Here is a 227,324-nt window from a genome sequence, read left to right as displayed (position 1 = left end):
GAGCTTGGTCGGGTTGGAGTCCAGGTCCACCATGTTCCCGGCCTCCTTGGCGGCCGAGGTGCCGGTGTTCATGGCCACGCCGACGTCCGCCTGGGCGAGCGCGGGCGCGTCGTTCGTACCGTCGCCGGTCATCGCGACCAGCTTGCCGCCGGCCTGCTCGCGCTTGATCAGCGCCATCTTGTCCTCGGGCGTCGCCTCCGCGAGGAAGTCGTCGACGCCCGCCTCTTCGGCGATGGCCTTGGCGGTCAGCGGGTTGTCGCCCGTGATCATGACGGTCTTGATGCCCATGCGGCGCAGCTCGTCGAACCGCTCGCGCATGCCCTCCTTGACGACGTCCTTGAGGTGGATGACGCCGAGCACCCGTGCGCCGTGCTCCGCGTCCTCGCGGGCGACCAGCAGCGGGGTACCGCCCGCCTGGGAGATCAGGTCGGTGAGCACCTGTGCGTCGGGGGCGACGACGCCGCCGCGCTCCTTGACCCACGCCACCACCGAGCCGGTCGCGCCCTTGCGGACCTTGTGCCCGTCCACGTCCACGCCCGACATCCGGGTCTGTGCGGTGAACTCCACCCAGTGGGCGCCCACCAGTTCGCCCTGGTGGCGTTCCCGCAGCCCGTACTTCTCCTTCGCCAGTACGACGACGGAACGGCCTTCGGGGGTCTCGTCCGCGAGGGACGACAGCTGGGCGGCGTCGGCGAGTTCGGCCTCGGTCGTGCCCTTGACCGGGAGGAATTCGGCGGCCTGCCGGTTGCCGAGGGTGATGGTGCCGGTCTTGTCGAGCAGCAGAGTCGAGACGTCACCGGCGGCTTCCACCGCACGTCCCGACATGGCCAGTACGTTGCGCTGGACGAGGCGGTCCATGCCCGCGATGCCGATCGCGGAGAGCAGGGCGCCGATGGTGGTCGGGATGAGGCAGACCAGGAGCGCGGTGAGCACGATCATCGAGGTCTGCCGGTCGGCGCCCGCGTAGATCGCGAAGGGCTTGAGGGTGACGACGGCGAGCAGGAAGACGATGGTCAGCGAGGCGAGCAGGATGTTCAGCGCGATCTCGTTGGGCGTCTTCTGCCGGGCGGCGCCCTCGACCAGGTTGATCATGCGGTCGATGAAGGTCTCGCCGGGCTTCGTCGTGATCTTGATGACGATGCGGTCGGACAGCACCTTCGTACCGCCGGTGACGGCGCTCCGGTCGCCGCCGGACTCGCGGATCACCGGCGCGGACTCGCCGGTGATGGCGGACTCGTCGACGGATGCCACACCTTCGACGACGTCGCCGTCGCCCGGGACGATGTCCCCGGCCTCGCAGACGACCAGGTCGCCGATGCGCAGGTCGGTGCCGGGCACCCGCTCCTCGTTCGTACCGATGCTGTTCTTTCCCACCACACGGCGGGCGACGGTGTCGGTCTTGGCCTTGCGCAGGGTGTCGGCCTGCGCCTTGCCCCGGCCCTCGGCGACGGCCTCGGCCAGGTTGGCGAAGATCGTCGTCAGCCACAGCCAGGCGGTGATCGCCCAGCCGAACCCGTCGCCCGGGTTCATGATCGCGAGGACGGTGGTGACCACCGACCCCACCAGCACCACGAACATCACGGGGGACTTGACCATCACCCGGGGGTGCAGCTTGCGGATCGCGTCCGGCAGCGACTTGAGCAGCTGCCCCGGGTCGAACAGCCCCGCGCCCACCTTGCCCCGCTCGGCGTGCTGCCCGGGGGGAAGGTCGCTGTGCGGTGCGAGGGCCGGGTCGGCGGCCGAGCTCGAAGAGGACGTGGAACTGGAGGTGGAGGTGGGCATAGCGGCGCCGGACTCCTCTTGCTTCTTCTGCGAGTACTTCGTTTCCGAGTACTTCGTGTGGGCGGTCATGACGCCAGCCCCTCCGCGAGCGGTCCCAGGGACAGCGCGGGGAAGTACGTCAGACCGGTGATGATCATGATCGTGCCGACCAACAGGCCCGTGAACAGCGGCTTTTCGGTACGGAGCGTGCCTGCCGTCTTGGGTACGGGCGTCTGCTCGGCGAGCGATCCGGCGAGTGCCAGGACGAACACCATGGGCAGGAACCGGCCGAGCAGCATCGCGATGCCGATCGTCGAGTTGAACCACTGCGTGTCGGCGTTCAGGCCCGCGAAGGCGGAGCCGTTGTTGTTGGCGCCTGAGGTGTAGGCGTACAGGATCTCGGAGAAGCCGTGTGCGCCGGAGTTCGTCATGGAGGTGGCCGGGGTGTCCAGGGCCATCGCCGCGCCGGTGAAGCAGAGCACCAGTGCCGGGGTGACGAGGATGTAGCACGCGGCGAACTTGATCTCGCGGGTGCCGATCTTCTTGCCCAGGTACTCGGGCGTCCGCCCGACCATCAGTCCGGCGATGAACACCGCGATGATCGCCATGATCAGCATGCCGTAGAGGCCGGAGCCGACACCGCCGGGCGCGATCTCGCCGAGCTGCATGCCCAGCATGGTGATGCCGCCGCCGAAGCCGGTGTACGAGGAGTGGAACGAGTTGACCGCGCCGGTCGAGGTCAGCGTGGTGGCGACCGCGAAGATCGACGAGGCGGCGACGCCGAACCTGGTCTCCTTGCCCTCCATGGCGCCGCCCGCGACCTCGAAGGCCTGGCCCTTGCCGGCGAACTCGGTGGCCCACATGAGCAGGGTGAAGCCGAGCCAGATGACGGCCATCGTGCCGAGGATCGCGTAACCCTGCCGGATCGAGCCGACCATGCGGCCGAAGGTGCGGGTCAGCGCGAAGGGGATGACGAGGATCAGGAAGATCTCGAAGAGGTTGGAGAGCCCGTTGGGGTTCTCGAAGGGGTGGGAGGAATTGGCGTTGAAGTAGCCGCCGCCGTTGGTCCCGAGCTCCTTGATGACTTCCTGCGAGGCGACCGCGCCGCCGTTCCACTGCTGGGTGTCACCCGCGAACTGGCCCACCTCGTGGATGCCGGAGAAGTTCTGGATGGCGCCGCACGCGACCAGGACGATCGCACCGACGACCGAGATCGGCAGCAGGATGCGGACCGTGCCGCGCACCAGGTCGGCCCAGAAGTTGCCGAGCTCACCGGTGCGCGAGCGGGCGAAGCCCCGTACGAGAGCGGCCGCGACGGCCATGCCGACGGCGGCCGAGACGAAGTTCTGGACCGCCAGGCCACCGGTCTGTACGACGTGGCCCATGGCCTGCTCGCCGTAGTACGACTGCCAGTTGGTGTTGGCCACGAAGGAGGCGGCCGTGTTGAACGCCTGGTCCGGGTCGATCGACGCGAACCCGAGCGATCCGGGCAGTGCCCCCTGCACCCGCTGCAACAGGTACAGGAACAGCACGCTCACCAGCGAGAACGCGAGGACCCCCCGCAGGTACGCGGGCCAGCGCATCTCGGTGTCGGGGTTGGCCCCGACGGCCTTGTACATCCACTTCTCCACCCGCAGGTGCTTGCTGGAGGAGTAGACACCGGCCATGTAATCGCCCAGCGGCCGGTAGGCGAGGGCGAGTGCCGCTATGAGCGCGAGGAGCTGGAGCACGCCAGCGAGTTGAGGACTCATCTCCGGCTCAGAACCTCTCCGGGCGTACGAGGGCGAGGATCAGATATCCCAGCAGGGCGACGGCCACGATCAGGCCGACGATGTTCTCGGCAGTCACAGCTTCGTCACCCCCTTGGCGACGAGTGCCACCAGCGCGAAGACCGCGAGCGTGGTGACGACGAAGGCCAGGTCGGCCATCGGGGAGCTCCTGAGGAAGAGGTCGGTGTGTGAGCGCTTGCGCTCGGATGTGCTCGGACATGACGAGCAAAGCGCCTTTCGGCCACCGTTCCGCTTCCCTTGACGGCTCCCATACGACCCGGAGCCCGCTCTTTACGCTTCCCGTACGCGGGCCCCTCGCCACGCCCCCGACCCGTGGCGGCGCCGCCGCGAATCCCCGGGAAAACCCCCTGTGACCAGCCCTGACGCCACGTACCACCACGGTGAAGAACATCAGGGAGCGGGGGACGAGAGCCGCTCCCCCGTCCCCCGCTCCCCCGAAAACTCAGCCGCCCTCGACTATCTTCCCCGCGTCGACCTTGTCGCCCGCCGAGTTCTCCGTGACCGAGTCCGGAATCGGCTTGTCGGTGCGCAGCGACATCCACAGCAGCTCGGACTGGTCCTTGAGCGGCACCACCCGGTACGGGTCCTTGGCGTCGTAGTCGATCGGGAGCGTGATCACCTTCATGTCCTTGGCCCCGATGCCGCTGAGCGTGCTCCCGAAGGAGGCCAGCGCTCCGACCGAGTCCAGCTTCGAGTCCGTGGTGAGGGTCTTGGTCGACGCGTCCGCGAGGTTGTACAGCTTCTTCGGGCTGAAGATGCCGATGTCCTTGACCTGGTCCATCAGCGCCTTCATGAACGCCTGCTGGAGCTGGATGCGCCCGAGGTCGCTGCCGTCGCCGACGGTCTTGCGGGTACGGACCAGACCGAGGGACTGCTCACCGGTCAACTCGTGTGTCCCCGGCGGGAGATCGAGGTGGCTCTTGGGGTCCTTGATCGCCTTGTTGGTGGTCATGCTGACCCCGCCGAGCGAGTCGATGATCTGCGCGAAGCCCGTGAAGTCGACCTCCAGGTAGTGGTCCATGCGGATCCCGGACAGCTTCTCCACCGTCTTCACCGCGCAGACCGGGCCGCCGATCTCGTACGCCGTGTTGAACACCTGCCGCTTCGCCTCGGGACGGATCTTGGTGCGGCCCATGCACTCGGGCCGGGTGACCAGGGTGTCCCGGGGTATCGAAACGATGCTGGCCTTCTCGTTGCCCTTGTGTATGTGCACGACCATCGCGACGTCGGAGCGGGCGTTGCCCACGTCCGCGCCGTACTTCTTGTTGTCGCCGCCCCGGGAGTCGGAGCCCAGGACGAGGATGTCCAGCGAGCCGTTGTCGATCTCCGGCGGGCGGTCGCCGCCCAGCGCCGCGTCGATGTCGACGCTGTTGAGGTTGCCGTCGAGCTTGAAGTACACCCAGGTCGCGCCGGTGCCGCCCAGCACCAGTACCGGGAGCAGCACCCACAGCAGCAGTACGCGCTTCCTGCTGCGCGGCCTGCGCTGGCCACGCTGCCCGCGCCGGCCTCCCTGCGCCCGCCGGTTCGCCGCCCGCCCACCACTGACGGCCGGTTCCTGTTCCTGACCCCGCCGGTTCGCAGCCCGTCCACCACCGACGGCCTGCTCCTGCCGGGTCTCGTCCCGTCCTCTCGGCGGCTGCGCCCGGCGGCCGCCACCCTGTTTGCGTCTACTGCCACCGGACCGCGAACGTCCGCCGCCCCTGCCATGGTCGCCCATGTCCTTCTCAGCTCCTCAAAAATCCCCGTGTACCCCCTGCCACCTGTGGATCGGGGATGGAAATTTGTCGACAATCTCTTCCCGCCCTCCACAGGCGTTGCACGGTCAGACGTTCGAGTATGCAGAAGGGTTGTACGAGATTTTGTTGCAGTCATATGTCACAGGCGGTAATGGGGGCCGAGGTGGGCCGGGGCAGGCCCTGCCCCGCGACTACCCCAGCTCCACCACCCGCGTCCACTCCGGCGGCCGGTCCGGTACGTAGTCGGGGTCGGACTCGTCCCAGTCGGTGCGTACGTTCAGCCGGGGGAACAGCCCGACCACCGTCCGGCACGGCGGCCGCGACGACGGCCACGGTGTCTGGCCGTCCGTCAGCACCACGATCACGTCCGGGCGCCGCTGGGCCCGCAGCGCCCGCGCGAAACCGGAACGCAGATCCGTACCGCCTCCGCCGACCAGCGGAATCCCCTCCGCACGGCACAGCGGGTGCGCGACCCCGGCCGCCGCGTCGCACGACACCACCGAGACCAGATCGCGCCGCCCGCCGACCGCCTTGGCGATGGCGGCGACCTCAAGGAGAGCGGTGCCCAGTTCCGTGTCGCTGACCGATCCCGAGGTGTCGATGATCACCGAGACCCGGGGCGGCGTACGCAGCAGACTGGGCAGGACGACCCCGGGCAGCCCGGCCGACCGGCGGGCGGGGCGGCCGTACGAGTAGTCGTCGCCCGCCCCCGAACCCGCCGCCGCCCGGATCGCCGCACCCAGCAGTTCCCGCCAGGGCTGCGGCGGGTGGAACGCCTGCTTCGCCCAGCGCTGCCACCCCTGAGGGGCGTCGCCGGGGCGCCCCTTGATGCCCTGCGCCACCCGGAACCGGACCGAGTCCCGCTGCTGCTTGCTGAGTGCGTTGGCCCCTTCCGGGCCCAGGTCCCAGGGCCTTGTACGGCCGTCGGCACCGCTGCCGCAGTCCAGCCAGACCATGCTCTGGGTGAGCGGGCCGAGCCGGAACTGGCGCAGGTAGTCCTCCATCAGCTCCCCGTCCGGGAGCCCCAGCAGCCCCGGAGTGACCACACCCTCGGGTGTGACCAGCCCGTCGCCGAACGCGTCGTCGTTGATCTCGCAGTCCGCGGCGATGTTCATCCGCAACCGCTCCCCCGGCCCGGTCAGCCCGTGCTCCTTGGCGAACCGCTCGCCCCGCCCGTGGTGGTCGCGCAGCAGGTGCGACACCTCGTGCACCCACACACTGGCGAGCTCCTCCTCGGACGTCGCGTCCACGAACGCCGGAGAAACGTACATCCGCCAGTACGCGTCGACGCTCATCGTCGGCACCGCCCGGTCCGCCACGACATGCAGGGCGAAGAGCGCGGTGGCGAGATACGGCCGGGCACGCGCCGCCGTGAGCCGGGCCGCGAAGAGCTTGTCGTAGTCGAGCGCGTCCGCCGCGGGGACGAGGGGCGCGGCGGGCGCGTGGGGTCCGGCGGGCGCGGCAGATGCGCCTGGTGCGGCAGACGTGGCCGGTGCGGCACCCGTGGCAGCCCTGCGCGCCGGCCCCTCACTCCCCGAAGAAGCCGAAGGAACCGCCCCCTCCCCCTCAACTCCCGCTGCCCGCCTCGAAGTCGGCATATCGGCCGGCGACGGCCGCAGCCCCGCCGTCGCGCCGTCCACCCCGGCCCCCCTCATCGGCCCGCCGCCTTCTCCGCCGCCTCGGCCACCTTCACGGCCGCCCGTCCCGCCGCCCGGTCCGCCCGCCGCGACAGCCCCACCACCCCGGCCAGCCGCTCGATGGTGTCCGGTACCTCCCAGTTCTCCTCGCGCAGCGAGGCCAGTGTCGTCGCGGGTACGACGATCAGGTCCGGCGCGCCGGTCTCCATCGCCCGTACGAGCAGTTGCCAGGCCGCGTCCCAGCGCGCCTTGTCCGGCCGGTTGCGCACCGCCGCGACCACCCCGTCCAGGGTGGCCTGCCTCAGGTCACCGCGTTCGGGGAGTTCGGCGCCGGCCGGATCGGCGAGCAGCAGCTCCGGGTCCGGCAGGTCCATCCGGTCCAGATAGGCCAGCATCTCCAGCCCGGGGCCGTCCCCGACCGTGCCCCTGACCAGTTCGGACAGCACGTCGCGGTTCGACCCGGCGGCCGTCCCGAACGCGATCAGGGTCAGCGCCATGTCCCAGCTGCGCGGCGAGGGCCACGCCCCGCCCCTGCGGGTCTCGCTGCTGGGCAGCCGGTGCACCAGCTTGGGCCGGGCGGCGAGCATCCCGCACACGGCCCGCCGCGCGTACTCCACCGCCTCCGGCAGCTTCTCGCGGTCCAGCTTCGGCAGTGTCGCCCGGGGCCACGTCCCGCCCAGACCGCGTACCACCACCTCGTGGTCGTGCGTCCACAGCAGGTGTACGAAGCGGTTGGCCAGCGGCGGGCTCAGCTCCCAGCCGTCGGCGGCCGAGGAGCGGGGGTTGGCGGCGGCCACGATCCGCACCCCGGGCGGGAGCTTGAGCGCGCCGATGCGTCGCTCCAGTACGAGACGGAGCAGTGCGGCCTGCACCGCGGGCGGCGCCGTGGACAGCTCGTCGAGGAAGAGCAGCCCCCGCCCGGCCCGCACCAGCCGCACCGCCCAGTCCGGCGGCGCCATCGGAACGCCCTGCTCCGCCGGGTCGTCGCCGACGATCGGCAGCCCGGAGAAGTCGGACGGTTCGTGCACGCTGGCGATCACCGTGGTGAGCGGCAGGTCCAGGGACTCGGCGAGCTGGGTGAGGGCGGCGGTCTTGCCGATACCGGGCTCGCCCCACAGCAGGACGGGCAGGTCGGCGGCGACGGCGAGCGTCAGCGCTTCGAGCTGGGTGTCGGGCCTGGGCTCGGTCGTGGTGTCGCGGAGCAGGCCCAGCAGCTCACCGGCGACGACGAGTTCGGACGCCACCGAGGGCGGGACAGAAGGGGAGAAAGAGGGCGTTTCGATGGCAGGCAGGGCGTACGTAGTCATAGGGGATCACCTTGGGTGTGAGAAGTGACGGAGTTCAGGGAAGTGACGGAGTTCAGGAAGAACTGCAGGGCCGCTGAGCTCAGCGGCGACGGGTGGGGCGCGACTGGTAGCGGTCGTAGGGTCCGACCCAGTCGGGTTTGCCCCTTCGCCGCCGCCTGCGCCCGGCCCCTGGTTCGCCCAGGCCCGCCCGGAACATCCCGTACGCGACCTTCCGGCGCGCGACCGCCTCCAGTTCGTCCCGCAGAGCGCCGTCACGCAGCAGCGCTTCGGGGCCGAGCAGGCCTTCGACGACGGCCAGTGCTCCGGCGATGTCACCGTGGGCGAGGCGTTCGCGGACGCCGCTGAGGCATTCGGGGCTGCGGTGCGCGTCGTCGATGGCGCGCAGGCAGGGCAGCGGGGGGCCGTTCAGGCCGACCAGGAGTTCCTCGCGGCGGAGTTCGGCCGGGTCGTGGTCGAGCGGCACCAGGACCCCGTCGACCAGTCCGATCCGGTGCCGGGCGCCCCGGCAGTCCACGATGCGCGGCTCCCCCGGCCGGTACGGCGCCGACGTCCCACCGCTCCGTACCACAGGTGCGTCGGGTACGAGGGCGGCGGCGACCAGCGGGTGCAGCCGGTCGGCCTCGATCTCGCCGGTACGCAGGAGTTCGAGGTCGGGCAGCACCCAGGTCGCCGCGTCGGGCAGGACGGGAAGGACGGGCGGTGCGGCCGATTTGTTGTCCGCGGACAACAGATCCGTGTTGTCCGCGGACAACATCGAGACCCGCAATCCACCCTCACCCGACGCCAGTTCGAGCAACAGCCGACGCCGCTGCCCGAGCCGTACGGTGGCGAGGCCCGCGGTCCGCCCCTCGGCGCGCAGCAGGATCCCCACCTCCTCCGCCCACCGGTCGACCGCACACGGATACCCCTCCGGCACCACCTCCGAGGCGCCGTCGGTCCACTCAACTCCACTTTCGGAGAGCGGCAGTTCGGCACCCGACCTGGCCCTGAGTTCGGCGGACCGCCGGGTGTCCCAGGTGTGGCGGTGCAGATCGAGCCGGAACCTGGGGTCGGGATGCGGATGGGGATACCGGGAGGAGAACGGGCTCGCGGCAGCCGCCGCCCCGCCCCCGCCCTCCCACAGCGCGAGGCTGACCCGTTGCCCCGCGTCCGCCCAGGCGGGCGGCGTCCGGACCACGAGCCGTACCCCTCCGTACCTCGCGAGGGCGATCGTGAGGCCGGGGCGCAGGAGTCCGTCAGGGGCGATTCGGGGCAGGTGCCAGCGCAGCAGGTCGGGTGCCAGATGGCGGAGGTCGTCGCGGACCAGGGCGGCCAGCTCGGAGCCCCAAGTGTCCGCCACCGTACGAAGGTTGAGGTCGACGTCGAAGCCCGCGGCAGCACAGGCACCCGCCCAGTCACCGGCCAGGCGGCGAGCGGTAGCGGCTTCGATCATGGCGGGCGGCACGGCGAATTCACGCACGCGCGGCCAGAATGAGGGGCGCCGGAGAGCGGTGTTCCGGAGGACGGTGCTGTTCGAAGGAGAAGTGCTCCGAAGAGTGGTGTCCGGAAGGGCCGGGCGCCGCAGGAAAGCGGGAAAGTCCTCGTTCGCGATCTCAGTGAGCATCAGCACTCACCTTGAGCGTACGAGACCCCCGATCCGTGCAGAGGAGAAGTAGTCATCGCCGGGAGCATAACCCCACCGGCCTCTGGGACGCCAGGGGTTTGGCAAGCTGGGGGCATGAACCCCCCGCTCCCCGGTACCCCCGGCCTGATCACCACCCCTGTCACCGCCGCTCTCGTGCGCGGCGCACTCGACCTGGAGACCACCGAGCACGGTGTGCTCCCGCACCGGCTGCCCGCGTGGGCGCGCGAGCAGATCCCCGACGGCCAGCTGGCCATGGCGGAGGCCCAGCCGTCCGGTGTGCGGCTGGTGTTCCGTACCCGGGCCACGGTCGTCGAACTGGACGCGCTGCGCACCAAGCTGGCGTACGTGGGCGCCCCGCCCCGGCCCGACGGGACGTACGACCTGCTGGTCGACGGCAGCCCGGCCGGGCAGTCGGGAGTCTCCGGCGGCAACGTCCTGCGCATCGACATGTCCACCGGCTCCGCCGAGACGATCCCGGGCCCGGTGGGCACGGTCCGCTTCGACGGGCTGTCCGACGGGGACAAGGAGGTGCAGATCTGGCTGCCGTTCAACGAGACGACCCAGCTGGTCGCCCTGCGCACCGACGCGCCCGTCGAGCCGGTCGCCGAGCACGGCCGCAAGGTGTGGCTGCACCACGGCAGTTCGCTCAGCCACGGCTCGGACGCGGCGAGCCCGACCACGACCTGGCCGGCGCTGGCCGCGTCGCTGGGCGGGGTGGAGCTGGTCAACCTGGGCTTCGGCGGGAGCGCCCTGCTCGACCCGTTCACGGCACGCGCCATGCGGGACACCCCCGCCGACCTGATCAGCGTCAAGATCGGCATCAACCTCGCCAACCTCGACGTGATGCGGCTGCGCGCCTTCGGCCCCGCCGTGCACGGCTTCCTCGACACGATCCGCGAGGGCCACCCGACGGCGCCCCTGCTGGTCGTCTCGCCCGTGCTGTGCCCGATCCATGAGGAGACCCCCGGCCCCGCCATGCCGGACTTCAGCAACATCGGCGAGGGCCGGCTCCAGTTCACGGCGACGGGCGACCCCGGGGACCCGACCCGGCTGACCCTCACCCGCATCCGCGCCGCACTGTCCGCGATCGTCGCCCAGCGCGCCGCCGCCGACCCGAACCTGTACTACCTCGACGGCCGCGAGATGTACGGCGAGAAGGACTTCGCCGAACTCCCCCTGCCCGACCAGATCCACCCCGACGCCGCCACCCACCGCCGCATGGGCGAACGCTTCGCCGAGCGGGTCTTCGCCGAGGGCGGCCCCTTCAACGCCTGACGGGCAGGGCGAGCTCAGTACAGGAAGCGCCGGGGAGGTCGTGAACGGTCAGGCCGCGAGCCGCAGTTCCTGCCGTACGACGATGGCGTTGAGCCGGATCCGGTACGGGGCGACGTCCGTCAGCTCCAGCGCGTCCGCCTGCGCACGCCCGAGCCCGACGCTCACGTCGATGCAGAAGGCGATCGCGTACATGTGCCCGCCGGTCTCCTCGCCCTGGAGGGCGAAGAACAGGTCGCGGTAGTAGCCGGTGCGGTCCGGGCTCTCCTCGTAGTACGAGAGTCCGGGCCCGCCGCGCTGCTCCCCGAGCCCGCTGAAGGCGCCGACGAGTTCCCGCTCGACGGTCCCCCAGAACGAGGCGTCGGCGAACTCGCCGGGCAGGGCCTGCCGTACGGCTTCCTTGAGGGACAGGGCCATGACCGCGACGGGCGCGGTCTCCTGGAGCCCCCAGCCGCGCACCAGCTTGACGACGGAGCTGTCGGGAATGGCCGAGGCGGCCTCCCTGATGTTCCCGAAGTCGAAGTTGACGGTCGCGGGCGCGATGGCCTCCTGGAACACCCGGTCCATGGCCCTCGCCTGGTCGAGGTGGTCGGGGTGCACTTCCATGACGGTCCTGAAGGTGGCGGACATGGCTCCTCCTGCGGTTCTGCGGTGGCCGTTGGCCGGTGGGCGGTTCGGTCGCTGATCCGGACGGAGATCGCGCGGCCCCAGTATGCCGACCCCGCTCAGCGCAAGCGTCGCCGCACCCCGTAGACGGCCACGCCCAGCACCAGTACCGCCGATCCCCAGGCCACCGACGCGGCCGGCAGCGTGAACGCCAGCACCAGGCACCCCACCAGCCCCACCACCGGAATCGCCCGCACCGGCCGCCCCTCGGCGCGGCCGAGGGTGAATGCCGAGGCGTTGGCGACGGCGTAGTAGACGAGCACCCCGAAGGAGGAGAAGCCGATCGCGCCGCGTACGTCCACGGTCGCGGCGAGCACCGCGACCACCGCGCCGACCGCGAGTTCGGCCCGGTGCGGGACCTGGAAGCGCGGGTGCACGGCGGCCAGCGGGTGCGGCAGGTGGCGGTCGCGGGCCATCGCGAGGGTGGTGCGGGAGACGCCGAGGATCAGCGCGAGCAGCGAGCCGAGGGCGGCGACGGCGGCTCCGGCGCGGACCACGGGGGCCAGCCAGTCGGCGCCGACGGCGTGCGCCGCCTCGGTGAGCGGCGCGGTCGAGTGGGCGAGGCGGTCGGGGCCCAGCACCGCGAGTACGGAGACGGCCACGGCGACATACACGAGGAGGGTGATGCCGAGGGCGAGCGGGATCGCGCGCGGGATGGTGCGGCCCGGGTCGCGGACCTCCTCGCCGAGGGTGGCGATGCGGGCGTACCCGGCGAACGCGAAGAACAGCAGTCCGGCGGCCTGGAGCAGCCCGGTCCAGGTGGTTTCGGTGCCCCAGTCCAGGTGGGTCGCATGGGCGTCGCCGCTGCTCAGACAGGCGAAGACGACCAGGGTGAGGACGGCGAGCACGACGCCGACGATCGTCCGGGTGAGCCATGCGGACTTCTGGATCCCGGCGTAGTTGACGGCGGTCAGGGCGACGACGGCGGCGACCGCGACGGCGTGCGCCTGGTCCGGCCAGACGTACGCGCCGACGGTCAGCGCCATCGCCGCGCAGGAAGCGGTCTTGCCGACGACGAACGCCCAGCCCGCCAAGTAGCCCCAGAACTCGCCGAGTTGCTCGCGCCCGTAGACGTACGTACCGCCCGATGCGGGGTAGCGGGCGGCGAGCCGGGCGGAGGAGGTGGCGTTGCAGAACGCGACGACGGCAGCGATCCCGAGGGCGATCAGCAGTCCGGATCCGGCGGCAGCGGCGGCGGGGGCGAGCACCGCGAAGATCCCGGCGCCGATCATCGCCCCGAGTCCGATCACCACGGCGTCGGCCACGCCGAGGCCGCGCCGCAGCTCGCCCGGGCCTTCCGGGCCTTCCGGGCCTTCCGCGCTTCCCGCCGGGTTCCCGCCGCCGCTGTTCGTGTTGCTCATGCTCTGCTCCTCATCCGCATGGGAGCACTGTCCTACGAAGAGGCCGGGGCGCGCCATTTGTGCGGCGCCCACCAGGAGTTGTTCATCTCAGGACTCCCGGAGTCCATTCCTCCGTTGCCTGCCGGCCATCCCGGCGCCGCCGAACACCAGGTTGCCGACACAGCCGGGCTCGCTGCTGGTGAAGTAGTCGTGGAACGCCTCGCAGAGTTCGTCGAGGCTGGTGACGCCGTCGCCGTTGGTGTCCAACCGCGCGGCGATCAGCTCGCTTTCGGACTCGTCGACGCCCAGGGTGTGCAGCAGGCGGCGGGTCTCTGCGGGGTTCAGGAAGCCGTCGTTGTCGTGGTCGGCGGCGTTGAGGATCGCGGTGACGACGGGCAGGAGGTGGGTGGTGTACGCGGCGGGGGTCGCGGTCAGCCGGGCCAGGGCCTTGCCGAACGCCTCGCGGTCCAGCGTCACGGTCTCGGCGCCCTTGTCCGCCCCCGCGCCCGCGCCCGTCCCCGTCCCTTGGCCCGCCCCCTTCCCCGTTTCTGCCTCCTCTCCCGAGAGGTTCCGCCAGTACGTGCCGAACGCCTCGTGCAGTCCCCGCGCGTGCGCGCTGCCGTCGCGGACGCCGAAGTCCTCCGCGATCCGCCGGGCGGTGCGGCGGAAGTCGTCGACGCCGACGGCCGGGGCGGTGTCGGCGTACACGTCGAAGTGCGCGCGGAGCTTCTCCTCGACGAAGGGGGTCAGCGGGCGGGGGCGCGCCGAGGGGGCGGGAGTGCTGCGGCGCGGGGTGCTCGGCCGCTGCTGGGCGAGGTCGTCGAGGAAGCGGTTGGTCGCGCGGTAGCCGCTGTCCACGCGCGCGTGGATGGTGGCGAGTTCCTCGCGCAGGGTGGTGCGCAGTCCGTTGTCCGGCGGCTCCATAAGGTTCTCGCCGCTGGGCAGGACGTGCACCGTCACCCCGTCGGGTCTGCTGTTGAGGGTCTGGTGGAGGTGGTGGCGACGGGACAACTCAAGGACGGTGGTGCCCAGTTGCCAGGGGAAGCGGGCCGGCTTGAGCGCCTTCTCCTTCTGCCGCATGCGCAGGACGTAGACGGTCGTGGCACCGCTGCGGATGGCGCGGGAGAGGGGAACGGACTCCGCGACGCCGCCGTCCATGTAGTGCTCGTCGCCGATCCGGATCGGCGGCCACAGTCCGGGGATGGCCGAGGACGCCATCACGGCGGGCAGCAGCGGTCCCGAGTCGAAGTAGCGGACGGTCGCCCGCTCGATGGAGGCTGCGGTGGCCTGGTAGGGCACGGCCAGGTCCTCGATGCGGGTGGTGGCCCCGAGGTGGTCGGCGAGGATGCGGCGGACGACGTCGTTGGAGTTGACCGCCGGCTGCAGCGTGAGGGCGTTGAGGATGCTGCGCGCGTTGAGCCGCATGGCCTTGCTGGAGACGAAGTCCCGCCAGAAGTCCTCCATTTCGTCGCAGACGGACGCGCTGGGGTTCCTGGCGATCATGGCGCCCTGTACGGAGCCGATGGAGGTGCCGATGACCAGTTGGGGCACGATGCCGCGCTCGAACAGGGCCCGGACCATACCGGCCTGGTACCCGCCGAGGGCTCCGCCGCCGCCGAGTACGAAGGCGACGCGGGCGGGGGGCTGGGGGTTCTCGTCTGTCATGGCTGGCGGCTCCCGGTGGGGGGTGAGTGCGGGTGCGGGCGTGAGTGCGGATTCGGGTGCGGGTGTGAATTCGCGTGCGGGTGCGGGTGCGGGTGCGGATCCAGGGTTGCGGTGCGGAGTGGCGCGGCGGTCCCGCGTTTGCGGGCGATCCACTCGTCCATCTCCGCCCACCGCGCGTCGAGCCAGGCACCGGCGGCGGCGGGCTCGCGGGGTACGTCCTCGGCGGGTGTGTGCCACCAGGTGAGGTGGACCCGGTGGTCGCGGCGGTCGGTGCGCGGCGGGTAGCCGACGTCGACGGTGCCACCGAGGAGGTCCTCCAGGCCGGTGTGCCCGACGACCAGGACGTCGGCTTCCCGGGCCTCCGCGAGGACCCGGGCCGCCCCGGCCACCACCGGAGGCAGGACGTACGTCAACTGCGCTGCCCAGCGGGCCCGTTGGGGGTCCGTACGCTCAAGGTCGGCGAGCGCGCGGCGGCGTCCTGCGGCCGTCATGTTCACGCCCTCGGGGAAGTACGCGAGCACCTCGCGCGGCGTCAGGTCGCGGGCGTGCCGGATCAGCAGCCGCATGGCCCGGACCGGGCCGCTCGCCTCCCAGCGGATCAGCTCCACCTTCAGGGGTCGGGTGAGGATGCCGACGGCCGGGTCCCGTCCGGGCAGCGAACGGCCCACGCTGAGCAGGCCGCGCTCCAGGGTCCGGCAGACGAGCCACGCCCCGAGGTGGAAGTTGAGCGGCCCCGAGTGCCGCAGGAACATCACGACGGGCCGGTCGGCGGCGGGCATCGGCAGCCCGTCCGAGGTGTCCAGGACGAGTCCGGCCCGCCGGAACCCGTCGCCGAACAGCCGGTGGGTGAGCCCCGCCAGCAACTCCTCGCTGTCCCGCGCGCTCCTGACCCGCCCCAGGGCCGCCGCCACCAGCGTCGGCACCTCGAACCGGGCGACGTACACCGCGAGCAGCCGCAGCCCCCGGCCGGCGGCTCGCGGGCGGAGCAGGCGCAGCCGGGCGTACGGGGGCGTGGTCCGCCCGGCACTCACCGTCATGTCGCGGTCACCACCAGGGCCGCGTTCTGCCCTCCGAAGCCGACGGAGGTGGTGACGACGGCATCGACCTTGCGGCGTACGACGGTACGGGCGATGTCGAGGTCGTTCCCGGGGTCCGCCTCGGCGAGGTTGGCGGTGGGCGGGACGGTGCCGTGGGCGACGGACAGCACCGAGCACACCGCTTCGATGGCGCCCGCCGCGCCCAGGGTGTGGCCGACGACGCCTTTGACGGAGGTGACCAGGGGGCGGTGCGGCAGCAGCCGGGAGAGGGTCAGGGCCTCTACCGCGTCGCCTCGCGGGGTACCGGTGGCATGGGCGTTGACGTGGTCCACATCGGAGGCGGCGAGCCCGGCGTCGGCCAGCGCCTCGCGGACCGCCGCCGCGAGCCCGGCACCCTCGGGGTGCGGGGCCACCGCGTGGTGGGCGTCGGCGGCGGCTCCGTACCCGGCCAGCCGGGCGTGCACCCGGGCGCCCCGGGCCCGGGCGTGCGCCTCCCGCTCCAGGACGAGGATGCCCGCACCCTCGGCCATCACGAATCCGTCGCGCGCGGTGTCGAACGGCCGGGACGCCGAGGCCGCTTCACCGTCCGTCCCGGCGAGCGCCCCGAGCTGCGCGAAGCCGGACAGTACGACAGGGGTCAGCGCGGCCTCGGTGCCCCCGGTGACGACGATGTCGCAGCGCCCGGCGAGCAGCAGGTCGCGCGCGGTGCCGATGGCGGTGGCGCCGGAAGCACAGGCCGTACTGACCACCATGCAGGGCCCGGTCGCCCCGAAGGCGATGGCGGCCTGCCCGGCGACCATGTTCGACAGGAAGAGCGGCATCATGAGCGGGGACACGGCGTGCGGCCCCGTGCGGTCGATGGTCTGCTGCGCGAGCGTGTACGCGTGGACCCCGCCGGTCGAGTTCCCGATGACCACCCCGACCCGGCCGCCGTCCCAGTCCTTGGGGTCGAGCCCGGCGTCGGCGAGCGCCTCGATGGCGGCGACGAGAGCGAACTGGCTGAACCGCTCCAGCCGGTGGGCGCGTGGGGCACCGAGGAGGGCGTCGGCGTCGAAGTCGGGGACGCGGCAGGTCAGGTACGTGGCATCCGGTTGCCCGGGCCCGGTCGTCGGGACCGTTTCCCTTCTTGCGGTGCCGCGCCCCCCGCAGATCGCCTCCCAGCCGGCCGGTACGCCGACGCCCGCCGACGTCACCAGCCCGAGACCGGTGACGGCGACCCCCGTGTCGGCGCCCGCGCCGGTTCGGCAGCCCGAGGTCACCGGGTCAGGCCCGCCTCGACGAGCGTCACCAGCTCGTCGACGGTCTTGGCCTGGGCGAGCCGGTCGCCGTTCACCTTGCCGCCGTACTTGGTCTCCAGTACGACGCAGAGTTCCGCCATGGCGAGCGAATCCATCTCCAGGTCGGCCAGCGACCCCTGGGGGTGGATCTCGGTCGCCGGGATCCGCAGCGTTTCCGCCATCAGCACCTGGACTTCAGCGAACACGGGCCGTCTCCTCGCATGGGGCACATTTCCTGATGCCCGGAATGCCGGACATGAGCCTAATTATATGACAAATCGTCACAATTCAATCACCGCCCGTGAAGTGTCCCGAGGTCGCCGCGCCCACACCCGGGGCTGCCGTCCCCAGACCCGGCGCCGAATGCGAGCATGGCGCCGCACGCCGCACGCCGCAGACATGGGTACCGGCAGGGACAGGAACGGGGAGGGCCGCGAAGTGGCCGACGGTTGGCCGGACGTGCCGGGTGACACGGCACTCAGCATCAGGGTCCCGGAGGCCGATCACCTGGTGCGGACCGGGTTCCCGGCGCATGTGACCGTGCTCTACCCGTTCGTGCACGAGTCCCGGATCGACGACGGGGTGCACGGCGAACTGGCCGCCCTCTTCGCCGCGCACGACGAATTCACCCTGACCCTGGCCGAGTTCGGCCGCCACCCGGGCCTGCTCTACCTCGACCCGTGGCCGCACGCCCCGGTGCGGGCCCTCACCAAGGCCCTCACCGGGCGCTGGCCGGAAGCGGTCCCGTACCGGGGCATCTTCGACCCGGTCCCCGCACCCCATGTGACGCTCGCACACCAGGAGCAGGAGGGGCCGGGCCCGGAAACGCCGGACGCGGCGCTCGACGGCCTGGAGCGGGAGCTCGCCCCCTCCCTGCCGCTGAGCTGCCGCGTCCGGGCCGTCCAGCTGATCGTCTGGGACGGCGAGCGGTGGCGGGACCGGACGGAGTTCGCCCTCCGGCCCCACTGCGTCACCTCTTCGGCTTGACCTGCTGCTCCGCTTCGTTCGTCATCCGTACGACGACACCCGTGGACGCGTTGGCCGCGTTCACCACGTGCGGCCCGGAGACCGGATCGGCGGGCAGGCGGTAGCCCTCGGGGGCTTCGGTCTCCCTGACGTAGTACGAGCCCAGTGCCAGATTGCCGAACCCGCACCGGCCCCGGGCATCGGTGGCGCAGCCCGAGCCGATCTGCTGGTCGCGGTCACGAGCCGGGCCCGAGGTCTGGAGGCCGGGCTTGCGGCCGGTCTCGCGCCAGAGTTCGACGACCGCCCGGGGCAGCCCCCGCCCGGTCCGCGCGTCCACCTTGCGCACCTCGATCCGGCCCTTGACGACCGGACCGACGTTGCGCGAGTTGGTCACGTTCACGGTGATGCCGTCCACCCTGTTCGCCACCGTGAGTGTGTACGGCCCGAAGACCGAGGGGTCCGGCAGGTCGTAGCCGGACGGGGCCTTCGTCTCCTGCCAGTAGTAGGAGGAGCCGACCTCGCCCGTCCTCGTGCAGGCGCCCCGCGCGTCCGTGGTGCACGGCGTCCCGCTCCGCTGGTCCGGGCGCGCGCCGGTGGTCTGGAGGCCGGGGACCGAGTTGGTCTCGCGCCAGAGCTGGAAGACCGCGCCGGCCAGCGGCGCACCGGTGGCCTTGTCCTTCTTCAGGACCCTGATCTCGCCCTCCGTCGGGACCGGCGTACCGCATCCGGGCAGGTCGCCGTTGAAGGGGTACGCGTGGAACTCCTGCCCGCCGCCGCCGGACGCCGAGCTCTGGTGGGTCACCGAACCGGTGGTGAAGAAGCGTCCGTTGAGGCCGGGCAGCGAGACGCTCGTCTCGGAGGTCTGGTTGCCGATGAGCACGCTGCCCTGGAACTGGCCGGTGCCCTTGAGGTCGACCTTGGTGGCGTCGGGGAAGTTCCACAGGAGGCGGTCGCGCAGCTTGTTCAGGGGGTCGCTGGTGTCGTCGATGCTGCCGCTGTAGGTGTTGACCGTGCGGTTCGCACCGAGGACGTTGACCAGGACGGTCGCTCCGGCGGGGATGTTCGCGAACACGATGCCCTGCTGGCCGCCGCCCGGTGCCGTCAGGTCGAAGTCGGCGTTGAAGACCTGGAGGGCCGAGGTGCCGTCGCCGGTGAAGACGGTCTGGCCGCCCTGGTTGTCGGAGGTGCCGGTGGCCGGGCGCGTGCCGGTGTCGCCGTCGGCGTAGCACTGGCTGGCGTCGGTGAGTTCCTTACGCAGCCCGGCGTACGGTACGGCCGCCGCCGGGTCCGGGGCGTCCGTGCCCACGATGGTGCCGGTGAGCGGGCCCGCGTGCCGGACCACGCCGTCCTCGGCGAGGAGGCGCTGACCGGGGGCGATGGTGACGGAGCCGCCGGTGGTGAGGTAGTCGGAGCCCTTGGGCGGCGAGACCCGCGAGCCGACGCCCGCGACGCCCACGTTGTAGATCTGGCTGCCCTCGGAGGCCTTGTTCATGTCGAACGAGCCGAGTACGACGACTCGGCCCTCGGCCTCGGCGGCCTTGCCCCGGACCCGGAAGTCGCCGCCCGCGAAGACGTTGATGGCGTTGTCGTAGCCCGCGGTCGACCCGTTGTTGATCGGCGGGAACGGGTCGGGGCAGCGGCCCGGCACACAGGGGCCGAGCCCGCCGGGGAGCGGAGCCGCCCGGACGTGGGCGGGCTCCGGGGCGGGCGCGGGGGCCGCCACGGGGGCTGCCACGGGGGCAGGCGCGGGCCGGACCGCCGCCCCGGCGGGAACCGCGAGCGGCATGAGCACCGCACCGGCCGCCACACACGCGGCACCCGCCGCCCGGAACCCTGACCGCGGAATCCCTGACCGCGGAATCCCGAACCGCGAAATCCCGAACCGCGGGGCCCCTGGCCTCGGGGATCCGGCCCCTTCAAGGACCGTTCGCAGCGATCTCGCCACTCCTCATCACCCCTAAATGTGGTGGATGTCAGCATTTGGCTGTTTGTACGCGGATCCTCCCAACATCCACGACCTCTCTCCCGCTGACGCGCCGCCACCCGCCACCGCATTCGAAAGATGAGCGGAATGTCGGCCGTACGCTCAGAACCGGGGCTTGCGGTTGCCGCTGCGGCAGCTTCTACCGTCCTGACCAGGGCCGGAGATACCGGCCCGGTACCACGAGGTGAGGCACCAAGTGAGGGAGCCGGCACTCGACTGGCCGATCGCGGAAGTGGCCCGGATGTCGGGCGTGACCGCCCGGACGCTGCGGCACTACGACGAGATCGGCCTGCTGCCGCCCGCCCGGATCGGTTCCAACGGGCACCGCCGCTACGGGGAACGACAGCTGCTGCGCCTGCAGTAGATCCTCGTCCTGCGGGAACTGGGCCTCGGCCTGCCCGAGATCGGGCAGGTCCTGGCCGCGCAGCTCGACGAGGTGGACGCCCTGCGCGGCCATCACCGCCGGCTGCTCGCCGAACGCGACCGGCTGGACGCCCTGGCGGCCACCGTCTCCCGAACGATCACCGCGCTGGAACGGTCCAGGAAGGACGGAAGACCCATGACGGACATCAACCGCCCGGAGAACCTCTTCGAGGGCGTTCGCCCCACCCAGTACGGGAAGAACCTGCGCGACTTCCCGGAGCAGGCCGAGGACGTCGTACGGCACACCGCGACGATGAGCGAGGAGCAGATCGCGGCGGGCCAGCGGGCCCGTACCGCACAGATGGTCCGGTTCGCCGAGCTGATGGCCGCCGGACTGCCCGCCGACGCGGCCCAGGTGCAGGAGGAGGCCGACGCCCAGTACCGGGCCCTGGGTGAAATCCGGTCCGTCTCCGCCGAGGAGTACCGCGAGATGGGCCGCGCCTGCGTGGGCAACGCGGCGTGGCGCGGCGCGTACGAGGCCGTCGCACCCGGGCTCGCCGCCTACCAGCGGGACGTCATCGAGGCGTACGTCGCCGACCGGCTGGGCTGATGGTCGGGCTGGCGGGCCGGGCTGACCAGTCGGGCTGACCGGACGGGCTGACCAGTCGGGCTGACCGGACGACGCGCGATGGCGACCGGGTCCGGCCGCCTGTTGGGACCGCCCGGCAGGCGGCCGGGCTTCCGGTATAGCGTCGGCGTGCGGCAGAACACGCATCACCCGCACCGCCCCGCGAGAGGAAGCACCCATCATGACCACCGAGCTGAGCCCCCAGAGCGGCGCCACCGCCGACGCCCTTGCCGGGCTGCTGGAGCAGGCCCGCAAGGAGTACCAGGACCTCGCCGGGCGCGGGCTCAAGCTGGATCTCACCCGGGGCAAGCCCGCGCCCGAGCAACTCGACCTGAGCGAAGACCTGTTGAGCCTGCCCGGCGGACGGCACACCTCTGCCGACGGTACGGACGTGCGCAACTACGGCGGGCTCCAGGGCCTCCCCGAGCTCCGTGAGATCTTCGCCCCGCTGCTCCAGGTCCCGGCCGGGCAGCTGCTCGCCGCAGGCAACTCCAGCCTGGAGCTGATGCACGACTGTCTGGTGCACGCCCTGCTCAGCGTGGTGCCCGGCGCCGAGGCGCGGTGGGTGGACCAGGAGCGGATCGCGTTCCTGTGCCCGGTGCCCGGTTACGACCGGCACTTCGCGCTGTGCGAGCGGTTCGGCATCGACATGATCCCGGTGCCGATGACGGACTCGGGTCCGGACATGGACGTGGTGGAGCGGCTCGTCGCGGAGGACCCGGCGGTCAAGGGCATCTGGTGCGTGCCGAAGTACAGCAACCCGGACGGGGTCTGCTACGGCGACGAGACCGTGGCGCGGCTGGCCGCCATGGAGACCGCCGCACCCGACTTCCGGATCTTCTGGGACAACGCGTACGCCGCCCACCACCTCACCGACGAGCCGGCCGAGATCGCCGATCTGCTCGCCGCCTGCGCCGCGGCGGGGAACGAGGACCGGGCGTTCGTGTTCGGTTCCACCTCGAAGATCACCGCGGCGGGTGCGGGCGTCGCCTTCTTCGGGTCGTCGCCCGCGAACCTTAAGTGGCTGCTGGCCAACAACTCCAAGCGCTCCATCGGCCCCGACAAGGTCAACCAGCTGCGGCACGTCCTCTTCCTGCGCGACGCGGACGGGGTGCGCGCCCACATGGAGCGCCAGCGCGCGCTGCTCCAGCCGAAGTTCGAGGCCGTGGCGCGGATCCTTCAGGCGGAGCTCGGCGGTACCGGGCTGGCGTCCTGGACCTCGCCCGAGGGCGGTTACTTCGTCACCCTGGACGTGCCGGACGGCTGTGCGCGCGAGGTCGTGCGCCGGGCCGCCGAGGCGGGCATCGTCCTCACCCCGGCGGGCGCCACGCACCCGTACGGCAAGGACCCGCGCGACGCGGTCATCCGGATCGCGCCGAGCTACCCGGGGCAGGCGGAGCTGGAGCAGGCGATCGAGGGGCTGGCCGTGTGCGTACGGCTGGTCGGGTACGAGCAGCGGGCGGCGGCCGAGGTCGCCTGACCGCCCGACCACCCCGACCACCCGACTACCCGACCGTCCTCACCCCGCCCGGCGCCGCAGGTCCTTCGCGGCCCGGGTGAGGGTGCGGCCCTCGTGGCGGTGTCCGTGCCGGGAGAAGTGGTGGCCGAGCCAGGTCAGGGACTCCACGAGGCCGGGTATGTGGTTGCCCGCGTGGAAGGCGTCCAGGTCGGGCAGCAGGTCGGCCGCCTCCATGGCCGGGGCGAGCGCCTCGTCGTCGCGGCCGACCCGGGTGAGCCGGAGGGCGAGGTTGGCCAGGGCGTGCAGGAAGCCCGGCAGGTGCGGGTCGGGGTCGGCAGCGCCGTCCGCGCGTACGGTTCCGGCCACCCGGTCCGCCGCTTCCTTACGCAGCTTCCGGTAGAGAGCGACCACTTCGCGTACGGTCGTCAGTGACTCCTCGTGCCGGTCGCAGTCGGTGAGCCGGATGCTGAGGTTGTTCAGCACCCTTGCCAGGGAAGGGAGTTGGCCCGCCGGATCGTCGTGGGTGAGCTCCCGCTGCAGAGCCACGCACTCCCTGGCCGCGACGAGGGCGTCGTCCGGGCGGCCGAGCGCGGCAAGCTGACTCGCGAGGGTGTCGAGCACCTGCGCGAGCAGGGGGCGCACGAGGTGCGGGGCGGCGTCGAGGGTGCGGCGGCACAGGTGGACGGACTCGTCGGCGGCGGCGAGCGCCTCGGACCGGTCGCCGTTCCAGGACAGTACGAGGCTCAGGTTGTGCAGGCAGCGGGCCAGCGCGACGGTCATGCCGGGTGTCGTACGGACGGCCTCCCGGCAGAGCGCCACGGCGTCGCGGGCCGTGCTGACGGCGAGGTCGTGGCTGCCGCTGCCGGCGAGGTGCAGGGCCTGTCCGGTGAGTTTCTGGACGCGGGCGAGGAGTGCCGGATCGACCGCCTCGGACCGGGGGCGGCCGGCCGTGGGGGGCCGTTCGATGCGGCCGTCCTCGGTGATGACGAAGCCGTGCCGGCCCGCCATGGTGCCCAGGAAGTCCAGGAACTCCGGGCTGGTGCGGGCGAGTTGGCGGTAGAGGGTGGCGGCTTCGTCGAGGTAGGGGCGGGCCTCGCCGGTGCGCTCCAGGTGGGTCAGTTCGCGGGCCAGGGCGAAGAGTGCGACCCAGCGCCCGGCCAGCCTGCTGGTGGAGTCGACGGAGCCCCCGCTCCAGCGCGACCCCGCTCCGATGCGCGCGCCGGGGCCTTTGCCCGCCGCGAGTTCGCGGTAGCGGTCGGTCGCGTCGCGCAGCGCGTCCACGGCTTCCTCGTGGCGCCCCATCTCACCCAGCTTGCCGCCCAACTCCACGAGCGCTGAGGCGAGTTCCGCCTCGCCCTCGACGGGGTCGTGGACGGCGAGCCGTCGGCACACCGCCACGGACTCGCGAATCCGCTCCAACGCCTCGTGGTGCAGGCCGAGTTCGGCGAGCTGGTTGCCGAGATTGGCCAGCGCTTCGGCCAGCGGGGCGAGATAGGTGAAGGGGTCCTCCTGGGCGAGTTCGCGGAAGTGGCCCACGCCCTGCTCCGCGAGCCCCCGCGCGTCCTCCCTGCGCCCGAGCAGCCCCACCACCCGGGCTCGCTGGTCCAGCGCCAGCGCCACCCCGGGCAGCCAGGAGCGGTCGCCCGTCCCGGCGAGCCGCCGGTACACGTCCACGGCCTCCGCCAGTACGTCGTCCAACTCCCCGTGCAGCTCCAGCTGTTCGGTCAGCAGTTCGCTGAGCTGGAACAGGCTGAGCCCCAGGTCCGCGAGCCGTTGATCGGGATCGCCGTCCGTCCGCCTGCGGCACTCCTCGACCCTCCTGCGCGCCTCGTCGATCATCTTCTTCCCCCGCCGTCCCCGTTGTCCGTGCCATTGTCCGTGCCGGCCGTGCTGTCCGTCGCCGAAATAACCTTGCACAGAAAAGTAAGATGCAACATGATGCGGTGACCCTTACGACCGTACGGATATCCGGACCGCGGAGCCGCCCCCCATGCCCCACCTCATACCCGAGTCCGGGCCCCAACGCGCCCTCGCCGCGACGAACTTCGTCTATACGATCGGCAGCGGCCTCTACCTGACCGCCGGAGTGCTGTACTTCACCGAGGCCCTGCACCTCCCGACCGCCCAGGTCGGCCTCGGACTCGGCGTCGCCGGGTTCGTCTCGCTCGCGGTGGGCATCGCGGTGGGCCACCTCGCGGACCGGTACGGGGCGCGGGGCGTGTACGCGGGCACCCTGGTCGTCCAGGCACTGGCCACCGCGGGCTTCCTGCTGGTGGACGGCTTCTGGCCGTTCGTGCTCGCGGTGTGCGTCGCCACCGGCGCCAAGGCGGCCGGAAATGCCGCGCGTTCACCGCTGATCCGGCACTACGGCGGGGACCGCCCGCAGGAGTTCCGGGCGTATCTCCGTGCCGTGACCAACGTCGGGATCTCGCTGGGTGCGGTCCTCGCGGGCTGGGCCGTGCACGTCGGCACCCTCTCCGCGTACCAACTCCTGGTCGCCGGGAACGCGTTCGGATTCCTGGCCGCAGCCGCGACCCTGTGGCTCCTGCCGTCGGTCGCACCCGTCGCGGTGACCGGGGGCGGCCCGCGCTGGGGTGCGCTGCGGGACCGCCCGTACCTGCTGCTGACCGTGCTCGACGGCATCATGGCCATCCAGTTCAGGGTGCTCACGGTGGCCATTCCGCTGTGGCTGGTCTCGGCGACCACCGCGCCGCACTGGCTCCTCTCGGGCACGATGGTCGTCAACACGGTGCTGGTGGTCGTCTTCCAGGTACCGGCCAGCCGGGGCGTGGTCTCCCCCGAGGCGGGCGGGGCGGCGTACCGGCGGGCGGGGGTGGCCTTCCTTGTCTCCTGCGCGCTGATCTCGTTCGCCGCGGGGGTGCCGACGTGGGCGGCGGTCACGCTGCTGATGGCGGGGATGGTGGTGCACACGATCGGTGAACTCTGGCACTCCGCCGCCGGTTTCGAGGTGTCGTACGCCCTGGCTCCCGCGCACGCGACCGGCCAGTACCTGGGCGTGTTCGGGCTCGGCATGGGCCTGGCCGAGGCGCTCAGCCCCAGTCTGCTGATCGCGCTCTGCATCACCTGGGGGCAGCCGGGCTGGTACGTGCTGGGCGCCCTGTTCGCACTGACCGGACTCGCGGCGCCACTGGCGGTGCGGTGGGCCGGGGGTGGTGGCTCCGCCACCTCTCCTGGGGGTGGGGGTGGCTCCACCACCTCTCCTGGGGGTGGGGGTGGCTCCACCATCGCTCCCGGGGGTGGCTCCACCACCACCAAGGGGGTTGCCCGGATGGTCCGTCCCCGTACCGCCCGACAGTCTTGATCCATGAACAAGCACAGGTCAACAGCCGCTCTCGCACTGCTCGTCACCCTTGGAACCGTCGGTACGGCAGCCGCCGCCACGCCCTCTCCCGTGCCCGCCCTGGAGCGGGCCGCGCATGCCCTCAGTACCACCGACCCCCGGGGGAACCTCGACGATCTGCGTCCGCTGGGGCGGATGGTGCGGGACGCCGAGGTGGTGGGTCTCGGTGAAGCCACCCACAGCTCGCACGAGTTCTTCGCGCTGAAGCACCGGGTCTTCCGCTACCTCGTCGAGGAGAAGGGCTTCCGCAGCTTCTCGCTGGAGACGGGCTGGGGCGGCGCACTGCGGCTCAACGACTACGTGCTGCACGGCAAGGGCGACCTGCGGAAGATCATGGACGAGGAGTTCCAGGGCCTCTACGCCTGGTGGAACAACACCGACTACCGGAACCTGCTGCTCTGGATGCGCGCCTACAACCGCCAGCACCCCCAGGACCCGGTGCAGTTCACCGGCAACGACTTCGGTTTCGCCGGCCCGCAGCTCTACGACCGGATCACCTCGTACGTGGCCGCCGAGCGCCCCGCACTGCTGCCGCGCCTCACCGAGCTCTACCGCGGTCTGCGGCCGACCACCCCCGCGGCCGAGCACACCGACACCTACATGCAACAGCCGCCCGCCGTCAGGCAGTCGATAGCGAAGCGGACCAGCAGCGCCCTGGCCCTGCTGAAGCAGGCGAAGCCCGCCGCCGGCGCCGACCGCAAGGCGCGCGAGGCGTACGACTGGGCCGTGCAGCACGCCACCGCCGTCGACCAGACGGCCCGCGGGTACGCCTTCGACACCGAGGACCCGAAGCAGGCCTCGGAGGCCATGCGCTACCGCGACTCGGTCATGGCGGACAACGTCGCGTGGTGGCAGCGGCGGACCGGCGACAAGGTGCTGCTGTCGGCCCACAACGGGCACGTCGCCCTGGCCAGCCACGACACGAAGGCGTACCCCAAGGTCCAGGGCGACTTCCTGCGCGACAAGCTGGGCAAGAACTACCTGAGCATCGGTGCCACCTTCGACCGGGGCTCGTTCAACGCCACCGACGCCCAGGGCAACCTGCGGACCTTCACCGTGGGGTCCGCGAAGCCCGGCAGCAACGAGTACACCCTGGACAAGGTCCGCCACCGCGACTTCCTCGTGGATATGCGCAACGTTCCTGCCCCGGCGAAGAGTTGGCTGGCAACGCCGCGTATCACCAAGAGCATCGGCACGGCCTACCTGGGGCCGGACAACCCGACGGGGACCGAGTTCCCGATCGCGCTGTCCCACTCGTACGACCTCCTCGTCCACCTGGAGAAGGTCGGCGCGGCGAAGCTGCGGACGGCACCTCAGAACGCGGCCGCCGCCGAGTGACCCCGCCCGGGCGGCCGTTCACGCGGCCGGTTACGCGGCCGCGTCGAGGGTCTCCCGGATCGCCTTGAGCGCCACGTCGAGCGCCTGGTCCGCAGGTACGGGCACGTCGGGACGGACGCCGACGGCCTCCCAGTTGGTGCCGGTGACGGTGCTGACGCTGCGGGCGATCGGGACGGTCACCACGACGTGCGGAGTGAGCGGGTACCAGTCGGACGGGTGGGCGCCGCCCGCGGTCGTGGCACCGACGAGGACCGCCCGCCCGTGCGCCTGGAGGGTGTACGCCACGTCCTCGCCGCCGGAGAAGGTGTCCGGGCCGGTGAGGACGTGGACCGGGCGGTCCAGGTAGCGGGGCGCGGGGAGGTGGTTGGAGGTCCAGTACTGGCGGACGGTGCCGGAGGGGGTGTGGTGGATGTCGTTGAGGTGGACCTCGCCGTCGGGGAAGAAGTAGCTGTTCCACATCGCCGCGCCGTCCGGGAATCCGCCCCGGCAGGCGCGCAGGTCCAGCACCAGCGCGGAGGTGAGGGCGACGAGTTGCATGGCCGCGCCGATCGCGGCGGCACCCTCGGCGGCGGTGGCGATGCGCCGGAGCTCGATGTACCCGATGTTGCCCTCAAGGTTCTCGACCCGCCGGATGCCGTGGCTCTCGGTACGGAGCACGTCGAGGATCTGGGGCCGCCCGGCGGCCTTGTCGTCCTCGCCCTCGTTCTCACCGTCCCCCTTCCCCATCTCCTGCGGCTGTTCCGTCCGGAGCAGCCGCAGGTGCTTGTCCGGGCAGACCTCCTGGAAGTGGGCGGTGACGGCCGTGCAGAGGGCGGCCTCGTCGAGCCCCGCGTACTCGTCCGCCGCGAGGCGGCGCCGGATCACGGCGTCGATTTCGGCGGCCTTGTCGGGAAAGACGTAGCCGGTGTTGATGCGGTCGAGGGCCTGGATGACTATCTCTTCGTTGGTGATCACGGGGCATGCTAAGTCGGGCGGCATGCCGTGACCAGCGAATATCGGCTCCGCTATCGGCTCCGCCCGGATGCCGCCCTCAGGTGCGGTCCGGCCTGGCTGCGAGCGAGGCCGGGACCACCGCCATGGGCCCGAAGCGGGCGCGGGCCCGGTCCGCCACCGCTTCGATGCTGCGGGCCCGGTCGTCGGCGGGGTCCAGGGACAGCTGGTGGGTGGCGTCGTGGTCGGGGCGCAGGGCTTCCGCGCGGAGCGACAGACCCCGGACGCGGGCGCGCTGGAGGCCGAGCGTCGCGTAGATGTCGTACGCCGTGGTGGTCAGGGCGGCGGTGTGCTGGGTGGGTTCGGGGAGGGTGCGGGTGCGGGTGGTGGTCGTGTTGTCGGCGTAGCGGACGGTGAGGGTGAGGGTGGGGGTGATCTGGTCGGTGGTACGGAGGTGGAGGCCGAGCTCGCCGGTCAGGGCGAGCAGGGCGCGGCGGTGTGCGGCGGGATCGAGTTCGTCCCGTACGAACTCGTGGACCGCGCTGAGCGAACGGGCCGGGGCCTGGGGGACGACGGGCCTCGGGTCGTGACCGTGAGCGCGTTCGTGGAGCTGCCGCCCGAGGGCGGTGCCCAGGAGGCGCTGGAGGGTGAGGAGCGGGGTGTCGGCGAGGGCCCCGATGGTGTGCAGGCCGTACCGGGTGAGGGTACGGGCGGTGGCCGGGCCGACGCCGGGGAGGGCGGCGACGGGGCGCGGGCGCAGGAAGGCCTGCTCGTCGCCGGGGGCGACGACGGTGAGCCGGCCCGGCGGTGTGGCGTCGGCGGCCATGGAGGCGAGCATCCGGTTGGTGGCCGACCCGATGCTGACAGGGACGCCGTACTGGGCCTGGGCCCGTAGCTGGATCCGCCAGGTGAGCACGTCAGGGTCCCGGTCGCAGTCGAAGAAGCGCAGCGCTCCGGTGACGTCCACGAGGGCGGCCGTGGGCGGGAGCTCCTGGACGGACGGGGTGAACTCACCGAGGAGCGCGAGGAGCTTCCCGTACAACTCGGGTTCGGCGTACGGGAGATGGAAGTGGACGTGCAGGATGTGGCGCTCCCTCCCGCGATCGGTCCGGGTCCCGGGGGTCCGCGTGGCCGAGGCCTGCGGGCGGGAGGCGTTCGCACTGGGGTGCAGCGGCACGGTGGTGGCCTCCCGGCTGTCTCGGTGTGGTTTCTCGGGCGCCCCACCCGTTTCCCATTGTAGACAGTGTTCGAACGAATGTGCGATTCGATTGCGGATTGACATGCAACCACGTGGTTGCCAATCTGAAGGGGAGGTGGTTCGGCGACAGGGATGACATGGAAGACATGGGCGGCACAGGCGACATGGACGAGGTCTTCAAGGCTCTCTCCGACGCGAGCCGGCGGCGCCTCCTTGACCGGTTGAACGAGCGGGCCGGACAGAGCCTGCGCGAGCTGTGCGCGGGGCTGGCGATGACCCGCCAGGCGGTGTCCAAGCACCTGGCGGTGCTGGAGGGCGCGGGCCTGGTCACGGCGGTCCGGCACGGCCGGGAGAAGCTCCACTACCTCAACCCCGTACCCATCCACGACATCACCGACCGCTGGATCGGACAGTACGAGCGGGGCCGGATGGCCGCGCTGAGCAATCTGAAGCACACCCTGGAGGCGACGGCCATGACCAAGCCCGAGTACGTCTACACGATCTACATCCACACCACGGCCGAGAGGCTCTGGGAGGGTCTGACCAGCCCGGAGTTCCTGAAGCAGTACCACGGAGGCTGGGCGCCCTCCTCCGACTGGAAGGCCGGCTCCAAGGTGCTGTGGCCGGTCGAGGACGGCGGTGCGCCGCAGGACCTCGGCCAGGTCGTCACCGAGTCGGAGCCCGGCAGGCGGCTCGCCTACACCTGGCACACGCTCCAGCCGATGCATCAGGAGATGTTCGGCATGAGCGACGCGGAGTTCGCCGAGGCCGCCAAGGAGCGTTCGAAGGTCACCTTCGACATCGAGCCCGCCGAGGAGCCGGCGATGGGCATGAAGCTGACCGTCACCCACGACGGCTTCACCTCGCCCGACTCCAGGATGCTTGAGGGCGTCAGCGGCGGCTGGACCATGATGATGTCCCAGCTGAAGACGATCCTGGAGAAGGCCTGACGAAGGCCTGACCTCGTTCAGGCCGCAGAGGTTTCGGCCCGCGGCGGTTCAGCCCGCGGAGCCCGGGCTGCGGTGGCCGTACGCGGTGAGGTCCGCCGAGCGGGTTCCGGCGGGCTGGAGGTCCGCCCAGGGGTGGAGGCGGGCGCCCGCGGTGCCGTCGGGGAGAGTACGGGGCGGGGACTGCGGGGCGGCACCCCGGCCGGCCGGCACGGGAGCCTCCGGCCCCTGGTCGGCGCGGGCCGCCCGAGCCGCCCGGCCCGCCCCGCCCAGCAGCCGGAGGGCCGCTTCCGGGCCCTGGTCCCGGCGGGCGGTGGCCAGGGTGTCCAGGTCCCACACCGTCGTGCCGACGACGGTGCGGCGGGGGCCCCGCGCCTGGACGGTGCCCCGGACCAGCAGCAGTCCCGAGTGGAAGATCGTGTGGGCGGACGCCTCGTGGGTGTCCTCGAAGAAGGCGAGGTCGACGAGGCCGGTGCCGTCCTCCAGGGTGACGAAGATGATCCGTTTGCCGGAGGGGATCGGCGGGGTCTGCGTGGAGGCACGCACACCGGCCACCAACACCTCCTGGCCTGGGGCGAGTTGACCGAGGTGGGCGGCGTCGGTGGCGCCGATCTCGCGGAGCAGCGCGTGGTGATGGTCCATCAGGTGCTCGGTGACGTCGACGGAGACCGCCGAGAGTTCGGCGCCGAGTACTTCGCGGGCCGTCATGTCGGGCAGCCCGGAGGGGAGTTGGGTGGACGGCTCGTCGTCCCCGCCGCCCGTGCCGTCGGAGCCGGGACCGGCGTCCAGGGTCAGCTGCCCCTCGGAGCCGTTGCGGGCCCCGGCCGTACGTGACTGCTGGTGGAGCTCGTGGATCTGCAGGAGCAGGTCGCGGCGCGTGAGGTCGCCGCGCAGGGCGTCCAACGCGCCTATCTCCGCGAGGCGTTCGGCGGTCGGGCGGGCCGGGCGGGCCCGCTGCCACAGGTCCTGGAGGCTGCGGTACGGCTGCCCGGCGGCGAGTCTGCGCACCTCGTCCTCACTGACCCCCTTGACCGAGGCGAACGACATCCGCACCCCCCACCCGCCGTCCGCCGTCCGCTCGATGCGGTACGTGGCGGCCGAGTGGTTGACGTCGACGCCGAGCACCGGCACGTGGTGGCGGCGGGCGTCGGAGACGATCACCCGGCGCGGCCACATGCCGGGGTCGTGTTCGAGCAGCCCCGCGTACAGGGCGGCCGGGTGGTGTGCCTTGAGCCAGGCGGACTGGAGGGCGGGTACGGCGAAGGCGACCGCGTGCGCGCGGCAGAAGCCGTACGCGCCGAAGGCCTCGATGATCCGCCAGATCTCCTCCCGTACCTCGGGCGTGTATCCCCGGGCGGCGGCCCGCTGGTGGAACCAGTCGCGGACCCTGGGCAGCCGTTCGGCGTTCGACAGGGCGCGGCGGGCGACCTCGCCCGCCGCCCGGTCGCAGCCGGTGAGGACCGCGAACATGTCGATGACCTGCTCGTGGAAGATCGTCACCCCGTAGGTGTCGGCGAGCACCGGTTCCAGGTCGGGGTGCGGATAGGCGGGGGCGGCGCCGTGCCGGGCGGCGATGTACGCGGCGGGCATGCCGCCGTGCACCGGGCCGGGGCGGAAGAGGCTGATGTCGGCGATGACGTCCTGCGGGCCGCGCGGCTGGAGGCGGCCGAGGAGGTCCTGCTGGCCGGGGGATTCGAGCTGGAACATGCCGACGGTGTCGCTGTTCTGGATCATCTTGAAGGCGAAGAAGTCGTCCAGCGGGACCTGGGCGGGATCGTCGAGGTCGATGCGCGGGCCGCCGGTGGCGCGGGCGATCTCTGCGGTGGCGTGCGCCATCGCGGACTGCATGCGTACGCCGAGTACGTCCAGCTTGATCAGCCCGAGATCCTCGACGTCGTGCTTGTCCGCCTGGACCATCGGGTACCGGCCGCCGGGGGTGGGCTGGACCGGGAGCCGGTCGAGGAGGGTGGCGTCGGTGATGATGACGCCGCAGGGGTGCATCGCCATGCCGCGCGGCAGCTTGTCCAGCCCTTCGGCGAGCTCCCAGAGCAGACCGAACCTGCCCTGTTCCGCGCTGAGTTGGCGCAGTTCCGGCAGTTCGGCGAGGGCGGTGCGGATGTCGCAGGCGCGGATGTGCGGGAACGCCTTGGCGATCCGGTCGACGTCGCCGGGGGCGATGCCGAGGGCGAGGCCGGTGTCGCGCAGGGCGTGCCTGGCCCGGTAGGTCTCGGGCATGCCGGTGACGGCGACGCGCTCGGGGCCGAAGCGTTCGAAGATCCGGTCGTAGACCTCCAGGCGGCGGGCGGACTCCACGTCGATGTCGATGTCGGGCAGGGAGGTGCGCCGCTCGGAGAGGAAGCGCTCGAAGAGGAGGGAGTGGTCGAGGGGGTTGGCGGTCGCGATGCCCAGGGCGTGGTTGACCAGGGATCCGGCGCCGGAGCCGCGCGCGGCGACCCGTATGCCCATCTCCCGGATGTCGTCCACGACTTGAGCGACCGTCAGGAAGTACGTCTCGTACTTCTTGTGCGTGATGACGCGGAGCTCGTCGGCCAGTCGGCGGCGCGCGGCCGGGTCCCGGTCGAGGCCTCGGCGCACCAGGCCCGCCTCGCTCTTCTCCCGCAGCAGGGCGGCTGCCGCGCCCCGGCGGGGGCCCGCGCCGACCGCGTGCGGTTCGGGGAAGTGGGGGCGGCCGAGTCCCAGGTCGGCGCGCGGGTCGACGGTGCAGCTCGCGGCGGTGGCGGCGGTCTCGGCGAGCAGCCGGGCGGCCCGCGCCGGACCTTCCCCGGCCGCGCGTACGATCCGGTCGGCGACCTCGGCCATCGCGCCGTGCCCCTTCAGCCACCGCTCCCCGGAGTCGAGCCTGCGCCGGTCGATGGGGCGCAGCAGACGGGCGGCGTCCAGCACGTCGGCGATCCGGTGCTGTGCGGGGTCGGCGTACCGGACGGCGTTGGTGAGCACGGCGGGCACGCCGGTGCGGTCGGCGAGCTGGAGCGTACGGGCGGCCAGCCGCACCGACCCGGGGCCCGTGCCCTGGGTGCCGTACGCCACTACTTCCAGGCGCAGCCCCGTACCGAACAGCGAGCGCCACGGTGCGAGCAGTCGCTCGGCGCGGTCGGGGCGTCCGGCGGTGAGCGCGCGGACCGGTTCGGAGACGGGGCCGAGCAGGGCGAGCAGGCCGTCGGTTCCGTACCGTTCGAACGCCTCGCAGGAGATCACTGGCGGCCCCGTGGACGGCGAGAAGCCGTCGAACGAGGCCGACACCAGCCGACAGAGCCGGGCCCAGCCGGCCGCGTCGCGCGCGAGGAGGGTGATCCGCAGCGGCGCCTCGACGACATGGGCGCCGCCGCGTACCGGGGTACGGCGGTGGGGGGTGGCAGTCGCTGACGCCGCTGCCGTCGCCGGGGCGTGCCGTGCCGCGGCCACGGCCACGTCGGCGCCGAAGACCGGCCGTATCCCGGCTGCCGAGGCGGCCTTCGCGAAGCGGACCGCTCCGGTCACGGTGTCCCGGTCGGTCAGTGCGAGGGCGTCCGCCCCCTGTGTCACGGCAGCCCGGACGAGGGCCTCCGGGTGGGAGGCCCCGTAGCGGGCGGAGAAGCCGGAGGCCGCATGGAGGTGCGTAAAGCCCATGACCTGCCGCCTCTCCTCATCTCGCCCCTCCCGGTCCGTCGTCTCTCGCGTCTCTCGCGTCGCTCGCTTTTCGAACGCATGTACGACTTTACGGCCAGACGGCTCCCGGCGCGAAAGGGAGAGGACGAAAGGGACCGAAAACGCACCCGCGCGCCGAGAGCGGATCAGGAGAGGCGATCATGGGTGCTGCGGGCCGGCCGTGCTCCTCGCACGACCGGCTGTTATTTCTCTCGATCGATGGAGGTCCGCATGACCCAGACTGTGAACTTCAAGGGCGGCCCGGTGTCCGTCGACGGCACGTTCGTGCAGGTCGGCGCCACGGCTCCGGACTTCACCCTGGTGGGCAAGGACCTGGCCGAGGTCACCCTGGCGGACTTCGCCGGGAAGAAGAAGGTCCTCAACATCTTCCCGAGCATCGACACCGGCACCTGCGCCACGTCGGTCCGCACCTTCAACGAGCGGGCCGCCGGCCTGGAGAACACCGTGGTGCTGTGCATCTCGGCGGACCTGCCGTTCGCCCAGGGCCGGTTCTGCGGTGCCGAGGGCGTGGAGAACGTCACCACCCTCTCCACCTTCCGCAGCGCGGGCTTCCGCAAGGACTACGGCGTCGACCTCGTCAGCGGCCCGCTCGCCGGTCTGAACACGCGCGCCGTCGTCGTCCTGGACGAGGACAACAAGGTCGTCCACGCCCAGCTCGTCGGCGAGATCACCGAGGAGCCCGACTACGACGCGGCCCTCACGGCCGTGAAGTAGTCCGGACTCTTTTTCTGCCCGGTACGCCCGGCCGGCCTGTGCACCCACAGGCCGGCCGGGCGTTCCCGTCTTCCCCGCGAAGCCGTTACGGGAGGACCAGCGCCGAGCCCCCGTGCACGGTGAACCCCACCGGCACGAGAGTGGTGGCCTCCACGGGCGACTCGCCCGTACCGGTGCTGCGGGCGTAGCGCGGGTGGGCGCCGCCGCTGATCTGGAGCCGGATCCGGTGCCCGGGGGCGAAGCGGTGGGCGGTGGGGCCCAGCGCCACCTCGACGGGCTCCTCGGCGGTGTGGACCGGGACGATGCCGTCGCAGATGTTGACGGAGCGGCCCTGTTCGTCGACGTCGCAGAGCCTGACGAAGACATCGCCGAACCCGGTGTCGGCGGTGATCCGCAGCCGGGCGGAGACCGGGCCGAGGACCTCCAAGGGGTCGGTCAGCCTCGGTCCCGTGAAGGTGAGTACGTCGGGCCTGGCTTCGAGCGCGGTGTTGTCGCGCGGCCCCGCGCCCTTGCCGAGCAGTGGTCCGCCGACGGCGGGGGTGGGGTCGGCCGGGTCGTAGCGGAAGGACGCCAGTGGCTCGGTGTCCGTGGGCGGCTGCTGGAGGAGGTGCCCGCCGGGGGCGGCGAACCAGGAGCGCGCGCCCTCGCTTGTCTTCTGGTCCGGTGTCTTTCGGTCCGGCGCCGGGGGCCACTCGTCGAGGTCCCGCCACTCCCCCTCCCCGCCGCCCCCGACGTGCACCCGCACCTTGGTGGGCCGCAGCCCGGAGCGGTCGCCGTACAGGTGGGCCCGCAGCCATCCCAGCGTCTCGGCGAACACCTCGGGCCAGCCCTGCTGGAGTGCGGAGGCGTGCGTCCACGGGCCGACGAGCAGCGCCGTCTCGCAGCCGGCCGCCCGCAGCCGGGCGTACTGCTCGAAGCCCTGGCCGGCCAGCGCGTCGTACCACCCGGAAACCAGCCCGACGGGTACGGTCGCCCGCTCGGCGACCTCGGCGAGCGAGGCCCCCTTCCAGTACGGGTCCGCCGGGTCCGGATGCGCCAACACCCCTTCCAGCCAGGGGATTTCGCCCAGCGCGGGTTCGTAGGCCCGGCGCAAGGGCAGGGTGTGGGTGATCCGCCGCAGGTTCCGGGTGAGGCGCAGCAGTACCTTGCCGAATGCCATGACTCCCCGGTGCTGGTACGCCATGCCCGCGGCGTTGACGAGCGCGTTCTCCAGGTCGAGCGCGCCCTCGGTGTAGTAGAAGGCGTGGGGATCGTGCAGCCCCACCTGTACCGCCATCGCCTTCAGCTCGGGCGGCGGGTCGAGGGCGAGCGCCCACTGCACATAGCCGAGGTAGCTGGGGCCCACGGTGCCCAACACCCCGTTGAACCAAGCCTGTTCGCGCAGCCAGGCGACCGCGGCCCGCCCGTCCTCGGCCTCGTTGCGCCACAGGTCGAAGGCGCCGCCGGAGCCACCGGTGCCGCGGCAGCTCTGGAGCACGACGTGGAAGCCCTGCTCGGCGAAGAGCAGCCCGTACAGGGGTGACCAGGGCACGCCACGCCCGTACGGCGACCGGACGAGGAGGGTGGGGAAGTCGCCCTCGGCGCGCGGGAAGTAGTGGTCGGTGATCAGCGCGCTGCCGTCGGCTGCGGGCACGTCGATGCCCGGCTCCCAGCCGACCTCGTACTGCCCGGCCGGGACCTTCTTGCGCCAGCTGGACCGCATCATCCGCGCGGCCAGGGGTGGCCGCTTGCCGTGGGCAGTGTGAGACGTCATGGTTCCCCTCCACTATTTTGCGTACGCTGTACGAGAATAGCGGATGCTTGGATGGACCCCACACCGGACCCGTCACCGGGGACCGGCCCCACCAGGAGCCCCGCAGGAGCCCCGCAGGAGCCCCACCAGCAGAAAGAGAAGCGAGCAGCCCGTGGCCCACGCCGAAGAACCCCGCCCGAAGCCGGGCATCGACCCCCAGCAGCTCTGGCTCGGCAAGAGCGCCCCCCGCTCCGGCCGGGGCCGCAAGCCCGCGTTCACCCGGGAGGCGATCACGGCGGCGGCGGTCGCACTGGCCGACGCGGAGGGACTGGACGCGGTGACGATGCGGCGGGTGGCGGCGGAGGTCGGGGCCGGGGTGATGTCGCTGTACAGCTACGCGCCCGACAAGGAGACCCTCGTCGAGCTGATGGTCGACCACGTCACCGCGGAGCTGACCTCCCCCGCACCCCTCTCGGGCGACTGGCGCGCCGACCTCAAGGCCATCGGCCACCTCCAGCGCGCCCATATGCTCCGCCACTCCTGGCTCCCGGCCGCACTGAGCGTCCGCCGCTCACTGGGCCCGCACGCCCTGGCCTTCCTGGAGCACGCCCTGGGCGCCCTGCGGCCCACTCCGCTGGACGGCGGCGCGAAGCTGGAGGTCTTCAGCCAGCTGACGGGGTTCGTCGCCGCGTACGTCGGACACGAGATCAACCAGTCCGCGGCGGCGCACCACCCCGACCGCATCGCCGCCGAGGTCCGCTACCTCACGGCGGTCGCCACGGACGGCCACCACCCGGAACTCGCCGCCGCACTGGCCGCACCGGCGCGCCCGCAGTCCCCCGACGCCATGTTCACCCGCTTCCTGGACCGCCTGATCGACGGCCTCGACTCCGACTGACCCTTCGCGCCGACCCTTCGCGCCGACCCCTCACGCCGGCCCCTCACGCCGGCCCCTCGCGCGGGATACCCCCAGGACCCCGGTTCCGCACTCCACCACCCCTCCCTCGGCGTTTCGGCCACCCCCTCCCCCGACCCCTCTCCAGCCCTCGCAAGGGTCGGTGTACCGGCCCTTCGGCGTCCGCCCCGCAGCCCCGGGACCCGCGCTTCGTCTCAAACACGCGTGTTCGAAACCGCCCGGCCCCTCGTTGACCAGGACAGCCCACCGGTCCGCTCAACTACCGCCCCAGGGAGCCCAGTTGAACACTCGAAACACCGAGACCGCGCCGCCCCCGCCACCCCCTCCCGCCGAACTCACCTTCTCCGGCGAGTACTCCGTCAACCCCCTCGCCGAGGTCTCCTTCCGCGGCCTCTGTTCGCGGCTGCCCGGCGTGCTGCGCCGGATCGCCAGGATGTCCTGGGAGGTCGACCGACGGGGCGTACTGCTCCTGCTTTTCTGCCAGTTGGCCACCGGCGTCTCTGCCGGGGTCCTGCTGGCCGCCACCGCCCGCGCCATGCAGCCGCTGCTCGGGGCCGGGCCGGTCGCCGAGCGTCTCCAATCGGCGCTGCCCGCGCTGCTGGTCGTGGCCGGTGCCGTCGGCTGCACCCGTACCGCCCTCGCACTCGGGGCGTACGCCGAGCGCCGTATCACCCCCGGCCTGACCAGCAGGGCCGACACCGCGCTGGTCGAGGCGGTGTGCCGGGTCGAGGCTTCGGCGTACTCGGTGGACGGGTTCGCCGACCGGCAGGAGGCGGCCGAGATGGGCGCCACCCGCACCCATGTGATGGTCACCGACGCCCAGCGTTTCCTGTCCGCGCTGATCCGCCTGGTCACGGCGAGCGGCGTGCTCTCGGTGCTGCACCCCGCGATGCTGCCCCTGCTGCTCCTGGCCGTGCTCCCGGCCGGCGCCGGCGCCGTGCTCTGCGCGCGGATCGACTACGAGGTCCACTACACCAACATCGCGGACCGCAACGTCCGCTCCATGATGCGCTGGTGGGCGACCGTCTCGAAGTACGGCGACGAGGCCCGCGCCAACGGCATGACCGGCTATCTGCTCTTCTGGTACGGGTCCCTGTCCGCCCGCATCGACCGCCGCACGCTCGCCGCCGCGCCCCGCACCCTGCGCATCGCGCTCGTCTCCGCCGCCGTGGGCGGGCTCTTCGCCGTCGCCGCCTGGGCCGCGCTCGCCTGGCTGGCGGTGACCGGGCGGGTCCCGCTCTCCGTCGCCGCGACGGCGGTGGTCGCCGTACAGAGCAGCCTGGCCGCCCTCTCCCAGCTGATCGTCCACGGCGCGGCGGTCTTCCACACCAGCCTCTACCTCAGCGACATGCAGACCTTCCTCGACGACGCCGCCGCCCGCTCCGCGGTCCGGGGCGAACTCGCCGTCACCGCACCCGTCGAGGAGATCCGGCTGCGGGACGTCACCTACCGCTACCCCGGCAAGGAGACCCCCGCCGTCGACAGCGTCTCCCTCACCCTGCGCCGCGGCGAGATCCTCGCGATCGTCGGGGTGAACGGTTCCGGCAAGTCCACCCTCACCCGCCTGATCACCGGCATCTACCTCGCCGACAAGGGCACCGTCACCTGGAACGGCCACGACCTCGCCGCCACCGACCCCGCCACCGTCTGGCGGCACACCGGCCTGGTCCCGCAGATCTTCGCGCAGTGGCCGCTGCGGGTCCGGGAGAACGTGACCCTGGGCAGCCCCCGTACCCACGACGACGCCCCCGTCTGGGCCGCGGTCGACGCCGTCGGCATGCGCGAGGCCGTCGACGCCCTCCCCCAGGGCCTCGACACCCTCCTGGCCCGCGAGGTCTTCGGCGGTACGGAGCTGTCCGGCGGCCAGTGGCAGCGCCTCGCCTGCTCCCGCGCGCTCTACCGCCGCCCGCCCCTGCTCATCCTCGACGAGCCCACCTCCCAGATGGACCCGCGCGGCGAGCACGGCATCTTCGAGCAGATCAAGGCGGTCTCCGCCGACCGCATCACGATCGTGGTCACCCACCGCCTGGAGAACACCAGGATCGCCGACCGCATCATCTGCCTCGAAGGCGGCCGCATCACCGAGCAGGGCCGGTACGAGGAACTCGCCCACGGCGGCGGCCTGTTCGCGGAGCTGCTGGAGCTCTCGCAGGACAGGTGACCCCACGGTCACCCGTCACACCAGCCCGGCCAGCACCTTCGCGAACTCCCCCGGCCTGCTGAAGTACCCCACGTGGGACGCGGCGAGCGTACGGACGTCGAAGGGGTTGGCCGGGGTGAGCGCGTCGGCCGCCGCGATCATCCGGTCCTGGACCTGCGGAGGGATGCTGCGGTCCTCGCTGAGACGCAGGTACGTGCGCGGTACGAGACCCCAGCGGTCGGCGCGTACGACGCCCTGCGGACCGGCCACGTCATAGCTCTCGTCCGGGTCCATCGTGTCGAGCAGCGCCCGGAACCGGGCGTCCGTACCGTCGGCCATGATGGCCTGCTTCAGCTCGGCGAAGAGCGCCGGATCCGACTGCGCGGCACGCCAGTTGAGCCGTGCGAAGCCCCGGGTGGCGACGTCCCCGACGGCGATCTTCGCCACGGCCGCACCCAGCAGGTCGCCGTCCTGGCCGTCGGCCGGGGGCGGCTCCTCCTGGGGTGTGCCGGTTCCGGGATCGGCGGGCTCGGTCACCGTGGGCCCGGTCGGGCAGGCGGCCGAGATGTAGACGAGCCGGTGCAGCAGCTCGGGCACCGCGTTGGCGACGGCACCGAGCGTGATCCCACCCATGCTGTTGGCGGCGAGGACGACCGGCCCGTGTGCGACGAGCCGGGTGACGACGCCGACCACGTGCGCCACGTTGTCGGCGAGCGTGACGCCCTTCACCGGCGAGGGCGCGCCCGCCAGCGCCGTCAGGTCCTGGGGCGAGCCGTAGTACGCGTCCGGACGTGCGGCCGAACTTCCGTGTCCCGGAAGGTCGATGGCGTACGAACGGTGCCCCAGCAGCGCGAGCTCGTTCTGGAGCGGGCCCCAGGCCTGGGCGTTGCTCGACCCCCCGGGGATGAAGGCGAAGGTGGGTCGCGCGGTCGTGGTGTTCTGCGGCCTCACTGTGGATGCCAGTCCCCTTCAGTCCCTTGACATTGCCGAAATAGGCCGTGACCTGCACTGATCCATGAGGGACTCAAGCAGGGACCGGTCAACTCCCGTTCAGCCCTCGGTCCCCCTCCTCTCCGCCTACTCCGTCTTCTCCCACACCGATACGTGCTTCCGGCTCTCGTTCGTGAACGGCGAGCGGTCCCAGTCCTCCCAGCGCTCGCGCAGCCGCATACCGGCGAGCTGGGCCATCAGGTCGAGCTCGGCGGGCCAGACGTAGCGGAAGGGGATGGAGCGGTACGAGCCCTGGCCCTCGACCACCTCGATGTAGTTGGAGCTCATCGCCTGGGTGGCCACGTCGTAGCGGTCGAACGCCCAACGGGTCGGGGTGACTTGGAACGGTACGGCGTTCTGGCCCGGCGGCAGCAGCCGCAGCTCGGGAACGCCTACCTCGATCACGAAGGTGCCGCCGGGGGCGAGGTGGTCGGCGGCGTTGCGGAAGCAGGCGACCTGCTCGGCCTGGGTGATCAGGTTGTTGATGGTGTTGAAGACGAGGTAGGCGACGGTGAACTTACCCAGCCCATCAGCCCCTTCCGCCCGCGCCGTCGCAAAGTCACCGATGGTGACGGGGATCTGGTCGCCGCCGGGCTTGGCGCGGAGCTGCTCCACCATCGCGCGGGAGATGTCGATGCCGTGCACCGGAACGCCGGTCCCGGCGAGCGGGAGGGCGATGCGTCCGGTGCCGACGCCGAACTCCAGGGCCGGTCCTCCGGCGGCGAGTTCGGCGAGGAAGGCCGCGGTGCGGTCAACCGTCTCCGCCGCGAACATGGTCGATTCTTCGTCGTCGTATTCGACTGCGACCGACGCCCCGAAGTAGCCGTCTTCCGGGGCGTCGGTGCTGTTCTTGTCCGAGTGCATCGCAGGAACGTACTTCGACAAGTGGCCCCGGCACACCTCCTTTTCGCACCGGCCGCCGGCCCCTCTCCCCCACCGGCCGTCAGCGCGGGTCCAGCGGTGCCAGCACCCCCGCCCGGTCCTCGATCGCCTGCGCCGCGTCCAGGCACAGGTCCTCGCGGAACGCGCGTCCCACCACCTGCACCCCGGTGGGCAGCCCGTCGGCCGTCCCCGTCGGCACGGCCACCGCGGGCAGCCCGACGAAGCTGGTCGCGCTGCACAGCCGCATACCCGCGGCGACCCGCGCCCGGCCCGCCCGGTCGCGCGACTCCAGGCCCGGTTCGACGGGCGGCTCGGTGAAGACGGGGCCGAGCAACAGCGGGTACTCGTCCAGGAATTGCGCCCACGAGCGGCGGATGTTCAGCCAGAGCCCCATCAGTTTCACCAGCTCGGCCGCGTCCGCCGGCGCGGTCTCCTCCATGGCCATCGCGATGTACCGGTCGCCGCCCTCGCCGAGCAGTGTCCGTACCACCGGCCAGGACGGGGCGAACTCGGTCACGGTGATCCGCCCGTACGCCTCCAGCGTCTCCGCCAGTCGCGGCACGTCCGGCACCTCGCACACCTCGTACCCGGCGTCCCGCAGCGCCTCCGCCGCCCGCTCCACCGCCGCGCACACCGTGGGGTGCACGCCCTGCCCGCCGGGGTCGGTGACGACGGCGACCTTCACCGGACCCGGTAGCCGCTCCCCGTACAGCGGCACCGGTACGGCGCGGGGGTCGCGCGGATCGGTGCCCGCCAGGGTCTCGTACGCCAGCCGGAGATCGGCCACGGTACGCGCCAAAGGACCGTCCACGACGAGGAGTTGGGAAGCCGGGCCGGGGTCGTCGGGACCCAGTACGCGGTGGTCGGCGGGAAAGCGTCCGGTGGTCGGCTTCAGCGCGGCCACTCCGCAGAACTGGGCCGGGATCCGCACGGACCCGCCGGAGTCGTTGCCCAGGCCGAGGGCCGCCATGCCGGTGGCCACGGCGACCGCGTCGCCGCCGCTGGTGCCGCCCGGCGTGAGACCCGCGTCCCACGGGTTGAGCGTGTCGCCGTAGAGCTCGCTGCGGGTGTGCATGCCCGCGAGGATCAGGGTGGGCAGGTTGCTGTGCCCGACAGGGATGGCCCCGGCCGCCCGCAGCCGGGCCACCGGGGGCGCGTCGGCCGCCGCCACCACACCACGGAACCGGGGCACGCCGAAGGTCGTCGCCACGCCTTCGACCGGAGTGCTCTCCTTCACCGTGAACGGCACCCCGGCGAGCGGGCCCAGCTCCTCGCCCGCTGCCCGCCTGCGGTCCGTCGCGGCGGCGGCCTCGCGGGCGCGCTCGGCCAGCAGCTGGGTGACCGCGTTCACCCGGGGGTTGACCTCGGCGATGCGCGCCAGGTGGGCGTCGATCAGCTCGACGGCCGAAACCTCGCCGTCGCGCACCGCCTTGGCCTGGCCGGTGGCTGTCATCCGCCACAGGGCGTTGTCGTGCATGGTCCTGGTCCTGCCTTCCCGTACGAAGTACGTAGTGATGCGATTGCATCGGTACGCATCGCGCTCACCGTACCCCGAGAACCGATACGAGCGCATCGGATAAAGTGAGGGCTGCCCGACTGCCCGACAAGCACCTAGCACCGCCCCGCACCACCTCCGCACTTCAGGAAGGCGCCCCGGTATGCCCAAGCAGGTCGACCACGCGGGCCGACGCCGGCTCATCGCCGAGGCCGTGTGCCGGCTCGCCGACGTACGCGGCCTGGAGGGCGTGACCCTGCGCGACGTCGCCGCCGAGGCCGAGGTGTCGATGGGCGCGGTCCAGCGCTGCTTCCGCACCAAGGAGGAGATGCTCCTCTTCGCGCTCGGGTACGTGGGTGAACGGATCGGCGAGCGGGTACGGGCGAGTGTCGTGCGCAGCCCCGCCCAGTCGGCCGGAACGGCGCTGGGCCACGCCGTCACCGAGGTGGCGCTGCTACGGGCGGAACACCGCGCCGAAGCGCGGGTCTGGCTCGCCTTCGTGGCCCAGGCGGCGGTCAGCGAGCCGCTCGCCGAGTCGCTCAGGGCGAACCAGGCGGAACTGGAGGGGATGTTCACGCGACTGCTCGCGGAGGCCACCGGCACGGAAGGGGCGGGGTCGACGGACGGGGCGGGGGCGTCCGACACCGTCCCGCGGCGCCAGGCCCGCACCCTGCTCGCCCTCGCGGACGGCCTCACCACCCACGTACTCATCGGCCATCTCACCGAGGCCGAGGCACAGGACGTCCTCCACGCACACCTGACCGCCCTCTGGGACGGGCCCGCGCGACAGCAGAACTAGCGGAACCACCGAATCTCACCCTGCCGCGTGGAATACCCGCCCCGTGCACGGCAGTTACCCCCACCATGACCAGCGACGACTCCGCAGCCCGCCGTTCCTTCCTCTTCGTCCTCGGCAGCTCACGCGCCGACAGCAACACCGAACTGCTCGCCCGCGCCGCCGCCGCGCAACTCCCCACCGAGTACGCGCAGAACTGGGTGGACCTCAACCAGCTCTCCCTGCCCGACTTCCAGGACGGTCGCCACGACACGGGCGACGAGGTCCCCGGGGAGACGGAGGAGATGCTGCGCGAGGCCACCCTCGCGGCGACCGATGTCGTCATCGCCTCGCCGGTCTACTGGTACAGCCTCTCCGCGCAGACCAAGCGCTACCTCGACTACTGGTCGGGCTGGCTGAACGTGCCCGGCTCGGACTTCAAGGAGCGGATGGCCGGACGCCGGTTGTGGGGCGTTTCTGTGATGGCCCACAAGGAGCTGGAAGTGGCCGACGGCATGATCACCTCGCTGCGGAACTCGGCCGCGTACATGGGCATGGGCTTCGGCGGCGTACTGCTCGGCACGGCCTCCCGGCCCGGCCGGGTGCGGGCGGACGAGGCGGCGCTGATCCGCGCGAAGACGTTCTTCGAGGGGGAGGCCCCGCTCGCCCGGTTCCCGTACGAGCACGAGGAGGCCTCCGCCTGACGAACGTCTGAGCCCTCCGCTCACCGTGCCGGCTGGTTGAGCGAGCCGAGCACCCGCACCCGGCCGACCGACTTGAAACCCCAGTCCAGCAGGGCGCGCGCCTCGCGGTAGACCGTGAGGCCGTTGCCCCGCTGGGGGTTGAGGACGGTGACGATCAGGGTCCGTTTGCCGCGTTTGGCGGCGACGATGAGGGTGTTTCCGGCCTTGCTGGTGTAGCCGTTCTTGATGCCGATCACGCCGGGGTAGCGGCCGATGCCGTTGGCGCCGGTGAGCAGCCGGTTGGTGTTCTGGATGGCGTACGAGGAGATGTGGCTGCCGTCCGCGCGGGTGCGGTCGGGGAAGCGTGCGTTCGCGGTCGCGGCGAATTTCGCGAACTGGCCGTTCTTCAGCCCGGCCCGGCCGATCAGGGCCAGGTCGTACGCCGAGGAGTACTGGCCCTTGGCGTCGTAGCCGTCGGCGGTGACGACCCGGGTGTTGCGGGCGCCCAGCGCGCGGGCCTTGGCCTGCATCTGGTTGACGGACGACTTCCAGCCGCCGTTCATGGCGGCGAGCACGTGCACGGCGTCGTTGCCCGAGCGCAGGAAGGTGCCGCGCCACAGGTCGGCCGCCCGGTAGGTCCGCCCGGCCTTCACCCCGACGACGCTGCTGCCCTTGCCGACCCCGGCCAGGTCCGACTTGCTGACCTTGCGCAGGGCGGTGCCGGGGACGCGGGGCAGGGCGGTCACGGCGAACAGTGCCTTGAGGGTGCTGGCGGGCGGCAGCCTGCGGTGCGGGTTGTGTGCGGCGATGACGTCTCCGCTCCCTACGTCCGCGACGATCCAGGCCAGCGCGGAGACGGCACGATTGGCGGAGGCGGCACGGGTGTCAGCGGTGCCGGCGGTGTCGGCGGAAGCGGAGCCGGACGCCGGCAGCAGGAGCAGCAGGGCGGCGGTCGCGGCGGTGGCCGTGGTGACGCCTCGACAGGATGCGATACCTGACGCGAGAGTGACGGTCATTCAGCCACGGTAGAGCCGCTCCGGAACTTCAGCCGCCCTAAATTGCGCCACCCGAGCCCCCCGCCCGAAACCACGCCCCACCCCCCTACCCGACGGAGCCGCTACGCCCCCGCCCCCTTGGGCGGCGGAGCCGCCTCTACGCCGCCCGCCTCCTTGGGCGGCGGGGCCGCCCCCCGGGGGGCGGAACGGGCGGGCAAGGGGGCGGCCCCCGACGGAGTCGCCCCCTCCCCCCCCCCCCCGCTCCACCTACGCCATGGCCCCACCCACGCGTCCCACCCCCTACGCCATGGCCCCACCCCCACCCCCCTTTTCGAACATGCGCGCCCACGGCATCACCTACGACACCGGCTTCCTCCCCACCGACCAACTCTCCCGCAAGGCCTTCACACCCAAGGCCGTCCGCCAGGACATGACAACCATCTCCCGCGACCTGCACTGCGACACCGTCCGCATCACCGCCCGCGACCCCGACCACCTGGACGCCGCCGCCCAGTTCGCCGCCGACCCCAGCCTGGAGGTCTGGTGCGCACCGTTCCCCGTGGACCTCCCGCCCTCCGAACTACTGCCCTTCTTCGCAGGCTGCGAACTCAGCGCCTTCGCCCACGACTTCATCCTCGTACAACCCGGAGGACGCGAACCTCGGCTCGTACGGCGTGGTCCGGGTACTGGAGGGAACGGACGAACAGTGGGAACCCAAGGAGGTGTTCCACGCAATGGCGACCCGCTACCAGCAGAAAAGCTGAGCAACCAACCGACCCAAACACATCAACGAACCCCAACAAGGGCACCGAACAGCGTGTCCTCCAGGGGACCTCCGGCGTTCTTCCCTGTGTGCTGCGGCTGGCTGGCCGCAGGAATATCCAGTGAGGAACCCCCAATGAGCAAGCTCAACAAGGCCGTTGCCGTCACGATGATCGCCGGTGGCATGATCGCCGCAGGCGCCGGCGCGGCTGCCGCGCACAGCGGTTCGGACGCCAACGGCAAGGCCACCAACTCCCCGGGCGTGGCCTCCGGCAACCTGGTCCAGGTCCCGGTCCACGTACCGGTGAACCTGACCGGCAACTCGGTCACCGCCATCGGCGGCCTGAACCCGGCCTTCGGCAACTCGTCGTCGAACGTCTGAGCTGACCGCATGTAACACACGCAGTTGATGAAGAGGGCCTCCCGGCACCCGGCCGGGAGGCCCTCTTCATCGTCCGGGCGACTCACTCCCCGCCCAGGACCTCCGTGTCGTAGAAGCAGAAGTGCCCCTTGATGGCGGCGACTTCGGCGAGCGGCTCCTGATAGGCCCACACCAGATCCGCCTTGCCCGACACCGACCAGTACGACGCGTCGCCCTTGAAGGGGCAGTGGGTCGAGGTGTCGGACGCGGTCAGCAGGTCCGTACGGACGTCCTCGGGCGGAAGGTAGTAACGGACCGGCAGCCCGGTCTCGCGCAGCAGGAGCGGCCGCCGGCTCTCGGCGAGCACCTGCCCGTCCCGTACGGCACGCACATGGGTCGAGCCCTGCTCGACGGTGATCCGGTGCCCCTTGCTCGCATTGCTCGTTTCACCCTGAGATGTCATACGGGGTACAACGACCGGGCCCGCCCCCTTCTTCCCGTACGCACAGACCCCTTACGGGGCCGCCCAGGGTGATGCCGGATTCCCACGGCAACCACAGCAAGGTGACGATCAAGACTCACCGAAAACACCCCGAAACAAAGGGAGTTGCCGCTGTGCGCAGAGAACCCGTCATCCCGAACGAGGAAGCGGAAAGGAGCACGGGCACAACAGCCGCCCGCCCCTCACTCAACCACCCCTTACGCAAACTTCCTCTACGTTTCGCCGCCGTCGCCGCCTTCACAGCAGTGGCCGCCCTCGTGGGCCCGACGGCCACCACCCCGTCCGCCCAAGCCACCCCCACCCCCACCCCCACCGCGACACCACAACCCCACCGCTCCATCGCCTGGCAGCCCTGCGCCGAGGACGCCACCGCCGAATGCGGCAGCCTGGAGCTTCCGGTGGACTGGGCCGCGCCGAGCGGCGAGACCTTCCGGCTCGCGGTGGCCCGCCGCAAGGCGAAGGATCCCGACGCCCGGGTGGGTTCGCTGGTGTTCGGCCCCGGCGGCCCTGGCGACAGCGGCGTGTCCCGGATCGTCACCGGCATCTCCCGCTTCAGCGACGAACTCCAGAAGAAGTTCGACATCGTCAGCCTCGACCCGCGCGGAGTGGGCGGCAGCAACCCGGTCCGCTGCTCGACGGACCTGCTGAGGAAACAGCCGGCACCCATTCTGACCAGCCAGGCCGACTACGACGCGACGGTGCGGTTCAACCGCGAACTGCGCGCCGACTGCCGCGCGAAGACCGGTCCGGTCTACGACCACCTCGACACCCTCAGCACCGCCCGGGACCTGGACGCACTGCGCTCCGCGCTCGGCGAGTCGCGGCTGACCTTCCACGGCAGCTCGTACGGAACCCTGCTCGGCCAGAGTTACGCCGAGGAGTTCCCGGACCGGGTCCGTGCCCTCGTACTCGAAAGCGTGATGGACCACTCGGTGGGCACACGGGACTTCCTGGAGGACCAGGCAGTCACCGTGGAGGACTCCTTCGACGAGTTCGCGGCCTGGAACGCGCGCACCCCGGCCAGTCCGCTGTACGGCCGTGACGCGAGGGCCCTGTGGTCCGGCGCGCTCGCGCGGGCGGCGCGCGGCGAGCTGGCGCATCCGGATGACCGGAACACGACAGCGACCCCGTACGACGTGCGCGCATGGACGGAACGGAAGCTCAAGGGGCCGGAGTGGACGAAGGTCGCCGCCGAGCTGAAGAAGATGAACTCGACGGAGGGGAACCGCCCGGGCGGCGATCCCTCCGGGCGGCCCGTGAAGGTCCTGCCCTTCGAGATGTTCTGCCAGGACTGGAGCCTGCCGGTACGCAACTACCGTGAGTACGCGCGGCAGTTGAAGCGGCTGGGGCGGCTGGCTCCCGACATGGGCTATCCGAGCTCGCTGTTCATCGTCTCCACCTGTCTCGGCGCGCCGCAGCCCGTGCGCAACCCGCAGCACCGGCTCGAAGTCCCCCGGAGTACGCCGACGATCCTGCTGACCAACGCCCTGCACGACCCGGCCACCGGCCACACCTGGGCCAGGGGCGTCGCGGGCCAGCTGGGCCGCAACGCCGTGCTGCTCACGTACCGGGGCTGGGGCCACGGAACGTACAACAGCAGCCCGTGCGCCGAGCAGCGCGTCGACGCGTACCTGATCTCGGGCACCGTGCCGCCCAGGGGCAGCAGCTGTCCGGCGATCGAGCCGAAAGGCTGACGAAAACGGGGCGGGCCGGGCTGGAAGTCCATAGGACTCCAGCCCGGCCTGCCACTGCTACACCTACACCCGACTGCGCCTAGTCGGTGCCGAACTCCATCGCCGCACGGTCCAGCATCTCGTCGTCGCCCGAGACCTCGCCGCGCGAGGCGATGGCCTCGGCGCCGCCCTCCGGCATGCTGCCGATGAGCCCGGTCGCGGCAGCCTGGGCGGCGCCGATGGCCGGGTTGCTGCTGCCGATCAGGCCGAGGCCCGCGTACTGCTCCAGCTTGGCGCGGGAGTCGGCGATGTCGAGGTTGCGCATGGTGAGCTGGCCGATCCGGTCCACCGGGCCGAACGCCGAGTCCTCGGTGCGCTCCATGGAGAGCTTGTCCGGGTGGTAACTGAACGCCGGGCCCGTGGTGTTGAGGATCGAGTAGTCCTCGCCGCGCCGCAGCCGCAGGGTGACCTCGCCGGTGACGGCCGCGCCGACCCACCGCTGGAGCGACTCGCGGACCATCAGCGCCTGCGGGTCGAGCCACCGGCCCTCGTACATGAGGCGCCCGAGCCGCCGGCCCTCGTTGTGGTACTGGGCGAGGGTGTCCTCGTTGTGGATGGCGTTGACGAGACGCTCGTACGCCGCATGCAGGAGGGCCATGCCGGGGGCCTCGTAGATGCCCCGGCTCTTGGCCTCGATGATCCGGTTCTCGATCTGGTCGGACATGCCCATGCCGTGGCGGCCGCCGATGGCGTTGGCCTCCATCACCAGGTCGACGGGGGAGACGAACTCCTTGCCGTTGATGGTGACCGGGCGGCCCTGGTCGAAGCCGATGGTGACGTCCTCGGTGAGGATCTCGACCGACGGGTCCCAGAACCGTACGCCCATGATCGGCTCGACGGTCTCGACACCGGTGTCGAGGTGTTCGAGGGTCTTGGCCTCGTGGGTGGCGCCCCAGATGTTGGCGTCGGTGGAGTACGCCTTCTCGGTGCTGTCGCGGTACGGCAGCTCGTGCGCGAGCAGCCACTCGGACATTTCCTTGCGGCCGCCGAGCTCGGTGACGAAGTCGGCGTCGAGCCAGGGCTTGTAGATCCGCAGGTGCGGGTTGGCGAGCAGGCCGTAGCGGTAGAACCGCTCGATGTCGTTGCCCTTGAAGGTCGAGCCGTCGCCCCAGATCTGGACGTCGTCCTCCAGCATCGCCCGCACCAGCAGGGTGCCGGTGACGGCGCGGCCCAGCGGGGTGGTATTGAAGTACGCCCGCCCGCCGGAGCGGATGTGGAACGCGCCGCAGGTCAGCGCGGCGAGCCCTTCCTCGACCAGCGCCGCCCTGCAGTCGACGAGGCGCGCGATCTCGGCTCCGTACGCCTTGGCACGGCCGGGCACCGAGGCGATGTCGGGCTCGTCGTACTGGCCGATGTCGGCGGTGTAGGTGCAGGGGACGGCACCCTTGTCGCGCATCCAGGCGACTGCGACGGAGGTGTCGAGCCCGCCGGAGAAGGCGATGCCGACGCGCTCGCCGGCCGGAAGGGAAGTGAGGACCTTAGACATAGGAAGATTATGCACAATCCCGCATGGTCATGCAAAGGGGGGTGGGGGGCTCATTCGTTCGCCCTTTCCCCCGCCCGCCCCCGGAAGGTGAGCAGCAGCAGCGCGAGGGGAACCACGACACCTGCGCCCAGCAGCCCCATGAGCAGGTTCGCCTCGGTGAGGGAGGAGTGCGTGACGGCGTGGGAGCGAAACCGCAGATGGATGAGGAAGTGGGCGACGGACCAGACCGCGTACGAGGCCAGGGCGCTGCGGACGAGAACGGGCTGCATTGTCGCGGCGGCGGCGCCGAGCGGAATCGCGGCAGCGAGGTTCATGGCGCCGTAGTCGAGCATCAGATGCGGGTTGTAGTCCATTCCCATGCCGACCCAGGACCAGCCGAAGAACCCCTCGGGCGAGACGAGGACGTACCCGCCCAGCATGAGGGAGACCAGCGTGAAGAAGGCGAGTCCACCCCGCACCCAGCGACCCTGCCCGCCGCTCACTTGTCGCCCCGCTGCGTCCGGGCCCGCGCGTCAGAGGCCCGTGCGGCAGAGGCACGCGCGACGAAGTCATCGAACGCAAGCGTGCCGATGGCGCCCTGCGGGGCGAGGTTGGCGCCGCTCGCGAACCCTCGCGCGATCCTGCCCGGCACCGGGAGGGAGACGATGCGACGCCGCCGCCCGTACGCCCTGTCGTACGTCGCGGCCAGCTCGCGCATCTCGCACACCTGAGGCCCCCCGATGTCGGGCACCATCCCGCCCGGCTCACCCACCGCGAGCCCGACCAGCCGCTCGGCCACCTCACGAACGTCGACCGGCTGGAAACGGAACCCCTTGAGCGCCACCGTCACCGGCAGCCACCGCTGATACGCGAACATGCTCGCCACCAACTCGTGGAACTGCGTGGCCCGTTGAACCGACCACGGCAGCCCCGACGCCCTGACCAGCCGCTCGGCCTCCAGCTTGGCGCGGTAGTAGCCGAGCGGAATGGCGTCGATGCCGACGATGGAGACATAGACGAGATGAGGCGGACTGCCCCCGGCCCGGAGGGCGGTGTCGATCAAATTGCGGGTGGCCAGGACATCGGCCCGCCTCTTCGTGGTGGCGCAGTGCACGATGGCGCGCACCCCGCGCACGGCTTCCTCGACCCCTTCCCCCGTCGTCAGATCACCGACCAGGTGCCGGTACGAAACCGAACCGCCGACGGCAAACGGCGAAGAACCCCCGCCACCCCGCCCCCGACGACTGAGCACACGCACCTCCCGAACCTCACCAGCTCCACCAGCTCCACCAGCTCGACCAATTCCACCCACCAGCCTGCGCACCACGGCGCGCCCAAGCGTCCCCGTACCTCCGGTCACCAGAAATGACTCCACGACACACCCCTCTCGCTCCATTCGCTCCATGCCATGACGAACAGAACAGCCCCCGAAAACGTGACAGCCCACCCCGAGCGAGCGGAGGACGACGGAAAACGGAGGAGGACGGCGGAGGACAGCGGAGGCCGGCGGAGGACAACCGACCACTCTGCGATTGCGACCGACAGGGAGGTGGCTGAATGTATTCGATGGAGCACGCAAAGTGACGGGCCCGAGTCCCCCGGCCCGCACGGCACAGCCACACAACCCGGCCGCACCCCACGGCCGGCACCACCGGAAGGAACCACCCCATGGGCCGCACCGCCGCTCTCTCCGCCTCCGTCACCGTCGCCCTGTGCGGCGTACTGACCCTGGGTCCCGCAGCCGTCGCCTCGCCGGAAGCCCGGACGGACGCGCGCACCGCACCCTCGACTGCCGTCCGTCCGGCCCTGGACGGCACCAAGGACCGGGAGAAGGTGGCGGCCACCCTTCGTACCGTCACCAAACTCGGCGCGGCCACGCACAAGACGGGCAAGGTGGCTGGCATGGTCGCCAACGGCGAGAAGGACGAGAAGAAGCTGACCAAGGCCCGCAAGGCATCCGACAAGGACCTCGACAACCTGCTCGCGATCATCCCCGGCGGCTCACCGGCCAACACCGGCGGCGGCCGCGCCGCGGCTGCCCCGGCCTCGGCACTGATGGACCTCAAGGCAACGGTCGAACTGATCAAGGGCGACACCAAGGCGATGGTCGACGCCGCGCTGAAGGGCGACGTCGCCGGCTTCACCACGGTCGGCGGCTCGCTCGTCGTCCACTTGGGCCAACTGGCCGTCAACATCTTCACGGCGAGCGGGATCAACGCGGTCAAGGACGGACTGCCGCAGATCCCGGGCGCCAACCCGTCCCAGCTCCCGAAGCTCCCCGGAATGCCGGGCGCGGAGCAGACAACCCGCCACTGACGTCCCGCACCCTCCTCGGCGAGGCCGGCCCACCCCTCCCCGGCAGGCCCTCGCCGAGGGGGGCCATCACCTCTCCCCCACACCCAAATGGCATGCCCCTGCCCGGTCCAGACCTCTTGACCAGTGGTCTGGACCTCCTTAGCGTATGGGCTCCCCCGCGTCTCCCGGTCCCCACCCAGGAGGTCCTGCATGCCACTCCCCCGCACCCTGAAAGCAGCCCTGGCCACCGCGCTGGCCCTCCCCCTCACCATCGCCGCAGCCCCGAGCAACTCCCCACTCGCCGCTCCGGCCGCCCCCGAAACCTGCGCGGTGAAATCCAAGCCCACGGGCAAGGTCCTCCAGGGCTACTGGGAGAACTGGGACGGCGCCGCCAACGGCGTCCACCCACCCTTCGGCTGGACCCCGATCACCGACCCGCGCATCCCCCAGCACGGCTACAACGTCATCAACGCGGCGTTCCCGGTGATCCGTTCGGACGGCACGGCGCTGTGGGAAGACGGCATGGACGCCACGGTCAAGGTCGCGACCCCCACCGAAATGTGCCAGGCCAAGGCCTCGGGCCTGACCACCCTGATGTCGATAGGCGGCGCGGCAGCCGGTATCGACCTCAACTCCCCAGCGGTGGCGGACAAGTTCATCGCGACGATCGTGCCGATCCTGAAGAAGTACAACTTCGACGGAATAGACATCGACATCGAAACGGGCCTGATCGGCAGCGGCAACATCACGCAACCCTCCACCTCCCAGTCCAACCTCATCCGCATCATCGACGGCGTCCTAGCCCAAATGCCCCCCAACTTCGGCCTCACCATGGCCCCCGAAACCGCCTACGTCACCGGCGGCAGCGTCGCCTACGGCTCCATCTGGGGCGCCTACCTCCCCATCATCAAGAAGTACGCCGACAACGGCCGCCTCTGGTGGCTCAACATGCAGTACTACAACGGCAGCATGTACGGCTGCTCCGGCGACTCCTACTCCGCCGGCACCGTCCAAGGCTTCACCAAACAAACCGACTGCCTCAACAAAGGCCTGGTAATCCAGGGCACCACCATCAAAGTCCCCTACGACAAACAGGTCCCCGGCCTCCCCGCCCAACCCGGCGCAGGCGGCGGCTACATGAACCCCTCCCTCGTCGCCCAAGCCTGGCGCACCTACAACAACCAACTCAAAGGCCTCATGACCTGGTCCCTCAACTGGGACGGCTCCAAGAACTGGACCTTCGGCAACAACGTCAAGGCCCTCCAAGGACGCTGACCCGCCCCCACCACCGCTGCCGTGCCCCCACACGACAGCACCCCCCGTGGGCCGTTCCTCCTCCCCCTTGCGGAACGGCCCACGGCACCCTGCCGACGGCTACCGGGCCACCACATTCTGGTGCACCAAGCACCAGTGCCCCACCTCCCCAAGAGCCTCCGGCGTGCCCGTTTTGAGTGGATCTTCGGGCTCCCGGGGGACAAGCGGGGGACAGCGCGTCACGCGACTTCCGAGCCCTGCCCTGGAGCAGGTTCCCGGGGGACGAGAGTGAGGTGTGCCCCCTCCTGTTGTGCCTCCTCGGTGGGCGCTCGTCGTGGGACGAGGGCGAGGGGTGCATCTGCTTCGGCCTGAGCGAATTGAGGCATCAAGCTGGTGTAGGTCTGGGCCGTAAGGACGTAGGAGCTGTGTCCGAGCAGCACTTGGATGGCTTTCATCGAGAGACCTGCGGCAAGGCTGAGCGAGGCCGCGCAGTGCCGTAGGTCGTGGAGGCGGATGGGCGGCAGCCCGAGCCGTTTCACCAGTGCGCGGATGACCCTCTCGGCTGTCCACACCAGCGGTTCGGGCTTGGAGTAGTTGGGGAGGGTGACGGCCTTGGCCCAGTTCTGCGCGATGAGCCGTTCGGCGACTGCATCCTTCAATGCGCCGGTCAGCATGTCCTTGATCTTGTGCTGGGTGCCGGGGCCGGGCTGGCGCCGCGGCCTGGCCATCGCTTCTCGCAGCGTGACCCTCGCCTCGTTCCATCGAGGACGGAGCTCCGGGGGCCTGGGGCGTGCGGCGGAGCGCCACGCGTCATGGGCGACTTGGCAGGCCGCCTTGGCCTCGTCGGCGAGTTGCTGAGTCGATGACGTTCTTCCGGGCACATCTCGACCGCGGGAACGCGTTCCTTTCCGCGTGATCATGGGCAGCGGGTAACGGCGCCAGCACCTGCTCCAACTACCGCACCTCGGCATCGCGTATCCGCCGAAGGGCATCGGCCGCCATGCGGTCGCCAGGTGCTACCGGTGAAGCACCGGGCGACCTCACTCCTTGCTGGTGTGGCGGTGTTGATCGTGGCGGTCAGCCGCCGATGGTGAAGGTGATGGTGTGGTCCCTCAGGGCGACCTTGCCCGAGGTGTTGGGCTGGGAGCCCCCTGTCTTGACCGCCTGGGTGAAGGTCAGGGCGTAGGTTCCGGTGGGAGAGCCGGCGAAGTCGAAATCCCGGGTGAAGGTCCGGTCGTAGGGGACTTTGCCGCCGCTGATGGTGATTTCCTCGGAGTGGATGACCGTGTCGTCCGGGTCTGTCAGCGTCAGTGTTCCGGTGATCTTGGGGATCGCTTTGTCGGTCAGGGTCAGTCGCTCCTTGAACCAGGCGACGGCGTCCCAGTGGTAGGGCCTGGCCCAGTAGGAGGCGGTGCCCTTCTGGTAACCGTCGCCGCCCCAGCCGAGTTTGAGCTCCAGGTGGGAGGAGACGCTGCAGACGTTGTTGGCCCCGCGGCCGCGGTCGTCGTGGTCACCGGAGGACGGGCTGCGGAAGGATCGGTGAACGTCGTCGTCGGCCTTCTCGCCGGTGTTGATCCAATCGAAGCGGCCGATGGCGCCGGTCCCCCACCTCGTCACGTACAGGTGGGCGCCCAGACTCCTGCGGCGCAGCGTGCCACGAGGGTGGGCGCTGCCGTCCGTGCCGCCGAGTGCGCCGGAGTCGGGGGACGGGCTGCGGCCCTCGCGCCGGTCCACCTCGATGAAGACCTCCTCCATGAACTCGTCGGGGAGTTCGTCCTCCTCGATGTCGGTGATTGTCAGTCCGGCGATCTTGCCGTCGGACACGACGAATGCCCACCGGACGGGGCGGGGGTAGTCGTGGCGCAGGGCGATGCCGGTGAGGGTGTGGCCGTCGGTGTCCTGTTCGCTGATCAGGATGGCGGCGCGGGTGGCCAGAAATAGCCTGGCGTCGGCCTCGTCGTCCTTGTACCTGAAGCGGGGATCGGCTTCGTGTCCCTTGTAGCTGAAGCGGAAGTCGTCGGTGACGGCCGAATGGAATGCCGCTTCGTCCTGGGCGTTGAGAGCGGTGACGAAATCGCGGACGGCCGGGTTGGTGAGCTCCTCGGAGTTGATCATGCCCGCCAATCTGCCCTCAGCAGATCGGCCGCTATGCCCCCAACGCGATATACGGCGAGTTCGTGTTGAGTGATGGCCGGAATGCCCCCGCTGATTCCTTCGGTCGGGTGGACGTCGGCCTGCGGGTGGTCTGCGGGAGTGGCCATGCAGCTGTTCACGACCCGCTCCGACCACGGCGGCACCTCACCATCATGGAGCGTAGTGACCGCACGCCTCCGAGGTCGGACTTCTGCTCCTGATCGCGAGCCTGCATCTGCGCTCACCGACCGCGGAAATCAGAAACCGTGCTGGTGGGGCGGCCGCGACCGTGAGGACGGGCGAGGTCGCCGCGCAGCGGTCGTGGCGGGTGGCCGTGCAGGCCGGTGAGGCCATGTGCGCATTCTCGCCATCCGCCGGAGCGTGCCTTGCCGGGGAGGTCCAGGGCGTCCGCGCGCGGGTTCCGTTTCATGGATCAGGTTCATGGATCAGGCCGGGTGCCGGTGAGGGCTGTCACCGCGTCGTTGACGGTGGCGTGGATGCTGCCTGCCAAGTGGGACCCCAGGGGGTGGTGGGAGATCTGCTCGGCGACCTCGGCCCGTACACGTGCCAGGGACAGGGAGATTCCCCTGCGGTCGAGTTCGCTGCGGAGTTCGTCGAGCGCGTCCATGACGGGCAGGCCGAGTTGGAAGCTTGCGGTGAGGTCGAGGACGACGGCGCGGGGGGCCGGGGTGGCTGCGGCGATGCAGTCATGGACGGCGAGTGCGACGCGGTTGATGTTGCCGAAGAAGAGGCTGCCGTCGGGGCGGACCACCAGTACGCCCGGAGTGGCCCGGGTCTCGGTGTGGTCGGCGTCCGCGAAGAGGCGGGTGCCCGGCAGGCGGCCCAGTACGGACACGTGGCGGCGGGAAGCGACGGCGATGAACAGGACCAGGGAGAGCGCCACCGCCAGCAGCAGGCCGGGCAGGAGGTCGAAGAGGAGGACGCCGAAGAGTGCGGTCAGGGCCACCCACAGGCTGCGCCGGTCCCAGGCAAGGTACCGGCGCAGTTCGCCGGTGCGCAGGAAGCCTCGTACGGCCACGATGACGATGGCGCCCAGGACGGGCTCGGGAAGGTCGGTGAAGAGCGGGGTCAGGAAGGCGCCGGTGAGCAGGATGAGCACGGCGGCGACGAGCGACACCATGGGGCTGCGCCCGCCTGCTCCGGCTGCCGCGGCGCTGCGCGAGGCGCTGCCGGAGACGACGAAGCCGCGGACGAGCCCGACCAGGATGTTGCTGATGCCGACGGCGGCCATCTCGCGGTTCGCGTCGACCTGTTGGCCGTTCTCGCGGGCGAACCGGTTGGCGATGCTGAAGGCTTCGGCGAACACGACCAGGGCGACGCCCAGTGCGCCGCCGGCCAGCGCGATCCAGTCGGAAGCCGGGATGCCCGGCAGGTGGGGCACGGGGATCGCGGAAGGGATCTTTCCGACGATCTCCACCCCGTGGTCCTCCAGGCGCAGGGCCGCGGAGAGGATCAGGGCCAGGACCAGGACGATGAGGGCGGCGGGCAGTCGGGGCATGAACCGTTCCAGCAGGAACAGCAGTGCCAGTGCGCCCGCTCCGACGGCCAGGGTCACCAGTGACCAGTCGGGCACCTTAGAGAACACCGCCCACAGCCGTTCGAAGAAGTTGCCGTCGCCGCTGGACACCCCGACGATCTTGGCAGCCTGGCGTACGACGATCGTCAGGGCCATACCGAACAGAAAGCCCAGCAGGGCCGGTTCGGCGAGGAAGTTGGTGAGGAAGCCGAGCTTGGCCAGACCGGCCACCAGCAGAATGGCGCCGACGATGACAGCCAGAGCGGCGGAGAGGCCCACCGCGTCCTTGGCGTCACTGCTGACGGCCGAGATCGTCGCGGCCGACAGTACGGCAGCAGCTGAAGTGGCGCCGACGATGAGGAAGTTGGAGCGCCCGAAGAGTGCGTAGACCAGCAGGGCGACAGGGGCGGCGTAGAACGCGTTCTGCGGCGGCACCCCGGCGATCTGCGCGTAGGCCACGCACTCGGGCACGATCAGCGCCCAGGCGGTCAGCGCGCCCAGGATGTCGCCGCGCAGCCACCGCTTGTCGTACCTGCTCAGCCAACCGGCGACAGGCCAGGTCCGCTGGTGGGTGGGGGGCGGGCCGGTGGGGCGTTCCATCGCAGCAGCTCCAGTCGGACGGCGGGTTGCGATTGCCCGACCGCACCCGCCCCGAGGCGGGTGGAGGGACGGATGCGTCCGGGCCGTTCAGCGAAGCGGCGTCCGAGAGTCAGGCGGCGACGACGTCGCGCAGGTGCTGCTCCTGGTCACCGGTGAAATTCGAGCGGATCAGTTCGGCTTGCCCGCCGGGGAACGCGTCGCGGACGCGCTCGACCACCGCGTCCGAGGAGAGCAGGAACAGTGCCGAAGACCCGGGCGTGACCTCGGTTTTCACGTCGTCGATGAACTTGTCGTCGATGCCGACGTCGCCCAGTGACCCGGTGAGGGCTCCGGTGGCGGCGCCGCGGACCGCGCCGAGCAGGGGGACGAAGAAGATCAGCCCGAGGAGCCTGCCCCAGAAGGTTCCGGACAGGGCTCCGGCCCCGGTGAGGTTGTTGAGCTGCTTGGTCCGGGGCCGCTGGCGGTCCTGGAGCCAGGCCACCACTGCGGCATCGTGCACGTGCATGAGTTCCTGCTTCTGGAGGGCCGGCAGGACGCTCTCCGCCTGTTCGGCGCCCTGGGGGTCGTCGAACTTCCAGACGGTCAGCGTCGTAGATGCCACGAGGTGCTCCTGTTCGTGCGGGCAGAATGCTCCCAAGTAGATCCCTGTTCATCCTGATATGCGACCTGATGGACGCCGCTTGGCGGGATCCTCACGAGGCCACCGTGTGGAGCCGGTAGGCCTTCGCGGACACGGCTCCCACCGCCCTTCGAGCCATCGCTGCGCAGCAGACATCGCAGCCCCAGGAGAGGCCGGAATGCCTCCCAGACCTGCAAATTCTCGCTGGACGCCCCTACGGCAGTCCTATGCCGGCAGCACCTCCTCCATCACCCGGTCGGCCCAGCTCCGAGTGTCACCGCAACTTGGCTGACCGAAGACTGACGTACCGGCCCCACCAGGCCGTTCGCCCGATGAAGGAGCTTCACGTGGCACACTCAGCAACCCCCGCAACCCCTGGCACAGCCCGCCGAACGGGCGGATCCGACAACGCCTGGGCGTCAGGCGGAGTGATGTTCGCCGGTGTGCTCCTGCTCGTCGACGGCATCCTCGACGTCCTGAAGGGCATCGCGGGTATCGCCGAGAACGACGTCTACACGCGACTCGGCGACTACGTGTACAAGTTCGACGTCACCACCTGGGGCTGGATCCACCTCGTGCTGGGTGTCGTCCTCGCGGTCGTCGGCTGGGGCCTCCTCAACAACGCGCTGTGGGCCAGAGCCACCGGGGTGATGCTGGCGGCGGTCAGCCTCATCGTCAACTTCATGTGGCTGCCCTACGCCCCGGTGTGGGCGGTCATCTCCATCGCCCTGAGCGTCTTCGTCATCTGGGCCCTCTGTGCGGCCCGCGACGACGTCACCACGGGCTGACCGCCGTACCCCGAGCCAGGAGAACCGCGTGACGACACCGGACAGGCTCCCCGAAGAAGCCCGCACCGGACGGCCCCCTCACCATCGCCATCCGCGTCTACGGGCCGGAGGCCACCGCGCTCGATCACAGCTGACCATGCCCGAGCTCGCCGTCCGGCAGTGACCACGCGGCCCGCTCCGAACGCCTTCTGATCGGCCTCGTACCTGACGTCGGAGTACGGGGCCACCGCCCGCAAGCCACCCCACCGAGCGAACGAGACAGGTGAGCGCATGTCCGCCGAATCCCGGCCCACAGCGGCAGGCCCCTTCGCCACGGACGGCGACCTCCCGCGCCGTGAAGACCTGGGAAACGTCTTCGACGAACTCGACCACCAGATGGCCTGCCAGGCCTATCTGTGGGCGCTGCCCCTGGTCTCGTACGCCCAGTGGCAGAAGGTCCACCGGGAAACCTTCGGCGCGGGCCCCTGCGACCTGGTCCGCTACCTCACCTACCAGGACCGGCTCGGCCTCATCACGGCCAACGCCACCACCCCGTACATCCTCAACTTCATCGACCTCTCGGAGACCGGCCCGCTGGTGATCGAACTGCCTGCCGGACCCACGGCGGGCGGAGTGTCCGACTTCTGGCAGCGGGAGATCGGCGTCATGGGGGAAATGGGCCCCGACCAGGGCGAGGGCGGCCGCTACCTCATGGTGCCGCCCGGCGAGCAACCGCCCGCCGACACCGGTGACCTGCGTGTCCTCGTCTCCACCGGCGTCAACATCATGTTCGGGTTCCGCACCCTGGACCCCGACCCGGAACGCGCCCAGGCACTGGTCGAGGCGGTACGCATCTACCCCCATGCCGCGGACCCCGAGGAGAACCCGACCCGGCTGGTGTCCCCGCAGGGGCGCCCGTGGTCCGGGGACCAGCCGCGCGGACTCGCCTACTGGGAGCGGTTGCACGACATCTACCAGACGGAGATCGTCGACGAACGCGACCGCTTCTACCTCGCGATGCTGCGACAGCTCGGGATCGTCAAGGGCGAGCCCTTCGCCCCCGACGAACGGCTGGTCCGGATCCTGGAGCGCGCGAGCACGGTCGGCGAACGGATGGCCCAGGCCAACAGTTTCGCCAAACGCTTCGACGGCGCCCGCTACTGGCCCGACCGCCAGTGGGACCTGGTCCTCATGCTCGACCGCTCCGACCAGCGGGCCGAACACCACGACCAACTCCTGGAACGCGCCGCCTGGTTCTACGAGGCCGTCAGCTTCTCCGCCGCGATGAAGTCGCAGACCCCCGGACTCGGCCAGGCCTATCTCGCCACCTACACCGACGCACACGGCCAGTGGCTCGACGGCTCCAGGTCCTACACCCTGCACGTCCCCGCGGACCCGCCCGCCAAGCTCTTCTGGTCGGCCACCGTCTACGACATCACCACCCGCTGCCTGATCGACAACCCCCAGCAGCGCGGTGACCGGGGCTCACGCGACAGCGACCTCCAGTACAACGACGACGGCTCGGTGGACCTCTTCTTCGGCCCCGAACCCCCGAGCGGACCGGTGGGCGAGTCGAACTGGGTACAGACCCTCCCCGGTCGGCACTGGTTCTCCTACTTCCGCTTCTACGGCCCGCTGGAGCCGTACTTCGACCGCACGTGGCGCCTGGGAGACATCACCCCCGTCTGACCGCGACCGGACCACCGCACCCAGTCCCGGTGGACGGCGGCCACGGCGGCCCCGCACCCGTGCAGTCAACCCTCGGCACAGGAGGAAACGATGGGCAACGCCATCGGCCAGATGCTCGCCTCGGCGGTGGGTATCGCCATCAGTCCCATCCCGCTGATCGCCATCGTCCTGATGCTCGCCACACCACGCGGAAAGGTGAACGGCACCGCCTTCCTGCTGGGCTGGCTCGTCGCGCTCGCCGCCGTCACCACCGTGGTGATCCTGGCCGGCTCCGGCGCCGGAGCCAACGACGGCGGCACCCCGGCCACCTGGACGTACTGGCTGAAGCTGCTCCTCGGCCTCCTCTTCCTCCTGATGGGCGCCAAGCAGTGGAAGACCCGGCCGCGGGAAGGAGACGCGCACGAACTGCCCGGCTGGATGCGGGCGATCGACAAGTTCACCCCGGCCAAGGCCGCCGGACTCGCCGCCCTGCTGGCTGCCGCCAACCCCAAGAACCTGGTACTCGCCGTCGGAGGCGCCGCCTCCATCGCGAGCAGCCCGGCGAGCACCGGCGGCAAGACCGTCGCGGCCGCGCTGTTCGTCGTCATCGGCTCGCTGTGCGTCCTGGTGCCCCTGCTCGTGTACGTCTTCGGCGGCACCAAGTCCGCACACGTACTACAGGGATGGAAGACCTGGATGGGACAGCACAACGCCGCGATCATGACCGTGCTCCTGGTCGTCCTCGGTGCGAAGTACGTCGGAGACGCCATCAGCGGACTGACCGGCTGACCCTCCGGCGGGCGACGCAGAGCAGACGGCACCGTACATCCGGTGAGGCCCACACCGGGACGCACGCATGAGTTGGAGGGCGCGCCTGGCTCTGGGTACTTGGCGTCCTGCATCCCCACCTGGTACGCGGTGAACGGGGCACGGCCCACCCACGGTTCCCGTACCACCAGGGCAGCCCCCAGCACCACCACCCCACCACGGTCCGCGAGGTCATGACCGCCTTCGATGCCCAGGAGCCAGGCTCCCAAGGTCACCCACGCCGCGACTCTCGACACTCGGTACCTCCCGCTGGTCGGGAGTGCTCCGCGCCAACGTCTGCGTACGCCCTGGCATCGGGCGCCCGCGGAAGGCCTTCATGCCGCTCCCGCACAACACTGGGCCAGTGGCGATCCACCAATATCACCAAGCCGTTCTACCGCTGTTGGATACAACGTCAAGGCGCTGTGGACCGGGATCTGGTCGAGGTCGAGTGGGCCGACGGCGACGGTGGCGGCGGTGGACTGTGGACGACCTGCTTGAGGCAGTAACTCGGGGCGCACATCGACAGGCGGGACGCCGTCCGAAGCCACGGGCCTGTCCTCGGGCCGGGGGCCGAGTCGATGAGCGGCGCCGGCTCGCTATCCGTTCCAGGTGCTTGTACCGGTCAGACGGGGCGGATACCGCGCTCCTCGAAGACCTCGCGCAGGACTCCGACGGCATTGAGGGCGCGGGGGAATCCCGTGTACGGGACGGCTTGGACGACCGTCTCAATCACCTGCCGGGGTGAAAGTCCCACCCTGAGCGCGGCGTTGAAGTGCACCTTTTGCTGGGGTGCCGTGTCACCGAGGGCGATCAGTCCGCCCAGGGTGACAAGCTGTCGTTGCCTCAGGTCGAGCCCCGGTCGCGGGTAGACGTCCCCGAAGGCGAACTCGACGATGTACCGGCCGAGATCGGGCGCCACGTCGTTCAGGGACCTGATCACCTCGATGCCGTGCTCGCCGTCGACCTCGCGCAGTTTGTCCTCGCCCCGCGCATAGCGGTCCCCGCCGGGCTTCACCTTGATCGGCTCGACGCGCACTCCTCGCTCCTTGAACACGGTGCGCGCGGCGGCCAGCGCGTTGAGCGTCCGCGGGAACCCCGCGAAGGGGACCAGGTGGATCAGTGCCTCCACCACCTGTGCCGCGTCCAGTCCGACATGCAGCGCCGCGCCGATGTGGAACCGCAACTGCGGGGCGGTGTCCCCGGCGGCGGTCAGTACGCCGATGGTCACCAACTGACGCTGCCTCACGTCGAGTCCGGGCCGTGCGTGCACATCCCCGTACCCGAACTCGACCACGAAGCGCCCCAGGTCCGGGGCGATGTCCTCCAGCGCCTCCACCGTGGCGAGAGCATCCTCCCCTGCGATCTCCTTCATACGGGCAGCGCCCCGCGCATACCGCTGGGACGGCCCACGGTCCGCGCTGTCGGCCACCGCCGCGCCGGGCCTCGTCAGGGCAGCCGCCATCGCGCCGGCCCCTCCAACGGCTCCGTACCGCAGGAGGGCCCGTCTGCCCCTGCCCGCCTCGGCCCCCCGCCGTGCGTCATGCCTCTCGTTCGATGTCCCCATCCTGTTCCTCCACCAGTCGCTCGTAGTGCGCGATTTTGTTGTCGACGGCGTCGAGGCTGCGCATAACGGCCTCGTACTCCCTTCTGGCGTGCGCCTGGTGCCTCCGTAGCAGCTCCAGCCGCGCCCGCACGGTGGCGTCTCCGCCCCGCCGCAGTTCAGCGAACGCCAACATCCCCTGGATGGGCATCCCGGTCGTCCGCAGCCGCAGCAGAAACGCCATCCAGGCCAGATCCGCTGCCTGATAACGGCGTCGTCCGTCCAGCCCGCGTCCCACTCTGTCGATCAGGCCGATGCGTTCGTAGTAGCGCAGGGTGGAAGGGCTGAGTCCGGTCAGCTCGGACATCTGAGCAATGGTCAGAGTCCCGTCGATCTGTTCGGTCGCCACACGACGACCGTACGAGTTGAAGCGCGCTTCAACGCAAGGGATCCGTCGCAGCCAGGGATACGACGATCTCCGCCCCGCACCGAGGCCCGGGCCCACCGCCCACCGGTGACGCCGCCCAGCCCCACACACCGCCGAACACCGCCATGACCGAGGAACGCTTCCGCCGTCATGTCCGCACAGCTCGCCAGCTCGCCAGCATGCGCGGCTGGGCCCTCGCGTACTATCCGCGCGAGGCCGATTACCTCGTCGCCGGGCATGCGGAAATCTATGTCGGCTGGAGTAGACATTGGATGTTGGTGTGGTTATGGTTTCTCTCGTAGCCGAGATCAGCAGGGCCCGGCAGAGATGAACTGCCGGGCAGTGTTACCCGTAGTTGCAGTACGCATGACGGTGCGGCGGTGGAGTTTCGAAGCCAGAGCGGTTGCAGGACGGCGACGGGACTGGCGGCCGGACCGGGTGGCCCGCAGTGATCAGGGGCCGCCGCGAGCAGTACCGCAGTTCGAGCAGTACCGCAGTTTCCGTAGTTGCAGTACTCCGCAGTGCAGTCAGGTGAGCAGTACCTCGGTGAAGGCGTCGGCTGCGGACGCGCGCACCGGGAAGTTCGGCAGTGGGGTTCTAAGCCAGAGCAGACGCACGAAGGGCGACGGGGCTGGCTGCCGGAGAGTGGCGCTCGCAAAGGCCACCAGCAGTACGAAGAAGGCAGTTCATCCAGAGGGAAAGAACGGAGGAACACCAGCGCCATCAGGATCGCCCGGGCGGAAGTCGCGAGCCCGGGTACCGCAGGACATCGATAGTGAGGTGGTCTCCGGTCAAGCAACCGCGATCCCCGTACACCCGGCAGCGATCAGGCCGGGTCGGCGGAAACATAGGGCCGGCGCAGTACTAAAGCCGGCAGATGGTGTAGCAAGTTCCTTCGGGGCCCGGGTGCCATATGGCACCCGGGCCCCTCCAGCGCGTTCCCGAGAGTGTTCCAGAGAGGTGCAAATGACAGCAGACGACTCGTTCGACCGTCTCGATGACGACGACTACCCCGCCTACACCATGGGCCGGGCCGCCGAGATGATCGGCGCCACCCAGAACTTCCTGCGGGCACTCGGCGAAGCCCGCCTGATCACCCCGCTCCGGTCCGAGGGCGGCCACCGCCGCTACTCCCGCTACCAGCTGCGCATCGCCGCCCGCGCCCGCGAACTCGTCGACCACGGCACCCCGATCGAGGCTGCCTGCCGCATCATCATCCTCGAAGACCAGCTCGAAGAGGCTCAGCGCATCAACGCGGAACACCATCGGCCCGCCGGGCCGGCGAACCCGGCGAACCCGGCAAACGCAAGCTGACAACAGAGGTGTGCCGGGGCCGGCACGGGCTGAGGCTTCTGCGTCTACCGGCGTACCGCTGCCCAGCACGGAGGCTCGACGGGGGCTCGGGCCACGTCAGACCGTGTCGCCGTCCGGGGCACCGGTGAGTACCGGTGAACGTTCAGTGGTCGGAGTAGCTGAAGTCGCCCACGGTCCAGGCACTGACGTCCGCGATCGCCACGCGGTACATCCCGCCCGTCTCGGGGATGCCCACCGAGCCCTGCAGAATTCGCGCGACGTGGAAGTGCAGATGCGTGGGCGGTCCCTCCCCGCGTGCCGCGGCGGTGAAAACGGGGGAGAAATCACCCAGGTGGGCCGAGTCCGCCAGGACCTCCGACACCCGCTGCCTCCAGACGGCTTCGGGAGCCAGCCGTCCTGTGATGACAGCGCCTCCGGCGACCACGGTCAGAGACATCTGATTGCTGCGCCCGGACTCCACCAGGGCGACGACATCAACGAGCAACTCGTCAAGCTTCGACATGACAAGCGATTCTAATAGCCGTCCATCTCGTGGCGGAGGCGGTGTCGCAGATGGGAAGAAGCGAGGCCGAACCGTCCAGGCGAGAGCGCCGCAGAGCACTTCGTGCCCTCTGTGATGGGTCGAGGTAGTTGTCACCGCCGTCAGGTGGATCTACTACCGCAAGACGAAGCGCCGTACCTCAGCGCTGGCGGAGGAGTTCTCTCCAGCAGCACAGGCGGTGAAGCGGGCGATGGAGCAGGAGAGGATCCGCAAGAACGTCCGGCCCGCCGAGGGCCCACCACTCGGCGTGGACCTGGAGAAGGGCGGCGCACGGATCCGTCACTCACAGCCCGGCGGGCAGGAATCTGCCCACCCGAATGACATCGAGTGAGTATCGGCCATGTCCCGCCAGTCCGAGTGGGCAGTTCGTGGGGCTCCGGCCTGTGGGGCTGCCAAGTGGTCCGGGAATGCCGTCGGATGCTGTTCTCGAACGAGGTGGACTTCGTGGAACGGAGCTCGCGCGGCGGGCAGTATTCAGGCGTGCCGGCGAACCGGGTACCCGTACGGTCTCGTGCCCGCGAGGGCATGCAGAATGCGTCCATGATTGACGAATACCGGCCCGGTGATGTGCTGAAGCTGGAGTGCCCGTTCACCGAGACCACGGTCACCGAGGTCTCCAGCTCCTACGTCTCCGTACGGTGGCCGTGGCTGGAGGTGGACCCACAGGCCAAGAACATCAGCTGGAACGGGCAGCGAGCGCTTCCCACGCCTGAGGCGCGCGAGTGGGAGATCTTCCGAACGGAACCGGCGGAGACCATGCTGAGGCCGGGTGACACCTGCCTCGTAGGGGTTCCCGCGACCGTGGTGCACGTCCAGACGGTCTATCACTTCGATCCGCCCCAGGTCACTGGCATGCTGCCGCGGCCTGCGTCCTACCTCGACCTCCTGCGGCAGGGTGACACCTATGACCCCGAGTTGGAGGACCAGGCTTACGCGCTCGATCCGGCCGGCGGCGAACCGATCCGCATCGAGCTGCTGTTCCGCCCGTACGCATTCCTCGAACCAGGCGATGAGCTCGCCGACCAGGCCGGGCGCGTCTGGCGGTTCGACGCAGCCTGGGACTGGCACCCCCTCGACGGTGAGCACTCGGAAACCCCAGCCTGGCCACTGGCTCTGCTCTCCCGCAATGGTGAGCCAACGCCTGAGGAAGCCGCGGCGGTAGCCCGGGCGACGGCGGTCGGCAGCCACGCGGAGGAACTTGATCGGTGGGCTGGACTTACTCTCGCGCAACCAGCCGCCCAAGAGGAGTGACCTCGCCGGGATCGACAAGATCAGGTGGCAGGAGCACCGCCGGCGGCCTTGAATGCGACAGGAAAGTAGCGGGGTGCGGTGGCTGTCTGCGTGCCTCGGTGACAGTCAGAGGCCGTAGCCACTGTCACGATTGCGCACACCGGCGCACCTCGTCTGCTCACCTCGGCTCGTGTGGGTGGGTGGGCGCGGGACTGGAGCACTGTCGTGTCGCAAGTCCGTATCCCGGCCTCGCCGGCAGACCTCGCGGTCCCCACGGCCGACCCATGCACTACCACCGCAACCCGCGCACCCTGGCAGGCGGGCGCGTTATGCGGTGGCCTGCGGAGTCATCGATTCGGGGTGGAATTGCTCGACGCGGTCGCGCTTGGTGTACATGTCCCAGTAGTGCTCTGCGAGGTCGTCCGGGTCGACGACGGGGAAGGCCGGGCTGTCGGCCGATTCGAAGGCGGCCTGGGCCGCGGCGGTCACCTCGCTGCGGGCGATCAATGACGCAATGGTCAGGGCGCCGACGTAGACACCCGTGTCGGCCAACTCCGCATGGAGCGAGTACAGGTAGTTGCGGGTGGCGGCCATGACCGGGCCCAGGCCGCTGAGGTGGGGCATCGGCTGCGCCGCCGAATAGCCCTGGGCCAGCAGGAAGGCACCCTCGCCGCGCTCGGTCCACTCGGGCAGCACCGCCCGGACCACCTCGACCGGGGTGAACAGCAACAGCGGGGTCAGGTCCCGCAGGGTGGCCGCGTCCAACTCGGCGGCCGGGGTGAAGCCCTGGTCGCCGCTGATCGGCCCGTATGCGATCACGTCGATCCGGTCGAGGCGGTCGTGGATCGCCTCGATGAGAGCCGGCACACCGGCGGGTTCGGAAAGATCGGCGGAGAACGCGACCGCCTCTATGCCTTCGCCGGCGAGCACCTCGACGAGGGCATCCAGACGGTCCTTGCGGCGCGCCACCAGCGCCACCCGGAAACCTTCGCGCCCGAAGCGGCGGGCCACGGACACGCCCAGACCGCTACCGGCACCGAAAACCGCGATTACTTTGGGCATAGGACCTGCTCCTTGCGCAACAGCCTTCTTGACCCTCGGGTCAACTTGTCCGTCGGCGGAACGGTAACACTCAACCTGACCTAGGGGTCAAGTTAATCCGCCGGACAGCGAGAGCTCTTCCGGGCAGTGAGAGCATGGAGGCCGCAATGCCAGAGCCAGGAGGGACGACCGGATGCGGGCCGACGCGCAACGGAACGCGGAGAAACTACGAGCAGCGGCAGCCGAGCTCTTCCAGCAGCGCGGCCTCAAGGTGCCCCTGAAGGAGATCGCCCGCCGGGCCGGTGTCAGTCACGGAACCCTCTACAACCTCTTCGGCACCCGTGAGGCGCTCATCGACGAAGTAGTGAGCGGCCTGGCCTCGGACCGTCTCGGCGAAGCCGCCGAACGAGCCCTGGCCTTCGAAGAGGCCCGGGAAGGGCTGGCGTACTACATCGAGAAAGTCTGTGAACTGCAGGCCACAGATCCCGCGGTCGCCGACGTCATCAGTGGGCGCTACCCGGCCGCCGAGTGCCTGATGGCCATCTGCGGCCGGACAAAGGATGCCGCCACGCGGATCATCGAGCGAGCCCAGCAGACCGGCGCCATCCGCCCGGACTTCACCGGTGAGGACCTCCTGCTCTTCTTCGGTACCAACGCGATGCTCGCTCGCGCGGTCGCGGACACCGCACCCGACGCCTGGCGCCGCCAAGTCGCCTTCCTGCTGGAGGGACTGAGCACGAATACGGTGCACAATCCGCTCTCCGTCGCCCCGCTGACCCCGCAGCAGACGTACGACGTGATGGGCAGGCTCGCCGGCACGCCGTAACAGCGCCTAGGGCGTGCCTTTCGGATCAGGCCGGCTTGGGATGCCCTGCCCCCCGTGCGGCAACAACGTCAAGTCGTGCAGTCCCGCGTTGCCCGGGGGCTGTCCCCCTTTCCGTTGTCGCTCAGGCCCGCTGCCGCCGGGTCCAGCAGGCGGGCGAGGAAGGAGCGGGTGCGGGCGTGGGTCGGGGAGCCGATCACCTGGTCGGGGGTGCCCTCCTCGACGATGACTCCGCCGTCCATGAAGACCACGCGGTCCGCGACCTCCCGGGCGAAGCTCATCTCGTGCGTGACCACGAGCATCGTCATTCCCTCGTCGGCGAGGACACGCATCACCGCCAGCACGTCCCCGACCAGCTCCGGGTCGAGTGCCGACGTCGGCTCGTCGAAGAGCATCAGCTGCGGGTCCATCGCCAACGCCCGTGCGATGGCCACGCGTTGCTGCTGGCCTCCGGAGAGCTGTGCCGGGTAGGCGGACTCCTTGTCGGTGAGCCCGACCCGGGCCAGGCGGTCCCGCGCGATGCGGGCCGCCTCGGTCTTGTCCCGTCCCAGTACGCGTCGTTGAGGGAGTGTCAGGTTCTGAAGGGCCGTCAGGTGTGGGAAGAGGTTGAACGACTGGAAGACCATGCCGATCCCGCGGCGTACCTTGTCGATGTCCACTTCCGGGTCGGTGACTTCGTCACCGGCCACCAGGACGGTGCCGGACGTGGGCTCCTCCAGCAGGTTCACGCAGCGCAGCAGCGTCGACTTGCCGGAGCCCGAGGGGCCGATGACGCACACCACTTCGCCGGGAGCGACAGTGAAGTCGATGCCCTTCAGCACTTCCAGCGGGCCGAACGACTTGTGCAGCGCGCGTACTTCGATCGCGGGCGCGGCACGTGGTACGTCGGGTGCGTCAGGTGCTTCGGGTGCGTTGTCCGACGGTTCCGTTCCGGAGTTCTGCACCGCGCTCACCTCGCCCTTGACGTACGTGCTTCGAGCCGCCGGACGAGATGGCCCAGCGGCAGGGTGATCACCAGATAGCAGAGCCCGGCGATCAGGATCGGGGTCAGGCTGCGGTTCTGGTTCAGTGCGTCCCTGCCGAACTTGGCCAGCTCGTACTGGGACAGCGACAGGCCCAGCAGATAGACCAGCGAGGAGTCCTTGGTCAGCAGGATCAACTCGTTGGTGAGCGGCGGAAGTACGATGCGGAACGCCTGCGGGATGACGATGGAGACCATCGCCCTGCCCTGCGACATACCGAGCGAACGCGCCGCCTCCGTCTGCCCCTTGGGCACGGCCAGGATGCCGGCCCGAATCGTTTCCGCCATGTACGCGGCTCCCACCAGGCCGAGCGCCAGCATGACCGTCACGTACTGGTTGAGCGACACCTGGAAGGCCAGCGGGACACCGAAGCCGAGGGCGATGAAGACCAGGAGCGCGGGCACGCCGCGGAAGAACTCGATGTAGGCGACGGCCAGCCAGCGGTACGGCGGCACCTTCGAGAGCCGCATCAGCGCGAGCAGCAGCCCCAGGGTCAGGCCGAAGCCGAAGCCCAGGAGGGTGTAGATGAGGGTGTTCACCAGCGCGGTGGTGATGATGTCGGGGAACTGCGCCTTGGCGACCTCGATGTCGAAGAAGGCGCGTTGGATCTCGCCCCAGTCGGTGGCCAGAGCGAGAACGAGCACCACGGCGATCAGTGCTCCGTACTGAACTCCCCTTACAGCGCGGGTCCGTTGTCGTCGGGACATTGACATCGGTGGGGGTTCCTCACTTCTTCGGAGCGGCGGGGAACCACTTCTTGTAGATGGCGTCGTACCGGCCGTCGGCCCGCGCGGCCTTGATGACCTTGTCGATCTCCTTGCGCAGGGCGATGTTGCCGGTCCGCACACCGATGCCGTACTTCTCGCCGGTGTCGAACTGGGCGGTGACCGCCGTGTCCGCGTTCTTGCGGGCATACTCGAAGAGGACGCCGTTGTCGTTGATGCCGGCGGCGACCTGTCCCGTCTTCACGGCGGTGAGCAGCAGTGCCACGTCCTCGAACTGCACCGTCTCGACGCCCGCGCCGTTCTTCTTCGCGTAGGTCTCGCCGGTGGTGCCCTGCTGGACCCCGAGCTTCTTGCCCTTCAGGGCGGCGAGCGACGTGTAGGCGGAGCCCTTCTTGGCGATCAGGGCCTGGGTGGCGTCGAAGTAGGGGGCGGAGAAGTCCAGGTTCTCCTCGCGGACCGGCGTGATCGTCATGCCCGCGGCCGCGAGGTCGCACTTGCCCGCGTTGAGGTCCTCGCCCGTCTGGATGCCCTCGAAGGGCGTGTCGACGATCTCCTGGGTGACCTTGAGTTCCTTGGCGACCAGATCGACGATGTCGACGTCGAAGCCGACGACTTCGTTGCCCTTGCGGGACTGGAAGGGTTCGTAGGGCAGATGGGTGCAGGTGGTGAGCTTGCCTGCCTTCACCAGTTCGATCGCCGACCCGCCGGACCCGGAGGTCTTCGTACTCGTACAGCCGGTGCTGACGACGACGAGGGCGGCGGCGGTGGCGATGAGGGGCAGCGCGGTGCGAGTGGACAAGACGCCTCCATACGAGAGGTTCGGCTGCGGCCCGGGGTGGGCGGAGCTCACGGGACCGTGGTGACGTGAGTTGCGGAGATCCTGCCACCGCCGCTGCCGGTTGTCTCGCGATCGGCCGCCTCGGTCTGCTCGGCCTGCTCATGGGTGGAGCGTCTGGTCGAGTAAGTCGCCTCTGTGGGCGCGTACTTGAGCCCCTTCCGAGGCGGGCGCGGGCCGCGTCGTCGAGGTCCTGTACCCGGTTCCAGAGCTTCAGGGATTCAGAGATTCAGAGATTCAGGCAGAGGCTGCTGTGGGCCGTGCGTCCGGGCGGACGGGGAGCGGGCGGGGAGACGGGAAGACGGGGAGACGGAGCACCCGCTCTCCGTGGGGGCGGTGCGTGAGATTCCTTGCAGAAGGGGCTTTCAGTAGTGGAATCGGTGCATCGGTCGCATAGCGTCTGCTCATGCCCTGTGTTCTGACGACCGTCTGCGCCGACTTCGACCGGCGATTCGCCGAGTTCGCGTTCGAGCCCGGTTTCGCCGCCGCGGTCGATCAGCACGTGGCGGAGATCCGGTGGCGGCTGGGCGCCCAGGACCCTGGCCTGGAGCCGCCCGCACCGCACCGCGACGCCCTCGCCGACTACGCACTCGGCTTCCTGGACGCACTCGCGGAGAACGGGTGGCGCGAGCCCGTGGGGTACGACTACGCCGTGTGCCGCCTCACTGCGCTGAGCTGGCTCGTCAACCGGCACCGGTTCCTCGCCCCGCGCGACGGACACGACGGAAGCGACTGACCCAGCACGTCCGACCGGCCCGATCGACCCGCCCGATCGACCCGCCCGACGCGGCAGACCCGGCCCGCACGAAAGGTGCGGACCGGGCCTGCGTACCCGGGGGGGGCCGGGGTGGGACGCCAGGTCACATGGGGTCGACCCGGTCCGGATCCGCCACCGGCTGGTGGCGCAGGGCGTCCTCCCTGCCCGCCTGGTAGGCACCCTCGCGCCGGCCGTCGGCCGGTTCCCGCTGTGCCCGCATCCGGCTGGTTTCGGCCTCGGCCGTGTCCATCCAGCGTTCGATCCGCCCGCGCATCGGCTGGATCATCGCGCCGCCGACACCGACGATCAGGATGCCCGCGACCGCGGCCAGCGCGGCGATGAGCACGGGCTCGGTCACCGTGGTGGCGATGCCGACCTGGCCGAGGGCCGCGATCACGCCCAGGGCCACGATGACCGCCCAGACCAGGCGGGCCACCATCGGACCGTACGAGGCGGCCGACAGCACGCCGCCGACGATGCCGCGCACGGCATTGGCGATGGCCATGGCCACGACGACCAGCACCAGGGCGACCAGCGCCCTCGGCAGCCAGGCGACGATGCTGTCGATCATCCCGCTGACCGGGTTGGGGCCGAAGACCCCGAAGGCCAGCTGGAGGGTGATCAGCAGCAGTGCGTAGTAGACGACCTTGCAGACCAGGGAGGTCGCGTCGTACTTGGAGTCGTTGAAGATCCGGGCGGACCCGGCCCGCTCGCTGAGCCGCTCGAAACCGACCTTGCGCAGGACCTTGTCGAGCACCTTGGCGATCATCTTCGACACGAACCAGCCGACCAGCAGAATCACCAGGAAACCGGCGAGCTTCGGCACGAACTGGGCAACCTTGGACCAGGCATCGGAGATGCCCTGCTGGAACTCCACCGCGAGTGCGGCGTTCGCATGGGGTGATGGCACGATCAGACCTTTCGTCGACGCGTCCTTCTCTCTGTCCCTACCAGCGCCCCACTCGCCCCACCTCCGGGGAGCACCCCCGCAAGCGCCGTTCGGGTGAATACCGCTGGCAAAATCGCAGGCGCGGGGGTCGTGGAGTTCGTGCCTGCACCTGGCACTGCTCCTCGGGGGCGCTACTTGCCCTTCGGGGGTTCCCCGGGGACATTCGTGCGGGTGACCTCGATGCCTTGTGCGGCATTGGCCCTGGTCAGGGTGTACGGGCCGGTCACCGCGGGGCGGGGCGGCAGATAGCCGTCGGGCACCGCCGTCTCGCGCAGGTAGTACGAGCCGAGGGCCAGGCCGCCGAAGGCGCACCGGCCGCGGCCGTCCGTCGCGCAGCCGGGGCCTGTCCGGGTGTCGGGACCACTGCCGGAGGTCTGGAGTCCGGGGCGGCCGTTGCTCTCCCGCCACAGTTCGAAGACGGCGCCCGGCAGCACGCGCCCGGTCACGGAGTCCTTCTTGAGGACGGTGATCCTGCCGGGTACGGGAGGAACGGGCTTGGGGGTGTTCCTGGCGTCGGCCGTGACGCCCTTCGCGGCGTTCTCCACGGTCAGCGTCAGCGGTCCGACGTGGTCGGGGTCCAGCGGCAGGTACCCGGGGGGCGGGGCGGTCTCCTGCCAGTAGTAGCTGCCGAGTGGCAGTTCCGCGCTGCGGCAGGTCCCGTCGCCGCCGGTGGTGCAGGGGGCGCCGATGCTCGTGTCGGCGTCCGGCCCCGAGGTCTGGAGGCCGGGGCTGCCGTTCGTCTCGTGCCAGAGCTGGAAGACGGCGCCCGCGAGCGGCTTTCCGGTGGTGCGGTCCTTCTTGACGACGGCGACCTTTCCGGTGGGCGGGACGTAGTAGCCCGCGTCGTGGGTGTGGTCGTTGTCGCCCGCCGCGCCGGTGGTCAGGACGTCGAGCTGGGTCTGCTGGTCCGGGTTGGAGTCGACCGACCGGTTCGTCCCCCGGCCGGGTGCGGTCGGTACGAGGTCGGCGGGTGCGGGCCGCTCCGGGATGCCGCTGGTGTCGCCGGTGGTCACGTCGAACTTGATCTGGTAGCCGGTGCGCGGCTGGACCTGGAAGTAGTACTCGCCCCGCGCGTTCGTGGTGGTGGTCTGAAGGACCTTGCCGTCCTTGTCCCGCAGGGTCACGGTGGCGCCGGGGATGGGCTCTTCGGCCGGGCCCTGGATGCCGTCGCGGTCGCGGTCGAACCAGACGCGGTTGCCGATCTGTACGGGTGCCTGGTCGCACAGCAGCTCCAGGTCGCCCAGGCCGTTGGCCTTGCCGAAGGTGCCCTTGCCGTTGGCGATCTCGTAGTCCTGCGACCCGGCTCCGGTGGTGTTGTCGAACTTGCGCACGCCGCCGCTGAAGATGTCCAGCGGGTCGACGATCGTGGAGACGGTCTTGTCGAACCGGGGCTTGAAGGCGAGTCCGCCCTGGAGGGATTCGGCGAGCTGGCCGAGGGTGGAGTCGCCGTAGTAGTACTCCTTCACCCCGTCCTGCTGCGGCGGTGCGCTGCCGTTGACGAAGTGGTTGGGGCAGGCGGGCGAGGTGCTGTCCCACACCCAGCCGCTCGCGGTCCTGCACACCCGGGTGATGTCGCCCATGGCGGGGAACAGCGAGCGCTGCGGGGTGTCCGTACTGCCCTCGGGGGCCAGCGCCTCGTAACCGGCCTGGTCGCCGAGGCGGTCGCGGAAGCCGAGGACCATCGAGCCGTCCCGGTCGAAGACGAGGTCGGACAGGATCGGTCCGGGGAAGTTGGCCTGGACGAACCACTTCTGCGGGTCCCAGGTCTTGAGCCAGGGCTCCCAGTGCGTGTCGCCGTCCACGGCCGCGTAGCCCATGCCGCGCTCGTAGTCGAGGGCGTGGCTGACCTCGGTCGTGAAGGTGGTGCCGGACAGCTTCAGGACGTACGCCCTCAGGTCGGCACGGTCCTGCGAGGACTCGGCGCTGCACGTGCCGCCGACGTAGACCGCGCCGTCGTGGACGCCGAGTCCGTACGGGCGCCAGTCGTCGGCGCCGGTGGGGCAGCCGGGGTCGGGGATCGGGATGGTCTGCCGGGGGCTCGCCTGCGGCTTGCCGGGGGCGGCGCCGCTCGTGTCGTACACGTACAGGCTCTTGGCCTTGAGGCCGACCGCGTACAGCTTGCTGCCGTCCTCGGACAGGTCGAGGTCGCCGAGCCCCTCCTTGCCCACGGCGTCGTTGATGGCCATGGTGTCGCGGGTCAGGTCGGCGGAGTGGGCGGCGTCGCCCGCGTCGGGGACCGTGGCGAACACCGAGGTCTGCTTCGTCTTGCGGTCGACCAGGTAGATGCCGCCGGGGCCGGCCGGACCGTAGGGGATCAGCCGCTTGGTGAGCGCGCCGACGAAGAGCTGGTCGGTGTCGCGCTTGTGGGCCAGGCCGTAGGTCGCGCCGATCTGGGCGAAGGTCGCCTCGGTGTCGGGCGCGGGCGAGGTGCCGGTGCGGTCGTAGGGCCAGGACACCAGGGCCTTCCCGCCGACGCTGCCAGCCGCGTCCTGGCGGTGGCAGGGGGTGGCCAGGTCAGGGTTCTCCTGGCAGTGGTCAGCCGGGTTGTGGACGCCCGTGAGCACCTCTGCGTCCTTGCCGCCCGACAGGTCCACGAACTCGACCAGGGAGGAGAGGGAAGGGGCAGGACCGCCCGCCTGGGCGGGCCGCAGGTACGGCTTCGTCGGCGGGATCACGGCCTCCACCCGGTACCGGCCGCCGGTGAGGCCGACGCTGCCGGGGGCGAGGGTGACCTTGCCGCCGGGCCCGGTCACGACGGTGGTCTGCTTGCCCGAGGCGTCGGTCACGGTGACGGGAATCCCGGCCTCGCCCACTTCGAGGGCTGCCGTCCAGCTGCCGTCGGAGTTCACGTCCCGTACGACGGTGACCGTGAGCGTGCCGTCGGCCCGCGCGGCCGGGGCGCCGGGGGCCGCAGCGAGCAGTGCGGGCGCGACGAGCAGCAGTGCCGCGCCCAGGGCTTGTCCGGAGCGGCGCGGGAACGGGGTCCGGGCGAGGGGGCGCATCTCAGTTGACCTGCGTTTCGGGGGTCCAGGTGATGGGGATGCCCGGGGCCCCGAAGCCCTCCGCGATCAGCCTGTCGTCGTGGGCGTTCTGGGTGTTCTGGGTCGTCAGCGCGCGCACCGGCTTGCGGCCGAAGATGTAGAGCCTGGCGCCGATCCTGAGGTACTTGTAGAGGCGTTCGGCGTCCTTCAGGTACATGTTGACGCAGCCGCCCGAACCCGACTTGAAGAGGTCGTGGTAGGTGCCGTGCAGGGCCTGGCCGCCGTTGAAGAACTGCGCGTACGGCATGGGCGCGTTGTCGTAGATGGTGGAGAAGTGGCTCCGCTTCTTGAGGTAGATCCGCTGCCAGCCGGTGCGGGTCTCCAGGCCCTTGCGGCCGCTGCGGATCGGGATCGGCGAGAACACCACCTTCCGTCCCTTCTGCACCCACAGGATCTGCCGGGACAGGTCCACGCAGGTGACCCGGTAGTTCGGCGCCGGGCACCGCTTGTTCGCATTGGGGTTCTTGCGTACCTCGTGCACCAGCAGCAGCCGGTACGTCTTGAGGTCGGCGGCACCGTTGACCGGGCTGATCTTCAGCCGGGTCTGGAGCTTCTTGATGGCGACGCAGTCCGCCGGGGACATCCGGCCGTCCTGATGCAGCCTCAGCTTCTTCTCCAGCTGCCATTGGTACGGGCCGGTCTGCGCCGAGCACGCGGCCGCGGGCGGTGCGGCGGGGGCCGCGTGGGCGGTCGTGGGGAGGGACGTCGTCAGCACGACTCCCAGCAGGGCCAGGGCGGTGCCCGCGGTCCGGTGCGGCGACGAGAAGTGACGCGTCAACATGTGCTCCAGGAAGGCGGCGGCGGCCGGCGGCCACCGACGGATTCTCAGAGATATCCCGGTCCGGCTCGGGCAACCAACCGGAGTTGGGCCACGCGCATGACGCATGCCGCCGGGCGGGCGGACCTCGGGCGAAGCGGACGGCCCCCAGGCGAAGCGGACGGACCCCAGGCGAAGCGGGCGGACCTCAGGCGAACAGGGGGTCGCCCAGGTTCCCGGTCGGTCCTGTGCCGGGCAGGACGTAGGCCAGGGCGGAGGCGCGGTGTTCGACGAACCGCGCGAGCGCGTCCTTGACCGCGAGGCGTTCCTGCACGCGGACGAAGAGGTGCGGGTCGTTGAGGTAGGCGAGGAAGAGCAGGCCCCTGTCCTGCGGGCCGTTGTCGTAGGAGTAGCCGCGGCGCAGCATCCGCGCGCCGTGGTCGAGCCGGGAGTGCGCCTGCCGCACATGGGCGTCGACCGGCAGGACGTACCGGCCTTCCGGGGTCTTGGCGAAGAGGTCGACCTCCTGGTGCTCGTGCTGGTGCCCGAGGGGGGCGCCGACGGCCCGGGTGCGTCCGATCACCGCTTCCTGCCGGTGCGGCGGGAGCGCGGTGAACGCGCCGGTGTCCATGTGGATGCGGCGCACGACGAGATAGCTGCCGTCCCGGTCCGGGCCCTGGCCGACCCACACCCACCGCTCGGCCTCCGCCGGGGTGGGGTTGATGGTGCCGTCCTTGAATCCGAAGAGGTTGCGCGGAGTCTCTCCGCCGGTGGTCGCGGGGAGGTACCCGGACTGCGCCCAGCGGGCCCGCAGGGTGCCGTCGGCCAGCCGTACGAGCGTCTTCGCCGTCTCCGTGACGTCGCCGCTCCGGTCACCGCACACCTGCACCAGGAGGTCACCGCCGCTCTCCTCCGGCCGCAGCCGGTCGCCGGGGAAGAGCGGGAGCTCCGCGAGGAGGGCCGGGGTGCGCAGACCCAGCAGACCGGGCAGCCGGGGGCCGATCGCGACGGTCGCCGTGAGCCTGCCGGGCCCCGGCCCCGGCGCACCGGCGGGTGTCGCGGTGGCGGGTACCGGGTTGTCGGGCGTTCCGGTGGCCGTCGCGAGCGCTCGGGTCCACGCGGTCAGCACCTCCCGGAGCCGACGTGCTCCCGCCGTGCCCCGTCGTCCCGGGGCGAGGTCGAAGGCGAGGATCCGTACGTACCTCTGCTGCGGATCGGTGATGCCTGCCTGGCGTCGTCCCCGGAAGCGGTACGCCGCTCCCCGGGCCACCGCGGGCGGTCCCACCGCGCCGGACTCGTCGGGCCCCGCGGCCGGCTGCCGTCGGCCGGGGGCGGCACATCCGGTGAGCAGGACGGCGGTTCCGGTCAGCAGGGTGCGACGGTCCGGTCGGCGTTCGGGCGAAGGTTCCGGCATGTGAATTCCGCTGTTCGAGAAGGACGGAGGGGTCCGGGAAGCAGGAAACAAGGAGACGAAGGAAGGGCGGAACGGCGAGGAGATCGCCGAACTTCGCAGACGGTACACCTGCACTCATGCAATTCACCGCAACACCTTCTCGGCCCAGTCCGGTTCGACGCGTCGTGCGCTCGGTATTCCTGCTCCTCCTGCTGCTGACAGGTACGGCCGCTTGCGGCGAACAGCATTCCGTGCGGCCCGTACCGGGGCCGGGAGGGCACTCCGTCATTCGGGTCCCGCAGCACGCCCCGTCAATTCAGGAAGCGGTCGACGCCGCTCGTCCGGGTGACCTCGTACTGGTCTCTTCGGGTGTATATCGCGAGAGCGTTTCACTGAAGACCGACCGCGTCGTGCTGCGCGGCACGGACCGCGGAAAGGTGGTGATCGACGGTGAATTCCGGCGGGGCAACGGCATCACCGTCACCGGAGCGCAGTCGGTGGTGGAAAACCTCACCGTGCGCAATCACCTCGCCAACGGAGTCCTGTTCACCGGAGTCACGGATACGCAGCTCCAGTCCCGCGGGGCGGGCGGTGCGGGATACAACCCGCTGGACACGGCGAAGTTCCCGCCGCTGAAGGGATTTCGGGCGTCCTATGTGACCGCGTACAACAACGCCCTTTACGGCATCTACGCGTTCGACGCCCAGGAAGGCGTCATCGAGCACTCCTACGCCTCGGGCCAGGCGGATTCCGGGATCTATGTGGGGCAGTGCCGCCCCTGTTCCACCGTCGTGCGCCACAACGTCGTCGAGCACAACGCGGTCGGGGTGGAAGTCACCAACGCCTCGGAGAACCTCTTCTTCCTCGGCAACACGATGCATCGCAACCGGGTGGGGATGGCGGTCAACTCCAACGACCTGGAGGCACTGGGCCCGCAGCACGGGGCGGTCGTCGCGGGCAACCGGATCACGGACAACAACGACGACGCGGGCCCCGAGCAGGCCGAGGGCGGCTTCGCCATCGGCGTCGGCGTGGGCGGCGGCCTGCGCAACTCCTTCGTACGCAATCTGGTGACCGGGAACCGGGCCGCCGGCTTCGTGCTCCAGGACCTCCAGGGCTATCCGGTGCGCGACAACTCCGTACGGGACAACCGGGTCAGGGGCAACGGCGTCGACCTCGTCCTCGGTGCGGCGGGGGCGGCCGGGAACTGCTTCGAGGGCAACGGGGAGCGGACGGTCAGCCCGGCCGGGCTGGCAGGTGCCGCGCGGTGCGGTGGCGCCGGACGTACGGGCGCGGGGACGGGGGCGGGCGCGGGGCAGGCCGGGACTGCCGGTCTGGCGGGGCCGGGACGGGCGGCCCCGGTGCAGGCACCGCCCGGGGTCTCCTTCAGGCGGGCTCCCGTTCCCCCCGCGCAGCCGCAGCTGCCCGGGGCGGCCACCGCACGGCCGCTCCCGGCGGTGGGACTGCCGGGAGCGGTACGGCCCGGCGACTACCCGCTGCCCGGCTGACCGCACCGACTGACTGCCCTGCCGGTGCCCCGCTCCTGCCCCGCCGCTGCCCGGTCCTGCCTCAGGGCCGGGCGGCGGGGGCCTGCCGCCACGGCCCCTCGGGCACCTTCGCCTTCGCGGTCCGCCCGAACTCGATCCGGGACGGGGCGCCGCCGCCGGCGGGCTGGATCATCACCCGGCGCAGGTTCCTGTCCTCGCCGATCCAGTACGTGAGGGGTGAGCGGGCCGGGGGCCGGCCGGCGGGGGCGGGCCGTCCCGCGTCCGAGGGTGCGGCCGAAGCGCCCCGCCGGGCGGAGTTGGCTGCCGGGCGGGGCCCCGAGTAGAGGCGGTAGGTGGCCCCGTCCAGCTGCTCCTCGCCGAGGCGCATGGCGCCCTGCTGGGCGAGCAGCTGCGGGTTGTCGGGGCGGTTCGACCCCAGGGCGATCGCGATGCGGAGCGCGGCGTCCAGCGGATCGGTGCTGTACGCGCGGGGCGACCAGGCACGCGAAGGGAGCTTCCCGGCCGCCGCGACGGCGGCCGTGGCGGGCCCGGCCTCGCCCTTGGCGACGGCGAGCCCCGTGGTGTCCCAGGCCAGCAGGCCCTTGGCGCCGCCCGAGGTGTAGGAGCCCACGGCGCGGTGGGCCCGGTAGTCGACCAGCGCGCGCACCCGCAGGCTGCTGTTGCCCATGGGCACTTCCGCCTCCACCTCCAGCGGGCTCTGCTCGAAGAGGCCGAACCGGGAGAAGGCCAGTTGCTCGGCCTCCTCGGTCGTGACGGGGCGCGGGCCGTCCGCAGGGCCGGTGGCGGCGAGGACGCCGACGCAGACCAGGGAAGCGGCGCCCAGGCCGAGCGCGGTGCAGAGCAGTCGGCGGTGCAGGGCCCTGGCGGGCAGGGGAAGCCGGGGAAGGTGCACGGTGGATTTCCTCATTTTTCTGGGCTGTTCTCTCGAATTCGGCCTCCGGGTTCACCGCGGACCCGTATTTCTTTTGCTCGCTGCATGAATCACACAGTGGCACACGGTCGGGAACACCCCTCCGCACGGGCCCGGCCGACGCGGAAACACAGATTCAATTCTTGAATTTCTGTCAGATTTCGATTTCTGGCCGGGGGCCGGCCCGTGGCCCGGGGCCCCGCTCCTCAGACGGTGCTGAGCGGGTGGGCTGCCGTGGCGGAGCGCGGGGGCCAGGAGCGGGGGGCGAGGATGCCCAGTACGTACGCGCGGGCGACGAGGGCGGGGCGGGTCGCGGCGCCCAGGAGTTCGCGCAGCCTGCTGAGGTGGTAGTCGACGGTCTGCCTGGACAGCCGCAGCGAGGCGGCGATGTCGCCGTTGCTGCTGCCCTCCGCCAGGAGGGAGAGGATGCGGATCTGCGCGGCGGTGAGCGGCGGATGGGCCTCGTGGGCGATGCTCTGGTGGGTGATGACGGCCCAGACGTGCCGGGCGCGGGTGGCCGAGTGACCGACCGTCGTCAGGTGGAGCTGGGCACGGCGCCGGCGGCCCTGTGCGTCGACGAGGACCGTGGAGGTCTCCACCCGTCTGGTGCGGCGGGCTATCAGCCCGTTCCATCTGCTCCGCAGCCGGTCGAGACCGGGCTCGGAGGCGAGCAGGGTGTGCGCCCGTAGGCCGACCAGTCCCGACGGGCTGAGGTGGAACAGTTCGGCGGCCGCCGCGCTCGCTTCGACGACGCGTCCGTTCGCCGACAGCAGCGCGCAGGGCAGCCCGCTGTGGTCGCGGAGTGCCTGGAGGTTGTCCTCGGCCTCCTGTCGCCGGACGGTGGCGCGGAGGTGGTCGGTGACGTCCACGTAGATTCCGGCGACGCAGGTCCGCGCGTTCTCCCTGACGGGGAAGCGGTGGCCCACCGCCTGGCCCGCGCTGCCGTCGGGGCGCCGGTAGCCGATGGTGTGGCGGACCGGAGTGCCCCGGGCGAGGACCTCCTGGTCGAGGGCGCGGAACCGATACGCCTCGGCGGGCTCGTCGAAGTCCTCGATGCACTTGCCGGTGAGGTCTTCGGGAACGGTGCCGTAGAGGTGCGCATAGGCGTGGTTGGCCCACAGGTAGCGTCCGTCGCTGTCCCGTATGAAGGCGGCGGCCGGGGCGAGGTCCACCAGGCCGGCGAAGGCGTCGTACCGGCGCGCGGAGTCGAACCGGGCCTGCCACGGCGCACCGGCCTCCCACCGGGGCGCGGGCAGGTCCTCCAGCGGGGTCCTGGAACTGGAATGGTCCAAAGCGGTCTCTCCGTCCGTCTTCAGCCGGTTGCACATGCGCAACTGGCCTTCCCTGTCTGCCTGCCTGACGCATGGTCACTTCGCGATGGGTTTCCCGCCGCGGTGCCGCCCATGCTCGGTTCTCGGCCGAAGTGGCGGCCCGCGAACTCCGCGACTCAGGCATTTGCCTGAGTCCCGGGCGTCCCCGATGGCATCGCGGGTGCCCGCCACCTGGTCTCCTTGTGTGTACGGGTGAACACTCCCCGCAACGTACACCGGGTGATCCCCCCGAGCTCTACGCGCATCAACCGCTCCGTACAGCGGCACGTGCCAACGCGTACCCACACGTACCAACCAGACGAAATGGAGACGAACTTCAGTGAGCAAGGTGCTGTTAGTGCATGCCAAGGGCGGTCCGCCGCTCGGTCACGTCCTGTCCCGGACGGCCGCGAGGGCCGAAGTGCACCTGCTGGCGCTCAGTGCTCTGCCGCCCTCCGTGGCGGGTTCCGCCCGGAGAATGTGCGCCTCCGTCGTGACGCCCGCCGAGGCGCAGCGCTCCGACCTGGTGTCCTTGATCGTCACGCACGCCAGGGCCGTGGGTGCGGACGCGGTGCTGACCTGCTCCGAGTACGCGGTGGTGGCCGTTGCCGAAGCGTGCGAGAAGCTCGGTCTCGCGGGTGCCGGCAGCGCCGCCGCACTCGCCCGCGACAAGCGGCTGATGCGGCGCACCTGGCACGAACACGGCCTGCCCCAGCCCGAGTTCCGCCCGGTCACCACGGAGGCGGACCTGCACGCGGCGGCCGGTGCGCTGCCCTTCCCGCTGCTCCTCAAGGCGGCCTGGAGCGCCGGTTCCACCGCGCACCAGATCATCCGCTCCCCGCACGAGGCGTCCGCGGCCTGGCAGCGCTCGCGTGAAGTGATGGCCGAATCCGCCCAGTTGGGGTACGCGGAGCTGCATGTGGCGGAAGCGGACGCCGACTTTGTGGTCGAGCAGATAGTGACCGGCACCGCGTCGGACTGGTTCGACGAGCCCGGCTGGGGCGATTACGTCAGTGTCGAGGGCGTGGTGGCGGACGGCGTCTTCCACCCGGTCTGCCTCAGCGGCCGGATGCCCACGGTGGAGCCGTTCACCGAGCGTGCGGGGATCACTCCCGCCCAGCTGTCCCAGGACGCCCAGGACCGGGTCGTGGCCCTCGCGCGGGAGGCCGTCGACGCGCTCGGCCTGCGCGACTGCGGCACCCACACCGAGATCAAGCTCGGTGCGGACGGCCGGATGTGGCTGATCGAGACGGCCGCCCGGTTCGGCGGCGCGATGACGGTGCCGCAGATCGAGGAGGTCTTCGGGCTCGATCTCGTCGGCATGCTCGTCGACCACCTCCTCGGCCGTCGGGTGGAGTGGCCCGAGCAGGCCCGGACCCCGGCGCAGGCACGGGGCGCGGCGGGCTCGCTGGTCGTCCTCGCGGTGGACGGCCGGGGCGAGGCCTGGCAGGACCGCAGGGTCTGGGACTTCCCGGCCGTCACCGAGGCCGTCCCGCTCAGCCGGGGCAGCGTACTGTCGGTGGTCGCCGAGAGCTCCCTGCCCGACGGCAGCCTCATACCGGTCTACGACCCCGCCGCGGGCGCCAACACCATGGCAGCCCTGTGCCTGCTCTCCGCCTCCGACCCACGGACGGTACTCCGCGACTTCGAGACCTTGGTGCAGGCCCTGCCGGAGGTCCTGCCGGAGGCCCAGCCTGCACTGTTGGGCGAGGCGCGGGCTGCCACGCCGGGCGAGACCCCACACAGGGCGCGGGCCGAGGCGCCACACCTGGCGCCGGACGAGGCACCGCGCAAAGCACCGGGCGAGGCACCGCCCGAAGCGCGGGCCGAGGCACCCCACACGGCGCCGGACGAAGCGCTGGTCGAGGCACCGCCCAAGGTGCCGGGCGAGGCGCTGGCCGAGGCACCGGCCAAGGCCGCGCCCGAGCCCGACGGGCGAGCCGAGGTGCCCGCCGGGGCCGAAACGCTGCCCGAGCTGTCGGCCGGGGCCGCGGCCCTGCCCGAGTTGTCGGCCGAAGCGTTGCCCCCGGCCGGGTCGACGGCCGCCGCACCGCCGACCGCCCCGAGCGCCGCACCGCCGACCGCCCCGCCCGCCGCACGGCGGACCGCCCCGGTTTCGCCCGGACTGCCGACGGCTGCCGCGTTGTTCGGTGGGGGTGTCGAGCCGGTCGCGGACCGTACCGTCGTCGGTGAGAACCTTTCGCTGCCGCTCTTCCGTACGCTCTCCGGAGTGCTGGCCGGTCACCCGTACCTCAAGGTCGTCGTCGACCGTGCCGAGCGCACCTGGCACCTGCTCGACACCGCCGCGCACCCCTTCCACGTCAACTACCTGGCGACCCACGTCCTGGGCATGGATCTTGATGCCCTGGACGCGGAGCTGGACGCCTTCAACGCGTCCGTCTACATGGATCCCGGGCGCCGTTTCCTGCTCGGTGTGCTGTCCCTGCACACCGACGAGGACGCGGCGGGCCGCGAGCGTACCTTTCTCGTGCTGGAGACGACCGAGGCCGACACCATGCACGGTGAACTCCTCGCGTTCTTCTACGAGTTCGTCCGAGAACGGGTCGACGGCAGGCTTCCGCTGCTGCTCAAGCCCGCCAACCACGGGCAGGAGGAGGAGCTCTCGGCGATCAGCGAACAGCGGGTGCCGCGCATCCTGAGCCACGAGCTCTTCGGCTCCAGCACCCGGACCCCGCTGAACCCCGGCGAGGCCACCGGCCGCCTGCGTTACTTCCGTACGCACGAGGAGTACGCGGCGGCGCGGGCCGGGCTCGGCTGGTCGGACATCGTGGCCATGGCGTGCCTGCCGGACGACGTGCCCCGGGTGGCCGGATTCCTCAACACCGCCCCGATCACACCGCTTTCGCATACGAATGTCCTCGCCTCCGGCTGGGGCATACCCAATGCGATCGTCCGCGACCTGGCGCAGCTCGTCGAGAAGGACAGTGGCCTGGACGGCGCGTGGGTCCGCTACCGGGTGGGTGAGGCGGAGATATCCCTGGAGCGGCTGGCGGAGGAACCCGCCCTGCGCGCCCCGGCCTGGCACCAGCAGCGCATCCGGCTGGAACCGCCGCTGCTCGAAGACGCCCCCGTACTGTCCCTGCACCGGCTGCGCAGCGCCGACCGCGACCGGTACGGCACCAAGGCGGCCAACCTCGGCGAGCTGCACCACGTCCTCGACAGCCGCAGCGCCGACCTGACCGCCTACTACGGACAGCCCCGCCCGCCGCGCGAAGACCTCTACGGGCACCTGGCGGCCCGGCTCCGGCTCGACGGTCCCAGCAAGGCCGAACTCCGGTCCCGCGCCTCGGAGTTCGTGGCCGAGACGGTCGGGGCGCCGACCGGTGTCGCGCTTCCCTTCTCCCTCCAGCAGCGCTTCCTCGCCTCCTCCCCCGCCCTCCAACAGGGCATCGGCAAGCTCAAGATGGCCCTCGAACTCGATGCCACCGACGTCCTGGACTCCCTCTGTCTGCAACTCCAGCAGCTGATCAGGAACACGCCCGTCCCGGAGTCCGTCACCCGGCGGATCAGCCAGGCCTGCCCCCTCCCGCCGACCACGCGCGGCCGCCTGGTGGTGCGCTCCTCGTCCAACGCCGAGGACCTGCCCGGATTCTCCGCCGCCGGGGTCTACGACTCCGTCACCACCGTCCGCTCCACCGCCGAACTCCTGGACGCAGTACGCCAGGTGTGGGCCTCCCTGGTGTCGCCCCGCAGCGTGCGGCTGCGCCACCAGGTCGGCATCTCGCTGGACGACACGTACATGGGCGTGATCATCCAGGAGTACGTCCCCGCTTCCCTCGGCGGCGTCCTGGTGACCTGCAACCCGACCCGTCGCGAGGACTTCCGCAACGTCTACCTCAACTGCTCCCCCGGCTCCCCGGAGCAGGTCGTCGAGGGCTCGATCCTGCCGCAGCAGTACCTGTACAACACGGTGGAGGGCGGCGGCCGGACCGTCGCCCTGGGCTCCTGGGACGAGCCGCTGTCCGCCGCCACCCGCGGCCGGCTCGCCGATCTGTCCCTGACCGGGCGGCTGTTGCAGTCCCACTTCAGCGGGCCGGCCGTCGGCGGATCCGACAGTGGCGGGGCCGACATCGACAGGCCGCTGGACATCGAGTGGCTGATGACGGAGCGGGGCGACTTCCGGCTGGTCCAGATCCGCCCGTACGCGCTGTGAGGGCGCGCACCGGGAGGCGGCCGGGGCGTCGCCACGAGAACGCGGGCGCCGGGCCGCCGACGGACCGGGCCCGGCGGATCATCCGGCTCAACTACGGCTTCCAGCTGCTGTTCAACCTGCTGTGGTGGATGCCGGTGTTCTACGCCTACCAGAAGGCGGCCGGGCTCTCGGACGGGCAGATCTTCGGCATCCAGAGCATCTACTACGTGGCCTTCTGCCTGTTCGAGATCCCCACCGGGCTGATCGCCGACCGGATCGGCGCCCGCAACTGTCTGCGGGCCGGGGCGGTGGTGATGACGGCGGCCAACCTGGCTCCGGTGTTCAGCGCCTCGTACACCGGGTTCCTCGTCCACTTCCTCGCCATCGCCGCGGGCCGCTCGCTCACCTCGGGGGCGGCGAGCGCCTATCTGTACGACGGGCTGCGGGCCGAGAAGTGCGATGCGCACTACCTGAGGGCGGAGGGCACCGCGCGGGCCCTGGGGCTTGCGGCGAAAGTGGTGTGCTGGCCGCTGGTCGGGCCGCTGATGGCCGTCGCCCACGCGGCTCCGTACGTGCTCAGCGCCGTCAGCGCGGCGGGTTCCCTCGCCTGCGCCGTCGCACTGCCCCGGCTCGCGGGGGCGGGCGCCGGAAGTGCGGGTGAGGCGAACGGCAGGCGCGGCGGCGGTGCGTTCCTGCGGGACGCGGGTACGGCGCTGCGCTGCGTCGCCTCCTCGCGGTGGCTGGCCCTGGTGATGGTGCAGGGCGTGGCCGTCTTCACGCTGTCCCGGATCTGCCAGGTCAACCTCTTCCAGCCGATCCTGCTCGACCACGGCATCGCGGAGGCCTCGCACGGCGGGGTGCTGGCCGCGATGACGGTGGCGGAGGCGGTGGCCTCGGCGCGCCCGCAGTGGCTGAGCCGTCGGCTGACGCCGGTCGCCTGGGTGTCGGTGCTCAGCCTCGCGCTGGCGGGCACGCTGGCGGCGATGACGTTCGGCGGGCCGTGGGCGGTCGTCGCGCTGCTCTGCCTGTTCGCGGCCGCGACCGGCTTCGCGTACCCGATCCAGCGCAAGCTGGTGAACGACGCGGTGCCCGCGCACGCCCCGCGCGCCACGCTGCTGTCGGTGGAGAGCATCGTGGACCGCGCGGTGTGCGCGCTGGCGGCGGTCGCGGTCGGCGCCTACCTCTCCGCCGGGCACCTGGACGCCCTGCTGTGGCACAGCGCGCTTGCGACGGCGGTGCTGCTCGGCGCCTTCCAACTGCTGCTGCGCAGCGGGGTGGTGAGCCGGTCCGCGCCCACCGCGGAGGCCGGGACGCCGCCCCGCTGACCGGAGGCAGTGCGCTCAGCCGGGCAGCCGGCCGAGGAGTTCGATCAGCCCCACCGGCAGGAACCCGGGCCGGTGGGGTCGGCCGACCTGGTACGGCAGATAGCCGAGCCGGGCGGCGGCATTGACCTCCTCGGCCGTCTCCGCCTGGTAAACGAGCAGGCAGCGGCCCGAGTTGGCCTTCGCGCGCTGCCAGAGGGCAGGTGCCGGTTTGCGTTCCGCCTCGGTACGGGGGGTGAGGATCCGGTCGCCGAAGTCCTGCCAGGCGAAGGGCGCGGAGCCCCGCCACGTGGCGTCGACCTCCTTCTTCAGCCTGGCGGCCCGCTCGGCGTCGGTGCTGCCCCAGGAGGACGGGACGTTGGTGATCAGACCGACCCTGATGTGGCGCTCGCGCAGGGCACGGAGATGGGCGGCCGCACCGGTCCGATAGCCGGTGCTGCCGTCGTCGGCGGTGTGCACGAGGGTCTCGCCGAGGTCGAAGTACACGACGGGGCAGCCGCGTTCGGCACTCGGGCGCGGGACGGACGCGGTCCCCGTGACCCCGCTCGCGTCCCCGGGCACGGCCGCGCTCGCCGTGCCGCAGAGCACGGTCGACGCCAGCGCTGCGCCCAGCGCGAGGCTCAGCCGGGCCGAACCCTTGGCAGCAGATCTCTTCATGGCGTCGTCGCCCCTTCTCCCTGGGCACCACGAGGATGCACCCATGCCCGTATTCATGTCCGGTCCATGACACTTATCGCGCTCTACCCCCGTACACCGCCCGCCACTCCACTCACACGACCCGCGTTCGGATCGATGAACACCGCAGGCGACCAGGTACGAGGGGGGACGAGGCGGGGACGAGGCGGGTACGGGCCCGGCGTTTTCTCCGGGGCTGAACCATTCACAGCGCGTCGTGCCATGATCGGGGCATGACTGACCAAGACGAGCTGGGGACGGCTCCGTCGGGCGGGGACGACTCGGGTGTCGTGGAAGGCCACCTCGCCTTCTCCACCGGCCGCTGCCTCGTACCCCGGCCATCCGAGACACACGGTGACCAGCCGTCCGCCGCGCCGGTCTTCGCCGTGCAGGAGGTCCTGGACGGGCTGTCCGGCTCCGCCGTCTTCTTGCGGCCCGTATACGGACAGAACGGGGCCGTCGCCGACTTCCGGGTCGTAGCCGCTTCACCTGACGCGGTCGACATCGGGTCCCGTCGGGGAAAGGAAATGGTCGGTCTCAGCGTTCTTGAGACCTACCCCGCGGTGCTGGGCAGTGACCTGTGGCGCGGTTACCTCGGGGTGCTGGACGGTGGCGGCCGGTACGAGGGGGAACCGTTCGAGTACGAGGAGGTTCTCGCCGGGATTCCGCGCCGGTCGCGTTTCGCTGTGCGCGTGGCGGCCTGCCAGGGAGGGCTGATCGTCTCCTGGGTCCGGCTGGACGCCGACCAGCACGAGCAGCGCCGGCTGAAACTGATGCAGCGCCTGGCGGGGATGGGGTGGGCCGACTGGGACCTGCCTCTCGACGAAGCCACCTGGTCGGACGAGGTCTTCACGGTCTTCGGCCGGGAACGGGCCATGGGCACGGTGGCTTTGGCGGAGCTTCCCCGTTTCGTCGCCCCGGAGGACCGCCCCGGCATGAGCGAGGCCTTGGGGCGTTTGCTGAGCGGGCTCAGCTCCATCGATCACACGTTCCGCATCGCCACTCCCGGCGGCGACACGCGGCATGTGCGGTTCGTCGCGGAGGCCGAACTGGACGCACAGGGAGCGCCCGTCAAGGTCCACGGCTTCTTCCAGGACCGCACCCTGGTGCATCGCGCCGCACAGCAGATGCGGGAACAGCAGGAGGCGGCCTCGGCCCAGGACAGTCTGCTGGCCGCCGAGAAGGATGTCGCCGCCCGCCTCCAGCACGCTCTGCTCCCGCTGCCCCAGCAGTCCCTCCGCGTGGCCGGCCTCACGGTGGACGTCGCCTACCACCCTGTGGAAGAAGGGCTCAATGTGGGAGGGGACTGGTACAGCGCCATCGAACTGCCGGACGGCAGCGCACTCCTCGTGGTCGGCGACATCGCGGGACATGGGCTGGACGCGGTGGCCACCATGGCCCAGCTCCGCTTCACCACCAAGGGCATGGCCATCACCGGGACTCCGCTGGCCGAGATCCTCACCCGCCTCAACACCTTGCTCCTGCACACCTCCGGGCGGAACTTCAGCACGGCCACCATGATCATGGCCCGCTACGACCCCGCCACCGCACAGCTCACCTGGGTGCAAGCAGGGCATCTGCCGCCCCTCCTGCTACGAGAGGGCCGCGCCCGATACCTGGCCGCGCCCCGGGGCATCCTGCTCGGAGCCATGGCAACCCCCTGCTTCGAGGAAGCCACCCTCCAACTGCGCCCCGGAGACCATCTGTTGCTGTACACCGACGGTCTGGTCGAAGTACCGGGCAGGGACATCGACGAGGGCCTCGCCGTCCTCGCTCGCACCGCCGAGGCCTACCAGGGCTCCCGCATCCTGGACACCCTTGTCACACCGGAAGCCCGCCACGACGACACCTGTGTCCTGCACGCCACACTGTGATCGCGTGCCCTGGCCCGCCCGGGAGTTTTTGTTATCCGTCACAACCGATCGCTCCTGACTCTGGAGTACGTTCCGCCTCCGATCCCGTACCGGAACCTCAGGATGTGAGGCGCGGTACTTCGAACGGTCAACGATGACGGAGGTCGGCATGAGATTCCCCGGACGACTCAGGACAGGTTTCGCCGCGCTCGCGGCCGCGGTCGCAGCGCTCCTGCCCATCCCGGCCCAGGCCGACGGGCCACATCCCCTGAACTACGTGGCACTTGGGGATTCGGCGGCGGCCGGGCCCCTGATCCCCCGGCAGGACATCAACCTCCTGTATCTGCGCTCGCACCGCAACTACCCCGCCGTCGTCGCGAAGGCGCTCGGCGCGCGGCTCACCGACGTCAGCTGTTCCGGGGCCACCACGAATGATTTCACCGGTCGGCGGCTGGGGCTTCTGCCCCCGCAGTTCGACGCGCTGCGGACGGACACGGATCTGGTGTCGGTCACTGTCGGCGCGAATGACAGCGGTCTCTTCCAGGAGGCCCTCGGCTGCGTCAACTTCCTTCCCGAGCCCGTCGGCCGCTCGTGCGCCGACCGGCTGACGTCCGGCGGCAAGGACAAGCTGGAGGCGGCGGTACGGGCCTGGGCGCCGCGGTTCGGCGCGGCACTGGCGGAGATCGGACGCCGCTCCCCGCACGCCACGGTCGTCGTCACCGGGTACGGCACGTACATCCGGCAGAACGGCTGCCACCCCGTCCAGCCCGTCTGGGCGCGCGACGCGAACTACCTCCAGGGCGTCATGAACAAGATCAGTGCCGCCGCAGCCGAACAGGCCCGGCTGCACGGCGCCCGGTTCGTCGACGTCGCCGCTCTGACGGCCGGCCACGACATCTGTGCCGCGCCCGAGGACCGCTACCTGGAGGGGCTGATCCCCGCCCACGCCGCCGCCCCGCTGCACCCGAACGCCCAGGGCATGGCCGTCGTCGGCGACGCGGTCGCGGCGGCAGCCCGATGAGCGGCACGGCCGCCGGCCGCGCGCGCCTCGTCGCCCTGCTGGTCGCGGTCCTCGCGGTGCTCGCCGTGGGCGCCACCGCTCCCGCCTCGGCGGGCGAGCGCGGTGACCGGGCGGCGCGCGACCTGCCCGTGGTCCACCACTCCGTACCGGCGGTGGCCGCCTCGCTCGCGCACCCCGGCGCCGCCCCGCCCGGTGCCAACGACTTCTCCTGCCGCAGCGCCGCCCACCCCCGCCCGGTCGTCCTGCTGCACGGCACGCACGTGAACATGGCCATCAACTGGAACACGCTGTCTCCGCTGCTCAAGAACAACGGGTACTGCGTCTTCGCCCTCAACTACGGCGGGCTCAAGCTCGGCCAGGTCGGCGGCACCGGCGACATCCCCACGTCGGGCCGCGAACTGGCCGCCTTCGTGGACCGCGTCCTGGCCGCGACCGGCGCCCCCGAAGTCGATCTGGTCGGCCACTCGCAGGGCGGCACCCTGGCCCAGTACTACGTGAAGTTCCTCGGCGGCGCACCGAAGGTGGACAACGTGGTGGGCCTGGCGCCTTCCAGCCACGGCTCGACCGCCCTGGGGCTCGACAGGGGCATCAGCACCCTGTTCCGCATCTTCCCGGCCCTCGACGGTCTCGTCTCCGCCCTCGATCCGGCCGCCCGCCAGCAACTGCGCGGCTCGGACTTCATCAACACCCTCAACTCCCTGCCCGACACGGTGCCCGGCGTGCGGTACACCACCCTGGCCACCAAGTACGACCAGGTGGTCACCCCGTACGCCTCGCAGTTCCTGGACGGTCCCGGCGCGCGCAACATCACCGTCCAGAACCTGTGCGGCAACGACTACGGCGACCATCTCGCGCTGGCCTTCGACCACGTGGCCCTGCGCGAGGTGCTGAACGCACTCGATCCCGCCACCGCGCGCGCACCGCACTGTTCAACCCCGGTCCTGCCGGTCTTCGGGGGCTGACCTGTCGGGGCGTACGGGGGCCGGGCGCGCCGGGAGCGAGCGGGCGGCGCGCGCCGCGAGGGCCGCACCGAGGAGGGCGACGTCGGCGGTCCTCACCGGGTCGGCTCCGGTCAGCTCGGCGATCTTGCGCAGCCGGTAGTCGACGGTGTTGGGATGTACGTGGAGGTCGGCGGCCGTCGGGCGCCGGCCTCCGCAGCGCAGGTACACGGCCAGCGTCCGCAACAGCTCCGGGTCGTCGGCGAGGGGGTCGAGAAGGTCCGCGAGGGGGCCGAGGGCCTCGCTGGGGCGGGACAGCTGGTATTCGAGAAGGACGTCGTCGAGCCGGTAGAGGCCGGGCGGGTGTCCGAAGGCGCGGGCGACGTCCAGCACTTCACGGGCCGTACGCGCGGCCCCTGCCACGGCCGAAGGACCGGCCGCGACGGCCCCTGCGGTCACGTCGGTGCCGGCCGCCCGCCCGAGGTCGGCGACGATCCGCTCCAGGCGGGACCACTCGCGCGGCGGGAGGCCGACGGCGTCCTCGTCGACCGGCAGCAGGGCGAGACCGCCGTCCACGGTGAGCGAGGAGAGCACCGGTCCGCGGAAGTGGCGTTCCAGCTCCACGCGCAGGCGCCGGAGTTTGCGGCGGCTCGCCACCGTCCGGTCGACGGCGTCCGCCAGTTCGTCGGGGTGGGTGCCCACGAAGAGGGCGAGCACCAGGAAGCACGACGGCAGCGGCAGTCCCGCCCGGGTAGCCGCGGCGTCGGCGGGTTCGCCGGCGAGCAGCGCGGACAGCAGTGCCCAGCGTGCGGAGTGCTCGTCGTCGGACACCGTCTGGCGGGCGTCGAGGTAGCCGGCTCCCACCGCGGGCGCGACCAGCTCCAGATAGCGCAGGACCAGGGCGTTGGCGGCCATCACGTCCGCGACCTCGGCCGGTCGTACATGCGGCGTGAGCGACTCCCACACCACCTGCATGCCGACGTGGTAGGCGGTGAGCACCACGTCGATGGGGATGCCCTCCTCGGCCCGACGCGCGGCCGACTCCCGCAGGAAGGCCAACTCGTCGCGGGAGGGGAGGCGCCGTGTGCGCAGGACGTCGGTGAAGGACCGCAGGGTCTGCTCGATCACGCGCCGGATGTCCCCGCCGAGTTCCTCGTCGGGGAGCAGTCCGTAGGCGGGCACCCGTGCGACGACCTCGGCGAGGACGAGGTCGGTGTAGGAAGCCAGGTCCGCCGTCAGCCGCTCGTGCAGCGGGCGGCCCCCCACCCTGAAGATCCCGCTCGCCACCACAGTTGTGCCCCTTCGCCGCTCCGATGGTGGAGTGGATCCTGCCACTCGGGCGCCGGTGACGGACTTACTCCGGCGGCCCGCAGGAGTTCGGCGGCCCGGTCAGCCGCGCCGCCTGGGGTCGAGCAGTTGCTCCCGCAGGGCCGTGAGCTGGTGCGAGGATTCCACTGCCCGGGTCTCGTCCAGCGTGGCCAGCGACAGGATCAGCGCGTCGGCGACCAGCAGTCCGGTCAGTGACTCGGCGGTGATCCCGGTCGGGGTGTGCGGCGCGGTCAGGACGGCTTCGACCCGGTCGGCGTACGCCTCGCCCAGTTCGTCGGTCACGAGGATCACCTTGGCGCCGACGGCCCGGGCCCGTTCCATCATCACCGTCAGCTCGACCAGCCGGCGGCCGGGCTGGAAGATCACCACGGCGTCGCCCCGGCCGAGGGCGAGCAGCTGGTCCGCGAGGGCGAAGCCCGTCTCGGAGACGAAGCGGGCACGCCGGCCGATCCGGCCGAGGGCCAGTGCGAGGTGGCGGGCCCCCGGTTCCGATGCGGCGATGCCGTAGCAGAACACCTCGTGTGCCTCCGCGAGCACCGTCACCGAACGCCTCAGCGCCTCCGGCTCGGTGAGCCTGCGGCAGTGGTCGATGCGTTCCTGTGCCTCGTCGAAGACGTCGGCCCAGATGGTGTCGAGGTCCTGGCCCACGTGTGCGATGCGCTGCTTGAGGCGTACCTCGGGGGCGACGGCCGAGGTGAAGTCGTTGGCCAGTTCGCGCTTGAGGGCGGGCAGGCCCGCGTAGCCGAGGCGCTGGAGCGCGCGTACGACGGTGGCGTTGCTGGTGGAGCTCGCGGCACCCAGCTCCTGTGCGCTGGCGAAGAGCAGCTGCTCCACAGGGGCGCTGACCAGGTACTGCGCCACGGCCCGCTCCGAAACGGACAGGTCCTCCCATTGGTCTCGAATCGTGGCGCGCAACCGCGTCACTCCGGTCTCGCTCTCTGGAATCTCCATTACAACCATTGACTTCCGTGTGACCGGCATTACTGTCCTGGGCAGAACGTTCCAAGAGGAACAGATCCTGAAATCGACGTTACATGATCATGGTGATCCTGTTACCGCCGCTCGCGGGTCCGTTCCGTCGCGAGGAGAAGAATGGCACCCCGTCCCACGGCCCCCGCCCCCGGTCCCACGGCCCCCGCCCCCGCCCGGGTCCTCCCGGTCATCGAGATCTCCGGCAGCCCGCTCGCCCGCGGCCGCCAGTACGGCGAAGCCGTGCGCCCCCAGCTGCATGCCGCCCTCGGCTACTACGAGGAGGCCTTCGGCCACTCCTCGGGTCTGACCTGGGAGCGGGTGACCACCCGCGCCGCCCGCTGGCTGGAGCCCGTACGCGCCTACGCACCCCACCTCGTCGAGGAGATGCGGGGCATCGCGGACGGCGCCGGGGTGGGCCTGCTCGACGTCCTCGCCCTGAACGCCCGCGGCGAGGTCATCTACGACAAGTCCTTCACGCGGATGGAGGCGGACGGCGGCCTCTCCGAAGGCCCTGCCGGAGCACCCGACGAGGAGCCCGCCGAGGGCTGCACCTCCTTCGCCGCCTACGGCGAGGCCAGCGGCGACGGGCACGTCTACGCCGGACAGAACTGGGACTGGCGCGCGGGCGTCGCCGACACCGTCGTCATGATCCGGATCGTCCAGCCCCCCAAGCCCACCCTGATCATGCAGGTCGAGGCCGGACAGGTCGGCCGCCAGGGCGCCAACTCGGCCGGGATCGCCTTCAACGCCAACGGCCTCGGCGGACGCTTCGACGACACGATCGGCCTGCCCCAGACCGTCGTACGCCGCAGCGTCCTGGACCAGTCCACCATCACCGACGCCCTCGACGTGCTGTGCCGCACCCGGGCGCACATCGCCAGCAACGCCCTGCTCACCTGCCGCGAGGGCTTCGCCATCGACCTGGAGACCACCCCGGCCGGGCACGGCTGGATGTACCCGGCCGACGGCCTGCTGGTGCACGGCAACCACTACCAGGCGGGCATCCCGGGACCGCTGGCCGCCGCCGGGTACCGCCCGATGTCCTCCGACTCGCTCGTGCGCGTGCCCCGCGCCGAGCAGGGGCTCCGGGCTCTGCGCGACTCCACCGGACCCGAGGAGTCGCGCCGGATCGTCCGCCGCGCGATGTCCGACCACCTCGGCCACCCGGAGTCCCTGTGCACCCACCCCGACCCGCGCCGGCCCCTCGTCGAGCACTGGACCACGCTCGTCTCCTCGCTGGCCGACCTGACCACCGGTGACTACCACGTGACCGCGGGCACCCCCTGCGACCACGAGTACCAGCACCTCCCCTGGAACCTCTACGACGGCCCGTACGGCCAGAACTGACGGGAAATCAGTGATGAACCGCATCTCCCCGAGAAGGACGGCGCTGACCGCGGGCCTCGTCGTGACGTCGGTCGCGCTGACCGCCGGTTGCAGCGGAGCGACCCAGAACGCCGCGGGCACCCCGGGCAAGGCCGCCGCCGCCCTCACCCTCACCCCGACCACCCCCGCCGCCAAGGGAGAACTCGCCAACGCGAACTGGCTCCTGGAGGACGAGCCGGACTCCCTCGACCTGGACACCCAGGGCTCCAGCGCGGGCCGCGTCGTCCTCACCAACGTCTGCGAGCGGCTCTACCAGCTCCAGCCGGACATGTCGACGAAACCCTTCCTCGCCGAGAAGGCCGAGACGCCGGACGACACCACCCTCGTCCTGACCCTGCGCTCCGGCGTCACCTTCCACGACGGCACCCCGATGACCGCCGACGACGTGCTGTGGAGCCTGAAGCGGCACGCCGACCCGGACATGGAGCAGGGCGACGAGTTCGGCAACGTCGCCGCGATGAAGAAGACCGGCGAGCGGCAGATCACGATCACCTTCAAGGCGCCCGACGCCATGTTCTTCAAGGCGCTCGCCGGTGACGCGGGCATCGTCTGGAACAAGGAGCAGGTCGAGAAGGCCGGCAAGGACTTCGGCACCCCGGGACAGCCGGACGCCTGCACAGGCCCGTACACGCTGGGCGCCTGGAAGTCCGGCGACTCGATCACCCTGCGCCGCCACGACGGCTACTGGGGGACGAAGCCGCTGACGAAGCAGGTCACCTTCCGCTGGGCCGCCGACAGCGCGCTCGTCAACGCCCTGATGACCGGGGCCGCCGACGGCGCCTACGCCGAGTCCCCCAACACGGCTTCCGCGCTCAACGGCAAGAAGGGCATCGAGCAGCACTACGGCCCGTCCACGGCCTCGCTCGTCCTCATACCGACCGAGCGCGGCGGCCTGAAGGACCCGAAGATCCGCCGGGCCCTCTCACTGGCCCTCGACCGCAACGGCATCGCCGCCTCCGGATACGGCTCGATGGTGCAGCCCTGGGCGACGCCGGTCGGCTCCGGCGCCTGGGGTTACGAGAAGAACGTCTTCGCGGCGGCCCAGAAGAACATCGCCCACACCCCCGCGAGCCCCACGGCGGACGACATCGCCGCCGCGAAGAAGCTGGTCAAGGAGTCGGGTGCGGCCCCCACCGAGCCGATCGTGATCGGTACGGACGCCAGCCAGGGCCGCAGCGTCGTCGCCAACGCGGTCCGCGCCGCGCTCCAGCGGATCGGCCTCAAGGGTCAGATCAAGACGGTGCCGACCTCGCAGTTCGAGCAGTACTACAGCGACCGGGACGTCCGCGGCGAGATCGACGTGCTCGTCGCCGACTGGTACATCTCCAAGGCCGACCCGATGGGCTTCTACGACAACGCGCTCTCCGACTCCTCCAACAACTGGGTCGGCTTCAAGGACCCGGCGTACGACGCCAAGGTCAAGCAGGCGCTCGGCACCCTCGACGACGCGAAGCGCGCGAAGCTCGCCGTCGACGTCCAGAAGACGTTCACCGACCAGGCCGTGTGGATCTCCGTGGCCCAGGTGCCCTCCGTACTGGTCCTCAACGACAGGCTGACCGGACCGCCCGCCTCCATGGCCTACCTCTACTACCCGTGGGCCGCCCGGCTCGGCGCGAAGACGAAGAAGGGCTGACCACCGATGCTCGCCCGGATCTCCCGGCGGCTGGCCGGCCTGCTGGCCACGCTCCTCGCCGCCTCCTTCGTCATCTTCGCCGCCGTGTACGCGGCACCCGGCGACCCGGCCGTCTTCCTGGCCGGAGGCCGCGACAAACTCACCCCCGAGAAGCTCGAACTGGTCAGGGCCCAGTACCACCTCGACGAACCCCTGATCGTCCAGTACGGCCGCTGGCTCGGCGACTGTCTGCACTTCGACCTCGGCCGGTCCTTCAAGTACAGCGACGAGGTCGCCGAGCTGCTGCTCGCGCGCTTCCCGACGACGCTCGCCCTCGTGGCGTACGCGACGGTGCTGTTCGTCGTCCTGGGCGTCGGCGCCGGGATCCTCGCCGCGGTCCGCCGGGGCACCTGGGTCGACTCGGCCGTCGTCGGCTCCACCACGCTGGCGGCGTCCGTGCCCTCGTTCGTCTCCGCCATCGCGCTGGTCGCGGTGTTCGGCGTCCAGCTCGGCTGGTTCCCGGTGACCGGCAGCGGCGAGGGGTTCGCGGGCACCCTGCACCATCTGACGCTGCCCGCCGTCTCCCTGGCACTCGGCGCGCTCGCGCTGATCAGCCGGGTGACCCGGCAGTCCATGGCCGACGCGGGCGCCGCCGACCACGTGGAGGCCGCCCGCGCCTCGGGCATCCCCGAACGCGACATCGTCCGCCGCCACGTCCTGCGCAACGCGCTGGGGCCGATCATCACGATGTGCGGCCTGGTCATGGCGGGCATGCTCGCCGGCACCGTCGTCGTGGAGACGGCCTTCGGGATCAGCGGCATCGGCTCCCTGCTCGTCGGCGCGATCAACACGCACGACTTCCCCGTCGCGCAGGCCGTACTCCTGCTGATGGTCACCGGCTACATCGTCGTCACGACCCTCGTCGACCTGGTCCATCCCCTGCTCGACCCGCGTGTGAAGGAGGTGGCCGCATGAGCGTGCCGACCCTCGCCCCGAGCGGGCCCAAGTCTCCGACCGGGCCCAAGTCCGCGACCGGCCTCAAGTCCGCCTCGCGCAGGCCTCCGAGCGTCATGATCGCCGGGGCCGTGCTCGCCCTCGTGGTCCTCGCCGCCCTCCTCGCACCCTTCGTCGCCCCGTACGCACCCGATGACATCGACCTCTCGGCGTCCCTCGTCGGCACCGGCGCCGAGCACCTCCTGGGCACCGACTCCTCGGGCCAGGACCTGCTCTCCCGGGTGCTGTACGGCGCGCGCACCAGCCTGATCGCGCCGATCCTGCTGCTCGCCATCGCCGCGCTCCTCGGCGTCACGCTCGGCACGCTCGCCGCCTGGCGCGGCGGCTGGACCGACACCCTGGTCTCCCGGCTCACCGACGTCATGTACGCCTTCCCCGGGCTGCTGTTCACCGTCCTGATCATCGCCGTCTTCGGCGCCGGGATCACCACGTCGGTACTCGCGCTCGGTCTCGCGTACACGCCTACGGTCGCCAAGTACACCCGCTCCGTGGCACTCGCCGAACGCCGCAAGCCCTATATCGACGCCTATCGCGTCCAGGGCATGGGCGGTCTGCGGATCTGCGCCCGCCACCTCGTGCCCAACCTGGGCCGCTCGGTCCTGGGCTACCTGGTCGTGCTGTTCGGCGAGGCCCTGATGTCGCTGGCCACGCTCTCCTACCTGGGCTTCGGCACCCAACCGCCCAGCTCGGACTGGGGGTTGATGGTCCAGGAGGGCCAGGCGGCCGTGGTGCAGGGCGCGTTGCTGCCCGCCCTGGTGCCCGGTGTCGCCATCGCCCTCGTGGTGGTGTCCTTCAACGTCGTCGGGGTCCGGGCCGCCGACCGACTCGACCGCGGGAGGTAACCGCATGCTCCTCGACATCGAGAACCTCACCCTCGAACTGCCCGGCACCGCCCGCCCCGTACTCACCGACGTCTCCCTGCGGGTGGCGGCCGGCGAGGTGGTCGGACTGGTCGGCGAATCCGGCTCAGGCAAGTCGACGACGGCCAAGGCGGCGCTGCGTACGCTGCCCGCGGGCACCGCCGTCTCCGGTTCGGTGCGCGTGGACGGCACCGATGTCCTCGCCCTGAGCGGCGAGGCGCTGCGCGCCCACCGGGCCCGTACGGTCGCGATGGTCCACCAGGACCCGCGCGCCGCCCTCAACCCGGTCCGCCGCATCGGCGACTTCCTTCTGGAGCGGCTCGCGGGCACGGGACCCGACAGGCCCGGGGGCCCTCGCCCCGACAAGAAGGCCGCCCGCGCCCGGGCCGTCGAACTCCTCGCCACGGTCGGCCTGCCCGACCCCGAGCGCCGGGTCCGCCAGCGCCCGCACGAACTGTCCGGCGGCATGCTCCAGCGCGTCGTCATCGCGGGCGCGCTGGCCGCCGAACCGGGGCTGCTGCTCGCCGACGAGGCGACCAGCGCCCTGGACGTCACCACGCAGGCCGAGATCCTCGCCCTGCTCCGCACCCTGCGGGCCGAGCGGAACCTCGGACTGCTGTTCATCACGCACGACCTGCATCTGGCCGCCGCCTACTGCGACCGCGTGTACGTCATGTACGCGGGGCGCGTCGTCGAGGAGCAGACCGCCGCGGCCCTCTTCGAGCGGCCCGCGCACCCGTACACACGCGGCCTGCTCGCCTGCTCGCCGACGCTCGGCGAGAGCGGCCGGGAGATCCGTCCGATCCCGGGGCGCCCGCCGTCGCTGGCGGAGTCCTTCGGCGGCTGCGAGTTCGCCGACCGCTGCCCGGACGCCGAACCCGAGTGCGCCACCTGGCGGCCGGAGCCGGTCGCGCTGTCCGGCGGCGGCACGGCGACCTGCCGACGCCTGCCGGTCCTCGCGGTGACGGGCAACGCGGTTACGGGCAACACCGAGAAGGGGAACCCCTGATGACCACGACGACACCCCGCCCCCGGTCCGCACCGCTGCTGACCGTGGACGGGCTGCGGAAGACATACCGGCTGCCCGGCGGAGGTGCGCTCACCGCCGCCGACGCCGTCTCCTTCACCGTGCCGGCCGGCGGTTCGCTGGGCATCGTCGGCGAGTCGGGCTCCGGCAAGACGACGGTGGCCCGGATGCTCATGGGTCTCGTACGCCCCGACGCGGGCACCGTCTCCGTCGCGGGGCACGCACGCTCCCCGCGCACCCCGCGCGGCAGGACCGCCCGGCTCGCCAGGGCCCGGGAGATCCAGATGGTCTTCCAGGACCCGTACCTCTCACTGGACCCGCGGCTCACCGCCCGCCGCTGCCTGACGACGGCCCTGCGGCTGCACGGCCGGCCGGAGAGCCTGGCGGACGGGCTGCTCGACCAAGTGGGGCTCGGTGCCCGCGAGGCACAGGCACTGCCGCACGGCCTCTCCGGCGGACAGCGTCAGCGCCTCGCCATCGCCCGGGCGCTGGCCGTGGAGCCCAGCGTGCTGGTCCTCGACGAGGCGGTGGCCGCGCTGGACGTCTCGATCCAGGCGCAGATCCTCTCCCTGCTCGGCGAGATCCGCCGGGACACCGGGGTCGCCCTGGTCTTCGTCAGCCACGATCTGGCGGTCGTCCAGCACATCACGGACGAGGTACTGGTGATGCGCCGCGGCACCGTGGTGGAACAGGGGGCCACCACGGGGGTGCTGACCGCCCCGCAGCACCCGTACACCCGGCTGCTGCTGGCCTCGGTGCCACGGGCGGGCTGGGACCCCGCGGATGCGGTCACGGCGAGGGCGGCGACCCTGACCGGCCTGCCCCAGCACGCCTGATCCACCGTCAGCACCCCTTCGGCTTCATGCCCGCATGCCGCCGTCGACCCGGAGGACGGTGCCGGTCACATAGGAGGAACGGTCACTAAGGAGCCAGGCGGCGGCCTGGGCGATCTCGTCGGGCTCGGCCGCGCGGCGCAGTGGGGTCCTCGCGTTGAGCCGGTCGAGGACACCCGGCGAATCCGCTTCCCAGGAACGGATCATCTCGGTCAGCGTGGTGCCGGGGGCGATCGCGTTGACGCGTATGCCTTCCGGGCCGTAGGTGACGGCAGCCGACTCGGTGAGGCTGTTCAGCGCCCGTTTCGTCGCGGCGTAGGCGGGCAGTTCGGGATTGCCCCTCAGGCTGCCGACGCTGGAGTTGTTGACGATGGCGCCCGTCCCCGCGGTCGCACGGATGGCGGCGACCTCGGCGACCATGGCCAGCCACGGGCCCTTGAGGTTCACGGCGTAGATGTGGTCGAAGTCGGCCTCGGTCACCTGGTCCATCGGGCCGGGCGGGATTCCCGTAGCGGCGTTGTTGAAGGCGACGTCGAGCCGGCCGTACAACTCCACTGTCCGGTCGACGGCGGCGCGCGTACTGGCCGCGTCGGCCAGATCGCACACCACGTAGTCCGCGATGCCGCCCGCCGCCCGCACTTCCTCGGTCACCGCCTTCAGCTGCTCCTCGGTGCGGGCCGCGAGCAGCACTCGCGCGCCCTCCCGGGCGAACAACCGGGCCGCTGCTGCGCCGATACCGCGACCGGCACCGGTGATAAAGGCGACCTTGCCGGCCAACAGACCTTGCTCGGCGGGGATGTTAGGGGTGCTGGTGGTAGCTGTGTTGTCCATGGGAGTGATTCTGCTCCGTGGCGTGAGCCGACGGCCCGGGCGGCCCCGGCCGCCGTCGCGGCCGGGACCTCAGGGTCGATCAGTCGGCCTGCTGGTCGGTCTGGTGGCCGGCCTGGTGGTCGGCCTGCCCGGGCAGGCAGAACATCAGCGCCCACATCAGGGCGAGGAGGCTGCCGACCCACCACAGCACGGTGAGGAACGCGTCGCGATTGAGTGCGGCGTCGGGTGAGCCGTTGGTGGTGGCGAAGAACACCAGGGCCGTGAGCGCTGTGCCCACAGCGATGCCCAGGTGGATCGCTGTGTTGAACAGCCCCGAGGCGGCCCCGGCGTCCTCGTGCGGGACCTTGGCCAGCGTCAGGTCGGCGAGCGGGCCGCCGACCATGCCGAGACCGAACCCGGTCAGGACCACCGGGACGGTCATCCCCAGCAGGGTCAGCTCCGCCTGAGCTGCGGCGGCCTGGAACCCGTAAGCGGCCGTCGCAGCGATCGTGACCAGCGCTCCGGCCTGGGGAAGGCGGCGGGCGAAGCGCCCGGCGCTCTTCGCCGCGACCGTCGCGCCGCCCAGCTCTCCCAGGGAGAGCAGGACGAAGGCCAGGGCCGCGTGGACGGGGCTCATGCCCAGCCCGCGCTGGAGGTAGAGGGTCCAGGTCATGAAGAACAGCCCGCACAGCAAGCCGTGCAGCAGCTGAGCGGCCGTACCCCCGGAGAACTGCCTGCCCTGGAAGAGCGACAGGGGCACGAGGGGTGCCGACAGCCCTCCGGCGGTCTGCTTGCGACGCTGGTGGCGCAGGAAGGCACCGAGTACGAGCAGACCTGCGGCGAGCATGGCGAAGCACCACAGCGGCCAGTGGTGCGAGTGGCCCTCGGAGAGCGGGAAGACGATCAGGACGATGGCCAGCGCGGACAACGCCATCCCGGCCAGGTCGGGCCGGTCTGCCTGCCGGGCGGTCGACTCGGGGATGAACTTGCGTCCCAGGAGGAACACGGCGAGGCCGACGGGCACGTTGACCAGGAAGATCGGCCGCCAGGACAGGCCGAACAGATCGGCCTCGGTGAGCAGGCCGCCCATCACCGGGCCCAGGACGTTCGCGAGGGACAGTACGGCCCCGTACAGACCGAACGCCTTGCTGCGGCTCTGCCCCTCGAACGTGACGTGGAGGGTGGCCAGGACCTGCGGGATCATCAGCGCCACTGCCACGCCTTGGAGCAGACGGGCGCCGATCAGTACGCCCGGCGCGGCGGCAAGGCCGCACAGCAGCGACGCCGCGGTGAACACGACGGTGCCGATGAGGAGGAGCCTGCGCCTGCCGTAGAGGTCGCCGAGGCGCCCGCCGGTGATCAGCCCGATGGCGACGGGCAGGGAATAGCCGGTGGTCAGCCACTGCAGGGCGGCCGGTCCCGCGCCGGTCGACTCCTGGATCGCGGGCAGCGCGGTCAGGACGACCGACTGGTCGAGGAGGTTCAGGAGCTCGGCGCCCAGGAGCACCAAGAGGGCGATCCGGGCCGCCAGGGTCGTTTTCGGGTTCGGATGGTGAGGTGCTGGGCCGTCCGGGGACGGGGTGGTGTGCTGCGGCTCGTTGCCGAGCGCGGAAGTAGACACGACGGGAAAACTCCTGATCCAAGGATCGGGGAGCCCTGCCGACAGCCGCACCGGGGCCGGAACACACGAAACCCGGGGCAGACGGCAGAGCTGCACCCGGGAAAGAAAACTGCGGGGAAGGGTGACGCAACTCAGGCCAGCGCGACGTCCGCCCCCGAACACGTGCGACACAACAGCACGCGGGGTAACGCGGACGACTACATGACCTGGTTGATAGGACGTCACCTCAAGATCGACAGAGCTGAAACAGGAAATCCGGTCGCTGCCACCGACACCTCGGCACAGGGACCCGTAAACCGTACAACCTGCTCGCCGAGGCTGTCGACCAGCGGGCCCTCACTGTGGGTGCGTCAGGCGTACTTGCCGAGGTCGCTGCTCGCGAGGGCGGCTTTGTCGTTGAAGCCGATGACGTAGCCGTCCGGGTCGCGGAAGTAGAACTCGCGCTGGGCGTTGTGGTCGGTGGTCAGGGGCTTGATGATCTCCGCGTGCCGGGCGACGTGGGCGTACGCGGCTTCGAGGTCGTCGACGGGAAGGTAGAACATGCCGGCGAAGCCGATGGGGGTGTCGGCGAGTGGGGGGAGCCAGTTCTTCAGGTCCGCGTTGAGGTAGAGCATGGCGCAGAACTCACCCTGGTGGAGCAGCATGTGGATGTCGTCGCCCTCGCGGGCGGTGCTGGAGTCGACGTCGAAGCCGAGGGCTGTGTAGAAGGCGATGCTGGCGGCGGTGTCCCGGACGCTGAGGCAAGGGGCGAAGGGCATGGGCGCGGGTCTCCGTGGTCGTGTGGTGAGTGGTCTGGTCGCTAACGGCTGAGAGTGGTGGAAGGACGCCCGGGGCACCTGATCTGCCCAGGGCCCCTTGGGCTGCCGTCAGGCGGTGAGGCGGTGGTGGATGTCGAGGGTGAGGCGCAGGGGTTCGAGGGCGCTCGCGGGGGCGATGAGGTTTTCCGCCCGTCCGGCGAGGACGTCCAGGACGTGGCCGACCATCGCCTCGTACGGGCTGGTGTCCGCCAGGGCGACGGGCTGTTCGCCTTCGGTGGTGTACGCGGTGAGGGCGCCGGTTCCGGGGCCGGTGAAGTCCGTGCTCATGGTGTGCTCCAGGACCGCTCCGGTGAAGGTGGCCCGGTAGCCGCCGCGCATCCCGTACGGCCCCGGCATCAGCGAGGACGAGGAGCAGCGTGCGGTGGCGCCGGGGTAGCCCAGCGTCACGTCGGCCGCCGAGCCGCGCCCTTCCGGGCCTTCGACACCGGTGACGTGGAGGCTGTCGGGCGTACCCAGCAGGCTGAGGACCAGGTCGAAGTCGGCGTGCACCATGTCGAGGGCGAGGGTGTCCAGACCCAGGCGGTAGCCCTCCCACAGGAGGGCGGTGCGCCCTTCGACTTCGAGGTGCTGGAGCCGGCCGTAGCGGCCGTCGGCCACGGCCTCGCGCAGGTGCTCGTTGGCGGGGGCGAAGCGGGAGAACATGTCGACGAACACCTGCCTGCCGGTGGTGGCCGCGGTGTCGACGACGCGCTGGGCATCCTCCCGGGTGGCGGCCAGCGGGAGTTCGACCAGGACGTCCTTGCCCGCCTCCATGGCCGTCACCGCGATGTCCGCGTGCAGGGCGGTGGGCAGGCAGATGTCCACCAGGTCCACCGAAGGGTCGCCGATCAGGGCAGCCAGGTCGGTGGTGGTCGCGAAGCCGAACTGCTCCTCCATCTTCTTCAGCTTCTCCGGGGTGCGGCCGAAGACGACGACCTCGTCGACGTCGGGGCGGGTGGCGTAGACGGCGGCGTGGGCCTGGCCGAAGCCGGTACCGAGCAAGGCGATCTTCATGGGGATACAACTCCTCGTCGTGGTGCGCGGGAAGAAAAAGGGGGGCGGTGCCTGGACGTATGCGCCCCGCCTCCGACCGCGGAGGGGGTGGCGCTGTCTCACATGTGGGTGGGTGGGGAGAAGAGGCCGATGAGGTTGCCGCGCGGGTCGGTGAGGCGGGTGAGGAAGAGGCCCTCGGTGTTGGACTCGGGGCCCTGCTCGATGCGCGCGCCGAGACCGGCGGCCTCGGCCGCGGTGGCGGGCACGTCCGGGACGAGAAAGAAGGGCATGGCGTAGTCGCCCTCCTTCGGGTCGCCGCTGTGGTCGTAGAGGCCGCCTGCGGGCCGGTCACCAGCGGTGAAGACGTGGTAGTACGGCTTGCTGCCCGCGCTGTCGTTCTTCTCGAAGCGCCAGCCGAAGGCGTCGCGGTAGAACGCGGTGGTGGCGTCGAGGCCGGTGGTGCCGATCTCGAACCAGGCCATCGAGCCGGGCTGCGGCTGGTAGGACGCCTGCGCCAGGTGTTCCTCGGTCGCCTCGGCACGCTCGGCCAGGTCGGCGGAGGTGGTGCGGGAGAAGAGGGAGAAGGTGTTGCCCCGCGGGTCGGCGAGGCGGGCGAACACGGTCACGTCACCCACCCGGGTGGCGGGGACGAGGACCTTCGCACCCAGCCCTCGCAGCCGGTCGACATCTGCGGGCACGTCGGCGGACAGGATGCTGAGGTTGATGGCCTCGCCGCCGGTGTCGCCCTGCTGAACGGCGCCCATCGGCCAGGGGGCGCCGGCGGCCATGATGCGGGTGTAGGTGCGGCCGTCGACGGAGGATTCCGGGTCGACCTCGAAGGTCCAGCCCAGCAGGGGACCGTAGAAGTCCCGTACGGCATGGGGGTCGGCGGTGCCGATCTCGAACCAGACGACGGAACCGGGGGTCATGAAGCTCATCCGGGGTTTCCTCTCGAAGGAAATGGATTGGGCGTAATGCCGGGTTTGTTCTCCGGCGTGTTCCACGTTAGGCCCCTTTTAGGACACCTCAGGTCCTTGAAGGCGAGGACAGTGGAGGCCATGACCACCGACATGCCCGCCCGGATGCTCCGTCTGCTCGCCCTGCTCCAGACCCGCCGGGAATGGTCGGGCACCGAGCTCGCCGAGCGTCTGCACGTCACCGGACGCACCGTCCGCCGTGACATCGACCGTCTCCGGGAGCTCGGCTATCCCGTCGAGAGCACCACCGGCCACGCGGGCGGCTACCGCCTCGCCTCCGGCACCGACATGCCGCCCCTGCTGCTGGACGACGACGAAGCCGTCGCGCTCGCCGTCGCCCTGCGCACCGCCGCCGGCGGGCTCACCGGCATGGAGGAGACCTCGCTGCGCGCGCTCGCCAAACTTGAGCAGGTCCTGCCCCAGCGCCTGCGCGGCCAGGTCACCGCCCTCCAGGAGGCCACCGCCACCATCGCCTGGGAACACCGCGGCCCCCGGGTGGAACCCGCCGTACTGGCCGTCCTCGCGGCGGCCTGCCGCGACCACGAGCTCCTCACCTTCGACTACACCACCCGCACCGGCGACCACGCCCCCCGCCGCGTGGAGCCCGCGCATCTCGTGGCCTCCAGCGGCCTGTGGTACCTCCTCGCCCACGACACCGCCAAGAACGACTGGCGCATCTACCGTCTCGACCGCATCACCCACCCCTCCCCCACCGGCCACCGCGTCCCGCCCCGTACCGTCCCCGGAAACGACCCCGCCGCCTACGTCACCGCGAAGATCACCGCCGCGCCCGTCCGCCACCGCGCCCTCGCCACCGTCCGGGCGCCTGCCGAAACCGTCCGCGCCCGCACCTGGGGCCTCGCCGACCGCATCCGCCCCCTGGACGAGAACACCTGCACCCTCGACGCCTCCGCCGACACCCTCCGCCACATCGCCCAGATGCTCGCCGGGCTCGACTGCGACTACACGCTCGACGCCGACCCCGCCGTCCACGCCCACCTGCGCACGACGGCCCGGCGGGCCCTGGACGCGCTGCGGCCCGACGGGTGGGAGGAGCGAGTACCTTATTGCACATAGGTCGCAGTAGCGATGTGTGTGCGAGAAGGGATTCCTGTGCGGACTCCAGTGGTGTTGGGCATCGAGTCGTCGTGCGACGAGACGGGGGCGGGGATCGTCTCCGGCGGCCGGCTGCTCGCGCATGTCGTGGCGTCGAGCATGGACGAGCACGCCCGCTTCGGCGGCGTCGTGCCGGAGATCGCCGCCCGCGCCCATCTCCAGGCGTTCACCCCCGTCGTCAGGGAAGCCCTCGCGCAGGCGGGCCTCGGCATGGAGGGCATCGACGCGGTCGCGGTGACCACCGGTCCCGGGCTGTCCGGCGCCCTCCAGGTCGGCCTGGCCGGTGCGAAGTCCCTCGCCTACGCGGCGGGGGTCCCGCTGTACGGGGTGCACCACCTGGCCGGACACGTCGCGGCCGACACCCTGGAGCACGGGCCGCTGCCCGACCCGTGCATGGTGCTGATCGTCTCCGGCGGTCACACCTCACTGCTGCTGGTGCGCGACCTGGTGCGCGACCCGATCCTGCACCTGGGCGACACCATCGACGACGCCGCCGGCGAGTGCTTCGACAAGGTCGCCCGCGTCTTCGGCCTCCCGTATCCGGGCGGCCCTGCCGTCGACCGCGCCGCCCGTGGGGGCAACCCCTGTGCCGTCGCCTTCCCCCGTCCGCTGCTGGGGTCGAAGGAGCATCCGTACGCGTTCTCCTTCTCCGGACTGAAGACGGCCGCCGCCCGCTGGGCCGAGCAGCACCGCCGGAGCGGCACGGAGATCCCGCTGGCCGACGGATCCGCCTCGCTCCAGGAGGCCGTCGCGGACGTCCTGACGCACAAGGCGCTGGCCGCCTGCCGCCAGTACGAGGTGGGCACCCTGGTCGTGGTCGGCGGCGTCGCGGCGAACTCCCGGGTCAGGGCCCTGGCCGAGGAGCGGTGTGCGGCGGCCGGGGTCGAACTGCGGGTACCGCCGCTGACGCTGTGCACCGACAACGGAGCGATGATCGCCGCCGTCGGCGACCTCTTGGTGCGGGCGGACGCGGACCCCGCACAACTGAACGTGTCCATCGACCCGTCGGCGCCACTGGAGTACGCCGCACTGCACCCGCTCGCCACGCACGCGCGTGCCACGGGAACCGCGCGAGCCGCGTGAGCCTGCGGCTCGGCGCCGCCTCACCGGCGCCGGGCTCCTCATGTGCACGGCCCGTCCGTACCGTGTGACGGTATTTCTCCCGGCTGATGAGCGGACGGTGACAGGGGGCGGCGGCCGGTGCTCCTCGCGGTTGTCTGGACGGCATGAACCTCCCTGCTTCCTCCCGCCGTTCCGCCCCCGCCCTCCGGGCGTTCGCCCTCCTCGCCCTGGCCTCCGTGGGCGTCCTCGGCCTCACCGCCTGCGACGGTACGGGGCCGGCCGGCGCCGGTTCCACGAGCGAGAGCAGCGAGAGCAGCAAGGGCAGCGAGAGCAGCAACGGCAGCCAGGGCGGTGGCGGCGGCAAGGCTCCCGAGGTCATGTGGATGGGTGACTCCATCGCGGAGGCCGAGGCCCCTGCCCTCGGCGCGGTCCTGAAGGCGAGCGGCGGCGGCTTCACCTCGCTGGCGGCCACCGCCAGTGGGAATGTGGTCGGCAAGGACGCCGGGGAGACCTGGAAGACGCTTCCCGGGAAGCTCGCGTCCGCCAGGCCTCAGGTCTTCGCGTACCAGATCACCGCCTTCGACTGGGGCACGCCCGACGAGCAGCGCTCCGCGTACGAGCGGCTGGCGAAGGCGGTCGGGGAAGGGGGCGGCAAACTCGTCATCGTCTCCACCCCGCCGATCAGGCACAACGAGTTCCAGAAGCCGCACGCGGCGCAGTTGAGGACGGCCCCGGACGCGGCGCGGGCGGTCAGCCGCGCGCACCCCGGCCTGGTGGACTTCGTCGACGCGTCGCAGCTGTGGGGCGACGATCCCGGCGCCGAGAAGGCGCAGCGCAGCAAGGACGGCATCCACAACTGCCAGCAGGCCGCCGCCCGCTTCGCCCAGTGGTTCGGCAACCGGCTCGGCGAGCTGTACGGGTTCTCTCCGGCCCCGGCGGAGCGGTGGGCCACCGGTTCCTGGACGGGCGACGCGTCCTATGCCGTCATCGGCTGCTCGTAGATCGCGCTCAGCCCTTGTCGAACTCGCTCACCAGCGTCTCGCAGAACGCCTTGAGGTCGTCCGGCTTGCGGCTGGTGATGAGGGTGTTGGGGCCACCCGTGCAGACCTTGACCTGTTCGTCGACCCAGGTGCCGCCCGCGTTGCGGATGTCGGTGCGCAGGCTGGGCCACGAGGTGAGCGTGCGGCCCCGTACGACGTCGGCCTCGACCAGGGCCCAGGGGGCGTGACAGATCGCGGCGACGGGCTTGCCCGCGTCGAAGAACGCCTTGACGAAGGCCACGGCCGTCTCGTCCAGCCGCAGCGCGTCGGGGTTCGCGACGCCGCCCGGCAGCACGAGGCCGTCGTACTCCTCGACGGAGGTCTCCCCCACCACCTGGTCGACCGGGAAGGTGTCGGCCTTGTCGAGGTGGTGGAAGGCCTGGACCTGTCCCGGCTCGGTGGAGACGAGTACGGGGGTGCCGCCGGCCGCGCCCACCGCCGCCCACGGTTCGGTCAGCTCGACCTGCTCGATGCCTTCGGGAGCCATCAGGAATGCGATACGCATGGGGAGTGTCTTCCTCTCGTTGTCGGGGTCGTTGTCGGAGTCGTCGTCGGAGTCGTTGCCGGACTCGTTGTCAGAGCCGGGCGGTCCCGGTGAATCCCGCCTCGGCCGCGTCCCCGGCATGAGCGCGGGGGCCGCCCTGCGCTGCCATCATCGGGTTGCCGATTTGCACCATAAGATCCGCATAGCCCGTGATCTCTCCCTTGAAACATCGCATCTCCGCGGGCGCCGCCCGCCGGGCGCGGAGCTCAGTCCCCGGCCCCGGCCTGCTCCCGCAGTACGTCGCAGCAGTTCTGGCACTCCTCCAGCAGCCGGGTCGCCTCGACCACCAGGACGCCGTAGGGGTGGGCGGGCTCCGCCAGTGGCAGCCCCCGTGCGACGGCTTCCGCGACCACCTTCCGCCGCTCCCCGCGCGCCCTGTCGACCAGGCGGCACAACTCCGTGGCCTGCTGCGGGAGTTGACCCTCCTCCAGTTCGCCGAGCACCCGGCCGAACTCCACCAGCGCGTCCAGGAAGTCCGCGTAACTCCGCAGGAACGGCCGGTACTCGAACGCCTCGGAGGTTTCCGCCTTCTCCTCCGTCCTCTCCTCCACGTACCACTGGTCGAGGCCGCGGGTCAGCGAGGCGACCTGGTACAGCGTCCGCACGAGGGCTTCCAGCACCACTGTGTAGCCGGGGAAGTCGGCGTGCCCGCGATGTCCGCGCAGTCGTCGCCGGGGGTTGAAGTGGACGCTCTCCTGAGCGACGAGCAGCCCCTCACGCGCGTCGGAGATGAGGCCTTCGGTGCGTGCTGCCCGGCGCCGCCAGCGTGCCGCGCTCTCCCGCTCCGGCGCGCCTTCGCGCAGCTCGGGCGCCATCTCCGAGAGGAGGTCGCAGAACGTGTGGGCGAGGTTGCGGATACTGATCTCGGCACTCCGGTAGCGCAGTGGCGGTACGACCGTGATGTGCACGAGGGTGCCGATCACACAGCCGATCACCACCAGCAGAACGATCTGGCCCAGCTGGGCCAGCCGCTCCCCGCCATCGGCGGCGGCCACGTACGTGGCGAAGGCGAAGAACGCCGCGGTGGGCACCTGTGAACCCTGCGCGCCCAGTACGCGCCACCGCCCGATCGCCAGCGAAACCACCGCGACCAGTACGAACGACAACAGGTCCGGACCCGCGAGGAACCCCAGCACCGCCTGCACCGCCACACCCGCGACCACCGCGCCGACGTACCGCAGGGACTGCACGACGGACTGGTAGACGGTCGTCTGCATGACCAGCACCGCCGAGAACGGTGCGAACGCCGGGGAGTGGGCGTGCAGGAGATCGCGCGCGACCACCCAGCTGAGGGTCGCGGCCAGCACGCTCTTCGCGGCGAGCAGGAAGGAGTGCCGTTCGGGGCCCTGCTGGCGCAGCGCCCGCCGCGCCCACAGGCGTACTCGGTGCAGGCCCCCGTACAGGCCCCGGTACAGGCGTTCCACGGCAGCGCTCAGCCGACGCCCCGGCCCGCGCCCGCCCTGCGCCGCAGTTTCAGCCGTTGCTTCTCCGTGGTGCCGCCCCACACGCCCGTCGCCTCGCGGTTTTCCAGCGCCCAGCTCAGGCACTCGGCGCGCACCGGGCAGCGGCCGCACACTTCCATCGCACGCTGTTGCTGTTCCGCCCCCGGCCCGTGCGTACTGACGGGGAAGAAGAGCTCGGGGTCCTCGTGCGCGCACTCCGCGTCCGCCCACCACCACTGCCGTCGCATGATCTGCACTCCCATCCTTCGGTCTCCCCCGCCGGGTGACCGTGGGGACCGTGTTCAAACCACATGGCCCACATGCTCCACACGGTGCGGAGGCGCCTGCGTCCGCAGCGCGCTCCTCCCCGCCCGCCACGCCTCCAGTACGTGGGCGGCCAGCCGGTCCTCCAGAAGGCCCGTGGCCTCCACCCCGAACACCACGTCCGGGCCCAGCTCCGGCTCGTCCGCCAGCAGCCCTCCGACGACGTCCCGCCGTACGACCTGCTCGTGCACCGCGTCCGCCTCCACGTGCTCGTCGTAGAAGCGCTGCGCCGCAGCACCTGCTCCCAGCCGCCGCATGGCCTGCGCGAGCTGACGCGAGCCGGGCGGCGAGGTGATCTCCACCGTGGCGAAGTGCCCGACCAGGGCCCCGCGCAGCGCCCGGTGCAGGCCCAGCAGGGACATCAGGTTGACCGTCGCGAGCGCGGGTGCCGGTACGGCGTCCAGGTAGTGGCCGTACGCCGTCTCCAGGCCGAGGTCCGCCATCAGATCGGCGAAGAGCCCGGCGTGCACGTCCTCCGGGCGGCCCGCGCCGAACTCGTCGTACTCGACCGCCGCCATCGCTGCCTTCGCCCGGCCGTACAGCCGGGGCAGCACCCAGGCGTGCGGATCGGCCTCCTTCAGGTGGTACGTGGAGCGCAGGGTGGCGTACTCCCGCATCTGCTCCCAGGTCCCCTCGGTCCGCAGGAACCGGCTCACGCTCGTCGGGTCCGCCCCGGCCGGCTCGACCGTGAGGTCCGCCAGGGCCGCGTCTACGTCCGTCCCGCCGGGCACCGCTGAGCGCAGCGCGGCCAGGAAGAGGTTCTCCCACCGGCGGCGCAGGGCGAGCAGCTCCGGGTCCCACTCCCGGTCGTCCGGGACTCCGGCGAAGCCCTGGTAGTGCAGCTCGTAGAGGACGTACAGGCCCAGTTGCAGATCTTCGCCGTACGGGTCCGCCTCCGCGCCGGAATCGGGCCCGTGGGGAAGGGCGGCGGCGCCGTCACCGGTGCGCAGCACCTCGATCAGCCGCCCGCTGAGCGGGCCGCGTGCGTGGGGCAGGGCGGGGCGGGTGGCTCGGGGCTCCGGACGTCCGCTCATGACCGCTCCTCCGATGACCAATCCTCCGATGACCGCTCCTCCGATGACCGCTCCTCGGGGCTGCTCCGCCGGTGGCTGGTGTCGCACCAGGGATAGGCCCGGCTGAGCCCGCACATGCACAGCGCCACGAGGAAGCGGTCCGAGACGGAGACCTTTCCGTGTTCGTCCACCACCTCCACCGGCCCCTCCACGAGCACCGGACCCACCGGTCCCGCCCGGTCGACGCGGACCCGGGTACGGCGCGGCGCACCCTTCCCCGCCGTGGGCGTTGTCGGCGTGGTCGGCGTGGTCGTCGGCTCCTCAGACGCGTTCGGCACGGATCACCACCAGCTCTTCCTTCTCCTCGTCGGGACCGAGCAGCCCCTGTGCGCGCAGCCACCCCAGCCGGGCGCGCAGCACCGGACCGAACGGGACGAGCTCCCGCTCCACCACCTCGGGGCGCAGCCCGTGCGCGGCCAGGGCGTCGAGCGTGGCCCCGGTGCCGCTGAGCGAGGAGTGGACCATCAGCAGCGCGCCGCCCGGCCGGAGCAGCCGCGGCGCGGCCGCGCACAGCCGGTCGATGACCGCCCGCCCGCCGTGCCCGGCGTCCCAGGCACGGGCCCGGCCCCGCAGCGGCGGCGCGGCGTGCGGGCTGGGCACGTAGGGCGGGTTGCCGATCAACAGGTCGTAGCGGAGCTCCGGCGGGAGCGGCGGGATCCTCCGGAGGTCTCCGTGGCTCACCGAGATGCGGTGGCCCTGCCGCCAGGCGTTGTAGCGCGCGGCGAGGACGGCCCGCCACGCGATGTCGACGGCGCTGACCCGCGCGCCCAGCCGGGCGGCCTCGATGGCGACCGCCCCGCTTCCCGTTCCCACGTCGAGCACCGTGGTGTCCCGGCCGAGGGCTTCCCGGCGCAGGGCCGTGATCAGCAGCCGGGTGTCGTCCTGCGGTGCGTACACCCCCGGCGGCACCCACAGCCCCGAGGTGCCACGGCCGCCCGGCCTCCTCAGCATGAACACGCCTTTCGACTCGTCCCCTCCCCACCTTGCGGTCCTGCCCCACCGCTCCACGTTCCTCCTCCTGGCTCACGACCACCACTCGGGGCACGTGTGCCCCGAGACCGTGCCGACATGAACGCGAGCAGGGAGCAGGAACGCGAGCAGACAGCCCAACGCGATGCAGCAGAACCCCTCGACCTGGGTACCCGGACAAGGACGTACCCGACGAACGCATGTGGAGGACGACCGTGACGGAGCAGTCGCAGGACGTGGTGGAGCTGATCCTGGACGATCACCGGCGCATGGAGGAGCTGTTCCGGCGCATGCGCAGCGTGGAGGACGACCGGGCCGGAGCGCTGCGGGAGTTCTCCGCGCTGCTGATCGCGCACGGGGAGGCCGAGGAGGAAGAGGTCTATCCCGCCCTCAAGCGCTACAAGCACATCGACGACGACGAGGTCGAACACGGTGTCGAGGAGCACACGGAGGGGAACGAGGCCCTGCTCGCGCTGCTTGAGGTCGAGGACGTCGGCTCGGACGACTGGGACGAGAAGCTGGAGAAGCTCGTCGAAGCCGTCGCGCACCACACCGACGAGGAGGAACGCACCATCCTCAACGGCGCCCGCGAGAACGTCGCCGACGCCCGCCGCGCCGAACTCGGCACGGCCTTCCGGGAAGCTCGCGGCAGGCACCTCAAGGCCGACTGCGGCACCGTCGAACACGTACGCAAGATCGTCCAGGGCAAGGAGTGAGCGCTGCCCGGACGATCTGCGTGTTCCACGGAGGCGTGCGAGTCTGATCGGGCCTCCGGGGGGAACCGAACTGCTGAATTCGACCTACGAAACCGATGAAACCGACGAAGGAGAGTGCCATGCCGCGCGGTTCGAACGCGAAGCGTGAGCGTCAGTACGAGCACATCAAGGAGAGCGCGGAGAAGCGCGGTGTCTCCAAGGACCGCGCGGAGGAGATCGCGGCCCGCACCGTGAACAAGGAACGCGCCCGTTCCGGTGAGTCCAAGACCGCGAGCAAGACCTCCACCAAGGACCGGAAGTCCGCGTCCCAGCGAGGCGGGGAACGATCCCACAGCGGCGCCCAGGGGCCCACGAAGGACCAGCTGTACGCGGAGGCCAAGAAGCGCGGCATCGACGGCCGTTCCTCGATGAACAAGGCGGAACTGGCCAAGGCACTCGGCCGATGAGCCGTCCCCCTTGAGCCCTACGCGCCGCGGACCGCCTCCACCGCCTCCGCCGCGGGAACGGTGGCGGTGCGGGGGCCGTGCCAGTCCAGGCACAGGACGGTGGCGTCGTCCTGTACGTCGTCGTGGCAGGCGTCGCGGACCGCGGTGACCATCGTCCGCACGACCTCGCGGGGGTGTTCCGTGGCGGTGTCGCGCAGCAGTCCGCGCAGGTCGACGCCTGATGCCCTTCGTTCCTGCATGCCGTCGGTGAAGAGCACGAGGCGGTCACCGGGGATCAGGTCGAGGTCCTGCACCTGGTAGCGGGCCTGCGCGGGGACGCCGAAGGGAAGGTTGACCTTGAGCTTGATCTCCTCGGCCGTCGTGTCGCGCAGCCGCAGGGGCCAGGGGTGTCCGGCGTTGACGAGCTGGGCGCTGCTTCCGTCCAGGGCGATGCGCAGGAGCTGGCCGGTGGCGAACGTGGTGCGGCCGTGGTCGAGGAGGGCCTGGTGGGTCCGGCGGGCCTGTTCGGCCAGATCCGCTCCGGCGCGGCGGGCGCCGCGGGAGGCGTTGACCAGGAGGGTGGCCATGAGCGAGGCGTCGACGTCGTGGCCCATGGCGTCGGTGATGGACAGGTGCAGGGTGTCCTCGTCGAGGCTGTAGTCGTAGGTGTCACCGGCGATGTCGGAGGCCGGGACCAGCGCACCGGCGAGAGTGAACTCGGCGGACTCGCAGGAGGGCGCCGACGGCAGGAGCTGGCGCTGGATCTCCGCGGCCAGGGTGACCGAGGCGGTCCGGTTGCCCCAGTGGTAGAGGTCGGTGAAGCGGCGGTCGGTGACGATGATGTACGCGAGCGCGTGTGCGACCTCCTCGACCTGGTCCAGCACGTCCTGGGTCACGTGGTCCAGGCGCACCTCCAGCACTCCGATCGCGTCGCCGCGGTTGGAGACCGGCGCGAACACCCTTTGCTCACGGCGGCCGTTGTCCACCGCCACCACCTTCTGGGTGCGCAGGACGTCGTTGTAGACGCTGCCGTCCAGAGGGACTTGCTCCGCGCCGCGTTCCTGGGGTGCCGTCCCCTTCTCCTTGACCCGCAGCAGGCGCCGCCCGACCACGTCGACGAACAGGAACGACACATAGCGCGCGTCGAAACGCTCGCGCAGACTGTGCGCCACGACATCAAGCGAACGCACCGGTGCCGCGGCCTCCGCCGCGGCCAGCACCTCGGCCAGTCCGATCCGATCACGCTCCACAACAACCTCCCTGAGTTCAAGGTTGTTCTGCTTACCCCCTGTTGCCCAAGCCATCACTCCTGTGACACATGCCGAACACCACACCTGCTTCTCGTGTCCGGGGTCGACGTACTGGTCAGGTCTGGCAAACGGGGCACACGCGTTCGCTTAGCCTGGGTGTGTCAGCCGACAGTGGCGACAGAACCGCAGGGGTAGATCAGGTGCGGCATGAACAGCGGGCTCGTAGGCGCCGCGGCAGGGATTCGGCCCTGAGGGCGACTCGTCATGGGTGACGTCATATGGACCGCGCTCGGGTTGTACGTGATCGTGCTGCTGCGCGCCGGGGGGACGTTCGCGGTGGGGCGGCTCGCCGCCGCCGGGGCCAGGCGCAGCAGGTTCGCCGAGCGGATCTCCGCACCCAAGTTCCAGCGTGTCGAACGGGCGATCCAGCGGTGGGGCGCCCCGGTGGTGGCCGTCTCCTTCCTGACCGTCGGTTTCCAGACCGCCGCCAATTTCCTGGCGGGCAGCATGTGCATGCCCCTGCCGCGCTACCTGCCGGCGCTGTTCCTGGGGGGAGCCGCCTGGGCGCTGGTCTACGCGACCGTGGGGGTCGGCGCCCTGAAGGTGCTGGCAGCGCTGTTCGCCGACAACGCGGTGCTCACCGTGGGCGCGACGGCCGCCGTCCTCCTCGCGGTGTGCGGGGTCGTACTGCACCGGCGCAGAACCACCGCGAGGAAGGATCAGGGGGCCGACGCCGAAGAGGCGTGACCGGCGATAACCCCCTGTTCACGCTCCGGCGAGCAGCGGGTCGAACGGGGTGGTGCGCTGCCGGCCCGACATGAAGGTCAGGAACTCCCTCACGAAGGCGCTACGGGTGTACGTCGTGCCCTCGTTGCCGACACCGGCGACGTCGCGGTGGAACGCGGTGCGGAACAGGACGCGGTACTCGTCCGCGTCGATCTGCTGGTCGCCGTTCCTGTCGGTGACGTCGAAGAGGGTTTCGGCGACCCTGATGAGCGCGGGTCCGGCGAGGGAGGGCGCGGCGGACGCGTACTCCTGGGCGCTGATACTGCCGTCGCCGTCGGTGTCGAGGGCGCTCTGCAATTCGCGCCACCACTGCGCGTAGGCGTCGTAGAGCCTGGTCTCCTCGGGTTCGTCCAGGTCGAGGCGGCCGGCGAGTTCCCGGGCCATGGCGGCCAGGTCCGGCCAGTCCAGGGAGCCGTTCCCGGTCTGGTCCAGTACCTCACGGAAGAAGTCCTCCGCGTTCTGCCGGTTCGCCGAGGCGGCGGGGGAGGACGCCGAGGCGGCGGCCGACGTGGTCGTACGAGGGGTGTCGGGCAGCGGGGTGATGAGCCTCAGCAGGGCTCCGGCTCGCTTCATCCTGGCGTGCAGGGCCGCGGCGGTGCGGGCGCGCGGATCGTCGCTGTCGGGGTCGGGGGACAAGGACAGGAGGTCGATGAGGGGTTCCGGCTGGATCCATCCCGCGGGGAGGAACCGGGTCAGACCGATGGTCAGGTAGGCGCCCTGCATGAGGGTCTGGGCGCCCGGCATCTCGGGCAGACCCGCACGGCGGCGGAAGGACTCGGGGAGGGACGCCACCGCGATCGCCCCCACGACCGGCCCGGCGACGGCACGGCCGGTCGCCCACAGGGCGGGGAACCCGCTCAGGAGCGGCGGGGCGGGGAGGTGGTCGAAGAGCCTGTACAGGATGACGCGCATCGCCTCCGTGTTCTCCAGCTCCTCCTCCACCACCCGGTCGTAGTACCGCCAGAACTCCGGGAGCGTGTCGGGCAGTTGGCCCGGCTCGTCGCCCATGAGGCCGAGCACGCCGCGGAAGCCGTCGTACAGCTCCTCCATGAACGCCTGGTCAAGGGGCTGTCCGCTCAGTCGGCACATGGTGACCGAGCTCTCGTACAGCGTCGCCACCACCCAGGCCCGTGCACCGGGATCCATCGCGTCGTAGGGGCGGTCGCGGGAGTCGGTTCCCCTCATCCGCCCGTGCATGCGGTTCAGCCGGTCCGCTTCCCGCTCGCGCGCCTGCTCGTCGGCGCCGATCATGCGCCGCATGCTCACGAAGGTGTTGCGCAGGCGTCGCCAAGGGTGGGCGACGAACGTGGAGTTGTCGATGAGCGCGGCCCCGATCTTCGGGTGCGCGGCTTCCAGCACCGTCGCCCGGACCATGGCGAGCGCCCAGCGGGGGTCGTCGAAGAACGCGCGGAAGCGTTCGTCCGCGTGAGTCGCGTTCGGGTGGGTGGTGTCCTGGTGGGTGGCGTCCGAGGTGGTGGTCACGGTCGGGTTGCTCCGTTCTCGTCCGGCAGCACGCCGCCGAAGCGGCGCTTGCGGTGCCGGTATTCGTGCAGACACTCAAGGAAGTGGGAGGCGCGGAAGTCGGGCCACAGGACGGGCGGGAAGACCCATTCCGCGTAAGCGACCTGCCAGAGCATGAAGTTGGAGATCCGCTGCTCCCCCGAGGTACGGATCACCAGGTCCACATCGGGCGTGTCCGGGTACGGCAGGTGACCGGCGAAGGTCTGCTCGGTGACGGCACCGGGGGGTGTTCCGCTGCGGAGCAGCGAGCGCGCGGCCTCCACGATGTCCCGGCGGCCGCCGTGGTCGAAGGCGATGGTCAGCGTCATGCCCCGGTTCTCGCCCGTCAGCGTCATCAGGTCGGCGAAGTCCTGGGCCAGGGACGGCGGGATACGCGGGTCGCTCACGCCCAGGAAGCGGCAGCGGATGCCCCGGGCGTGCAGGAACAGGGCGTGCTTGCGCACCACCCGGCGCACCAGGTGCATCAGGAAGTCGATCTCGTCGCTCGGCCGGCCCCAGTTCTCGGTGGAGAACGCGTACAGGCTCAGCCACCCCACTCCGGCCCCGCGCGCGGCCTCGATCACGTCGATCACGGTCGCCTCCGCCGCACTGTGCCCGGAGGTGCGCGGCAGCGAACGCAGTTGCGCCCAGCGGCCGTTGCCGTCCATGACGCATGCGACGTGACGAGGAGGAGCGTCGGGAAGCGGAGAGGGCTCGTCGACTGTCTGCTGCATGCTGGTGGCTTCCCTGGAGTGGTGCGCTGATCCGATCAACGTGAGCAGTGTGTCACCGGTTCGACACGAGGAGTGCCCGAAGTGCCGCACATTCGCTCTTGGTACGTGCGAGCGAACTCCCGCCGCCGGGTCAGGTGTTGCTGCCCCGCCCGGCACCGGGGCGGGCGCGGTGGCGGGCCGTCGCGGCCTCCGCGTGGCGGCCCAGTTGATCGGCCAGGCGCGCCTGGGCCAGCCAGTTGTACGGGCACGAGGGACGCAGCGAGATGCGTTCGCTGAGCAGGGTGCGTGCCAGGTCGGTGCGGCGGGAGCGGAGCGCCGCCTCAAGGAGCGTCTTGTGCACGGCGTCCCGCTGGGCGTGACTGCCGCCGAACTCGGCGAGCCGGTGCCGGACCGGGAGCAGGTGGTCGACCACGGCCTCGTAGCGGCCGGTCCCGAAGGCGATGAGCGCCTCGCACACCGGCAGGCCCACGTCGGCGGTCATGGCGACGTTCGACGGTGTTGTCCCGGCGGGTTCGCGGGTGGCTTCGAGCCATCGGCGGCGGTCGGCGACCAGCCGTTCGGCCTCGGCCACGCGGCCGGAACCCACGTACGCCATCACGATGTGCGCGTCGTTGAACGCGTAGTGCGGGCCGTCCGCGCGCCTGGCCCATGCCTCCGCGAGGCGGTTCCAGCGCGCCGGCTGGTCCTCGCCCGCGAGGAGCAGCCGCCACAGGAGGGCGGAGGCGTCCAGGAGTTGCATGGCGAGGGCTTCGGGCTGGGGTTCGGCTTCGGAGTCGGGCCCGAGTTCGCGTTCCGGCATGTGCGGGTGGATCGTGGTGTCGTAGATGTCCAGGACGCGTTCGGTGTCCTGGGACTCCATGGCGAACAGTGCGTAGTGCCACCAGTTGTGCACGTTCAGGAAGTTGCCGGTCGACCAGTCGGCCACGCGTGCGTCGAGGAAGCGGATGCCGTCCATGAAGCGGCCCCGCATCTCGAAGGTGTGCGCCACACCGTGTACGCCCCAGACGTCACGGGGGTTACGGGCCAGGGCCTCCCTGCCCGCTTCCTCCGCCTGCTCGTAGTGGCCCGATTCCTCCAGCCCGAAGGCATACATCCCCTTCAGCGGGCCGTAGTGCGGGTCCGCCTCGTCCCAGGCGCCCAGCGCTCCGCCGATCCGGTCGCGCAGCCGTCCCGCGTTCCCCGTGAGGAAGTCGAGCTGGTGGCCCGCGGCCAGGGCCAGCGCGTCCCGGGGCCAGCCGATCGACAGTTCGTCGAGCAGCCGGGCCGCGCCGTGGAGGTCGCCTTCGAGGCAGGCCCCGGCTGCGGCCAGGTGCAGCCGTTCCCTGGGCGTGGCCCGGGACGCGTCGAGTGCGGTACGGAAGCGGGTGAAGGGGGCGCGGGCCGCGGCGGCGTCCGTCTCTTCCGTACCGAGGACGGAGAGGTAGGCGTGGAGTGCGTGTCCCATCGGGGAGCCGGGGGCCGCGCGCAGGACGTCCGCCGCGCGGTCGGCGACGTCCGGGCGGAAGAACAGGAGGGAGTCCAGGGCCTGTTCGTAGTGCTCGGCGGCGTCACGGCCCGTGTCGCTCATGGTGAGTCGGTGCCGGTCCACTGTCATCGTGGGCTCCAAGGGGCTCTGGAGGTGCGGGCCGCACCGGGGCGGCGCGGTGGCTCAAGCCTTCCCGGCACCGCCCCGTTCCACGACTCCACTGCTGAGCCGTCCCGGCCACCAGGCCGTCCGCCCGATGTCGCGTACCAGCGCCGGAACCAGGAGCGAGCGTACGACCAGCGTGTCCAGCAGTACGCCGAAGGCCACGATGAACGCGATCTGGACCAGGAACGCCAGCGGAATCACCCCGAGGGCCGCGAACGTCGCCGCCAGCACCACCCCCGCCGAGGTGATGACCCCGCCGGTCGCGGTCAGGCCGCGCAGGACGCCCTCGCGGACACCGTGGGCGAGGGACTCCTCCCGCACCCGGGACATCAGGAAGATGTTGTAGTCCACGCCGAGGGCGACCAGGAACACGAACCCGTACAGCGGAACCGACGAGTCCGTGCCGCTCATCCCGAAGACGTACCGGAACACCAGGGCCGAAACACCCAGCGTGGCAAGGAAGTTGAGCGCGACCGTCGCCACCAGCAGCACCGGCATCAGCAGCGAGCGCAGCAGCAGGGCCAGGATGACCAGGATGATCGCGAGGACGACCGGCACGATGAGGGTCCGGTCGTGCGCCGCGGTCAGCTGGGTGTCCAGCTGCTGCGCCGTGTACCCGCCCACGAGGGTGTCCTTCGCTTCCGGCAGTGCGTGCACCCGGTTCCGCAGCTCGGCCACGGCCTCCTTCGCGGCGTCGCTGTCGGCCGCGTCCTTGAGGGTCGCGTTGATGCGCACCCGGCCGTCGACCACCAGCGGCGGCCCGGCTCCGGGCCGTCCGGCGGCGGTCACCGCCGCCGCGCCCGCGACGCCGGGCGTCCGCCGGGCCGTGCTCACCACCGAGTCGGCGGCCGACGCGTCGGTGACGACCACCACCGGGTTGCCGGAGCCGCCGGGGAAGTGGGCGCCCAGGGTGCGCTGGGCGGCGACGGACGGGGCGTCGTTGACGAAGATCTCGTCGAGCGGCACACCTCGGGAGGTGAGCATCGGGGCGAACGCGGCGCAGGCGAGCAGGGCGGCGAGCGAGAGTGCCCAGACGCGGCGCGGGGCCCGGTCCACGAGGGAGGCGACCCGCTGCCACAGCCGCGCGCTGCCGCCTGCGGGGGCCTTGGGGCCCGTGGAATCCGCAGGGCCGGTGCGATCCGTGGGATCCGTACGCGGGGAAGCGTCCTTGGTCCGCGCGGGTCCGGGCTTGGCAGGCCAGTACGCGGCCCGGCCCAGCAGCGCCAGCGCGGCGGGCAGGAAGGTCAGCGCGCTCAGCACCGCGCAGACGATGCCGATCGCTCCGACCGGCCCCAGCGCCCGGTTGTTGGTGAGGTCGCTGAGCAGCAGCGCGAGCAGGCCCAGCGCCACGGTCGCCGCGCTCGCGGTGACGGGCCCCGCCGACTGCCGCAAGGCAGCCCGTACCGCCGTGAAACGGTCCTTCCCGTCCGCGAGTTCTTCGCGGAAGCGGGCGGTCAGCAGCAGTGCGTAGTCGGTCGCGGCCCCGATCACCAGAATCGACAGGATGCCCTGCACCTGCCCGTCCACCCGGACCACACCGCGATCCGCCAGTACGTACACCACCGCGCACGCCAGCCCCAGCGCGAACACCGCGCCGATGATGATGAGGAACGGCAGCAGCACGCTGCGGTACACCAGCAGGAGGATCAGCAGTACGGCGGCCAGCGCCACCCCGAGCAGCAGCCCGTCGATGCCCGAGAAGGCACCCTTGAGATCCGCCTGACTGGCCGCGGGTCCGGCCAACTGGACTTCTGCGCCCGGTACTTGACCGGCCGCCCGCTCGATGAGAGCGAGCGTGGGCGCGAGGCGGTCGCCGAGGTCGGGGCGCAGTTGTACGACGCCCTGGAGCGCGCGCCCGTCGTCGGAGGGCAGGGCGGGGGAGGTCCGGCCGACCAGACCGGGAGAGCCGTTGAGGGAGTCGAGCGCGCGGTCGGCGGCAGCCTGCCGCTCCTTGCCGATCCTGCCTCCCGTGTCCCCGGGCAGGGTCCATACGACGATGGCGGGCAACGTCTCGCCCTGCCGGAACGCCTGCTGCGCCTCGATCACCCGGGTCGACTCGGCGCTCTGCGGCAGGAACGCCGCCTGGTCGTTGGTGGCGACCTCGCCGAGCTTTCCCGCGTACGGGCCGAGGATTCCGCCGATGCCCAGCCAGGCGATCAGCAGGACCAGCGGAACCAGCTTGCGGGCGTAACGTGTGGCGGTGGTCATCGTGCTCCTGGTGGCGAGTGCGACTAGGGCTTGGCTCGAACTCGAAGTTGTTGTTGCTGCCCTTGTCTCCGCGTGTCTCCAGATATCTCCAGCAGAAACAATCTCAATGATTGAAATATATCTCAGGAGCGCGGCGCGCGCAGTTCGCCGAGCTCGGTGTTGAGGTCGGTCAAGAAGCGCAGGACGAGAGCGAGTTCCTCACCGTCGAAGCGGCTTCTGGTGTTCTCGGTGGCTTCGGCGAGCGGCATGAAGTGGCTGCGGGCAGCCGCCCGCGCCCTCGGCTCGTAGTACAGGTGCACCACCCGGCGGTCCGAGCTCTCCCGGGCGCGGCGGATGTGCCCCGCCTTCTCCAGCCGGTCCAGGCAGGCGGTCACGGCACCCGAGGTCAGCCCCAGGTGCTCGCGGAGCCGGCCGGGGGTGAGGGGGGTGCCGGAGTCCAGGATCGCGGCCAGCGCCTGGACGTCCGTGGCGTGCAGGCCCTGCCGGGCGGCGAAGGTGTGGACGAGACGGTTGATCTCCCCGTTCATCCGGCGAAGTTGCACGGCGAACTCCTGAAGCTCACCGACTGAGGGGTCTCGTTCATCTGTACTGGCCACGAGTTCAGCCTATAGAGGCGCGGAGGGAGCGGCGGGTCGAGGATTCCGGGGCCCGTGACAGGAACCGACGTGACACGTTGGCACTCATGCTCCATGAGGGGACCGGAAACGCACGCAATGATCGTTCTTTCCCCACACCTCTGGCAATGTCCCACACGTGTGCCACAGCTCCCCCAAGCACCAGTCACGCGTACGAGAACAAGAACGAGAACGAGGAAGCCACATGCCCTTGTCGACACACAGACGTCTGGCCCTGAGCGCCACCCTGATCGCCGCCCTCGCCGCCGGGGTGGCCCCCGCCACAGCGGCCCCCTCCGCACCGGCGGCCCCCACGACCCCGGCCTGGCCCACGACCCCCGCCTCCGCTCCTGCCCCCGCGCCGGCCCCCGACATGGACGGGGTGACCGCGGCCCTCAACGCCGCCATGGCCAAGGGAGCCCCCGGCGCGATGGCCCGCTTCACCGGTCCCGACGGAGTGCGCACGCGTACCGTCGGCGTCCGCGACCGCGTCACCGGCGAAGCCATGGACACCCGGGCACGCTTCCGCATCGGCAGCGTCAGCAAGACCTTCACCAGCGTCGTCCTGCTCCAACTGGTCGACGAGGGAAGGCTGGAGCTCGACGCGCCGGTCAACCACTACCTCCCCGGACTGCTGCCCGACGACCGCATCACGGTCCGTCACCTGCTCACCCACCGCAGCGGCCTCGCCGAGTACACCGACCCCATGTTCGACAAGACCGTGCCCGGCTTCGAAGCCGTACGCAACCGCGTCTTCAGCTACCGGGAACTGGTCGACCTCTCGCTGGCCCTCCCGCGCACCACCGAACCCGGCGCGGCCTACAAGTACTCCAACGCCAACTTCGTCGTCCTCGGCATGCTCATCGAGAAGGCGACGGGGACCCCGGTCGCCAAGCAGTACGAGCGGCGCATCATCAAACGGCTGAAGCTGCGGCACACCGTGTACGTCCACCCGGACACCAAGATCAGGGGCAAGCACGTGCGCGGCTACCTCCACCCCGACGAGGAAGGGGCCCCGCTCGTCGACTCCACGGAGCAGACCGTCTCCTGGGCGCAGTCGGCCGGCGCGGTCATCTCCGACCCGGCCGACCTGAACACCTTCACGACCGCGCTGATGCAGGGCCGGCTGCTCTCGCCCCGCATGCTGGACGCCATGACCACGGTCACCCCGACGGACGCCACCGGGACCCGCTTCTACGGACTCGGCCTGCGCCGCTACGACCTCTCCTGCGGAACCCAGGTGTTCGGACACACCGGCACGGTGCAGGGCTTCTACACGTACGCCTTCGCCACCCGCGACGGCCGCCGCGCACTCTCCGCGATGGCGAACACCTCCAACCGGGGCGCGGTCAACACGGCACTCGGCGCGACGCTGGAGGCAGCCTTCTGCGGGAAGAAGCCCGCACCCACCACACGGTCCGCCGAGTCGCCGCGCCCGCTCACCCCGCTGCCGGCCGAAGCCGATCTGCCCGAGCGCCGCTGAGACGCTTGGTACCGCAGCCGCGGTGAAGCTCCTGGCAGACAGGGGTGATCCTGATCGACCATGATCGAGAACCCGTCCGCCAGGAGCTTCGACGCAACGCTGCCCGGCCTTCGGCCGGGCGACCGGTGTGACGGTCAGCGGTGGCGGAAGTCCGGGGGCCGTTTCTCCGTGAAGGCCGTCATGCCCTCCTTCTGGTCGGTGGTCGCGAACACCGCGTGGAACAGGCGGCGTTCGAAGCGGACCCCTTCGGCGAGCGTGGTCTCGAAGGCTCGGTTCACGGCCTCCTTGGCCATCATCGCCACGGGTGCGGACATCGCGGCGACGGTCTCGGCCACGGACATGGCCTCGGCCAGCAGTTCGTCCGCCGGGACGATACGGGAGACCAGGCCGGCCCGTTCGGCCTCGACGGCGTCCATGGTGCGGCCGGTCAGGCACAGTTCCATGGCCTTGGCCTTGCCGATCGCCCGGGTGAGGCGCTGGGAGCCGCCGATGCCCGGGATCACGCCGAGCTTGATCTCGGGCTGGCCGAAGACCGCGGTGTCGGCGGCGAGCAGGATGTCGCAGAGCATCGCGAGCTCGCACCCGCCGCCCAGGGCGTAGCCGGAGACGGCGGCGACGGTGGGCGTGCGGAGGTCGCCGAGCCGGTCCCACGCGGTGAACCAGTCGGTGAGGTACATGTCCATGTACCCCTGGGGCTGCATCTCCTTGATGTCGGCTCCGGCGGCGAAGGCCTTCGGGGAACCGGTGAGGACGATGCAGCCGATCTCCGGGTCCCGGTCGAGGGCCTCCGTGGCGGCCACGACCTCCTCCATCACCCGGAGGTTGAGCGCGTTGAGCGCCTTGGGGCGGTTGAGGGTGAGGAGGGCGGTGCGGCCCTTGCGTTCGACGAGGATCGTCTCGTAGTCAGTGGTCTCGTGGTCGGAGGTCGCGTGAGCGGTGGTCATGAGGTGGCTTCCTTGGGGTCCTTGGGGTCCTTGGGGTCCTTGGGGTCCTTGGGGGTCGTGCCAGGGGCGGCCGTCCCGTCCCGCAGGGCGTGGACGATGGCGGAGAAGTCCTGCCCGTTTCCGCTTCCCTCGGCGAACGCGGCGTACATCTCGGCCGCCCGCAGCCCGAGTCCGGTTTCGATGCCGCCCTCGCGCAGGGCGTTCGCGGCGAGGCCGAGGTCCTTGGCCATCAGCGGGGCCGCGAACCCCGGCACGTAGTCGCGGTTGGCGGGGCTGGCCGGGACCGGGCCCGGTACGGGGCAGTTGGTGGTGAGTGCCCAGCACTGGCCGGATGCGGTGGAGGCGACGTCGTAGAGCGCCTGGTGGGAGAGGCCGAGGGATTCGCCGAGTACGAAAGCCTCGCTGACGGCGATCATGGAGATCCCGAGGATCATGTTGTTGCAGATCTTCGCGGCCTGACCCGCGCCCGCCTCTCCGCAGTGCACCGCCTTCCTGCCCATGGCGGCGAGCAGCGGTTCGGCAAGGGCGAACTCCGCCTCACCGCCGCCCGCCATGAAGGTGAGGGAGGCTGCCTCCGCCCCCACGACTCCGCCCGAGACGGGCGCGTCGAGTGCCCGGTGACCTGCGGCGACGGCCGCCCGGTGGGCGGCGCGGGCGTCTGCGACGTCGATGGTGGAGCAGTCCACGAACAGCGTCCCGGGCTTCGCGGCCGCCAGCAGGCCCTCGTCCTGGTAGAGGGAGAGGACGTGGCGGCCCGCCGGGAGCATGGTGATCACCACGTCCGCCGGGGCGGCGGCCTCGCGCGCCGAGCCCGTGCCCTCCACCCCGGCCGCGACGGCGACGGTCATCGCCTCGGGGGCGAGGTCGAAGCCGAGTACGCGGTGACCGGCGGCGGCCAGGTTGGCGGCCATCGGGCCGCCCATGTGGCCGAGGCCGATGAAGGCGATGACGGTGGTCACCAGGGCACCTCCTGCGCGGGGGCGGTCAGTTGGAGTTCGCCGCCGGGCGGCGGGACGAAGTAGCGCGCCACGTCCGCGTCGGTGACCTCGGCCAGCGTGGCCGGTTTCCAGCGCGGGTCGCGGTCCTTGTCGATGACCTGGGCCCGGATTCCCTCGACCAGGTCGTACGAGGCGAGTGCGGCGCAGGAGGTCCGGTACTCCTGCTCCAGGACGCGTTCCAGCGGACCGAGCCGCCGGGCCCGGCGGACCGCGCGGAGGGTGACCTTCAGGGCGGTGGGCGATTTGGTCAGCAGGGTGTCGGCCGTCGCCCCTGCGGCCTCGGAGCCGTGGTCCCGCAGCCGGGCGACGATCGCCTCGACGGTGTCGGCGGCGTAGCACGCGTCGATCCAGGTCCTGTGGTCCGCCAGGGTGCCGGGCGGCGGCTGGGCCACGTACTTCGGCAGGACGTCCCAGACCGGTCGGCCGGACAGGTCGTCGAGAAGTCCCGGCAGGTCTGCCGAGGGTACGAAGTGGTCGGCGAGCCCGCACAACAGGGCGTCGGCGGCGCCGAGTTGTGCGCCGGTGAGCGCGAGGTGGGTGCCGAGCTCGCCGGGTGCGAGGGCGAGCAGGTGGGTACCGCCGACGTCCGGTACGAAGCCGATGCCGGTCTCCGGCATGGCGATCCGGGAGCGCTCGGTGACGATACGGACACTGCCGTGCGCGCTCACGCCGACGCCGCCGCCCATCACGATGCCGTCCATGACGGCGACGTACGGCTTGGGGTAGCGGGCGATCCTGGCGTTGAGCCGGTACTCGTCGCGCCAGAAGGCGGCAGAGGAACTGCCGCCGGTACGAGCGTCTCCCGTACGGGCGTCCCGGTGGATCGCGCGGATGTCGCCGCCCGCGCACAGACCGCGTTCGCCTGCGCCGCTGAGGGTCACCACCTGTACGGCGGGGTCGTGTTCCCAGGCGGTCAGCGCCTCGTCGATGGCCCGCACCATGGCGTGGTTGAGGGCGTTGAGTGCCTTCGGCCGGTTGAGCACCAGGTGGGCCGCCCGCCCCTCGGTACGGAGAAGGACCTCGTCGGCGGGATTCCGGACAGGGTTCTGGGCGGGGTTCTCGGCACCGGTCATCGCAGTGCCCCCGTCAGCCCTCGGGCGACGATGACGCGCATGATCTCGTTGGTCCCTTCCAAGATCTGGTGCACTCGGAGGTCGCGGACGATCTTCTCGATGCCGTACTCGCTCAAGTAGCCGTATCCGCCGTGGAGTTGGAGCGCCCGGTCGGCGACCGAGTAGCCCGTGTCGGTGGCGAAGCGCTTGGCCATCGCGCACAGCTCCGCGGCCTTCGGATCGGCCGCGTCGAGTGCGGCGGCGGCCTGCCGGAGCAGGGCCCGGGCGGCGGCCAGTTCGGTGGCCATGTCGGCGAGCCGGAACTGCAGGGCCTGGGCGTCAAGCAGCCGGGCCCCGAAGGCCTCCCGGTCGGCGAGGTGGGCGAGGCTGCGGTTCAGGGCGCTCTGCGCGCCGCCCAGGGAGCAGGCGGCGATGCCGAGCCGGCCGCCGTTCAGTCCGCCCATGGCGATGCGGAACCCGTTGCCCTCGCCGCCGAGCAGCCGGTCGGCGGGCAGCCGTACGCCGTCGAGGACGACCTGGCGGGTGGGCTGGGCGTTCCAGCCCATCTTCTGTTCGTTGGCGCCGAAGGAGACCCCGGGGTCGTCGCGTTCGACGACGAACGCGGAGATCCCGCGCGGCCCCGCCTCCCCCGTCCTGGCCATGACCACGTACACCCCGGCGGTTCCGGCACCGGAGATGAACTGCTTGACGCCGGTCAGGACGTAGTGGTCGCCGTCCCGGTCGGCGCGCGTGCGCAGGGCGCCCGCGTCCGAGCCCGCGCCCGGTTCGGTGAGGCAGTAGCTGCCCAGCGTGTCGGCCGCGCACAGGCCCGGCAGCCAGCGGCGGCGCTGCGCCGCGTCGCCGTGGCGGTCGATCATCGAGGCGACCATGTTGTGGATGGAGAGGTATCCGGCGATGGACGGGCAGCCGGTGGCCAGCGTCTCGAAGACGAGGACGCCGTCGGCCCGGCTGAGCCCGGAGCCGCCGTGCTCCTCGCGTACGTAAACTCCGCCGAGGCCGAGACCCGCGGCCTTGCGGATCACCTCGACGGGGAAGTACTTGTCCTGGTCCCAGGCGACGGCGTGCGGGGCGAGCTGCTCCTGTGCGAAGTCGAGGGTGACCTCGGCCAGGGCGAGCTGGTCCTCGGTGAGCAGGGTCACGGCGCTCATCCCATCGTCGGGATGGTGAAGCTCGCGCCCTCCTTGACCCCGGAGGGCCAGCGCGAGGTGACGGTCTTGGTACGGGTGAGGAAGCGGACGGAGTCGGGGCCGTGCTGGTTGAGGTCGCCGAAGCCGGACCGCTTCCAGCCGCCGAAGGTGTGGTACGCGACGGGCACCGGGACGGGGACGTTGACGCCGACCATGCCGGTGTTGACGCGGCGGGTGAAGTCGCGGGCGGTGTCCCCGTCGCGGGTGAAGATCGCGACGCCGTTGCCGTACGGGTGCTCGCTGGGCAGCCGTAGCGCCTCCTCGTAGTCGGCGGCCCGTACGACGCACAGCACGGGGCCGAAGATCTCCTCCCGGTAGATCCGCATCGAGGGGGTGACCCGGTCGAAGAGGGTGGCCCCGGCGAAGAAGCCGTTCTCGTGTCCCGGCAGGGTGAAGCCCCGTCCGTCCACGACGAGTTCGGCGCCCTCGACGTCCCCGATGCCCACGTAGCGGTTGACCCGGTCCAGGGCGTCCCGGCTGACGAGGGGGCCGAAGTCGGCGTCCGGGTCGTCGGAGGTGCCGATGCGCAGGGCGGCGATGCGTTCCCTGAGCTTGATCACCAGTGCGTCGGCCGTCTCCTCCCCGACGGGTACGGCGACGGAGATCGCCATGCAGCGTTCGCCCGCCGAGCCGTAGCCCGCGCCGATGAGGGCGTCCGCGGCCTGGTCGAGGTCGGCGTCGGGCATCACGATCAGGTGGTTCTTGGCGCCGCCGAAGCACTGGGCGCGCTTTCCGCGGGCGGCGGCGGTGGCGTAGAGGTGCGCGGCGACCGGGGTGGAGCCGACGAAGCCGATGGCCTGTACGCGCGGGTCGTCCAGGAGGGTGTCGACGGCTTCCTTGCCGCCGTTGACCACGTTGAGCACCCCGGGCGGCAGTCCCGCTTCCAGGAACAGTTCGGCCAGCCGCAGCGGTACGGAGGGGTCGCGCTCGGAGGGCTTGAGGACGAAGGCGTTGCCGCAGGCCAGTGCCGGGGCGGCCTGCCACAGCGGGATCATCGCGGGGAAGTTGAAGGGGGTGATCCCGGCGACCACGCCGAGCGGTGAGCGCAGCGAGTGGACGTCGATACCGGTTCCGGCGTTGTCGGTGAACTCGCCCTTGAGGAGGTGCGGGATCCCGGCGGCGAACTCCACCACCTCCAGGCCGCGTTGGAGGTCGCCGTGGGCGTCGGCGACGGTCTTGCCGTGTTCGGCGGACAGCAGTCGGGCCAGCGACTCGCGTTCCTCCTCGACGAGTTGGAGGAAGCGGAGCAGGACGCGGGCGCGCCGCTGCGGGTTCCACTGCCCCCAGTCCTGCTGGGCCTTCTCGGCGTCGGTGATCGCCGCCTCGGTGTCGGCGCGTCCGGCCAGGGGGACCTTGGCCTGGACGGTGCCGGTGTTCGGGTCGTACACGTCGGCGAAGAGGCCGGACGTGCCGACGGTGTGCTTGCCGCCGATGAAGTGGGTGAGCTCGCGGACCATCGAAGCCTGCTCTCGTCAGGTTCAGCTGGGGATCCGAGGAAGGCGCGGCGGGGCGCGGGGCACACCGGTCGGGGTGTGCTGCGCACCGGTCGGGGTGCGTCGCGCAGGGTCCGCCGCGGGACAGGGGAAGGCGGCCGGGATACCGGAATGCCTTCGTCGAGTCACGAACGCGGGGGCAGGGCCTCGCAGTTCGGGTACTCCGCCGGATCACCTGGGCCGTGGTCACGTACCGGTGCCATGCGTGTCTGCTCCATCCTCGTGGAAAACACGGAACACCCCGTGGCCGGTATCCTGGCTCCCGGATCGACGCGCGTTCTCCGGCCTTCCCGACGGATGGGTTTCCGTCAGTGGCCTGTCCTGCTGGAAGAACACACTCCCCAGTCACAGTGGCGGGACCGCGCCGGATTCACACCGGCTTCCCTGCACCGCGGGCTTGTCACGAACATATAGTTGGACGTCCTAGTAAGTCCACCCCCACCTCGACCCCCACCTCCGCCGCACCTCGCCCCGCCACCGTCCCCGCCCCTGCCGGTGGTGACGGCAGGGGGCTTTGCCGCCTAGTGTGTCCCGTGCAGCTGGTTCGCCCTGCCCGCCAGGTAGACGCGTCGTAAGAGGGAACCCGGTGGGAATCCGGGACTGCCCCGCAGCGGTGAGTGGGAACGACAGCCGTCATACGCACTGGGTCCGGTCGGACCTGGGAAGCGACGGTCAGTAGGAATCCGCCGGAGGAGACCCCGGTGGGTGTGCCCGCGAGTCCGAAGACCTGCCCGTTGCCCGTACGCGACCCCTCGCGTGCGGATATTCCGGTGACCTCGTGGGCGGGTCGGCGTACACATCAGGCGGAAGTGCCGCGCCCGTCGCGCGCGTTCGGCTCCGCCCGGTTCCGTCACCCCTTCGCGCCTCATCACCGGGATTCTCAGGAGTCATCTCGCGAAGGAGATTTCCGTGACATCGAAGTCCGCAGCCGCGGCAGCACGCGCCACCGTGTACGGCTACCCCCGCCAGGGCCAGGGCCGGGAGCTCAAGAAGGCGGTCGAGGGCTACTGGAAGGGCCGCGTCAGCGCGGAAGCCCTCCAGCGGACCGCGCGGGACCTGCGCCGCACGAACTGGCAGCAGTTGGCCGACGCCGGTATCCACGAGGTGCCCACCGGTGACTTCTCGTACTACGACCACGTACTGGACACCAGCGTCATGGTCGGCGCAGTCCCCGACCGGCACCGCGCCTCGGTCGACTCGGACGCGCTCGACGGCTACTTCGCCATGGCCCGCGGCAACCAGGACGTGGCGCCCCTGGAAATGACCAAGTGGTTCGACACCAACTACCACTATCTGGTACCCGAGTTGGGCCCCGGCACCGTTTTCACCGCCGACTCCACGAAGCAGGTCGCCGAGCTGAAGGAAGCCATCGCGCTCGGGCACACCGCCCGCCCCGTCCTGGTCGGCCCGGTCACCTATCTGCTGCTCGCCAAGCCCGCCCCCGGTGTCGCCGACGACTTCGAGCCGCTCACCTTGCTGGACCGGCTGCTGCCCGTGTACGCCGAGGTGCTGGCCGACCTGCGGGCCGCCGGGGCCGAGTGGGTGCAGCTGGACGAACCCGCCCTGGTCCAGGACCGCACCCCGGCCGAACTGAACGCCGCCGACCGCGCCTACCGCGACCTCGGCAACCTCACCGACCGGCCCCGACTCCTGGTCGCCTCCTACTTCGACCGGCTCGGCGACGCCCTCCCCGTGCTCGCCAAGGCTCCGGTCGAGGGCCTGGCGCTGGACTTCACCGACTCCGCCGCCGCCAACCTCGACGCCCTCGCCAGGGTCGGCGGACTGCCCGGAAAGCGCCTGGTCGCGGGCGTGGTCAACGGCCGCAACATCTGGATCAACGACTACGAGAAGTCCCTCGCCACGCTGGGCACGCTCCTGGGCCTGGCCGACCGGGTCGACGTCGCCGCCTCCTGCTCCCTGCTGCACGTACCGCTCGACGCCGCCGCCGAGCGTGACGTGGAGCCGCAGATCCTGCGCTGGCTGGCCTTCGCCAAGCAGAAGGCCACCGAGATCGTCACCCTGGCCAAGGGCCTGTCCCAGGGCACCGGCGCGATCTCCGCCGAGATCGCCGCCAACCGCGCCGACCTGGCCTCCCGCGCCGGTTCCCCGATCACCCACGACCCGGCCGTCCGCGCCAAGACCGCCGCGATCACCGACGCGGACGGGCACCGCTCTGCACCGTACGAGGAGCGGGCCGTCGCCCAACGCGCCCACCTCGGGCTGCCGTTGCTGCCGACCACCACGATCGGCTCGTTCCCGCAGACCGCCGAACTGCGCACCGCCCGCGCCGACCTGCGGGCCGGGCGCATCGACACCGGCGGCTACGAGGAGCGCATCAAGGACGAGATCCGCGAGGTCCTCTCCTTCCAGGAGAAGGCCGGCATCGACGTCCTGGTGCACGGCGAGCCCGAACGCAACGACATGGTCCAGTACTTCGCCGAGCAGCTGACCGGATACCTGGCCACCCAGCACGGCTGGGTGCAGTCCTACGGCACCCGCTACGTCCGCCCGCCGGTCCTCGCGGGCGACATCTCGCGCCCCGAGCCGATGACCGTGCGCTGGACGTCGTACGCCCAGTCGCTGACCGACCGCCCGGTGAAGGGGATGCTGACCGGTCCGGTGACGATGCTCGCCTGGTCGTTCGTACGGGACGACCAGCCGCTCGGCGACACCGCGCGCCAGGTGGCACTTGCCCTGCGTGACGAGGTCAACGACCTTGAGGCGGCGGGCACTTCGGTCATCCAGGTCGACGAACCCGCGCTCCGGGAGACCCTGCCGCTGCGCGCCGCCGACCACGTCGCGTACCTGGAGTGGGCGACCGAGTCCTTCCGGCTCACCGTCGGCGGCGTACGTCCGCAGACCCAGATCCACACGCACATGTGCTACGCCGAGTTCGGCGACATCGTCCAGGCCATCGACGACCTCGACGCCGACGTCATCAGCCTGGAAGCGGCCCGCTCCCACATGCAGGTGGCCCGCGAACTCGCCGCCCACGGCTACCCGCGCGAGGCCGGACCCGGTGTGTACGACATCCACTCCCCGCGCGTCCCGAGCGCCGAGGAGGCAGCGACCCTGCTGCGCAAGGGCCTGGAGGCCATCCCGGCCCAGCGGCTGTGGGTCAACCCGGACTGCGGCCTGAAGACGCGGGGCTGGCCGGAGACCCGGACGTCGCTGGAGAACCTGGTGGCGGCGGCCCGGACCGTACGCGGGGAACTCACCGAGTCCTGACGCGTCCACGCCCACGGGTCCCGTTCGGGGGACGGGACCCGTGCCTGTCCGTCGGCGAAGCCGTTGCCCGTCCGCCGAGCCCCGTGAGAGCATCGACGGTTTCGAGCCATCCACTCCCATGTCCGCGAACGGCAGGCACCGCTTGATGCACACCACACAGCTGTCGGAAGCCGTACTTGACGACACGGACAACGTTCTGGTCGCGCCTTCCGCGCTGCACGACGACGAACTGGTCGGGCAGTTCTTCGGGTCGACGGTCACACCGGAGGAGCTTGCGTCCGGTTCGCTCGACCTCGCGCGGAAGACCGTCTATCTGTGCGGCGATCTCTCGGCGGCGCGTTCTGTCCAACTGGGCTCGGCAGAGCGGGTGTTCGTCGTACGGGAACTCGCCCACGGGTACGCCCACGGTCACCAGGAGGGCGCCGGCGAACCCTGGACCCTCGTCGACCGTGGCCGAGTTCCGGTCCGCGTGCACGGGGTCGGCGTGTACTACCGCCGCTTCTTCGATCTGGGTGCCGATCACTTCGGGCGGATCCGTGCGGAGCACGAGTTCCAGTCCCTGACGGAGTCGACCAAGCCCGGGACGGCACATCGCAGCGGAATCTACCTGACACCCGTCACGCGAAACGGCGATGGTGGCGAACTGAATTTCCGGCTCCTCCGGTGTTCCACGAACCTCTCGGGGCCAACCGAGAACTTCCGCCCGACCGACACCGAGATCGTCGAGGCACTGAACCGCGAGGCCGCCGCCGTCTTCCGGAACCAGGCACCGCTGAACCACGTTCTCGCGCAGATCTACCACAACGCCCGTGCCACGGCGGAGAAGAAGCAGTCCAAGGCCAAGATCTCGGCCCACGCCGACAAGACCAAGGACATGCCCGTCAACGGCATCATGGCCTTCTGCACCTTCTACGACGGGCTCGACCGCCTCCGGCCGTTGGACGAAGACGCCTTCGACCACGGCGTGAAGCGCACCAGCGGACTGACCAGCCTCCGCTTCCGCCTCAAGGAACCGGCCGTAGGGGGCGGCGACGGGGCCGCGCTTCCCGCGCAGTTCACGCTGACCCTCTATCCCGGCTCCGTGTTCTTCATGCCGCTGTCCGTCAACCGCCTCTACACGCACGAGATCCGGCCCTCGACACTGGACGCCGCGTTGCTCCCGACCCGCCTGGGCTATGTGGTGCGCTGTTCGAGCACCGAAGCGGTTCACAAGGACGGCCGGACGTTCCTCGAAGTGGCCGGGGAAATGGTGGAGTTGGGGCCGCCCACCCCGGAGGGCATGGACGAGCTGCGCAGGCTGTACGCCGAGGAGAACCGGACCTCGTCCTTCATCGACTACGGCGACCAATTCCTCTTCAGCATGAACACGGGAGACTACGTTGCCCCCCGAATCTAGGACCGTGATTCCGGACGAGGTCCTCACCTTCGCCCTGCCCGCCGAGGAGAACCTCTTCGCGGAGCTGGCCGCGTCGGCGCAATGGGAGGACATGGGAAAGGGGCGTCAAGGCGCGGTACTCACCCTGCCCGACGCGACGGATGCCGTACCTCTCGTACGGACCACCAGTCGCTACAGCCTCCCGGCACAGCGTTTCCGGGCGGTGCACGAAAGGCTGGCGCAGCGGATTCAGGAGCGCGCGGCGCTGCCGGCCGGTTTCAACAACGCCCTCATCGAGCGCTACACGAACGACTACCGCACCATGGGCAGCCATTCCGACCAGGCCCTGGATCTGGCCGACGATTCGTTCGTCGCGGTCTTCTCCTGCTACCGGAATCCCGGAGCAGGCCCGCCGAGGAAGCTGGTCTTCGAATGGAAGGAGAGCGGCGGTGAGCGGGGCGGTGAGAGTGGCGAGGGTTTCGAGATCCCCCTCGCCCACCACGGTGTCGTCGCGTTCTCCGTCGCCTCGAACCGGCGGCTCAGGCACAAGATCGTGCTGGACGCACCCGGCGGGGCCGAGGACAACCAGTGGCTGGGCGTGACCTTCCGTACGTCGAAGACCCTCGTCCGGTTCCGTGCCGGAGACGCGTACCTCCCGCAGGGCACGCGCCTCGTACCGGCCGACGAGGAGCAGAGCCGCGAGTTCTACGGACTGCGGCGCCGCGAGAACAGGGAAACGGACTTCACCTATCCCCCGCTGACGTACACCGTCAGCGAGAGCGATCTGCTGCCGCCGGTCTGACCTGCGGCGCAGGGCGAAGCAGGGCAGGGCAGAGCGGACAGCGCACGTCGTACGGGTGGCCGGGAATCGTCATCTAAGATTGCCGTCGGCCTCTGGGGTGCGGTGGCTGAAGTCCCGGGGAATGGCGTGAGCGTCGGCGTACGTCTTCATCAGGAGGAGCGCCCGACTCACCTGCCCACGAACAGAATCCCCCAGGGAGAAGCGAGGAAGTGCCAGTGATCTGCGTCGGCGGCATGATCGGAATCGGCAAGACCAGTGTGGCCGAACTGATCGCCAAGGAGCTGGGCAGCGACGTCTTCTACGAGAGCGTGGACGACAACCCCATCCTTCCGCTCTTCTACACGTCGAGCCCCGAGGAGATCCAGGCCAAGCGCTACCCCTTCCTGCTCCAGCTCTACTTCCTGCAGACCCGGTTCGCCTCGATCAAGGAGGCGTACAAGCAGGGCGACAACGTCCTGGACCGGTCCATCTACGAGGACTGGTACTTCGCCAAGGTCAATCACGACCTCGGCCGGATCAGCTCCCTCGAAATGCGGGTGTACGAGGGTCTGCTCGACGAGATGATGCGCGAGATCGACGGCCTGCCGTACCGCAAGGCGCCCGATCTCATGGTCTACCTCAAGGCGGACTTCGAGACGGTGCTGCACCGCATCGGTCTGCGGGGCCGTGACTTCGAACAGGACGAGGGCCTCGTCGCGTACTACAAAACGCTGTGGTCCGGCTACGACGACTGGGTGCACAAGCACTACTCGGCCAGCGAGGTCCTCGTGATCGACATGAACCACACCGACGTGGTGAACAACCCCGAGGACGCGGCCCGCGTGGTGCTGGAGGTCAAGAACGCCCTGGCGGCGGTCGCGCACCGGGCCTGAGTCCGCGCCGACGGTCGACAACGGGGCCCATCCCTCTCGGGGTGGGCCCCGTTCGCCTTGTTCCCTGGCGTCAGACGTTGACGCCGAAGTCGGAGGCGATGCCCGCCAGGCCGGAGGCGTAGCCCTGGCCGACCGCGCGGAACTTCCACTCGGCACCGTGGCGGTAGAGCTCGCCGAAGACCATGGCGGTCTCGGTGGACGCGTCCTCGCTCAGGTCGTAGCGGGCGATCTCGGCGCCGCCGTCCTGGTTGACGACGCGGATGAAGGCGTTGCGGACCTGGCCGAAGCTCTGGCCGCGGGACTCCGCGTCGTGGATCGAGACCGGGAAGACGATCTTGTCCACATCGGCCGGGACGCCCGCGAGGTTGACCTTGAGGGACTCGTCGTCGCCCTCGCCCTCACCGGTGAGGTTGTCGCCGGTGTGCTCGACGGAGCCGTCGGGGCTCTTGAGGTTGTTGTAGAAGACGAAGTGCTGGTCGGAGATGACCTTGCCGGTGGTACCGACGAGCAGGGCGCTCGCGTCGAGGTCGAAGTCGGCTCCCGTGGTGCTGCGCGCGTCCCAGCCGAGGCCGACGAGGACGGCGGTGAGGCCCGGGGCCTCCTTGCTCAGCGATACGTTGCCGCCCTTGGCGAGACTCACACCCATGTGGTTTCCTTCCGAACTTCCGGAACCGGGCGCGGGAGCCCCCGGCTGCTGAGTGACAGCAACAGAAATCTACAGCACTGTAGAAGTGGGTGGGCGACCCCCGCGACCCGGCAAAATGAGTGGATGGAACAACCACTTGACGTGCCCGAACTCACCGCCGCCGGGGGTTTCGCCCTCCGGCCGTGGCGCCTGTCGGATCTGCCGCTGGTACGCGAGGCGTCCGGGGACGCGTACATCCCGCTGATCACCACGGTGCCCTCGCCCTGCTCGGACGAGGCGGCCGTCGCGTTCGTGGAGCGGCAGTGGGGCCGGGCGGCCACGGGGGCCGGGTATCCGTTCGTCATCGTGAACGGCGAGGGCCGGCCGGTGGGGAACGTGGGGCTCTGGCTGAGGGACGTGGGCCAGGGGCGGGCGTCGTTGGGCTACTGGGTCGTGGAGTCGGCGCGCGGGCAGGGGGCCGCCGTGGCCGCGGTCGGTGCCGTGGCCGACTGGGCCCTGGGCACCTTGCGGATCCCCCGTCTGGAACTGCACGTCGAGCCGTGGAACACGGGCTCCGTACGCACCGCCGAGCGCGCGGGGTTCCAGCGCGAGGGGCTGTTGCGGGGCTGGCAGCAGGTGGGGGCCGAGCGGCGGGACATGTTCGTGTACTCGCGACTGTCACGGTAGGGGCCCGGTCGAACCCCTATACGATCTGAGGCGTGTGTGCCCATGTGATCATCGCTGAAGACGACGAGAAGCAGGCCGAGCTCCTGCGCCGCTACATGGAGCGCGAAGGGCACAGGGTCACCTCGGTCGGTGACGGGCTCGCGGCGCTTGAGGCGGTCCGGCAGGGGGAGCCGGACCTGCTGGTGCTCGACGTCATGATGCCCCGGGCCGACGGGCTGGACGTGGTGCGGATCCTGCGGGCGGAGCGGCGGGAGCTGCCGGTGCTGATGCTGACGGCGCGTTCCACCGAGGACGACCTGCTGCTCGGGCTCGACCTCGGCGCGGACGACTACGTCACCAAGCCGTACAGCCCACGGGAGTTGATGGCCAGGGTACGTACGCTGCTGCGCCGGACCCGGCGCACCGGCGGCGAGGAGTCCGCGCCCGACGGGGTGCTCGTCGTGGGTGGTCTCGTGGTCGACCCGACGCGGCACCTGGTGTCGGTGGACGGTCGTGCGGTGGAGTGCACGCCCGGGGAGTTCCGGGTCCTGGGCACGCTCGCGGCCGAGCCTGACCGGGTCTTCACCCGGCAGCAGCTCCTCGCCGAACTGCACGGTTTCGACCGGTACATCAGCGACCGCACCGTCGACGTGCACGTGATGAACCTGCGCAAGAAGATCGAACCCGCCCCGCGCCGGCCCATCCGGCTGCTCACCGTGTTCGGCGTCGGCTACAAGCTGACGGATCCGGCGAAGGCGGCGGACCGTGCCTCGTCCTAGTCGCGGTCGCGCTCGTGGTGGTAGTCGTGGCCGTGGTCGTAAGGGCAGGGGCCCTCGTCCGGTGCGGCTGCCGTTGCGCAAGAGCCTGCTGGGGCGGCTGTTGGCCGTGTCCGCGCTGGTCGCGGCTTGTTCCGTGGCCGCCACCGCCTGGCTCGCCGCCCAGACGACTTCGGGTGCGATCCGGCAGGAGCAGGGACAGAACCTGGCCGCCGATGCCCGGATATATCACAGTCTGTTGGGGTACGCGGCGACGCATTCCACCTGGGACGGGGTCGAGCAGACCGTACGGGAACTGGCCAAGCAGTCCGGCCGCCGGATCGCACTCTCGACGGAGAACCGGGTACCGCTCGCCGACTCGCTTCCCACGTCGGCCCCGGGCGCTTCAGGCGCATCGAGCACGGCGGGCGCTTCGTCCGATTCAGCTGTTGCCGCCCGCTCCGCCCTCCCCGCCCAGGCCTCCGCCGTCGTCGACCCGCTTTCCGTGGACACCGCGCTGGCGGCGGAGAGTTCCGGGAGCCAGGGCGGGGACGGTTCCGCCGCGGACCGGGTCGATCCCCGGGCGGTGGGTCCCTTCCGGCTGCCGGCCGGTGAGCTGAAGGAGCTGCGGCAGATCGCGGACCGGGTGGTGGCCTGTCTCAGCGAGTCGGGGATCGCCTCGGACGTGGTGGCGGGTCCGAGTGGACGGCCCAGGGTCCAGATGGTCGGCAACGACCCCGACCGGCTGGAGGGGTCCCGCTGCGAGTTCGGCGCCCTGAACTCCCCCACGGCCACGGAGCGCAAGGCCCTCACCGCCCTCAACAAGCTCGCCGACGCCTGCCTGAAGCGGCAGGGCCGGCCGGCCGTGAAGCTGAACGCCGACCTCTCCTGGGGCCAGAACTCTCCGGGCGGGCCCACCCGGCCCGTCCCGAGCGAGCCGCCGCTGCCCGGCACCAGGCCGGACGCCCCCATCCCCGCTCCCGCTGCCACTCCCCCGTCCGTCTCCCCCAGCGCTTCGCCCGCCGATGCCGAGGGCGACCGGGCCATCGCCTCCTGTGTCGGCACCGCCCGGCGGGAGCAGCTCAGTTCGTACGTCGCGTCGCCCGCGCTGCTGTTCATCGGCGAGACGGGCACCGCCACCGTGCCCGGCTTCGACCTCTCGCCCGCCAACACCGCCAAGATCGCGGGCGTCGCCGCGCTCGTACTGGCCCTCACCGTCGGCGCCTCGGTGCTGGCGGGCGTACGTCTCGTACGTCCGCTGCACGCCCTGACGAGTGCCGCACAGCGGATGCGCGACGGTGCGGGCACGGCGCCGGTGCGGGTCGCCGCCGACAACGAGATCGGGCGGCTCGCCGCCACCTTCAACGACATGTCCGCGCACCTCTCCCTGCTGGAGTCCCAGCGCAAGGCCATGGTCAGCGACGTCGCGCACGAACTGCGCACCCCGCTGAGCAACATCCGCGGCTGGCTGGAGGCCGCGCAGGACGGGGTGGCCGAGCCCGACCAGGCGTTCATCGCCTCGCTGCACGAGGAGGCCATGCAGCTCCAGCACATCATCGACGACCTCCAGGACCTCGCCCAGGCCGACGCCGGGGCGCTGCGGCTGCACCTGGAGCCGGTCGTGGTGGGCGAGTTGCTCGCCCAGGTCGCGGCCGCCCACCAGGCACACGCGGAGACGGCGGGGGTCGCGCTGAGGGTGTGCGAGGCAACGGCGGACAACGCTGTTCAGGAAGTCCCGGAAGTCCCGGAGCTGTCGGCCGACCCCGTACGGGTGCGGCAGGCCGTCGGCAACCTGGTCTCCAACGCGGTCCGCCACACCCCGCCGGGCGGCCGGGTCACCCTGCGCGCGCGTGCCTCCTCGGCGGGGGACGCGGTGCTGGTGGACGTCACCGACACCGGGGCGGGCATCGCACCCGAGGATCTGGAGCACGTCTTCGACCGGTTCTGGCGCGGCGAGAAGTCGCGCAGCCGCCGCACCGGAGGCAGTGGGCTCGGGCTGGCGATCGTACGGAAACTCATCGAGGCGCACGGGGGTACGGCGACGGCCGTCAGCTCGCCCGGCCAGGGTTCGGTGTTCACGCTGCGGCTCCCCGTCGAGCCTGCGCCCCGCGCGGTGCCGCCCGGTTCCGAGCCGCCGAACTCGCCCCCGGGCAGGCCTGATCCGATGACCACAGCGTCCTGACAGCTTCTTCATAACTTCGCGCCAGCCTGTCGGCACGCCTCCCGGCGCGGTACGCGTCCGTACCGCGCCGCCCGTCGAGGCCGAACCGAAACGGAGCCCTGTTCCATGTCGTTGCTGTCCCTGAAGACGTCCCTGCGTCACACCGTGCTCGCGGCGGTCACGGTGGGCGCGGTCTGCCTCCCCGCCACCTCGGCCTTCGCCGACTCCTCGCCCAGCACGCCCACCCAGCCGTCCGCCGCCCCGGCGGCGCCTCCCGCCCCGGCACCGGCCCCGGCGACCTCGGCGCCCACCCAGACGCCGTCGGCCGCTCCGGGTGCGCCGGACCGCTCCGGCGCGACCCCGCCGACGGTCACGGCTCCGCGCGGTGGCGTCGCCGCGGGTGAGGAGCCCGCCGCAACCGGCGGCGACAGCACGGCCGTGACCGTGGGTGCCGCCGCCGGGGCCGCGCTCCTGCTCGCGGGCGCGGGCACGGTCGTGATCCGCCGCCGGGCGGCCGACCGCAACAACGGCTGACCGACCCCGTATCCGGCGGCCGGTGAGGTGCTGTCCCGTACGCGGGCCACCGCCGCACCGGCCGTCGGCCTTTCCAGGAGCGCGCACCCATGTCCCGTACGACTGTGTCCCGTACGACTGTGTTCCGTACGACCGCCCTCGCCTGCCTGGCGGCCCTGGCGCTGTCCGGCTGTTCCGCCGCCGCCGACGAGGCCCCGCCCTCGGCCCGTCAGGGGGCTGCCGCTGCCGCCACGGGCGCACCCCGGACGAGCGGCCCCGCCGGCAACTCCCCGTCCTCCCCGTCCTCTGCTACGGAGGCCCGCCCGGGGCCGCCCGTGCACGTGTCCATCCCCTCGCTCGGGGTGAGCAGCGACATCATGCGGCTCGGGCTCAACCCCGACGGGACCGTCGAAGTGCCGCCCGCCGAGAAGGGTATGACGACCGGTTGGTACACCGGCGGCCCGGTGCCCGGTGCGCGCGGTCCCGCCGTACTCATCGGCCACAACGACACCCACTACGGACGGGCCGTCTTCCACGACCTGAAGAAGATCGCCACGGGGGCGGCCATCACGGTCCGGGACGACCGGGGAGCGGAGGTCCGCTTCAAGGTCACCGGCCGCGAGACGGTGAAGAAGAACGAGTTCCCCACGGAACGGGTCTACGGCCGCACCGAAGGCCGCGCACTGCGGCTGGTCACCTGCGACGGCGCGTTCGACGCCCAGGGACACCCGGTGGACAACCTCATCGTGTACGCGATCAAGGCCTGACCGCGTCTGCCGCCTCAGGCGCCTCAGACGTCCTCAGGCCGCCTCAGCCGCCTTGGCGCAGATACAGGTCGCGCAACAGGCCGATCTCGCCGCCGTGGTGGTTGAGCTCCTTCAGGGCGTGCAGCGCGAGCTTCAGATAGGTCTCGGTGTCCCAGCCGCCCGGGCCCATGCCTATCGGGGCCAGGAGGCGTTCGTCGCCGAGGGCCGCGATGCGGGAGACGAAGTGCTCCCAGTCCTCGGCCAGCGCCTCGATGCCTTCCTTCGCGGTGCCCGGCCACTCGTCGCGCTCGCCGAGCTCGGGGACGTCCTCGAAGAAGTGGATCACGTAGCCGCGCAGGCAGAGGTTGCCGATGTGCCAGACGCGCCAGGCGATCGTGGTGAACGGGTCCGGCTCGTCAGGACCCGTTTCCGGGAAGATTTCGGCGACGCGGGAGACACCGTCGTCGCCGGGGCTGATGCTGGCGCAGTCGGCGACCGGCTCCCAGAGGTACTCGGCGTCGGTCATGCCCTCCATGCGCGAGAACAACCGGAACCGCACGTTCTCGAAGGCCGCGAGAACGTCGCGCGTGACGGGGTCGGACACGGCTGCTTCAGCCACTTCAGCTCCAGAGCTCGGTGATCACGAACGGTCTGACTGCCGCATCATCCAATCACCGAAACGATCACTTCGATCGAAGTCAGTCGAAACGTCGAAACTGAGCGTGCTGCCCGCCAGGTGGGAGGACCCGGCGGACAGCACGCGACAGCACGCGACAGCACGCTCACCACACCTGCATCAGGGCAGCGGGATCCGCACCACGCTTCCCGAACCCGCGCACACCCCGCAGTCCGTGACGTACGCGGCACCGTCCTTGACGGCCAGGCCGCCGGGGCCGGTCAGGGCGGTGGTGACGATCTGGTGGGAGCCGTCCCGCTTGACCTTGATCAGCGCGCCGGACGGGTCGCCGGAGAGCAGGCCCTTGTGCGCCACTTCCAGGACGTACAGCGAACCCTGCCGGTCGAAGGCGAGGTCGATGATGTTGGTGAAGCCGGTGGCCACGACGGTCGGCTCCTGGCCGGGCACCACGCGGAACACGCTCGCCTTGCCGACCGGGAACGGGAATCCGGTGAGCTGGCCGACGTAGTACGCACCGTCAGGACCGGTGACGACCCCGGTGGGCACGGCCTGCGCGGTGATCTTGCTGCCTTCCGGGGTGCCCGGGGCCGGCGGTGCGTCGACCTCCTGGCTGGGGAACTTGGCCAGGGTGGTCGTCCGGCCGTCCGGCGCGACGCGGACGAGGGTGTTGGCCGCCGAGTCCACGACCGCCACGCCCTTGCGCGTGACCGCCACGGAGTGCGGGTTACCGCCGTCCGGGTCGGTCTTGGCCGCGTGTCCCGCGATGTCGGCGAGCGGGATCGTACGACCGCCCACGGACGACAACAGCCATCCGATGTTGTGGCCCGCTCCCGGAAGGGCGTCGCGCTTGGCGGGCACGACGACGTTTCCGGCGGCGAACACCGGAAGGCCGCCGACGAAGCCCACGTCGGACGGGCCGATGGCCCGCGAACCGTCCGGCGGCGCGACCGAAGGAAGCCCCGTCACCACGCGGCGCTGGCTGCCGCCGCTGACCTTGGTGAGGGCACCGGACGTACCGAAGCACTCCACGGGGGCCTGCGTCCCGGGGAAGCAGTACCCGCCACCGGTCCCCGACTCGGCGACGTACAGCGATCCGTCCGGTCCGAAGGCCAGCCCGTGCGGGTTGTCGAGGCCGGTCGCGACCTTCGTGAACCCCGGCTCCGCCTCGGCGGCCGCCGGGAGGGTCAAGGTGAGGAGGATCGCGGCACCAACGGCCGGTGCCAACCTGATTCGAGTGGTCACGTGGAGTTCCTTCCAGGGCGAACTCGTCCGGAGAACTGGGCATGCAACCTGTCCAAGGTCGCCGCTCCACCGCAAGGCGGGCGCAAGTCCGCACCCGGAACGCTCGCCCGGCCGCCGGCGCCGGCGGCCGGGCGAGCCGGGGCCGCTCAGCCCACCAGGGCCGCCTGCTCCCCCGGCCGTTCCCCCGGTTCGAGGCGGCCGGACCTGTGCAGCCAGGTCACCAGGCCCGCACAGCCCAGGCCGGTCGCGGCCAGTGAGGCCCAGGGGAGCCAGGCCCAGCCGGTGTCGAAGAGGGCGCCGACGGCCAGGTTTCCGGCCGAGATCGCGATGCCGGATGCGGTGTTGTAGGCGCCGTAGTACGTGGCGACCAGGCGGTCGCCCGCGAGGCGGACCACCGTGTCCATCTCGAACGGGTAGAGCAGCGCGCCGCCCCAGGCCAGCAGTGCCGCGCACGCGGTGAGCGAGAGCACGCCAATGGCCAAGCCCGTGGTGCTGTCCGTGGCGGGGCGTGCGAGGAGGGGCAGGAAGGCCGCGCCCATCAGGGCGAGGCCGCAGGCGATGGCGCGGGCGCCCGGCATCGTCCGCTGTGCCCAGGCGGTCAGTTTCAGCTGGCCCGAGAGGGCGGCCACCGCCGAGACCGCGAAGATCGCGCCGGTGACCGCTCCGGTGCGGTCGCCGAAGAGTTCGCGGGCGCGCAGGGGCAGCGCGAGGTAGATCTGGAAGGCGAGGACGTACGAGCCGGTCATCGCGGCCGCGAAGAGCAGGAAGGGGCGGTTCGCGGCGACCGTGCGCCAGTCCCTGGCCACCGCGCGCCAGGCGGGTTCGGCGGTTCGGTCGCGGGGCGGGCGGGACGGCAGGGCGCGCCACTGGAGCACGGCGAGCGCGCCGAAGACGACGGCCGCGACGCCGCACACCGCCCTGAAGTCCCAGGCGAGCAGGGCGAGTCCGGCCAGCGGGCCGACCAGGATGCCTGCCTGGTAGAAGACGTTGAAGGTCGCGAACGCCTCGACCCGCCGCTCCTCGCCCGCCTCCGCCGCGAGGTAGGCCCGTACCGCCGGGTTGAACAGCGCCCCGGCGAGTCCGGTCGCCGCCGATGCCGCGATCAGCGCGGGCAGCGAGTCGACCACGCCGAGCAGGGCGAAGGCCACCGTGCGCAGGACGCAGCCGACCATGATCAGCGGCTTGCAGCCGTAGCGGTCGGCGAGGGTGCCGCCGATCAGGAACATGCCCTGCTGGGAGAGGTTGCGTACGCCCAGGACCAGTCCGACCGTCCAGGCGGCGAGGCCGAGGCCGTGCGCGAGGTGGTCGGCGAGGTAGGGCATCAGCATGTAGAAGCCGAGGTTGATGGCGAACTGATTGGCCATCAGGAGCCGGACGGGGCTGTCGAAGGAGGCCACTTGGGCGCGGAACTTCCTCACCGTGCGCTCCGGGGGGAGGGTGCTTCGGGTGCTTCGGGTGCGGCGGTTGCTTGGGGTGCTTGGGTTGCTTGGGTTGCTTCTACTGCGGCAGTACGGCCCAAGGGGTCGCGGACCTTGTCGCAGCGGGTCCAGGCGGTGACCGGGCACGCGTCGGGTTCGGCGATCTCGGCCGGTTCGGCGGGCGGCCGGTGGCCGAGCAGGTCGTGGGTGCGGCACCAGGCGTCGTTGTAGACGGTCTCCAGGTAGCGGTGCGGGCCGTCCGGGAAGATCGCGGCGACCCGGGTGCCGGGCGGATAGGCACGGGCCGCCCATCCGGCGACCAGGGCGACGGCGCCGACGCTCCAGCCGCCCGACGCGTAGTGGTGGCGGGCGAGTTGGCGGCAGGCCCACACCGCTTCGCGCGGGGCGACCCAGTGCACCTGGTCGAAGGCGGCGTAGTCCACGTTCCCCGGGTGGATGCTGGAGCCGAGGCCGCGCATCAGCCGGGGGCTCTCGGGCTGGCCGAAGATCGTCGAGCCGACCGCGTCGACCCCGATGAGCGCCAGCCGGGGGAACGTCTCGCGCAGCACCCTGGCGGTGCCCGCCGAGTGGCCGCCGGTGCCGACCGCCGCCACCAGGACGTCCACCCGGCCGAGTTGGGCGATCAGCTCGGTGGCGAGGGGTGCGTAAGCCGCCACGTTGTCGGGGTTGTGGTACTGGTCGGGGCAGTACGTGCCGGGGGTACGGGCGACCAGTTCGGCGACCTTGTCGCGGCGGGCCTGCTGCCAGCCGCCCTCCGGGTGCGCGGTGGTGACCAGCTCGACCTGGGCCCCGTACGCGGTGAGCAGCCGTACCATCGCGGGCTCCATCCCGGGGTCGGAGACGACGGTCACCGGGTGGCCGTACGTGAGCCCGGCCAGGGCCAGGCCGAGGCCCAGGGTGCCGCTGGACGACTCGACGACGGGCACTCCGGCGGCGAGCTCGCCCCGGCGACGGGCCTCGCGGACCATGTGCAGGCCGGGGCGGTCCTTGATGCCGCCGGGGTTGGTGCCCTCCAGTTTGGCGTGGAAGCCGAGTCCGGCCGGGGCGAAGGGTTCGCCGATCCACAGCACCGGGGTGTTGCCGACCAGTTGGGCGGGCCGCTGTGCGCTGAGCGGGGCGGGGGCGAGGGCTCCGGCCGGGAGGGGCGGAGGGCCGAACGAGGACGGAGAGGGAGAAGTGGACGGGGAGGGAGAAGTGGACGGGTACGACGAGGTGTCGAGCAGGGAGAGTTCCATCGGGCGTACGCTCCTTCGCGCCCGCGCAGCCGAGTGCGGGGCGGCGGGTGGGTCCGGCTGACCCGGGTGTCCGGGTGCAGATGGCGCGCGGGCACGTCACGGGGACGTGCCGGGCGCGACTACTGACGCCAGACGCAGAGAAGCGAGCGGGTGGGGGCCGGGGCGGCGGAGCCGGCCGGGGCGAGCCGCCACGGGGCCGGGCCGCGCGGCTCCTCGGCCGTGAAGTACCAGGCCAGGAGGGCCAGTTGGAGGGGGTCCGGGGCCTCGGGGCCCGGGGGTCCGTGGGCGTCGGGACCGGACGCACGGGGGCGGTCCACCGGGTGGTCGATATGGGCGTCGCCGGTGGAGTGGTGGTGGGCGGGGGCCGGGGCCGAGGTCGGAGCCAGGGCCGGGGCCGGGGCCGGAACCGGGACCGGTGAGCCGGCGCGCGGGGTCTGCTCCGGTTCCGTGCCCGGGGCGCAGGCGGTGGCGGCCAGTTCGACGTGGTTTCCGCCGAGGGCCGTGGCGTGCACGGTGCCCGCCAGGTGGGCGAGAACCAGTATCACGAGAGCGACCAGTGACGCGGCACGACGTCCTCGCCCGCGGAGGGCGGTGGGGCCGGGACGCAGTCCGATCATCCACGTACCGTACTCGATTGATTACAGACGGGCACAACCGGGTGCGCGGTGTCGGCACCACGCCGCCTTCTCGCACACCTGTCCAGGGCGCACGGTGGCGCACGGCGGAGGTTTCGCGAGCCCCCCATGCTTCCCGAGCCGGGGGTAGAAGCGTTCCTCCACGCCTCCTTCGGGCACTGGAGCCAGCGGCGTTCTTTTGGCGCCCCTTGATGAAGGAGAGCAGCGTGATTCGCGTGCACATCGCTTGCGCGGCAGGTTTGTTCGGCTCGGCGCTGGTTGCCCTGTTGCAGGCGGAGGGAGGCTTCCACGTGACCTGGGCTCCGACCAGTACGACCCCACCAGGTGCGGCCCCATCGGGCGCGCCCCCGGCCGAGACGAACCGATCGCACGTGAGGGTCAGCGATGCGGAGGACCTGGAGCCGTTACCCGCCGGGAGCCGGCCCGCCGCCGAGGCGTCCGACGGGGCACGATTACTCGTCCTGGCCGTGGCGCACCGCCCCGGCGTGCTGCGGCGCGCCTTCGACGCGGGAGCACTCGGCTACGTCGACCGGCACGGCCCGCCCTGCCACCTCCTGGAGGGGATCCACACGGTCGCCCGGGGGGAGCGCTATGTCGATTCCTCCCTGGCGGTCGACCTCCTGCGTTCCACCGAACAACCCCTGACACCAAGAGAGTTGAGCGCACTCTCCATCGCCTCTCAGGGTGCGTCCGTCACCGAGATAGCCCATGTCCTGCACCTGTCGCGGGGAACCGTACGGAACTACTTGGCTGCGGCCGTCCGCAAGGTGGGCGCCCGCAACCGGGTGGACGCGATACGGATCGCCCGGGAGGCGGGCTGGATGTGAAGGCGAAGAGGGTGCGGCGGGGTGGCCCGTTCCGGACGGGACGGTCACCGTCGTGGCCCCGGGACGGCGGGCGGGCTGCCGCCCGGAGCACCCTGTTCGCTCCTCCGGTGCCAGTGGCCGGTCAGGTCGCGGTACAGGGGCGAGAGCGCCAGCAGTTCCGCGTGGGTGCCGGTCCGCGCACTGGTGCCGTCCAGCACCAGGATCCGGTCCGCCCGCAGGGCGGAGGACATCCGGTGTGCCACCACCACCAGCGCCCCCGGCCGTGCGGCCAGGGCGAGTTCGGCGCGCTCCTCGGCCGCCGGGTCGAGGTGGCAGGTGGCCTCGTCCAGTACGAGCAGCGGGGCGGGCGCCAGATACGCTCGCCCCAGGGCCACCAACTGCCGCTCACCCTCCGACAGTTGCTCGGGTACGAGGGTGCCGTCCAGCCCTCCGATACGGGCGACCAGGGGGCCGAGCCCGAGCGCGTCGACCGTCGCGGCGACCTCGTCGGCGGTCGCGGCCGGGTGCAGGTGGATGAGGTTCTCGCGGACGGTGGCGGTGAAGACGTACGCCTGTTGGGGGATGACCGCGCGCAGACGGGCCAGCTCGGCGGGAGTGCGCCCGGCGACGGGTTCGCCCGCGAGGCGTACCGTGCCCCGATCGGGCGGGAGCAGCCCGGCGAGCACATGGGTCAGGGTCGACTTGCCAATGCCGCTGGGGCCCACGACGGCGAGGTGTTCCCCGGCGCCGATGACCAGACGGAGACCGTGCAGGACGGGCTGCGCGCCGGGGCCGTGGGCGAAGGTGACGTCGCACAACTCGGCGGCGGGAGCGGGTGTGCGGTCCAAGGCGGGAGCTCGCTCCGGCACGGGAGAACGGCCCTGAGCCGGCGCGCGGTCCGGTACCTCCGCGAAGCGGTCCAGGACCACGAGCAGGCGCGTTCCCGCCGCGCCCAGGGCCGCCATCAGCGTGTGCAGCGCGGGCAGCAGCGACTGTACGAGATAGCTCAGCGCGCCCGTCAGCACGCCTGCGGTGAGCCCCCGGCCGAGCAACCACGGTGTCGCCAACAGAAGGAGAAGGGGCGGAAGTTGACCTGCCACTCCCAGGGCCAGTGTGCGCAGGGCCGACCAGCGGGCCAGTGCGCACGAGGCCGTGCGCGCGGCCTCCGCAGCCTCGGCGGCATGGGCGCCGACCTCCGCGCGCACCCCGCAGGCAGCCACGTCGCGCAGGCCGGCACCCGCACCGCGCACCCGTTCGGTGAACTCCTCGTCCGCATCGAGGAAGGCGCGCTGGGCGGCGGCCATCGGGCGCAGCGTCGCGGCGAAGAGCCCGAGGCCGAGCGCCAGCGGCGGCAGCGTGATCAGCAGCAACTCCGGTGCCAGTGCGAACATTCCGGCCAGCGCACCCGCCGCCGTGAAGACGAAGGACCGCACGGTGAGCACCAGCCCCGCGAAGCTGTCCCGGGCGATCTCGGTCTGATGCGCCAACCGCGAAACAGCACTCCCAGCCGACCCAGCGACTCCCACCCGAGCGGCTCCCGCCCCGACCGCCCCCTTCCCAGCCACTCCCGTCCCAGTCGCTCCCGCCCCAGCGGCTTCCGCCCCGGCCGCTCCCGACCCAGCCACTCCCGTCCCAGCGGCTCCCGACCCGACCGCTCCCGACCCAGCGGCTTCCGCCCCGGCCGCTCCCGTTCGGGCTCCCTCTCCTGACGCCCCCGCACCAGATACCCCGTCCCGCCCGCTCCCGGTCGCCTGTCGCAGGGCCTGGTCGACCGCGCGGCGTACCAGACCGTCCCTGAACGGTTCGACCAGGGACGCCAGTTGGGTGAACACCCCGCGCGCCACCGGTCCACCGGCGGCGATCGCCAGGGCTGCCACCGACAGCCAGGCCGCTCCCACCCCACCGCGACCGGCCAGGAATCCCCGGTCGAGTGCCTGCGCGAGGCAGTATCCGCCGAGGAAGGTCTGCCCGGCCTCCAGCAGCGACCAGCCCCCGAGCCGCCACAGCACCCCCCGCCGCCGCCCGAAGAACCTCCGGCCCTCGCTCCTCAGTGCCCGACGCGACCCGTCGTCAGCGCCCTTCACCCCTTCTCCCCCGCTCCGCCGCCCACGGCGAAGACCTCCCGGTAGGCGGGCTGCTCCCACAGGGTCCGGTGCGTGCCCACGCCCCGTATCCGCCCTTCCTCCAGCCACACCACCACGTCCGCCCGTGCGGCCGACGAGAGGCGGTGGGCGACCACCAGCCGGGTGCAGGGGCCGAGGTCCCGTGCCAGAGCCTGCTCGACGCGGCGTTCCGTCGCGGTGTCCAGGCTCGACGTCGCGTCGTCGAGGATCAGCAGCCGTCCCGCGTGGGCGAACGCCCTTGCCAGCCCCAGGCGTTGGAGCTCTCCGCCGGAGAGCGGGGCCGCGTGGGGAGGGGTGTCGTACCCCTCGGGCAGCCGTGCGACGAACTCGTCGGCCCCGGCCGACACCGCCGCCGCCCGCACCTCCTCGGCCGAGGCCGTCCGCGCGCCCGACGCGAGGGCCGCGCCCAGCGAATCCCCGAAGAGCGCGGGCCGCTCGAAGGCGTACCCGACCTCCCGGCGCAGCTCCCCCTCGCGCAGTTCGGGCAGCGGTACGCCGTCCAGGAGCACGAGCCCCTCGTCCGGATCGCACAGCCGCCCGGCCACCGCCGCCAACGACGACTTGCCCGCCCCCGACCGGCCGACGACGGCCGCTGTCGTCCCGCCGGGCACCACCAGATCCACCCCGGCGAGCACCCGCTTCCCGTCCCGTACGAGACTCACGCCGCGCAGTTCGAGGGTGCCGGGGGCGGCGGCCTCGGCCTGGGCCCGTCCGTACGCCGTCTCCGGCAGCTCCAGCACCTCCGCCGCCCGCCGCCCCGCCGTACGGCTGCGCACCAGTGTGCCCAGGAGGCCCGCCACCGCGCCGATGCCCGCGGCGAGCGCCGCGTACCGGGAGGCGGCGAGGAGTTCGCCCACGCTCGTGCGGCCCGTCACCACCCCGAACCCGCCGACCGCCACCACGGCCGTCGTCAGGAGCGGCAGCAGCACCCCGCTGCGGGCCACGGCGCGGCCGTGCACCTCCCACATGCGCGCGCCCTGGACGCCCAGTTCGGGCAGCGGGGCGAGTATCCGGGCGCGTTCGCGGGCGTGCGTGCCCGCGGCCGCGATGCTGCGGGCCCCGGCGAGGGCTTCGGCCAGCCGGGACGCGAGCGTGGACTGCACCTGCTGATAGCGGGCCACGCTGTCGGAGGAACCGGTCGCGAACGCGCGCAGCACCAGCAGGAGCAGTGGCAGTCCCGCCACGAAGGCCAGGGCACACCACGGGTCCACCAGCGCCAGTGCCACCAGTGCCCCCACCGGGGCGAGCACGGCGGCGGCGAGTCCCGCGGCGGCCCCGGGCGCCGCTCCGGCCTCGGTCGCGTTCGCGGCCAGCCGGGTGGCGGCGTCGCCGGGCGAGAAGCGGGCGGCGGCGGTCCGGGGCGGTGCGGCGAGCAGCCGGGACACCCCGCGGGTGCGCAGCCACGCGGTCGAGCGGGCCTGCGCGGTTCCGGCGAACAGTGCCTCCGCCGCCTCCAGCAGTACCTCGGCGGCCACCAGTACGGCACACAGCGCGAGCCACCGCCCGGCCGCCGGATCACGGGCCAGCAGCAGGTCCAGGGCCCGCCCGACCGCCGCGGGCGCGGCCACGGCCGCCGCCGCCCCGAGCGCGGACGCGGCGAACACCCCTGCCGCACGGCCCTTGTTGCGGCGCGCCATGGCGAGCAGCAGACGGTCGCCGGGGGCGGCGGGGCGGGGTCCGTTCCGGCCCGAGGTCCTCGTCGGGGACGACAACAGCACACGCTCTCCTTTTCGCGCCACAGGCCCCGCACGGAGAAGTCCCGTGCGGGGCCCGGTCGGCGCGCATCAGCCCTGCGCGGTCCTGGACCGACGGCCGGCGCTTGGTGCGTCGTCGTCAGTCACGGACTGGCGTCAGTCGCAGACGGGCGTCAGTTGCACTCGGGCGTCAGTTACAGGTGGTGAGGCTCAGGCTGCTGTCGCCGCAGAGCAGCAGGCTCGCCCGGCTGCCACCCGTCTCGACGTCGCCGAACGCCTCTTCCTTGGGGGTCTCCATCGACTGGAGGTCAAGAACGCTCATGTCATTTCCTCTCATTGGGGACGGTGTCTTTCTGTACGGCCCCGGAAAGGGGCCGGCTCGTGGGCCGCCGGAGCGGCGGCAGGAAGGGCAGCTGCGCGGCGGGCGTCCGGGCGTCGCCGGACAGCTCTTCGTCGGAGGGTTCCTCGCCGCACGCCGCCGCAAGGGCCAGCAGGCAACCGGCAGTGCCGGTCGCGAAGTCCATGGAGAGTCGCATCATCTGCTCGCCGGGGAAGGCGAGTTGGCCCTGGTACGGGACGGCGTGCCAGGCCAGCGCGTCGATCTGGCCGCGTACGTCGGCGGGCCGGGTGCCCGGACCCCCGGCGGTGGTGCGGCTCAGGTGCAGCACCATGCCCGCCGCGCCCCTGAACAGGCCCGGCTGCGCGTAGAAGGACGCCTGCGCGGCGGCCACGATCTCCCGCTGTGCCCGGGCGAACTCGCCCTCGCCGGGTTCGGGCCGGTGCGCGAGGTAGTCGTCGAGCACCATCCCGATGCCGACGCTGCCCGCGCCGAGGTACGGCATGGTGCGCCAGCCCTCGTTCACCTGGAGCGCACCCCCGGCGCCGCGTACGCAGCGAGCCAGGTCGCGGCGGAGTGCGTCGGCCGCGAGATCGAGCAGCGCGGTGTCCTTGGTCCGCTCGTACAGCCGGATCAGCAGCAGCGCGCCGCCGCTGTTGCCGTGCAGCAGCCCGGCTCTGGCGGGTTCCGGGCGGGGCCGGGCCACCAGTTCGGCGCAGCGCAGTGCCGCCTCGTGCAGGGTCTGCTCGCCGGTTGACGTACCGAGCGCGTCGAAGGCCAGGCCGAGTCCCGCGAGGCCGCTGTGCAGATCGGGGGAGAGGTCTTCCCAGGGCTCGGCGAGGGCGATCTCGGCGAGTTCCAGGGCGGGGGCGCGGTGGCCGAGCAGGTCCAGCGTCCAGGCGAGGCCCGCCAGGCCGTCGTAGAAGCCGAGCGGGGTGCCCGAGGCCGGTTCCTTGGTACGGGCGAGCAGCCATTCCTCGCCCGGCTCGTGGCGCCCGGCGCCGCTGGCGTGCAGCGCGTACAGGACGCCTGCCGTGCCGTATCCGAAGCTCTGCCCGCCGCCCACCGTGGCGAACTGGGCGATGTCGCCGGGGAAGCAGCGGTCCTCGCGGCCGGGTGTGGCGGAGGAGAGGATCGCGCGGGTCAGCGAGTCGCGGCTGCGGGGCCAGTCGCCGGGGTGGACCGGGAGGTAGGGCCGGGAGTGACGGGCCGGGGCCGGTATCCGGTCCGCCGGTGCCGGTGTCCGGTCCGCCGGGGCCGGTATCCGGTCCGCCGGGGCCGCGAGCGCCGGTACGGGCGCTGTCACGGCCCGGGCTCCGGCCCCCGCCACCGGCTCCCGCAGGATCTCCTCCACCGCTTCCCGCAGGAAGCCTTCGGGGACCGGGAAGCGGTCCGCCGCGATCTCCGCCAGGTGCGTCGCCTTCGCGCGGTCCAGGGCGAGGAGGCTGGTCATGGGTATGAAGAGGGCCAGCCGCAGACAGGCCAGCGCGAACCGGTCGACATCGAATCCGCGCCGGTCCGCGGGGGCCACGAAGGCCGGGTTGGCAATGGTCTGCCGCCGGTTCTCGACGGCGGGCAGGGCTGCCTCGAAGTCGAGCAGCACGACCTTGGACTCGTCCTCGCAGACCATCACATTGAACAGGTGCAGGTCGTTGAAGACGATCCCGCGCCCGTGCACGGCGGCCACCGCCTCCTCCACCAGCCCGTGGATGCGCAGCGCCCAGGCCGTGTACTCGGCGAGCCGTTCCGGGCCCGGGTCCGCCTCGATCAGCGGGTGGCGGCGTGCGAAGAAGGAGTTGAGGGGCTTGCCCTCGATGAACTCCATCACCAGGAAGTGGTGTTCGCCCAGCACGAAGCTGTCCAGCACCTCGGGGGTGCAGCCCAGCCCCGACAGCCGCTCCAGCGCCTCCTGCTCGCGCTTCAGGCGGGCCACCGCGTCGGCGCCGTCGGCCGCCAGCCCCGCGTACGGCCTGCCCTCCTTGAGAACGACCTTCGCCCCGCTCCGTGTGTCGGTACCGACGTACACCCCGCCCCCGTTGGAGAAGTGCAGGGCCTTGTCGATCGTGTACGGGATGTCGGTGACGCTCGCCGAGTTCCGCGCCCGGGCATGGGGCCGCAGCCACTCGGGGAGCGTCACCCAGTCCGGCGTACGGAAGGAGGGGCCGCGCACATCGGGCACCAGGACGCCGTCCGGGTCCTCCAGTGCGGGCCGCATCTCGCCCTGCTCGTCGTAGCAGTTGCGCCGGGTGAAGCTGCCGTAGCGCAGATGGACCGGGCCCGCCCCCCAGCGCAGATCGCTGAGGACATACGGTCCCTTCTCTCCGGCCAGGAGCGCGTCGAGGTCCTCCGCGATGGTGCGGCACTGTGCGTCGTCGGCCGGGTAGACGGTGATGAACTTGCCGCTGGCGCTGCGGTCGGCGTACTTCGCGTTGCGGGTGTGCAGCAGATACCGGCTCGGTACGAACTTGAAGGCGATGGAGCGCGGAACGCAGTACTCCATCACCCGGGCCAGCACCGACTCGGCGTTGTCCAGACAGGCCGACACATGGATCTTCCAGCCCTGTGAAGGCAGTGAAGCCGTCACCGGTCGCAGCGCGAGCCAGTCCCCGGACCGGTGCCGCTGCCACCCTTCGGGCACCGGGAGCAGGGCGGCGGCGTACTGGCCGCTGTCGGACGTACCGGGGGCCGGTGTGCCGTGCTGCACCCGGTGGGGCGCGTCGTAGAAGTGCCGGTCCGCGTCGCAGAACACGGCGTACCCCTTGTTCACGCGCACTCCTTCGCCCTCGTTCGCGGCCTCGCCCTGATGACGGACCGACACTTTCACGCGGTGTGAAGGGCCCGACAGTCACCGTTGTCACCTTCCATCCGTGCAGAACGCACAGGTAACACGCGGGACGCGAGTGCGGATGCGCCATCCGAGGGGCAGGGGGCGACAAGTGATATAGGGCGCGACCTGGGGGGTAGTCGCAGTGGATGAACACTCCGAGCCCCGCAGTCCTCAGCCCACTCGCCGTAGAGGGGTCCCACGTGTTGTGGGTCCTGGTGATCGGCCTCGTCGTCGCCGCGGTCCTGCTCATCGCCTTCTGGTACGGCAGCAAGCGCGCCTCCCGGCACCGGGCGAACCTGCCCCGCGACCCACAGGCGGGCGCCGATTCCTGGCAGTCGCCGGACGAGTCGACCCACCCGCACGAGGGCGACGACCACGGCCCCCGTCGCTGAGCACCGCCCAGCGGAACACCCGAACCACCCGAACCACCCGAACCACCGGAACCACACGAACCACCGGGGCGCCGCCCGAGCACACCGCCGGGCGGCGCCCCTTCTTCCTGCGTACGCACGGAACCGGCTCTACGCCCACCTCCACCCGAACACCCCGTATCGCTACACACGGTGTCGTGTCGGTCAACTCGGGACGCATTTACGGCTGTTGGGGTTCCTGGATCCGGCTAAGCTCCGTATGGAGTGACTATTTTCGGACATCTGTGCGCACGGCGGTACTGGGCGGCTCAAAACCCACGGATGAATCCGCCGGTTGCGGCCACGAGCCGTGCGCACCATGGCCTCTCGCATCCGCAGTTCATCTGCAAGTCGCTCACATCTGCCATAAAATTTGCGGAACTTGGGCCCCTGAGCCGGATATTCGACTGGAACTATCCCCTTTGCTTTGACTCTTGATCTTTGCCTGGTGAAGGTCGTGCACATGCCCTCCTCGCCACGAGCCGCTTCCGGCGGCCTGCTTCGCCTGCGTGACTTCCGCCTGTTGCTGGCGGGAGCGGCGGCCAGTCAGGTGGGCGCCCAAGTCACCTTGGTCGCCCTGCCACTTGTGGCCGTCCTCGAACTGAAGGCACCCGCCTTCCAGGTGGGACTGCTCACCGCGGCCGAGACCGCCGCCTTCCTGCTCATCGGCCTGCCGGCCGGTGCCTGGGTGGACCGGATGCGCAAAAGGGCGCTGATGATCAGGGCCGACCTGGTGCGCGCCGCCGCGATGGCGAGCGTGCCGCTGGCCGCGGTCGGCGGCGTGCTGACGATGGTCCAGCTGTATGTGGTGGCGCTGGTCACCGGCGTGGCCACGGTCTTCTTCGACGTGGCCCACCAGAGCTATCTGCCCCAACTCCTGCCCAGGGAACAGCTGGTGTCGGGCAACGGAGCCCTGGAGACGGTCCGTTCCTCCGCCCAGGTGGCGGGGCCAGGACTGGGCGGCGGGCTGGTGCAGCTCATCGGGGCGCACCTCGCGATCGTGGCCGACGCGATCGGCTACGCGGTCTCCGCGCTGTTTCTGATGGCGATACGGAAACCGGAGAGCAAGCCCGAGCCCGTGCCGGGGGCGTCGCTGCGCAAGGACGTCGCGGAAGGGCTGCGGTTCGTGCTCGGCCATCCGCTGCTGCGGGTCATCGCAGGGGCGACCGGGCTCGCGAACTTCTTCAGCGCGATGCTGATGGCGACCCAGACCGTGTTCCTCGTGCGGGTGCTCGGCATCCAGCCCGGCATCCTCGGGCTGATGCTGGCGGCCTCGGCCGTCGGCGGGCTCGCGGGGGCGGTCTGTGCGGGCCGGCTGGCCGGGCGGTTCGGCCAGGGGCGCGTCATCTGGCTGGCACCGCTGGTGTCGGGGCCGTTCGCGCTGCTCTGGCCGCTGTCGGGGAAGGGGGCCGCCGCCGCGCTGTTCGCGGTGGCGTCCGGGGCGGTGTTCTTCGGCGCGGTGGTCTACAACGTCGCCCAGGTCAGCTTCCGCCAAATGCTGTGCCCGCCCCGGCTGTTGGGCCGGATGAACGCCACGCTGCGCTTCATGATGTGGGGCACGCTGCCGCTCGGCGCCCTGGCCGGCGGTGCGATCGCGGACGGGTTCGGGGCGCGGGCCGCGCTGTGGGTGTGCGCGGCGGGCTTCCTCGTCGTACCGCTGCCCCTGCTCCTTTCGCCGCTGCGGAAGATGCGGGACCTGCCGGACGACGACTCCCGAGGCGTTCCCGGGGAAGAGCGCGCGGCCGAGGCCGCCGCCGTCAACGAATGACCTATTCGAGAGAGGATCTCGTGCACTCCAGCATCACCGGTCAGTATCTGACCCGTTATCAGCGTCTTGTCGCGGAGCGCGAAGTGGGGCAGGAGGGCGGGCTGTTGCCCGTCACCGGGGCCCAGCGTCGCTTCGTCCTGGTACGTGCCATGGACCCGGCCGGGCGGCCGGACACCGTACCGATGTTCTTCGCGTTCCCGCGCGGCACCGTGGACCCGGTACGGCTGCGGTCCGCCGCCGGGTACCTCGCGGCCGTCCATCCCGCGCTGCGCTCCCAGGCGCACGTGGTCCGGGGCACTCCGGTGCTCCGGCCCGCCCGGCCCGACGTCCCGGTGACGGAGGTGACTCGCGTACTCGGGGAGGACGTGCGCGACGCACTGCGCCGGGCGGTCGGCGCGTGGACCGCCGACGGGCCGCCGCTGCGGCTGTTCCTGGCGTACGACGACGAGAACCCGGCCGGGGCCGAGGAAGTGCTCGCCGTCGTGCTCGACCACGCCGCCTGCGACGGTCAGTCGCTCGCCCGGATCGTCGAGGAACTGGGCACCGCCTACCGGGACCGGCTCGGCCCTCAGGACGCGTCGCCCGCCCAGGTCGGCGCCGAACTCGCCGCCTACCGCGAGGCCGTACTGCTCCAGCTCGACGCCGAGCACCGGTCGAGCTCGCCCGACGCGCTGGCGTACTGGGGCGAGCGGCTGCGGGCCGTACGGGAGCGCGCCCCGAAGCCCGCCGTACGGGACGGGAAGCGTGCCGTACTGCCGAGCGGGGCAGCCGAACTGGTCATCCCGTCCGACCAGTTGGGGCTTCCCTTCGCCACGCTCCTTGATGCCTGCCGGGCCGCGGCCGGGGTGCTGTACGGGGCGGAGCAGGTGCCGCCGATCGGGTATCCGTGGGGCGGGCGTCCGGCAGCCGCCGCGCCCGTGCTCGGCTGCTTCCTCAATACGGTGGCCTTCCCCGCCGCCACCGGTGAGCTGCGGCCTGGCCCCGACACGACGGCCACCCAGTGGTGGGACGACCTCGACCGGGCCGACACGCCCTTCGACGAGGTCGTACGGGCGGCCAGGGCGGCGGGATCCAGCTGGTCCGGGCAGCTCGACGGCCTGCTGACCGTGGACGACGCCCGGCGGCGCCCGGCGCTGCGGCTGGACGGCGTGAGGGGCCGCGAGGTGCAGGTCGAGGGCCGGGCGGTACGGGCGCCGTTCGCGGTGTCGGTCGTCCAGGGCCCCGAAGTGGAGCTGCGGATGGTCTGGGACCGGGCCGTGCTCGACGACGACGCGGCGCAGGAGGCGTTCGCGGCGCTGTGCGGGGAGCTGCGGACCGCGATTCCCGTGGGCTAGCGCCTGCCCGCGCACCTCCAGTACCTCCTGTACCTCCCGTACCCCCTGCTCTCCTCCCTCAGTACCTCACCGCCCGGTGGCGGCCCGCGCGATCCGTGGGCCGGCCGGGGCACCGCCCGGGCGGCGGGCACGACCGTACCCTCCGCCCTCCCTGTCACGCCCGAACATCCGACCCGACAACCCAAGGGATCGCCATGCTCCCCCTCTCCTCCTCGCAGGAGATCGTCTGGCTGCACGAGCAAGTGCAGCCGGGCAGCCGCGCGTACAACTTCACCGCCTCCCTCGATCTGTGGGGCTCCCTCGACACCGACGCCCTGCGCAAGGGCCTCGCCGCCACCCTGGCCAGGCACCCCGGCCTGCGGCTGGAACTCGTGCCCGTGCCGGGTGCGATGCCCGGTCAGCGGGTCGCCGACGTGTGCCCGCCCCGGCTGAACACCGTGGACCTGTCCCAGGAGGCCGACCCCGAGGCGGCGTTCCTGAAGCTGCTGCGCTCCGAGGCCGAGAGCCCGCTGGACACCTTCGAGGCGCCGCTGCTGCGCTGGACGCTGGTGCGGCTGGCCGGGGAGCACCACCGGCTGATCCACGTCGAGCACCATCTGATCCACGACGGGCACTCGTTCGCGATCCTGCTCGCGGACGTCTTCGGCGTCTACCGCGCCGAGGTGCTCGGCGAGGACTACGAGGTGCCCTCCGCCTCCTCCTACGCCGACCACGTCCTCGCCCAGACCGGTGCCGCGCACGCCGACGACGTACGGGAGGGGCTCGAATTCTGGACCGCCGAGCTGGCGGACGCCTCGTTCGACATGCCCCTGCCCGGTCTGACCAGGCCCGGCGCCCAGCGGCGGCACCACGGCGGGCAGCTCCGCCAGTCGATCGGCGCGGACCTCGCGGAGCGGCTGCGCGCGCATGCCAGGGAGCGCGGGCTGACCCCGTTCGCCACGCTGCTTGGGCTGTTCGCGGAGCTGCTGCGGCGGCACAGCGGGCGCACCGAGATGGTGGTGGGCACGGCCGTCGGCAACCGTCCGCCCGGCTTCGAGGACGCGGTGGGGATGTTCGTCAACACCATCCCGCTGCGGCTGCGGCTGGACCCGGACGCCCCGGCCCAGGACACCATGGACGAGGTGACGGACACGCTGGTGCGGGCGCTGCCGTACCAGGAGGTCCCGGTGCAGGAGCTGACCAGGGCGCTGGGCCGGCACACCTCGGGCGCGGACAATCCGCTGTTCGGCGTGATGTTCAGTGCGCACGACGCGGTGCTGCCGGACCTGGAGGTGCCGGGTCTTGAGGTCTCCCTGTTCGAGGGCTTCAACACCGGGACCACCCGCTTCGACCTCGACGTCGTACTGCTGCCGGACGACCGGCGCGGGGTCGGTCCCCGGCACGGGGCGGCGGGCATGACGATGGTGTGGGACTACGACGCCGATCTGTTCGGCGAGGACGTGGCGCGGCTGCTGGCGGGGCGGTTCCTCGATCTGGTGCGGGCGTATCTGGACGCGCCGGGTGCGGTGCTCGCGGAGCTCGCGCCGGTGGTGGTGGACGACTCGTCCGCGGTGGCGCCCGTGGTCACGTCGGGCGGCGATCCGCTCGATCCCGTGGCTGCCGTCGCCGCGCAGGACCCGTCGCTGCCCGCGCTGCTGATCGGTTCGCGGCGCATCACCTACGGGGAGCTCGACGCCCAAGTCGCTTCTCTGGCAACGCGGTTGACCGCTGCCGGGGTGACGGCGGGGCAGCCGGTCGCGACGGTGCTGCCGCGCGGTGTGGCCTCGGTAGTGACGCTGCTCGCCTGTCTGCGGACCGGCGCCGTGTACTGTCCGCTGTCGCCGTCGGACCCCCCGGCCCGGCTGGAGCTGCTGCTCGACCGGCTGCGTCCGGCGCTGGTGCTGGTCTCCGCCGATGCCGGTGCTGACGCCGAGGTGGCGGTTCCGGTACGGGAGGGACTGCCGACGGGCACGGTCGGGGACGCCGTACTGCCGCCCGCCGCACCGGGCGCGCGGGCCGTGCCCTCGGCCGCGTACATCATCCACACCTCGGGCTCGACCGGCGTTCCCAAGCCGGTCGCGGTCGGGCGTGGCGCGCTGCGCAACCATCTGACCGGTGTCGCCGACCGCTTCGCGCTGGCCGCCGGGGACCGCGTGCTGCTGTTCGCGCAGCCGTCGTTCGACGTGGCACTGGAGGAGGTGCTGCCCTCGCTGTACGCCGGGGCGTGCCTGGTGGTGCCGGAGGTCGAGGTGCCCACGGGCACCGAGCTGGCCCAACTCCTCGCCGCCGCACGGGTTTCCGTGGCCAACCTGCCCACCAGCTACTTCCTCGCCACCCGTGAGGACCTGCGGCCCGCACTGCGCGAGGGCCGGTGGACGCCGAGGCTCCTGGTGCTCGGCGGCGAGCGCATCCCGGCCGACGTGCTGCGCGGCTTCCTGGCCGATACGGGCGACGTGCGGGTGATGAACGCCTACGGCGTGACGGAGGCGGCGATCAGCTCCACCGTGTACGAGATCGACCCGGCGGCGCTGGCGGACGGGGCGGAGGTCCCCCTCGGCACCGAACTGCCCGGCGAGCGCGTCCACGTACTGGACCCGGGCCTGCGCCTGCTGCCGGACGGCGGAGTGGGCGAACTGGCCATCGCGGGGGCCGGGTTGGCGGAGGGGTACGTCGACAACCCGGAGACCACGGCGGCCCGCTTCGTGCCCGTACCGGCGCTGGGCGGCGAACGGGTCTACCTGACCGGCGACCTCGGCTTCCGGGGCCCGGACGGACTGCTGCGCTTCCTGGGCAGGCGCGACAACCAGATCAAACTGCGGGGCTACCGCATCGAGTTGGAGGAGGTGGAGGCGGCGGCGTCCGCGGTGCTCGGCGGGCGTTCGTGTGCCGTGGTGCTGGACAGGACGCCGGGCGGCGACCCGCGACTGGTCGGGTTCCTGGAGGGCGCGGGGGCGACCACCGACGAGCAGGCGCTGCACAGTGCGCTGAGCGAGCGGCTGCCCGGGGCGCTGGTACCGGGCCGGTGGATCGCGCTCGACACCATGCCGACCCTGGCGGGCGGCAAGCCGAACCGGGTGGCACTGGCCCGGCTGGCGGCGGAGCTGGAGCCGGCGGGCGGCTCGGCGGGCGGAGCGGGAGACGGCGCCCCGGTCGGGGCCGGAGCCCGGGTCGGGACCGCGTCCTCCGGGGCTGCGTCCTCCGGGGCCGGAGCCCAGGCCGGGGCTGCGTCCTCCGGGGCCGGGTCCTTCGGGGCCGGAGCCTCCGGAGCCGGAGCCCGAGCCGAGGCCGCGTCCTCCGGGGCCTCCGAGGCCGCGTCGCACGGGGCCGGGGCCGCTTCCTCCTCTTCCTCCGCGGCCGAAGCCCACGTGGACTCCCACCCCGACCTCACCCTGTCCGCCGACCCCTCCCTCGCCCTCCTCGCCGAGGGCTGGCGCGAGGTGCTCGGGCACGGGCGGTTCGCGGCGGACTCGCACTTCTTCCGCGTCGGGGGTCACTCCCTGCTCGCCGCGCAGCTCGCCGCCTGGCTGGAGCCGCGGCTCGGCGAACGTCCGCCGCTGCGACTGCTCTTCCGCAACCCGGTGCTCGCCGACCAGGCCCGCGCCCTCGCCCCCACCGCCACGACCGTACCGACGGAGTCACGATGACCGAGACCTTGCACGAAGAATTGACGGTACGTCAGGACGGCGTGGCAAGTGTCGTGCGGGGCGCGGCACTTGACCCCGAAACCCTCGGCGGTGTGCTCTCCCGCTACGAGGAGTGGGTGCGCCGTACACCCGACGCTCCCGCCGTGGTCGACGGTGAGCGTTCCTGGACGTACGGGCAGATCGACGCCGCTGCCGACGCCGTCGTACGGGCCTGGGACGGGCGGATCCGCCCCGGCGATCTGGTCGGTGTCTGCCTGGACCGTTCGGCGGCCCTCGTGGTGACGGCCGTCGCGCTGGCCAGGACCGGCGCCGTCTACCTGCCGCTCGGCCCGCGCCCCGGCGAGCGGCGGCTGGCCGCGGTCGGCGAGGACGTCGGGGTCGTGGCCCTGATCGGCGCGCCGGACGTACTCCCCAAGGACCGCCGCGAGGCGGCCGACGAGTGTCTGCGGCTGCCGCTGCCCGGCGAGGGCGCCAACGCGGCGTCCGAGGTCGTCATGACCCTCGCTCCGCCCGCGCCCGGCGCCCGCCCCGCCCTGCCCGGTTCCCTGTACGCCGTGCTGACCTCGGGCTCCACCGGGCGGCCCAAGGCCGTCGCCGTGGCCGAGCCCGCGCTGGCCGCGCTGCTCGCCTGGTTCCGCGAGGAGACCGGGATCCGTCCCGGTGACCGACAGTCGCTGCTGATCGGCGTCGCGTTCGACCCGCATGTGATGGAGCTGTGGGCCGGGCTGACCTCGGGCGCCGCGCTGGTACCCGCCCCCGACGCGGTCCGCTGGGACCCCGGCGCGCTCACCGACTGGTGGCGCGACGCCGCCGTGACCGTCGCGGTGACGGCCACGCCCATGGTCGAGCCGCTGCTCGACCGCCCCTGGCCCGCCGGTCTGGTGGTGCGCCACCTCTTCGTCGGCGGCGACCGGATGCGCCGTAGGCCAGGGCCCGACGTCACGGCCACCGTGCACAACGCCTACGGCCCCGCCGAGGCGACCGTCATCACCACCACCCACGCCATGCGGCCCACCGACGCCGATGTGCACGAGGACTCCGCGCCTCCGATCGGCGGGCCCCTGCCGGGCGTCACCCTCACGGTCACCGACGCGGCCGGGCAGGTCGTGCCGCGCGGCACGGACGGCGAACTGCGCATCGGCGGCGCACAGTTGGCGCTGGGCTATCTCGATCCCGCGCTCACCGAAAGCCGGTTCACCACGGGAGCAACGGCCTCGGCCGACGCAGCGGCGGACCGGATGTACCGCACCGGCGACCGGGTCCGCATGCGGCCCGACGGCGTCATCGACTTCCTGGGGCGGCTCGACGACCAGGTGAAGATCAGCGGCGTACGCATCGAACCGGCCGAGGTCGAGGCCGCGTTGGAGCAGGACCCCGCCGTGCGCAGCGCGGTCGTCGTGGCCCCCCGGGACGCCGAGGGCCGCGCACGCCTCGTCGCGTACGTACTCCCGGCCGCCGACGCCACCGCGACACCGGACGCGGACGCACTGCTGGCCGGGGTACGCGCCTGGCTGCCCGAGCAGGCGGTTCCCTCGGCGGTACGGATCGTGAGCGCGTTCGCGCTGGACGCCAACGGCAAGGTCGACCGGCCGGCCCTGCTGGCGAAGGAGGTGCCGCAGGCAGCGGACACCCCCGACACGACCGGCACGCCCGACAGCGCGGAGGCCGCCACCGGCACCCCGAGCGAACAGCTCGTCCTCGGCACGGTGCGCCAACTGCTCGCCCGTACCGACATCGCACTGGACGACAACTTCAGCGACGTCGGCGGCACTTCCGTCGTCGTGGCCCGGCTGCTGGCCAGGATCGAGCGGGAGACCGGAGTGCGGCTGCGCGCGCCGGAGATGCTGCGGCAGCCCGATCTGCGTGCGGTCGCCGCCGTACTCGACGCACGGTGCGCCGCCGCCCGAAGCGCGGAGGCCTGAGATGCCCGAGAGGAACTCCATGCCGGACCACAGGACCGATCTGCCCACCCTGCTCGCACGGCAGACCGAGCGGACCCCCGACGCGCTGGCCCTCGTCGACGGCGAGACCATGCTGACGTACCGTCAACTGACGGTAGCTGCACGTCATTTGGCCTCGATCCTGCACGACCGTGGCATCCGTCCCGGTGACATCGTGGCACTGCTGACGCGGCGCTCCGCCCGTACCGTCGTCGCCCAGCTCGCGCTGTGGCGGGCGGGTGCGGTGTGCGTCCCGCTGGACCCGGCGCACCCGCGTGCCCGTACCGAGGCGATGCTCGCCGACTCCGGGGCCAAGCTGACCGTAGGCGACGACGAGCTGCTGGCAGCCGCGGCGGACGGGATCGGCCCGAGCCTGGCGCTGGACGCGGACGTGCTGTCGTACGCGAACGAAGACGCGAGCCCCGCGACAGCGACAGGTACAGGTACAGGTACAGGTACAGGTACAGCGGGGACGGATACCGGCCCCGGTCCCGGTCCCGACGCCGCCGCCTTCCTCATGTTCACCTCCGGCTCCACCGGCCGCCCCAAGGGCGTCGCCGTCCCGCACGGTGCCGTCGCCGAGCTGGTCACCGACCCGGCGTACGTCACCGTGACCGCACGGGACCGGGTGCTGCTGCACTCGCCCGCCACCTTCGACGCCTCGACCTTCGAGGTGTGGGTCGCCCTCGCGAACGGTGCCGCCGTCGTGGTCTGTCCCGCCGAGCGGCCGTCCTTCGAGGACCTGGTCCAGGAGGTGGAGCGGCACGGCGTCACCGTCGCCTTCTTCACCACCGCCCTCTTCCACCAGCTCGCCGCCCGCCGCTCGCGGGTGTTCGCGCTGCTCAGGACGGTGGTGGTGGGCGGCGAGGCGCTGTCGGCGCAGCACGCCAGGTCGGTGTTGCGGCCCTTCCCGTGGCTGGAGCTGGTCAACGGTTACGGGCCGACCGAGACGACCACCTTCGCCACCGCGCACCGCGTCACCGACGCGGACTGCGACGGCCCGGTGCCCATCGGCCGCCCGGTCGCGGGAGCGAGCGCCCATGTCCTCGACGCGAACGGCGCACCCGTCCCGGCGGGCGCGAAGGGCGAACTGTGGGTCGGCGGCACCCGGCTGGCCCACGGCTACGTCGGACAGCCCGCGCTGACCGCCGAACGGTTCGTGGCGCACCCGACGCTCGGTCGCCTCTACCGCACCGGCGACGTCGTCTCGGCCCGCCAGGACGGGGCCCTCGACTACCACGGGCGTACGGACGACCAGGTCAAGGTGCGCGGCCACCGCATCGAACCGGGCGAGATCGAGCACATCCTGCGGAACATGGCCGAGGTCGACGACGCGGCCGTGACGGTGCGCCGGCCCACCCCCGACGACGCGCGGCTCGCCGCTTTCGTGGTCGGGGCGGCAGGGGCGGCGCCGGGTGCGGAGACCTTGCGCGCCCAGCTCGCGGACCTGCTGCCCGCCCATCTCGTACCGGACGAACTGACCGTCGTGGAGCGGCTGCCGCTGACCTCGACCGGCAAGGTCGACCGGCGTGCGCTCGCCGCACTCGACCCGGCGACGGTGACGGCGGCGGTGACCCCGACGGCCGACACCGCTGCCGCTGCCGCTGCCCGCACCGAGCCGCTGACCCCGCTCCAGCAGGCCGTCGCCGAGGTGTGGGCGCGCTCGCTGGAGTGCGAAGTGGCCTCCCCCGACGACGACTTCATCGCCCTCGGCGGCCACTCCCTGCTCGCCCTCGTCATCACCGACGACCTCCGCGAGGACCTGGGCGTCGAGGTGTCGCTCGCGGACTTCTTCGCCGCACCGACCGTGGCCGGGCACGCCGCCCTGGTCGAGCGCGCGCTGCTGAGCGCCCACGCCGACCTGCCGCACCTGCCCGCCGCCACCTCTGCCCCTGCCCCCTCTTCCCACGCCGACGCGCCGGAGCACTCCGATGTCCACTGACACCTCCCCCGCCGCCCTCCAGGAAGAGTTGCTGCGCCGCGCCAGGGCCCGCACCGCAGCCCGGACGACGGCGACGACCACCACTCCGGCCGAGCCCTCCACCGGTCCCGCCCCTCTCTCGCACGCCCAGCGCCGCATGTGGCTGATGGACCGGCTCGGGCACCGCAGCGGGGTCTACAGCGTGCCGTTCGCGACCCGGCTGGCCGGACCGCTCGACCTGGACGCGCTCGGCGAGGCGCTCACCACGCTGGTCGAGCGCCACACGATCCTGCGCACCCGGTACGGGCACCACGACGACGTGCCGTACCAGGAGACCTGCCCGACCCCGCGCCCGTACCCGGTCCGTGTGGTCGACACGGACCACACGGACGGAGAGGAGGGGTACGCGAGCCTGCTGGCCGCCGAGGCGCGCCTGCCCTTCGACCTCTCCGAGGGCAGTGCGCCGCGCGCGCTGGTGCTGCGGCACGGCCCCGAGGACCACACGGTTCTCCTGACGTTCCATCACATATCCCTGGACGGTGGTTCGCTGGAGACCGTCTCCGACGAGCTCGGCCAGTTGTACGCGGCAGCCGCGCGCACCGCCGTACCGTCCCGGCAGCCGGACCCCTCGCCCCCGCAGTACGCGGACTTCGCCCGGCGCGAGCACGCGTACGCGGGCCGGGCCGACGGGCCGCTCGCCCGGGGTCTCGACCACTGGGCCGACCGCCTCGCCGGGGCCGCGCCGCCCGCGTTCCCCCGCCCCGCCGAAGCCCCCGCCGACCTGGCCTCGCGGCCGTCGGCCACCCGCCTCGTACCCCTCGGGGCTGAGGTGCTGCCCGCTCTGCGCGAGGCGGGCCGGGCGCGCCGGGCGACGCTGTTCACCGTGCAGCTGGCGGCGGCGTTCGCCGCGCTGCACCGGCTGACCGGCGGGAACGACCTGGTCATCGGCTGTGCGGCCGATTACCGCGAGGGTCAGGCGATGCGCGGGCTGGTGGGCCTGTGCGTGAACACGCTGCCGGTACGGGTGGACCTGTCGGGCGACCCCGGGTTCGGGGCGCTGGTCGAGCGCGTACGGGAAGCCCTGCTCGACGCGCAGCAGCACCGCGAGGTGCCGTACGACCTCATCACGGAACGGCTCGGCGCCGCGGCGCGCGGCAGCGACGGCAGCGCTCTGGTGCGGGTGACGTCCGACGTCCTGGGCGATCCCACCGCGCTGCGACTGCCGGGCCTGCGCGCCGAACCGGTCGAAGTCGCCCTGGGCGAGGCCAAGTTCGACCTGACGTTCGCCCTGGTGGACACCGACGCTCCGGCGGGTCTGGTCCAGTACGGGCGGGCCGCGCTGGACGACGCGACGGGGACGGCACTGGGGCAGGCCTTCGCCGACCTGCTGACGGCGGTGGCCGCCGACCCCGACCGCCGGCTCTCGACGCTGCCGGGCCTGCCGGACGTACCGCGTCCGCAGGGAGACCCCGGGCAGCCCGAAGCCTCTCCCCACCGCGCCGAGGCCGCGCTCCGCGCCCATCCCCGGATCGCCGAAGCCACCGTGGTCGACCCGCCCGGCGGGCCCCTCCTCGCGTACGCCGTCGCGCACGACCACCGCGCCGTGCCGTCCCCCGCGGAGCTGCGCGCCGGGCTCCGGGCGGCGCTCGCCCGGGAGTCGGTGCCCGTCGCGGTGGTCCTCCTGGACGCGATGCCGCGCACGGCGGACGGCACGCCGGACACCACCCGGCTGCCCGGCGCTCCGGTCGCTCCGGCCGCCCCCTCGGCTCCGGTCCTCTCCGGTCCGCACGCCGAGGCCGTCACGGCGGGCTTCGCCCACCTCCTCGGCCGCCGGCCCGCGCCCGACGACGACTTCTTCACCCTGGGCGGGCACTCGCTGGCCGCCGTCCAGCTCGCCGAGCGGCTGCGGACCGCGCTCGAACTCCCGCTGACCGGGCTCGACATCATGGAGGCCCGCACCCCGCGCGCCCTCACCGCGCTGCTCGACACCCGTGCGGCGGCCCGGCGTGCCGCGTCGGCACCGCGCGCCGCAGCGAAGTCGACCGCGAGGCGTTCCGGGACCGTTCTGGTCACCGGCGGTACGGGTGGTGTGGGCGCCTTCGTGCTGCGCGAACTCGCGGCCCTCGGCAGGCCGGTGCTCGCGCTGGCCCGTCCCGAGTCCGCGCACCTGGTGCCCGAGGGCGACGGCATCGAGGTGGTGGCGGGCGACCTGGCCGACCTGGACAGCCTGCGCGCGGCGGTCGCAGGGGCGGACGCGGTGATCCACGCCGCCTCCACCTTCACCCGTCCCGAGGTGGACGTGGCGGCGATGCGCGCGATGGTGGAGGCCTGGCGCGGCGGCCCGTTCGTCTTCGTCAGCAGCGTGGACGCGTACGGGCACCCGGCGGACGCGTGGGTGGCCGAAGAGGCGCCGTCCCGCGCGCCGTTGAGCCCGTACGGGCAGGCGAAGACCGAGTGCGAGCAGCTCCTCCTGCGCGCGGCGGGCACCGAGGGCCGGGGCGGCGCGAGCGTGGTGCGTTCCCCGATCGTCTGGGGCGCGCACGACCGGCTGCGCGACCAACTCCGCTGGGGCGCGACCGGGTTGCTCTACCAGGCCGCCGCCCACGACCGCCCGATCACCCTGCCCGCGCCGGGCACCGGCGGCCACGACTGGTACGGCGCGCCGTGGGTGCACGCCGCCGCGCTGGCCCGCGCCGTGACCGCGTGCCTGAGCGCCCCGGTCCACGGCGTCGCCAACGCGGTGAGCGGGCACGTGAGCTGGCCGGAGCTGACCGATCTGCTCCGCGACCTGCTGGACAGCCGGAGCGAGGTCGGCCACACCGCCGAGGTCCACCCGGACCTCGACCACCACTGGCACTACCGCGCGGACCGCCTGAGCACGGCACTGCGACCGCAGCCGGGCGAGGACCTCCGTACGGTACTGGGCGAGATGGTGAAGCCGACCACCGGCTGACGCTCGGTCAGCATCCGCCACCCGCGACCGGGGTGGCCGCCTCGCCACTCAGCGCCGAGGCGGCCACCCCAGTCAGCTTTGCCCGGCCCACAGCGCCACTCCTGCCCTCTCCCTCAGCCCTTCCCGCCCCGCCCCGCCGTCCGCCCCACCGCGAGCGCCGCGCCGAGGCCCGCCACCACGGCCACCACCGCGCCGGCCCGCATCGCCGACGCCCCGTCCGGGCTCACCGCCCACGCGGCGGCGCCGGCCGCCGAGCCCATGGCGATGCCGAACTGCCGCAGCAGGTTCGTCGTGCCGGAGACCATGCCGAGCCGCGCCTTGGGCGCGCTGCCCATCGCGAGGGACTGGGCCTGGGCGTTGGTCAGGCCGAAGCCGAGGCCGATGACCGCCAGCCGCCAGGCCAGGTCGGCCGGGCCCCAGTGGCCGTCGGCCACGAGCAGCAGGGCAACCCCGGCCGTGACCAGTACCGTCCCCGCCAGCGCCACCCGCTTCGCGCCCTGGGCCAGGTGGTCGGCGAGGCGTCCGCCGAGCACGCTCGCCACGCCCGCCGCGAGCGGTAGGCACACCATCACCAGGCCGTTGGCGGCGGGTGCCACGCCCAGTTCGCGCTGGAGGAAGAACGGCACCAGGAACATCACCGCGAACACCGCCAGATAGCCGCCCAGGATCACCAGGTGCGGCCCGCCCACCCCTCGTACCGCCAGCACCTCGCGCACCGAGCGGGACTCGCGGCTGCGGCTCCAGGCCCAGCACAGCGGCACGGCAAGCAGGGCGAGCAGCAGCCACTGGGGCGCCCGGTGCTCGGAGGCCAGGGTCAGGGCGAGCAGTACCGCCGTGGCGCCGCTGCCCAGGGTGAGGGCCTCGATCAGCCAGGACGCGCGGGGCAGCGGCAGGCGCGGACCGCGCGGCAGCTGGCGGGCGACGACCACCAGGACCACGGCCACGACGGGCACGTTCACGTAGAAGATCGCGGGCCAGCCGAACGCCTCGACCAGCTGTCCGCCCGCCACCGGGCCCGACACCCCGCCCAGCGTGCCGAGCAGCATCAGCAGGCCGAAGGCCCGGCCGCGCGCCTCGGGGCGCACGGCTATCGCGGGCAGCACCCCGGACAGCGACATCATGATCCCGCCGAAGAAGCCCTGGAGCACCCGGAAGGCGATGAGCCACCCCACGCCAGGCGCCAGCCCGCACGCGATGCTGGCCAGTGCGAAACCGACCCCGCCGAGGGTGATCACGCGCCGGGGATCGGCGGTGTCCACCCAGCGTCCGGTGCCCAGCGCGAAGGCGATCAGGGGTACGAGGTAGCCGAGTCCCACCCACTGCACGACGGCGGTACTGGTGTGCAGATCGCCCTCGATGACGGGCAGCGCCACCCCGACGATCGTGGCGTCCAACTGGGCGATGAACACGGCAAGACCGGCGGCCACCACCAGCCACCACCGATCGCGCCGCTCCGGGGCCGGACCTGCGGCCACCCGCCCCTCCTCAGCCGCCGACACCTTCACTGGAGCCTCCTCCTTCGCGTCAAGCACGAGAACGGGCTCAAGCGGAAGATGTTCCGCTTGAGCCCGGTCAGGGTAAGCGGAGGCTCCTCCGCTTAGCAAGGAGTCCCTGGTCACACCCATGGGTGGGTACGCTGTCGAGGTGCCCGAACGTGCAGACGCGGCCCAGAACCGCCGGAAGATCCTCGACGCAGCGGCCCGCCTCCTCGATGACGAGGGGCCGGCCGGGCTCTCCCTGGAGGCCGCCGCCAAGAAGGCGGGCGTCGGCGTCGGCACCGCGTACCGGCGTTTCGCCAACCGCGCGGGCCTCATTCACGAGCTCATCAACGACAACGAGGCCCGCTTCCAGGAGTGGTTCGCGCAGCACGGGGAGCTCGAACCCCTGGAGCAGCTGCGGCAGTTCCTGCACGGCCTGGCCGAACTGCTCGATTCGCACCGCGAGTTGCTTCTGCTGGCCGAGAGCAGCGAACCGGCGGCCCGCTTCCGGGGCCCCAGCTTCGAGCGCCACCACGGCCAGGTGCACGACCTGATCTCCCGCATCGCCCCCGGCACGGACGCCGACTACCTGGCCGACCTCGCCCTCATGGCGTACACGCCCTCCCTCTTCGACCACCAGCGCCACGGGCGCGGCTGGCCGCTGGCGCGGGTGAAGGCGGGGCTGGATGCATTCGTGGACCTGCTGGCACCCCCGCCCCACACTTCGCCGTCGCCCTAGGGCTTCCGTCGGCCCGCATGCGTACGGGGAAGCCTCGTGGCTCCCAGCGCGGCGAGCAGGCAGAAGCCGAGCACCCACCAGAACGTGTCGGCGAACGCCTGGGCGACGCCGTCCGGGCCCTGGGCGCCGAGCCGGTTCTGCAGGATGACCGCGAGGGCGGCGGTGCCGACCGAACCGCCCACCGTGTTGAGCATGTTGAGCGCACCGGCCGCGCGCGGGAGCTGGGCGGGTTCGATGCGGCTGTAGACGATGTTCATGATGGGCGCGCCGACCATGGCCATCCCGACACCCCGGACCGCGAGCGCCGCGACAATCACCAAGTCCGGTGGCTGATGGCCGAGTTGGGTGAACGGGACGGTGCCGACGAGGATCAGTACGATGCCGGTGACGACGAGGTTCCGCGGGGCGACCTTGTCGATCGTACGGTTGACGATGATCGAGCCCGCCGCGGCGCCGAGCCCCTGCGGTGCGAGCAGCAGTCCGGCTTCCCAGGCGGTGAGGCCCCGGCCGGTCTGGAAGTACAGCGGCAGCAGGAACATCGTGCCGAACACGGACGCGCCCAGCACAACCAGTGCGAGGGCCGCCGCGCCGAAGGGCGGTCGGGTGAAGAGCCTGGGGTCGACCAGCGGGGTGCCCTTGGTGCGCAGTCCGTGCACGGTGAAGGCGATGAGCATCGCGACGCCCGCCGTGATGCCGATGGTGGCGGGCAGCGTACGGCCGTGGGCCACTTCGGTCAGCCCGTAGACCAGTACGGCAAGACCCGGCGAGAGCAGTACCGCGCCGCGCAGGTCGAAGGCCGTGCGCTGCGGGGCGGGCGGGACCACGGGGACGTACCGGCGGGCGAGCAGGATCGCGGCGGCCCCGATCGGCAGGTTCACCAGGAACAGCCACTGCCAGGGTGCGACGGCGAGGATGGAGCCGCCGGCCAGCGGGCCGAGCACCGGGGAGAGCAGCGGTACGACGGCGACGATGCTGATCACCCGCCCGGTGCGGCCGGGTCCGGCGACGCGGGCGAGCAGGGCCTGCCCGGTCGCGGGGAGCAGTCCGCCGCCGAGGCCCTGGACCACCCGGAACACGATCAGGCTGTTCGCCGACCAGGCCAGTGCGCAGAGCACGGAGCCGAGCAGGAACACCCCGATGGCGACCAGCCAGGTGCGGCGTCCGCCGAACCGTCCGGCCAGCCAGCCCGACGCGGGTACGGCGGCCACGACGGCCAGCAGGTACGCGGTGGATATCCACTGGATCTGCGCGACCGAGGCGCCGAACTCACCGGCCAGGGTGTCGATGCCGACGCTGACGATCGTGGCGTCCACCGTGGCCATGAAGGTGCCGAGGACCAGGATGAAGGCGACGCGCAGGAGGTGGGCGTCGATCCGCTCGGCAGGCGGCGTGCCGCTCCCCGCCGCGCCGGTCGGCCCGGTCGGTCCTGCCGGTTCTGCCGGTTCTGCTTTCTCGCTCACCTGGTTCACGTTCCTTGCAGGGTCGGGACGACCATCGGGGTGTTCGTCACCGGGTCCGGGACGATGAGGCTCGGCAGGTCGAACACCTCCTTGATCAGGGCGGCGTCCACGACGTCCGAGGGGACGCCCTCGGCGACCACCCGGCCGTCCTTCATGGCGACCAGGTGGTCGGCGAACCGGCACGCCTGGTTGATGTCGTGCAGCACGGCGATCACCGTGCGGCCCTCGTCGCGCAACTTGGCCAGCAGGCCGAGGAGTTGGTACTGGTGCGTGATGTCGAGGAACGAGGTGGGTTCGTCGAGGAGGAGGTACGGGGTCTGCTGGGCGAGGACCATCGCCATCCAGACCCGCTGGCGCTGGCCGCCGGAGAGTTCCTGTACGGGCCTCTCGGCCAGGTCGGCGACGCCCGCCGCGGCCATCGCCTCCGCCACGGCCTCCCCGTCGTCGGGCGACCAGAGGGCCAGCATCGACTGGTGCGGGAAGCGTCCCCGGCCGACGAGCTGGCGGACCTTGATGTCGTCCGGGGCGAGCGGGTCCTGCGGCAGGAAGCCGAGCTGCTTGGCCAGGGCCTTGGCCGGGTAGCCGCCGACCTCGCGGCCGTCGAACTCCACCTGCCCGGAGTCCGGGCGCAGCAGCCGTACCAGCGACCTCAACAGGGTTGATTTTCCACAGGCGTTGGGGCCCACGATGGCGGTGAACGCGCCGTCGGGGACGTCGAGGCTCAGCCGGGTGGAGACCACCCGGTCCCCGTAGCGCAGGGTGAGGTCCCGCGCGGTCAGACGTGCCTCGGTACCGGGTGTACTCATGCGACCGGGTGTACTCATGCGCGCCGCACCTCCTTGGTAAGCAGCCAGATCAAGTAGCAGCCGCCGATCGCGGTGCTCACCACGCCGACGGGCAGCGCGACGGGGGCCAGCAGCATCTGGGCGATCAGATCGGCGCCCAGCAGCAGTACGGACCCGGTCAGCGCGGCGGGCAGCAGCGGCACTCCCGCCGCGCCCGCGAGGCGGCGGCCGATCTGCGGGGCGGCCAGCGCGATGAACGCGATCGGGCCCGCCACCGCGGTCACGGTGGCCGTGCACCCGACACCGGCCAGCACCATCAGCAGCCGCAGCCGGTCGAGCCGCACCCCGGTGGCCACCGCGACGGCGTCACCCAGCGAGGCCTGGTGCATGGCGTGCGCACGGGTGGCCATCAGGGCCAGCAGTACGCCGATGACCGCGAACGGGATCCCCAGGTCGCCCCAGCCGACACCGTTGAGCGAGCCCGCGCTCCAGCCGACCGCGGCGATGGCCACTTCCAGGTCGGCGCGCAGCACGATCCACGAGTTGACCGCGGTCATCATCGCGTTGAGGGCGAGGCCGATCACCACGAGGCGCAGCCCCGAGAATCCGCGTTCGTACGAGAGGAAGTAGATCGCGGCAGCCACCAGCAGCCCGCCGAGCACCGAACCGGTGGCCAACTGGGCCGACGTACCGGAGAACACGGTGAGGGCGAGCAGCGCGCCGGTGTAGGCGCCCGCGTCGAGGCCGATGACGTCCGGGCTGCCCATCGGGTTGCGGGTGAGGTTCTGGAAGAGGGCTCCGGCGACGCCGAGGGCGGCGCCGAAGACCAGTGCGGCCAGGACCCTGGCGAGCCGCCAGTCGGAGATGACGACGGAGCGCTCGGCTCCGGTCAGTACGGCGAACACCCGGCCGGGAGTGGACCAGGTCGCCCCGTAGCAGAGCCCGAGCAGGCCGAGGCCGAGCATCAGGACGACCAGCACCACGACGAGGGTGACGGTGCGCCGCTCGGCCTTCGGCAGGGCGGCCCGCCGTCCGGAGACGCTCTTCTGTCGCTCCGGCGCCTTGGATTCGAGCGTGCTCACAGGGACCCCGCCCCGTAGCGGCGGACCGCCCAGATCAGCATGGGGCCGCCGAGGAATGCGGTCACGATGGCGACAGGTACCTCTCCGGTGGGCAGCAGTACGCGCGAACCGATGTCGGCGACCAGCACGAGGACCGGGCCGAGCACCATGGAGTAGAGGATCAGCCACGGCGCCGAGCCGCCGGCCGGCTTGCGGACCAGGTGCGGCACGATCAGCCCGACGAACAGGATCGGTCCGGCCACCGCCGTCGCCGCCCCGCTGAGCACGGTGATCAGCACGAGGGCGAAGATCCGCAGCCGGGTGACGTCGGCCCCCAGCGTCTGGGCCACGTTCTCGCCCAGCGCAAGGGCGTTGAGCGCCCGGCCGATCAGCAGCGAACCGGCCAGGGCGAGCCCGATCGCGGTCAACGGCCAGGCCAGCGGCGCCTGTTCGCGGGCCGCGAGCGAGCCTACCGACCAGAAGCGGTACACGTCGAAGACGTCGGGCAGCATCAGCCGCAGGCCGAGCGCGAGTCCGCTCAGCACGGCGGTCAGCGCGACCCCGGTGAGCACCAGGCGCAGCGGCGAGCGGCGCCCGACGGCCGCCACGAGGAGGGCCGCGAGCACGGATCCGCCGACGGCCCAGCCCAGTTGGCCCACCTGCCCGGCGGCGAGGCCGAGACCGGCGCCGAGGGTGATGGCGAACCCGGCACCCGCGGTGACCCCGAGGATGCCGGGCTCGGCGAGGGGGTTGCGGGCGAGCGTCTGGATCAGCGCGCCGGACACCGCGAGGGCGGCGCCGACCGCGACGGCGAGCAGTGCGCGCGGCGCCCTGACGTCCCGTACGACGACCTGGTCGTCCGTACCTTGGAAGTCCAGCAGCGCGCGCAGCACTTCGGCAGGGGCGACGGAGCGGGCGCCGATGCCGATGCTGAGCACGGCGATCACCGCGAGCAGCACCAGCCCGGCGACGAGGAGGACGGGTCGGGACAAGCCCCGGCCCCCACCCGCCTTCCCCGCCTTCCCCGACTTGCCCGGCTTCTCCGGCTTCCCGGACGCGAGGACCTCGACGGTCACGGCTTCTTCAGCAGCGGCGCGAAGGACTTGTCGATCGCGTCCAGCGTCAGCATGGCGGACTTGTACGTGGCGGCCTCGGTGTAGCGGACCGGGAAGGCCTTCCCCGCCTTGACGGCGGGCAGGTTCTTCCACAGCTTGGAGTCCATGACGTACTTGACCGACTCGGGGATGCTGCCGTCGGCCTTGACCGAGTACGTGATGGCGTCGGCCTCGCCGAACGAGGCGGGGATCTCCTCGATGGAGGGGTACTCGCTGACCGCCTTCGAGCCAGGCCCCGTCTTCTTCACCTTGCCGTAGTACTTGGCGCCGACGTCCTCGATGATGTTCGAGCCCCAGGAGCCACCGAACTCGCGCTGGAAGGAGCCCTTGGGGACCTCGCCGTAAGCGCCGCCCAGGTGGCCCGTCTTGAGCTGGGGCAGCACGCCCTGGTACTTGGTCCTGATCTCGGCGGCCCTGGCCTCGTACTTGCTCTTGGCGGCGTCGAACTCGCCGAGCGCACCGGCGGCGTCGGCCTGCTTGTGGGACAGTTCGCGCCACGCGGACGGCAGGGTCGGACCGATCGCGACGACCGGGGCGATGGACTCCAGCCGCTTGATGTCGATGTCGCCGAGCACCGGGGTGGGCACCCCGATGACGATCAGGTCGGGATCCGCCTCGGCGATGGCCTCGTAGTTGGTCTCGGCCGCCTGCGCGCCCGCCACCCTGGTGAGCTTCTTGTAGGTGGCGAGGTCCTCCTTGGTCATCATCGCCTCGCCGCGCGGCCAGGAGGAGATGCCGACCAGGGGTGCGTCGGCCTCGATCAGGGCAGGCACGGCGTAGCCGGTGGCCACCACGCGCTTCGGGTCGGCCGGGATGGTGATCTTGCCGTTGTCCGCGGCGAACACCCGGGTCTTGCCCTTGCCTCCGGCGTCCGAGACGCCGTCCGACGACCCGCAGCCGGTCAGGGTCAGGGCGAGGACCAGTGCCGTGGTGACGGCGGTGGCCAGGCCCGAGGTTCTGCGTAGGGACATGTGACGCTCCTTGCTCATGACTGGCTGACTGGCTGCGTGGTGCCTGCTGCTTGGTGCTTTGTGCGCGGCTCGGCCGGTCAGTGCGGGTGGTCGTCGTCGTCGAAGTTGGCGACGCCGCACTTCCAGTAGCCGGTGATGTCGTAGTCGGCCTTGTCCAGCGCCAGTTCGTCGCGCACCCAGCGGCGGATCGGCTTGAGCTGGCCCGCCTCGCCCGCGGCCCACACGTACACCCGCTCGTTCTCGGGCACGGTCACCGCGGTCACGGCCTTCGCGAAGGCGTCGCCGGTGCCCGCCGGGCTGCCGCCGCGGTGCAGCCAGTGCACCTCGAAGCCCTCGGGGGCGTCGAGTTCGATCTCCTCGGCCGCGTCGGCGACCTCGACGAACGCCCAGCCCTTCGCGCTCCGGGGCAGTTCCTCCAGCCAGCGCGCGAGCGCGGGCAGCGCGGTGAGGTCGGCGGCCAGCAGATAGCGGTCGTACGTGTACGGGACGATCCGCCCGCCGGGCGGCCCCGCCACGGGCATGACGGCGCCCGGCTCGACCGCGCTCGCCCAGTCCGACGCCAGTCCGCCCTCGTGCAGGGCCACGTCGATGTCGATCTCACCGGTCGCCGGGTCGTAACGGCGCACGGTGTACTGCCGGGTGATGCCCAGCGTCCCCGCCCAGCGCAGCATCAGCCCGTTCGGCTCGGGCGGCCGCAGCGCGCCGTCCTCGTCGGGGAAGAACAACTTCACGTGCTCCTCGGGCGAATGGGACTCGAACCCCTCGGTCCCCGCCCCGCCCAGCGTCACCCGCAGCAGACCGGAGCCAACCATGGCGGTACGTACGACCTCGGTCTCGCGGATCCGGATCGGATAGGCCACGTCCTCGGCCTGCCGGCCCGCCCGGACCTCGGCGATCCGCTCCAGATGGCGGTGCCTGTGGTCCTCGCGGCTCATGCGGTACCACCCGAAGGGAGCGCCGTCCGGTGCGCCGACCCGGGCCGCGCGGCCCGGACTTCGCGTATTCGCGCGGGTATTCGCGCGGGCGACAGGGTCTGGTTCATCGGGTGGGCTCCAGCGGAGGTCGGCGGCGGGGCGCGCGGGAGGAATCGGCGATCCGCCTCGGCCGTGTGCCAGGCCGAAGCCCACTCCCCCGTGCAGCTAGGCAAGGCTAACCTAACTAGATGCCCGTGGGGCGCGCAAGTAACCCTCAGCCAGGGGGCAGTGCGAACGGCACCCGGCCAACGGCCCGCCCCCCGAGGTCGAGAAGCCGGCCCATCCGCTTCGGCGAGTGCAGGATCACCGTGCGGTCCTTGACCTCCAGGGACGGGTGGCGGTCCGCGAGCATCGCCTCGAACGGGTCGACCCCGTCCAGACCGTGCAGCCACGCCATGACCAGCAGGTTGTGCGGTCCGCTCACGGAGGTGCACAGCCGCACCTGTTGCATCCGGGCCAGCGCACTGCCGGTCTCCTCCAGCTTTCCGTGCGGCACGACCGCCCGGTAGACGACGGCGGTCGGCAGGCCCGCCAGCGGATGGGCCAGGTCGCAGCGGATCGTCACCTCGCCCTCGCGGATCATCCGCTGGAGCCGTCGGCGGGCGGTGTGTTCACTCAGGCCCGTCGCCGCGCCGAGCTCCTTGTAGCCGAGCCTGCCGTCGGCGCCGAGCGCCGCGAGCAGGGCCGGGTCCTCGGGGCGGGGGCCGTCCTGGGACTGCGTGCCGTAGGTGCTGCGGGTGTGGTGGGAGATCCGGCCGCCCGGCGCCCCGGGGGCGGACAGTGCGGCGCGCTCGGCCGGGTCCAGTGCCCGCACCTGCCAGTCGCCGCCCTCCCCGAAGAGCCGGACGGCCAGTCGCGTACGGGTGGAACGGACGCCGCGCAACTCGCCGACGACCCGGCGCACATGGCGGCCGAGGGTGGGCAGGTCGGCGGCCACCACGGACAGGAGGAGGTCGAAGTCACCGGCGGTCTCGTCGACGCTGAAGACCCAGGGCAGCCGGGCCGCGGCGGCGCTGACGCTCTCCAGGAACCGGGGACGGCAACGCACCTCCAGATAGGCGACGGTGACCATCCGGGCCGACGGATACCCGGTGACCCAGGCCAGTCCGTGGGTGCGCAGCCGCTCCCAGCGGCGCGCCGCCGTCGTCGCGTCCACGTCCAGGGCCCGGCCGATGCGTGACCAGGGGGCTCGGGGCGCGGCCTGGAGCGCGTCGACGAGGGCGAGGTCCAGCTCGGAGAACCCCGCCCCGGGATCGATGACGACGGATTCCGGCACTCCTGATCCGGCTTTGGCGTTTTCCTGCAATTTCACGGGGTCTTCGCTCACGGGCCGGATCGTAGGGGCACTTCCGCCGGTGGACAACCGGTCGCCAGTCGAGAGGAGTGCCGTGCCTGCTCCCCCTTCGGTCCCGTCGAGCCATGATGGCCATCGGCCGAGCCCTGATCGCCATGTACGGACCGTCCGGATCACGATCGTCCTGCTGTTCGCCGCCTGGCTCGCCGACTACGCGGACCGGCTGGTCATCAATCTCGTACTGCCCTCCGTGGGCGAGGAGTTCGGCCTCAGCCACGGCGAACAGGGCCTGCTGGTCACCGCGTTCTTCCTCGCGTACGCGCTCTGCCAGATCCCGGGCGGGATGCTCGCCGACCGTTTCGGCGGGCAGCGGGTGGCCTGCTGGGCGCTGCTCGTCTGGTCCGTGTTCACCGTACTCACCGGATTCGCCTGGTCGTTCGCGGCGCTGCTGGTCGTACGGTTCGCGTTCGGCGCGGCCGAGGGGATCTTCCCGCCCGCCGCGATGAAGGTCCTCGTCGAGCGCACCTCGCCCGAGGAGCGGATGGGCGCCAACGGCCTGATCATGAGCTCGAACGCGCTTGCCGCCGTGCTCGTACCGGTCGTGATGGGCCCGCTGATCGTGGCCTTCGGCTGGCGTTCCGCCTTTTTCTCCGCCGCCGCGCTGGGTGTGTTCGTACTGGTGGCGCTACGGATGTGGCTGCCGGCGCCACTCCCCCGTACCGACGGGGAACCGGAGGAACGGTCGGCGCTGGAGCGGTCTGCGCTGAAGCGGCTGTTGCGGTCCGGCACGCTGTGGCGCTTCGCCGCCATGATGTTCGGCTACTGCACCATCGTGTGGGGCCTCAACACCTGGCTGCCCTCGTACCTCAGCGAAGTGCGCGGCATCTCGCTCACCTCGATCGGCGCGCTCGCCGCCGTCCCCGCGCTGGCCGCCGCACTCGCGACGATCGCCGGGGGCCGGCTGGTGGACCGGCTGGGCGGTCAGCACCGCAGGATCGTCGTCCCCGCGATGGCGGTGTCGGCCGTCGCGCTGCCGCTGATGGCCTATTCGCCGTCGCTGACCGGGTTCATCGTCTTCGGCACGATCGCCGCCGCCAGCAGCTCCCTCGCCTACATGCCGATCTTCGCGGTGCCGTTGCGCGGTCTGTCCCCGGAGAACGTCGGGGTGGGCAGCGCGGTCATCGTCTTCGGCGGCCAGCTCGCCGGAATCGTCGTGCCGCCCGCGATGGGCCTGCTGGCGGACGCTTTCTCCTTCGAGGTCGCCTTCGCCTTCCTCGTGGTCGGCGCGCTGATCGCCGCCGCCACGGCACTGCTCACCCCGCAGGACGCCGCTTCCTTCCGTACCGCCATGGGGACGGCGACCGGCCGCACCCCGACCCCTCTGGAGACCTCGTGACCACCGACTCGTCCACCGGCACCCGTCCCGACACCGCCGGGACCGCCGGGCCCCGTCCCGACACCGCCGGGACCGCCGGGCCCCGTCCCGACACCGCCGGGACCGCCGGGCCCCGTCCCGACACCGCCGGGTCCGCCGGGACGCCCCTCGTCGCCCCGCTGCTCGTGGGCCTGCCGCGCCGGCTCCCCGGCCTGCGTGCGCTGTACGAGGACCTGCACGCCCATCCCGAGCTGTCCTTCCAGGAGTTCCGTACGGCGTCGATCGCCGCCGACCGGCTGCGGGAACAGGGCTGGGAGGTGACCGAGGGCGTCGGCGGCACCGGTGTCGTCGGGGTGCTCGCGAACGGCGAGGGGCCCGTGGTCCTGCTGCGCGCCGACATGGACGCGCTGCCGGTGAAGGAGGAGACCGGGCTGCCGTACGCCTCGGTGGCGACGGGTATCGATCACGAGGGCAGGGAGGTGCCGGTCATGCACGCCTGCGGTCACGACATGCACGTGACCTGTCTGCTCGGCGCCACCGCCCAGCTCGCGGCGACCCGCGAGCACTGGAGCGGCACGGTCGTCGCGGTCTTCCAGCCCGCCGAGGAGGTGGGCGGCGCCCCGGCGATGATCGCGGACGGTTTCGCGGACCGCTTCCCCCGGGCCGAGATCTGCCTCGGGCAGCATGTGGGCCCGGCCCCCGTCGGCCTCGTCGGCACCAGGACCGGCCCCGTCATGGCCGCCTCGGACAGCCTGAAGGTCACCCTCCACGGCAGGGGCGGGCACGGCTCCGCCCCTGAGGCCACCGTGGACCCGATCGTGCTGGCCGCCGCGGTCGTCCTGCGCCTGCAGACCGTGGTCTCCCGCGAGGTCGGTGCCGGCCAGACCGCGGTGGTGACGGTGGGTTCGATCCATGCCGGCACCAAGGAGAACATCATCCCGGAGACCGCCGAGCTGCTGATCAACATCCGTTCCACGACGGCGACGGTACGGGAGAGGGTGCTGGCGGCCGTCGAGCGGATCGTCCGCGCCGAGGCCGTCGCCTCCGGTGCGCCCAAGGAGCCGGAGATCACCCCGCTCCACTCCTTCCCCGCCACCGTCAACGACCCCGCCGCCACGCTCGCCGTCCAGGGCGCGCTGACCTCGGCCCTCGGCGAGGGGAGGGTCTTCACGCTGCCCCACATCCTGATGGGCAGTGAGGACTTCGGCGTCTTCGGCAGCGCGCTGGGTGTGCCGTCGGTCTTCTGGCACTTCGGCGGCGTGGACCCGGCGCTCTTCCGGGACGTCGACCCGGGCGCGATGCTGGACGACGGGCTGCCGGACTCGGTGCCCTCCAACCACTCCCCGCAGTTCGCGCCCGTACCCGAACCGACCGTCGAGGCCGGGGTGACCAACCTGCTCGCGGCCGCCGCCCACTGGCTGCGCGCGGACCCCGAGGGCAACTGACACCGCCCCGACGGCCGCTCCTCCGCCGAGCACCGCACGAGCACCACGATCCGCACGCACCGCGTCCCCCATCCACCTCACCCGGGAGAACCATGACGGACGATCTCGCCCACCTCAGCGCCACCGAGGCTCGGACCCTCTTCGCGGCCCGCAAGCTGTCCCCCGTCGAGCTGCTCACCTCGGTCATCGCGCGTGCCGAGCACACCGAGCCCCTCCTCAACGCCTTCAGCGAACGCCTCTTCGAGGAAGCGCTGACGCAGGCGCACGCCGCCGAGCAGGTCTTCCTCGGCAAGGGCGGCCACGAGCCCCGCCCCCTGGAGGGCATCCCGGTCGCGACCAAAGAAAAGCACGCCATCGCGGGCCGCACCCTCACCGAGGGCTCCCTCGTCCACCGGGACCGGATCGCCGACGAGAACAGCCCCTTCGTGGACCGCGTCCGCGCGGCGGGCGGCATCATCCACGCCCGTACGACCACCCCCGAGTACTCCGCGGCCACCTTCACCCACTCCCGGCTGTGGGGCGTGACCCGCAACCCGTGGAACCCCGACTTCACGCCCGGCGGGTCCTCCGGCGGCGCGGGGGCGGCGCTGGCCGCCGGGAGCACCACGCTGGCCACCGCCTCCGACATCGGCGGCTCCACCCGCGTCCCGGCCGCCTTCACCGGCACGGTCGGCTTCAAGGCCCCCTACGGCCGTAATCCGGGCCTGGGCGCGATCTGCGCCGACCACTACCGGGGCGACGGCCCGATGGCACGGACGGTCGACGACGTGATCGCCCTCCAGAACGTCGTCTCCGGCCCCGACCCGCGCGACCACACCTCCATCGGCCCCAAGTACTGGCTGCCGACCGAGTACGAGGGCGTGGCCGGGATGCGGATTGCGCTCAGCGTGGACCTGGGCGTCTACGAGGTCCACCCCGAGATCGAGGCCAACCTCCGTGCCACGGCAGGGGCGTTGAGCGCGGCGGGCGCCGTGGTGGAGGAGATCGGGCTGCCCTGGACGAGGGAGGACATCCTGCTGTCCATCGGCGGGCACTACGCCTCCATCTTCGGCGCCCAGATCACCGAAGTGGACGCACACCACCGGGAGTTGCTCACGACGTACTGCATCCGTTTCGCCGGGATGATGGCGGACGCACGGGAGCAGGTCTCCTACCTGGACAGCCTGCGTGCCGAGAACCGTCTGCAGCGCGGGCTCGCGGACGCGATGACGGGCTTCGACGCCCTGCTCACCCCGACGACGGCGATCCCCGGCTGGCACGCCGGTGACGACCTCGACGGCGAACGCGTGGTCGTCCACGGCGAGGAGACGGTGGAGACGGTCTGGTCCGCGATGACCGTCCCGTTCAACATCAACAACCGCTGCCCGGTCCTGAACGTCCCGTCCGGCAGCAGCAGTTGGGGCCTGCCGACCGGGGTGCAGATCGTCGGCCGGCCGTACGAGGACGCGACGGTCTTCCGCATCGGCAAGGCGCTGGAGCAGGTGGTGGGGGCCTGGGGAGTACCCACGCTTTGAGCCACCGGGGGCGGAGCCGGGGCCGGCCCCGCCCGCGCTAACCCTGCCGTGTCGCCCCCAACTCCCGCGCATACGTCACCCATTCACGGTCCGTCACGAACCCGGTCTTCTCGTAGAACCCCAGCGCGCCCGACGGATTGGCCGTGTCCACCGTCAGTGACGCGGAGTCGTACCCGGCGTCGGCCGCCGCCCGCAGCACTTCCGCCAGCAGCGCGGGGGCCGCGCCCCGGCCGCGGTGGTCCCTGCGCGTGCCGAGGTAGCCGACGTGGCAGTCCCGGTTGCCCGTCGCGGCGGTCTCCGCCTCGTTCTCCTCCGCGAGGAGGTACGCCACGACCTCGACGGGCTCCGTCCCCTCGCCGCCCGTCACGAGCAGCCGGGACATGGCGGGGCGGAAGGCACCGGCGCCGGTGACCCAGGTGCGCCAGTCGGTCTCGTCGAGCCGGACGAAGTTCCAGTGGTCGCGGAAGGCGTCGTTGTGGGCGAGCCGGGTGGCCTCGTCGTACGCCGCGTCGAAGGGGACCAGCCGGGTGCCCTCGGGGGCGGCACGCAGCGCGAGCCGCTCGCCGCCGTGCGACGGCCGCTTCATGTCGAACCACCACCGGACCGGGGTGAAGCCGCACCCCTCCATCAGCTTCCGCACACCTTCGTTCCCGGCCGCCCCATCAATCACCAACTCGCCTGCCAGCGCCGAAAGTTCCGGCGACTCCGAGTACCGTGCCCGGGCACGCTCCGCCAGCCACGCGACGAGCCGGGTTCCGATGCCGCGCCGCCGCCACTCGGGACGGACCGCCGCTTCACCGTGGAAACGCGCGGCGTCCACCGCACCGTGCGGGATGTGCAGCACGGCGTACGCGGCCATCCGCGCCCCCTCCCACAGCGCGACGGTGTCCCGCTCCAGGTCCAGCTTGGGGTCGTCGAGCACCTCGGCGAGCTCGTCGGCGTCGGTGTACTCACCGGTACGGTCCACCGCCTCGACGGCCTCCTGAAGCTCCAGCCACGCGGAGACACTCCCCTTGCTCAGGGGCCACATCTCCAGTCCACCCGCACCACTCAGTCCCTCCGCACCGCCCACCACGTCCGTCTCCTCACGCATCACCGGTCATATGTACCCTCCCCGCTCATGTGACCCCCTCTCCCGCCCCCGCGCGACCGGAGCGACGACGTTCCCGCCTCACGGGAACGCCCCACGGGCACACCCGACCGGCACACCCGACGGGCACACCTCACGCGTCGCGCACTCGCAGTCGTACGCCGCCCAGCGCGAGCGCGGACGTGGTCCACAGGGCCAGGACTCCGAGCCCCTCCCACGGGCCGACCGGGAGCCTGGCCAGGTCGATGGTGGTCTGGACCGAGAGGCCCGCTGTCATCGGGGCGATCTGCTGGAGGAGGCGCTGCCAGTCCGGGTCCGTGATCACCGTGGTCAGGATCGGGAAGAGGAAGAGCAGGCCCAGGACCACGCCGATGGCCGTCGCCGCATCGCGTACCAGCAGGGCGGTGCCGAGGCCGAGCAGGGCGATCAGCGCGAGGTAGAGGACCGAGCCCAGGGCCGCCCGCAGGGTCGGGGCGTCGGCGAGCGACATCGCCGCGTAGCCGTGCGCCTCGGTGAAGCCCCGGCCCGGCTGGACCGCTGCGCCGACCAGCAGCGAGCTGAGGACGCCGAGCGCGCCCGTCAGCAGCGTCACCGCGCCGAGCACCGTCGCCTTCGAGAGGAGGACCGTCAGGCGGTGCGGGACGGCCGCCAGGGTGGTGCGGATCATGCCGGTGCCGTACTCGTTGCCGGCCGTCAGGACCCCGAGGACCGCGGCCGCCACCTGGCCCGCCATGACGCCGGTGAGGCTGAGTTTCGTGGCGTCCGCCCCGCAGCCCACGGCGTCGCAGCGGGCGGTCGCGGCCACCGCCGCACCGACCGCGAGGGTCAGGGCCGCGGTGGCGAGCAGCAGCCAGTTGTTGGCGGGGTCGGTGCGCAGTTTGGTCCATTCGGCGTGGGTCGCGTGCCGCCACGGTCTCGTACGGCTCATGCGTCCCTCCGGCGGATCAGCACCCACGCGGCGGCGAACGCTGCCGCCGCGTACGCGCACAGGACGGCGAAGCCGGCCCACGGGGTCAACGGGAAGTAGCCGTGCATGGGCGAGTAGACCGTGGCCACCTGGTCGTAGCGCTCGACGGTCTGCTGGATGGCGAAACCGGCGGCCGGAGTGACCTTCAGCAGCCAGTCCGAGGCCGCGGGCGGCAGGACGGACGCGGTGGCGAGGAGGTACGGGAGCACCATGGCGACGACCACCACCGTGATCGTGACCGCGCCGCGCCGCAGCACCGCTCCGACGGAGAGTGCGAGGACGGCGGCGACCGCCAGCAGCAGTCCCGTCCCCACGACGACGCGCAGTTCCGTCGCCGACGGCACGGTCAGGACCGGAAACCCGTTCGCGACGGACCTCGCGGACCCCAGGGGCACCATGACGGCGGCCGAGAGCGTGCCGACGAGGAAGGCCGCGCTGCCGACCACCAGGGCCTTGGCCACCAGTACCCGGCCCCTGCCGGGGCTGGCCGCGAAGGTCACGCCGAGCAGTCCGCGCCGGTACTCGACGGTCATGTATCCGGCCGCCACGACGACCAGCACGATCAGTCCCGCGAACGCGCCGACGAGGAAGTTGGACACGATCCGTACGCCGCTCGCGGCCGGTCCGCCGACCATCGGGGCGATGTCGCCCGCACCGGTGATGCGGTAGCCGGTGGGGGTGGGGACGGCCTCGCCCCTGGTGGACCGGCTGTAGCTGCCGGACGTGCCCGCGCTACCGCTGACCTGCTGGTTCTGCCAGGCGCTTTCGGTGTGGCGGGTGGTGTCGGTCTGGCGGGTGGTGTCGGTCTGGCGGCCTTCTTCGCGCCAGGGGCCCGAGAGCACCGGGGTGCCGAAGGTCGCGGTGGCCACGGCGGGGGCGAAGCCGGTTCCGGTTCCGGTCCCCTGCATCGCCGACGGGGACGTCACGAACAGCCCGACCTGCGCCGACTCTCCGAGGCCCGGGAGCCTCGCGGTGCCCAGCACCGTCCACTTGCGGCCGTCCGCCGACTGGTGTCCGGTGATCTCGTTGCCCGTACGCACCAACCGCAGCCAGCGCGGCGCGTCCGGCGACGCCTTGCCCGGCGGACCGGCCAGGTCGTGCGTGTAGTCGTACTGCATCCGCACGCCGTGGCCGCCGGTGACCATCAACGACGCGTACGAGGAGCCCGGTTGGAGGGATTCCTTGATGATGATCCCGGCCTTCGCCCAGGGTACGAGGCCGGGTTCTGTCTCTGTGGGCGTCGTCGTAACCCGGCCGGTCAGCGAGGTCACCGGGACGGTGAGGGTGCCGTCGCCCCTGAGCGGCCGGTGGAGGAAGTAGAAGCTGTCGTTGACGGCTTGGCCGCCGGGGCCGACCGGAAGCCCGGCGGTACGTCCGGCCCGTTCGCCGCCGCCACCGCCGCCACCGCCGCCGCCGTCGTTGCTCTGCGCCGTGGCGAGCAGGCCGACCAGGCAGATGGCCGCCACCGCCCCGACCGTGCTCAGCACCCAGCCCCGTACCGTACGGAACTTCGTCCACTCGGCGTGCAGTACATGGCGCATGGGTGAGGTTCTCGACGGATGCGTCGTCATCGGGTGACCTCGCCGTCGGCGGCTCCCCGGTACTGCACGGCGTCGCGCGTCAGTTCCAGGTACGCCTCCTCCAACGAAGCCCGGTGCGCAGTCACTTCGGAGAACGGCACCGCGTGCGCGCCGAGCACCGCCACCACGTCCGCCGCCGCCAGGCCCGCGACGCCGACCGTGTCGCCGCCCGTCGACGTCACGGTCGCCCCCGCCCTGGCCAGTACCTCCATGACGTCCTGCCTGGCCGTCGTACGCAGCATCACCCGCCCCTCGGACACGGACGCGAGCAGCTCCCGCACGCTCGTGTCGGCCACGACCCTCCCGCGCCCCACCACGATCACGTGCTCGGCGGAGTCCTGCAGTTCGCTCATCAGGTGGCTGGAGACCAGCACCGCGCGGCCCTGTTCGGCGAGCGACGCCAGAAAGGTCCGCATCCACTGGAAGCCCTCGGGGTCGAGGCCGTTGAAGGGTTCGTCCAGCATGAGTATCGGGGGGTCCCCGAGCAGTGCCGCCGCGATGCCCAGCCGCTGCCGCATCCCCAGCGAGAAGCCGCCCGCCCTGCGCCGGGCCACGTCCTGGAGGCCCACCCTCCGGATCGCCGCGTCGACGTCGGCGGCGCCGAGGCCCTGCGAGTGGGCCAGCCACAGCAGGTGGTGGCGGGCGCTGCGGCTCGGCTGCACGGCGGCGGCGTCGAGCAGCGCGCCGACATGGGTGAGAGGGGTGCGCAAGGTGGCGTACGGGCGACCGCCGACCAGCGCGGTGCCCCGGTCCGGCCGGTCCAGGCCGAGGATGACGCGCATCGTCGTGGACTTGCCCGCCCCGTTCGGGCCGACGAAGCCGGTGACCTGCCCCGGCCTGACGACGAAGGACATGCCGTCCAGCGCCTTCGTACCGCCCGTACCGCCTGTACCGCCCATGCCGCCCGTGCCGCCGAAACGCTTGTGCACGTCCCGGACTTCGATGGTGGCGGCCCCGTCGGCCCGCTCGGTCTTCTTCTCCATGGCAGGAGGCTAGGGAGCGGAAGGGGTGCGGGTCGTCACCGGGGCGAGCGAGGTTCGCCGGTGCTCCTGCGGGGGACGCGGCGGGGCTCGCCGTCCCCCGTGCGGGGGAGGTCGGCCCTGCGGGCTCCGGGGACCACGAGTCCCGATTCGTACGCGGCGATCACGGCCTGGGTGCGGTCGCGCAGGCCGAGTTTGGCCAGGGTGCGGCTGACGTGCGACTTCACCGTCTCCTCGGTGACGACGAGGCGTACGGCGATCTCCGCGTTGGAGAGCCCTTCGGCGACGTGCAGCAGCACCTCCCGCTCGCGCGCGGTGAGCGTCTCCAGGCCGTCGGGCAGCGGGAGTTCGACGGTCTCGGCCGCGTTCCCGGCCGGGCGCCGGGTGAACTCGCCGATCAGGCGGCGGGTGATGCCGGGGTCGAGCAGGGCGTTCCCGGCGGCGATGACGCGTACGGCGTCGAAGAGCCGCTCGGCGGTGGCGTCCTTGAGCATGAACCCGCTGGCGCCCGCACGCAGGGCGTCGTAGACGTACTCGTCGAGGTCGAAGGTCGTCAGGATGAGGACGCGCGGGGAACTCGCCCCCGGCGCCCCTGCGGCCCCCGGCGCCCCCGCGGCCCCCGCGACGAGCTGGCGAGTGGCCTCGATGCCGTCCATCTCGGGCATCCGGATGTCCATGAGGACGACGTCCGGGGCCAGTTCGCGGCAGACCCGGAGCGCTTCGACGCCGGTGGTGGCGGTCCGCAGGACGGTGAACTCGGGCTGGGAGTCCAGCAGGGTGGCGAAGCCGGTACGGACCACGAGGTGGTCGTCCGCGATGACGACGCGGATCGGCGGGGGCGACAGGCTCATGTGGTCCGTTCCGTCACGTGTGGCGAGTGTGGCGCATGTGTCTGTATGCGTGCCCGTTCGGGCGGTGCGGCCGGGAAGCTGGCCCGGACGAGGAATCCGCCGTCTTCGCCGGGACCGGTACTGATCCGCCCGCCGACCGCGGCGACCCGCTCGCGCATGCCGAGGAGACCGTGTCCGGTGTACGGAGCGGTGGGCGGCGGCCCGGGTCCGTTGTCGCGGACGCCGAGGTGCAGGGCGTCGTCGGCGTAGTGGAGTTCGACGTCGACCGGGTCGCCGGTGGCGTGCTTGCGGGCGTTGGTCAGGGACTCCTGGACGATGCGGTACGCGACGAGTTCGACGCCGGGGGCCAGGGGGCGGGGGTGGCCGCTGAGGACCAGGCGGACGGTGGCGGGGGAGGCGCGGCGGGCCTCGTCGAGGAGTTCGTCGAGCCGGCTCAGATCGGGCTGCGGACGCCGCTCACCGGCCGCCGGGGTGTCGGCAGGACCGTTGGCGTGCGGTTCCACGTCCTCCCGTAATACGCCGAGCAGGCCCCGCATCTCCGTGAGTGCGGCGCGGGCGGTGTCGCCGATGCCGAGCAGCCGTTCGGCGCCTGCGGCGGGCATGCCGGGGGTGGCCACGCGGGCCGTCTCGGCCTGCACCGCGATCATGGAGACATGGTGGCCCACGACGTCGTGCAACTCGCGGACGATACGGGCCCGTTCGGTGCTGGCCGCGTTCTCCCACCGACTGTCGGCCATGACCTCGCTCAGCACGCGATACTCCCGGTCCCGCTCGCGGGTCCGTCGTACGAGACCGGCGTACGCGGCGGCCGGGGCGAGAGCGGCGAGGACCACCAGCCGCACGCGCTGATCGGTCTCGGCGGAACCGGCCGGGACGGCGCCCAGCGCCAGCCCCAGGAACGGCACCCCACAGAGCATCGCCACCACCCCGTACCCCCGACGGCCGAGCCGGTACTGGGCGACCAACTGCGCGGCAACGCCCGCCAGCGTCACCGTATGGAAGACCGTGAGCGACCCCACGCTCGCGGCGGTCACCGCGACACCTGCCACGACCGGACGCAACAACACCAGCGGAAGCGCCCCACACAGGCACAACAGCCCCACCAGCATGGCGAGTTGAACCCCGACGACTCCCCCACCGGGCGCCGCCCCCTGCGAGGCGTCCGCGAACATCAGCGGAATCGAACCCCGCCGGACCACGAACTCGACGAGCGCCCCGGCCACCGCCAGCACACACAGCACCACGACGAACACCGGACGCCGCAACAACTCCCCAGCCCGCCGCAGCGTCCCGTTCCAGCGGTAACGCCCGTCAGTCACAAGGCTGTTCACACGGGCGATTATGGCAGTGAGCCCACTGCGGGACCGTCCCCCTGCGCGGTGAGCAGCACCTCCCCCACAGGAGGGAAGCGACATCGCTCGCCCGAGGGACACCGGGCAGCCGGACACTGCTGGCGTTCAAGGCCGAGGACCGGCACGTGCACGCCGGTCTGGCGGTCGGCGCGACATTCTTGTTCGGCTGAGCTATTTTTGGGTTGTGCGTACAAACAAGAACTCCGGGCGGCGGCCCTCGGTCGTGGGTGAGGTGCGGCGGCGGCAGATCATCGATGCCGCCGCCACCGTGCTCGCGCGTGACGGGCTCTCGCGGACCTCGCTCGGTCGGGTGGCCGAGGAGGCCGGGCTTTCGAGCCCCGGGCTGATCACCTACCACTTCGCCGACAAGGACGACGTGCTGGTGACCCTGGTGGACGATCTGCTGGGCAAGTGCGCGGACGCGGTCGACACCGCGCTCGCGGACGCGCCGGACGCGATGGCCGCACTCATGGCGTACATCGCGGCCTTCGTGCGGTTCCAGGACCAACACCGGGACGGCGTAAGGGCGTTGTGGCGTCTGTCGTCGGGCTGGAAGGCGCCCGGCCGCAGTGACGCGTTCGACGCGCGGGCGCTCGCCGGGCCCGTCGAGGAGATCCTGCGGCGCGGGGTGGACAGCGGGGAGTTCCGCGAGCTCAACCCGGTCTGGGTCGCGCAGAGCGTGCAGTGCTCGGTGGAAGGGTTCCACGAGTTGTTCCGCGCGGACCCGGACGTCGATACCGCCGCGTTCGTCGGTGAGTTGCAGGACCTGTACCGCAGGGCTGTCGGGAAGGGCGACACCAACTGAACGGCCACGCAAAGGAGTTCCTGTACGTACGCAGAAGGTGAGCAGTTACCCGAGGTCGAAGAGGCACCGTCATGGCACTGAGCTATTGCACCCGCCCTCCGCAGGAACGCACGGAACGCGCCCCCTCCCCCGGGCCGCCGCCCGGCCGTCCCACCCTCTGGCAGGAGACCGGTGGGCCCGTCGGGCTCTTCCTGTCCTCCTTTCCCTCCGTGGCCTTCGTGCTGGTCAACTCCTCGTTCGGGCTGCGGGCGGGGATCTTCGCGGCCGTGGGCACCGTGGTCGCCTTCACCGTGTTGCGGGCCGTACGACGGCAGCCGCTCAAACCCGCGCTCGCGGGGATCGTCGGCGTCGCCGTCTCCTCGTACTTCGCGGGTCGTTCGGGCGAGGCGAGGGACTTCTTCGTCACCGACATCTGGTGGAGCCTGGGCTGCTGCGCCGTCCTCGTGCTCTCGCTGCTGCTGCGCCGGCCGCTCGCCGGGGTGCTGTGGAGCGCCGCGAACCGTACGCCCATGACCTGGCGCGACGACCCGCCCTCGCGGTTCGGCTACGACGTGGCGACCGCGGTGCTGGCGCTGGTGTTCGGCGCGCGGTTCGTCGTGCAGTTCTGGCTGTACGACCGTGATCTGGCGGGCTGGCTGGCCTTCGCGAAGATCACCATGAACTATCCGCTGTGGGCCGTGGCACTGGCCGTCTGGGCGTGGGCGGTACGCCGTGCGCGCAGGCGTGCAGCGCTCACGTCCGGCACGTCCGGCTGACGGGCTCCTGGAGTTCCGTGATCCAGTCGGCACGGTCCTCCGGGCACTCCAGGTTGATCTCGCGGGGGTATCCGGCGGAGCGGTAGCCGTTGGTGTCGGCCCAGCGGCCGAGGGCCTGGACGGCCGGGAGCACCTCCTCCATCGGGCCCCGGTGCACGATCGTCGCCGCCTCCGCGACCGGGGGCAGGTCCACGACGCGCAGCTCGCCGGAGTCCCGTACGGGGGCCGCGACCTGCACCCCCGCGTGCACGAGTACCCCGCCGTCGGGGGCGTCCTCGTAGTGCGCGATCCCGGGGCCTGTCGGGGTGATGCCCGCCTTCGCCAGGCGCGGGAACAGCTCCTCGTACAGCGGCTGGATGACCGGCCCGATGGTGTCGAAGTCCGTTGCGACGCCCGTGAGTTGGGCTACCCGTACGGCCGGAAGGCTCTTCAGGACGACCTCGTCGGCGGGCATGCTCCCCTCACTCTCGATCGTCCGCAGCCGCACCTCGACCTGGGCCAGATTGGCCGCCGCCGCCCGCATCGCCGTCTCCAGCTCGGCCTGGCGCAGCCGCAGCATGGCGAGCAGTTCCTCGGTACCGACCTTCTCGTCCAGGATCTCCTGGACCTGCGCGAGGGTGAAGCCGAGGTCCTTGAGCGCGATGAGGCGGTTGAGGCGGGCGAGTTGGACTGCGGTGTAGTAGCGGTAGCCGCTGACGGGGTCGACGCGGGCCGGGTGCAGCAGTCCGGTGGCGTCGTAGTGCCGCAGCATGCGGACCGATACGCGGCCGAGCCTGGCGAAGTCTCCGATGGTGAACATGACCGGTGCGCGCCGTCAGCCCGACTTCGGCGGGTTCTGCGCGTCGAAGGCGAAGAGGGTGTTCCTGTCCGCGGCCACGATCACCGCACGCCCCGCGACGGTCACCCGCGGGCTCGCGCCCTCCTGGCCCGTCATGCCCTCGGTCCTGGGGTCCGTCGACCACAGGGGTTTGCCGGTACGGGGCGACAGCGCGACCACCCGGCCGGTGGCCGAGCTGAAGTACAGCTCCCCGTCACCCGCGACGGGCCCCGACGCGCCCTCCACGTTCGTCTGCCGCGACCACTTCTTGCGGCCGGTCCCGGGGTCGAACGCGGTCACGAGACCGGCCCGCCCGCTCAGGTAGACGGTGCCGTCGGCCATGCCCGGCGTCCCCGTGTACGTCTTCGGCAGCCGCGCGTACGTGACCTTCCGCGAGGCCGGGTCGACCCGCGCCACCCCGTCGTAACCGGCCGCCGACACTCCCTCCCGGTGCACCTGGAGGAGTACGAACCTGCCGTCCGCGGCGCCCATCATGACGGCGGGACCCTTGACCGCGAGGGGGCTGCCCAGAGCTCCGGAGGCGCGGTCGACCTTGTACAGGGCGAGGTGACGGACGTCGGAGGCGTCCACCTCGGCGGTCCGCGCGCACATCGCGTACAGCTGCGCGCCCGCCGGAACCGGAGCGCACTGCGCACCCACGGGGAACGGCCTCTTCCAGGCGACCCTGCCGCTGCGCGCCTCCCTGGACTCCAGCCGGGAGTTGGCGGCGTCGACCGTGACGACGGCGGAGCCGACCACCACGGCGTCCGCCGACCGGCCGGTGACCGCCACGGACTGGGCGCCGGACGGCGTGGACCACAGCTCCCTGCCCTTTTCCGCGTCCATCGCCACCACCTCGCTGGCGGGTCCCTGCGGGTTGTCCTGGTCGGCGAAGCGGTAGCCGAGCACCGTGTCGTCGGTGGCACCCACCAGGTGCATGCCCTGCACCGGGACGCCGGGGCTGTTCCGCGTCCAGACCCGCGAGCCGTCGGAGGCCTTGATACGGGTCGCGACGACTCCGCCGCCGCCGCAGAACAGGGCGTCCGCGCGCGAGATGCAGCGCAGTTCGTCGGGAATGTCCTTGCGACCGCCCAGCACGCTCTGGTGCCACGGTCCGAAGCCCTGCGGAAGCGCGGCACCGCGCGCGGGGGTGCCGGTGCTCCTGTCGACGCCGTCGCTGCCCACCTCGTCCGTCCCGCCGGCCGTCATCGCGGCGAGCACCGGACGCCAGCGGTGGCGCAGACGACGCCCGCCAGGAGCTGGAGCCGAAACAGGAGCTGGAGCAGGGGCCGGAGCCGGGTCCGGAGTGGCCCTGCCCGTCGGCGGCGGAGTGTCCGCCATGGCCAGGTGGTGCTGGGTGTCCATGTCCCGCGTACGCCCCGCACGCCCCGCACGCCCCGCACCCGCTCCCCCGGCCGCGACCGTGTCGCTCCCGCCGAGGTCGTACGGCAGGTCCCGCAGCCGTACGAGAAGTTCGTCCGCCGAGGGGCGTCCCTCGGGGGCCTTGTCCAGGCACGGTTCGACGACCGCGCGCAGCGCCTCGGGTACGGAGCTCAGCGCCGGTGCCTCGTGCACCACCTGGTAGGCCGTCATGTACGGGCTGTCCGCGTCGAAGGGCCCCTGCCCCGTCGCCGCGTACACCAGCAGCGTCCCCAGCGAGAAGACGTCGGACCCGGGACCGACGCCGCGCGGTGCCTGCAACTGCTCCGGTGACATGAAGGGCGGGGTGCCGATGACCCGCCCCGTCATCGTCAGCGTCTGCTGGTCGATCGCGCGGGAGATGCCGAAGTCGATGACGCGCGGGCCCTCGGGCGAGAGCACGACGTTCGAGGGCTTGAGGTCGCGGTGCACGACGCCCACGCGGTGGATGTCGCGCAGCGCCTCCGTCAGGCCGATGGCGAGCGTACGGAGCTCCGCGCCGCTCAGCGGGCCCTTGGCGGCGATGTGCTGGGCGAGGGTGTCGCCCTCGATGTAGGTCGTCGCCATCCACGGCTGGTCGGCCTCGGGGGCGGCGTCGACCACGGCGGCGGTGAACGCGCCGCTGACCCGGCGGGCCGCCGCCACCTCCTGCCGGAACCGGATGCGGAACTCGTCGTCCGCCGCGTACTGCTGGTGGATCAGCTTGATCGCGACCGGCCGTCCGGAGTCCGTCCGGGCCAGGAAGACGGTGCCCATGCCGCCCGAGCCGAGCCGCGCCTCCAGCCGGTAGCCGCCGATCTCGGCCGGGTCACCTCCGCGCAGCGACACTCTTGACGACCTCTCCGTTCCCCGCACGTGACTCTGGCACCACGGGCCCGCGTACTAGTTCTGCCCCACAAACTAGCCGCCACCCGCCTGGTCAGGACAAGGCGGGTGGCAGGACGGGTCGCGCGCGCCGGGTCGCGCGCCGGGTCAGCCGAGGCCGAGAGCCGACATCGCCTGCTCCGCCATGCGGCGCTCACCGAGCGCGTTGGGGTGCACGGGGACCACGCTGTGCCCGAAGAGGACCGGTTCGATCCAGCGGGTGCCGACCGGCTTGCACGCGTCGTGGCCGTCGGACGCCGCGGCGAGGTCGACGAAACGGGCCCCGGTCTCCTCGGCGGCGCGTCGCACCGCCGAGTTGAGGTGCTCCTGGATGCCGCGCAGGTAGGGCACGTCGCCCGTGGCGATGGGCATCTTGGCGAAGCAGGCCGGGTCGGCGGTGGCCGGGGTGATCCAGGGGTAGCCCAGCACGGCCACCCGGGCGTGGGGTGCCTTGGCGCGGACGGTGCGCAGGGCGGACTTGAGGGCGGGGTAGGTGTTCGCCTCGATCTGGTCGTCGAAGGCGGTGCCGTTCTTGTCCTTGCAGGGGCTTCCCTTGCCGCCGCTGAGGATGCCGGCCGAGCCGCACGCCAGGATGGCGTTGATGAAGGTGCTGTTGTCGTTGCCGCCGATGGTGAGCGTCACCAGGTCCGTACCGGCGGAGAGGGCGTTGACCTGGGGTGCGGTGCCCGGGTACTGGGGCTGGGTGAAGTGCTTGGTCTGGGCGGCACCGCAGCTGACGTCCTTGAGGCGGGCGCCGGTCCTGGCGGCGATGACGTGCGGGTAGTTCGCCGTGGAGCGCAGGCACAGGAGGTTGGTGGGGTCGACGGGGAGCACGCCGGAGCCCGCGCTGTAGCTGTCGCCGAGGGCCACGTACTCCAGCGGCTGCTGCGCGGCACCGGCGGGTGCGGCGGCGGCGAGGGCGAGGACCAGCGCTCCCGACAGAGCTGACGCGGTCATGACACGACGGAAGGACATGTGATCTCTCTTCTCGTGAGGGGCATGCCTCGTGCGCCACGCCGACGGGTGGTGCTACCGAGAAGTAATGTGCGGTCGCTGTCGCGTCCGCGTCAACCTTGCTGACACAACTTCCTACAGCGGGGCGGAACTTGGCGTTACCCGCAGTCCGGGCACAGCCCCCGGTAGGTGATCGCCGCCGCCGAGACCGTGAACCCGTAGTGCTGGTCGGAGGGGAGGCTGTCCAGCGGGTCGCCGACCGGGTGCACGTCACGGATCACGCCGCACCCGGAGCAGACCAGGTGCTGGTGCGGGCGGTGGGCGTTGGGGTCGTACCGCTTCGCCCTGCCGTCGGTGGAGAGTTCGGTGACCTCGCCGAGGGAGACCATCTCGCCCAGGGTGTTGTAGACCGTCGCCCGGGAGATCTCGGGCAGCCGGTCCACCGCGAGCGCGTGCACCTCGTCCGCCGTGAGGTGTACGTGGTCGCCGTCGAGCACCTCGGCGACGACACGCCGCTGCGAGGTCATCCGCCAGCCGTGCCCGCGAAGCCGTTGGAGCAGGTCACTCATGACGGATCACCCAATCGGTTAGCCGGGCGTGCGGGTAAACACCTGGATATTAGAGCCAGTTGTGGGTGTTGCGAAGGAATATGGAACAGGTGAACTTCTTGACCTGGATCCTGTCCACCATAGGATTCCTTCCTGGCGAAGGGCCAAGGGACACCAGGCAGTCCGGATACGGCCACCCGCTCACTCAACCTTCTGCCCAGTTGCGAGAGGACTCCCATGGCTGACAACCACGATGCGATCGTCACCGACCCGAAGCCCGAGGAAACAGGCGGGGCGGAGGGCTGCCCGGTCGCGCACGGCCGGGCCGCGCACCCCACCCAGGGCGGCGGGAACCGGCAGTGGTGGCCCGAGCGCCTCAATGTGAAGATCCTGGCCAAGAACCCGGCCGTGGCCAACCCGCTGGGCGAGGACTTCGACTACGCGAAGGCGTTCGAGAGCCTCGACCTGCCGGCCGTGAAGCAGGACATCGCCGAGGTGCTCACCACCTCGCAGGACTGGTGGCCCGCGGACTTCGGCAACTACGGCCCGCTGATGATCCGGATGGCCTGGCACAGCGCCGGTACGTACCGCATCAGTGACGGGCGCGGCGGCGCCGGGGCCGGCCAGCAGCGCTTCGCGCCGCTGAACAGCTGGCCGGACAACGCCAGCCTCGACAAGGCCCGCCGCCTGCTGTGGCCGGTCAAGAAGAAGTACGGCCAGTCCCTCTCCTGGGCCGACCTGATGGTCCTGACCGGCAACGTCGCCCTGGAGACCATGGGCTTCACGACCTTCGGCTTCGCCGGTGGCCGCGAGGACGTCTGGGAGCCGGAGGAGGACGTCTACTGGGGTCCCGAGACCGAGTGGCTCGGCGGCGACGGCCGCTACACCGGCGACCGCAACCTGGAAAGCCCGCTCGGCGCCGTCCAGATGGGTCTGATCTACGTCAACCCCGAGGGCCCCAACGGCAATCCGGACCCGCTCGCCGCCGCCCGCGACATCCGCGAGACGTTCCGCCGCATGGCGATGAACGACGAGGAGACCGTCGCCCTCATCGCCGGTGGCCACACCTTCGGCAAGACCCACGGCGCGGGCCCTGCGGACAACGTCGGCGACGACCCCGAGGCCGCCCCGATGGAGCAGCTGGGCCTGGGCTGGAAGTCCACGTACAACACCGGCGTCGGCAAGGACGCCATCACCTCGGGCCTGGAGGTCACCTGGACCACCACCCCCACCCAGTGGGGCAACGGCTTCTTCAAGAACCTCTTCGAGTTCGAGTACGAGCTCAGCAAGAGCCCGGCGGGCGCCCACCAGTGGGTCGCCAAGGACGCTCCGGAGATCATCCCGGACGCCTTCGACGCCGAGAAGAAGCACCGTCCGACGATGCTCACCACGGACCTCTCGCTGCGCTTCGACCCGGTCTACGAGCCGATCTCGCGCCGCTTCTACGAGAACCCCGACCAGTTCGCGGACGCCTTCGCCCGCGCCTGGTACAAGCTGACGCACCGTGACATGGGCCCGGTCGCCCGCTACTTGGGCCCGGAGGTGCCCTCCGAGGTGCTGCTGTGGCAGGACCCGCTGCCGGCCCGCGAGGGCGAGCTGCTCGACGCGGCCGACATCGCGGCGCTCAAGGAGCAGGTGCTCGGCTCCGGTCTCACGGTCTCCCAGCTGGTCTCCGCCGCGTGGGCGTCGGCCGCCTCCTTCCGGGGCAGCGACAAGCGCGGCGGTGCCAACGGCGCCCGGGTGCGCCTGGAGCCGCAGCGCAACTGGGAGGTCAACAACCCGGACGAGCTCGCCCAGGTGCTGCGCACCCTGGAGGGCGTCCAGGAGTCCTTCAACGCCAAGGGCGGCCGCCAGGTCTCGCTGGCCGACCTGATCGTCCTCGCGGGCTCGGCGGCCGTCGAGAAGGCGGCCAAGGACGGTGGCGTGGACGTCGAGGTCGGCTTCACGCCGGGCCGCGTGGACGCCACGCAGGAGCAGACGGACGTCGAGTCGTTCGACGCCCTGGAGCCCACCTCGGACGGCTTCCGCAACTACCTCGGCAAGGGCAACCGCCTCCCCGCCGAGAACCTGCTGCTCGACCGGGCGAACCTGCTCACGCTGAGCGCCCCCGAGATGACCGTGCTCGTCGGCGGTCTGCGCGTCCTGGGCGCCAATCAGGGCGGCTCGAAGCACGGTGTCCTCACCGAGCGCGTCGGCACGCTGACGAACGACTTCTTCGTCAACCTGCTGGACCTGGGCACCGAGTGGAAGTCGACGTCCTCCGCGCAGGACGAGTTCGAGGCCCGTGACGCGAGCGGCACGGTCAAGTGGACCGGCACCCGCGCCGACCTGGTGTTCGGCTCGAACTCCGAGCTGCGCGCGGTCGCCGAGGTGTACGCGAGCGACGACGCGAACACCAAGTTCGTGAAGGACTTCGTCGCGGCGTGGCAGAAGGTCATGGACCTGGACCGGTTCGACCTGGCCTGATCCGACGTCGGCGCCCCTGACTCTCCCTGCTGGCGGGAGAGTCAGGGGCGTCACCGCTAGCCCTGACTCTGGGGCGCCGACTCGATCGCGTCCAGGGCCAGTTGGCGTTCCATGGACACGATGCGCGAGTTCTGCGGCGCGGGTGACTCGCTTCCCCTCGCCGGCACACCGGCCCACTGGTCGCGGGCCGCTCCGGGTATCGCCCCAAATGCGCCCGGGGGGCGGTCAGTTGGGGCTCCGTATCCTCCCCGGCCCGGGCCCCTCAAGCCTCGCGCGCCGCCAGCGCTCCGCGCAGTTCCTCGTACGTCGGGGCCAGGCGGCGCAGGCCGTCCGCCAGCGCCCGGTCGTCGCCCGTGACGAGGGGGTGCTGGAGGCCGCCGACCAGGCGTGCCTGTCCGTCCGCGACCGCTGCCGCCCCGGCGAGCCCCAGCGTGCCGAGGCAGTGTGCGGCGTCGACGAGACGGCGTACACCGACCCTGATCGCGAAGTGCGCCAGGAAGCCGCGCGTCCCCTCGTCGAGTCCCGCGTCCACCTGGGCGGCCAGCGCCTCCAGCCCCTCGGCGCTCCCGAGCGTCCCCGGCGGCACCGACCGGCGTCCGGCGCCGGTCAGCCACCGCTCCGCCTCCGGCAGCGAAGCGCGCAGCGCCTCCTGCGCGGTGACCCTCCGTTCCCGTACGAAACCGGCCCGCATCACGTACGGAGCGTCCGCGTAGCCGACCGCCTTGGCCTCCCACGCGGCGAGGAAGTCCGCGACCGGGAGCGTCGCGAAGGGGTGGGCGTGCGGGTCGTGGAAGACGACCGTGTCGCCCTCGACCTCCAGCACCACCACGTAGTGGTCGCCGCCGTCGGCGGTGGGCGTGCCCGGCTGGTGGAGCAGCAGCCCCATGTCGACGGGCCCGACCAGTACGGGCCCCTGCGCGGACGCCTCGCGCAGCCGCGCCTCGGCCTCCTCGGCCGTCCCTCCCGCCGTACGGGTGCACCGCACGCCGAGGTGGCCGGTGGCGGCGCTCAGCCCGAGGTCCGGGTCCCAGCCGTACGGGTCGAACAGCGGCAACGTACCGCCGAGCAGCTCGAAGCCGAACGGCGAACCGGTCAGCACCTCGATGACCGCCGGAGTCGTGTCCCGCTCCCCTGCCCCTTCCCCGAGCACCATGGCAAGGGAGTTGGCGTAGCAGTAGGGGCCTGAGCCGATGTAGTACGTCACTGTCGTCCTGCACTTTCCACGCGGTGGTGTGTGTCCTGCCGAGGACACCCGAGGCCACCCAGTGCAGGCCCTGACACGGTGTGAGGGTCAAGCCCCGCCCGTCACCCGGGGCTGTGGTCGCCGCGCAGGTGGGCGCCCGGCGTATGTCCGTACGCGCGGCGGAAGACGTCGATGAACGCGCTCGCGGACGCCCAGCCGCAGCGGTGCGCGACGGTGGTGACCGGGGTGCCCTCGGCGAGCATGCGCAGGGCGTGGAAGAGCCGGAGCTGGGTGCGCCACTGCGGGAAGGTCATGCCGAGTTCGCTGCGGAAGAGCCGGCTGAGGGTGCGTTCACCGGTGTGGGTGCGGGCGCCGAGTTCGGCGAGGGTGGCCGGGTCGGCGGGGTCCGCGCCGAGCAGGTCGCAGACGGCGGCCAGCCGGGGGTCGGCGGGGGCGGGCAGGTGGACGGGCTGCTGGGGCGAGGCGCGGAGCTGGTCGAGGAGTACGGCGCGCAGGCGGAGGCGTTCGGGGGTCATGGGGCCGGGGGTGCGGGGGGCGCGGGCGGGGCGCGAGGTGGCGGTGTCGTAGCGGGCGGCGCCGGTGTAGGCGAGGATCAGCTCGCGCAGCAGGGGGCCGACGGACAGGACGGTGGGGGCGGTCAGGCCGAGGGGGTTCTCCTCGACGGGCAGTCCGAGGGTGTGCATGTCGAGGTTGCCGTGGGCGCGGTGGGAGTGGACGGTTCCGGCGGGTACCCACAGGGCGCGGGTGCCGGGCGCGAACCACGTACCGGCGTCGGTGGTGACGGCGAGGAATCCGGAGCCCGCGTAGATGATCTGGTGGTCGTCGTGCCGGTGCGGGTCGATGCGGTCGCCGGAGGCGAGGGGCCGGGTGTGGGTGGGCGCGTCCGGCATGTGCTCGACCGGCCCGGGGTCGGCAGGGTGCGGGGGCTGGCGGTTTTTCGGCATTGACCGGCAATTTATCGGAAGCGCGACAGGTGGGGCCAGGCCCACGATCGTGAGGTGTCCACATCACGTACCTCGTCACGTACCTCGTCACCTACCTCAGCACGTACTGCTCTCTCCCGTGCCACTCGTAGGCCTCTCACCCTCCTCGCGTTCGGTCACGCCTGCGTCGACGTCTATCAGGGGGCGGTCGCCGCGTTGGTGCCGTTCTTCATCGCCGAGCACCACTACACCTACGCCGCCGCCTCCGGCATCGTCCTCGCCGCCTCGCTCCTCTCCTCCGTCGCGCAGCCGCTGTTCGGCGCGCTCACCGACAAGTGGGCGATGCCCTGGCTCCTGCCGATGAGCACGCTGCTCGGCGGGCTCGGGGTCGCGCTCAGCGGGGTCGGCGGCATCGGCGGTTCGTACGCGCTGACCCTCGTCGTGATCGCGCTCTCCGGCATCGGTGTCGCGGCGTACCACCCGGAGTCCGCGCGGGTCGCCCGGCTCGCGAGCCGGGGCAGCCACACCGCGATGGGGTGGTTCTCGCTCGGCGGCAATCTCGGTTTCGCGACCGCTCCGCTGCTGGTGTCCGCCGTGGTGGCGACGGGCGGACTGCGGGCCTCGCCGCTGCTGGTGGTGCCGGCGCTGGCGGGTGCCGCGCTGTGCGTGGCCGCCGTGCGGGCGCTGCGTGACCCCGCCGTCGACGGCGGGCGGGGACCGGCCGTGCGCGCTCCTGTCGGCGAGGACGACTGGCGGGCGTTCCTGAAGATGTCCGGTGCGGTCGTCTGCCGGTCGATCGTCTTCATGGGGCTCAGCGCCTTCGTCTCGCTGTACGCCCGGGAACGCGTCGGCGGCGGTCACGCCGGTGAACTCGTGGGCACCGCCGCCCTGTTCACGCTGTACGTCGGCGGCGCGTTCGGCACCGTGTTCGGCGGCAGGCTCGCCACCCGGTACGGGCGGATCGCGGTGGTCCGCTGGTCGTACGCGCTGACCGTGCCCGCGGTCGCCGGGGTGGTGTTCGTCCCCGGGCCGCTGCTGTACGTGTGCGTGGCGCTGACCTCGGCCGGGCTGTACGTGCCGTTCTCGCTGCACGTCACCCTCGGGCAGGACTATCTGCCGCGCCGGGTCGGCACCGCGAGCGGGGTCACGCTCGGGCTGACGGTGAGCGTCGGCGGGCTGGCGAGCCCGCTGATCGGGGCGGTCGCCGACGCGGCCTCCCTCCAGGTCGCACTGGCCCCGCTGATCGTGCTCCCTGCGGTGGGGTGGCTGCTGCTGCGGGGACTGTACGAGCCCGAACAGCCCCGGCAGCCGGAACAGCCCTCGCGGCCCGGACAGCCGGAAGGGCCCGGGGCAGCAGCACCCGGGCCCTCCGACTCAACCGGAGAAGGAGACTCCGCTCAGCTCGGCGCCTCCGCACCCTTCCGGGCGTAGAACCACCAGGTCACGAGCACACAGCTCGCGTAGAACGCGACGAAGCCCCACATCGCGCTGGTCACCGCGACCGACGCGAAGAGCGCCGGGATGAAGAAGAAGCCGTAGGCGGCGATGGCCGCCGTGAAGCCGGTGACCGCGCCCGACTCCATCTCGGCCTGCTTCAGGGCCTGGTCGTACTCCGCGGTGCCTTCGGTGAGGCCCTTGAGGTGGGTGGTGCGGAAGATGACCGGGATCTGGCGGAAGGTCGAGCCGTTGCCGATGCCGGAGAAGAAGAACGCCAGCAGGAAGCAGCTGAAGAAGCCCCAGAAGGAGCCGTTGTCGCCGCCCGAGGGCAGGAAGTTGATCACTCCGACGAGGGAGACGCCCATGCCGACGAAGGAGAGGATGGTGACGCGGGCGCCGCCCATCTTGTCCGCGATCCAGCCGCCGGCCCAGCGGGCGAGCGCGCCGATGGCCGGGCCCATCCAGGCGTACGTGGCCGCCGAGTACGCGGGGTCGATCGGGGTGAACGTGGTCTTGATGAGCAGCGGCAGGGCGGCGGCGAAGCCGATGAAGGAGCCGAAGGTGCCGACGTACAGCCAGGTCATCACCCAGTTGTGCTTGCGCTTGAAGATGACCTTCTGGCGGCTGAACGGGGTGGAGGCGACCTTGAGGTTGTTCTGCCCGAACCAGGCGCACGCGGCCAGGATCACCAGGACCGGCACCCAGACGAACGCGGCGTTCTGGAGGTAGACCGGCGTGCCGTCGGCCTTGTGCTGGGCGGTGCCGATCGCGATCGTCGAGAAGGTGATCAGGATCGGGGTGAGCAGCTGGACGACCGAGACGCCGAGGTTGCCGAGGCCGCCGTTGATGCCGGTGGCGTTGCCCTTCTCGCTCTTCGGGAAGAAGAAGCCGATGTTGGCGAGCGAGGAGGAGAAGTTGGCGCCGCCGATGCCGCAGAGCGCGGCGATGGTGATCAGGACGCCGTACGGGGTGGTCGGGTCCTGGATGGCGATGCCGAGCCAGATCAGCGGGATCACCAGGACGACGGTCGACAGTGCGGTGAAGGTGCGCTGGCCGATCCTCGGGCCGATGAAGGTGTAGAGGATACGGGCGGTGCCGCCGGTGATGCCGGGGACGGCGGTCAGCCAGAACAGCTCGCTCTTGCCGAGTCCGAAGCCGACGTCGGTGAGGTTGGTCGCGGTGATCGACCAGACCTGCCAGACCACGAACGCGACCAGCAGTGCGGGGACGGCGATCCACAGGTTGCGACGGGCCACCTTGCGCCCGGTGTCGCGCCAGAAGGCGGGGTCCTCGGGGCGCCAGTCGCTGATGGTGCGGCCGGGACGGTACTGGGCGGGGTCGGCAGCCTCGGGCCTGTCGTCGTCCACCCGGGGGTTCTGTGCGAGAGAGCTCATGACTGCTTCCTGCTGTTCCGGTGGGCCTGGCCGGTCCGGTCGGACCGGTGGGTCTGGTGGGCGCGAGGACCGGGTGCGGTCAACTCGTGCACGGGGATGAGGACTTCGGGATCGTCGAGGCATTCGCCGGTACGCAGGTCGAAGGCCTGCTTGTGCATGGGGGAGGTGACGACGGGGCGGCCGTCGACGGTGCCCATGATTCCGTCGGCGAGGACGTGCGCGCCGGAGAAGGGGTCGCGGTTGCCGACGGCGTAGATCTCACCGGCGGCGTCGCGGAAGAGGGCGATCTCCTCGGCAGCTCCGTCTTCGGTATCGGCTCCGTCACCGGCCCCGGCCCCGGGGCTGCTCTCCGGCAGGAACGCCACCCGCCCGCGGCCCGGCTCCAGGTCCTCCGGCTCGCCGGTGAACCGGCCGAAGCGGTCCAGCTTCTCGGGGTCCTCCAGCACGGCCTGCCACTCGTCGCGGTAGGCGGCGACATGCCGTTCCATCTGCTCCTCCAGCTCGGCGCAGAGACCGAGGGAATCCTCGACGAGGACCTCCTTGAGGTGCTCGACGCCGCCGTCGAGGCGCTCGATCCAGGCGGCGGTGCGCTCCAGGCGCTCGCCGGTGCGCAGGTAGTACATGAGGAAGCGGTCCACGAGGCGGAACAGGGCGGCGCTGTCGAGGTCCTGGGCGAGGAGGTCGGCGTGCCGGGGGTTCGTACCGCCGTTGCCGCCGACGTAGAGGTTCCAGCCGCCGGCCGTGGCGATGACGCCGATGTCCTTGCCGCGCGCCTCGGCGCACTCGCGCAGACAGCCGGAGACACCGCCCTTGAACTTGTGCGGGGTGCGCAGACCCCGGTAGCGGAGCTCCAGGTCGACGGCGAGCTGGAGGGAGTCGCCCTGCCCGAAGCGGCAGAAGCGGGCGCCGACGCAGGACTTGACGGCGCGCAGCGACTTTCCGTACGCCTGCCCCGATTCGAAGCCGCGCTTGACCAACCGGCGCCAGATGTCCGGGAGTTGGTCTTTTCGGGCGCCGAAGAGGCCGATCCGCTGGGCTCCGGTGATCTTGGTGTAGAGGCCGTACGCGGCGGCCACCTCGCCCAGTGCGACGAGCTGCTCGGGGCTGATCTCGCCGCCCGCGACGCGCGGCACGACCGAATAGGTGCCGCTCTTCTGGAGGTTGGCGAGGAAGAGGTCGTTGGAGTCCTGGAGGGCGGCCTGCTCGCCGTCGAGGATGTGGGTGAGACCGAGGTCGGGGCCGAGGGTGCCCAGGACGTTGGCGACGACCGGCTTGCAGACCGCGCAGCCTTCGCCGCCCGCGCCGTGACGGTCCCTCAACTCGCTGAAGGAGCGGATGTTCTCGGTGCGTATGAGCTCGTAGATCTCGGAGCGGGTCAGCTCGGGGAAGTGCTCGCACAGGCCGCGCGCCTTCTCGACCCCGGCGGCGTCCAGGACGGCCTGGAGGGTGCCGATGCAGCCTCCGCAGCCGGTGCCGGCCTTCGTGCAGCGCTTGACGCCGCCGATGTCGGTGACGCCCTGCTCGGTGACGGCGGCCGTGACGGCGCCCTTGGTGACGTTGTGGCAGGAGCAGACGACGGCGTCGCCCGGCAGGCTCTCGGCGCCCGGCAGCTCCACGGCCCCGGCGGACTGCGGGACGATGAACGCCTCGGCGGGTCCGGGGAGTTGGCGTCCGGCGTGCGGCTTGAGCGAGCCGTAGGCCTCGGCGTCGCCGACCAGGATGCCGCCCAGCAGCTGCCCGTCGGGGCCCAGCAGCAGCTTCTTGTAGACGCCCTCGCGCTCGTCGGAGAAGACGACGGCGACGGCCTCGTCCGCCGTACTGAACGGGTCGCCGAAGGAGGCCACGTCGGCCCCCATCAGCTTGAGCTTGGTGGAGGTGTCGGCGCCGGTGAAGACGTCGGTGCCCTCCCCCGCGAGCGCGTCCGCGACCGTCTCCGCCATCTGGTAGCCGGGCGCGACCAGCCCGTACACCCGCCCGTCGACGGTCTGCGCGCACTCGCCGACCGCGTAGATGTACGGGTCGGAGGTGCGGCAGTGCGCGTCCACGGCCACGCCGCCCCGGTCGCCGACGGCGAGCCCGCACTCGCGCGCGAGCCGGTCCCTGGGCCGTACGCCCGCCGAGAAGACGATCGCCTGGGCCTCGATGAGGTGCCCGTCGGACAGCAGCATCCCCCGGGCCACGCCCTCCTCGTCGCGCAGCACCTCGCTCGCGCCGACGCCGGTGTGCACGGCGACGCCCATCGACTCGATGGTGGCGCGCAGGGCGGCGGCGCCGCCGTCGTCGACCTGCTGGGGCATCAGCCGGGGTGCGAACTCCACGACGTGGGTGCGCAGCCCGAGGGTGCGCAGCGCGCCCGCCGCCTCCAGGCCGAGCAGACCTCCGCCGACGACGATGCCGTCGCGGGCGTTCTCCGCGTACCGGGTGAGGGACTTGACGTCGTACTGGGTGCGGTAGGTGAAGCAGCCCGTGGCGTCCGCGCCGGGGATCGGCGGTACGAAGGGGAAGGAGCCGGTCGCGAGGACGAGGGCGTCGTACCCGAAGGTGGTGCCGGAGGCGGTGGTGACGGTCCTGGCGAGCGGGTCGATGCGCTCGGCGGGGTCGCCCAGGTGGAGCTCGACGCCGTGGGAGGGCAGGAACTCCGGGGTGGAGAGGGCGAGTTCGCCGGGCGTGGTGCCGGTGAAGAGGGAGGAGAGGTGCACGCGGTCGTAGGCCGGTACGTCCTCCTCGGCGAGGACGATCGCGTGCCAGCCGGGAGAGCCGGGCGCGGTGAGGGCGCCGCGTTCGGCCAGTGCTTCCAGCAGGCGTTGACCCACCATGCCGTGGCCGACGACCACCAGGGTCTGGGTGCTGGGGACCTGGGTCATGAGGGGCCGCTCCACTCCGTCACGTGCACCCGGTACCGTGCCGGGCCATTCCGACGCTAGACCTCGCGGGAGGGCCCGAGCATCGGCGAAAGTCCCAGGTGGGAGGGCCGGTTGGCCCGACTGTTCCGGGACGTTCGACAGCGGCCGGGGTGGGGTCGGGGGCATAGCGTGGTCAGGTGGGGACGGGGATGTGCCGCGTCCGCCCGCCGGCCCTCCGGGAGGTTGTGATGCTGGTCCTGGCCGTGCACGGCAGTGCCGTACCGGAGGCCGCCGTGACGATCGGGCGGCTGGCCGACCGGCTGGCGCGGACGACGGGGGTGCGTCCCGTGGTGGGCCATCTCGATGTGCAGCGGCCGTCGTTGGCGGAGGTCCTGGCGCGGCATCCGGGGGCGGTGGTGGTGCCCCTGCTGCTCGGGGACGGCTACCACCGGAGGGTCGACATCCCGGCGGTGGCCGAGGCGTACCGGTGTGTGGTGACGGAGGGTCTGAGCGGCGAACGGGACGTGACGCTGGCGGTGCTGGCGCGGCTCCGGGAGGCGGAGGAGGTCGTCGGGGCCGGCGTGGGGGACCCGTACTCCCGCTCTGCCGACGCGATCGTGGTGGCGGGCGCGGGCTCCACCCGCCCCGGTGGCAACGACGGCACCCGTACGGTGGTGGAGGAGCTCGGCAGGCTCAGGAACGTACCCGTCGTCGCCGCCTACTGCTCGGCCGCCGGACCGACGGTCCCGGAGGCGGTACGCCGCTTGCGCGAGGCGGGCCACGAACGCGTCGCGGTCGCGGCCCATCTGCTGGCCCCGGGCCGGTTCACGCGGGCGCTGGCGGGGAGCGGGGCGTGGGCGGTGTCGGCGCCGCTGGCCGATCACCCCCGTATCGCCGGGCTGGTGGCTGACAGGTACCGGCAGGGCGGGGGCCTGGTGGGGGTGGTCGGGGACCCCGTTCCCCTCACAGGATCATCACTGTGAGTGATGACGCGGGTACTTTACATCTGCTTCCCTGGAGACATGAACACTCGTACGCACGAGGAGCCGCAATTGCCCGCGCAGGAAACCGAACCCCACTTACTCGCACTCGTCGACGAGTGCCTCGCCTCCGCACGGGAGGGCCAGTCGGGCGCCCTGTGGCGGCTCGCCGAGCGGCACCGCCAGCTCGACGCGAACCTGGTGCGGCTCCTTCCGGGCACCTCGGTGGCCCGCCACTCCGAGGACGCGCTGGACGTGCTGTTGGCCGTGGTGGACGGCGGCGGCCGGCTCGACACCTACGGCACGGGCGGCACGGGTGACCCGCTGGAGCTGCGACCGGGCTCCCTCGTGTGGCTCCCGAAGGGGGCGGCCCGGGGGCTGACGGCGGGCCCGGCCGGGCTGGCGTACCTCTCGGTGCACATACGGCGCCCGGGAATGAGCGTGGGCCGCCGGTTCGCGGGCGAGGGCGGCGAGGCGCCGTGCGCCCTGGACCGGGTCTGTCCGGAGTGCGGACGGATGCGGGCGGAAGCGAGGGCACCGTACTGCGCCTGGTGCGGAGAGCGGCTGCAATAGGGATGCATCGTTCCCATTCAACCCTCACGAAAGAACCAGATAGGGAAGGTTAAGCTACCTCTCGGTGCGAGCAGTGGCCCGGGAGCGCCCGGGGACCGAATCGGCATCGGAATCGGAATCGGAATCGGGGGCACAGTGCGGCAGTTCTACTCGGTCGACCAGGTGGCGGACCTGCTCGATCTGCACGTCAAGACCGTCCGGGCGTACGTGCGCGAGGGCAAGCTACGGGCGACCCGGATCGGCAAGCAGTACCGGATCGCCAGGGAGGACCTGGAGGCGTTCACGGGAACACCCGTCACCGCGCCATCCGACGGCTCCCCCGGCACCTCCTCCGCCACGCGTCCGGCGCGGCACGTCGAGGCGTCGAGCATCGTGCAGATCGACGGGATCGGGCCCGACGAGGTGTCCCGGCTGAGCAATGCCGTCATGGCCACCGTCGGCGGTCGGCACGGCGCGAGCGGCGACGGGAGCCACGGGGATCACAGGGATCACGGGGAACGGATCCGCGTCGAGACCGTGTACGACGCGGAACGGGCCTCGCTCAAGATCATCGTGCTGGGCGGCCTCTCCGTCACCGCCGACCTGCTCAAGGTCATCGCCGCCCTCGCCGACGAGGTGACCCCGTGATGCGGCTCCCGGCCGGGGAAGTGGTCCTGACGGACCGTCGTACCGAGCGGAGCTGGGCGGTCGAGGTGCCCGCGTTCCTGCTCGCGGCGCACCCCGTCACCCAGTCCTCGTACGCGCGGGTCACCGGCGAGCGCCCCGGCAGTGCCCCGCCCGGTGACCGTCTCCCCGTCGAGGGCGTCTCCTGGCAGGACGCGGTCCGCTTCTGCAACGCCCTCTCCGAACGGGAGGGCCTGACCCCCGCGTACGGCGAGGACCTCCTCACCTGGGACACCGCGTCCGACGGCTACCGCCTGCCCACCGAGGCGGAGTGGGAGTACGCCTGCCGCGCGGGCACCACCGGCCCCCGGTACGGCCCGCTCGACGACATCGCCTGGCACCGGGGCAACTCCGCCGACCGCCTCCACGAGGTCGGCGGCCGGCAGCCCAACCCCTGGGGCCTGCACGACATGCTGGGCAACGTGTGGGAGTGGTGCTGGGACCTCTACGACCCGGAGGTGTACGGCACCTACCGGGTGCTGCGCGGCGGCGGCTGGTTCGACGAGCCCTGGAGCTGCCGGGCCTCGGTGCGCCGCCGCAGCCATCCCACGTACCGCATCGACGACGTCGGCTTCCGCCTGGCGCGCTCGCTGAGCCGGGGGACGGGTCCGGGTCAGGATCCGGGTCAGCGGGTCTGAAGTCGCCCCAGCCGGGGGACGGGCCCGAACAGGCCCTTCTCGTAGTCGATGTACGCCTGGTAGATCTCGGACTCGCTGTTCATCACGAACGGCCCGCCCGCCACCACCGGTTCGCGCAGCGGCTCCCCCGCAAAGAGCATCACCTTGGTCTGCCCGTCGCCGGGTCCGGTGGCCATGCGCAGGGTGCTGACCCCCGCGGCGGCGGTCGGCTCCGGGTCGCTCCAGGCGGTCTCGCCCTCCTCCACCTTGCGTCCCGCGATGGTGACCTCGCCGGAGATGACGTAGACGAAGGCCCGGTCGCGGGCGGCCAGGAGCTGGGAGTAGCCGGTCTCCGGATCGAGGGTGATGAGCAGCCCGAGGATGGGGTGCTGGTTCTGGGCGGGGCCCTTGACGCCGCCGGACTCGCCGGAGACGACCTTCACCTGTACGCCGGGCTCGGTGTAGGTGGCGTAGTTCCTGGCGTACAGGTCCTGGTAGTGGGTGTCGGTCATCTTCTTCGCGGCCGGGAGGTTGACCCAGAGCTGGAGCAGGTGGGCGTACTCGTTCTTGTAGGCGAGCTCGCGGTGGATGATGCCGCGCCCGGCGGTCATCCACTGGGTGTCGCCCTCGACGAGCGCGCCCGCGTGGCCGGTGTTGTCGCCGTGCTCCAGGACGCCGCCGAGCATGACGGTCACGGTCTCCACCCCCCGGTGCGGGTGCCAGTCGAAGCCGGGCGTGGAGAACCAGTCCTCCGCCATCAGCAGGAACGGATCGGTCCGCCGGAAGTCCCCGGGCGGGATGACCAGCGCCTTGTTGTCGACCTGGCTGTCGGGGCCGACCATCGTGCGCGGCATGACGCGCTCGACGGTGCGGACGACGACGGGATCGTTGTCGAAGGGCATGAGCCATCTCCAGGACCGGCGTAGGGGAGCAGTACGCGTCTCCTGAAAAACATGCCACACCACGGCGGCAACCGCGCGGGAGGCGGTCACCGCAGGCGCTGGGGGCGCTCAGGGGTTGTTCAGATAACTCAGGACGGCGAGGACCCGGCGGTTGCCGTTGTCGTCGTCGGTGAGGCCCAGCTTGGCGAAGAGGGACGTGGTGTATTTGCTGATGGCGCTCTCGCTGAGGAAGAGGCGTCGGCCGATGGCCTGGTTGGAGAGGCCTTCGGCCATGAGGGCCAGTACGGAGTGTTCGCGCTCGGTGAGCCCGCCGAGGCGGCGGTTCGAGGGGCCGCTGGACAGCAGTCTGGCGATGACGGCCGGGTCCATGGCGGTGCCGCCGGCCGCGACGCGCTCCAGGGCGTCGATGAACTGGTCCGCGTCGAACACGCTCTCCTTCAGCAGGTAGCCGATGCCCCCTGAGCCGTCCGCCAGCAACTCGCGGGCGTACAGCTGCTCCACGTACTGGGAGAGGATCAGGACGGGCAGTCCCGGCACCTCGCGGCGTGCGGCGAGTGCGGCGCGCAGGCCCTCGTCGGACTGGGTCGGCGGCATCCGGACGTCGATGAGGGAGACGTCGGGACGGTGTTCCAGGAGCGCGGCGAGCGTCTCGGGTCCGGTGGCCGCCGTGGCGACGACCTGGTGTCCGCAGGCTTCGATGAGGCGGACCATCCCGTCGCGCAGGAGGTAGAGGTCTTCGGCTACGAGGATTCGCATGGCACCGTCATCCTCACACGGGTCGGACCGCCTGCGGGGCTGGTGATGTCGAGGGTGCCGTCGAACACGGCGAGGCGTCGGCGGAGTCCGGCGAGCCCGCCGGTCCCTGTGCCTTGGCCGGTGTCTGCGGTGGCGCCGCCCCGGCCGTCGTCCTCGACCTCGACGGTGATGCGGGTGTGGTCCCTGGTGAGGGAGATACGGGCGTGGGCGGCATGGGCGTGCTTGACCGCGTTGGTGAGGAGTTCGACGGTGCCGAAGTAGAGGGCGGACTCGATCGGTGGGTCCAGGCCGGGTACGAGGGCGGAGTCGACGTCGGAGTCGGCGTCGACCGTCGTTTCGAGCGGGCTGTCCAGGGCGAAGGCACGTACCGCGTCGACCAGTCCCCGGTCGTTGAGCACGGGCGGGTTGATCCCCCTGACCAGGTCGCGGAGTTCGGTGAGTGAGGCGGCGGCACCGACGCGTGCTTCGCGCATCAGGGCCCGGGCCCGTTCGGGATCGGTCGCCATCAGCCGCTCCGCCGTGGCCAGTGAGAGTCCGAGGCCGACCAGGCGTGCCTGGGCCCCGTCGTGCAGATCGCGTTCGATCCGGCGGATCTCGGCGGCCTGGGCGACGGTGGTGTCCGCGCGCTGGGCCGTCAGTTCGTCCACCCGCTCCGCGAGTGCCATCGCGGGCGACGGCCGCAGGAACCGGGCGGCCACAGGCTCGATCGACTTCCAGGCGTACGGTGCGGTGGCCACGGCCACCACGGCCCCGAGCGCCCCGACGGCACGCGGCCCGAACCCGCCGCCCCCGGAGCCCTGGCCGAATCCGAATCCGAATCCGAAGCCGAGCCCGAGGACCGCCACCACCGCCCCGGCCAACGGAACCGCCGCGACCGGTACGGCGGTGAACGGGACGATCGCCGTGAAGCGCAGGTCACGCCAGTTGGCGGGGTCGTTGCGGCGTACGCGCCACTTCTGGTCCATGAGCGCGTCGCGGCTGGTCCGCTCGTAACCGAAGCCGTTCCACCAGTACCCGGTGGACAGTTGGGTCACGGGCCCGGCCTGCCGGTATCCGGCGGGGATGACGGTGCCGGTCCACCGCGCGAGCAGGAAGCGGAACATCCGGCAGACCGGCCGGGACAGGCCGAGCGTGCCCACGCACACCAGCACCACCGGCAACAGCCATGACCACGGGTTCCCCGCACCCCACCAGATCCCGAGCGCCACCGCCCCGGCCCACACCGCCGGGATCAGCATGCCGACGCCCACCACCGCGCAGGCACGCCCGAACCCCACACAGACCCTCGCCGCCCACACCCCCAGCTGTCGCCGCACGGAACTGCCCTCCTCTTCCCACTGCCACTCCGCCGAACCGCTCGGCAGGGGCAACTCTGCACCTCACAAAGCCCTCCCTCACGCGGATCGGCCGGGGAGTGGGTCCAGCCCCACCCCCCTGTACGTCCAGCCCGATACCGCGAGGCCACCGCACTTCCTAGCGTCGAAGCATCGATCACGGACCCCGGCAACCCACAGCGCCGGACACAGAAGGAGACGCCCCATGCGAACCACCGATCACAGCCCCCAGGCCTTCGACAGGGCAAAGCGCCTCGTGGCCGTCTACGGTGCGCTCGGCGCGGCCGTGTTCGTCACGGTCGTCCTGCTCAAGGCGACCGACCGCACGGTGACCGCATTCATGTGGGGGCGCTCGGGCGGGGTGCTCGCGAGCGCGGCGGTGATGTACTGGCTGCTCGCCGTCGCCGCCCGGGGCACCCGCTGGGCGTACGTACGCATGCGCATCCTGACGGTCGTCATGCCGGTCGCGATCGTCGCCATCGATGTGATCCCCGGGACCCTGCCGGTGTGGTTCGTGCTGCTGCAGTGCGTGTGCGCGCTCGCTCTCGTCGCGGCGGCGTTCGTCGTCAACGGGGCGGGACTGCGCGCGGCCTTCGCCAAGGCGGGTTGATCCCTCGGCCCGGGTTGTCAGAGGGGTTTGCGGGACAGCAGGGGCTCGAAGGCGCGGTAGGCGCGGTAGTCCCTGAAGTGGCGGGTGTAGAGGTCGGCGCCGTCATGGAGGGGGGTGTCGAGGACCTCGTTGACGTCGACGACGTGGAGCAGTCTCCAGGTGATCAGGTCGCCCTTTTCGTTCCGGTAACTGGTCTCCTGGGCCTTGCCCCGGGCGAGGGCCTTGGCCCGGGCCTCCTCCTCGTTGTCCGCGGACAACAGGACGAAGTCCTCGGCGTAGAGCGGTTCGTCGCCCGGCGCCTCCGATGTCCCCTCGGTCAGCAGGATGGCGACGTACGTCGTTGTCGTTGGCATGTGTCCTCCTCGGCTACTTCGCGGCTACTTCTTGAAGCTGCGGCAATCGCCCCGTGCGGAACGGGAATCGGTGGCTGCGGCGCGCCCTTCCCCTCCTCAGCCTCCGAGCACGTCCTCCAGGGCGATGTGGCCGGAGTCGTCCATTCCGGAGTCGAGGAACGCGTCGACGGCCGGGGCCGTGTCCAGTCGGGACTGCCAGTCGCGGACGACCTCGTGGAGCGGTGTGAGGCTGTAGCTGTGGCGGGAGTCCTCCAGCGCCTTGGCCCAGTCCCGCTCGAAGGCGGGCACCCACTGCGCGGACCGCCGGTCGGCCCGGATCCGGGTGAGCAGCCGGGCGGCGTCGGCGGGGGCGGGGACGGGGACGGGCGCCGGGGCGGGGACAGGAGCGGCGGCCTCGGCGTGTTCCGGCCGTACGCTCATGGGCTCCTCCATGGGCTCCTCCAGACGGGTCTGCTCCCCACGGTAGCCGTCGCGCCGGTCACGGCGGGTCCGAACGGTCCCGCAGCGCCGCTTCCAGCCGTGCGATGTCCTCGGCGTCCTTGGGGCGGCGCGGCCTGGACGGGTCCCAGACCGGCAGCATCCGTTTGATCTCGATCTGGGCGTACGGCGAGACGATCGGGCAGCTCAGCCCGCCGAGCCTGCCGGGTGAAGCTGCTCTCCAGCCCTTCCTTGACGAAGTCGAGCTGCAGGCCGGGAGGGGATCCCGGCACCGGCCGGTAGCCGTGCCGCGGCAGCGCCTCGCCGATCTGCCGGAGCTGGAGCTCCTCGCGCGGGCCGGGGAAGGGTGGGGCGGCCGAGCCGGGTGGCGGGGTGGACTCGGTCATCAGTAGCCCACCGTGAACCTCGTCCGGTGGTGCTTGGGCCGCTCCGCCTCGTCGAGCAGGGCGACGGCCATGTCCTCCATGGAAATGGCGGAGTTGCCGTCGGCGTCGACGAGGAGTTCGTCCGTGCCCAGGCGGTACGAGCCGGTGCGCGTGCCGGGCTGGAAGAGCGCGGCCGGGCTGACGTACGCCCAGTCGACGTCCTGGCCCGCCGTACGGCAGACGTCGAGCTGTTCGTCGCAGGCGAGCGCGATGGGGCGCCAGGAGGGCGGGAAGTCCGGCCCGTCGACGACGGTGAGGGTGTCGCTGCCGGGGAGGCGGAGACTGCCCGCACCGCCGATCAGCAGCAGCCGTACGCCGCTGCCCGCCAGCCCCGCGAACAACGCCCGCGCGGTGTCCGCGAGTTGCGCTTCTTCCCCTGGTACGGGCCTGGTGGCGCTTATCAACAGGTCTTGGCCGGATGCCAGTTCGGCGATGCTGTCGGGGACGAGTGCGTTGCCGGTACGGTGCCGGGCGCGCGGGTCCAGTGCGGCGAAGCGGGCCGCCTCGCGGGTGACGGCGGTGACGTCGTGGCCACGGTCGAGGGCTTCGCCGACGATGCGGCTGCCGGCGGCACCGGTCGCTCCGAGAACGGTGATGCGCATGAGGTGCTTCCAATTCCTTTGCAGGGATGGGTGATTGGCGATCGACAGTACGTGTGGTTCAGCGGGCCGGGGCTTTGGGCGGTACGGCAGTCGCGGCAGGAGCCTCCGTGGAACCGCCGGAAGCCACCACATCCCGTCCGCCCTGTGCACCCTGCGGCCTCAGCTGGGCGAGGGCCACCGCCGCCAGGGCGAGCAGTGCGCCCACCAGCTGGAGCACGGTGAGCTGCTGGTCGAGGACGAGCCAGCCGAGCAGGGTGGCGACGAGCGGGCTGAGCAGGCCGAGGAAGGTGACCTCGGTCGGCGAGAGGGCCTTGATGCCCCGGAACCAGAGGGCGTACGCGACGGCGGCGCCGATCAGGGTGAGATATCCGTACCCGATCAGGTTCTCGCCGGTGAACGAGGACGGCGGCGGGCCCTCCACGAAGAGCGTCACGGGCACCAACAGCAGCCCGCCCGCGACGAGTTGCCATCCGGTGGTGGCGAGCAGCGGCGCCGGGGAGGTCCAGCGCTTGCTGAGCACGACGCCGGTCGCCATGACGACCGCGCCGCCGAGGGCCGCGGCCACACCGAGCGCGTCCAGCCGGGCGTCCGCCCGCAGGACGAGGAGCGCGACTCCGGCGATGCCGGTCACGGCCGCCAGCACGGTGCGCAGGCTGAGCCGCTGGCCGAGCAGCCCTGCGGACAGACCCGCGACGAGCAGGGGCTGTACGGAGCCGACGGTGGCGGCGACCCCGCCGGGCAGACGGTAGGCGGCCACGAAGAGCAGGGCGAAGAAGATGCCGATGTTGAGCGCACCGAGCACGAAGGACTTCCACCACCAACTCCCCTTCGGCAGCCGCCTGGTGAGGAGTACCAGGAGGATGCCCGCCGGGAGGGCGCGCAGGACGCCGGCGAGCAACGGGCGGTCGGCGGGGAGGAGTTCGGTGGTGACGAGGTAGGTGGAGCCCCAGACGGCAGGCGCCAGGGCAGTGAGGAACACGAGGGCGGTTCGATTGCTTAGCACTAAGACAACATATCTCACCACTAAGAGAACGGCTAGGGTGTTCCCATGACGAAGAAGGACGCGGAGCAGCGGGACGCAGACACGGCAGCCACGGCCACGCACGGGGGCGGGGGCGGGGACCATGTGGACCGCGTCCTGGCGCAGTGGGCCGAGCAGCGCCCCGACCTGGACGTTTCACCGATGGCGGTGATCGGGCGGCTCAAGCGGCTGATCCTGCTCATCGAGCCGGACATGAAGCGCACCTTCGCCGCGCACGGCCTCGACTCAGCCTCGTTCGACGTCCTGGCGACCCTGCGTCGCAACGGCCCGGACCACCCCCTCACCCCCGCCGAGCTGATGCGTTCGGCGATGGTCACCTCCGGTGCGGTCACCCAGCGCCTGGACCGCCTCCAGGAACGCGGGCTGGTGACCCGCACCCCGAGCCCCACCGACGGAAGAGTCGTCCAGGTCGCCCTGACCCAGGCGGGCCTGGAGCTGATCGAGGGCGCCCTGCCGGACCACCTGAGCACCGAGCACCGCCTGCTGGCAGCGCTCTCCCCTGCGGAGCTGGAGCAGCTCGCGGGATCACTGCGAGCACTGCTCCTGGGCCTGGGCGACGGCCGCTGAGCCCGGCACCCGGCACCCGGCACCCGGCACCCGGCACCCGGCCAAGCGGACTCCCGCGGTCGACTGGCATTCGTAAATCGAACAGACGTACGCTTCTGATATGTCTTCCCACGCCTCCCCCTTCCCCGACGACCTCCTGGCCCTCCAGCAGCAGCTCCACGAGGCACAGGCCGACTTCCACACCCTGGCCACCGCCCCGCCCTGGGGCCCCGAGTCCACGCCCGTCTTCACCGAGGAGCAGGTGGACCAGGTCGAGGAGCTGTGGGAACGCATCCGGGAGCTGACCATGGCGGTCAACGAGCACCCGTTCTGGAGCGACTCGGGCACCGGCCCCGGCGGCCGGGTCAGCCACGCGGGCCGTGGGCTGCGCGTGGTGCGGGAGCCGGGGGAACCGGGACGGGACGCGGGAGCGGCATAGCGGCCACACGTACCCCGGGCGTTCCCGGGTACCCGTACCCCGACCGTAACGCGGAGTGAAGCGGAAAGGGGCTGGGCGCGATGTCGATGCGGGCGGTGGGCTGGGCCAGGACGTTCCCGATGTCGGGCGGCGTACGGGAGGGCAGAAAGTGGACGGAGTCGCACCTGGCGCAGCTGCCCTGGTACGAGAGCAGCCCGGACACCGTGGACGCGATCGTCCTCACGGTCTCCGAGCTGCTCACCAACGCGCACCTGCACGCCCGCAGCGACGCCCAGCTCGTACTGACCTGGGACAGCCGCTGCGTACACATCTCCGTCCACGACGCCGCCGAGGACGGCCGCCTCCCGGTCCAGCGCCCCACTTCGACGGGAGCGACCTCGGGCCGCGGCATCGCCATCGTCGACGCCCTGGCCGACAGCTGGGAGACCCACGACCAGCAGCACGGCAAGGCGATCACGGCCTGCTTCGTACCGCAGGACCCGGAGGGGAAGGCGCAGGAACAGGAACCAGCACGCCGGCGATGAACCCGGCCGGCGCCGCGCGGTGGGGTGGGGCGCGGTGGGGTGGGGCGCGGTGGGGTGCGGCCCGGCTATATTCCACCCGTGGATGACGATCACGGGCAACTCCTCGCCGGGCGCTACCAGTTGAACCGGCTCCTCGGGCAGGGCGGCATGGGTGCCGTCTGGCAGGCGCACGACCGGCAGTTGGGGCGGGACGTGGCCGTCAAGGAGCTGCGGCTGCCCGAGCATTTGGGCGAGGCCGAGCGGGCGAACTGGATCGCGCGGCTCGACCGGGAGGCCAGGGCCGCCGCGCGGCTGAAGCATCCGGGGATCATCACCGTCCACGACCGGATATCCGGCCCCGACGGGCGGCCGTGGATCGTCATGGAGCTGGTGGCCGGCGGGTCGCTGGCCGACCTCATCGAGTCACAGGGTGCGCTCACGCCCCAGCAGACCACCGAGGTCGGGCGGCAGGTGGCCGCCGCGCTCGGGGCCGCGCACCGGATGGGGATCACCCACCGGGACATCAAGCCCGCCAACATCCTCCTCGAAGGGGGCCGGGCCGTACTGACCGACTTCGGGATCGCGGCGGTCGAGGGGGACGCCACCCTCACGGCCACCGGCATGATCATGGGGACGCCCGCGTTCATGGCTCCGGAGCAGGTCCGGGGCCTGCCCGCGACGGCCGAGTCCGATCTGTGGTCGCTGGGTGCGACGCTGTACGCCGCCGTGGAGGGCCGCCCGCCGTTCGCGGGGACCGCCCCGAGCGCGGTCCTGGTCGCCGTCGCGACGGAGGAGCCGGTTCCGGCGGTACGGGCGGGGGCGCTCGGTCCCGTACTCGACGGGCTGCTGCACAAGGATCCGGCCGCGCGCCTGACCATGGACCAGCTACAAACCCGGCTGAACGGGGCCGACGCGCCCGTTCCCGGCGCGGCGGAACCCGCCGCGTTCCCGACCCCTACGGCCCCGGTGCGAAGCCCCACCGTGCGGCAGGCGGCGGCAGCACCCACCATCGGGCCCGGCCTCGCACCCGTACCCACACCCACACCGCGCCGCCGCCTCTCGCCGATGGCCAAGCTGAGCGTGACGGTGCTGGCGATCGGGGTGGCCGTGAGCGCCGGGTACCTCTTCGACCAGCAGACCGGTGGCGACAGCGCCTACGAGGCCAACCGGCGCGCGGCCGAGAACATGGGCACCCCCTCGGGCTTCGCCCGCACGGACGTGGCCCGCGCCTCGGGCGATCTGGCGCGAGTGACGTACGGGAAGGACGCCCCGCCCGGCGCCGAGTGCAGCGATCGGCCCCAGGAGGTCCATCAGTGGCTCGCGGCGATGCAGGGCGTGAGGCAGACCGCGGAGATGCCGGGCTGCCTGATCGAGGTCATGCCGAAGCCGTCGTACTCGGACCCGATGCCGCAGACCGCCCGCATCCGCGTGGCGGACGGCCGGTTCATCCTTGAGGTCGACGTGGGCCGTCGATCGCCCTGACCCGCTCAGTGCGGTGTTGCCCGGCGGGCCATCGTCACCCGCAGCCCGTAGCGCGCCCACAGGGCGTGTTGTACGAACAGGGTGGCCGTGCCCGCGACGAGCATTCCGGCGAGGTTGACGCCGAGTTGGATGAGGGAGGCGGTGACCTCGCTCCAGTGCGCGAGCGGGACGGCGATCGCGAGGTTGCCGGCCGCCGGGACCGTGGTGACGGAGATGAAGACGCCGACCAGGGCCGAGGATTTCCCGGCGGTCATGGAGAGGATGCCCGCCACACCCGCCAGCAGCGCCACGATGAACGACCAGCGGTCGGGGTGGATGATGAAGTTGGTGAGGGGGCGGTCGTCCAGCATGGCGGGGGTGATCCAGCCCAGCAGCCGGCTCACCGCCGCGCACGCCATGGTGATCAGTACCGCTGCCGTGAAGCCGATGACGAGGGTGCGGGTCGCGGCGCCGATCAGGCTCGCGCGGCGCGTCAGCACCCCGAAGCAGATCGCCGCGACCGGACCGAACTCCGGTCCCAGGACCATCGCGCCGACGATCAGGATGGGCTGGTCGAGCAGGGCGCCGATCGCCGCGATCTGCGTGGCCAGGGCGAGGAAGGCCAGGAACGCCCAGGTCAGCCGGGTCTCGGCGGTGGTGCGTGCGGTCAGCTCCTCCCAGATCACGGCGTCGTCCGGATCGCCCGGAGCGGCTTCCTCCGCCTTCTCCGAGGCCGTGGAGATCGAGAGGTCGAGCTGCTCCACGGTGATGGCTCCGGTCTCCTTCAGACCGAGTCCGCGCAGCGCTTCCAGGACGCTGTTGGCGCCCTCCCTCGCCACGTCGAACTCGACGAGGTCGCCCGGTGGGTCATGGGCGGCCCCGGCCAGTTTCAGTACGTTGGCGGCGGCCGGGGACCCGGTAGTGATCCGTAGCACCTCGTCCGTGTGCTCGGTGGGAGTGATCACTCGTACATGCAGCATGACGGGCATTCTGCCCCCTGGGGCCGGTCGGTGGACCTCTGTAGGTTGACGGGCATGAGTGACACGGGGAACACGGGCGACACGGACAAGGTGAACGGCAGGGGCGGTCTCGTCATCGACGAAGGGGTGGTGCGCGGCCTGTTGAAGGAGCAGCATCCGGATCTCGCGGAGCTGGAGCTGCGGTTGGTGGAGGGCGGCTGGGACAACCAACTATGGCGGCTCGGCCCGGAGTTGGCGGTACGGCTGCCGCTCACGGAGCATGCGGCCGGGCTGCTCGGCAAGGAGTACCGCTGGCTGCCCGCACTGGCTCCGCGTCTCCCGCTGCCCGCACCGGTTCCGCTGCGGGCGGGCGTTCCCTCCGCCGGTTTCCCGAGGCCGTGGAGCGTGGTGTCGTGGGTGCCGGGGACCCCGGCCGACCGCGCGCCGGTCGACCGGGAACGGGGCATCCACGCGGCCGACACCCTGGCACGGTTCCTCGGCGCACTGCACGGGCCGGCGCCCGCCGAGGCGCCGCTCAATCCGATGCGGCCCGTTCAACTCGACAAGCTGGACGCGCTGTTCGAGAAGCACGTACGGTCCGCCGCTCCCGCCGAGGTCGCCGGTGACGTACGCCGCGTGTGGGACGAGGCGGTGTCGGCGCCCGGGTGGGACGGGCCGCCGCGCTGGGTGCACGCGGACCTGCACCCAGCGAACGTCGTGGTGGCGGACGGCACGTTCACCGGAGTGATCGACTTCGGTGACCTCTGCGCGGGCGATCCCGCGACGGACCTCGCCTCGGCGTGGGTACTGCTGCCCGAGGGCGCGTCGGCGAGGTTCTTCGCTACGTACGCCCTGGCCGGACCGCACACCGGCGAGGTGGACGGGGCGACCGTACGCAGGGCCCGGGGCTGGGCGGTCCTCCGCGCGCTCGCCCTGCTGGAGGTCGGCCGCAACGGGGACCTCGGCCTGCCCGGCGGCAAACCGACCTGGGGCCCGGCGGGGAGCGCGGCACTGGCACGCGTGCTGAGCGCGGCGTCCTGAACTCCCGCTCCCCTCGGACCTCTTCCCGGCCCTCTGCGCGGATACTCAGACCTCTTCGAGTGCCACGTCCACCGCATCTGCCGTACGGGCGCGCAGGGCGCGGACCTTGTGGAGGTTCCCGCAGTGCTCCATGGAGCACCAGCGGCGGCGGCCCGGCCGCGAGGTGTCGACGTACACCAGCTGGCAGTTGTCGGCCGCGCACGCCCGGATGCGGTGTGCGAACTCCCCCGTCAGCAGTTCCACGGCATCGCGCGCGACGGTGGCGATCAGCCGGGTGCCGTCCGCCGGGAGGGCCCAGCGGCGCTCCCCGTCCGGGCCGATGGCGAGGGAGAGGGGCGGGCGGGCGGCGGCCTCATTGAGGAGTGCCAGGTCGGAGGAGGAGGCGGGGGAGACGGGTGCCTCCGTCGACGTACGGGCGACGACGATACGGAGGAGTGCGTCGCGCACCCGCCGCGCCTCGGCCACTTCGGCCTCGGTGACCTCCAGCACCGGCAGCAGCGACGGAGCCAGCCGCGACCGGTCCGCCCACGCGGCCAGATCGGCGGGCTCGTGCAGCACCTCGTACCTCCGGTACGGGCCGGGGCCGCCGGTGGTGAGCAGTTCGAGGCAGAGCGCGCCGGGGTCGAAGCGGTAGGCGACGCCCGTACGGGATCGCATCGGCATGCCCCTCGTCGAGGAGTTCATGTAACCAGGGTAAGTGGTTACATGAACATGGCCACAGGGGGCCGAAGAGCCGGTCGCCCCGGGACGGCCGACGGGTGCGGGTATTTCCCCTTGTCAGGGGCGGGTTGGGGGTGCCATGCTCGCGATCATGCCCACTTTCTCCGCGCCTGACGGCACTCTGCTCTCGTACCGCGTCACAGGGAGCGGCGGCGGAGACGGGGACGGAAACGATCCCGTCGTGTGTCTGCCCGGCGGGCCCATGCAGCCCTCGCGGCACCTCGGCGACCTCGGCGGACTGGACCGGAACCGCCAGCTCCTCTTCCTTGACCTGCGCGGAACCGGTGACTCCGCCCGTCCCGACGACCCTTCGTCGTACCGCTGCGACCGCCAGGTCGAGGACGTGGAGGCACTGCGGATCCACCTCGGGCTGCCCCGACTCGACGTGCTCGCCCACTCCGCCGGGGCGAACCTGGCGGTGCTGTACGCGGCACGCCATCCCGAGCGCGTACGCTCCCTCGCACTGATCACGCCGAGCACCGGGGCCGCCGGCGTCCAGGTCCCGGCATCGCTGCGGCTCGCGAACGCGCAGCTCCGCAAGGACGAACCGTGGTTCCCGGAGGCCTATGCGGCGCTGGAGGCGCTCAACTCGGGGCGCGGCGGCGAGGCCGACGTCGCGGCGCTGGCCCCCTTCTTCTGGGGACGCTGGGACGCCGCCGCGCAGGAGTATCACAAGGCCGCGAACGCCACCGAGAACGACGAGGCCGCCGGTCTCTACGCCTCCGAGGGCGCCTACGACCCGCAGGCCACCCGCGCCGCCCTCGCCGGGCTCGACGCGCCGGTGTTCCTGCTGGCAGGAGAGCTGGACCTGAACAGTCCGCCCCAGTCGGTGGAAGAGCTCGCGGACCTCTTCCCGCACGCACGGCTCACCTTGCAGCCGGGCGCGGGCCACTTCCCCTGGATCGACGACCCGAATGCCTTCGTGACGGCGACGACGGAATTCCTGGGCCACCGCCCCTGAAGCCTCTGAGGCCCATGAGGCCCCTGAAGCCCCCGAAGCCCAGCCCCCTGTGAAACCCCTGTCCCGAAAGGAAGCACTCCGTGCAGTCCCCCGTTCCCGCTGATCCGACCGTGCTGCACCCGATGCCCGGGCAGCCGCGAGTGGTGCAGCTCAAGCCGCTGGTGAAGTCCCCGCTGATCGAGGTCGGCGAGTACTCCTACTACGACGACCCGGACGACCCGACCGCGTTCGAGACGCGCAACGTGCTCTACCACTACGGCCCGGAGAAGCTGGTCATCGGCAAGTTCTGCGCGCTGGGCACGGGGGCACGGTTCATCATGAACGGCGCCAACCACCGCATGGACGGCCCCTCGACCTTCCCCTTCCCCACCATGGGCGGCTCCTGGGCCGACCACTTCGACCTCCTCACGGGTCTGCCCGGCCGAGGGGACACCGTCGTCGGCAACGACGTCTGGCTCGGCTACAACGTGACGGTGATGTCGGGCGTACGGATCGGCCACGGCGCGATCATCGCCTCGGGCTCGGTCGTCACCTCCGACGTACCCGACTACGGAATCGTCGGCGGCAACCCGGCCCGCCTCATCCGCACCCGCTACGACGACGCGGACATCGCCCGGCTGCTCGCCGTGGCGTGGTGGGACTGGCCCGCGGAGCTCATCACCGAGCACGTACGCACGATCATGTCGGGCAGCATCGCGGACCTGGAGGCCGTAGCTCCGCCCAACTCCCCCGCGTAACAGGGACATTGGTCTCCCCCATCTCGCCGGTCAGGCCCTAGCCTGGCGCCATGCCCTTCGCTGACGAACCGGCCGCGGTCACGGTGTCCCCCTACTCCCCCGCCTGGCCGGCCGAGTTCGAGGAGCTGGCCAGGATGCTGCGGTCCGCCCTGGGGGACACGGCCGTGGCGATCGACCACGTCGGCTCCACCTCCGTACCCGGTCTCCCGGCGAAGGACTGCATCGACGTCCAAGTACGGGTACGGGGAGCCGACTTGGGGCCGCGATACCTGGAGCACCTTCAAGCAACGCCTCGCCGGCATCACGCCCGACCTCGCGTCGTACGGCCAGACCAAGGCTCCGGCAACGGACATCCTGGTGATGGGCGCGGAACACTGGGCCGAGGAAACGGGCTGGCACTGCTGACCCGGCGCCCTCGGCCCGAAACCCGGAGGCCGGAACCGTCGTACTGCTCAACGGCACGTCCAGCTCCGGCAAGAGCAGCATCGCCCGGGAACTGCTCGACATCCTCGGAGCGACCTGGTTCCACCTGCCGGTGGACGCCTTCCACGCCATGCGCAACGCGCATCCGATCGCCGAGGCCGACCTCCAGGCGGAGATCGACCGCACCTGCAAGGGCTTCCACCGCGCCGTGGCAGGGATGGCGGCCAGCGGGAACAACGTCGTCGTCGACTATCCACTCAGTCGGCGCTGGCGGCTGCTGGACCTCCTCGACGTGCTCGCGCCCGAGCGGACCGTGCTCGTCGGGGTGCGCTGCGCGCTGCCGGAACTGGAGCGCCGCGAGGCCGAACGGGGCGACCGGCCGCAGGGGCTGGCGGCAGCACAGCACGACCAGGTGCACTCGCACGGCCTGCACGACCTGGACGTACACACCGATGCCGAGGACCCACGCGCCTGCGCGCAGCGGATCAGGGACTTCCTGCCGGTGCGGACGCGGCCGACCGCGTTCGAGACGCTGCGCCGGACGCTGCGGGAGCCGGCCGCCTGAGCACCACCCTCGACTCCCCCCGCCACCCCCTCATCCGTACTGGCGGCAGCGTCCGGGGAAGACCGCGTGGATACGGGTGGTGAGCAGGTCGAGGGCGGTTCCGGAAGCCGTGGGTGAGGGGTCGGAGCCGAGTTGGAGGGCCAGGCCCTCCGTCAGGGAGTGGAGTTCGAGGGCGGCCAGGGCCGGGTCGGTGGGGTCGGGGACCTCGCCGCACTCCTTGCCGTTGTGGATGGCGGTCGCGAGCATCTCGCGGATCTGACGGACCGTTTCCGCGTGTGCCTCGGCGAGGCGGGGGTTGTCGACGGTACGGCCGAGGAAGGCCAGCACCACCCGGTGGGCCGAGCGGCGGCGCGGGTCGGCGGGCAGCCATTCGGCGAGGCCCTCGGTCACCACGTCGCAGATGGGGAGCCGCTGGGTGGTGGCGCGTGCGCCCAGCTCCGAAACCCGGTCGAGGACCTTGCGCACGACGCGTTCGTGGGTGAAGAGCAGCATCTCGTCCTTCGACGCGAAGTAGTGCTGCACATGGCCGACGGAGACGCCCGCCACGGCCGCAGTCCGCGCCATGGTGACCCGGTCGAGACCCTGCTCCGTAATCAACTCCTGTACGGCGTCCGCGACTTGACTGCGCCTCGCTTGGTGATCCACGACCTTCGGCATACGCACACGATATCCGCTGAACGCCCTTGCGGATCTCTTAAACAATATGCTCATATTACAAAAAGCGATGGACCGGCACGAGCAGAGCGGTGGTACGGGTGTGAGCGGCGTGAGCAGGGTGAGTTGTCGGGGTGGCCAGGATGACCGGGGTGGCCGAGTCCGCAGGGGCTTACGGGGCCTGGTGGTGGCCGTGCTGGCGGCGTCGGCATTCGCGTCGAGTGCACCGGCCGCCCTCAGCGCCGGATCGGCCGATGCGCGCTGGGCCGAGGTCGACACCTTCGTACGCGGGCGGCTCGATGCCACCGACACACCGGGGGCCGCGCTCGCCGTCGTCGAGGGCGGCCGGGTCGTGCACCAGCGGGGCTTCGGCGAGGACGGGCGGGGGCGTGCGGTCACCACGGACACACCGTTCCTGTGGGGTTCGGTGGCCAAACCGGTCACCGGGCTCGCGGTGATGCAGCTAGTGGAGGCGGGGCGGGTGCGGCTGGACGAGCCCGTACGGACCTACCTCCCATGGTTCCGCGACAACACGCCCCCCATCACCGTCCGGCACCTCCTGACCCACACCAGCGGCCTCCCCCTCTCCGCCGCCGCCGAGATCCCCGACCGCTACGACAACGCCCCCGGCGCGCTCGACCGCGCCGCCCGCGACGTCGCAGCCCTCGCGCCGACCAGTCGACCTGGCACCAAGTACGCCTATTCCAGCGCCGATTACGCGGTCCTCGGCGCGCTCGTCGAGAAGGTGTCCGGGCGGCCGTTCGGCACGTATCTGCACGAGAGGATCCTCGGCCCGCTCGGCATGCGGAACGCCGTCGCCACCGAGGTGGACTTCGTACGGGAGCAGGTGCCACCCGGCCACCGTTCCGTCTTCGGCAGCCAGGTGCGCTCCGCCGCCCGGTACGACACCTCGGGCGTGCCGTACGGCTATCTGGGCGGCACGCTGCGCGACCTGACCCGCTTCGTGCGGGCCGAGATGGGCGGCGGGCAGCTGGACGGGCGGCGCGTGCTGTCCGCGAAGGGGATCGCGGACACCCAGTACGGGCACGTGGCGAGCAACGCCGGGCGGTACGGACTCGGCTGGTCGGTCGGCACGCTCAAGGGCACCGGTGAGCGGATGCTCTGGAAGGACGGGTCGGTGCCCGGCGGCTTCCACGCAATGGTCGTGATGCTGCCCGGCAGCGACCGCGCCGTGATCGTCCTCCAGAACTCCTACCAGCAGCTGCGCGCCGTGGAGTTCGGCGACGCGGCCTTCGGTACGGCACAGCTGCTGGCCGGCCAGGAGCCCCGCACCACGGCACCCGACCGGTTCGCGCTCGTCCTGCCGTGGGTGGCGGCCGCTCTGGCGCTGGTGGTGCTGGTGCTGCTGTTGGGGCTGTCTGTACGAGCTGTGGTCGCGGGGCGGCGTACCGGGGCGGCCACCACTCGGACCCGCTCCAGACGGCGCATCATCGCCATCACCGCCGCCTGGGTGCTCGTGTCGTTCGCTCTCGCGGCTGCACTGTGGTGGCTGCCCGGGGTGCTCGGCGGGACGGTGCCTTTGATGTTGCGCTGGCTTCCGGACACGGGGTGGAGTCTGCTGGCCGCGTTCGGGCTCGTACTGCTGCTCGGGGTGGGGCGGGGTGTGCTGGGGATGCTGGAGCTGCGGCGGCTGCGTGCGTACGGGTAGCCCGGCCGCCGCCCGTGGTGACCCGGGCGATGCCCGCCAACGCGCAAGCCCAGCAGTGCGAGTTCACTGGCCTCAGGCAGCCCCGACGCGCCGATTGCCCACTCCCCCACCCTCACGGTGAACGGCACCGCGAGCTGTACCGCCACTGTGAAGACGGGGCCGCGCAGGAGGATCAGGCGGTGCTGGATGAGGTACGCGGGTGCGTAGACCGCGCCGCCGAGCAGGGCGATTCCGGCCCACTGGGCGGCCGTCGCACCGTGCGCGGCAAGGGCGAGCGGGGCGAGGAGTACGGTGGCCGCGCCCAGGAGGACGGCCAGGGCGGCGAGTGGTTCGACCCCTGGGAGGCAGGCGCGGTACTGGAAGCCGTACACCGCGAAGCCGAGGACGGCGACGACGGCCAAGAGGAGTCGCCTGGATTTGCTGCTGAGCGGTCTGGGTGGGGTGGACTGCGGTGCGGGTAGGTGTCCTCTGGGAGGGACGTCATGCCGAGGAATCTCCGCCTCGAACTGACTGATGA

At 71.6% G+C, this 227,324-nt stretch carries 194 protein-coding genes, 3 pseudogenes and 2 riboswitches (1 of these 199 running past the window's edge); of the genes and pseudogenes, 86 read left to right on the top strand and 111 right to left on the bottom strand.

Annotated features, from left to right (window positions below; translation table 11 throughout):
• The 7 genes from kdpB to ACZ5PB_RS27085 all read right to left on the bottom strand — a co-directional run.
• A protein-coding gene (gene kdpB / locus ACZ5PB_RS27115; RefSeq protein WP_468694581.1) for a potassium-transporting ATPase subunit KdpB crosses the window boundary here: on the bottom strand, nt 1-1,782 show its 5' portion. The gene continues 378 nt to the left of window position 1, outside the view; 1,782 of the gene's 2,160 nt are visible here — the first part of the coding sequence; its start codon is at nt 1,780-1,782; its stop codon lies off the left edge, out of view.
• Nucleotides 1,783-1,847: 65 nt separating this feature from the next.
• Nucleotides 1,848-3,512, bottom strand: a complete 1,665-nt coding sequence (gene kdpA / locus ACZ5PB_RS27110) for a potassium-transporting ATPase subunit KdpA (RefSeq protein WP_468694441.1) — start codon at nt 3,510-3,512, stop codon at nt 1,848-1,850.
• A 7-nt stretch (nt 3,513-3,519) separates the two neighbouring features.
• Nucleotides 3,520-3,609, bottom strand: coding sequence for a K(+)-transporting ATPase subunit F (gene kdpF, locus ACZ5PB_RS27105; protein ID WP_399436183.1), 90 nt, complete (start codon nt 3,607-3,609; stop codon nt 3,520-3,522).
• A 384-nt stretch (nt 3,610-3,993) separates the two neighbouring features.
• Nucleotides 3,994-5,268: an LCP family protein gene (locus ACZ5PB_RS27100; RefSeq protein WP_468694439.1), complete on the bottom strand. Its 1,275-nt coding sequence runs from the start codon at nt 5,266-5,268 to the stop codon at nt 3,994-3,996.
• A gap of 210 nt (nt 5,269-5,478) precedes the next feature.
• Entirely contained in the window at nt 5,479-6,942 is a 1,464-nt protein-coding gene (locus ACZ5PB_RS27095; RefSeq protein WP_468694436.1) for a vWA domain-containing protein, read from the bottom strand.
• Nucleotides 6,939-8,231, bottom strand: coding sequence for an AAA family ATPase (locus ACZ5PB_RS27090; protein WP_468694434.1), 1,293 nt, complete (start codon nt 8,229-8,231; stop codon nt 6,939-6,941). Before ACZ5PB_RS27090 ends, ACZ5PB_RS27095 begins: the two co-directional genes overlap by 4 nt.
• A gap of 79 nt (nt 8,232-8,310) precedes the next feature.
• Nucleotides 8,311-9,690, bottom strand: coding sequence for a hypothetical protein (locus ACZ5PB_RS27085; RefSeq protein WP_468694433.1), 1,380 nt, complete (start codon nt 9,688-9,690; stop codon nt 8,311-8,313).
• A gap of 258 nt (nt 9,691-9,948) precedes the next feature.
• Here ACZ5PB_RS27085 and ACZ5PB_RS27080 point away from each other — a divergent pair, with 258 nt between their 5' ends.
• Complete coding sequence (locus ACZ5PB_RS27080) at nt 9,949-11,130, top strand: GDSL-type esterase/lipase family protein (protein WP_468694432.1); 1,182 nt, start codon at nt 9,949-9,951, stop codon at nt 11,128-11,130.
• Nucleotides 11,131-11,178: 48 nt separating this feature from the next.
• Here ACZ5PB_RS27080 and ACZ5PB_RS27075 read toward each other — a convergent pair whose 3' ends face one another.
• From ACZ5PB_RS27075 to ACZ5PB_RS27050, 6 genes are all read right to left on the bottom strand, one after another.
• Nucleotides 11,179-11,757 (bottom strand): Type-2Aa cytolytic delta-endotoxin, encoded by a 579-nt coding sequence (locus ACZ5PB_RS27075; RefSeq protein WP_468694430.1) that lies wholly within the window; start codon nt 11,755-11,757, stop codon nt 11,179-11,181.
• Between the two features lie 95 nt (nt 11,758-11,852).
• The gene (locus ACZ5PB_RS27070) at nt 11,853-13,154 is read right to left on the bottom strand and encodes an APC family permease (RefSeq protein ID WP_468694427.1); all 1,302 of its coding nucleotides are present in this window, start codon (nt 13,152-13,154) and stop codon (nt 11,853-11,855) included.
• 87 nt (nt 13,155-13,241) lie between these two features.
• Nucleotides 13,242-14,798: a patatin-like phospholipase family protein gene (locus tag ACZ5PB_RS27065; protein ID WP_468694425.1), complete on the bottom strand. Its 1,557-nt coding sequence runs from the start codon at nt 14,796-14,798 to the stop codon at nt 13,242-13,244.
• Nucleotides 14,795-15,835 (bottom strand): hypothetical protein, encoded by a 1,041-nt coding sequence (locus ACZ5PB_RS27060; RefSeq protein WP_468694423.1) that lies wholly within the window; start codon nt 15,833-15,835, stop codon nt 14,795-14,797. Before ACZ5PB_RS27060 ends, ACZ5PB_RS27065 begins: the two co-directional genes overlap by 4 nt.
• A complete protein-coding gene (locus ACZ5PB_RS27055; protein ID WP_468694421.1) occupies nt 15,832-17,094 on the bottom strand; it encodes a beta-ketoacyl-[acyl-carrier-protein] synthase family protein in 1,263 nt (420 codons plus the stop codon). Before ACZ5PB_RS27055 ends, ACZ5PB_RS27060 begins: the two co-directional genes overlap by 4 nt.
• Complete coding sequence (locus ACZ5PB_RS27050) at nt 17,091-17,318, bottom strand: acyl carrier protein (protein ID WP_468694419.1); 228 nt, start codon at nt 17,316-17,318, stop codon at nt 17,091-17,093. The genes ACZ5PB_RS27055 and ACZ5PB_RS27050 overlap by 4 nt, the downstream gene beginning before the upstream one ends.
• A 193-nt stretch (nt 17,319-17,511) precedes the next feature.
• Here ACZ5PB_RS27050 and ACZ5PB_RS27045 point away from each other — a divergent pair, with 193 nt between their 5' ends.
• Nucleotides 17,512-18,099, top strand: a complete 588-nt coding sequence (locus ACZ5PB_RS27045) for a 2'-5' RNA ligase family protein (protein ID WP_468694417.1) — start codon at nt 17,512-17,514, stop codon at nt 18,097-18,099.
• Here ACZ5PB_RS27045 and ACZ5PB_RS27040 read toward each other — a convergent pair.
• Complete coding sequence (locus tag ACZ5PB_RS27040; protein ID WP_468694415.1) at nt 18,083-19,813, bottom strand: choice-of-anchor A family protein; 1,731 nt, start codon at nt 19,811-19,813, stop codon at nt 18,083-18,085. The genes ACZ5PB_RS27045 and ACZ5PB_RS27040 overlap by 17 nt on opposite strands.
• 445 nt (nt 19,814-20,258) lie before the next feature.
• Here ACZ5PB_RS27040 and ACZ5PB_RS27035 point away from each other — a divergent pair.
• Both ACZ5PB_RS27035 and ACZ5PB_RS27030 read left to right on the top strand, forming a co-directional pair.
• A pseudogene (locus ACZ5PB_RS27035) lies at nt 20,259-21,035 on the top strand (MerR family transcriptional regulator).
• Between the two features lie 199 nt (nt 21,036-21,234).
• Nucleotides 21,235-22,533 carry an aspartate aminotransferase type Ic gene (locus ACZ5PB_RS27030; protein ID WP_468694413.1) on the top strand — a complete coding sequence of 433 codons (1,299 nt, stop codon included), beginning with the start codon at nt 21,235-21,237 and terminating at the stop codon, nt 22,531-22,533.
• 39 nt (nt 22,534-22,572) lie between these two features.
• Here the strand turns inward: ACZ5PB_RS27030 and ACZ5PB_RS27025 are convergent, their stop codons facing one another.
• Complete coding sequence (locus ACZ5PB_RS27025; protein ID WP_468694412.1) at nt 22,573-24,351, bottom strand: tetratricopeptide repeat protein; 1,779 nt, start codon at nt 24,349-24,351, stop codon at nt 22,573-22,575.
• 151 nt (nt 24,352-24,502) lie between these two features.
• Here ACZ5PB_RS27025 and ACZ5PB_RS27020 point away from each other — a divergent pair, with 151 nt between their 5' ends.
• Both ACZ5PB_RS27020 and ACZ5PB_RS27015 read left to right on the top strand, forming a co-directional pair.
• A complete protein-coding gene (locus ACZ5PB_RS27020) occupies nt 24,503-25,834 on the top strand; it encodes an MFS transporter (protein WP_468694410.1) in 1,332 nt (443 codons plus the stop codon).
• Between the two features lie 3 nt (nt 25,835-25,837).
• Nucleotides 25,838-27,211, top strand: a complete 1,374-nt coding sequence (locus ACZ5PB_RS27015) for an erythromycin esterase family protein (protein ID WP_468694408.1) — start codon at nt 25,838-25,840, stop codon at nt 27,209-27,211.
• 30 nt (nt 27,212-27,241) lie between these two features.
• Here ACZ5PB_RS27015 and ACZ5PB_RS27010 read toward each other — a convergent pair whose 3' ends face one another.
• Complete coding sequence (locus tag ACZ5PB_RS27010; protein WP_468694406.1) at nt 27,242-28,165, bottom strand: S41 family peptidase; 924 nt, start codon at nt 28,163-28,165, stop codon at nt 27,242-27,244.
• Nucleotides 28,166-28,241: 76 nt separating this feature from the next.
• Nucleotides 28,242-29,318: a DNA polymerase Y family protein gene (locus ACZ5PB_RS27005; RefSeq protein WP_468694404.1), complete on the bottom strand. Its 1,077-nt coding sequence runs from the start codon at nt 29,316-29,318 to the stop codon at nt 28,242-28,244.
• A gap of 185 nt (nt 29,319-29,503) precedes the next feature.
• Between ACZ5PB_RS27005 and ACZ5PB_RS27000 the strand changes: the two genes are divergently transcribed.
• Nucleotides 29,504-30,289 carry an ArsR/SmtB family transcription factor gene (locus ACZ5PB_RS27000; protein WP_468694580.1) on the top strand — a complete coding sequence of 262 codons (786 nt, stop codon included), beginning with the start codon at nt 29,504-29,506 and terminating at the stop codon, nt 30,287-30,289.
• A 48-nt stretch (nt 30,290-30,337) separates the two neighbouring features.
• Here ACZ5PB_RS27000 and ACZ5PB_RS26995 read toward each other — a convergent pair whose 3' ends face one another.
• The gene (locus tag ACZ5PB_RS26995; RefSeq protein WP_468694402.1) at nt 30,338-33,913 is read right to left on the bottom strand and encodes a DNA polymerase III subunit alpha; all 3,576 of its coding nucleotides are present in this window, start codon (nt 33,911-33,913) and stop codon (nt 30,338-30,340) included.
• A gap of 249 nt (nt 33,914-34,162) precedes the next feature.
• Here ACZ5PB_RS26995 and tpx point away from each other — a divergent pair, with 249 nt between their 5' ends.
• Nucleotides 34,163-34,666, top strand: a complete 504-nt coding sequence (gene tpx, locus ACZ5PB_RS26990; protein ID WP_468694400.1) for a thiol peroxidase — start codon at nt 34,163-34,165, stop codon at nt 34,664-34,666.
• 85 nt (nt 34,667-34,751) lie between these two features.
• Here the strand turns inward: tpx and ACZ5PB_RS26985 are convergent, their stop codons facing one another.
• Nucleotides 34,752-36,419 carry a CocE/NonD family hydrolase gene (locus tag ACZ5PB_RS26985; RefSeq protein WP_468694398.1) on the bottom strand — a complete coding sequence of 556 codons (1,668 nt, stop codon included), beginning with the start codon at nt 36,417-36,419 and terminating at the stop codon, nt 34,752-34,754.
• Nucleotides 36,420-36,570: 151 nt separating this feature from the next.
• On the opposite strand from ACZ5PB_RS26985, the gene ACZ5PB_RS26980 reads away from it, so the two are divergent.
• A complete protein-coding gene (locus ACZ5PB_RS26980) occupies nt 36,571-37,296 on the top strand; it encodes a TetR/AcrR family transcriptional regulator (protein WP_468694397.1) in 726 nt (241 codons plus the stop codon).
• 451 nt (nt 37,297-37,747) lie between these two features.
• Entirely contained in the window at nt 37,748-39,475 is a 1,728-nt protein-coding gene (locus ACZ5PB_RS26975) for an ATP-binding cassette domain-containing protein (RefSeq protein WP_468694578.1), read from the top strand.
• 15 nt (nt 39,476-39,490) lie between these two features.
• On the opposite strand, the gene ACZ5PB_RS26970 is transcribed toward ACZ5PB_RS26975, so the two are convergent.
• The 3 genes from ACZ5PB_RS26970 to ACZ5PB_RS26960 all read right to left on the bottom strand — a co-directional run bounded on the left by ACZ5PB_RS26970 (nt 39,491) and on the right by ACZ5PB_RS26960 (nt 42,803).
• Nucleotides 39,491-40,405, bottom strand: a complete 915-nt coding sequence (locus ACZ5PB_RS26970; protein ID WP_468694395.1) for an alpha/beta hydrolase — start codon at nt 40,403-40,405, stop codon at nt 39,491-39,493.
• A 126-nt stretch (nt 40,406-40,531) separates the two neighbouring features.
• Nucleotides 40,532-41,308: a class I SAM-dependent DNA methyltransferase gene (locus tag ACZ5PB_RS26965; protein ID WP_468694393.1), complete on the bottom strand. Its 777-nt coding sequence runs from the start codon at nt 41,306-41,308 to the stop codon at nt 40,532-40,534.
• A gap of 79 nt (nt 41,309-41,387) precedes the next feature.
• Entirely contained in the window at nt 41,388-42,803 is a 1,416-nt protein-coding gene (locus tag ACZ5PB_RS26960) for an amidase (RefSeq protein ID WP_468694392.1), read from the bottom strand.
• 181 nt (nt 42,804-42,984) lie between these two features.
• On the opposite strand from ACZ5PB_RS26960, the gene ACZ5PB_RS26955 reads away from it, so the two are divergent.
• Both ACZ5PB_RS26955 and ACZ5PB_RS26950 read left to right on the top strand, forming a co-directional pair.
• A complete protein-coding gene (locus tag ACZ5PB_RS26955) occupies nt 42,985-43,620 on the top strand; it encodes a TetR/AcrR family transcriptional regulator (protein WP_468694390.1) in 636 nt (211 codons plus the stop codon).
• 65 nt (nt 43,621-43,685) lie between these two features.
• The gene (locus tag ACZ5PB_RS26950) at nt 43,686-44,300 is read left to right on the top strand and encodes a flavodoxin family protein (RefSeq protein WP_468694389.1); all 615 of its coding nucleotides are present in this window, start codon (nt 43,686-43,688) and stop codon (nt 44,298-44,300) included.
• Between the two features lie 20 nt (nt 44,301-44,320).
• On the opposite strand, the gene ACZ5PB_RS26945 is transcribed toward ACZ5PB_RS26950, so the two are convergent.
• Complete coding sequence (locus ACZ5PB_RS26945) at nt 44,321-45,295, bottom strand: D-alanyl-D-alanine carboxypeptidase family protein (protein WP_468694387.1); 975 nt, start codon at nt 45,293-45,295, stop codon at nt 44,321-44,323.
• Nucleotides 45,296-46,172: 877 nt separating this feature from the next.
• Here ACZ5PB_RS26945 and ACZ5PB_RS26940 point away from each other — a divergent pair.
• On the top strand, nt 46,173-46,418 hold the full coding sequence (locus tag ACZ5PB_RS26940) for a chaplin (protein WP_468694386.1): 246 nt from the start codon (nt 46,173-46,175) through the stop codon (nt 46,416-46,418).
• Between the two features lie 82 nt (nt 46,419-46,500).
• Here ACZ5PB_RS26940 and ACZ5PB_RS26935 read toward each other — a convergent pair whose 3' ends face one another.
• Nucleotides 46,501-46,860 (bottom strand): DUF427 domain-containing protein, encoded by a 360-nt coding sequence (locus ACZ5PB_RS26935; RefSeq protein WP_468694385.1) that lies wholly within the window; start codon nt 46,858-46,860, stop codon nt 46,501-46,503.
• 152 nt (nt 46,861-47,012) lie between these two features.
• Here ACZ5PB_RS26935 and ACZ5PB_RS26930 point away from each other — a divergent pair, with 152 nt between their 5' ends.
• The gene (locus ACZ5PB_RS26930) at nt 47,013-48,593 is read left to right on the top strand and encodes an alpha/beta hydrolase (protein WP_468694383.1); all 1,581 of its coding nucleotides are present in this window, start codon (nt 47,013-47,015) and stop codon (nt 48,591-48,593) included.
• Between the two features lie 79 nt (nt 48,594-48,672).
• Here the strand turns inward: ACZ5PB_RS26930 and argG are convergent, their stop codons facing one another.
• Genes argG through ACZ5PB_RS26915 form a run of 3 tightly spaced genes read right to left on the bottom strand, consistent with a single transcriptional unit; the run spans nt 48,673 to nt 51,493 of the window.
• Nucleotides 48,673-50,118 (bottom strand): argininosuccinate synthase, encoded by a 1,446-nt coding sequence (gene argG, locus ACZ5PB_RS26925; RefSeq protein ID WP_468694381.1) that lies wholly within the window; start codon nt 50,116-50,118, stop codon nt 48,673-48,675.
• A 50-nt stretch (nt 50,119-50,168) separates the two neighbouring features.
• Entirely contained in the window at nt 50,169-50,576 is a 408-nt protein-coding gene (locus ACZ5PB_RS26920) for a hypothetical protein (protein WP_468694380.1), read from the bottom strand.
• 20 nt (nt 50,577-50,596) lie between these two features.
• Nucleotides 50,597-51,493 carry an SDR family oxidoreductase gene (locus ACZ5PB_RS26915; protein ID WP_468694576.1) on the bottom strand — a complete coding sequence of 299 codons (897 nt, stop codon included), beginning with the start codon at nt 51,491-51,493 and terminating at the stop codon, nt 50,597-50,599.
• Nucleotides 51,494-51,765: 272 nt separating this feature from the next.
• Between ACZ5PB_RS26915 and ACZ5PB_RS26910 the strand changes: the two genes are divergently transcribed.
• Nucleotides 51,766-52,413 (top strand): hypothetical protein, encoded by a 648-nt coding sequence (locus ACZ5PB_RS26910; protein WP_468694379.1) that lies wholly within the window; start codon nt 51,766-51,768, stop codon nt 52,411-52,413.
• A 189-nt stretch (nt 52,414-52,602) separates the two neighbouring features.
• Entirely contained in the window at nt 52,603-53,667 is a 1,065-nt protein-coding gene (locus tag ACZ5PB_RS26905; protein ID WP_468694378.1) for a chitinase, read from the top strand.
• A 218-nt stretch (nt 53,668-53,885) separates the two neighbouring features.
• On the opposite strand, the gene ACZ5PB_RS26900 is transcribed toward ACZ5PB_RS26905, so the two are convergent.
• From ACZ5PB_RS26900 to ACZ5PB_RS26885, 4 genes are all read right to left on the bottom strand, one after another.
• Nucleotides 53,886-54,374 carry a tyrosine-type recombinase/integrase gene (locus ACZ5PB_RS26900; protein WP_468694376.1) on the bottom strand — a complete coding sequence of 163 codons (489 nt, stop codon included), beginning with the start codon at nt 54,372-54,374 and terminating at the stop codon, nt 53,886-53,888.
• 349 nt (nt 54,375-54,723) lie between these two features.
• Nucleotides 54,724-55,761: a hypothetical protein gene (locus ACZ5PB_RS26895; protein WP_468694375.1), complete on the bottom strand. Its 1,038-nt coding sequence runs from the start codon at nt 55,759-55,761 to the stop codon at nt 54,724-54,726.
• A 457-nt stretch (nt 55,762-56,218) separates the two neighbouring features.
• A complete protein-coding gene (locus ACZ5PB_RS26890) occupies nt 56,219-57,916 on the bottom strand; it encodes a SulP family inorganic anion transporter (RefSeq protein WP_468694374.1) in 1,698 nt (565 codons plus the stop codon).
• 109 nt (nt 57,917-58,025) lie between these two features.
• The gene (locus tag ACZ5PB_RS26885; protein ID WP_468694373.1) at nt 58,026-58,517 is read right to left on the bottom strand and encodes a DUF1269 domain-containing protein; all 492 of its coding nucleotides are present in this window, start codon (nt 58,515-58,517) and stop codon (nt 58,026-58,028) included.
• 350 nt (nt 58,518-58,867) lie between these two features.
• Here ACZ5PB_RS26885 and ACZ5PB_RS26880 point away from each other — a divergent pair, with 350 nt between their 5' ends.
• The 3 genes from ACZ5PB_RS26880 (at nt 58,868) to ACZ5PB_RS26870 (ending at nt 61,759) form a co-directional block, all read left to right on the top strand.
• Entirely contained in the window at nt 58,868-59,323 is a 456-nt protein-coding gene (locus ACZ5PB_RS26880) for a DUF7144 family membrane protein (RefSeq protein ID WP_468694372.1), read from the top strand.
• A gap of 270 nt (nt 59,324-59,593) precedes the next feature.
• Nucleotides 59,594-60,991 (top strand): DUF1254 domain-containing protein, encoded by a 1,398-nt coding sequence (locus ACZ5PB_RS26875; protein ID WP_468694371.1) that lies wholly within the window; start codon nt 59,594-59,596, stop codon nt 60,989-60,991.
• A 90-nt stretch (nt 60,992-61,081) separates the two neighbouring features.
• Complete coding sequence (locus ACZ5PB_RS26870; RefSeq protein WP_468694370.1) at nt 61,082-61,759, top strand: GAP family protein; 678 nt, start codon at nt 61,082-61,084, stop codon at nt 61,757-61,759.
• Between the two features lie 643 nt (nt 61,760-62,402).
• On the opposite strand, the gene ACZ5PB_RS26865 is transcribed toward ACZ5PB_RS26870, so the two are convergent.
• Both ACZ5PB_RS26865 and ACZ5PB_RS26860 read right to left on the bottom strand, forming a co-directional pair.
• A complete protein-coding gene (locus tag ACZ5PB_RS26865; RefSeq protein ID WP_468694369.1) occupies nt 62,403-63,152 on the bottom strand; it encodes a carboxymuconolactone decarboxylase family protein in 750 nt (249 codons plus the stop codon).
• 166 nt (nt 63,153-63,318) lie between these two features.
• The gene (locus ACZ5PB_RS26860) at nt 63,319-63,729 is read right to left on the bottom strand and encodes a MerR family transcriptional regulator (protein ID WP_468694367.1); all 411 of its coding nucleotides are present in this window, start codon (nt 63,727-63,729) and stop codon (nt 63,319-63,321) included.
• A gap of 143 nt (nt 63,730-63,872) precedes the next feature.
• Here ACZ5PB_RS26860 and ACZ5PB_RS26855 point away from each other — a divergent pair, with 143 nt between their 5' ends.
• Nucleotides 63,873-64,049 (top strand): hypothetical protein, encoded by a 177-nt coding sequence (locus ACZ5PB_RS26855; RefSeq protein WP_468694365.1) that lies wholly within the window; start codon nt 63,873-63,875, stop codon nt 64,047-64,049.
• A 664-nt stretch (nt 64,050-64,713) separates the two neighbouring features.
• A complete protein-coding gene (locus tag ACZ5PB_RS26850) occupies nt 64,714-65,061 on the top strand; it encodes a helix-turn-helix domain-containing protein (protein WP_468694364.1) in 348 nt (115 codons plus the stop codon).
• A 142-nt stretch (nt 65,062-65,203) separates the two neighbouring features.
• Here ACZ5PB_RS26850 and ACZ5PB_RS26845 read toward each other — a convergent pair whose 3' ends face one another.
• Nucleotides 65,204-65,563 (bottom strand): hypothetical protein, encoded by a 360-nt coding sequence (locus ACZ5PB_RS26845; RefSeq protein WP_468694362.1) that lies wholly within the window; start codon nt 65,561-65,563, stop codon nt 65,204-65,206.
• Nucleotides 65,564-65,792: 229 nt separating this feature from the next.
• Between ACZ5PB_RS26845 and ACZ5PB_RS26840 the strand changes: the two genes are divergently transcribed.
• Entirely contained in the window at nt 65,793-65,933 is a 141-nt protein-coding gene (locus ACZ5PB_RS26840; RefSeq protein ID WP_468694361.1) for a hypothetical protein, read from the top strand.
• 209 nt (nt 65,934-66,142) lie between these two features.
• Nucleotides 66,143-66,853: a hypothetical protein gene (locus ACZ5PB_RS26835; RefSeq protein ID WP_468694359.1), complete on the top strand. Its 711-nt coding sequence runs from the start codon at nt 66,143-66,145 to the stop codon at nt 66,851-66,853.
• A 306-nt stretch (nt 66,854-67,159) separates the two neighbouring features.
• On the opposite strand, the gene ACZ5PB_RS26830 is transcribed toward ACZ5PB_RS26835, so the two are convergent.
• Entirely contained in the window at nt 67,160-67,894 is a 735-nt protein-coding gene (locus ACZ5PB_RS26830) for an SDR family NAD(P)-dependent oxidoreductase (RefSeq protein ID WP_468694358.1), read from the bottom strand.
• Between the two features lie 172 nt (nt 67,895-68,066).
• Between ACZ5PB_RS26830 and ACZ5PB_RS26825 the strand changes: the two genes are divergently transcribed.
• Nucleotides 68,067-68,699, top strand: coding sequence for a TetR/AcrR family transcriptional regulator (locus ACZ5PB_RS26825; RefSeq protein WP_468694357.1), 633 nt, complete (start codon nt 68,067-68,069; stop codon nt 68,697-68,699).
• Nucleotides 68,700-68,767: 68 nt separating this feature from the next.
• On the opposite strand, the gene ACZ5PB_RS26820 is transcribed toward ACZ5PB_RS26825, so the two are convergent.
• The 3 genes from ACZ5PB_RS26820 to ACZ5PB_RS26810 all read right to left on the bottom strand — a co-directional run bounded on the left by ACZ5PB_RS26820 (nt 68,768) and on the right by ACZ5PB_RS26810 (nt 71,242).
• A complete protein-coding gene (locus tag ACZ5PB_RS26820) occupies nt 68,768-69,559 on the bottom strand; it encodes an amino acid ABC transporter ATP-binding protein (RefSeq protein WP_468694575.1) in 792 nt (263 codons plus the stop codon).
• Between the two features lie 86 nt (nt 69,560-69,645).
• Nucleotides 69,646-70,431 (bottom strand): amino acid ABC transporter permease, encoded by a 786-nt coding sequence (locus ACZ5PB_RS26815; protein ID WP_468694354.1) that lies wholly within the window; start codon nt 70,429-70,431, stop codon nt 69,646-69,648.
• A 13-nt stretch (nt 70,432-70,444) separates the two neighbouring features.
• Nucleotides 70,445-71,242, bottom strand: a complete 798-nt coding sequence (locus ACZ5PB_RS26810) for an ABC transporter substrate-binding protein (RefSeq protein ID WP_468694352.1) — start codon at nt 71,240-71,242, stop codon at nt 70,445-70,447.
• 442 nt (nt 71,243-71,684) lie between these two features.
• Between ACZ5PB_RS26810 and ACZ5PB_RS26805 the strand changes: the two genes are divergently transcribed.
• Nucleotides 71,685-72,014, top strand: a complete 330-nt coding sequence (locus ACZ5PB_RS26805) for a DUF6401 family natural product biosynthesis protein (RefSeq protein ID WP_468694350.1) — start codon at nt 71,685-71,687, stop codon at nt 72,012-72,014.
• Between the two features lie 124 nt (nt 72,015-72,138).
• Here ACZ5PB_RS26805 and ACZ5PB_RS26800 read toward each other — a convergent pair whose 3' ends face one another.
• The 4 genes from ACZ5PB_RS26800 to ACZ5PB_RS26785 form a co-directional block, all read right to left on the bottom strand.
• A complete protein-coding gene (locus ACZ5PB_RS26800) occupies nt 72,139-72,945 on the bottom strand; it encodes a mechanosensitive ion channel family protein (protein ID WP_468694349.1) in 807 nt (268 codons plus the stop codon).
• Nucleotides 72,946-73,115: 170 nt separating this feature from the next.
• A complete protein-coding gene (locus ACZ5PB_RS26795; protein WP_468694348.1) occupies nt 73,116-75,986 on the bottom strand; it encodes a SpaA isopeptide-forming pilin-related protein in 2,871 nt (956 codons plus the stop codon).
• A gap of 1 nt (nt 75,987) precedes the next feature.
• Nucleotides 75,988-76,806 carry a L,D-transpeptidase gene (locus ACZ5PB_RS26790; RefSeq protein ID WP_468694346.1) on the bottom strand — a complete coding sequence of 273 codons (819 nt, stop codon included), beginning with the start codon at nt 76,804-76,806 and terminating at the stop codon, nt 75,988-75,990.
• 184 nt (nt 76,807-76,990) lie between these two features.
• Nucleotides 76,991-78,196 (bottom strand): Dyp-type peroxidase, encoded by a 1,206-nt coding sequence (locus tag ACZ5PB_RS26785; RefSeq protein ID WP_468694343.1) that lies wholly within the window; start codon nt 78,194-78,196, stop codon nt 76,991-76,993.
• Nucleotides 78,197-78,585: 389 nt separating this feature from the next.
• Between ACZ5PB_RS26785 and ACZ5PB_RS26780 the strand changes: the two genes are divergently transcribed.
• Complete coding sequence (locus ACZ5PB_RS26780) at nt 78,586-79,683, top strand: right-handed parallel beta-helix repeat-containing protein (RefSeq protein ID WP_468694341.1); 1,098 nt, start codon at nt 78,586-78,588, stop codon at nt 79,681-79,683.
• Between the two features lie 61 nt (nt 79,684-79,744).
• On the opposite strand, the gene ACZ5PB_RS26775 is transcribed toward ACZ5PB_RS26780, so the two are convergent.
• Together ACZ5PB_RS26775 and ACZ5PB_RS26770 are read right to left on the bottom strand one after the other, a co-directional pair.
• Nucleotides 79,745-80,590: a hypothetical protein gene (locus ACZ5PB_RS26775; protein ID WP_468694340.1), complete on the bottom strand. Its 846-nt coding sequence runs from the start codon at nt 80,588-80,590 to the stop codon at nt 79,745-79,747.
• 209 nt (nt 80,591-80,799) lie between these two features.
• Complete coding sequence (locus tag ACZ5PB_RS26770) at nt 80,800-81,885, bottom strand: PAS domain-containing protein (protein WP_468694339.1); 1,086 nt, start codon at nt 81,883-81,885, stop codon at nt 80,800-80,802.
• Nucleotides 81,886-82,381: 496 nt separating this feature from the next.
• Between ACZ5PB_RS26770 and ACZ5PB_RS26765 the strand changes: the two are divergent.
• From ACZ5PB_RS26765 to ACZ5PB_RS26755, 3 genes and pseudogenes are all read left to right on the top strand, one after another.
• Nucleotides 82,382-83,170, top strand: a pseudogene (locus ACZ5PB_RS26765) (ATP-grasp domain-containing protein); the annotation flags it as partial.
• An 858-nt stretch (nt 83,171-84,028) separates the two neighbouring features.
• A complete protein-coding gene (locus ACZ5PB_RS26760) occupies nt 84,029-86,077 on the top strand; it encodes a PEP/pyruvate-binding domain-containing protein (protein WP_468694572.1) in 2,049 nt (682 codons plus the stop codon).
• Complete coding sequence (locus tag ACZ5PB_RS26755; RefSeq protein ID WP_468694337.1) at nt 86,074-87,381, top strand: MFS transporter; 1,308 nt, start codon at nt 86,074-86,076, stop codon at nt 87,379-87,381. The genes ACZ5PB_RS26760 and ACZ5PB_RS26755 overlap by 4 nt, the downstream gene beginning before the upstream one ends.
• 15 nt (nt 87,382-87,396) lie before the next feature.
• Here ACZ5PB_RS26755 and ACZ5PB_RS26750 read toward each other — a convergent pair whose 3' ends face one another.
• The gene (locus tag ACZ5PB_RS26750) at nt 87,397-88,035 is read right to left on the bottom strand and encodes an HAD family hydrolase (RefSeq protein ID WP_468694335.1); all 639 of its coding nucleotides are present in this window, start codon (nt 88,033-88,035) and stop codon (nt 87,397-87,399) included.
• A 251-nt stretch (nt 88,036-88,286) separates the two neighbouring features.
• Here ACZ5PB_RS26750 and ACZ5PB_RS26745 point away from each other — a divergent pair, with 251 nt between their 5' ends.
• The 3 genes from ACZ5PB_RS26745 (at nt 88,287) to ACZ5PB_RS26735 (ending at nt 91,889) form a co-directional block, all read left to right on the top strand.
• Nucleotides 88,287-89,927 carry a PP2C family protein-serine/threonine phosphatase gene (locus ACZ5PB_RS26745; protein WP_468694334.1) on the top strand — a complete coding sequence of 547 codons (1,641 nt, stop codon included), beginning with the start codon at nt 88,287-88,289 and terminating at the stop codon, nt 89,925-89,927.
• 148 nt (nt 89,928-90,075) lie between these two features.
• A complete protein-coding gene (locus tag ACZ5PB_RS26740; RefSeq protein WP_468694332.1) occupies nt 90,076-90,927 on the top strand; it encodes an SGNH/GDSL hydrolase family protein in 852 nt (283 codons plus the stop codon).
• Nucleotides 90,924-91,889: an esterase/lipase family protein gene (locus tag ACZ5PB_RS26735; RefSeq protein WP_468694331.1), complete on the top strand. Its 966-nt coding sequence runs from the start codon at nt 90,924-90,926 to the stop codon at nt 91,887-91,889. Before ACZ5PB_RS26740 ends, ACZ5PB_RS26735 begins: the two co-directional genes overlap by 4 nt.
• Here the strand turns inward: ACZ5PB_RS26735 and ACZ5PB_RS26730 are convergent.
• The gene (locus ACZ5PB_RS26730; RefSeq protein ID WP_468694329.1) at nt 91,857-93,152 is read right to left on the bottom strand and encodes a PucR family transcriptional regulator; all 1,296 of its coding nucleotides are present in this window, start codon (nt 93,150-93,152) and stop codon (nt 91,857-91,859) included. The genes ACZ5PB_RS26735 and ACZ5PB_RS26730 overlap by 33 nt on opposite strands.
• Nucleotides 93,153-93,254: 102 nt before the next feature.
• Complete coding sequence (locus ACZ5PB_RS26725; RefSeq protein WP_468694328.1) at nt 93,255-94,145, bottom strand: MurR/RpiR family transcriptional regulator; 891 nt, start codon at nt 94,143-94,145, stop codon at nt 93,255-93,257.
• A gap of 141 nt (nt 94,146-94,286) precedes the next feature.
• Here ACZ5PB_RS26725 and ACZ5PB_RS26720 point away from each other — a divergent pair, with 141 nt between their 5' ends.
• The 6 genes from ACZ5PB_RS26720 to ACZ5PB_RS26695 are packed head-to-tail and all read left to right on the top strand — an operon-like array spanning nt 94,287 to nt 100,901.
• Nucleotides 94,287-95,513: a C45 family autoproteolytic acyltransferase/hydolase gene (locus ACZ5PB_RS26720; RefSeq protein ID WP_468694326.1), complete on the top strand. Its 1,227-nt coding sequence runs from the start codon at nt 94,287-94,289 to the stop codon at nt 95,511-95,513.
• 13 nt (nt 95,514-95,526) lie between these two features.
• Nucleotides 95,527-97,185 carry an ABC transporter substrate-binding protein gene (locus tag ACZ5PB_RS26715; RefSeq protein WP_468694324.1) on the top strand — a complete coding sequence of 553 codons (1,659 nt, stop codon included), beginning with the start codon at nt 95,527-95,529 and terminating at the stop codon, nt 97,183-97,185.
• Nucleotides 97,186-97,191: 6 nt separating this feature from the next.
• Nucleotides 97,192-98,139, top strand: a complete 948-nt coding sequence (locus ACZ5PB_RS26710; protein WP_468694322.1) for an ABC transporter permease — start codon at nt 97,192-97,194, stop codon at nt 98,137-98,139.
• On the top strand, nt 98,136-99,020 hold the full coding sequence (locus tag ACZ5PB_RS26705; protein ID WP_468694321.1) for an ABC transporter permease: 885 nt from the start codon (nt 98,136-98,138) through the stop codon (nt 99,018-99,020). The genes ACZ5PB_RS26710 and ACZ5PB_RS26705 overlap by 4 nt, the downstream gene beginning before the upstream one ends.
• 4 nt (nt 99,021-99,024) lie before the next feature.
• A complete protein-coding gene (locus tag ACZ5PB_RS26700; RefSeq protein WP_468694319.1) occupies nt 99,025-100,047 on the top strand; it encodes an ABC transporter ATP-binding protein in 1,023 nt (340 codons plus the stop codon).
• Nucleotides 100,047-100,901 carry an ABC transporter ATP-binding protein gene (locus tag ACZ5PB_RS26695; protein ID WP_468694316.1) on the top strand — a complete coding sequence of 285 codons (855 nt, stop codon included), beginning with the start codon at nt 100,047-100,049 and terminating at the stop codon, nt 100,899-100,901. Before ACZ5PB_RS26700 ends, ACZ5PB_RS26695 begins: the two co-directional genes overlap by 1 nt.
• A gap of 24 nt (nt 100,902-100,925) precedes the next feature.
• Here ACZ5PB_RS26695 and ACZ5PB_RS26690 read toward each other — a convergent pair whose 3' ends face one another.
• From ACZ5PB_RS26690 to ACZ5PB_RS26670, 5 genes are all read right to left on the bottom strand, one after another.
• Nucleotides 100,926-101,729, bottom strand: coding sequence for an SDR family NAD(P)-dependent oxidoreductase (locus tag ACZ5PB_RS26690; protein WP_468694314.1), 804 nt, complete (start codon nt 101,727-101,729; stop codon nt 100,926-100,928).
• A 79-nt stretch (nt 101,730-101,808) separates the two neighbouring features.
• A complete protein-coding gene (locus ACZ5PB_RS26685; RefSeq protein ID WP_468694312.1) occupies nt 101,809-103,329 on the bottom strand; it encodes an MFS transporter in 1,521 nt (506 codons plus the stop codon).
• 350 nt (nt 103,330-103,679) lie between these two features.
• Complete coding sequence (locus ACZ5PB_RS26680) at nt 103,680-104,087, bottom strand: VOC family protein (RefSeq protein ID WP_468694310.1); 408 nt, start codon at nt 104,085-104,087, stop codon at nt 103,680-103,682.
• 108 nt (nt 104,088-104,195) lie between these two features.
• A complete protein-coding gene (locus ACZ5PB_RS26675) occupies nt 104,196-105,140 on the bottom strand; it encodes a Gfo/Idh/MocA family protein (protein WP_468694307.1) in 945 nt (314 codons plus the stop codon).
• Nucleotides 105,141-105,238: 98 nt separating this feature from the next.
• Nucleotides 105,239-106,057 carry a VOC family protein gene (locus ACZ5PB_RS26670; protein WP_468694305.1) on the bottom strand — a complete coding sequence of 273 codons (819 nt, stop codon included), beginning with the start codon at nt 106,055-106,057 and terminating at the stop codon, nt 105,239-105,241.
• A 120-nt stretch (nt 106,058-106,177) separates the two neighbouring features.
• Between ACZ5PB_RS26670 and ACZ5PB_RS26665 the strand changes: the two genes are divergently transcribed.
• From ACZ5PB_RS26665 to ACZ5PB_RS26655, 3 genes are all read left to right on the top strand, one after another.
• Entirely contained in the window at nt 106,178-107,173 is a 996-nt protein-coding gene (locus ACZ5PB_RS26665; RefSeq protein WP_468694303.1) for a helix-turn-helix transcriptional regulator, read from the top strand.
• Between the two features lie 48 nt (nt 107,174-107,221).
• Nucleotides 107,222-108,295, top strand: a complete 1,074-nt coding sequence (tsaD, locus tag ACZ5PB_RS26660; protein ID WP_468694570.1) for a tRNA (adenosine(37)-N6)-threonylcarbamoyltransferase complex transferase subunit TsaD — start codon at nt 107,222-107,224, stop codon at nt 108,293-108,295.
• A 143-nt stretch (nt 108,296-108,438) separates the two neighbouring features.
• Nucleotides 108,439-109,275 carry an SGNH/GDSL hydrolase family protein gene (locus tag ACZ5PB_RS26655; RefSeq protein ID WP_468694302.1) on the top strand — a complete coding sequence of 279 codons (837 nt, stop codon included), beginning with the start codon at nt 108,439-108,441 and terminating at the stop codon, nt 109,273-109,275.
• 7 nt (nt 109,276-109,282) lie between these two features.
• Here the strand turns inward: ACZ5PB_RS26655 and ACZ5PB_RS26650 are convergent, their stop codons facing one another.
• From ACZ5PB_RS26650 to ACZ5PB_RS26625, 6 genes are all read right to left on the bottom strand, one after another.
• A complete protein-coding gene (locus ACZ5PB_RS26650; RefSeq protein WP_468694300.1) occupies nt 109,283-109,819 on the bottom strand; it encodes a type 1 glutamine amidotransferase domain-containing protein in 537 nt (178 codons plus the stop codon).
• A 245-nt stretch (nt 109,820-110,064) separates the two neighbouring features.
• Nucleotides 110,065-111,282 carry an FUSC family protein gene (locus ACZ5PB_RS26645; RefSeq protein ID WP_468694298.1) on the bottom strand — a complete coding sequence of 406 codons (1,218 nt, stop codon included), beginning with the start codon at nt 111,280-111,282 and terminating at the stop codon, nt 110,065-110,067.
• A gap of 8 nt (nt 111,283-111,290) precedes the next feature.
• Nucleotides 111,291-111,563: a WhiB family transcriptional regulator gene (locus ACZ5PB_RS26640; protein WP_468694297.1), complete on the bottom strand. Its 273-nt coding sequence runs from the start codon at nt 111,561-111,563 to the stop codon at nt 111,291-111,293.
• Nucleotides 111,564-111,602: 39 nt separating this feature from the next.
• Entirely contained in the window at nt 111,603-112,658 is a 1,056-nt protein-coding gene (locus tag ACZ5PB_RS26635; protein WP_468694296.1) for an iron-containing redox enzyme family protein, read from the bottom strand.
• Complete coding sequence (locus tag ACZ5PB_RS26630; RefSeq protein ID WP_468694295.1) at nt 112,655-112,975, bottom strand: CDGSH iron-sulfur domain-containing protein; 321 nt, start codon at nt 112,973-112,975, stop codon at nt 112,655-112,657. The genes ACZ5PB_RS26635 and ACZ5PB_RS26630 overlap by 4 nt, the downstream gene beginning before the upstream one ends.
• Nucleotides 112,959-113,648 (bottom strand): HemK2/MTQ2 family protein methyltransferase, encoded by a 690-nt coding sequence (locus ACZ5PB_RS26625; protein WP_468694294.1) that lies wholly within the window; start codon nt 113,646-113,648, stop codon nt 112,959-112,961. The genes ACZ5PB_RS26630 and ACZ5PB_RS26625 overlap by 17 nt, the downstream gene beginning before the upstream one ends.
• A 233-nt stretch (nt 113,649-113,881) precedes the next feature.
• Between ACZ5PB_RS26625 and ACZ5PB_RS26620 the strand changes: the two genes are divergently transcribed.
• Nucleotides 113,882-114,382, top strand: a complete 501-nt coding sequence (locus tag ACZ5PB_RS26620) for a hemerythrin domain-containing protein (RefSeq protein ID WP_468694293.1) — start codon at nt 113,882-113,884, stop codon at nt 114,380-114,382.
• Between the two features lie 119 nt (nt 114,383-114,501).
• On the top strand, nt 114,502-114,828 hold the full coding sequence (locus tag ACZ5PB_RS26615) for a plasmid stabilization protein (RefSeq protein WP_468694292.1): 327 nt from the start codon (nt 114,502-114,504) through the stop codon (nt 114,826-114,828).
• A 17-nt stretch (nt 114,829-114,845) separates the two neighbouring features.
• Here the strand turns inward: ACZ5PB_RS26615 and ACZ5PB_RS26610 are convergent, their stop codons facing one another.
• Nucleotides 114,846-116,057 carry a PP2C family protein-serine/threonine phosphatase gene (locus ACZ5PB_RS26610; protein ID WP_468694290.1) on the bottom strand — a complete coding sequence of 404 codons (1,212 nt, stop codon included), beginning with the start codon at nt 116,055-116,057 and terminating at the stop codon, nt 114,846-114,848.
• A 264-nt stretch (nt 116,058-116,321) separates the two neighbouring features.
• On the opposite strand from ACZ5PB_RS26610, the gene ACZ5PB_RS26605 reads away from it, so the two are divergent.
• The gene (locus ACZ5PB_RS26605; protein ID WP_468694289.1) at nt 116,322-116,804 is read left to right on the top strand and encodes a DedA family protein; all 483 of its coding nucleotides are present in this window, start codon (nt 116,322-116,324) and stop codon (nt 116,802-116,804) included.
• Nucleotides 116,805-116,822: 18 nt separating this feature from the next.
• Here the strand turns inward: ACZ5PB_RS26605 and ACZ5PB_RS26600 are convergent, their stop codons facing one another.
• The 5 genes from ACZ5PB_RS26600 to ACZ5PB_RS26580 all read right to left on the bottom strand — a co-directional run bounded on the left by ACZ5PB_RS26600 (nt 116,823) and on the right by ACZ5PB_RS26580 (nt 123,511).
• Entirely contained in the window at nt 116,823-118,217 is a 1,395-nt protein-coding gene (locus tag ACZ5PB_RS26600; RefSeq protein WP_468694569.1) for an oxygenase MpaB family protein, read from the bottom strand.
• A 104-nt stretch (nt 118,218-118,321) separates the two neighbouring features.
• Complete coding sequence (uppS, locus tag ACZ5PB_RS26595; protein ID WP_468694288.1) at nt 118,322-119,077, bottom strand: polyprenyl diphosphate synthase; 756 nt, start codon at nt 119,075-119,077, stop codon at nt 118,322-118,324.
• A 130-nt stretch (nt 119,078-119,207) separates the two neighbouring features.
• A complete protein-coding gene (locus ACZ5PB_RS26590; protein WP_468694286.1) occupies nt 119,208-120,644 on the bottom strand; it encodes a tetratricopeptide repeat protein in 1,437 nt (478 codons plus the stop codon).
• Between the two features lie 81 nt (nt 120,645-120,725).
• Complete coding sequence (locus ACZ5PB_RS26585; RefSeq protein ID WP_468694284.1) at nt 120,726-122,915, bottom strand: MMPL family transporter; 2,190 nt, start codon at nt 122,913-122,915, stop codon at nt 120,726-120,728.
• A 122-nt stretch (nt 122,916-123,037) separates the two neighbouring features.
• Entirely contained in the window at nt 123,038-123,511 is a 474-nt protein-coding gene (locus ACZ5PB_RS26580; RefSeq protein WP_468694281.1) for a MarR family winged helix-turn-helix transcriptional regulator, read from the bottom strand.
• Nucleotides 123,512-123,734: 223 nt separating this feature from the next.
• Between ACZ5PB_RS26580 and ACZ5PB_RS26575 the strand changes: the two genes are divergently transcribed.
• Nucleotides 123,735-125,012 (top strand): serine hydrolase domain-containing protein, encoded by a 1,278-nt coding sequence (locus ACZ5PB_RS26575; RefSeq protein ID WP_468694280.1) that lies wholly within the window; start codon nt 123,735-123,737, stop codon nt 125,010-125,012.
• Nucleotides 125,013-125,146: 134 nt separating this feature from the next.
• On the opposite strand, the gene ACZ5PB_RS26570 is transcribed toward ACZ5PB_RS26575, so the two are convergent.
• From ACZ5PB_RS26570 to ACZ5PB_RS26550, 5 genes are read right to left on the bottom strand one after another with little or no spacing between them, the layout of a single operon-like run.
• Nucleotides 125,147-125,956, bottom strand: a complete 810-nt coding sequence (locus tag ACZ5PB_RS26570) for an enoyl-CoA hydratase (protein ID WP_468694278.1) — start codon at nt 125,954-125,956, stop codon at nt 125,147-125,149.
• Entirely contained in the window at nt 125,953-126,915 is a 963-nt protein-coding gene (mmsB, locus tag ACZ5PB_RS26565) for a 3-hydroxyisobutyrate dehydrogenase (protein ID WP_468694277.1), read from the bottom strand. Before mmsB ends, ACZ5PB_RS26570 begins: the two co-directional genes overlap by 4 nt.
• Nucleotides 126,912-128,027: an enoyl-CoA hydratase/isomerase family protein gene (locus tag ACZ5PB_RS26560; RefSeq protein WP_468694276.1), complete on the bottom strand. Its 1,116-nt coding sequence runs from the start codon at nt 128,025-128,027 to the stop codon at nt 126,912-126,914. The genes mmsB and ACZ5PB_RS26560 overlap by 4 nt, the downstream gene beginning before the upstream one ends.
• The gene (locus tag ACZ5PB_RS26555; RefSeq protein WP_468694275.1) at nt 128,024-129,175 is read right to left on the bottom strand and encodes an acyl-CoA dehydrogenase family protein; all 1,152 of its coding nucleotides are present in this window, start codon (nt 129,173-129,175) and stop codon (nt 128,024-128,026) included. The genes ACZ5PB_RS26560 and ACZ5PB_RS26555 overlap by 4 nt, the downstream gene beginning before the upstream one ends.
• Nucleotides 129,172-130,671, bottom strand: a complete 1,500-nt coding sequence (locus ACZ5PB_RS26550; RefSeq protein ID WP_468694274.1) for a CoA-acylating methylmalonate-semialdehyde dehydrogenase — start codon at nt 130,669-130,671, stop codon at nt 129,172-129,174. Before ACZ5PB_RS26550 ends, ACZ5PB_RS26555 begins: the two co-directional genes overlap by 4 nt.
• Before the next feature lie 264 nt (nt 130,672-130,935).
• Nucleotides 130,936-131,116: riboswitch (cobalamin riboswitch) on the bottom strand.
• 114 nt (nt 131,117-131,230) lie between these two features.
• A riboswitch (cobalamin riboswitch) is annotated at nt 131,231-131,456 on the top strand.
• A 160-nt stretch (nt 131,457-131,616) separates the two neighbouring features.
• Here ACZ5PB_RS26550 and metE point away from each other — a divergent pair.
• The 4 genes from metE to ACZ5PB_RS26530 all read left to right on the top strand — a co-directional run bounded on the left by metE (nt 131,617) and on the right by ACZ5PB_RS26530 (nt 136,984).
• Complete coding sequence (metE, locus tag ACZ5PB_RS26545; RefSeq protein WP_468694273.1) at nt 131,617-133,935, top strand: 5-methyltetrahydropteroyltriglutamate--homocysteine S-methyltransferase; 2,319 nt, start codon at nt 131,617-131,619, stop codon at nt 133,933-133,935.
• A 145-nt stretch (nt 133,936-134,080) separates the two neighbouring features.
• Nucleotides 134,081-135,331: a hypothetical protein gene (locus ACZ5PB_RS26540; protein WP_468694271.1), complete on the top strand. Its 1,251-nt coding sequence runs from the start codon at nt 134,081-134,083 to the stop codon at nt 135,329-135,331.
• Nucleotides 135,315-136,112: a hypothetical protein gene (locus ACZ5PB_RS26535; protein WP_468694269.1), complete on the top strand. Its 798-nt coding sequence runs from the start codon at nt 135,315-135,317 to the stop codon at nt 136,110-136,112. Before ACZ5PB_RS26540 ends, ACZ5PB_RS26535 begins: the two co-directional genes overlap by 17 nt.
• Before the next feature lie 209 nt (nt 136,113-136,321).
• Nucleotides 136,322-136,984 (top strand): deoxynucleoside kinase, encoded by a 663-nt coding sequence (locus tag ACZ5PB_RS26530; RefSeq protein WP_468694267.1) that lies wholly within the window; start codon nt 136,322-136,324, stop codon nt 136,982-136,984.
• 70 nt (nt 136,985-137,054) lie between these two features.
• On the opposite strand, the gene ACZ5PB_RS26525 is transcribed toward ACZ5PB_RS26530, so the two are convergent.
• Nucleotides 137,055-137,630 (bottom strand): TerD family protein, encoded by a 576-nt coding sequence (locus tag ACZ5PB_RS26525; protein WP_468694265.1) that lies wholly within the window; start codon nt 137,628-137,630, stop codon nt 137,055-137,057.
• 123 nt (nt 137,631-137,753) lie between these two features.
• Here ACZ5PB_RS26525 and ACZ5PB_RS26520 point away from each other — a divergent pair, with 123 nt between their 5' ends.
• The 5 genes from ACZ5PB_RS26520 to ACZ5PB_RS26500 all read left to right on the top strand — a co-directional run bounded on the left by ACZ5PB_RS26520 (nt 137,754) and on the right by ACZ5PB_RS26500 (nt 142,471).
• Entirely contained in the window at nt 137,754-138,296 is a 543-nt protein-coding gene (locus tag ACZ5PB_RS26520) for a GNAT family N-acetyltransferase (protein WP_468694263.1), read from the top strand.
• Between the two features lie 32 nt (nt 138,297-138,328).
• Nucleotides 138,329-139,054, top strand: coding sequence for a response regulator transcription factor (locus ACZ5PB_RS26515; RefSeq protein WP_468694262.1), 726 nt, complete (start codon nt 138,329-138,331; stop codon nt 139,052-139,054).
• A gap of 61 nt (nt 139,055-139,115) precedes the next feature.
• Nucleotides 139,116-141,212: a sensor histidine kinase gene (locus ACZ5PB_RS26510; protein WP_468694260.1), complete on the top strand. Its 2,097-nt coding sequence runs from the start codon at nt 139,116-139,118 to the stop codon at nt 141,210-141,212.
• Between the two features lie 114 nt (nt 141,213-141,326).
• Nucleotides 141,327-141,725, top strand: a complete 399-nt coding sequence (locus ACZ5PB_RS26505; protein WP_468694567.1) for a sortase-dependent protein — start codon at nt 141,327-141,329, stop codon at nt 141,723-141,725.
• Nucleotides 141,726-141,814: 89 nt separating this feature from the next.
• A complete protein-coding gene (locus tag ACZ5PB_RS26500) occupies nt 141,815-142,471 on the top strand; it encodes a class F sortase (RefSeq protein WP_468694259.1) in 657 nt (218 codons plus the stop codon).
• Nucleotides 142,472-142,514: 43 nt separating this feature from the next.
• Here ACZ5PB_RS26500 and ACZ5PB_RS26495 read toward each other — a convergent pair whose 3' ends face one another.
• From ACZ5PB_RS26495 to ACZ5PB_RS26475, 5 genes are all read right to left on the bottom strand, one after another.
• Entirely contained in the window at nt 142,515-143,069 is a 555-nt protein-coding gene (locus ACZ5PB_RS26495) for a DinB family protein (protein ID WP_468694257.1), read from the bottom strand.
• Nucleotides 143,070-143,246: 177 nt separating this feature from the next.
• The gene (locus ACZ5PB_RS26490) at nt 143,247-144,329 is read right to left on the bottom strand and encodes a ScyD/ScyE family protein (protein ID WP_468694256.1); all 1,083 of its coding nucleotides are present in this window, start codon (nt 144,327-144,329) and stop codon (nt 143,247-143,249) included.
• A gap of 146 nt (nt 144,330-144,475) precedes the next feature.
• Nucleotides 144,476-145,747 (bottom strand): MDR family MFS transporter, encoded by a 1,272-nt coding sequence (locus tag ACZ5PB_RS26485; protein ID WP_468694253.1) that lies wholly within the window; start codon nt 145,745-145,747, stop codon nt 144,476-144,478.
• Complete coding sequence (locus tag ACZ5PB_RS26480) at nt 145,744-147,003, bottom strand: PLP-dependent cysteine synthase family protein (protein ID WP_468694251.1); 1,260 nt, start codon at nt 147,001-147,003, stop codon at nt 145,744-145,746. Before ACZ5PB_RS26480 ends, ACZ5PB_RS26485 begins: the two co-directional genes overlap by 4 nt.
• Before the next feature lie 119 nt (nt 147,004-147,122).
• Nucleotides 147,123-147,620, bottom strand: a complete 498-nt coding sequence (locus tag ACZ5PB_RS26475) for a hypothetical protein (RefSeq protein ID WP_468694250.1) — start codon at nt 147,618-147,620, stop codon at nt 147,123-147,125.
• A gap of 389 nt (nt 147,621-148,009) precedes the next feature.
• Between ACZ5PB_RS26475 and ACZ5PB_RS26470 the strand changes: the two genes are divergently transcribed.
• On the top strand, nt 148,010-148,465 hold the full coding sequence (locus ACZ5PB_RS26470; protein ID WP_468694248.1) for a response regulator transcription factor: 456 nt from the start codon (nt 148,010-148,012) through the stop codon (nt 148,463-148,465).
• Between the two features lie 44 nt (nt 148,466-148,509).
• On the opposite strand, the gene ACZ5PB_RS26465 is transcribed toward ACZ5PB_RS26470, so the two are convergent.
• From ACZ5PB_RS26465 to lanKC, 4 genes are all read right to left on the bottom strand, one after another.
• Nucleotides 148,510-150,453, bottom strand: coding sequence for an ATP-binding cassette domain-containing protein (locus ACZ5PB_RS26465; protein ID WP_468694566.1), 1,944 nt, complete (start codon nt 150,451-150,453; stop codon nt 148,510-148,512).
• Nucleotides 150,454-150,524: 71 nt separating this feature from the next.
• Nucleotides 150,525-152,279, bottom strand: a complete 1,755-nt coding sequence (locus ACZ5PB_RS26460) for an ATP-binding cassette domain-containing protein (RefSeq protein ID WP_468694247.1) — start codon at nt 152,277-152,279, stop codon at nt 150,525-150,527.
• A gap of 172 nt (nt 152,280-152,451) precedes the next feature.
• Nucleotides 152,452-152,583, bottom strand: a complete 132-nt coding sequence (locus ACZ5PB_RS26455; protein ID WP_468694246.1) for a SapB/AmfS family lanthipeptide — start codon at nt 152,581-152,583, stop codon at nt 152,452-152,454.
• Nucleotide 152,584: 1 nt separating this feature from the next.
• Nucleotides 152,585-155,365 (bottom strand): class III lanthionine synthetase LanKC, encoded by a 2,781-nt coding sequence (gene lanKC, locus ACZ5PB_RS26450; RefSeq protein WP_468694245.1) that lies wholly within the window; start codon nt 155,363-155,365, stop codon nt 152,585-152,587.
• 206 nt (nt 155,366-155,571) lie between these two features.
• Here lanKC and ACZ5PB_RS26445 point away from each other — a divergent pair, with 206 nt between their 5' ends.
• The 7 genes from ACZ5PB_RS26445 to ACZ5PB_RS26415 all read left to right on the top strand — a co-directional run bounded on the left by ACZ5PB_RS26445 (nt 155,572) and on the right by ACZ5PB_RS26415 (nt 169,374).
• Nucleotides 155,572-155,817 carry a DUF6479 family protein gene (locus tag ACZ5PB_RS26445; protein ID WP_468694244.1) on the top strand — a complete coding sequence of 82 codons (246 nt, stop codon included), beginning with the start codon at nt 155,572-155,574 and terminating at the stop codon, nt 155,815-155,817.
• A 445-nt stretch (nt 155,818-156,262) separates the two neighbouring features.
• Nucleotides 156,263-157,603 carry an MFS transporter gene (locus ACZ5PB_RS26440; RefSeq protein WP_468694243.1) on the top strand — a complete coding sequence of 447 codons (1,341 nt, stop codon included), beginning with the start codon at nt 156,263-156,265 and terminating at the stop codon, nt 157,601-157,603.
• Between the two features lie 20 nt (nt 157,604-157,623).
• Nucleotides 157,624-158,937: a non-ribosomal peptide synthetase gene (locus tag ACZ5PB_RS26435; protein ID WP_468694241.1), complete on the top strand. Its 1,314-nt coding sequence runs from the start codon at nt 157,624-157,626 to the stop codon at nt 158,935-158,937.
• 194 nt (nt 158,938-159,131) lie between these two features.
• Nucleotides 159,132-162,560, top strand: coding sequence for a non-ribosomal peptide synthetase (locus ACZ5PB_RS26430; protein WP_468694240.1), 3,429 nt, complete (start codon nt 159,132-159,134; stop codon nt 162,558-162,560).
• Nucleotides 162,557-164,482 (top strand): non-ribosomal peptide synthetase, encoded by a 1,926-nt coding sequence (locus ACZ5PB_RS26425; RefSeq protein ID WP_468694239.1) that lies wholly within the window; start codon nt 162,557-162,559, stop codon nt 164,480-164,482. The genes ACZ5PB_RS26430 and ACZ5PB_RS26425 overlap by 4 nt, the downstream gene beginning before the upstream one ends.
• 19 nt (nt 164,483-164,501) lie before the next feature.
• Entirely contained in the window at nt 164,502-166,442 is a 1,941-nt protein-coding gene (locus tag ACZ5PB_RS26420) for an amino acid adenylation domain-containing protein (protein ID WP_468694237.1), read from the top strand.
• The gene (locus ACZ5PB_RS26415) at nt 166,432-169,374 is read left to right on the top strand and encodes a condensation domain-containing protein (protein WP_468694236.1); all 2,943 of its coding nucleotides are present in this window, start codon (nt 166,432-166,434) and stop codon (nt 169,372-169,374) included. Before ACZ5PB_RS26420 ends, ACZ5PB_RS26415 begins: the two co-directional genes overlap by 11 nt.
• Nucleotides 169,375-169,487: 113 nt before the next feature.
• On the opposite strand, the gene ACZ5PB_RS26410 is transcribed toward ACZ5PB_RS26415, so the two are convergent.
• Nucleotides 169,488-170,849 carry an MFS transporter gene (locus tag ACZ5PB_RS26410; RefSeq protein WP_468694234.1) on the bottom strand — a complete coding sequence of 454 codons (1,362 nt, stop codon included), beginning with the start codon at nt 170,847-170,849 and terminating at the stop codon, nt 169,488-169,490.
• Between the two features lie 169 nt (nt 170,850-171,018).
• On the opposite strand from ACZ5PB_RS26410, the gene ACZ5PB_RS26405 reads away from it, so the two are divergent.
• A complete protein-coding gene (locus tag ACZ5PB_RS26405) occupies nt 171,019-171,591 on the top strand; it encodes a TetR/AcrR family transcriptional regulator (RefSeq protein ID WP_468694232.1) in 573 nt (190 codons plus the stop codon).
• On the opposite strand, the gene ACZ5PB_RS26400 is transcribed toward ACZ5PB_RS26405, so the two are convergent.
• From ACZ5PB_RS26400 to ACZ5PB_RS26370, 7 genes are all read right to left on the bottom strand, one after another.
• Complete coding sequence (locus tag ACZ5PB_RS26400; protein ID WP_468694564.1) at nt 171,588-172,964, bottom strand: DHA2 family efflux MFS transporter permease subunit; 1,377 nt, start codon at nt 172,962-172,964, stop codon at nt 171,588-171,590. The genes ACZ5PB_RS26405 and ACZ5PB_RS26400 overlap by 4 nt on opposite strands.
• A gap of 92 nt (nt 172,965-173,056) precedes the next feature.
• Nucleotides 173,057-173,857, bottom strand: a complete 801-nt coding sequence (locus ACZ5PB_RS26395; protein WP_468694231.1) for an ABC transporter ATP-binding protein — start codon at nt 173,855-173,857, stop codon at nt 173,057-173,059.
• Nucleotides 173,858-173,871: 14 nt separating this feature from the next.
• Nucleotides 173,872-174,801, bottom strand: coding sequence for a FecCD family ABC transporter permease (locus ACZ5PB_RS26390; RefSeq protein WP_468694563.1), 930 nt, complete (start codon nt 174,799-174,801; stop codon nt 173,872-173,874).
• Between the two features lie 113 nt (nt 174,802-174,914).
• Nucleotides 174,915-175,889 carry a FecCD family ABC transporter permease gene (locus tag ACZ5PB_RS26385; RefSeq protein ID WP_468694561.1) on the bottom strand — a complete coding sequence of 325 codons (975 nt, stop codon included), beginning with the start codon at nt 175,887-175,889 and terminating at the stop codon, nt 174,915-174,917.
• Nucleotides 175,890-175,969: 80 nt separating this feature from the next.
• Nucleotides 175,970-176,983, bottom strand: coding sequence for an ABC transporter substrate-binding protein (locus tag ACZ5PB_RS26380; RefSeq protein ID WP_468694229.1), 1,014 nt, complete (start codon nt 176,981-176,983; stop codon nt 175,970-175,972).
• 77 nt (nt 176,984-177,060) lie between these two features.
• Entirely contained in the window at nt 177,061-177,918 is an 858-nt protein-coding gene (locus tag ACZ5PB_RS26375) for a siderophore-interacting protein (protein ID WP_468694227.1), read from the bottom strand.
• A 253-nt stretch (nt 177,919-178,171) separates the two neighbouring features.
• Nucleotides 178,172-179,284: an Lrp/AsnC family transcriptional regulator gene (locus ACZ5PB_RS26370; RefSeq protein ID WP_468694226.1), complete on the bottom strand. Its 1,113-nt coding sequence runs from the start codon at nt 179,282-179,284 to the stop codon at nt 178,172-178,174.
• A gap of 61 nt (nt 179,285-179,345) precedes the next feature.
• On the opposite strand from ACZ5PB_RS26370, the gene ACZ5PB_RS26365 reads away from it, so the two are divergent.
• The 3 genes from ACZ5PB_RS26365 (at nt 179,346) to ACZ5PB_RS26355 (ending at nt 183,585) form a co-directional block, all read left to right on the top strand.
• Nucleotides 179,346-180,647, top strand: a complete 1,302-nt coding sequence (locus ACZ5PB_RS26365) for an MFS transporter (protein WP_468694225.1) — start codon at nt 179,346-179,348, stop codon at nt 180,645-180,647.
• A gap of 158 nt (nt 180,648-180,805) precedes the next feature.
• A complete protein-coding gene (locus ACZ5PB_RS26360; RefSeq protein WP_468694558.1) occupies nt 180,806-182,071 on the top strand; it encodes an amidohydrolase in 1,266 nt (421 codons plus the stop codon).
• A gap of 92 nt (nt 182,072-182,163) precedes the next feature.
• Nucleotides 182,164-183,585, top strand: coding sequence for an amidase (locus tag ACZ5PB_RS26355; protein ID WP_468694224.1), 1,422 nt, complete (start codon nt 182,164-182,166; stop codon nt 183,583-183,585).
• Between the two features lie 37 nt (nt 183,586-183,622).
• Here ACZ5PB_RS26355 and ACZ5PB_RS26350 read toward each other — a convergent pair whose 3' ends face one another.
• The 6 genes from ACZ5PB_RS26350 to ACZ5PB_RS26325 all read right to left on the bottom strand — a co-directional run bounded on the left by ACZ5PB_RS26350 (nt 183,623) and on the right by ACZ5PB_RS26325 (nt 190,384).
• Nucleotides 183,623-184,678, bottom strand: a complete 1,056-nt coding sequence (locus tag ACZ5PB_RS26350) for a GNAT family N-acetyltransferase (protein WP_468694557.1) — start codon at nt 184,676-184,678, stop codon at nt 183,623-183,625.
• Between the two features lie 130 nt (nt 184,679-184,808).
• On the bottom strand, nt 184,809-185,603 hold the full coding sequence (locus ACZ5PB_RS26345; protein ID WP_468694222.1) for an ABC transporter permease: 795 nt from the start codon (nt 185,601-185,603) through the stop codon (nt 184,809-184,811).
• Nucleotides 185,600-187,183 carry a DUF1349 domain-containing protein gene (locus ACZ5PB_RS26340; protein ID WP_468694221.1) on the bottom strand — a complete coding sequence of 528 codons (1,584 nt, stop codon included), beginning with the start codon at nt 187,181-187,183 and terminating at the stop codon, nt 185,600-185,602. The genes ACZ5PB_RS26345 and ACZ5PB_RS26340 overlap by 4 nt, the downstream gene beginning before the upstream one ends.
• A gap of 26 nt (nt 187,184-187,209) precedes the next feature.
• Nucleotides 187,210-188,205 carry an ATP-binding cassette domain-containing protein gene (locus ACZ5PB_RS26335; protein ID WP_468694219.1) on the bottom strand — a complete coding sequence of 332 codons (996 nt, stop codon included), beginning with the start codon at nt 188,203-188,205 and terminating at the stop codon, nt 187,210-187,212.
• A gap of 35 nt (nt 188,206-188,240) precedes the next feature.
• Nucleotides 188,241-189,053, bottom strand: a complete 813-nt coding sequence (locus ACZ5PB_RS26330) for a response regulator transcription factor (RefSeq protein WP_468694217.1) — start codon at nt 189,051-189,053, stop codon at nt 188,241-188,243.
• Complete coding sequence (locus ACZ5PB_RS26325) at nt 189,050-190,384, bottom strand: sensor histidine kinase (protein WP_468694216.1); 1,335 nt, start codon at nt 190,382-190,384, stop codon at nt 189,050-189,052. The genes ACZ5PB_RS26330 and ACZ5PB_RS26325 overlap by 4 nt, the downstream gene beginning before the upstream one ends.
• A gap of 205 nt (nt 190,385-190,589) precedes the next feature.
• Between ACZ5PB_RS26325 and ACZ5PB_RS26320 the strand changes: the two genes are divergently transcribed.
• Together ACZ5PB_RS26320 and ACZ5PB_RS26315 are read left to right on the top strand one after the other, a co-directional pair.
• Nucleotides 190,590-191,210, top strand: a complete 621-nt coding sequence (locus ACZ5PB_RS26320; RefSeq protein WP_468694214.1) for a TetR/AcrR family transcriptional regulator — start codon at nt 190,590-190,592, stop codon at nt 191,208-191,210.
• Nucleotides 191,211-191,281: 71 nt separating this feature from the next.
• Entirely contained in the window at nt 191,282-191,965 is a 684-nt protein-coding gene (locus ACZ5PB_RS26315) for a DUF3159 domain-containing protein (RefSeq protein WP_468694213.1), read from the top strand.
• Here the strand turns inward: ACZ5PB_RS26315 and ACZ5PB_RS26310 are convergent.
• From ACZ5PB_RS26310 to ACZ5PB_RS26295, 4 genes are all read right to left on the bottom strand, one after another.
• Nucleotides 191,943-192,764: a MerR family transcriptional regulator gene (locus ACZ5PB_RS26310; RefSeq protein WP_468694211.1), complete on the bottom strand. Its 822-nt coding sequence runs from the start codon at nt 192,762-192,764 to the stop codon at nt 191,943-191,945. The genes ACZ5PB_RS26315 and ACZ5PB_RS26310 overlap by 23 nt on opposite strands.
• 15 nt (nt 192,765-192,779) lie before the next feature.
• Nucleotides 192,780-195,029, bottom strand: a complete 2,250-nt coding sequence (locus ACZ5PB_RS26305) for a protein kinase domain-containing protein (protein WP_468694209.1) — start codon at nt 195,027-195,029, stop codon at nt 192,780-192,782.
• Nucleotides 195,030-195,173: 144 nt separating this feature from the next.
• Nucleotides 195,174-196,022, bottom strand: a complete 849-nt coding sequence (locus tag ACZ5PB_RS26300) for an SGNH/GDSL hydrolase family protein (RefSeq protein WP_468694207.1) — start codon at nt 196,020-196,022, stop codon at nt 195,174-195,176.
• Nucleotides 196,023-196,177: 155 nt separating this feature from the next.
• Complete coding sequence (locus ACZ5PB_RS26295) at nt 196,178-196,588, bottom strand: Fur family transcriptional regulator (RefSeq protein ID WP_468694205.1); 411 nt, start codon at nt 196,586-196,588, stop codon at nt 196,178-196,180.
• A 216-nt stretch (nt 196,589-196,804) separates the two neighbouring features.
• On the opposite strand from ACZ5PB_RS26295, the gene katG reads away from it, so the two are divergent.
• Nucleotides 196,805-199,033 (top strand): catalase/peroxidase HPI, encoded by a 2,229-nt coding sequence (gene katG / locus ACZ5PB_RS26290; RefSeq protein WP_468694204.1) that lies wholly within the window; start codon nt 196,805-196,807, stop codon nt 199,031-199,033.
• Between the two features lie 262 nt (nt 199,034-199,295).
• Here katG and ACZ5PB_RS26285 read toward each other — a convergent pair whose 3' ends face one another.
• Both ACZ5PB_RS26285 and ACZ5PB_RS26280 read right to left on the bottom strand, forming a co-directional pair.
• Complete coding sequence (locus tag ACZ5PB_RS26285; protein ID WP_468694202.1) at nt 199,296-200,237, bottom strand: hypothetical protein; 942 nt, start codon at nt 200,235-200,237, stop codon at nt 199,296-199,298.
• 101 nt (nt 200,238-200,338) lie between these two features.
• Nucleotides 200,339-201,181 (bottom strand): helix-turn-helix transcriptional regulator, encoded by an 843-nt coding sequence (locus ACZ5PB_RS26280; RefSeq protein WP_468694199.1) that lies wholly within the window; start codon nt 201,179-201,181, stop codon nt 200,339-200,341.
• Between the two features lie 54 nt (nt 201,182-201,235).
• Between ACZ5PB_RS26280 and ACZ5PB_RS26275 the strand changes: the two genes are divergently transcribed.
• Complete coding sequence (locus tag ACZ5PB_RS26275; RefSeq protein ID WP_468694198.1) at nt 201,236-202,591, top strand: MFS transporter; 1,356 nt, start codon at nt 201,236-201,238, stop codon at nt 202,589-202,591.
• Here ACZ5PB_RS26275 and ACZ5PB_RS26270 read toward each other — a convergent pair.
• Together ACZ5PB_RS26270 and nirB are read right to left on the bottom strand one after the other, a co-directional pair.
• Nucleotides 202,558-203,991, bottom strand: coding sequence for an MFS transporter (locus tag ACZ5PB_RS26270; RefSeq protein ID WP_468694197.1), 1,434 nt, complete (start codon nt 203,989-203,991; stop codon nt 202,558-202,560). The genes ACZ5PB_RS26275 and ACZ5PB_RS26270 overlap by 34 nt on opposite strands.
• Nucleotides 203,988-206,855, bottom strand: a complete 2,868-nt coding sequence (gene nirB, locus ACZ5PB_RS26265) for a nitrite reductase large subunit NirB (RefSeq protein WP_468694196.1) — start codon at nt 206,853-206,855, stop codon at nt 203,988-203,990. Before nirB ends, ACZ5PB_RS26270 begins: the two co-directional genes overlap by 4 nt.
• 227 nt (nt 206,856-207,082) lie before the next feature.
• On the opposite strand from nirB, the gene ACZ5PB_RS26260 reads away from it, so the two are divergent.
• From ACZ5PB_RS26260 to ACZ5PB_RS26245, 4 genes are all read left to right on the top strand, one after another.
• Complete coding sequence (locus ACZ5PB_RS26260) at nt 207,083-207,817, top strand: sirohydrochlorin chelatase (RefSeq protein ID WP_468694195.1); 735 nt, start codon at nt 207,083-207,085, stop codon at nt 207,815-207,817.
• A 39-nt stretch (nt 207,818-207,856) separates the two neighbouring features.
• Nucleotides 207,857-208,387: a hypothetical protein gene (locus ACZ5PB_RS26255; RefSeq protein ID WP_468694193.1), complete on the top strand. Its 531-nt coding sequence runs from the start codon at nt 207,857-207,859 to the stop codon at nt 208,385-208,387.
• Nucleotides 208,388-208,522: 135 nt separating this feature from the next.
• Complete coding sequence (locus tag ACZ5PB_RS26250) at nt 208,523-209,014, top strand: helix-turn-helix domain-containing protein (protein ID WP_468694192.1); 492 nt, start codon at nt 208,523-208,525, stop codon at nt 209,012-209,014.
• On the top strand, nt 209,014-209,688 hold the full coding sequence (locus ACZ5PB_RS26245) for a formylglycine-generating enzyme family protein (RefSeq protein WP_468694555.1): 675 nt from the start codon (nt 209,014-209,016) through the stop codon (nt 209,686-209,688). The genes ACZ5PB_RS26250 and ACZ5PB_RS26245 overlap by 1 nt, the downstream gene beginning before the upstream one ends.
• On the opposite strand, the gene ACZ5PB_RS26240 is transcribed toward ACZ5PB_RS26245, so the two are convergent.
• The 3 genes from ACZ5PB_RS26240 to ACZ5PB_RS26230 form a co-directional block, all read right to left on the bottom strand.
• Nucleotides 209,676-210,569, bottom strand: a complete 894-nt coding sequence (locus tag ACZ5PB_RS26240) for a pirin family protein (RefSeq protein ID WP_468694191.1) — start codon at nt 210,567-210,569, stop codon at nt 209,676-209,678. The genes ACZ5PB_RS26245 and ACZ5PB_RS26240 overlap by 13 nt on opposite strands.
• 108 nt (nt 210,570-210,677) lie before the next feature.
• On the bottom strand, nt 210,678-211,325 hold the full coding sequence (locus ACZ5PB_RS26235) for a response regulator transcription factor (protein ID WP_468694190.1): 648 nt from the start codon (nt 211,323-211,325) through the stop codon (nt 210,678-210,680).
• Nucleotides 211,310-212,641, bottom strand: coding sequence for a sensor histidine kinase (locus ACZ5PB_RS26230; protein ID WP_468694188.1), 1,332 nt, complete (start codon nt 212,639-212,641; stop codon nt 211,310-211,312). Before ACZ5PB_RS26230 ends, ACZ5PB_RS26235 begins: the two co-directional genes overlap by 16 nt.
• Nucleotides 212,642-212,864: 223 nt before the next feature.
• Here ACZ5PB_RS26230 and ACZ5PB_RS26225 point away from each other — a divergent pair, with 223 nt between their 5' ends.
• Nucleotides 212,865-213,269, top strand: a complete 405-nt coding sequence (locus ACZ5PB_RS26225) for a hypothetical protein (RefSeq protein WP_468694187.1) — start codon at nt 212,865-212,867, stop codon at nt 213,267-213,269.
• 17 nt (nt 213,270-213,286) lie between these two features.
• Here ACZ5PB_RS26225 and ACZ5PB_RS26220 read toward each other — a convergent pair whose 3' ends face one another.
• The 4 genes from ACZ5PB_RS26220 to ACZ5PB_RS26205 form a co-directional block, all read right to left on the bottom strand.
• Entirely contained in the window at nt 213,287-213,622 is a 336-nt protein-coding gene (locus tag ACZ5PB_RS26220) for a DUF4288 domain-containing protein (protein ID WP_468694185.1), read from the bottom strand.
• A 96-nt stretch (nt 213,623-213,718) separates the two neighbouring features.
• Nucleotides 213,719-214,042: a DUF6247 family protein gene (locus ACZ5PB_RS26215; protein ID WP_468694183.1), complete on the bottom strand. Its 324-nt coding sequence runs from the start codon at nt 214,040-214,042 to the stop codon at nt 213,719-213,721.
• 403 nt (nt 214,043-214,445) lie between these two features.
• On the bottom strand, nt 214,446-215,087 hold the full coding sequence (locus ACZ5PB_RS26210) for an NAD(P)-dependent oxidoreductase (RefSeq protein ID WP_468694182.1): 642 nt from the start codon (nt 215,085-215,087) through the stop codon (nt 214,446-214,448).
• A 58-nt stretch (nt 215,088-215,145) separates the two neighbouring features.
• Nucleotides 215,146-216,090: an EamA family transporter gene (locus ACZ5PB_RS26205; protein ID WP_468694180.1), complete on the bottom strand. Its 945-nt coding sequence runs from the start codon at nt 216,088-216,090 to the stop codon at nt 215,146-215,148.
• A 45-nt stretch (nt 216,091-216,135) separates the two neighbouring features.
• Between ACZ5PB_RS26205 and ACZ5PB_RS26200 the strand changes: the two genes are divergently transcribed.
• From ACZ5PB_RS26200 to ACZ5PB_RS26185, 4 genes are all read left to right on the top strand, one after another.
• On the top strand, nt 216,136-216,696 hold the full coding sequence (locus ACZ5PB_RS26200; protein ID WP_468694178.1) for a MarR family winged helix-turn-helix transcriptional regulator: 561 nt from the start codon (nt 216,136-216,138) through the stop codon (nt 216,694-216,696).
• 100 nt (nt 216,697-216,796) lie between these two features.
• Complete coding sequence (locus ACZ5PB_RS26195) at nt 216,797-217,114, top strand: hypothetical protein (protein WP_468694177.1); 318 nt, start codon at nt 216,797-216,799, stop codon at nt 217,112-217,114.
• 80 nt (nt 217,115-217,194) lie between these two features.
• Nucleotides 217,195-217,638, top strand: a complete 444-nt coding sequence (locus ACZ5PB_RS26190; RefSeq protein WP_468694176.1) for an ATP-binding protein — start codon at nt 217,195-217,197, stop codon at nt 217,636-217,638.
• 78 nt (nt 217,639-217,716) lie between these two features.
• Complete coding sequence (locus ACZ5PB_RS26185) at nt 217,717-219,099, top strand: serine/threonine-protein kinase (RefSeq protein ID WP_468694175.1); 1,383 nt, start codon at nt 217,717-217,719, stop codon at nt 219,097-219,099.
• 5 nt (nt 219,100-219,104) lie between these two features.
• On the opposite strand, the gene ACZ5PB_RS26180 is transcribed toward ACZ5PB_RS26185, so the two are convergent.
• Complete coding sequence (locus tag ACZ5PB_RS26180) at nt 219,105-220,058, bottom strand: DUF389 domain-containing protein (protein WP_468694174.1); 954 nt, start codon at nt 220,056-220,058, stop codon at nt 219,105-219,107.
• Between the two features lie 54 nt (nt 220,059-220,112).
• On the opposite strand from ACZ5PB_RS26180, the gene ACZ5PB_RS26175 reads away from it, so the two are divergent.
• Nucleotides 220,113-221,078, top strand: a complete 966-nt coding sequence (locus ACZ5PB_RS26175) for an aminoglycoside phosphotransferase family protein (RefSeq protein ID WP_468694173.1) — start codon at nt 220,113-220,115, stop codon at nt 221,076-221,078.
• 45 nt (nt 221,079-221,123) lie between these two features.
• On the opposite strand, the gene ACZ5PB_RS26170 is transcribed toward ACZ5PB_RS26175, so the two are convergent.
• On the bottom strand, nt 221,124-221,762 hold the full coding sequence (locus tag ACZ5PB_RS26170; RefSeq protein WP_468694172.1) for a CGNR zinc finger domain-containing protein: 639 nt from the start codon (nt 221,760-221,762) through the stop codon (nt 221,124-221,126).
• A 127-nt stretch (nt 221,763-221,889) separates the two neighbouring features.
• On the opposite strand from ACZ5PB_RS26170, the gene ACZ5PB_RS26165 reads away from it, so the two are divergent.
• From ACZ5PB_RS26165 to ACZ5PB_RS26150, 4 genes and pseudogenes are all read left to right on the top strand, one after another.
• The gene (locus ACZ5PB_RS26165) at nt 221,890-222,759 is read left to right on the top strand and encodes an alpha/beta fold hydrolase (RefSeq protein ID WP_468694171.1); all 870 of its coding nucleotides are present in this window, start codon (nt 221,890-221,892) and stop codon (nt 222,757-222,759) included.
• A 122-nt stretch (nt 222,760-222,881) separates the two neighbouring features.
• Nucleotides 222,882-223,496 (top strand): CatB-related O-acetyltransferase, encoded by a 615-nt coding sequence (locus tag ACZ5PB_RS26160; protein WP_468694553.1) that lies wholly within the window; start codon nt 222,882-222,884, stop codon nt 223,494-223,496.
• A gap of 50 nt (nt 223,497-223,546) precedes the next feature.
• Nucleotides 223,547-223,723: pseudogene (locus tag ACZ5PB_RS26155) on the top strand (GrpB family protein); the annotation flags it as partial.
• Nucleotides 223,724-223,944: 221 nt separating this feature from the next.
• Nucleotides 223,945-224,484: a chloramphenicol phosphotransferase CPT family protein gene (locus tag ACZ5PB_RS26150; protein ID WP_468694552.1), complete on the top strand. Its 540-nt coding sequence runs from the start codon at nt 223,945-223,947 to the stop codon at nt 224,482-224,484.
• Nucleotides 224,485-224,514: 30 nt separating this feature from the next.
• Here ACZ5PB_RS26150 and ACZ5PB_RS26145 read toward each other — a convergent pair whose 3' ends face one another.
• Nucleotides 224,515-225,141, bottom strand: a complete 627-nt coding sequence (locus ACZ5PB_RS26145; RefSeq protein ID WP_468694170.1) for a TetR/AcrR family transcriptional regulator — start codon at nt 225,139-225,141, stop codon at nt 224,515-224,517.
• 184 nt (nt 225,142-225,325) lie between these two features.
• Between ACZ5PB_RS26145 and ACZ5PB_RS26140 the strand changes: the two genes are divergently transcribed.
• The gene (locus ACZ5PB_RS26140; RefSeq protein WP_468694169.1) at nt 225,326-226,807 is read left to right on the top strand and encodes a serine hydrolase domain-containing protein; all 1,482 of its coding nucleotides are present in this window, start codon (nt 225,326-225,328) and stop codon (nt 226,805-226,807) included.
• A 179-nt stretch (nt 226,808-226,986) separates the two neighbouring features.
• On the top strand, nt 226,987-227,268 hold the full coding sequence (locus ACZ5PB_RS26135) for a hypothetical protein (protein ID WP_468694168.1): 282 nt from the start codon (nt 226,987-226,989) through the stop codon (nt 227,266-227,268).
• Nucleotides 227,269-227,324: the final 56 nt, after the last annotated feature.

The organism is Streptomyces sp. NPDC032721 (assembly GCF_055579625.1).
The sequence above is the reverse complement of the archived record's forward strand: the minus strand, read 5'-3'. Positions and strand labels throughout refer to the sequence as shown.

Excerpts from the sequence above, each read along its gene's own strand:
- ACZ5PB_RS27000 (WP_468694580.1), top strand. The coding sequence starts at position 29,504 with ATGGACGAGGTCTTCAAGGCTCTCTCCGACGCGAGCCGGCGGCGCCTC.
- ACZ5PB_RS26220 (WP_468694185.1), bottom strand. The coding sequence starts at position 213,622 with ATGCCAACGACAACGACGTACGTCGCCATCCTGCTGACCGAGGGGACA.
- ACZ5PB_RS26865 (WP_468694369.1), bottom strand. The coding sequence starts at position 63,152 with ATGAAGGAGATCGCAGGGGAGGATGCTCTCGCCACGGTGGAGGCGCTG.
- ACZ5PB_RS26665 (WP_468694303.1), top strand. The coding sequence starts at position 106,178 with ATGACCACCGACATGCCCGCCCGGATGCTCCGTCTGCTCGCCCTGCTC.
- tpx (WP_468694400.1), top strand. The coding sequence starts at position 34,163 with ATGACCCAGACTGTGAACTTCAAGGGCGGCCCGGTGTCCGTCGACGGC.
- ACZ5PB_RS26750 (WP_468694335.1), bottom strand. The coding sequence starts at position 88,035 with ATGAAGAGATCTGCTGCCAAGGGTTCGGCCCGGCTGAGCCTCGCGCTG.
- ACZ5PB_RS26145 (WP_468694170.1), bottom strand. The coding sequence starts at position 225,141 with ATGCCGAAGGTCGTGGATCACCAAGCGAGGCGCAGTCAAGTCGCGGAC.
- kdpA (WP_468694441.1), bottom strand. The coding sequence starts at position 3,512 with ATGAGTCCTCAACTCGCTGGCGTGCTCCAGCTCCTCGCGCTCATAGCG.
- ACZ5PB_RS26850 (WP_468694364.1), top strand. The coding sequence starts at position 64,714 with ATGACAGCAGACGACTCGTTCGACCGTCTCGATGACGACGACTACCCC.
- ACZ5PB_RS26655 (WP_468694302.1), top strand. The coding sequence starts at position 108,439 with ATGAACCTCCCTGCTTCCTCCCGCCGTTCCGCCCCCGCCCTCCGGGCG.
- ACZ5PB_RS26840 (WP_468694361.1), top strand. The coding sequence starts at position 65,793 with ATGGAGCAGGAGAGGATCCGCAAGAACGTCCGGCCCGCCGAGGGCCCA.
- ACZ5PB_RS26855 (WP_468694365.1), top strand. The coding sequence starts at position 63,873 with ATGACCGAGGAACGCTTCCGCCGTCATGTCCGCACAGCTCGCCAGCTC.
- ACZ5PB_RS26345 (WP_468694222.1), bottom strand. The coding sequence starts at position 185,603 with ATGAGCCGTACGAGACCGTGGCGGCACGCGACCCACGCCGAATGGACC.
- ACZ5PB_RS26690 (WP_468694314.1), bottom strand. The coding sequence starts at position 101,729 with ATGGACAACACAGCTACCACCAGCACCCCTAACATCCCCGCCGAGCAA.
- ACZ5PB_RS26905 (WP_468694378.1), top strand. The coding sequence starts at position 52,603 with ATGCCACTCCCCCGCACCCTGAAAGCAGCCCTGGCCACCGCGCTGGCC.
- ACZ5PB_RS26480 (WP_468694251.1), bottom strand. The coding sequence starts at position 147,003 with ATGGAACTCTCCCTGCTCGACACCTCGTCGTACCCGTCCACTTCTCCC.
- ACZ5PB_RS26310 (WP_468694211.1), bottom strand. The coding sequence starts at position 192,764 with ATGTTCACCATCGGAGACTTCGCCAGGCTCGGCCGCGTATCGGTCCGC.
- ACZ5PB_RS26380 (WP_468694229.1), bottom strand. The coding sequence starts at position 176,983 with ATGTCCCTACGCAGAACCTCGGGCCTGGCCACCGCCGTCACCACGGCA.
- ACZ5PB_RS27070 (WP_468694427.1), bottom strand. The coding sequence starts at position 13,154 with ATGAGCAACACGAACAGCGGCGGCGGGAACCCGGCGGGAAGCGCGGAA.
- ACZ5PB_RS26390 (WP_468694563.1), bottom strand. The coding sequence starts at position 174,801 with ATGCTCGGCCTCGGCCTGCTCGGGCTCTGCTACGGGGCGACCTGGTCC.
- ACZ5PB_RS26955 (WP_468694390.1), top strand. The coding sequence starts at position 42,985 with ATGCCCAAGCAGGTCGACCACGCGGGCCGACGCCGGCTCATCGCCGAG.
- ACZ5PB_RS26550 (WP_468694274.1), bottom strand. The coding sequence starts at position 130,671 with ATGGTCCGCGAGCTCACCCACTTCATCGGCGGCAAGCACACCGTCGGC.
- ACZ5PB_RS26965 (WP_468694393.1), bottom strand. The coding sequence starts at position 41,308 with ATGCACTCGGACAAGAACAGCACCGACGCCCCGGAAGACGGCTACTTC.
- ACZ5PB_RS26895 (WP_468694375.1), bottom strand. The coding sequence starts at position 55,761 with ATGATCAACTCCGAGGAGCTCACCAACCCGGCCGTCCGCGATTTCGTC.
- ACZ5PB_RS26525 (WP_468694265.1), bottom strand. The coding sequence starts at position 137,630 with ATGGGTGTGAGTCTCGCCAAGGGCGGCAACGTATCGCTGAGCAAGGAG.
- ACZ5PB_RS26420 (WP_468694237.1), top strand. The coding sequence starts at position 164,502 with ATGCCGGACCACAGGACCGATCTGCCCACCCTGCTCGCACGGCAGACC.
- ACZ5PB_RS26700 (WP_468694319.1), top strand. The coding sequence starts at position 99,025 with ATGCTCCTCGACATCGAGAACCTCACCCTCGAACTGCCCGGCACCGCC.
- ACZ5PB_RS26830 (WP_468694358.1), bottom strand. The coding sequence starts at position 67,894 with ATGCCCAAAGTAATCGCGGTTTTCGGTGCCGGTAGCGGTCTGGGCGTG.
- ACZ5PB_RS27065 (WP_468694425.1), bottom strand. The coding sequence starts at position 14,798 with ATGACAGACGAGAACCCCCAGCCCCCCGCCCGCGTCGCCTTCGTACTC.
- katG (WP_468694204.1), top strand. The coding sequence starts at position 196,805 with ATGGCTGACAACCACGATGCGATCGTCACCGACCCGAAGCCCGAGGAA.
- ACZ5PB_RS26555 (WP_468694275.1), bottom strand. The coding sequence starts at position 129,175 with ATGAGCGCCGTGACCCTGCTCACCGAGGACCAGCTCGCCCTGGCCGAG.
- ACZ5PB_RS26640 (WP_468694297.1), bottom strand. The coding sequence starts at position 111,563 with ATGGGAGTGCAGATCATGCGACGGCAGTGGTGGTGGGCGGACGCGGAG.
- ACZ5PB_RS26960 (WP_468694392.1), bottom strand. The coding sequence starts at position 42,803 with ATGCACGACAACGCCCTGTGGCGGATGACAGCCACCGGCCAGGCCAAG.
- argG (WP_468694381.1), bottom strand. The coding sequence starts at position 50,118 with ATGTCTAAGGTCCTCACTTCCCTTCCGGCCGGCGAGCGCGTCGGCATC.
- ACZ5PB_RS26330 (WP_468694217.1), bottom strand. The coding sequence starts at position 189,053 with ATGAGCCTGTCGCCCCCGCCGATCCGCGTCGTCATCGCGGACGACCAC.
- ACZ5PB_RS27075 (WP_468694430.1), bottom strand. The coding sequence starts at position 11,757 with ATGTCCGCCACCTTCAGGACCGTCATGGAAGTGCACCCCGACCACCTC.
- ACZ5PB_RS26675 (WP_468694307.1), bottom strand. The coding sequence starts at position 105,140 with ATGAAGATCGCCTTGCTCGGTACCGGCTTCGGCCAGGCCCACGCCGCC.
- nirB (WP_468694196.1), bottom strand. The coding sequence starts at position 206,855 with ATGACCCAGGTCCCCAGCACCCAGACCCTGGTGGTCGTCGGCCACGGC.
- ACZ5PB_RS26805 (WP_468694350.1), top strand. The coding sequence starts at position 71,685 with ATGCCCTGTGTTCTGACGACCGTCTGCGCCGACTTCGACCGGCGATTC.
- ACZ5PB_RS26500 (WP_468694259.1), top strand. The coding sequence starts at position 141,815 with ATGTCCCGTACGACTGTGTCCCGTACGACTGTGTTCCGTACGACCGCC.
- ACZ5PB_RS26165 (WP_468694171.1), top strand. The coding sequence starts at position 221,890 with ATGCCCACTTTCTCCGCGCCTGACGGCACTCTGCTCTCGTACCGCGTC.
- ACZ5PB_RS26815 (WP_468694354.1), bottom strand. The coding sequence starts at position 70,431 with ATGTCAATGTCCCGACGACAACGGACCCGCGCTGTAAGGGGAGTTCAG.
- ACZ5PB_RS26340 (WP_468694221.1), bottom strand. The coding sequence starts at position 187,183 with ATGCGCCATGTACTGCACGCCGAGTGGACGAAGTTCCGTACGGTACGG.
- ACZ5PB_RS26225 (WP_468694187.1), top strand. The coding sequence starts at position 212,865 with ATGCGAACCACCGATCACAGCCCCCAGGCCTTCGACAGGGCAAAGCGC.
- ACZ5PB_RS26615 (WP_468694292.1), top strand. The coding sequence starts at position 114,502 with ATGCCGCGCGGTTCGAACGCGAAGCGTGAGCGTCAGTACGAGCACATC.
- ACZ5PB_RS26475 (WP_468694250.1), bottom strand. The coding sequence starts at position 147,620 with ATGATCGGACTGCGTCCCGGCCCCACCGCCCTCCGCGGGCGAGGACGT.
- ACZ5PB_RS27030 (WP_468694413.1), top strand. The coding sequence starts at position 21,235 with ATGACCACCGAGCTGAGCCCCCAGAGCGGCGCCACCGCCGACGCCCTT.
- ACZ5PB_RS26890 (WP_468694374.1), bottom strand. The coding sequence starts at position 57,916 with ATGGAACGCCCCACCGGCCCGCCCCCCACCCACCAGCGGACCTGGCCT.
- ACZ5PB_RS26280 (WP_468694199.1), bottom strand. The coding sequence starts at position 201,181 with ATGCCGAAAAACCGCCAGCCCCCGCACCCTGCCGACCCCGGGCCGGTC.
- ACZ5PB_RS26295 (WP_468694205.1), bottom strand. The coding sequence starts at position 196,588 with ATGAGTGACCTGCTCCAACGGCTTCGCGGGCACGGCTGGCGGATGACC.
- ACZ5PB_RS26950 (WP_468694389.1), top strand. The coding sequence starts at position 43,686 with ATGACCAGCGACGACTCCGCAGCCCGCCGTTCCTTCCTCTTCGTCCTC.
- ACZ5PB_RS26940 (WP_468694386.1), top strand. The coding sequence starts at position 46,173 with ATGAGCAAGCTCAACAAGGCCGTTGCCGTCACGATGATCGCCGGTGGC.
- ACZ5PB_RS26430 (WP_468694240.1), top strand. The coding sequence starts at position 159,132 with ATGCTCCCCCTCTCCTCCTCGCAGGAGATCGTCTGGCTGCACGAGCAA.
- ACZ5PB_RS26650 (WP_468694300.1), bottom strand. The coding sequence starts at position 109,819 with ATGCGTATCGCATTCCTGATGGCTCCCGAAGGCATCGAGCAGGTCGAG.
- ACZ5PB_RS26570 (WP_468694278.1), bottom strand. The coding sequence starts at position 125,956 with ATGACCACCGCTCACGCGACCTCCGACCACGAGACCACTGACTACGAG.
- ACZ5PB_RS27015 (WP_468694408.1), top strand. The coding sequence starts at position 25,838 with ATGAACAAGCACAGGTCAACAGCCGCTCTCGCACTGCTCGTCACCCTT.
- ACZ5PB_RS26915 (WP_468694576.1), bottom strand. The coding sequence starts at position 51,493 with ATGGAGCGAGAGGGGTGTGTCGTGGAGTCATTTCTGGTGACCGGAGGT.
- ACZ5PB_RS26745 (WP_468694334.1), top strand. The coding sequence starts at position 88,287 with ATGACTGACCAAGACGAGCTGGGGACGGCTCCGTCGGGCGGGGACGAC.
- ACZ5PB_RS26245 (WP_468694555.1), top strand. The coding sequence starts at position 209,014 with ATGCGGCTCCCGGCCGGGGAAGTGGTCCTGACGGACCGTCGTACCGAG.
- ACZ5PB_RS26415 (WP_468694236.1), top strand. The coding sequence starts at position 166,432 with ATGTCCACTGACACCTCCCCCGCCGCCCTCCAGGAAGAGTTGCTGCGC.
- ACZ5PB_RS26195 (WP_468694177.1), top strand. The coding sequence starts at position 216,797 with ATGTCTTCCCACGCCTCCCCCTTCCCCGACGACCTCCTGGCCCTCCAG.
- ACZ5PB_RS26335 (WP_468694219.1), bottom strand. The coding sequence starts at position 188,205 with ATGGAGAAGAAGACCGAGCGGGCCGACGGGGCCGCCACCATCGAAGTC.
- ACZ5PB_RS26945 (WP_468694387.1), bottom strand. The coding sequence starts at position 45,295 with ATGACCGTCACTCTCGCGTCAGGTATCGCATCCTGTCGAGGCGTCACC.
- ACZ5PB_RS26170 (WP_468694172.1), bottom strand. The coding sequence starts at position 221,762 with ATGAACTCCTCGACGAGGGGCATGCCGATGCGATCCCGTACGGGCGTC.
- ACZ5PB_RS27095 (WP_468694436.1), bottom strand. The coding sequence starts at position 6,942 with ATGAGGGGGGCCGGGGTGGACGGCGCGACGGCGGGGCTGCGGCCGTCG.
- uppS (WP_468694288.1), bottom strand. The coding sequence starts at position 119,077 with ATGCAGCAGACAGTCGACGAGCCCTCTCCGCTTCCCGACGCTCCTCCT.
- ACZ5PB_RS26880 (WP_468694372.1), top strand. The coding sequence starts at position 58,868 with ATGAAGGAGCTTCACGTGGCACACTCAGCAACCCCCGCAACCCCTGGC.
- ACZ5PB_RS26725 (WP_468694328.1), bottom strand. The coding sequence starts at position 94,145 with ATGGAGATTCCAGAGAGCGAGACCGGAGTGACGCGGTTGCGCGCCACG.
- ACZ5PB_RS26845 (WP_468694362.1), bottom strand. The coding sequence starts at position 65,563 with ATGTCGAAGCTTGACGAGTTGCTCGTTGATGTCGTCGCCCTGGTGGAG.
- ACZ5PB_RS26910 (WP_468694379.1), top strand. The coding sequence starts at position 51,766 with ATGGGCCGCACCGCCGCTCTCTCCGCCTCCGTCACCGTCGCCCTGTGC.
- ACZ5PB_RS27020 (WP_468694410.1), top strand. The coding sequence starts at position 24,503 with ATGCCCCACCTCATACCCGAGTCCGGGCCCCAACGCGCCCTCGCCGCG.
- ACZ5PB_RS26680 (WP_468694310.1), bottom strand. The coding sequence starts at position 104,087 with ATGCCCTTCGCCCCTTGCCTCAGCGTCCGGGACACCGCCGCCAGCATC.
- ACZ5PB_RS27080 (WP_468694432.1), top strand. The coding sequence starts at position 9,949 with ATGAACCCCCCGCTCCCCGGTACCCCCGGCCTGATCACCACCCCTGTC.
- ACZ5PB_RS27100 (WP_468694439.1), bottom strand. The coding sequence starts at position 5,268 with ATGGGCGACCATGGCAGGGGCGGCGGACGTTCGCGGTCCGGTGGCAGT.
- ACZ5PB_RS26785 (WP_468694343.1), bottom strand. The coding sequence starts at position 78,196 with ATGCCGGAACCTTCGCCCGAACGCCGACCGGACCGTCGCACCCTGCTG.
- ACZ5PB_RS26455 (WP_468694246.1), bottom strand. The coding sequence starts at position 152,583 with ATGAGCGTTCTTGACCTCCAGTCGATGGAGACCCCCAAGGAAGAGGCG.
- ACZ5PB_RS27045 (WP_468694417.1), top strand. The coding sequence starts at position 17,512 with ATGGGTACCGGCAGGGACAGGAACGGGGAGGGCCGCGAAGTGGCCGAC.
- ACZ5PB_RS26160 (WP_468694553.1), top strand. The coding sequence starts at position 222,882 with ATGCCCGGGCAGCCGCGAGTGGTGCAGCTCAAGCCGCTGGTGAAGTCC.
- ACZ5PB_RS26795 (WP_468694348.1), bottom strand. The coding sequence starts at position 75,986 with ATGCGCCCCCTCGCCCGGACCCCGTTCCCGCGCCGCTCCGGACAAGCC.
- ACZ5PB_RS26695 (WP_468694316.1), top strand. The coding sequence starts at position 100,047 with ATGACCACGACGACACCCCGCCCCCGGTCCGCACCGCTGCTGACCGTG.
- ACZ5PB_RS26215 (WP_468694183.1), bottom strand. The coding sequence starts at position 214,042 with ATGAGCGTACGGCCGGAACACGCCGAGGCCGCCGCTCCTGTCCCCGCC.
- ACZ5PB_RS26740 (WP_468694332.1), top strand. The coding sequence starts at position 90,076 with ATGAGATTCCCCGGACGACTCAGGACAGGTTTCGCCGCGCTCGCGGCC.
- ACZ5PB_RS26260 (WP_468694195.1), top strand. The coding sequence starts at position 207,083 with ATGCTGGTCCTGGCCGTGCACGGCAGTGCCGTACCGGAGGCCGCCGTG.
- ACZ5PB_RS26600 (WP_468694569.1), bottom strand. The coding sequence starts at position 118,217 with ATGGTCCGGGCGACGGTGCTGGAAGCCGCGCACCCGAAGATCGGGGCC.
- ACZ5PB_RS26270 (WP_468694197.1), bottom strand. The coding sequence starts at position 203,991 with ATGAGCTCTCTCGCACAGAACCCCCGGGTGGACGACGACAGGCCCGAG.
- ACZ5PB_RS26180 (WP_468694174.1), bottom strand. The coding sequence starts at position 220,058 with ATGCTGCATGTACGAGTGATCACTCCCACCGAGCACACGGACGAGGTG.
- ACZ5PB_RS26975 (WP_468694578.1), top strand. The coding sequence starts at position 37,748 with ATGTCCTGGGAGGTCGACCGACGGGGCGTACTGCTCCTGCTTTTCTGC.
- ACZ5PB_RS26835 (WP_468694359.1), top strand. The coding sequence starts at position 66,143 with ATGATTGACGAATACCGGCCCGGTGATGTGCTGAAGCTGGAGTGCCCG.
- ACZ5PB_RS26825 (WP_468694357.1), top strand. The coding sequence starts at position 68,067 with ATGCGGGCCGACGCGCAACGGAACGCGGAGAAACTACGAGCAGCGGCA.
- ACZ5PB_RS26715 (WP_468694324.1), top strand. The coding sequence starts at position 95,527 with ATGAACCGCATCTCCCCGAGAAGGACGGCGCTGACCGCGGGCCTCGTC.
- ACZ5PB_RS26190 (WP_468694176.1), top strand. The coding sequence starts at position 217,195 with ATGTCGATGCGGGCGGTGGGCTGGGCCAGGACGTTCCCGATGTCGGGC.
- ACZ5PB_RS26605 (WP_468694289.1), top strand. The coding sequence starts at position 116,322 with ATGGGTGACGTCATATGGACCGCGCTCGGGTTGTACGTGATCGTGCTG.
- ACZ5PB_RS26735 (WP_468694331.1), top strand. The coding sequence starts at position 90,924 with ATGAGCGGCACGGCCGCCGGCCGCGCGCGCCTCGTCGCCCTGCTGGTC.
- ACZ5PB_RS26540 (WP_468694271.1), top strand. The coding sequence starts at position 134,081 with ATGCACACCACACAGCTGTCGGAAGCCGTACTTGACGACACGGACAAC.
- ACZ5PB_RS26300 (WP_468694207.1), bottom strand. The coding sequence starts at position 196,022 with ATGACCGCGTCAGCTCTGTCGGGAGCGCTGGTCCTCGCCCTCGCCGCC.
- ACZ5PB_RS26625 (WP_468694294.1), bottom strand. The coding sequence starts at position 113,648 with ATGCTGAGGAGGCCGGGCGGCCGTGGCACCTCGGGGCTGTGGGTGCCG.
- ACZ5PB_RS26935 (WP_468694385.1), bottom strand. The coding sequence starts at position 46,860 with ATGACATCTCAGGGTGAAACGAGCAATGCGAGCAAGGGGCACCGGATC.
- ACZ5PB_RS26520 (WP_468694263.1), top strand. The coding sequence starts at position 137,754 with ATGGAACAACCACTTGACGTGCCCGAACTCACCGCCGCCGGGGGTTTC.
- ACZ5PB_RS26585 (WP_468694284.1), bottom strand. The coding sequence starts at position 122,915 with ATGACCACCGCCACACGTTACGCCCGCAAGCTGGTTCCGCTGGTCCTG.
- ACZ5PB_RS26375 (WP_468694227.1), bottom strand. The coding sequence starts at position 177,918 with ATGAGCCGCGAGGACCACAGGCACCGCCATCTGGAGCGGATCGCCGAG.
- ACZ5PB_RS26590 (WP_468694286.1), bottom strand. The coding sequence starts at position 120,644 with ATGAGCGACACGGGCCGTGACGCCGCCGAGCACTACGAACAGGCCCTG.
- ACZ5PB_RS26445 (WP_468694244.1), top strand. The coding sequence starts at position 155,572 with ATGAACACTCCGAGCCCCGCAGTCCTCAGCCCACTCGCCGTAGAGGGG.
- ACZ5PB_RS26240 (WP_468694191.1), bottom strand. The coding sequence starts at position 210,569 with ATGCCCTTCGACAACGATCCCGTCGTCGTCCGCACCGTCGAGCGCGTC.
- ACZ5PB_RS26870 (WP_468694370.1), top strand. The coding sequence starts at position 61,082 with ATGGGCAACGCCATCGGCCAGATGCTCGCCTCGGCGGTGGGTATCGCC.
- ACZ5PB_RS26775 (WP_468694340.1), bottom strand. The coding sequence starts at position 80,590 with ATGAGGAAATCCACCGTGCACCTTCCCCGGCTTCCCCTGCCCGCCAGG.
- ACZ5PB_RS26200 (WP_468694178.1), top strand. The coding sequence starts at position 216,136 with ATGACGAAGAAGGACGCGGAGCAGCGGGACGCAGACACGGCAGCCACG.
- ACZ5PB_RS26175 (WP_468694173.1), top strand. The coding sequence starts at position 220,113 with ATGAGTGACACGGGGAACACGGGCGACACGGACAAGGTGAACGGCAGG.
- ACZ5PB_RS26315 (WP_468694213.1), top strand. The coding sequence starts at position 191,282 with ATGGCACTGAGCTATTGCACCCGCCCTCCGCAGGAACGCACGGAACGC.
- ACZ5PB_RS26255 (WP_468694193.1), top strand. The coding sequence starts at position 207,857 with ATGAACACTCGTACGCACGAGGAGCCGCAATTGCCCGCGCAGGAAACC.
- ACZ5PB_RS26355 (WP_468694224.1), top strand. The coding sequence starts at position 182,164 with ATGACGGACGATCTCGCCCACCTCAGCGCCACCGAGGCTCGGACCCTC.
- ACZ5PB_RS26425 (WP_468694239.1), top strand. The coding sequence starts at position 162,557 with ATGACCGAGACCTTGCACGAAGAATTGACGGTACGTCAGGACGGCGTG.
- ACZ5PB_RS26635 (WP_468694296.1), bottom strand. The coding sequence starts at position 112,658 with ATGAGCGGACGTCCGGAGCCCCGAGCCACCCGCCCCGCCCTGCCCCAC.
- ACZ5PB_RS26560 (WP_468694276.1), bottom strand. The coding sequence starts at position 128,027 with ATGACCGGTGCCGAGAACCCCGCCCAGAACCCTGTCCGGAATCCCGCC.
- ACZ5PB_RS26995 (WP_468694402.1), bottom strand. The coding sequence starts at position 33,913 with ATGGGCTTTACGCACCTCCATGCGGCCTCCGGCTTCTCCGCCCGCTAC.
- ACZ5PB_RS27090 (WP_468694434.1), bottom strand. The coding sequence starts at position 8,231 with ATGACTACGTACGCCCTGCCTGCCATCGAAACGCCCTCTTTCTCCCCT.
- ACZ5PB_RS27025 (WP_468694412.1), bottom strand. The coding sequence starts at position 24,351 with ATGATCGACGAGGCGCGCAGGAGGGTCGAGGAGTGCCGCAGGCGGACG.
- ACZ5PB_RS27060 (WP_468694423.1), bottom strand. The coding sequence starts at position 15,835 with ATGACGGTGAGTGCCGGGCGGACCACGCCCCCGTACGCCCGGCTGCGC.
- ACZ5PB_RS26575 (WP_468694280.1), top strand. The coding sequence starts at position 123,735 with ATGCCCTTGTCGACACACAGACGTCTGGCCCTGAGCGCCACCCTGATC.
- ACZ5PB_RS26720 (WP_468694326.1), top strand. The coding sequence starts at position 94,287 with ATGGCACCCCGTCCCACGGCCCCCGCCCCCGGTCCCACGGCCCCCGCC.
- ACZ5PB_RS26235 (WP_468694190.1), bottom strand. The coding sequence starts at position 211,325 with ATGCGAATCCTCGTAGCCGAAGACCTCTACCTCCTGCGCGACGGGATG.
- ACZ5PB_RS26875 (WP_468694371.1), top strand. The coding sequence starts at position 59,594 with ATGTCCGCCGAATCCCGGCCCACAGCGGCAGGCCCCTTCGCCACGGAC.
- ACZ5PB_RS26705 (WP_468694321.1), top strand. The coding sequence starts at position 98,136 with ATGAGCGTGCCGACCCTCGCCCCGAGCGGGCCCAAGTCTCCGACCGGG.
- ACZ5PB_RS26670 (WP_468694305.1), bottom strand. The coding sequence starts at position 106,057 with ATGAGCTTCATGACCCCCGGTTCCGTCGTCTGGTTCGAGATCGGCACC.
- ACZ5PB_RS26900 (WP_468694376.1), bottom strand. The coding sequence starts at position 54,374 with ATGGCCAGGCCGCGGCGCCAGCCCGGCCCCGGCACCCAGCACAAGATC.
- ACZ5PB_RS26790 (WP_468694346.1), bottom strand. The coding sequence starts at position 76,806 with ATGTTGACGCGTCACTTCTCGTCGCCGCACCGGACCGCGGGCACCGCC.
- ACZ5PB_RS26985 (WP_468694398.1), bottom strand. The coding sequence starts at position 36,419 with ATGACGTCTCACACTGCCCACGGCAAGCGGCCACCCCTGGCCGCGCGG.
- ACZ5PB_RS26710 (WP_468694322.1), top strand. The coding sequence starts at position 97,192 with ATGCTCGCCCGGATCTCCCGGCGGCTGGCCGGCCTGCTGGCCACGCTC.
- ACZ5PB_RS26350 (WP_468694557.1), bottom strand. The coding sequence starts at position 184,678 with ATGCGTGAGGAGACGGACGTGGTGGGCGGTGCGGAGGGACTGAGTGGT.
- ACZ5PB_RS26395 (WP_468694231.1), bottom strand. The coding sequence starts at position 173,857 with ATGAGTACACCCGGTACCGAGGCACGTCTGACCGCGCGGGACCTCACC.
- ACZ5PB_RS26210 (WP_468694182.1), bottom strand. The coding sequence starts at position 215,087 with ATGCGCATCACCGTTCTCGGAGCGACCGGTGCCGCCGGCAGCCGCATC.